General features: G+C 67.3%; 205 protein-coding genes, 2 tRNA genes and 2 pseudogenes (2 of these 209 cut by a window edge). 89 read left to right on the forward strand and 120 right to left on the reverse strand.

The features are described from left to right. Positions 1 to 457, forward strand: the 3' portion of a protein-coding gene (locus PYV00_RS17435) for an enoyl-CoA hydratase/isomerase family protein (protein ID WP_275229552.1). 368 nt of this gene lie to the left of the window's left edge; the window shows 457 of its 825 coding nt (coding positions 369–825); its start codon lies beyond the left edge, outside the window; its stop codon occupies positions 455 to 457. Positions 458 to 490: 33 nt separating this feature from the next. On the opposite strand, the gene PYV00_RS17440 is transcribed toward PYV00_RS17435, so the two are convergent. The 12 genes from PYV00_RS17440 to cysD all read right to left on the reverse strand — a co-directional run bounded on the left by PYV00_RS17440 (position 491) and on the right by cysD (position 13,249). After that, positions 491 to 1,243, reverse strand: a complete 753-nt coding sequence (locus tag PYV00_RS17440; protein WP_275229553.1) for a TetR/AcrR family transcriptional regulator — start codon at positions 1,241 to 1,243, stop codon at positions 491 to 493. 11 nt (positions 1,244 to 1,254) lie between these two features. Further along, the gene (locus PYV00_RS17445; protein WP_275229554.1) at positions 1,255 to 2,745 is read right to left on the reverse strand and encodes an aldehyde dehydrogenase family protein; all 1,491 of its coding nucleotides are present in this window, start codon (positions 2,743 to 2,745) and stop codon (positions 1,255 to 1,257) included. Between the two features lie 35 nt (positions 2,746 to 2,780). After that, the gene (locus PYV00_RS17450; protein ID WP_275229555.1) at positions 2,781 to 3,515 is read right to left on the reverse strand and encodes an SDR family oxidoreductase; all 735 of its coding nucleotides are present in this window, start codon (positions 3,513 to 3,515) and stop codon (positions 2,781 to 2,783) included. 122 nt (positions 3,516 to 3,637) lie between these two features. After that, positions 3,638 to 4,072 carry a MarR family winged helix-turn-helix transcriptional regulator gene (locus PYV00_RS17455; RefSeq protein ID WP_275229556.1) on the reverse strand — a complete coding sequence of 145 codons (435 nt, stop codon included), beginning with the start codon at positions 4,070 to 4,072 and terminating at the stop codon, positions 3,638 to 3,640. An 85-nt stretch (positions 4,073 to 4,157) separates the two neighbouring features. Next, entirely contained in the window at positions 4,158 to 4,580 is a 423-nt protein-coding gene (locus tag PYV00_RS17460; RefSeq protein ID WP_275229557.1) for a nuclear transport factor 2 family protein, read from the reverse strand. Between the two features lie 27 nt (positions 4,581 to 4,607). Further along, positions 4,608 to 6,314, reverse strand: a complete 1,707-nt coding sequence (locus tag PYV00_RS17465; protein WP_275229558.1) for a class I adenylate-forming enzyme family protein — start codon at positions 6,312 to 6,314, stop codon at positions 4,608 to 4,610. Between the two features lie 22 nt (positions 6,315 to 6,336). Then, positions 6,337 to 7,530, reverse strand: coding sequence for an FAS1-like dehydratase domain-containing protein (locus PYV00_RS17470; protein ID WP_275229559.1), 1,194 nt, complete (start codon positions 7,528 to 7,530; stop codon positions 6,337 to 6,339). Between the two features lie 22 nt (positions 7,531 to 7,552). Continuing rightward, positions 7,553 to 8,536 (reverse strand): MDR family oxidoreductase, encoded by a 984-nt coding sequence (locus PYV00_RS17475; RefSeq protein ID WP_275229560.1) that lies wholly within the window; start codon positions 8,534 to 8,536, stop codon positions 7,553 to 7,555. 167 nt (positions 8,537 to 8,703) lie between these two features. Then, positions 8,704 to 9,360 (reverse strand): TetR/AcrR family transcriptional regulator, encoded by a 657-nt coding sequence (locus PYV00_RS17480; protein WP_275229561.1) that lies wholly within the window; start codon positions 9,358 to 9,360, stop codon positions 8,704 to 8,706. A 261-nt stretch (positions 9,361 to 9,621) separates the two neighbouring features. Beyond that, positions 9,622 to 10,359: a 3'(2'),5'-bisphosphate nucleotidase CysQ gene (locus PYV00_RS17485; protein ID WP_275229562.1), complete on the reverse strand. Its 738-nt coding sequence runs from the start codon at positions 10,357 to 10,359 to the stop codon at positions 9,622 to 9,624. Beyond that, positions 10,359 to 12,299, reverse strand: coding sequence for a sulfate adenylyltransferase subunit CysN (gene cysN, locus PYV00_RS17490; protein WP_275229563.1), 1,941 nt, complete (start codon positions 12,297 to 12,299; stop codon positions 10,359 to 10,361). Before cysN ends, PYV00_RS17485 begins: the two co-directional genes overlap by 1 nt. Then, the gene (gene cysD / locus PYV00_RS17495; RefSeq protein ID WP_275229564.1) at positions 12,299 to 13,249 is read right to left on the reverse strand and encodes a sulfate adenylyltransferase subunit CysD; all 951 of its coding nucleotides are present in this window, start codon (positions 13,247 to 13,249) and stop codon (positions 12,299 to 12,301) included. Before cysD ends, cysN begins: the two co-directional genes overlap by 1 nt. Before the next feature lie 27 nt (positions 13,250 to 13,276). Between cysD and PYV00_RS17500 the strand changes: the two genes are divergently transcribed. Continuing rightward, a complete protein-coding gene (locus tag PYV00_RS17500) occupies positions 13,277 to 14,380 on the forward strand; it encodes a helix-turn-helix transcriptional regulator (RefSeq protein ID WP_275229565.1) in 1,104 nt (367 codons plus the stop codon). Between the two features lie 43 nt (positions 14,381 to 14,423). Here PYV00_RS17500 and PYV00_RS17505 read toward each other — a convergent pair whose 3' ends face one another. Genes PYV00_RS17505 through PYV00_RS17515 form a run of 3 tightly spaced genes read right to left on the reverse strand, consistent with a single transcriptional unit; the run spans position 14,424 to position 17,520 of the window. Further along, the gene (locus tag PYV00_RS17505; protein WP_275229566.1) at positions 14,424 to 15,683 is read right to left on the reverse strand and encodes an MBL fold metallo-hydrolase; all 1,260 of its coding nucleotides are present in this window, start codon (positions 15,681 to 15,683) and stop codon (positions 14,424 to 14,426) included. A gap of 3 nt (positions 15,684 to 15,686) precedes the next feature. Then, positions 15,687 to 16,694: a zinc-dependent alcohol dehydrogenase gene (locus tag PYV00_RS17510; RefSeq protein ID WP_275229567.1), complete on the reverse strand. Its 1,008-nt coding sequence runs from the start codon at positions 16,692 to 16,694 to the stop codon at positions 15,687 to 15,689. 37 nt (positions 16,695 to 16,731) lie between these two features. After that, a complete protein-coding gene (locus PYV00_RS17515) occupies positions 16,732 to 17,520 on the reverse strand; it encodes an SDR family NAD(P)-dependent oxidoreductase (protein WP_275229568.1) in 789 nt (262 codons plus the stop codon). A gap of 205 nt (positions 17,521 to 17,725) precedes the next feature. Between PYV00_RS17515 and PYV00_RS17520 the strand changes: the two genes are divergently transcribed. The 3 genes from PYV00_RS17520 (at position 17,726) to PYV00_RS17530 (ending at position 20,413) form a co-directional block, all read left to right on the forward strand. Continuing rightward, positions 17,726 to 18,583, forward strand: a complete 858-nt coding sequence (locus PYV00_RS17520; protein WP_275229569.1) for a helix-turn-helix domain-containing protein — start codon at positions 17,726 to 17,728, stop codon at positions 18,581 to 18,583. 157 nt (positions 18,584 to 18,740) lie between these two features. After that, the gene (locus tag PYV00_RS17525; protein ID WP_275229570.1) at positions 18,741 to 19,907 is read left to right on the forward strand and encodes a sulfotransferase family protein; all 1,167 of its coding nucleotides are present in this window, start codon (positions 18,741 to 18,743) and stop codon (positions 19,905 to 19,907) included. 38 nt (positions 19,908 to 19,945) lie between these two features. Beyond that, entirely contained in the window at positions 19,946 to 20,413 is a 468-nt protein-coding gene (locus PYV00_RS17530; protein WP_275229571.1) for a VOC family protein, read from the forward strand. Between the two features lie 23 nt (positions 20,414 to 20,436). Here PYV00_RS17530 and cofH read toward each other — a convergent pair whose 3' ends face one another. Genes cofH through cofE form a run of 3 tightly spaced genes read right to left on the reverse strand, consistent with a single transcriptional unit; the run spans position 20,437 to position 24,511 of the window. Then, positions 20,437 to 22,782, reverse strand: coding sequence for a 5-amino-6-(D-ribitylamino)uracil--L-tyrosine 4-hydroxyphenyl transferase CofH (gene cofH / locus PYV00_RS17535; protein ID WP_275229572.1), 2,346 nt, complete (start codon positions 22,780 to 22,782; stop codon positions 20,437 to 20,439). A 2-nt stretch (positions 22,783 to 22,784) separates the two neighbouring features. Continuing rightward, the gene (gene cofD / locus PYV00_RS17540) at positions 22,785 to 23,732 is read right to left on the reverse strand and encodes a 2-phospho-L-lactate transferase (protein WP_275229573.1); all 948 of its coding nucleotides are present in this window, start codon (positions 23,730 to 23,732) and stop codon (positions 22,785 to 22,787) included. Then, entirely contained in the window at positions 23,729 to 24,511 is a 783-nt protein-coding gene (gene cofE, locus PYV00_RS17545) for a coenzyme F420-0:L-glutamate ligase (protein WP_275229574.1), read from the reverse strand. The genes cofD and cofE overlap by 4 nt, the downstream gene beginning before the upstream one ends. A gap of 124 nt (positions 24,512 to 24,635) precedes the next feature. On the opposite strand from cofE, the gene npdG reads away from it, so the two are divergent. Genes npdG through PYV00_RS17570 form a run of 5 tightly spaced genes read left to right on the forward strand, consistent with a single transcriptional unit; the run spans position 24,636 to position 28,585 of the window. Further along, positions 24,636 to 25,286 carry an NADPH-dependent F420 reductase gene (gene npdG, locus PYV00_RS17550; RefSeq protein ID WP_275229575.1) on the forward strand — a complete coding sequence of 217 codons (651 nt, stop codon included), beginning with the start codon at positions 24,636 to 24,638 and terminating at the stop codon, positions 25,284 to 25,286. Then, on the forward strand, positions 25,283 to 25,876 hold the full coding sequence (cofC, locus tag PYV00_RS17555) for a 2-phospho-L-lactate guanylyltransferase (protein WP_275229577.1): 594 nt from the start codon (positions 25,283 to 25,285) through the stop codon (positions 25,874 to 25,876). Before npdG ends, cofC begins: the two co-directional genes overlap by 4 nt. Before the next feature lie 31 nt (positions 25,877 to 25,907). Beyond that, positions 25,908 to 26,762: an SDR family NAD(P)-dependent oxidoreductase gene (locus PYV00_RS17560; protein ID WP_275229578.1), complete on the forward strand. Its 855-nt coding sequence runs from the start codon at positions 25,908 to 25,910 to the stop codon at positions 26,760 to 26,762. A gap of 53 nt (positions 26,763 to 26,815) precedes the next feature. Continuing rightward, positions 26,816 to 27,736: an LLM class F420-dependent oxidoreductase gene (locus PYV00_RS17565; protein ID WP_275229579.1), complete on the forward strand. Its 921-nt coding sequence runs from the start codon at positions 26,816 to 26,818 to the stop codon at positions 27,734 to 27,736. A gap of 30 nt (positions 27,737 to 27,766) precedes the next feature. Beyond that, complete coding sequence (locus PYV00_RS17570) at positions 27,767 to 28,585, forward strand: sugar phosphate isomerase/epimerase family protein (protein ID WP_275229580.1); 819 nt, start codon at positions 27,767 to 27,769, stop codon at positions 28,583 to 28,585. Between the two features lie 6 nt (positions 28,586 to 28,591). Here the strand turns inward: PYV00_RS17570 and thiE are convergent, their stop codons facing one another. Next, on the reverse strand, positions 28,592 to 29,230 hold the full coding sequence (thiE, locus tag PYV00_RS17575) for a thiamine phosphate synthase (protein ID WP_275229581.1): 639 nt from the start codon (positions 29,228 to 29,230) through the stop codon (positions 28,592 to 28,594). Between the two features lie 165 nt (positions 29,231 to 29,395). On the opposite strand from thiE, the gene PYV00_RS17580 reads away from it, so the two are divergent. Next, positions 29,396 to 29,752 carry a hypothetical protein gene (locus tag PYV00_RS17580; RefSeq protein WP_275229582.1) on the forward strand — a complete coding sequence of 119 codons (357 nt, stop codon included), beginning with the start codon at positions 29,396 to 29,398 and terminating at the stop codon, positions 29,750 to 29,752. A gap of 132 nt (positions 29,753 to 29,884) precedes the next feature. Here PYV00_RS17580 and PYV00_RS17585 read toward each other — a convergent pair whose 3' ends face one another. The 3 genes from PYV00_RS17585 to PYV00_RS17595 all read right to left on the reverse strand — a co-directional run bounded on the left by PYV00_RS17585 (position 29,885) and on the right by PYV00_RS17595 (position 33,708). Further along, the gene (locus tag PYV00_RS17585; protein WP_275229583.1) at positions 29,885 to 30,910 is read right to left on the reverse strand and encodes an alpha-ketoacid dehydrogenase subunit beta; all 1,026 of its coding nucleotides are present in this window, start codon (positions 30,908 to 30,910) and stop codon (positions 29,885 to 29,887) included. Continuing rightward, positions 30,907 to 31,905, reverse strand: coding sequence for a thiamine pyrophosphate-dependent dehydrogenase E1 component subunit alpha (locus PYV00_RS17590; RefSeq protein WP_275229584.1), 999 nt, complete (start codon positions 31,903 to 31,905; stop codon positions 30,907 to 30,909). Before PYV00_RS17590 ends, PYV00_RS17585 begins: the two co-directional genes overlap by 4 nt. An 81-nt stretch (positions 31,906 to 31,986) precedes the next feature. Next, entirely contained in the window at positions 31,987 to 33,708 is a 1,722-nt protein-coding gene (locus tag PYV00_RS17595) for a class I adenylate-forming enzyme family protein (RefSeq protein ID WP_275229585.1), read from the reverse strand. Positions 33,709 to 33,930: 222 nt separating this feature from the next. Between PYV00_RS17595 and PYV00_RS17600 the strand changes: the two genes are divergently transcribed. Beyond that, positions 33,931 to 34,926: a zinc-dependent alcohol dehydrogenase family protein gene (locus tag PYV00_RS17600; protein ID WP_275229586.1), complete on the forward strand. Its 996-nt coding sequence runs from the start codon at positions 33,931 to 33,933 to the stop codon at positions 34,924 to 34,926. Positions 34,927 to 34,972: 46 nt separating this feature from the next. Here PYV00_RS17600 and PYV00_RS17605 read toward each other — a convergent pair whose 3' ends face one another. After that, complete coding sequence (locus PYV00_RS17605) at positions 34,973 to 35,395, reverse strand: PaaI family thioesterase (protein ID WP_275229587.1); 423 nt, start codon at positions 35,393 to 35,395, stop codon at positions 34,973 to 34,975. 10 nt (positions 35,396 to 35,405) lie between these two features. Beyond that, positions 35,406 to 37,097 carry an FAD-binding protein gene (locus PYV00_RS17610; RefSeq protein ID WP_275229588.1) on the reverse strand — a complete coding sequence of 564 codons (1,692 nt, stop codon included), beginning with the start codon at positions 37,095 to 37,097 and terminating at the stop codon, positions 35,406 to 35,408. Between the two features lie 228 nt (positions 37,098 to 37,325). Between PYV00_RS17610 and PYV00_RS17615 the strand changes: the two genes are divergently transcribed. Further along, complete coding sequence (locus tag PYV00_RS17615; RefSeq protein WP_275229589.1) at positions 37,326 to 38,135, forward strand: enoyl-CoA hydratase/isomerase family protein; 810 nt, start codon at positions 37,326 to 37,328, stop codon at positions 38,133 to 38,135. Positions 38,136 to 38,148: 13 nt separating this feature from the next. Here PYV00_RS17615 and PYV00_RS17620 read toward each other — a convergent pair whose 3' ends face one another. The 4 genes from PYV00_RS17620 to PYV00_RS17635 form a co-directional block, all read right to left on the reverse strand. Next, on the reverse strand, positions 38,149 to 38,775 hold the full coding sequence (locus PYV00_RS17620; protein WP_275229590.1) for a hypothetical protein: 627 nt from the start codon (positions 38,773 to 38,775) through the stop codon (positions 38,149 to 38,151). 188 nt (positions 38,776 to 38,963) lie between these two features. Next, positions 38,964 to 39,341, reverse strand: a complete 378-nt coding sequence (locus tag PYV00_RS17625; RefSeq protein ID WP_275229591.1) for a DUF4286 family protein — start codon at positions 39,339 to 39,341, stop codon at positions 38,964 to 38,966. A gap of 44 nt (positions 39,342 to 39,385) precedes the next feature. Beyond that, a complete protein-coding gene (locus PYV00_RS17630) occupies positions 39,386 to 40,417 on the reverse strand; it encodes a helix-turn-helix transcriptional regulator (protein WP_275229592.1) in 1,032 nt (343 codons plus the stop codon). Positions 40,418 to 40,588: 171 nt separating this feature from the next. Continuing rightward, a complete protein-coding gene (locus PYV00_RS17635; RefSeq protein ID WP_275229593.1) occupies positions 40,589 to 41,563 on the reverse strand; it encodes an enoyl-CoA hydratase/isomerase family protein in 975 nt (324 codons plus the stop codon). Positions 41,564 to 41,773: 210 nt separating this feature from the next. Between PYV00_RS17635 and PYV00_RS17640 the strand changes: the two genes are divergently transcribed. Next, positions 41,774 to 42,823, forward strand: coding sequence for an AraC family transcriptional regulator (locus tag PYV00_RS17640; protein WP_275229594.1), 1,050 nt, complete (start codon positions 41,774 to 41,776; stop codon positions 42,821 to 42,823). An 18-nt stretch (positions 42,824 to 42,841) separates the two neighbouring features. Here the strand turns inward: PYV00_RS17640 and PYV00_RS17645 are convergent, their stop codons facing one another. From PYV00_RS17645 to PYV00_RS17680, 8 genes are all read right to left on the reverse strand, one after another. After that, complete coding sequence (locus PYV00_RS17645; RefSeq protein WP_275229595.1) at positions 42,842 to 43,819, reverse strand: NADPH:quinone oxidoreductase family protein; 978 nt, start codon at positions 43,817 to 43,819, stop codon at positions 42,842 to 42,844. Between the two features lie 10 nt (positions 43,820 to 43,829). Next, positions 43,830 to 44,570, reverse strand: coding sequence for an SDR family NAD(P)-dependent oxidoreductase (locus tag PYV00_RS17650; protein ID WP_275229596.1), 741 nt, complete (start codon positions 44,568 to 44,570; stop codon positions 43,830 to 43,832). After that, positions 44,570 to 45,874, reverse strand: coding sequence for an acyl-CoA dehydrogenase family protein (locus PYV00_RS17655; RefSeq protein WP_275229597.1), 1,305 nt, complete (start codon positions 45,872 to 45,874; stop codon positions 44,570 to 44,572). The genes PYV00_RS17650 and PYV00_RS17655 overlap by 1 nt, the downstream gene beginning before the upstream one ends. Before the next feature lie 34 nt (positions 45,875 to 45,908). Further along, the gene (locus PYV00_RS17660; RefSeq protein WP_275229598.1) at positions 45,909 to 46,976 is read right to left on the reverse strand and encodes a phosphotransferase family protein; all 1,068 of its coding nucleotides are present in this window, start codon (positions 46,974 to 46,976) and stop codon (positions 45,909 to 45,911) included. Between the two features lie 16 nt (positions 46,977 to 46,992). After that, on the reverse strand, positions 46,993 to 47,454 hold the full coding sequence (locus tag PYV00_RS17665; RefSeq protein ID WP_275229599.1) for a MarR family winged helix-turn-helix transcriptional regulator: 462 nt from the start codon (positions 47,452 to 47,454) through the stop codon (positions 46,993 to 46,995). Positions 47,455 to 47,485: 31 nt separating this feature from the next. Further along, positions 47,486 to 48,550, reverse strand: coding sequence for an alpha/beta hydrolase (locus PYV00_RS17670; protein ID WP_275229601.1), 1,065 nt, complete (start codon positions 48,548 to 48,550; stop codon positions 47,486 to 47,488). Between the two features lie 120 nt (positions 48,551 to 48,670). Continuing rightward, positions 48,671 to 51,193 (reverse strand): penicillin-binding protein 1A, encoded by a 2,523-nt coding sequence (locus tag PYV00_RS17675; protein WP_275229602.1) that lies wholly within the window; start codon positions 51,191 to 51,193, stop codon positions 48,671 to 48,673. A gap of 51 nt (positions 51,194 to 51,244) precedes the next feature. Next, positions 51,245 to 52,111 (reverse strand): N-acetylmuramoyl-L-alanine amidase family protein, encoded by an 867-nt coding sequence (locus PYV00_RS17680; RefSeq protein WP_275229603.1) that lies wholly within the window; start codon positions 52,109 to 52,111, stop codon positions 51,245 to 51,247. A gap of 569 nt (positions 52,112 to 52,680) precedes the next feature. Here PYV00_RS17680 and PYV00_RS17685 point away from each other — a divergent pair. Continuing rightward, entirely contained in the window at positions 52,681 to 55,623 is a 2,943-nt protein-coding gene (locus PYV00_RS17685) for an Rne/Rng family ribonuclease (RefSeq protein WP_275229604.1), read from the forward strand. Between the two features lie 90 nt (positions 55,624 to 55,713). Here PYV00_RS17685 and PYV00_RS17690 read toward each other — a convergent pair whose 3' ends face one another. From PYV00_RS17690 to PYV00_RS17700, 3 genes are read right to left on the reverse strand one after another with little or no spacing between them, the layout of a single operon-like run. Beyond that, positions 55,714 to 56,382 (reverse strand): glutathione S-transferase family protein, encoded by a 669-nt coding sequence (locus PYV00_RS17690; RefSeq protein ID WP_275229605.1) that lies wholly within the window; start codon positions 56,380 to 56,382, stop codon positions 55,714 to 55,716. Further along, positions 56,379 to 56,837 carry a cupin domain-containing protein gene (locus PYV00_RS17695; RefSeq protein WP_275229606.1) on the reverse strand — a complete coding sequence of 153 codons (459 nt, stop codon included), beginning with the start codon at positions 56,835 to 56,837 and terminating at the stop codon, positions 56,379 to 56,381. Before PYV00_RS17695 ends, PYV00_RS17690 begins: the two co-directional genes overlap by 4 nt. Next, positions 56,837 to 57,589 carry an SDR family NAD(P)-dependent oxidoreductase gene (locus PYV00_RS17700; RefSeq protein WP_275229607.1) on the reverse strand — a complete coding sequence of 251 codons (753 nt, stop codon included), beginning with the start codon at positions 57,587 to 57,589 and terminating at the stop codon, positions 56,837 to 56,839. Before PYV00_RS17700 ends, PYV00_RS17695 begins: the two co-directional genes overlap by 1 nt. 264 nt (positions 57,590 to 57,853) lie before the next feature. Here PYV00_RS17700 and PYV00_RS17705 point away from each other — a divergent pair, with 264 nt between their 5' ends. Genes PYV00_RS17705 through zapE form a run of 3 tightly spaced genes read left to right on the forward strand, consistent with a single transcriptional unit; the run spans position 57,854 to position 60,208 of the window. Continuing rightward, entirely contained in the window at positions 57,854 to 58,636 is a 783-nt protein-coding gene (locus tag PYV00_RS17705; protein WP_275229608.1) for a succinate dehydrogenase iron-sulfur subunit, read from the forward strand. A gap of 1 nt (position 58,637) precedes the next feature. Beyond that, the gene (locus PYV00_RS17710) at positions 58,638 to 59,096 is read left to right on the forward strand and encodes a PaaI family thioesterase (protein WP_275229609.1); all 459 of its coding nucleotides are present in this window, start codon (positions 58,638 to 58,640) and stop codon (positions 59,094 to 59,096) included. Next, entirely contained in the window at positions 59,093 to 60,208 is a 1,116-nt protein-coding gene (gene zapE / locus PYV00_RS17715) for a cell division protein ZapE (RefSeq protein WP_275229610.1), read from the forward strand. Before PYV00_RS17710 ends, zapE begins: the two co-directional genes overlap by 4 nt. Positions 60,209 to 60,588: 380 nt before the next feature. On the opposite strand, the gene PYV00_RS17720 is transcribed toward zapE, so the two are convergent. The 13 genes from PYV00_RS17720 to PYV00_RS17780 form a co-directional block, all read right to left on the reverse strand. Then, positions 60,589 to 62,892, reverse strand: a complete 2,304-nt coding sequence (locus PYV00_RS17720) for an EAL domain-containing protein (RefSeq protein WP_275229611.1) — start codon at positions 62,890 to 62,892, stop codon at positions 60,589 to 60,591. 242 nt (positions 62,893 to 63,134) lie between these two features. Further along, positions 63,135 to 65,030 (reverse strand): XrtA/PEP-CTERM system amidotransferase, encoded by a 1,896-nt coding sequence (locus PYV00_RS17725; RefSeq protein WP_275229612.1) that lies wholly within the window; start codon positions 65,028 to 65,030, stop codon positions 63,135 to 63,137. 12 nt (positions 65,031 to 65,042) lie between these two features. After that, a complete protein-coding gene (xrtA, locus tag PYV00_RS17730; protein ID WP_275229613.1) occupies positions 65,043 to 66,605 on the reverse strand; it encodes an exosortase A in 1,563 nt (520 codons plus the stop codon). Beyond that, on the reverse strand, positions 66,595 to 67,830 hold the full coding sequence (locus PYV00_RS17735; RefSeq protein WP_275229614.1) for a TIGR03087 family PEP-CTERM/XrtA system glycosyltransferase: 1,236 nt from the start codon (positions 67,828 to 67,830) through the stop codon (positions 66,595 to 66,597). Before PYV00_RS17735 ends, xrtA begins: the two co-directional genes overlap by 11 nt. Then, entirely contained in the window at positions 67,830 to 68,906 is a 1,077-nt protein-coding gene (locus tag PYV00_RS17740) for a FemAB family XrtA/PEP-CTERM system-associated protein (protein WP_275229615.1), read from the reverse strand. Before PYV00_RS17740 ends, PYV00_RS17735 begins: the two co-directional genes overlap by 1 nt. Next, the gene (locus tag PYV00_RS17745) at positions 68,903 to 69,775 is read right to left on the reverse strand and encodes an XrtA system polysaccharide deacetylase (protein ID WP_275229616.1); all 873 of its coding nucleotides are present in this window, start codon (positions 69,773 to 69,775) and stop codon (positions 68,903 to 68,905) included. The genes PYV00_RS17740 and PYV00_RS17745 overlap by 4 nt, the downstream gene beginning before the upstream one ends. Positions 69,776 to 69,804: 29 nt before the next feature. Beyond that, the gene (locus PYV00_RS17750) at positions 69,805 to 71,016 is read right to left on the reverse strand and encodes an XrtA/PEP-CTERM system-associated ATPase (protein WP_275229617.1); all 1,212 of its coding nucleotides are present in this window, start codon (positions 71,014 to 71,016) and stop codon (positions 69,805 to 69,807) included. 17 nt (positions 71,017 to 71,033) lie between these two features. Then, positions 71,034 to 72,782, reverse strand: coding sequence for a preprotein translocase subunit YajC (locus PYV00_RS17755; protein ID WP_275229618.1), 1,749 nt, complete (start codon positions 72,780 to 72,782; stop codon positions 71,034 to 71,036). Beyond that, the gene (locus PYV00_RS17760) at positions 72,779 to 73,870 is read right to left on the reverse strand and encodes an AAA family ATPase (protein ID WP_275229619.1); all 1,092 of its coding nucleotides are present in this window, start codon (positions 73,868 to 73,870) and stop codon (positions 72,779 to 72,781) included. The genes PYV00_RS17755 and PYV00_RS17760 overlap by 4 nt, the downstream gene beginning before the upstream one ends. 12 nt (positions 73,871 to 73,882) lie before the next feature. Then, on the reverse strand, positions 73,883 to 75,406 hold the full coding sequence (locus PYV00_RS17765; RefSeq protein WP_275229620.1) for an XrtA system polysaccharide chain length determinant: 1,524 nt from the start codon (positions 75,404 to 75,406) through the stop codon (positions 73,883 to 73,885). 36 nt (positions 75,407 to 75,442) lie between these two features. After that, the gene (locus tag PYV00_RS17770; protein ID WP_275229621.1) at positions 75,443 to 76,087 is read right to left on the reverse strand and encodes an XrtA/PEP-CTERM system exopolysaccharide export protein; all 645 of its coding nucleotides are present in this window, start codon (positions 76,085 to 76,087) and stop codon (positions 75,443 to 75,445) included. Positions 76,088 to 76,263: 176 nt separating this feature from the next. Beyond that, complete coding sequence (locus PYV00_RS17775) at positions 76,264 to 77,490, reverse strand: pyridoxal-dependent decarboxylase, exosortase A system-associated (protein ID WP_275229622.1); 1,227 nt, start codon at positions 77,488 to 77,490, stop codon at positions 76,264 to 76,266. Next, the gene (locus PYV00_RS17780; protein ID WP_275229623.1) at positions 77,487 to 79,013 is read right to left on the reverse strand and encodes an acyl-CoA ligase (AMP-forming), exosortase A system-associated; all 1,527 of its coding nucleotides are present in this window, start codon (positions 79,011 to 79,013) and stop codon (positions 77,487 to 77,489) included. Before PYV00_RS17780 ends, PYV00_RS17775 begins: the two co-directional genes overlap by 4 nt. A gap of 38 nt (positions 79,014 to 79,051) precedes the next feature. Between PYV00_RS17780 and PYV00_RS17785 the strand changes: the two genes are divergently transcribed. From PYV00_RS17785 to PYV00_RS17800, 4 genes are read left to right on the forward strand one after another with little or no spacing between them, the layout of a single operon-like run. Next, positions 79,052 to 80,077 (forward strand): GNAT family N-acetyltransferase, encoded by a 1,026-nt coding sequence (locus PYV00_RS17785; RefSeq protein WP_275229624.1) that lies wholly within the window; start codon positions 79,052 to 79,054, stop codon positions 80,075 to 80,077. A gap of 54 nt (positions 80,078 to 80,131) precedes the next feature. Then, positions 80,132 to 80,395, forward strand: a complete 264-nt coding sequence (locus tag PYV00_RS17790) for an acyl carrier protein (protein ID WP_275229625.1) — start codon at positions 80,132 to 80,134, stop codon at positions 80,393 to 80,395. Continuing rightward, a complete protein-coding gene (locus PYV00_RS17795) occupies positions 80,392 to 81,072 on the forward strand; it encodes a hypothetical protein (RefSeq protein ID WP_275229626.1) in 681 nt (226 codons plus the stop codon). Before PYV00_RS17790 ends, PYV00_RS17795 begins: the two co-directional genes overlap by 4 nt. Beyond that, on the forward strand, positions 81,069 to 81,842 hold the full coding sequence (locus PYV00_RS17800) for a hydrolase 1, exosortase A system-associated (protein ID WP_275229627.1): 774 nt from the start codon (positions 81,069 to 81,071) through the stop codon (positions 81,840 to 81,842). The genes PYV00_RS17795 and PYV00_RS17800 overlap by 4 nt, the downstream gene beginning before the upstream one ends. An 87-nt stretch (positions 81,843 to 81,929) precedes the next feature. Here the strand turns inward: PYV00_RS17800 and trxB are convergent, their stop codons facing one another. Further along, positions 81,930 to 82,907: a thioredoxin-disulfide reductase gene (gene trxB, locus PYV00_RS17805; RefSeq protein ID WP_275229628.1), complete on the reverse strand. Its 978-nt coding sequence runs from the start codon at positions 82,905 to 82,907 to the stop codon at positions 81,930 to 81,932. A 173-nt stretch (positions 82,908 to 83,080) separates the two neighbouring features. Between trxB and PYV00_RS17810 the strand changes: the two genes are divergently transcribed. Beyond that, complete coding sequence (locus PYV00_RS17810; protein ID WP_275229629.1) at positions 83,081 to 83,953, forward strand: alpha/beta fold hydrolase; 873 nt, start codon at positions 83,081 to 83,083, stop codon at positions 83,951 to 83,953. A gap of 37 nt (positions 83,954 to 83,990) precedes the next feature. On the opposite strand, the gene PYV00_RS17815 is transcribed toward PYV00_RS17810, so the two are convergent. Next, on the reverse strand, positions 83,991 to 84,776 hold the full coding sequence (locus PYV00_RS17815; RefSeq protein WP_275229630.1) for a tyrosine-protein phosphatase: 786 nt from the start codon (positions 84,774 to 84,776) through the stop codon (positions 83,991 to 83,993). 115 nt (positions 84,777 to 84,891) lie between these two features. Between PYV00_RS17815 and PYV00_RS17820 the strand changes: the two genes are divergently transcribed. From PYV00_RS17820 to PYV00_RS17830, 3 genes are read left to right on the forward strand one after another with little or no spacing between them, the layout of a single operon-like run. Then, positions 84,892 to 85,998, forward strand: a complete 1,107-nt coding sequence (locus PYV00_RS17820; RefSeq protein ID WP_275229631.1) for an HlyD family secretion protein — start codon at positions 84,892 to 84,894, stop codon at positions 85,996 to 85,998. Between the two features lie 21 nt (positions 85,999 to 86,019). Next, entirely contained in the window at positions 86,020 to 87,543 is a 1,524-nt protein-coding gene (locus tag PYV00_RS17825; RefSeq protein WP_342803822.1) for an MDR family MFS transporter, read from the forward strand. Position 87,544: 1 nt separating this feature from the next. Continuing rightward, positions 87,545 to 89,008, forward strand: a complete 1,464-nt coding sequence (locus tag PYV00_RS17830; RefSeq protein ID WP_275229632.1) for an efflux transporter outer membrane subunit — start codon at positions 87,545 to 87,547, stop codon at positions 89,006 to 89,008. 65 nt (positions 89,009 to 89,073) lie between these two features. Here PYV00_RS17830 and PYV00_RS17835 read toward each other — a convergent pair whose 3' ends face one another. Next, positions 89,074 to 89,271: a hypothetical protein gene (locus tag PYV00_RS17835; protein ID WP_275229633.1), complete on the reverse strand. Its 198-nt coding sequence runs from the start codon at positions 89,269 to 89,271 to the stop codon at positions 89,074 to 89,076. 126 nt (positions 89,272 to 89,397) lie between these two features. After that, positions 89,398 to 89,730, reverse strand: coding sequence for a hypothetical protein (locus PYV00_RS17840; protein WP_275229634.1), 333 nt, complete (start codon positions 89,728 to 89,730; stop codon positions 89,398 to 89,400). Between the two features lie 161 nt (positions 89,731 to 89,891). Between PYV00_RS17840 and PYV00_RS17845 the strand changes: the two genes are divergently transcribed. Continuing rightward, positions 89,892 to 91,322, forward strand: a complete 1,431-nt coding sequence (locus PYV00_RS17845; RefSeq protein ID WP_275229635.1) for an aromatic ring-hydroxylating oxygenase subunit alpha — start codon at positions 89,892 to 89,894, stop codon at positions 91,320 to 91,322. Between the two features lie 11 nt (positions 91,323 to 91,333). Here PYV00_RS17845 and PYV00_RS17850 read toward each other — a convergent pair whose 3' ends face one another. Next, positions 91,334 to 92,155: an SDR family NAD(P)-dependent oxidoreductase gene (locus PYV00_RS17850; protein WP_275229636.1), complete on the reverse strand. Its 822-nt coding sequence runs from the start codon at positions 92,153 to 92,155 to the stop codon at positions 91,334 to 91,336. Between the two features lie 86 nt (positions 92,156 to 92,241). Here PYV00_RS17850 and PYV00_RS17855 point away from each other — a divergent pair, with 86 nt between their 5' ends. The 12 genes from PYV00_RS17855 to PYV00_RS17910 all read left to right on the forward strand — a co-directional run bounded on the left by PYV00_RS17855 (position 92,242) and on the right by PYV00_RS17910 (position 105,805). After that, a complete protein-coding gene (locus PYV00_RS17855; RefSeq protein ID WP_275229637.1) occupies positions 92,242 to 92,691 on the forward strand; it encodes a GbsR/MarR family transcriptional regulator in 450 nt (149 codons plus the stop codon). Beyond that, on the forward strand, positions 92,688 to 93,710 hold the full coding sequence (locus PYV00_RS17860; protein WP_275229638.1) for a DUF2889 domain-containing protein: 1,023 nt from the start codon (positions 92,688 to 92,690) through the stop codon (positions 93,708 to 93,710). Before PYV00_RS17855 ends, PYV00_RS17860 begins: the two co-directional genes overlap by 4 nt. Then, positions 93,707 to 94,675 (forward strand): LysR family transcriptional regulator, encoded by a 969-nt coding sequence (locus tag PYV00_RS17865; protein WP_275229639.1) that lies wholly within the window; start codon positions 93,707 to 93,709, stop codon positions 94,673 to 94,675. Before PYV00_RS17860 ends, PYV00_RS17865 begins: the two co-directional genes overlap by 4 nt. Positions 94,676 to 94,866: 191 nt before the next feature. Beyond that, a complete protein-coding gene (locus PYV00_RS17870; RefSeq protein ID WP_275229640.1) occupies positions 94,867 to 95,991 on the forward strand; it encodes an amidohydrolase family protein in 1,125 nt (374 codons plus the stop codon). Between the two features lie 161 nt (positions 95,992 to 96,152). After that, positions 96,153 to 97,832 (forward strand): class I adenylate-forming enzyme family protein, encoded by a 1,680-nt coding sequence (locus PYV00_RS17875; protein WP_275229641.1) that lies wholly within the window; start codon positions 96,153 to 96,155, stop codon positions 97,830 to 97,832. Further along, positions 97,829 to 98,275 carry a Zn-ribbon domain-containing OB-fold protein gene (locus PYV00_RS17880; protein WP_275229642.1) on the forward strand — a complete coding sequence of 149 codons (447 nt, stop codon included), beginning with the start codon at positions 97,829 to 97,831 and terminating at the stop codon, positions 98,273 to 98,275. The genes PYV00_RS17875 and PYV00_RS17880 overlap by 4 nt, the downstream gene beginning before the upstream one ends. Before the next feature lie 10 nt (positions 98,276 to 98,285). After that, positions 98,286 to 99,497 (forward strand): thiolase family protein, encoded by a 1,212-nt coding sequence (locus PYV00_RS17885; RefSeq protein WP_275229643.1) that lies wholly within the window; start codon positions 98,286 to 98,288, stop codon positions 99,495 to 99,497. A 58-nt stretch (positions 99,498 to 99,555) separates the two neighbouring features. Then, on the forward strand, positions 99,556 to 102,000 hold the full coding sequence (locus PYV00_RS17890; RefSeq protein WP_275229644.1) for a TonB-dependent receptor: 2,445 nt from the start codon (positions 99,556 to 99,558) through the stop codon (positions 101,998 to 102,000). A 72-nt stretch (positions 102,001 to 102,072) separates the two neighbouring features. Continuing rightward, positions 102,073 to 102,885, forward strand: coding sequence for a hypothetical protein (locus tag PYV00_RS17895; protein WP_275229645.1), 813 nt, complete (start codon positions 102,073 to 102,075; stop codon positions 102,883 to 102,885). Beyond that, a complete protein-coding gene (locus PYV00_RS17900; protein ID WP_275229646.1) occupies positions 102,882 to 104,150 on the forward strand; it encodes an MFS transporter in 1,269 nt (422 codons plus the stop codon). The genes PYV00_RS17895 and PYV00_RS17900 overlap by 4 nt, the downstream gene beginning before the upstream one ends. Positions 104,151 to 104,204: 54 nt before the next feature. Continuing rightward, the gene (locus PYV00_RS17905; RefSeq protein ID WP_275229647.1) at positions 104,205 to 104,642 is read left to right on the forward strand and encodes a Zn-ribbon domain-containing OB-fold protein; all 438 of its coding nucleotides are present in this window, start codon (positions 104,205 to 104,207) and stop codon (positions 104,640 to 104,642) included. After that, complete coding sequence (locus PYV00_RS17910; protein WP_275229648.1) at positions 104,642 to 105,805, forward strand: thiolase C-terminal domain-containing protein; 1,164 nt, start codon at positions 104,642 to 104,644, stop codon at positions 105,803 to 105,805. Before PYV00_RS17905 ends, PYV00_RS17910 begins: the two co-directional genes overlap by 1 nt. 57 nt (positions 105,806 to 105,862) lie before the next feature. Here PYV00_RS17910 and PYV00_RS17915 read toward each other — a convergent pair whose 3' ends face one another. The 6 genes from PYV00_RS17915 to urtA form a co-directional block, all read right to left on the reverse strand. Beyond that, positions 105,863 to 106,660 (reverse strand): SDR family oxidoreductase, encoded by a 798-nt coding sequence (locus tag PYV00_RS17915; protein ID WP_275229649.1) that lies wholly within the window; start codon positions 106,658 to 106,660, stop codon positions 105,863 to 105,865. A gap of 142 nt (positions 106,661 to 106,802) precedes the next feature. Then, the gene (gene urtE / locus PYV00_RS17920; protein WP_275229650.1) at positions 106,803 to 107,525 is read right to left on the reverse strand and encodes an urea ABC transporter ATP-binding subunit UrtE; all 723 of its coding nucleotides are present in this window, start codon (positions 107,523 to 107,525) and stop codon (positions 106,803 to 106,805) included. Next, positions 107,522 to 108,274, reverse strand: coding sequence for an ABC transporter ATP-binding protein (locus PYV00_RS17925; RefSeq protein ID WP_275229651.1), 753 nt, complete (start codon positions 108,272 to 108,274; stop codon positions 107,522 to 107,524). Before PYV00_RS17925 ends, urtE begins: the two co-directional genes overlap by 4 nt. Further along, positions 108,271 to 109,308 carry an urea ABC transporter permease subunit UrtC gene (gene urtC / locus PYV00_RS17930; RefSeq protein ID WP_275229652.1) on the reverse strand — a complete coding sequence of 346 codons (1,038 nt, stop codon included), beginning with the start codon at positions 109,306 to 109,308 and terminating at the stop codon, positions 108,271 to 108,273. Before urtC ends, PYV00_RS17925 begins: the two co-directional genes overlap by 4 nt. After that, positions 109,301 to 110,191: an urea ABC transporter permease subunit UrtB gene (urtB, locus tag PYV00_RS17935; RefSeq protein WP_275229653.1), complete on the reverse strand. Its 891-nt coding sequence runs from the start codon at positions 110,189 to 110,191 to the stop codon at positions 109,301 to 109,303. Before urtB ends, urtC begins: the two co-directional genes overlap by 8 nt. 55 nt (positions 110,192 to 110,246) lie before the next feature. Next, positions 110,247 to 111,461 carry an urea ABC transporter substrate-binding protein gene (gene urtA / locus PYV00_RS17940; protein WP_275229654.1) on the reverse strand — a complete coding sequence of 405 codons (1,215 nt, stop codon included), beginning with the start codon at positions 111,459 to 111,461 and terminating at the stop codon, positions 110,247 to 110,249. A 200-nt stretch (positions 111,462 to 111,661) separates the two neighbouring features. Here urtA and PYV00_RS17945 point away from each other — a divergent pair, with 200 nt between their 5' ends. Both PYV00_RS17945 and PYV00_RS17950 read left to right on the forward strand, forming a co-directional pair. Further along, positions 111,662 to 112,501, forward strand: a complete 840-nt coding sequence (locus tag PYV00_RS17945; protein WP_275229655.1) for a peptidylprolyl isomerase — start codon at positions 111,662 to 111,664, stop codon at positions 112,499 to 112,501. Next, positions 112,485 to 113,483, forward strand: a complete 999-nt coding sequence (locus PYV00_RS17950) for a HupE/UreJ family protein (RefSeq protein WP_275229656.1) — start codon at positions 112,485 to 112,487, stop codon at positions 113,481 to 113,483. The genes PYV00_RS17945 and PYV00_RS17950 overlap by 17 nt, the downstream gene beginning before the upstream one ends. Here PYV00_RS17950 and qhpE read toward each other — a convergent pair. From qhpE to PYV00_RS18000, 10 genes are all read right to left on the reverse strand, one after another. After that, complete coding sequence (gene qhpE / locus PYV00_RS17955; RefSeq protein ID WP_275229657.1) at positions 113,417 to 114,247, reverse strand: subtilisin-like serine protease QhpE; 831 nt, start codon at positions 114,245 to 114,247, stop codon at positions 113,417 to 113,419. The genes PYV00_RS17950 and qhpE overlap by 67 nt on opposite strands. Continuing rightward, entirely contained in the window at positions 114,240 to 115,967 is a 1,728-nt protein-coding gene (locus PYV00_RS17960; protein ID WP_275229658.1) for an ABC transporter ATP-binding protein, read from the reverse strand. Before PYV00_RS17960 ends, qhpE begins: the two co-directional genes overlap by 8 nt. Beyond that, a complete protein-coding gene (locus tag PYV00_RS17965; RefSeq protein ID WP_275229659.1) occupies positions 115,964 to 116,962 on the reverse strand; it encodes a hypothetical protein in 999 nt (332 codons plus the stop codon). The genes PYV00_RS17960 and PYV00_RS17965 overlap by 4 nt, the downstream gene beginning before the upstream one ends. 28 nt (positions 116,963 to 116,990) lie before the next feature. Then, positions 116,991 to 118,082, reverse strand: a complete 1,092-nt coding sequence (locus tag PYV00_RS17970) for a YncE family protein (protein ID WP_275229660.1) — start codon at positions 118,080 to 118,082, stop codon at positions 116,991 to 116,993. Positions 118,083 to 118,090: 8 nt separating this feature from the next. Continuing rightward, positions 118,091 to 118,417, reverse strand: coding sequence for a quinohemoprotein amine dehydrogenase subunit gamma (gene qhpC / locus PYV00_RS17975; protein ID WP_275229661.1), 327 nt, complete (start codon positions 118,415 to 118,417; stop codon positions 118,091 to 118,093). Then, complete coding sequence (peaB, locus tag PYV00_RS17980) at positions 118,417 to 119,895, reverse strand: quinohemoprotein amine dehydrogenase maturation protein (protein ID WP_275229662.1); 1,479 nt, start codon at positions 119,893 to 119,895, stop codon at positions 118,417 to 118,419. Before peaB ends, qhpC begins: the two co-directional genes overlap by 1 nt. Then, a complete protein-coding gene (gene peaA, locus PYV00_RS17985) occupies positions 119,892 to 121,628 on the reverse strand; it encodes a quinohemoprotein amine dehydrogenase subunit alpha (protein ID WP_275229663.1) in 1,737 nt (578 codons plus the stop codon). The genes peaB and peaA overlap by 4 nt, the downstream gene beginning before the upstream one ends. A 110-nt stretch (positions 121,629 to 121,738) precedes the next feature. Continuing rightward, positions 121,739 to 123,190, reverse strand: a complete 1,452-nt coding sequence (locus PYV00_RS17990; RefSeq protein ID WP_275229664.1) for an agmatinase family protein — start codon at positions 123,188 to 123,190, stop codon at positions 121,739 to 121,741. Positions 123,191 to 123,262: 72 nt separating this feature from the next. After that, on the reverse strand, positions 123,263 to 124,600 hold the full coding sequence (locus PYV00_RS17995; RefSeq protein ID WP_275229666.1) for an agmatinase family protein: 1,338 nt from the start codon (positions 124,598 to 124,600) through the stop codon (positions 123,263 to 123,265). A 13-nt stretch (positions 124,601 to 124,613) separates the two neighbouring features. Then, positions 124,614 to 126,077, reverse strand: coding sequence for an agmatinase family protein (locus PYV00_RS18000; RefSeq protein WP_275229668.1), 1,464 nt, complete (start codon positions 126,075 to 126,077; stop codon positions 124,614 to 124,616). Positions 126,078 to 126,419: 342 nt separating this feature from the next. Between PYV00_RS18000 and PYV00_RS18005 the strand changes: the two genes are divergently transcribed. Next, complete coding sequence (locus PYV00_RS18005) at positions 126,420 to 128,870, forward strand: TonB-dependent receptor (RefSeq protein ID WP_275229669.1); 2,451 nt, start codon at positions 126,420 to 126,422, stop codon at positions 128,868 to 128,870. Positions 128,871 to 128,994: 124 nt separating this feature from the next. Here the strand turns inward: PYV00_RS18005 and PYV00_RS18010 are convergent, their stop codons facing one another. The 7 genes from PYV00_RS18010 to PYV00_RS18040 all read right to left on the reverse strand — a co-directional run bounded on the left by PYV00_RS18010 (position 128,995) and on the right by PYV00_RS18040 (position 136,422). Next, positions 128,995 to 130,557 carry a tetratricopeptide repeat-containing sulfotransferase family protein gene (locus PYV00_RS18010; RefSeq protein ID WP_275229670.1) on the reverse strand — a complete coding sequence of 521 codons (1,563 nt, stop codon included), beginning with the start codon at positions 130,555 to 130,557 and terminating at the stop codon, positions 128,995 to 128,997. Positions 130,558 to 130,568: 11 nt separating this feature from the next. Then, positions 130,569 to 131,597: a HupE/UreJ family protein gene (locus tag PYV00_RS18015; RefSeq protein ID WP_275229671.1), complete on the reverse strand. Its 1,029-nt coding sequence runs from the start codon at positions 131,595 to 131,597 to the stop codon at positions 130,569 to 130,571. Beyond that, positions 131,584 to 132,387, reverse strand: coding sequence for a peptidylprolyl isomerase (locus tag PYV00_RS18020; protein WP_275229672.1), 804 nt, complete (start codon positions 132,385 to 132,387; stop codon positions 131,584 to 131,586). Before PYV00_RS18020 ends, PYV00_RS18015 begins: the two co-directional genes overlap by 14 nt. A 144-nt stretch (positions 132,388 to 132,531) precedes the next feature. Next, positions 132,532 to 134,721 carry a xanthine dehydrogenase family protein molybdopterin-binding subunit gene (locus tag PYV00_RS18025; RefSeq protein ID WP_275229674.1) on the reverse strand — a complete coding sequence of 730 codons (2,190 nt, stop codon included), beginning with the start codon at positions 134,719 to 134,721 and terminating at the stop codon, positions 132,532 to 132,534. After that, positions 134,718 to 135,218, reverse strand: coding sequence for a (2Fe-2S)-binding protein (locus PYV00_RS18030; RefSeq protein ID WP_275229675.1), 501 nt, complete (start codon positions 135,216 to 135,218; stop codon positions 134,718 to 134,720). The genes PYV00_RS18025 and PYV00_RS18030 overlap by 4 nt, the downstream gene beginning before the upstream one ends. A gap of 69 nt (positions 135,219 to 135,287) precedes the next feature. Then, positions 135,288 to 135,740 (reverse strand): c-type cytochrome, encoded by a 453-nt coding sequence (locus tag PYV00_RS18035; protein ID WP_275229676.1) that lies wholly within the window; start codon positions 135,738 to 135,740, stop codon positions 135,288 to 135,290. Positions 135,741 to 135,747: 7 nt separating this feature from the next. Next, on the reverse strand, positions 135,748 to 136,422 hold the full coding sequence (locus tag PYV00_RS18040; protein ID WP_275229677.1) for a methylamine utilization protein MauD: 675 nt from the start codon (positions 136,420 to 136,422) through the stop codon (positions 135,748 to 135,750). 297 nt (positions 136,423 to 136,719) lie between these two features. Between PYV00_RS18040 and PYV00_RS18045 the strand changes: the two genes are divergently transcribed. The 8 genes from PYV00_RS18045 (at position 136,720) to ureG (ending at position 143,327) form a co-directional block, all read left to right on the forward strand. Next, on the forward strand, positions 136,720 to 138,216 hold the full coding sequence (locus PYV00_RS18045) for an agmatinase family protein (protein ID WP_275229678.1): 1,497 nt from the start codon (positions 136,720 to 136,722) through the stop codon (positions 138,214 to 138,216). A 72-nt stretch (positions 138,217 to 138,288) separates the two neighbouring features. Next, complete coding sequence (locus PYV00_RS18050; RefSeq protein WP_275229679.1) at positions 138,289 to 139,164, forward strand: urease accessory protein UreD; 876 nt, start codon at positions 138,289 to 138,291, stop codon at positions 139,162 to 139,164. 4 nt (positions 139,165 to 139,168) lie between these two features. Then, on the forward strand, positions 139,169 to 139,471 hold the full coding sequence (locus tag PYV00_RS18055; RefSeq protein ID WP_275229680.1) for an urease subunit gamma: 303 nt from the start codon (positions 139,169 to 139,171) through the stop codon (positions 139,469 to 139,471). Further along, positions 139,468 to 139,773: an urease subunit beta gene (locus tag PYV00_RS18060; protein ID WP_275229681.1), complete on the forward strand. Its 306-nt coding sequence runs from the start codon at positions 139,468 to 139,470 to the stop codon at positions 139,771 to 139,773. The genes PYV00_RS18055 and PYV00_RS18060 overlap by 4 nt, the downstream gene beginning before the upstream one ends. Before the next feature lies 1 nt (position 139,774). Next, on the forward strand, positions 139,775 to 141,487 hold the full coding sequence (gene ureC / locus PYV00_RS18065; RefSeq protein ID WP_275229682.1) for an urease subunit alpha: 1,713 nt from the start codon (positions 139,775 to 139,777) through the stop codon (positions 141,485 to 141,487). A gap of 10 nt (positions 141,488 to 141,497) precedes the next feature. Then, positions 141,498 to 142,028 carry an urease accessory protein UreE gene (gene ureE, locus PYV00_RS18070; protein ID WP_275229683.1) on the forward strand — a complete coding sequence of 177 codons (531 nt, stop codon included), beginning with the start codon at positions 141,498 to 141,500 and terminating at the stop codon, positions 142,026 to 142,028. Continuing rightward, on the forward strand, positions 141,961 to 142,698 hold the full coding sequence (locus tag PYV00_RS18075) for an urease accessory protein UreF (protein ID WP_275229684.1): 738 nt from the start codon (positions 141,961 to 141,963) through the stop codon (positions 142,696 to 142,698). The genes ureE and PYV00_RS18075 overlap by 68 nt, the downstream gene beginning before the upstream one ends. Continuing rightward, entirely contained in the window at positions 142,695 to 143,327 is a 633-nt protein-coding gene (gene ureG / locus PYV00_RS18080; protein WP_342803823.1) for an urease accessory protein UreG, read from the forward strand. The genes PYV00_RS18075 and ureG overlap by 4 nt, the downstream gene beginning before the upstream one ends. Before the next feature lie 82 nt (positions 143,328 to 143,409). Here ureG and PYV00_RS24365 read toward each other — a convergent pair whose 3' ends face one another. Next, positions 143,410 to 143,592 carry a hypothetical protein gene (locus tag PYV00_RS24365; RefSeq protein WP_342803824.1) on the reverse strand — a complete coding sequence of 61 codons (183 nt, stop codon included), beginning with the start codon at positions 143,590 to 143,592 and terminating at the stop codon, positions 143,410 to 143,412. A 512-nt stretch (positions 143,593 to 144,104) separates the two neighbouring features. Between PYV00_RS24365 and PYV00_RS18085 the strand changes: the two genes are divergently transcribed. Both PYV00_RS18085 and PYV00_RS18090 read left to right on the forward strand, forming a co-directional pair. Next, a complete protein-coding gene (locus tag PYV00_RS18085) occupies positions 144,105 to 146,681 on the forward strand; it encodes a hybrid sensor histidine kinase/response regulator (protein WP_342803825.1) in 2,577 nt (858 codons plus the stop codon). Beyond that, positions 146,678 to 147,601: a response regulator transcription factor gene (locus PYV00_RS18090; RefSeq protein ID WP_275229685.1), complete on the forward strand. Its 924-nt coding sequence runs from the start codon at positions 146,678 to 146,680 to the stop codon at positions 147,599 to 147,601. The genes PYV00_RS18085 and PYV00_RS18090 overlap by 4 nt, the downstream gene beginning before the upstream one ends. A gap of 24 nt (positions 147,602 to 147,625) precedes the next feature. On the opposite strand, the gene PYV00_RS18095 is transcribed toward PYV00_RS18090, so the two are convergent. The 3 genes from PYV00_RS18095 to PYV00_RS18105 form a co-directional block, all read right to left on the reverse strand. After that, entirely contained in the window at positions 147,626 to 150,790 is a 3,165-nt protein-coding gene (locus tag PYV00_RS18095; RefSeq protein WP_275229686.1) for an efflux RND transporter permease subunit, read from the reverse strand. A gap of 3 nt (positions 150,791 to 150,793) precedes the next feature. After that, on the reverse strand, positions 150,794 to 151,909 hold the full coding sequence (locus PYV00_RS18100) for an efflux RND transporter periplasmic adaptor subunit (protein ID WP_275229687.1): 1,116 nt from the start codon (positions 151,907 to 151,909) through the stop codon (positions 150,794 to 150,796). Between the two features lie 240 nt (positions 151,910 to 152,149). Beyond that, complete coding sequence (locus PYV00_RS18105) at positions 152,150 to 154,237, reverse strand: TonB-dependent receptor (protein ID WP_275229688.1); 2,088 nt, start codon at positions 154,235 to 154,237, stop codon at positions 152,150 to 152,152. A gap of 109 nt (positions 154,238 to 154,346) precedes the next feature. On the opposite strand from PYV00_RS18105, the gene nikR reads away from it, so the two are divergent. Next, positions 154,347 to 154,814 (forward strand): nickel-responsive transcriptional regulator NikR, encoded by a 468-nt coding sequence (nikR, locus tag PYV00_RS18110; protein ID WP_275229689.1) that lies wholly within the window; start codon positions 154,347 to 154,349, stop codon positions 154,812 to 154,814. Between the two features lie 117 nt (positions 154,815 to 154,931). Here nikR and PYV00_RS18115 read toward each other — a convergent pair whose 3' ends face one another. The 5 genes from PYV00_RS18115 to PYV00_RS18135 all read right to left on the reverse strand — a co-directional run bounded on the left by PYV00_RS18115 (position 154,932) and on the right by PYV00_RS18135 (position 164,343). After that, positions 154,932 to 156,428 (reverse strand): AMP-binding protein, encoded by a 1,497-nt coding sequence (locus PYV00_RS18115; RefSeq protein WP_275229690.1) that lies wholly within the window; start codon positions 156,426 to 156,428, stop codon positions 154,932 to 154,934. A gap of 98 nt (positions 156,429 to 156,526) precedes the next feature. Next, on the reverse strand, positions 156,527 to 157,372 hold the full coding sequence (locus PYV00_RS18120) for a cupin-like domain-containing protein (protein WP_275229691.1): 846 nt from the start codon (positions 157,370 to 157,372) through the stop codon (positions 156,527 to 156,529). Between the two features lie 280 nt (positions 157,373 to 157,652). Further along, complete coding sequence (locus PYV00_RS18125; protein WP_275229692.1) at positions 157,653 to 157,856, reverse strand: hypothetical protein; 204 nt, start codon at positions 157,854 to 157,856, stop codon at positions 157,653 to 157,655. Further along, positions 157,856 to 162,112 carry a translocation/assembly module TamB domain-containing protein gene (locus tag PYV00_RS18130; protein WP_275229693.1) on the reverse strand — a complete coding sequence of 1,419 codons (4,257 nt, stop codon included), beginning with the start codon at positions 162,110 to 162,112 and terminating at the stop codon, positions 157,856 to 157,858. The genes PYV00_RS18125 and PYV00_RS18130 overlap by 1 nt, the downstream gene beginning before the upstream one ends. Beyond that, positions 162,112 to 164,343, reverse strand: a complete 2,232-nt coding sequence (locus PYV00_RS18135) for an autotransporter assembly complex protein TamA (protein ID WP_275229694.1) — start codon at positions 164,341 to 164,343, stop codon at positions 162,112 to 162,114. The genes PYV00_RS18130 and PYV00_RS18135 overlap by 1 nt, the downstream gene beginning before the upstream one ends. Before the next feature lie 221 nt (positions 164,344 to 164,564). Between PYV00_RS18135 and PYV00_RS18140 the strand changes: the two genes are divergently transcribed. Beyond that, complete coding sequence (locus PYV00_RS18140) at positions 164,565 to 165,560, forward strand: YihY/virulence factor BrkB family protein (RefSeq protein ID WP_275229695.1); 996 nt, start codon at positions 164,565 to 164,567, stop codon at positions 165,558 to 165,560. Positions 165,561 to 165,618: 58 nt separating this feature from the next. Here the strand turns inward: PYV00_RS18140 and PYV00_RS18145 are convergent, their stop codons facing one another. Genes PYV00_RS18145 through PYV00_RS18155 form a run of 3 tightly spaced genes read right to left on the reverse strand, consistent with a single transcriptional unit; the run spans position 165,619 to position 167,582 of the window. Continuing rightward, a complete protein-coding gene (locus PYV00_RS18145) occupies positions 165,619 to 166,431 on the reverse strand; it encodes a kinase (protein ID WP_428981654.1) in 813 nt (270 codons plus the stop codon). Continuing rightward, the gene (locus PYV00_RS18150) at positions 166,428 to 166,871 is read right to left on the reverse strand and encodes an MEKHLA domain-containing protein (RefSeq protein WP_275229696.1); all 444 of its coding nucleotides are present in this window, start codon (positions 166,869 to 166,871) and stop codon (positions 166,428 to 166,430) included. The genes PYV00_RS18145 and PYV00_RS18150 overlap by 4 nt, the downstream gene beginning before the upstream one ends. A 9-nt stretch (positions 166,872 to 166,880) precedes the next feature. After that, the gene (locus tag PYV00_RS18155; RefSeq protein WP_275229697.1) at positions 166,881 to 167,582 is read right to left on the reverse strand and encodes a TetR/AcrR family transcriptional regulator; all 702 of its coding nucleotides are present in this window, start codon (positions 167,580 to 167,582) and stop codon (positions 166,881 to 166,883) included. 189 nt (positions 167,583 to 167,771) lie between these two features. Here PYV00_RS18155 and PYV00_RS18160 point away from each other — a divergent pair, with 189 nt between their 5' ends. Beyond that, positions 167,772 to 169,859, forward strand: a complete 2,088-nt coding sequence (locus PYV00_RS18160; RefSeq protein WP_275229698.1) for a PQQ-dependent dehydrogenase, methanol/ethanol family — start codon at positions 167,772 to 167,774, stop codon at positions 169,857 to 169,859. A 135-nt stretch (positions 169,860 to 169,994) separates the two neighbouring features. Further along, entirely contained in the window at positions 169,995 to 170,828 is an 834-nt protein-coding gene (locus PYV00_RS18165) for a coniferyl-alcohol dehydrogenase (protein ID WP_275229699.1), read from the forward strand. Between the two features lie 62 nt (positions 170,829 to 170,890). Here the strand turns inward: PYV00_RS18165 and PYV00_RS18170 are convergent, their stop codons facing one another. Then, complete coding sequence (locus PYV00_RS18170; RefSeq protein ID WP_275229700.1) at positions 170,891 to 171,706, reverse strand: SDR family oxidoreductase; 816 nt, start codon at positions 171,704 to 171,706, stop codon at positions 170,891 to 170,893. Between the two features lie 117 nt (positions 171,707 to 171,823). On the opposite strand from PYV00_RS18170, the gene PYV00_RS18175 reads away from it, so the two are divergent. From PYV00_RS18175 to PYV00_RS18200, 6 genes are all read left to right on the forward strand, one after another. Further along, the gene (locus tag PYV00_RS18175; RefSeq protein WP_275229701.1) at positions 171,824 to 172,627 is read left to right on the forward strand and encodes a crotonase/enoyl-CoA hydratase family protein; all 804 of its coding nucleotides are present in this window, start codon (positions 171,824 to 171,826) and stop codon (positions 172,625 to 172,627) included. Positions 172,628 to 172,684: 57 nt separating this feature from the next. Next, on the forward strand, positions 172,685 to 173,989 hold the full coding sequence (ribB, locus tag PYV00_RS18180) for a 3,4-dihydroxy-2-butanone-4-phosphate synthase (protein WP_275229702.1): 1,305 nt from the start codon (positions 172,685 to 172,687) through the stop codon (positions 173,987 to 173,989). 1 nt (position 173,990) lies between these two features. Then, positions 173,991 to 174,413 (forward strand): 6,7-dimethyl-8-ribityllumazine synthase, encoded by a 423-nt coding sequence (gene ribH, locus PYV00_RS18185; protein WP_275229703.1) that lies wholly within the window; start codon positions 173,991 to 173,993, stop codon positions 174,411 to 174,413. Beyond that, positions 174,406 to 175,350, forward strand: coding sequence for an aldo/keto reductase (locus PYV00_RS18190; RefSeq protein ID WP_275229704.1), 945 nt, complete (start codon positions 174,406 to 174,408; stop codon positions 175,348 to 175,350). The genes ribH and PYV00_RS18190 overlap by 8 nt, the downstream gene beginning before the upstream one ends. Before the next feature lie 308 nt (positions 175,351 to 175,658). Further along, positions 175,659 to 175,868: a hypothetical protein gene (locus PYV00_RS18195; protein WP_275229705.1), complete on the forward strand. Its 210-nt coding sequence runs from the start codon at positions 175,659 to 175,661 to the stop codon at positions 175,866 to 175,868. A 201-nt stretch (positions 175,869 to 176,069) separates the two neighbouring features. After that, complete coding sequence (locus PYV00_RS18200) at positions 176,070 to 176,630, forward strand: MarR family transcriptional regulator (RefSeq protein WP_275229706.1); 561 nt, start codon at positions 176,070 to 176,072, stop codon at positions 176,628 to 176,630. 181 nt (positions 176,631 to 176,811) lie between these two features. Here the strand turns inward: PYV00_RS18200 and eno are convergent, their stop codons facing one another. Continuing rightward, the gene (gene eno / locus PYV00_RS18205) at positions 176,812 to 178,098 is read right to left on the reverse strand and encodes a phosphopyruvate hydratase (RefSeq protein WP_275229707.1); all 1,287 of its coding nucleotides are present in this window, start codon (positions 178,096 to 178,098) and stop codon (positions 176,812 to 176,814) included. Between the two features lie 170 nt (positions 178,099 to 178,268). On the opposite strand from eno, the gene PYV00_RS18210 reads away from it, so the two are divergent. The 5 genes from PYV00_RS18210 (at position 178,269) to PYV00_RS18230 (ending at position 180,318) form a co-directional block, all read left to right on the forward strand. Then, complete coding sequence (locus tag PYV00_RS18210; protein WP_275229708.1) at positions 178,269 to 178,769, forward strand: hypothetical protein; 501 nt, start codon at positions 178,269 to 178,271, stop codon at positions 178,767 to 178,769. A 29-nt stretch (positions 178,770 to 178,798) separates the two neighbouring features. Beyond that, positions 178,799 to 179,182 (forward strand): phage holin family protein, encoded by a 384-nt coding sequence (locus tag PYV00_RS18215; RefSeq protein ID WP_275229709.1) that lies wholly within the window; start codon positions 178,799 to 178,801, stop codon positions 179,180 to 179,182. After that, positions 179,179 to 179,505: a hypothetical protein gene (locus PYV00_RS18220; RefSeq protein WP_275229710.1), complete on the forward strand. Its 327-nt coding sequence runs from the start codon at positions 179,179 to 179,181 to the stop codon at positions 179,503 to 179,505. Before PYV00_RS18215 ends, PYV00_RS18220 begins: the two co-directional genes overlap by 4 nt. Then, on the forward strand, positions 179,486 to 180,025 hold the full coding sequence (locus PYV00_RS18225; protein WP_275229711.1) for a hypothetical protein: 540 nt from the start codon (positions 179,486 to 179,488) through the stop codon (positions 180,023 to 180,025). The genes PYV00_RS18220 and PYV00_RS18225 overlap by 20 nt, the downstream gene beginning before the upstream one ends. Before the next feature lie 68 nt (positions 180,026 to 180,093). Then, positions 180,094 to 180,318: a DUF4170 domain-containing protein gene (locus PYV00_RS18230; protein ID WP_275229712.1), complete on the forward strand. Its 225-nt coding sequence runs from the start codon at positions 180,094 to 180,096 to the stop codon at positions 180,316 to 180,318. 79 nt (positions 180,319 to 180,397) lie between these two features. Here PYV00_RS18230 and greA read toward each other — a convergent pair whose 3' ends face one another. The 4 genes from greA to carA form a co-directional block, all read right to left on the reverse strand. Further along, a complete protein-coding gene (greA, locus tag PYV00_RS18235; protein WP_275229713.1) occupies positions 180,398 to 180,874 on the reverse strand; it encodes a transcription elongation factor GreA in 477 nt (158 codons plus the stop codon). Positions 180,875 to 180,979: 105 nt separating this feature from the next. Next, positions 180,980 to 184,303, reverse strand: coding sequence for a carbamoyl-phosphate synthase large subunit (gene carB / locus PYV00_RS18240; protein ID WP_275229714.1), 3,324 nt, complete (start codon positions 184,301 to 184,303; stop codon positions 180,980 to 180,982). 40 nt (positions 184,304 to 184,343) lie between these two features. Further along, the gene (locus PYV00_RS18245) at positions 184,344 to 184,727 is read right to left on the reverse strand and encodes a hypothetical protein (RefSeq protein ID WP_275229715.1); all 384 of its coding nucleotides are present in this window, start codon (positions 184,725 to 184,727) and stop codon (positions 184,344 to 184,346) included. After that, positions 184,724 to 185,902: a glutamine-hydrolyzing carbamoyl-phosphate synthase small subunit gene (gene carA, locus PYV00_RS18250; protein ID WP_275229716.1), complete on the reverse strand. Its 1,179-nt coding sequence runs from the start codon at positions 185,900 to 185,902 to the stop codon at positions 184,724 to 184,726. Before carA ends, PYV00_RS18245 begins: the two co-directional genes overlap by 4 nt. A gap of 157 nt (positions 185,903 to 186,059) precedes the next feature. On the opposite strand from carA, the gene PYV00_RS18255 reads away from it, so the two are divergent. From PYV00_RS18255 to PYV00_RS18295, 9 genes are all read left to right on the forward strand, one after another. Beyond that, complete coding sequence (locus PYV00_RS18255) at positions 186,060 to 186,512, forward strand: GatB/YqeY domain-containing protein (RefSeq protein ID WP_275229717.1); 453 nt, start codon at positions 186,060 to 186,062, stop codon at positions 186,510 to 186,512. Positions 186,513 to 186,611: 99 nt separating this feature from the next. After that, positions 186,612 to 188,471, forward strand: a complete 1,860-nt coding sequence (gene dnaG, locus PYV00_RS18260) for a DNA primase (RefSeq protein ID WP_275229718.1) — start codon at positions 186,612 to 186,614, stop codon at positions 188,469 to 188,471. 37 nt (positions 188,472 to 188,508) lie between these two features. Further along, complete coding sequence (gene rpoD / locus PYV00_RS18265) at positions 188,509 to 190,536, forward strand: RNA polymerase sigma factor RpoD (RefSeq protein ID WP_275229719.1); 2,028 nt, start codon at positions 188,509 to 188,511, stop codon at positions 190,534 to 190,536. 110 nt (positions 190,537 to 190,646) lie between these two features. Then, on the forward strand, positions 190,647 to 191,210 hold the full coding sequence (locus tag PYV00_RS18270; RefSeq protein WP_275229720.1) for a nuclear transport factor 2 family protein: 564 nt from the start codon (positions 190,647 to 190,649) through the stop codon (positions 191,208 to 191,210). 87 nt (positions 191,211 to 191,297) lie between these two features. Beyond that, entirely contained in the window at positions 191,298 to 191,735 is a 438-nt protein-coding gene (rpiB, locus tag PYV00_RS18275; protein ID WP_275229721.1) for a ribose 5-phosphate isomerase B, read from the forward strand. Between the two features lie 19 nt (positions 191,736 to 191,754). Beyond that, positions 191,755 to 193,053 carry a serine hydroxymethyltransferase gene (gene glyA, locus PYV00_RS18280; RefSeq protein ID WP_275229723.1) on the forward strand — a complete coding sequence of 433 codons (1,299 nt, stop codon included), beginning with the start codon at positions 191,755 to 191,757 and terminating at the stop codon, positions 193,051 to 193,053. 5 nt (positions 193,054 to 193,058) lie between these two features. Further along, the gene (locus tag PYV00_RS18285) at positions 193,059 to 193,286 is read left to right on the forward strand and encodes a hypothetical protein (protein WP_275229724.1); all 228 of its coding nucleotides are present in this window, start codon (positions 193,059 to 193,061) and stop codon (positions 193,284 to 193,286) included. After that, positions 193,287 to 193,748 carry a transcriptional regulator NrdR gene (nrdR, locus tag PYV00_RS18290; RefSeq protein ID WP_275229725.1) on the forward strand — a complete coding sequence of 154 codons (462 nt, stop codon included), beginning with the start codon at positions 193,287 to 193,289 and terminating at the stop codon, positions 193,746 to 193,748. Beyond that, positions 193,732 to 194,463 carry an RNA methyltransferase gene (locus tag PYV00_RS18295; protein WP_275229726.1) on the forward strand — a complete coding sequence of 244 codons (732 nt, stop codon included), beginning with the start codon at positions 193,732 to 193,734 and terminating at the stop codon, positions 194,461 to 194,463. Before nrdR ends, PYV00_RS18295 begins: the two co-directional genes overlap by 17 nt. 3 nt (positions 194,464 to 194,466) lie before the next feature. Here the strand turns inward: PYV00_RS18295 and PYV00_RS18300 are convergent, their stop codons facing one another. Together PYV00_RS18300 and PYV00_RS18305 are read right to left on the reverse strand one after the other, a co-directional pair. Then, positions 194,467 to 195,393, reverse strand: coding sequence for an alpha/beta hydrolase (locus tag PYV00_RS18300; RefSeq protein ID WP_275229727.1), 927 nt, complete (start codon positions 195,391 to 195,393; stop codon positions 194,467 to 194,469). 29 nt (positions 195,394 to 195,422) lie between these two features. Then, a complete protein-coding gene (locus tag PYV00_RS18305; protein WP_275229728.1) occupies positions 195,423 to 195,698 on the reverse strand; it encodes a chorismate mutase in 276 nt (91 codons plus the stop codon). Positions 195,699 to 196,013: 315 nt separating this feature from the next. On the opposite strand from PYV00_RS18305, the gene rpsD reads away from it, so the two are divergent. Then, complete coding sequence (gene rpsD / locus PYV00_RS18310) at positions 196,014 to 196,628, forward strand: 30S ribosomal protein S4 (protein WP_275229729.1); 615 nt, start codon at positions 196,014 to 196,016, stop codon at positions 196,626 to 196,628. Between the two features lie 89 nt (positions 196,629 to 196,717). Here rpsD and PYV00_RS18315 read toward each other — a convergent pair whose 3' ends face one another. From PYV00_RS18315 to PYV00_RS18365, 11 genes are all read right to left on the reverse strand, one after another. Continuing rightward, the gene (locus tag PYV00_RS18315; RefSeq protein ID WP_275229730.1) at positions 196,718 to 198,706 is read right to left on the reverse strand and encodes an alpha/beta hydrolase family protein; all 1,989 of its coding nucleotides are present in this window, start codon (positions 198,704 to 198,706) and stop codon (positions 196,718 to 196,720) included. Between the two features lie 129 nt (positions 198,707 to 198,835). After that, the gene (tgt, locus tag PYV00_RS18320) at positions 198,836 to 199,969 is read right to left on the reverse strand and encodes a tRNA guanosine(34) transglycosylase Tgt (protein ID WP_275229731.1); all 1,134 of its coding nucleotides are present in this window, start codon (positions 199,967 to 199,969) and stop codon (positions 198,836 to 198,838) included. 6 nt (positions 199,970 to 199,975) lie between these two features. After that, positions 199,976 to 200,908, reverse strand: coding sequence for a DUF481 domain-containing protein (locus PYV00_RS18325; protein WP_275229732.1), 933 nt, complete (start codon positions 200,906 to 200,908; stop codon positions 199,976 to 199,978). Between the two features lie 18 nt (positions 200,909 to 200,926). After that, a complete protein-coding gene (locus PYV00_RS18330; RefSeq protein ID WP_275229733.1) occupies positions 200,927 to 201,700 on the reverse strand; it encodes an ABC transporter permease in 774 nt (257 codons plus the stop codon). Continuing rightward, the gene (locus PYV00_RS18335) at positions 201,697 to 202,653 is read right to left on the reverse strand and encodes an ABC transporter ATP-binding protein (protein WP_275229734.1); all 957 of its coding nucleotides are present in this window, start codon (positions 202,651 to 202,653) and stop codon (positions 201,697 to 201,699) included. The genes PYV00_RS18330 and PYV00_RS18335 overlap by 4 nt, the downstream gene beginning before the upstream one ends. 148 nt (positions 202,654 to 202,801) lie before the next feature. After that, positions 202,802 to 203,830 (reverse strand): tRNA preQ1(34) S-adenosylmethionine ribosyltransferase-isomerase QueA, encoded by a 1,029-nt coding sequence (gene queA, locus PYV00_RS18340; protein WP_275229735.1) that lies wholly within the window; start codon positions 203,828 to 203,830, stop codon positions 202,802 to 202,804. A 38-nt stretch (positions 203,831 to 203,868) separates the two neighbouring features. Next, the gene (locus tag PYV00_RS18345; protein WP_275229737.1) at positions 203,869 to 204,540 is read right to left on the reverse strand and encodes a peptidylprolyl isomerase; all 672 of its coding nucleotides are present in this window, start codon (positions 204,538 to 204,540) and stop codon (positions 203,869 to 203,871) included. A gap of 122 nt (positions 204,541 to 204,662) precedes the next feature. After that, positions 204,663 to 205,190: a pantetheine-phosphate adenylyltransferase gene (coaD, locus tag PYV00_RS18350; RefSeq protein WP_275229738.1), complete on the reverse strand. Its 528-nt coding sequence runs from the start codon at positions 205,188 to 205,190 to the stop codon at positions 204,663 to 204,665. Beyond that, positions 205,190 to 206,095, reverse strand: a complete 906-nt coding sequence (locus tag PYV00_RS18355) for a polyprenyl synthetase family protein (RefSeq protein ID WP_275229739.1) — start codon at positions 206,093 to 206,095, stop codon at positions 205,190 to 205,192. Before PYV00_RS18355 ends, coaD begins: the two co-directional genes overlap by 1 nt. A 3-nt stretch (positions 206,096 to 206,098) precedes the next feature. Further along, positions 206,099 to 206,353 carry an exodeoxyribonuclease VII small subunit gene (locus PYV00_RS18360; RefSeq protein WP_275229740.1) on the reverse strand — a complete coding sequence of 85 codons (255 nt, stop codon included), beginning with the start codon at positions 206,351 to 206,353 and terminating at the stop codon, positions 206,099 to 206,101. 58 nt (positions 206,354 to 206,411) lie between these two features. Further along, a complete protein-coding gene (locus tag PYV00_RS18365) occupies positions 206,412 to 206,702 on the reverse strand; it encodes an NINE protein (RefSeq protein ID WP_275229741.1) in 291 nt (96 codons plus the stop codon). 106 nt (positions 206,703 to 206,808) lie between these two features. Between PYV00_RS18365 and purL the strand changes: the two genes are divergently transcribed. Further along, positions 206,809 to 209,043: a phosphoribosylformylglycinamidine synthase subunit PurL gene (gene purL / locus PYV00_RS18370; protein WP_275229742.1), complete on the forward strand. Its 2,235-nt coding sequence runs from the start codon at positions 206,809 to 206,811 to the stop codon at positions 209,041 to 209,043. 114 nt (positions 209,044 to 209,157) lie between these two features. Here the strand turns inward: purL and PYV00_RS18375 are convergent, their stop codons facing one another. Then, on the reverse strand, positions 209,158 to 209,811 hold the full coding sequence (locus PYV00_RS18375; protein ID WP_275229744.1) for a DUF1345 domain-containing protein: 654 nt from the start codon (positions 209,809 to 209,811) through the stop codon (positions 209,158 to 209,160). 9 nt (positions 209,812 to 209,820) lie between these two features. Next, positions 209,821 to 210,702: a phosphoserine phosphatase SerB gene (gene serB, locus PYV00_RS18380; RefSeq protein ID WP_275229745.1), complete on the reverse strand. Its 882-nt coding sequence runs from the start codon at positions 210,700 to 210,702 to the stop codon at positions 209,821 to 209,823. On the opposite strand from serB, the gene miaA reads away from it, so the two are divergent. From miaA to PYV00_RS18405, 5 genes are all read left to right on the forward strand, one after another. Next, positions 210,695 to 211,678 (forward strand): tRNA (adenosine(37)-N6)-dimethylallyltransferase MiaA, encoded by a 984-nt coding sequence (miaA, locus tag PYV00_RS18385; RefSeq protein WP_275229746.1) that lies wholly within the window; start codon positions 210,695 to 210,697, stop codon positions 211,676 to 211,678. The genes serB and miaA overlap by 8 nt on opposite strands. A 186-nt stretch (positions 211,679 to 211,864) precedes the next feature. After that, on the forward strand, positions 211,865 to 213,607 hold the full coding sequence (gene ilvB / locus PYV00_RS18390) for a biosynthetic-type acetolactate synthase large subunit (RefSeq protein WP_275229747.1): 1,743 nt from the start codon (positions 211,865 to 211,867) through the stop codon (positions 213,605 to 213,607). A 13-nt stretch (positions 213,608 to 213,620) separates the two neighbouring features. After that, positions 213,621 to 214,139 carry an acetolactate synthase small subunit gene (gene ilvN, locus PYV00_RS18395; RefSeq protein WP_428981655.1) on the forward strand — a complete coding sequence of 173 codons (519 nt, stop codon included), beginning with the start codon at positions 213,621 to 213,623 and terminating at the stop codon, positions 214,137 to 214,139. 125 nt (positions 214,140 to 214,264) lie between these two features. Next, positions 214,265 to 215,284 carry a ketol-acid reductoisomerase gene (gene ilvC / locus PYV00_RS18400; protein ID WP_275229749.1) on the forward strand — a complete coding sequence of 340 codons (1,020 nt, stop codon included), beginning with the start codon at positions 214,265 to 214,267 and terminating at the stop codon, positions 215,282 to 215,284. Between the two features lie 63 nt (positions 215,285 to 215,347). Continuing rightward, on the forward strand, positions 215,348 to 215,656 hold the full coding sequence (locus tag PYV00_RS18405) for an I78 family peptidase inhibitor (RefSeq protein ID WP_275229750.1): 309 nt from the start codon (positions 215,348 to 215,350) through the stop codon (positions 215,654 to 215,656). On the opposite strand, the gene PYV00_RS18410 is transcribed toward PYV00_RS18405, so the two are convergent. Then, complete coding sequence (locus PYV00_RS18410) at positions 215,657 to 216,793, reverse strand: epoxide hydrolase family protein (RefSeq protein ID WP_275229751.1); 1,137 nt, start codon at positions 216,791 to 216,793, stop codon at positions 215,657 to 215,659. A 255-nt stretch (positions 216,794 to 217,048) separates the two neighbouring features. On the opposite strand from PYV00_RS18410, the gene leuA reads away from it, so the two are divergent. Next, positions 217,049 to 218,719: a 2-isopropylmalate synthase gene (gene leuA / locus PYV00_RS18415; RefSeq protein ID WP_275229752.1), complete on the forward strand. Its 1,671-nt coding sequence runs from the start codon at positions 217,049 to 217,051 to the stop codon at positions 218,717 to 218,719. Positions 218,720 to 218,779: 60 nt separating this feature from the next. On the opposite strand, the gene PYV00_RS18420 is transcribed toward leuA, so the two are convergent. After that, entirely contained in the window at positions 218,780 to 219,952 is a 1,173-nt protein-coding gene (locus tag PYV00_RS18420; RefSeq protein WP_275229753.1) for an FAS1-like dehydratase domain-containing protein, read from the reverse strand. Between the two features lie 187 nt (positions 219,953 to 220,139). Here PYV00_RS18420 and PYV00_RS18425 point away from each other — a divergent pair, with 187 nt between their 5' ends. Beyond that, positions 220,140 to 221,093 (forward strand): NAD(P)H-dependent flavin oxidoreductase, encoded by a 954-nt coding sequence (locus PYV00_RS18425; protein WP_275229754.1) that lies wholly within the window; start codon positions 220,140 to 220,142, stop codon positions 221,091 to 221,093. A gap of 10 nt (positions 221,094 to 221,103) precedes the next feature. Here PYV00_RS18425 and PYV00_RS18430 read toward each other — a convergent pair whose 3' ends face one another. The 3 genes from PYV00_RS18430 to PYV00_RS18440 all read right to left on the reverse strand — a co-directional run bounded on the left by PYV00_RS18430 (position 221,104) and on the right by PYV00_RS18440 (position 223,720). Next, a complete protein-coding gene (locus PYV00_RS18430) occupies positions 221,104 to 221,868 on the reverse strand; it encodes a hypothetical protein (RefSeq protein WP_275229755.1) in 765 nt (254 codons plus the stop codon). 138 nt (positions 221,869 to 222,006) lie between these two features. After that, positions 222,007 to 222,435, reverse strand: a complete 429-nt coding sequence (locus PYV00_RS18435) for an NAD(P)H-dependent oxidoreductase (protein WP_275229818.1) — start codon at positions 222,433 to 222,435, stop codon at positions 222,007 to 222,009. 49 nt (positions 222,436 to 222,484) lie between these two features. Next, positions 222,485 to 223,720 carry a hypothetical protein gene (locus PYV00_RS18440; RefSeq protein WP_275229756.1) on the reverse strand — a complete coding sequence of 412 codons (1,236 nt, stop codon included), beginning with the start codon at positions 223,718 to 223,720 and terminating at the stop codon, positions 222,485 to 222,487. Positions 223,721 to 223,839: 119 nt separating this feature from the next. Here PYV00_RS18440 and recJ point away from each other — a divergent pair, with 119 nt between their 5' ends. From recJ to PYV00_RS18455, 3 genes are all read left to right on the forward strand, one after another. Then, complete coding sequence (recJ, locus tag PYV00_RS18445; protein ID WP_275229757.1) at positions 223,840 to 225,627, forward strand: single-stranded-DNA-specific exonuclease RecJ; 1,788 nt, start codon at positions 223,840 to 223,842, stop codon at positions 225,625 to 225,627. A gap of 125 nt (positions 225,628 to 225,752) precedes the next feature. Then, a tRNA-Glu gene (locus tag PYV00_RS18450) sits at positions 225,753 to 225,827 on the forward strand. Between the two features lie 35 nt (positions 225,828 to 225,862). Then, a tRNA-Glu gene (locus tag PYV00_RS18455) sits at positions 225,863 to 225,937 on the forward strand. Positions 225,938 to 226,246: 309 nt separating this feature from the next. Here PYV00_RS18455 and PYV00_RS18460 read toward each other — a convergent pair. Beyond that, positions 226,247 to 226,375 (reverse strand): annotated as a pseudogene (locus PYV00_RS18460) (IS5/IS1182 family transposase); the annotation flags it as partial. On the opposite strand from PYV00_RS18460, the pseudogene PYV00_RS18465 reads away from it, so the two are divergent. Next, positions 226,376 to 226,537, forward strand: a pseudogene (locus PYV00_RS18465) (IS256 family transposase); the annotation flags it as partial. A 163-nt stretch (positions 226,538 to 226,700) separates the two neighbouring features. Here the strand turns inward: PYV00_RS18465 and PYV00_RS18470 are convergent. Next, positions 226,701 to 226,721, reverse strand: partial view of an Hsp20/alpha crystallin family protein gene (locus PYV00_RS18470; protein ID WP_275229758.1) — the 3' end only. The gene runs 474 nt beyond the window's last position; 21 of the gene's 495 nt are visible here — the last part of the coding sequence; the start codon falls outside the window, past its right edge; the stop codon is at positions 226,701 to 226,703.

The following is a 226,721-nucleotide window of genomic DNA, read 5'->3' on the forward strand; positions in this document are numbered from 1 at the left end:
GGGCGGCGGGCTGGAGATGAGCCTTTCGTGCGATTTCCGCCTTGCCGCCAAGAGCGCGGGCTATGCCTTCCCCGAAGGGCTGTTCGGCGTGCTGCCGGCCTCCAGCGGCGTCTCGCGCCTCACCCGCATCTGCGGGCCGCACTGGGCGCGCTGGCTGATCATGGCGAACAGGAAGGCCGATGCCGACATGGCCTTCACCATGGGCCTGGTCCATCAGGTCTACCCGGACGAGACTTTCGCGGAGGAAGTCATGGAGTTCTGCCGCCATCTGGCCAAGCAGAACGGCGAGCAGATGGGCGCGGCCAAGATCGCCATCGAGATGTGCCACGAAGTCGGCCGCGACACCGCGCGCCATGTGGAGCGCATGGCCAACAGCGCGCTCATGCTCAACCCCGATTACATCAAGGGCATGGAAGAATACCTCAAGGGCGTGGGTGGCAAGGGCAACAAGGGCTGAGGTCCACCGCCCAGGCGGGGCGCAGGCGCCGGATCAACCCGGCTCGGCCCCCGTCGCCACGCGGGCGCGCATATCGCGAATGGCGAATTCGAGCAGGCGCGCGCTCGGCTCCAGATAGCGTTCGGGCCGCTCGATGTTCATCTCGATCAGGCGCGGCAGTTGCCGGTCGGTCACGATGGTGAACGAACGCTCGATCCCCGTCATCAGCAAGGTCGCCATCGAAAGCGCCGCGCCGCCCGGTTCGAGCGTGGCGTTCATCTGACGCACCAGCAGATCGACGATCGGCCGCGCCGCGTCGATCCGTCGCATCATCATGCGGCGGTCGCGATGATCGGAAATCGTGTTGCGCAAGTGCAGCAGGCGCGAATGGCGCACCCAGAAGGCATGGTAGGCGAACACGAAAGCATAGCAGCGCTCATAGATCTCGTCGTCCGGCCAATGGGGACGCAACTGCGCGAGATAGGCCGCTTCGGCCGAGGCAGCGACAGGCTCCAGGATCGCGATGATCAGCTCGGTCAGGTCGGAGAAATAGTTGTAGAGCGAGGTCATCCGCAGCGATGCGCGCTGGGCGACGGCGCTGAGCGTGATCATCTCCTCTTCGCTGGATTCGATCAGCTCGATCGCCGCGGCCAGAATGCGCTCGCGCGTTTCCCGCCCCTTGGGACCGAGCCGCTGGCCATTGAGGTTGTGGCTGACGAGATTGGCCCCGGTGCCAGTCGCAATGCCCGGCGCCGGGGGAAAGAGCGGCTTCCCCCCGGCCTTCCTGACCGCTTCCTTGCTCGCCACCGGCGCGAAGCTCAGGCCGGCTGTGCCTGCCCGACCGGCCAGGCCAGCATCTTGACGTCGGTATATTCCTCGATCCCCTCGACGCCCCATTCGCGGCCGATGCCGCTGGCCTTGTAGCCGCCGAAGGGAATGTCGCCGGCAATGCACATGCCGTTGTTCACGCTGACCGAGCCGGTGCGAACGCGCTTGGCGACCCGCACTGCGCGCTCATGATCGCCCGAGCTGACGCCGCCCGAAAGGCCATAGCTGCTTTCGTTGGCGATGCGCACGGCATCGTCATCGTCCTCGAAGGGAATGACCACGAGCACCGGCCCGAAGATCTCTTCCTGGGCGATGCGCATGTCGTTGGTCACGTCGACGAAGCAGGTCGGCTCGATGAAATAGCCGCCGCCCTTGTCCGGGCGGGCATGGCCGCCGACCAGCAGCGTCGCGCCTTCTTCCTTGCCCAGCTCGATATAGCTCATCACGCGGTCCATCTGGCGCTTGGAGATGACCGGGCCCATGATGTGCGCGGGATTGTCGACGTCACCCCAGTTGTCGCCGAACTGGCCATAGGCGCCCTTGAGGATCGCCTTGGCCTCTTCATAGCGGCTGCGGGGAACGAGCAGGCGCGATTGCACGGCGCAGCCCTGGCCGGCATGGAACACCAGCATGGTCATGCCCACTTCCATCGCGAAGTTGGGCGCATCGTCGAGCACGATCTTGGCCGATTTGCCGCCCAGTTCCAGGAACACGCGCTTCAGCGTGGCCGCGCCCTGCTCCATGATGCGCTTGCCGACGCCGGTGGAGCCGGTGAACGAGATCAGGTCGACGCGCGGATCGGTGACGAGCATCTCGCCCGCCAGCGCCGGATCGGCGCCGAACACCACGTTGATCACGCCATCGGGGAAGCCCGCTTCCTTCGCCAGCTCGCCAAAGATGGCGCCCATGCCCGGCGTGTTGGGCGCGGGCTTGAGGATCACCGTGCAGCCCGCGAGCAGCGCCGCGACGACCTTGCCGATGTTGACATAGAGCGGCACGTTCCAGGGCGTGATCGCGCCGACCACGCCAACCGGCTCGCGCACGCCAACCCGCTTGTGGATCGAACCGAAGGCTTCCTTCTCGCCATAGTCCTTTTCCCATTCGACCTTGGGGAAGACCGCGAGGTAATCGTCCCAGCCATCGAGCGCCATGTTGACGTGGGCGCGGAACACCGCGCCTTGCGCGGCGCCGGCTTCGTGCACCGCCAGCGCGGCCAGGCGATCGCGGTTCTGCTCGAACAGCTCGCGATACTTCTTGACCAGCTCGAAGCGGGTCTGGCGGTTCTCGTCCGAACCCCAGTTGGTCTCGTCGAAGGCGCGGCGCGCGGCGGCGATCGCCTCGTTCACGTCCTCGGCGCTGGCATCGGCCGCCTTGCCCACCACTTCGCCGGTCCAGGGGCTGATGATGTCATAAGTCCGCCCGCCGGCCGCGTCGCGCAGCTTGCCGTCGATGAAAAGCTTGGCGTCGGGAAGAGTGGTCATCGTGCTATCCTTATCGAGAGTCGTGGCGGCGTCGGTCATGGTCTGCGGGCCTCAATGGAAACGTGAGTGATGCGAACATCGGGCGAGCAGTCGATCACGGTGCGGAACGCGTCGGTCACCGAATTGACGTGCGAGATCGGCCGTTCCCTGAGGTTGAGGCCGTTCATGGCGCTGCCCTGGGCAAAGCGCATCGCGACCTCGGGATCCCAGCCCGTCTGCTTGCCTTCCTCGAACATCTGGCCGGCGCGGATCAGGCACACGCGGATTCCCGCGCTGTCCAGCTCGCGCGACAGGTTCTCGGTCAGCTTTTCCAGCCCCGCCTTCGAGCACTGGTAAAGCGAGAGCATCGCGAAGGGCTGCACCACGGATTCGCTGCCGACATTGATGATGCATCCGCCCGCCCGCATCATCGGGATGGCCGAGCGGCAGCAGTAGATCGGGCCGGCAAGATTGATCGCGAGGATCGACTGGATCTGGTCGTCGCGCGCCTCGGCGATGGTGAAAGGCTCGAAGATCGCCGCGTTGTTGATCAGCACGTCGATCGTCGGATGACGCTCGCCAATCGTGGCGAAGGCGGCGCGCACGGAATCGGGCGAGGCGACATCGCATTCCACCGCGAAGTGCGGTTCGCCCAGCTCCTTCGCCAGCGCATCGACCTTGGAGAAGGTGCGGCCAAGCAGGATCACCGTTTCGCCCTCGCTGGCAAAGCGCCGCGCCAGGGCACGCCCCAAACCCACGCCCGCGCCGGTGATCACGATTGTCCTGCCCACGTATCCTCCCACTGTGCTTGATTGCTTGCGTGTGATTTCCAGTACCACGACGGCGAGGCAAGCGCGAGCCTATCGCGCCCGCGATAGTTGCCCCGCGCCGGCCCGCCAGGCCGCGGAAAAGCTCAGGTTTCGGCGCCCGGATTGCGCGTCAGGTTGGCGCGGATCTTCTCCAGCGTGGCGTAGAGCTGCCGGCGTTCCGCCTCGCCGACGCCGTCCAGCGCGTGCTCGTAAGTCTCGTTCGCGCAAGGCCGCAGCTTGTCGAGCAGATCGGCGCCCCGCCCGGTGAGATAGAGCCGCCAGGCCCTCCGGTCGGCCGGATCGGGCCGCCGCTCGACAAGCTGGGCTTCCTGCATCCGGTCGATCATGCGCCCGGCGGTGACAGGCTCCACTTCCAGGATATCGGCAAGGCCGCCCTGCTTGATCCCCTCGTTGCGCATCAGCACGCTGAGCACTTGCCATTGCGGCCGGGTTACGCCGATCCCCCGCGCCCTTTCATCGAAAGAGCGCCGCAACAGGCGCGCGACTTGCGCCAGCATCGTGCCGATATTGCCGTCCATGGCGGTGAAATAATAAGAGTGCTTACTATTTGCCAGCGCAAAACACCGCCCCTGCCGGGCTTTCGCGCCGTTCCGGCGAAAAAAGTCAGCCCTCGGGCCGGTCGATCTCCATGATCAGCCGGGTCAGCTTCTGCTCGGCGATCTTCCAGCCCTCGCCAGTGCGGACATAGCGCTCGTCATAATGGCCATAGCCGGTGAGCGCGAACTCGTCCTTCACCACGCGGTCCTGCATCGCCCAGATGACATGCGCCTCGTCGCCCGCCAGCCGGATCTGCGGCGAATGGATCTGATGCGCCGTCTTCGCATTGGCCAGCGCGCCGCGCACCGAAGCGACGAACGCCTCGCGCCCGGTGGCGACATTGCCGCCGCTGCCCGTGGTGTCGATCACGCAATCCTCGGTGAAAAGCTGCTTCCAGCCTTCCCAGTCCTTGGTGTCGAGCAGGCGGCAATAGTCCGCCTTGAGATTGCAGATCGCCAGCCAGTCGGCGAAATCGGGAGTGGCGGTCATGGTCATCCTCCGCGCCCGCGCCGGACGCTAGCCGGCCAGCGCTTCAAGCCGCGCGGCGGCCAGCTTGCGCAGTTCGGCGGTCTTGATCTTGGCGCTGCCGGTGGTCTCCAGCTCGCTCTCCTCGACGAAGAGCACGCGGCGCGGCACCTTGTAGCTGGCCAGCTTCTCCCTGGCGAAGCCGCGAATGCTCTCGGCGTCGGGCCGGGTGCCTTCCAGCGGCACGATGCAGGTGACGACCAGTTCGCCCAGCAGCTCGTCGGGCACGCCCACCGTCTGCGACACCTTGACCTCGGGATGCTCGCGGATCACCGCGTCGATCTCCAGCGGCGAGACGTTGGCGCCGCCGGTCTTGATGATGTCGTTGAGCCGGCCTTCCCAGTGCAGCCGTCCCTGCTCGTCGATGAAGCCGCCGTCGGCGGTGCGCAGGAAGCCGTCCTCGTCGAGCGATTCGTCCAGCGGGATGCCGATATAGCCCAGCATCAGCGTCGGGCCCTTGACCGCGATCTCGCCACGCTCGCCCAGCGGCAGCGTCGCGCCGGTCATCGGCTCGACGATCTTGATGGTCGAGCCGGCGGTGGGGATGCCGTGGCTGTCGCCGGCCACTTCGGGCGGCGTTCCCACCGGGAAGACCGAGATCAGCGTGAACGTCTCGGTATTGCCATAGGCCTGCGCCGGCTCGCGCCAGGTGCTGTGGATCGTGGGGTGCTGCGCGATCGGCATGAACATGTCGACATAGCGCATGGCGGACAGATCGGCGCTCGCGTAATTGGGCGCATCGGCCAGCTGCGGCCACTGGTGCGGCCAGGCGAGCGGCATCGTCGCCTTTTCCTTGTCCATCAGGTCCAGCGCCTCGGCCGGATCGAACCAGCGCTGGAGCAGCAGCGTGCCGCCGCTGGACAGCGTGCCGCCCAGCGCCATGGTGAAATTGCCCGACCAGAAGAAGCCGTTGGCCGACCAGGTGCGCGGCGGCGCGGCCGGATCGATGGCATACCACTTCGGCCAGCGCCACAGCTGCAGGCAGACGCCGCGATGCGCGCTGAGAATGCCCTTGGCCTTGCCGGTGGAGCCCGAGGAGAACAACAGGATGCCCGGATCGGCCGGCGCCACGCAATCGGCGGCGGCCAGCACCAGATCGGGCGAGACGGCCTTGCCGCGCGCGAGGAAATCCGCCCAGCCCTCGATCGTGCCCAGCGGCTCGGGGTCGATCGTCGCGATATGGCGCAGGAACGGGAACATGGTGGAAGCCAGCTCGCCCACCGGCGCGGTCGCCACCGTGGGTTCCAACTCGACGAGCATCCGGGCGAAGTCCTTCTTGAGGACATGACGCTCTATCAGCAGCACCGATACGCCCGAGGCCCGCAGCACCACTTCCATCTCGGCCGGGGTGTAGAACGTGCTGATCGGCGTCGCGACGCCGCCCGCCAGCGCCGCGCCGAACACGCTGGCGAGGAATTCGTGGCGGTTGGTCATGATGATGCCGACGCGCGTGCCCTTGCCCACGCCCAGTGCGACGAGCGAGCGGGCCACGTCCATCGCCCGCTCGTAAAGCTCGGCGTAAGTCCAGCGCACAGCCTTGCCGTCAAGGTGGATCACCGCCGCCTCGCGCGGGCCATAGCGCTCGGCGATCTCGCGCACATAGCCGCCCAGCGTCAGCGCGCCGACGCCTGCTTCCTCGGCGAGCGGGATGCCGTGCGCCACGGACATCCCGTCAACGATCCTGACCGAACCTGTCATCACCCACCTCGTCCTGTTGCGATCAGAAAGGCAGCTCGACCTCGTTGAGCGAGCTGACCACGGTCTTGCCGTTCTGGTCGGTCATCTTCACCTTGATCTGCACGATCGGCACGCCCCATTCGGACTGCTCGATCTTGTCGACCACTTCGCCGTCGATATAAGTCACGTCGCCTTCGAAAGCCGGGCTGCGGAAGTCCGACTTGGCGTGGCGGACCAGGCCGTCATGCCCGGCCCAGAACGCCAGGTAATCGGTGTTCCACGCCGCCATCGTCGCGCCATAGCCGTAAGCCCGGCTCATGCCGACCTCGCCGGCATAGCTGTCGTCGATGTGCCCGCGCGAGGGGCCGACATACAGCCCGTCGCGCGCGCGCGGATCGTACTTGGCCAGTTCCTCGTCGAAGCCGAAGCCTTCGACCCAGCCCGGATCCTGGTTCACCCAGGGGTCCTTGACGCCTTCGGGCGCGACCCAGTCGAACGAGCCCCAGATGTTGAAGATGAAGGCGCGGTATTCGGTGGTGAAGCTGGCGATCGAATGCGGCCCGATCACCCGGCGCGGCAGCCTGTCGCCGATGGAGACCTCCTCCCAGTGCGGCGACTTGCCCTCGCGGTTCGACATGAACCATTCGTGGCGAATCTTGTCGATCTCGGCCAGCTCGACCCTGGTCCAGCGCTTGGGCTCGCCGGCGGTCTCATCGTACATGCCGCGCTTTTCCGCCTCCTTGGCCAGATAGCGGATCGCGGTTGAGCGCGCCTTGGCGATCAGGTCGCCGCGCTGGTTGCGATGGATCGTATCCCCGCGCGAGAACATGGTGGGGCCGGCGAACTTGGTGTCGGTCACCTTGTAGTCGTGGAAGCGCCGCTCCTGGAAAAGCTGGTCGCCAGGGCGCACATGCGTGCCATACCACCACCATTCCTCGCCGCCGAAGATCAGGTGCGATCCGGGGATATGGCCGACGCAGGCCGGCTGGCAGCCGTGCCCGTAATCGAGCGAGACGCACATGGATTGCGGCGCGATGACATCGCCGAACCGGGTGCGCGCGGCGAAATGGTGATCCCAGTGCAGCGGGTTCACATAGTCCATCGCCATGACCCAGCGGCGGATGTCCGTGCGGTTGCACGGTTCCGAAAGCTGGCCGCCGCCGACCAGCTGGCCGACGCGCGGTTCGACATCGCTGAGGTCCATCACCGGACCTTCGTTGCTTGTATAATCTGCCATAAATCCTCTCCCAAGGCGGCGTTCAGGCGTTGACGTTGACGATGTAGCGCCCCGTCACTTCGCCCGACATGAACTTCTTGGCCGCCTCGATCGCGTCGGCCAGGCCGATCTCGTGGCCGATGGCATCGAGCGCGGCCGGATCGAGATCGCGCGCCAGCCGGTCCCACGCCTTGAGGCGGCGGGCCTTGGGGGCCATGACGCTCTCGATGCCGAGGAGCGCCACGCCGCGCAGGATGAACGGCATCACCGTGGCGGGCAGATCGGCGCCCTGGGCCAGACCGCAAGCCGCGACCGCGCCGCCGTACTTCGTCTGGGCGCAGGCATTGGCCAGCGTATAGCTGCCGGCCGCGTCGACCACGCCGGCCCAGCGCTCCTTCTGCAGCGGCTTGCCGCGCTCGGACATTTCCGCGCGGTCGATCACCGTTTCGGCGCCCAGGCCCTTGAGATAGTCCGCTTCGCTCATCTTGCCGGTCAGCGCGGCGACCGAGAAGCCCAGCTTCTTGAGCAGCACGATCGCCACCGAGCCGACGCCGCCCGTGGCGCCCGTCACCAGCACTTCGCCCTTGTCCGGCGTCACGCCCCAATCGACCAGCGCATCGACGCAAAGCGCGGCGGTGTAGCCGGCGGTGCCGATCGCCATCGCCTGCCGGGGAGTGAAGGCGGCGGGCAGCGGCACCAGCCAGTCACCCTTCAGCTTCGCCTTCTGCGAAAGCCCGCCCCAGTGCCCCTCGCCCACGCCCCAGCCATTGAGCACGACGGTGTCGCCAGCCTTCCAGTCGGCATGGCTGCTTTCGGCCACGGTGCCGACAAGGTCGATACCGGGCACCATGGGAAACTTGCGCACGACCGGCGAGCTGCCGGTGATGGCCAGGCCATCCTTGAAATTCAGCGTCGAATAGGCGACGTTGATCGTCACGTCGCCTTCGGGCAGCGCGCTTTCATCGAGCTGCTGGAGCGTCACGGTCTGGCCGTCGTCGTTCTTGTCGATCACGATTGCGGAAAACATCGAACTCTCCTTCAGGTTCAGCCGGCAGGTTCATCTGGCCCGGTCATCCGCGCCACGGTCTTCGCCGCGCGGGCTAACAAATTCGTACGTGCGCACAAGGACAAATCGGTGGCCCGCGTCAATCACCCCGCCGCCGCCATCGCCCCTGCGGTGGATGCGGCCCCGGCTCAGCGATCGGCGGCCGGTCCCGCCCCTGGATTTTCGCCGCGCACGCGGCCGACAATCGCGGGAAAAGCCTCGGCCCGCATCGTGCCGAACAGCGACAGGCGCAGGATCTCGCGGCTGAACCGGCGGGCCAGTTCCTTGCGGCGCCGGGGGTCGGCGGCATGGGCCCGCGCCAGGATCGGCCAGAAGAACACGCCGGCCAGATTGACCACCGAAAGCACTTCCACGTCGATATCGGGCTCTGCCATGTCGGTCTTGGCGAAACGGCCGAACGAGCCGGCATACTCGCGCCAGAACGGGTCCTGCCGCGGATCGGGCGAGGCCAGCACCTGTTGCAGCCAGACGCGGCACAAATCGGGGTTCTCCATGGCGAAATCGCACAAGCGCTCGGTCAGGCCGGAGACGTCCGCTTCCTCCACCCGCCGCTCGCCCAGCGTCGCGGGATCGCCGAACACGGCGCGGAACAGCTTGTCCGAAACCCACTGGACCGTCGCTTCGATCAGCCGCTCGCGGGTTTCGAAATGCTGGTAGGCAGTGCCGCGATTGACCGAGGCGAGATGCGCCACGGCCGACAGGCTGATGCCCTCCGGCCCGTCCTTGGCCAGCAGGTTGCTGGCCGCCTCCAGGATCGTCTCGCGCGTCGCGACGGGATCGCGCACCCGGCGCCTTGCGCCTGCCTGATCCCCCCCGGCCTGGTCAACTCCGGCCGCGCCTGCCCTTGCCATCGCTGCTCGTCCCCCGTTCATGGCGAAAGCATAGCGAGCCGGTTACTAGGCGACAATGTTGACCAGAAAAGAAGCGGGGACAGGAACGCCGCTTTGCTTCCATAGACGCCTGCAAAAATGGGCGGAAGAGGGCTTTTCGTGGCGGCACCGGGCCGATGCCGCCACATCCCTAAACGCGCGTTCCCGAACGCCCCTTCATTGCAAGGCGGCGACTTCGGCCAGCACCCGTTTGGCGTGTTCCTTCCGGCAGATCAGCAGATCCGGCATGTAGACGTCCTGCTGGTTGTAGACCAGCGGGCTGCCATCGATGCGCGAGGCGTGCAAGCCCCAGCCCAGCGCGACGGCCACGGGCGCGCAGCTATCCCATTCATACTGGCCGCCCGAATGCAGGTAGATATCCGCCTCGCCGCGCAGGATGGCCATCGCCTTGGCCCCGGCCGAGCCCATCGGCACGAGTTCGGCGCCCAGCTTTTCGGCGATCTCGGTAGCTTCGCGGGCCGGGCGCGTGCGGCTTACGACCATGCGCAGCCGGTCCGGCGCGGGCGGCACTTCGCCCGGCTGGTCGGACCGCAGCACTTCGCCCAGCCCCGGCAGCGCGACCGCGCCAAGCGCCGGCACGCCGTCCACCGCCAGGCCGACATGCACGGCCCAGTCGGCGCGCTCCTCGCCATATTCGCGCGTGCCGTCGACCGGATCGACGATCCAGACGCGCTGCAGGGCGAGCCGTTCGGGATTGTCCTTCTCCTCTTCGGACAGCAGGCCGTCCTCGGCCCGCTGCTCGCGCAGGGCGTGGCAGAGGAACTGGTTCGCGGTCTGGTCGCCCGCCTTGCCCAGCGCCTTGCCGCCGAACATGCCCGAGGCGCGGACCATAAGCAGAATCCTGCCGGCCTGGTCTGCGAGATGCGCCGCGAGATCGCCGTCGTTCAACGCCATCAGATGTCTCCCAGCAAGGTATCGACGATCAGCGTCGCGGCCTCTTCGGGAGACATCGTCGTGGTGTCGATGCGCACTTCGGGGTTGCGCGGCGCTTCATAGGGGCTGTCGATGCCGGTGAAGTTCTTGAGCTGGCCCGAACGCGCCTTCTTGTAGAGGCCCTTGACGTCGCGCGCCTCGGCCACTTTCAACGGCGTGTCGATGAACACCTCGAAGAACTCGCCTTCGGGCAGCATCGCGCGCACCATCTCGCGATCCGCCTGGAACGGCGAGATGAACGCGGTGATGACGATCAGCCCCGCGTCGGTCATCAGCTTGGCGACTTCGCCGACGCGGCGGATGTTCTCGATGCGGTCGGCCTCGGTAAAGCCCAGGTCCTTGTTGAGCCCGTGGCGCACGTTGTCGCCATCGAGCAGGAAGGTGTGCCGGTTCATCCGGTGCAGCTTCTTTTCGACAAGGTTGGCGATGGTCGACTTGCCCGAGCCGGAAAGGCCGGTGAACCACAGCACCGCCGGCTTCTGGTTCTTCAGGTTGGCGTGCTGCTTGCGGTCGATGTCGAGCGCCTGCCAGTGCACGTTCTGCGAACGGCGCAGCGAGAAGTTGATCATGCCGGCCGCGACCGTGGCATTGGTCATCTTGTCGATCAGGATGAACCCGCCCAGCGTGCGATTGTCCGCATAGCTTTCGAACACCACCTGCTTGTCGGTGACCAGCTCGGCCACGCCGATGGCATTGAGTTCGAGCGTCTTGGCAGCAAGATGCTCCATCGTGTTGACATTGACGGTATATTTCGGCTCGTGAACCGTCGCCGAGACCATCTGCGTGCCCAGCTTGAACCAATAGGCGCGGCCCGGCGTCATCGCCTCGTCGGCCATCCACACGAACGTCGCCTCGAACTGGTCGGCCGATTGCGGCGGGTTGTCGGCGGTGGAGATGACCGAGCCGCGCGAGCAATCGATCTCGTCCTCGAAGCAGACCGTGACCGACTGGCCGGCGACCGCCTCGTCCAGATCGCCGTCGAGCGTGACGATGCGCGAGACCTTGCTGGTCTTGCCCGAAGGCAGCACGCGGATGGCATCGCCCGGCTTGACCGATCCGGTCGCGATCAGGCCCGAGAAGCCCCGGAAATCGAGGTTCGGGCGATTGACCCACTGCACCGGCAGGCGGAACGGCTTGTCCGCGTCGACCGATGAGAGCACTTCCACCGTTTCGAGGTGATCGACCAGCGTGATCCCGGCATAGCGGGGCGCCTGGTACCACGGCGTGTTCGGCGAGAGCGTGGTGATATTGTCGCCCTTGAAGCCCGAGATCGGCATGGCCGTGAAGCTCTCGATGCCGATCGAGGCGGCGAACTCGGTATAGTCCGCGACGATCTTGTCGAAGACCTCCTGGCTGTAATCGACCAGGTCCATCTTGTTGACCGCCAGCACGATGTTGCGGATGCCGATCAGGTGGCACAGGTAGCTGTGGCGCCGGGTCTGCACCAGCACGCCCTTGCGCGCGTCGATCAGGATTACCGCGAGGTCGGCGGTGGAGGCGCCCGTCACCATGTTGCGGGTATACTGCTCGTGGCCGGGGCAATCGGCGACGATGAACTTGCGCTTCTCGGTGTTGAAGAAGCGATAGGCAACATCGATGGTAATGCCCTGCTCGCGCTCGGCGGCAAGCCCATCGACCAGCAGCGCGAAGTCGATCTCCTGCCCCTGCGTGCCGACCTTCTTGGAGTCGGATTCGAGCGCGGCAAGCTGGTCCTCGAAGATCATCTTCGAATCGTAGAGCAGGCGGCCGATCAGCGTCGATTTGCCGTCATCGACACTGCCGCAGGTGATGAAGCGCAGCATCGTCTTGTGCTCGTGCTGGTCCAGATAGGCGTCGATGTCCTTGGAGATCAGCTCGTCGACGACGTAGACCGGCTCGGTCGTGGTGGTGGTCTCGGTCATCAGAAGTACCCCTGCTGCTTCTTGACTTCCATGCCGGCGCCGCCGGCATCCTTGTCGATGGCGCGGCCCTGTCGCTCGCTGGTGGTGGTGAGCAGGGTTTCCTGGATCACTTCGGGCAGGGTCTTGGCCTCGCTCTCCACCGCGCCCGTCAGCGGGTAGCAACCCAGCGTGCGGAAGCGGACCGAGCGCATCAACGGCACCTCGCCGGGTTCGAGCGGGAAGCGATCGTCATCGACCATCAGCAGCATCCCGTCGCGCTCCACCGTCGGGCGTTCCTCGGCGAAGTAGAGCGGCACGATGGGGATGTCGTTGAGGTGGATGTACTGCCACACGTCCAGCTCGGTCCAGTTCGAGATCGGAAAGACGCGGATCGATTCGCCCTTGTTCTTGCGGGCGTTGTAGAGGTTCCACAGCTCGGGCCGCTGGTTCTTGGGGTCCCAGCCATGCGAGGACGTGCGGAACGAGAAGATGCGCTCCTTGGCGCGGCTCTTCTCCTCGTCGCGCCGCGCGCCGCCGAAGGCCGCGTCGAACCCGTACTTGTCGAGCGCCTGCTTGAGCCCTTCGGTCTTCCACATGTCGGTGTGCAAGGGGCCATGGTCGAAGGGATTGATCCCTTTCTCCATGGCTTCGGGGTTGTGATAGACGAGCAGGTCCATGCCCGATTCCTCGGCCATCCGGTCGCGCAGTTCGTACATCGCGCGGAACTTCCACGTCGTGTCGACGTGGAGCAGCGGGAACGGCGGCGGCGAGGGATAGAACGCCTTGCGCGCAAGGTGCAGCATCACCGCGCTGTCCTTGCCCACCGAATAGAGCATCACCGGCTTTTCCGCCTCGGCGACGACTTCGCGGATGATGTGGATCGATTCGGCCTCAAGCCGCTCCAGATGCGTCAGGGTCGTCATGACCTCTCCATTTTTCGTGTCCTTGCCCTGTCCATACAGGGGTGACATCGGCGCAAACCTCCCATATGGGAGGGTATGGCGCTTACCAGTCGCGACGAGACCGATCTTCTCCTGCCGCTCTTCGCCGGAATCCGCGAGGAACCGCGCTTTTCCACCTTCCTGGCCCGGCTGCGGCGCCGCACCGGGGCGGAATATGTCGGGCTGGTGATGCGCCACGCCCATGCCTCGATCGCCGAGGCGGTCGAACTCTTCGCCGGGCGCGACTTGCGCCGGCAGGCCCGTGAGACCGGGACGCCCGAACTGCTCGCGCTCGATCGCCTGCAATACGAGCATCTGCGACCCGGCCGCGTCTACAGTATGTCCGAGCTGATCGAGCACGATCCGGTCTACCGCGCCGAACGCGCCCGCCAGGTCCGCCGGCTGGGCCTGGCCGACGAACGCGTGATCCGGCTCACCGAGATCGAGGGGAGCACCGTCTGGCTGATGCTGGCGCGCGCCAGCCCGTGCTCGGCGGCGGACAGCGCGCTGCTGTCCAACCTCGCGCCCTATCTGACCGAGGCGCTGCGCACGATGATCGTGCTGGAACGCCAGCAGATCGAAGGGGCGATCGGCGCGGCCGGGCTGGCGCGATCGGGCACCGGGTGGATCCTGTTCGACCGCGAGGCGCGCGTGCTGGGGATCGATGATGCCACCCGCCAGGCGCTGCAGGCGATGACCGGCGCCGATGCCCGGCCCGGCGAGCGCCTGCGCGGCGTGGACTTGCGGGCCGAGCGCGAGTTGATCGCGGCCGCGGGGCAATTCGCGGCCGATCCGGGCGGCGCGCAGCGCGCGGTCGTGCTGAGCGAGGCACCGCGCCTGGAAGCGCTGCTGCTCCCCTCCACCGTGGTGCCCGCGACGATGCACGAATCGGCGGCGATGCTTGCGCTTTGCCGCCTGCCCCGGCCGCATTCGCCCGAACGCATCGCGCAGCTATCGCGGCTGCTCGACCTGCCGCCGCGCGAGGCCGAACTGGCGATCGCGCTGGGCGATGGTCTCTCGATCGCCGAGGCGGCACACGCTATGGGCCTGACGATCGAGACCGCGCGCAACTATTCCAAGCGCCTCTACGCCAAGCTCGGCGTACGCGGGCAGGCCGAACTGGTCCGCGCGGTCTACGAAAGCAGCGCCGCGCTGGCCTGAGTTTTCGCTGCGTGGCGGCGCCGGCCCACTCCCCGCCCTCCCCTCAGGCGTCGCTTGGCAGGTTCAGCGCGTGCTCGATCTGCGCGATTTCGGAACGCAGCCACATCGTTTCGCTCAGGTTGCTGCCGCCGCTCGCGGCCAGCAGCGCTTCGCTCGCCGCCTTCTTCACCTTGAGCGCGGCGACATTGCCGGGCTCGGCGCCGAGCGCCACGTCGATCAGGTGCAGCGCTTCCAGCGGCGCGCCGCCATCCAGCCGGGCCTGCGCGCGTTCGGCCAGGCGATCGGCCCCGCCGGCCAGTTCAGCCAGATCGCCGTAAACGCTGGCGCGCGGCACGCCATAAAGCTCGGTGGTGCCGTCCTCATAGTGGAACCAGCCGGAATATTCCTCCCAGATGGTCTTCACCGCCCAGCTCACCTTGCCGTGGAACTCGCCGATGCGGATATCCTCGGGCAGCGCGATCTCGCGCATCAAGGCGTGCACGTCCTTGCCGGCCTTCATGCCTTCGAGCGTGAAGTCGCGCACCCAGCTGACCGCCGCGTGCATCCGGTCAAGGTCGGCGCGGATGCGCTCGGCCCCGCGGATCGCATCGCCGTGACCAGTGATGATGATCTCGGCGCCGAGATTGCGGATACGATCGAGCGACTTCAGGTACTGGCGCACCGAACGCGGCTTGTCGCCGCGCAACGTGCACAGGAACGGCATCGACAGCCAGACCGGGCCGAAGACATTGCCGGTGAAGGCGATCTTCTCGTCCGGCATCCAGACCGTGAGGCTGTCCTCGGTCTCGCCTTCGGGCGTGCTGATCAGCACGAACTTGCGGTTCCCCAGATCAAGGCGCAGTTCCCGGTCCACCAGGATATCGGGCACGACATGCGGCGGCGCCTTGGGCGCGGCGCCGCGCTTGAGCGTGGAGCCCCAGAGCTTGCCGCTGCGCGGGCCGAAATAGGCCTGCAGCCCGGTCATGTCGGCCACCCCTTCGTTGAAGCCGGGGCCGCCGATGATCTGGGTGCCTTCTTCGAGGAATTCCGGCACGCCGCCGAAATGGTCCGCATGGCTCTGCGTCAGGATGATGAAGGCCAGCGGCCCGGTACGGTGCGGCGCGAGCAGGGCCCGCGTGCGCTCCGCATTGTCCATGAAGCCGGTGTTGACCATCAGGTCGCCCTCGGACGTGGTCACGAGGTAGGCGTTGGAGATGTCGTTCGCCTGGAAGATGAAATCGGTGATCGCCACCGCCTCGGTTTGCGCGTCGCCCGCGCGCACGAGGCTGGCCAGCTTCGGACCGGCGTCCCTGGTCTCGCTCATGGTTCAGGCTTCCTCGAAATCGATCATGACTTTCGCCGATTCCGGCGTGGCGGCGATCTTCAGCCCGTCCAGCACCTGGCGGAACGGCAGCTTATGGCTGATCATCGCCGCGATCTTGTCCTTCAGCCGGGGCATCGCCGCGATCACGTCAGGCATCTCGGTGGGATAGCCGACAGCGGTGGTCACCGTCATCTCGCTGGTCAACATGCGGCCCACCGGGAATTCGATCGGCTTCATATAGGCGGCGGTGATGACCATGCGCGCGTGAAACTTGGCCATGCCGATCACTTGCGTCAGGATATTGGGCGCGCCGGCCGCGTCGATATAGGCATCGGTGCCGACACCCACGCGCCCGTAGCTGGGCACTTCGCCGTGCAGCCGCGCCAGCTCGGCCCGCAGATCGACCGCCGCGGGATTGAGCGCGGCCTGCACGCCCAGCGCGCGGGCCCGCTCCAGCCGTTCCTCGGACAAGTCGAGCGCGACCACGTCGGTCACGCCGCAATCCACCAGCCAGAGCAACATGCCCAGCCCGATCGGGCCGCAGCCGAACACGACCACCTTGTCGCCCGGCTTCACCTCGGCGCGATTGACGCCGTGCATCGCCACCGCCAGCGGCTCGCACATCGCGGCGACGTCATAGGGAATGCCTTCGGGGATCGGCAGGATCGAATCGCCCAGCCGCGCCTCGCGCACCAGCAGTTCCTGGGTGAACGCGCCTTCGGGGCCACCGCTGCCGATATTGCCGGGCGTCATCATCGGGTTGACGATCACCGGATCGCCCACCGCGATGCCTTCCACATCGGCGCCCACTTCCATGATCTCGCCCGCGCCTTCGTGGCCGAGCGCGGTTTCGGCCCCCGGCGGAATGCCGCCGATCTTGATATAGGAAAGATCGCTGCCGCAGATGCCGACCGCCTTCATCTTCACCACCACGTCCTTGGGGCCGGCGGCCGGGCGTTCGTAAGCGTCGAGCCGGACATCGCCGACCCCGTGAATCTTCAGAAGTTCCATTGCCTCTCTCCTATTTGTTCTGCCCCCGGAACCGCTGTTACGGGCGTACCATGTATCCGCCGTCGATCGTGATCGTCTCGCCGGTCATGAACGAGGACGCGTCCGAGCACAGGTATGCGCCGATCCCTTCGAAGTCGGAAGGAAAGCCGGTGCGCTGCATCGGGATGGTCGGGGCGAAATAGGCCTCGACCTGCCTGGCCTGCTCGCCCTCGCCCATCATCGGCGTGATGATGAGGCCGGGCGCGACGATGTTGGCGCGGATCGCCAGTGGCGCCAGCTCGATCGCCAGGCAGCGGATCGTCGCGGCCACCGCGCACTTCGATGCGGCATATTCCATCTTGCCGGCCAGCCCCTGGAACAGCGAGAGGCTGCCGCAGGCGACCAGGCTGCCGCCGCGTTCACCCGCCTCGGCCCGCGCCTTCATGTGCCGCGCGCCTTCACGCAGGGTGAAGAAGGCCCCGTGCAGCGCGGTCTTCTGGAATTCGTACCAGTGCTCGGTCGGCATATCGAACACCGAGTTGTAGCGCGGGGAAGTGCCCGAATTGGCGAAGACGCAATCGACCCGGCCGAAATCCTCCATCACCGTCTCGAAGCCGTTGACGATGTTCTCCTCGACCGAGACATCGACCTGATAGGCGATCACCTTGCCCGCGCCGGCCGCTTCCAGCTCGGCCTTGGCCCTGGCACTTTTCTCGGCATTGCGCGCCCAGATCGCCACGTCTCCGCCCATCTTGGCGATGCCCATGGCAAAGCCGAAGCCGATGCCGCCGTTGCCGCCCGTCACCACCGTTACCTTGCCGCTGCAATCGAACAGGCCCTTGGCCATTTCCCGCCTCTCCTAGCTGATCTGCCGGCGCCGCCGACGGCGCCCTTGTCCCGCATCGGTTTCCTGAGCGCGGGCTTGTCCCGCAACCCCGTGGCGTGTAGAAATCGGGCCCAAGTTTATGATCAGGGACACAATGCTGGTGAGCCCTGGCGTCCTATGGAGAGGACCGCAGCCCGTGCCCCACCACCTTGCCGCCCAACCGACGATGACCGTGGACTGCGAACTGATCGGCAAGGCGATAACCGCGCAGATCGTCCGCTTCGATATCCCCGAACCTACCGCGACGCAGCACTCGGTGGAAGACAAGTACCAGCTCAACATGTGCCTGACGCCGCGCCCGCTCAACGCCCGTGCCGGCTATCGTGAGCGCTGGGGGCCGCACCGGCTGGAACGGCTGGGTGACATCTTCCTGCTGCCGCCGGGCGAAGTGCTGTTCGTCAAGGGCGGCAGCGGGCGGCAGGCATCGCTGATCTGCCGGCTGGAGCCCGAGGCGATCCATTCGATCATCGGCCAGGAACTGGCCTGGGACGACCAGCACCTGGCCTCCACGCTCGATATCGGCAGCGCGCGCATCCGGGCATTGCTGTTCCGGCTGACCGAGGAAGTGCGCCATGCCGGCCTCGCTTCGGACCGGATGCTGGAATTCCTGGGCGGCGAGCTGGCGATCGAGCTGGGCCGGCTCTGCCTGGAAGTGGCCGAACACCCGGTGACCGGGGGACTGGCCGGCTGGCGCCTGCGACTGATCGACGAGCGGCTGGCCGGCAATCCCCACGCGCCCACGCTTCAGGAACTGGCGGCGCTGTGCAATATCTCGGTCCGCCAGCTTACGCGCGGGTTTCGCGTCAGCCGCGCCTGCTCGATCGGCGATTATATCGAGCAGCGGCGGATGGAGGCGGCCAAGCGGCTGCTGATGGCGGGCGAGAGCGTGAAGACGATCGCCTTCACCATGGGCTTCGCATCGCCATCCAGCTTCACTTTCGCGTTCCGCCGCGCGGTGGGGTCCAGCCCGCGCCAGTTCCGCCAGCGCCAGAGCCGGGCGATCACCGCCCCGCCGCCCGCCTGAGCACGGCGCCGGAGAGTAGTGACCCGATTTCGATAGAACGTCCCGGACGATGCAGTGAGCTGCGTTGCCAATCGGCCCCGCGAACGGGTTAGCTAAAGGCGAGAGGTCGTTACGGCCCCCGCTTCAACACACAATCCCAAGGGAAGAGGACAGACCCATGGCGCAGCAGATCGTGGCCGACGCGCTTGTCGAGCAGGCGATGAAGGAAACCGGCATCGCCAGCTTCGACAGCGACAGCTATCGCGAAGGCCTTGACGTTTTCATCAACGATTTCAACGCGGGCATCGCCAAGGACCGCTATACTGACGATGGCGTGGGCCGTGCCGTGGCGGACACGCTGCACTATCTGCGCAACCGGCTGAAAGTGTCGGAATACTTGCGCCAGAACCCCGAACTGCTCGAACGCCCGGTGGAACGGCCCGTCTTCGTCATGGGCGTGCCGCGCACCGGCACCACGCTGCTGTCGAACCTGCTCGCCGCCGATCCGGCACGCCGCTCGCCGCTGACCTGGGAGATCGACGATCCGGTGCCGCCCGTCGCCGCGAAGGACCAGTTGACCACCGATCCGCGCGCGGTGACGCGGCTGGCGCAGGAAAAGGCGATGCTTGCGGCCAATCCCGACATGGGCAAGTACTATCGCGGATCGGCGATCTATCCGAACGAATGCGTCTTCTTCATGGCGCACGATTTCAAAACGCTGATGATCGAATCCAAGGGAATCCTGCCGCAGTACAAGGATTTCATCTTCTCGTGCGACATGACGTCGGCCTATGAATACCACAAGAAGTTCCTGCAGGTTCTGCAGCATCACGCCGGCGGTGTGTGGAACTGCAAGAAGCCGTCGCACGCTCTGTTCCTCGAATACCTGTTCAAGGTCTATCCTGACGCGCGGGTGATCTGGACCCACCGCGATCCGTTCACCGCCACCGGCTCGCTCTGCTCGATCATCTCGCTCAGCCACATGGCCCACATGGGCCGGATCGACGCCGAATGGCTGGGCCAGGACTATCCCTGGCAAGCGGCCGAGCACGCCAACCGGATCATGGATTTTCGCGACAAGCACGGCGAGGACAAGATCATCGACGTGCACTATGCCGACATGACCGACGATCCGATCGGCACGATGAAGCAGCTTTACGCCAGGCTGGGCGACGAATGGACCGCCGAGGCCGAAGCCGGCATCCAGGCCTGGGTGGATGACAACCCGCAGAACAAGTTCGGCAAGCACGAATACAAGCTGGCGCAATATGGCCTGACCAAGGAAGGGCTTGAACCGATGTTCGAGCGCTACCTGTCACGCTACGACGTCGCCCGCGAGGGCTGAGAGCCTCGCTGACGGCCATAAGGCCAAGGGAGAGAACCATGCTGGAAGGACTGCATTACCAGAACGCCTATGTCTGCGACGATCTGGAAGCGGCGATCGACCTGTTCCGGGGCCGCGGCCTGCGCAAGGAGCCGATCATCATCCCGGTGGAGCAGGACGTGCGGACGGCGGACGGCCCCCGACACCAGAAGGGCCGCATCTGCTTCATCTGGATCGACAACCTGCAATACGAACTGATCGAGATGGAGACCGACGAAGTCGGCCTCTATCGCAATTGCCTGTCCAACGGGGGGCCCTTGCGGTTCCACCACGTCTGCTACCGGATCGACGACTGGGCCGATTTCCGCGCGCGGGTAGACCAGCAGGAATTCCCCGTCGCCATGGAGCGCGATCTGGGCGGCGATGCGCTCAAGTTCCTTTACCTCGATGCCCGCAACGTGTTCGGGCACTACCTTGAATACACCTGGATGCCCGACGCGATGTGGGAACAGATCAAGGCGATGTGACAGGCCGAGGGGTGGCCTGAAGCTCAGGCCACCTCGCTCGCCAGTTTCGGTCCGGCGCCGTCCTGGTGCGCCACGTCCTGATACAGCGTGGTGCGCTGGCGCAGCGGGCGCCCCGCCTTGGCCGCCGCCGCGCGCAAGTCCTCGACGCTGACGTCCTGGCCATGCGCGGCCCCGGCCGCGCGGCTGATGCTTTCGTTCATCAGCACACCGCCCAGATCGTTGGCGCCCGCCGCCAGCACCGCCGCCGCGCCTTCGACGCCGAGCTTGACCCACGAGCACTGGATCGAACCGATGCTGCCGTGCAGCGCGATGCGCGCCACCGCGTGCATCATCACCGCCTCGCGCCAGGTCGGCCCCTTGCGGCTCTGCCCACGCCGGTAGAACGGCGCTTCCATGTGCACCAGCGGCAGCGGCACGAATTCGGTGAAGCCGCCGGTCTCGTCCTGCAGGTGCCGCAGCGCCAGCAAGTGCCGCGCCCAGTGCTCGGTGCGTTCCAGATGGCCGAACATGATCGTCGATGTCGTCGGCAGGCCGATGCGGTGGGCATCGCCCACCACGCCCAGCCATTCGCCGGTCGTCACCTTGTCCGGGCAGATCCGCGCGCGGATATCGTCGCACAGGATCTCGGCCGCCGTGCCGGGCAGCGAGCCCAGCCCCGCGTCCTTCAACCGGCGCAGATAGTCGATCACCGGCATGTCCAGCGTGCGCGCGCCCTGGCTGACTTCAAGCGGGGAGAAGGCATGGACGTGCAGGTTAGGGCAAGCCGCCTTCACCGCGCGCAGGATCGCCAGATAGGTCTCGCCGGTATAGCTCGGGTGGATGCCGCCTTGCAGGCAGACCTCGGTCGCCCCGCGCGCCACCGCCTCGCGCGCGCGATCGGCGATTTCCTCCAGATCGAGGTTGTAGGGCTTGTCGCGAAATCCCGCCTTGCTGCTGGTCTTGGAGAAGGCGCAGAACGAGCAGGCGTGCGTGCAGATGTTGGTATAGTTGATGTTGCGGTTGATGACATAAGTGACATCCTGGCCGCTCACTTGCGCGCGCAAGGCGTCCGCCGTCTCGACCACGGCCAGCGCCGCCGCGCCGCGCGTGGCGAACAACGCGACGATCTCCGCCTCGGACAGTTCGGCGCCGTTCGCCGCGCGATCGAGGATGCGGTGTACCTGGCTGGCGACCGGCCCCGCCGCAATCGGGCCGAGCGGGGCCGACGGCGTGCCCGGCGCGGGATCGGCGACGCCGGGGCTCCAGCGGCTGTCGCGCCCCAGCCCCTCGCTGTCCGACAGCCTGAGCACCGCCGGGCGGATCGCGGCATCAAGCCAGGACTCGTCATCGCTGGCGACGAAGCGCGGATAGGCCGTCAGCCGCTCGACCAGCGGCAGCCCGGCGCGCGCGCAGATCGCCTCGAGCCGCGCGACCTCGGGCCAGGGCGCCTCGGGGTTCACGTGATCGAGCGTGACGGGCGAAATGCCGCCCCAGTCGTCGATCCCGGCATCGATCAGTTCGGCCAGCCGCTCGTCATTGAGGTTGGGCGGCACCTGCACCGAGACGTCATCGGGCAGCACGATCCGCGCGGCCGCGACGGTGCGCAGGAAATCGGCTTCCGAAGCCTCGGGCGCCTGGGCCATCTTCGTGCCCGGCTTGGGGCAGAAGTTCTGCACGATCACTTCCTGCAAGTGGCCATGCTCGCGGTGCAGGGCGCGCAGGGCGAGCAGCGCTGCGATGCGTTCCTCGGCCGTCTCGCCAATGCCGATCAGGATGCCGCTGGTCATTGGCACGCGCGCGCGCCCGGCGGCGGCCAGCGAGGCGAGGCGGACCGCCGGCACCTTGTCGGGCGATCCGTGATGCGCCGCGCCTTTTTCCAGCAACCGTTCCGACGTGCTTTCCAGCATGAGGCCGGCCGAGGCCGCGACCGGGCGCAACATGCGGTAATCCGCCTCGTCCAGCACGCCGGCATTGACGTGGGGCAGCAGGCCGGTCTCCCCCAGCACGCGCTCGGCACAGTGGCGGACATAATCGATCGTGCGCGCGAAACCGTGTTCGTCCAGCCATTCGCGCGCAGCGGCATAGCGCCGCTCGGGCGCGTCGCCCAAAGTGAACAGCGCTTCCTTGCAGCCCGCCGCCGCGCCGGCCCGGGCGATCTCCAGCACTTCGTCCTCGCTCAGATAAGGCGCATCGAGCCGCGAGGGCGTGGTCGCGAAGGTGCAATAGTGGCACACGTCGGCGCAAAGCCGGGTCAGCGGGATGAAGACCTTGCGCGAATAGGTCATCCGCGCGGGGCCACGCGCATCACGACGCGCGCGTGCTTCGGCCAGAATGTCCGCCAGGGGCGTGGATAGCAGTCGGGTTATCAATTCACTGTCAGCGCGAGCCATGTTCATCCTGTTTCGATACGGGCTGCGGACAGTGCTACGCGCGCAAGCCGCTCCCGGTCATCGGCATCGCACATGACTGTTCCGGTAATCGTGGCCGAAACTCCACCCGCGCGCAAGCCCCCGGCATCGGCGGCATCGCTCTGGTCGATCACAAGATGGTCGAGCAGTCCCGCATAGTGCGCTGCAATGGCGGCATTGCTCACCGTCTGGCCAAGCTCTCCCAGCAGCTTGGCGAGCGGTCCCTTCAGCGCCTTGCCGCCGACCAGCGGCGAGACCGCGATCACCGGCACGGCGCGCGCGGCCAGCGCCGCGCGCACGCCGTCCACCGCCAGGATCGGATCGACGCTGAGGTACGGATTCGACGGACAAATCACCACCGCCGCCAGATCGTCGCGCGCCAGCGCCGCCGCGAAGCCGGGCGATGGCGCGGCGCCGGGGGTGCCGGCAAAACGGATCGCGCTGGCCGCGGGCCGGCATTGCTCGGCAACGAAATAACGCTGGAAATCAAGCCAGCCCTGCTCGGTGCGCACTTGCGTGCGCACGGGCGCATCGCTCATCGGAACGATCGCATGGGCGATGCCCAGCGCGCGCGTCAACCGCGCGGTGACTTGCGACAGCGTCTCGCCCGAACGCAAGTGCCAGCTTCGCGCGATGTGCATCCCCAGATCACGGTCGCCCAGGTTGAACCAGTCCGGCTCGCCCAGCGCCTTGAGCATGGCCATGGCCTGCCACGTCTCGTCCTTCACGCCCCAGCCCCGCACCGTGTCGTTGAGCCCGGCAAGCGCATATGTCACCGAATCGATGTCCGGGCAGACGGTCAGGCCAAGGTGCTCGAAATCGTCGCCGGTGTTGACCGCTATGGTCAGCCGCTCGGGCGGCAGCACGGCGGCCAGCCCCGCCGCCAGCTTGGCACCGCCGACGCCGCCCGAAAGCGCAAGGATATGGCTCATCGGAACATGTCCTCCGCCACCGGCCTCAGCCCGCCGGCCGCGCCGGGGCCGTCCGCCGCCGTCACCCAGCGCTCGCACCCGCGCAGGATGGCGACCGGCGTGCCCTCGTCGCCCTCGCCCATCACCAGCGCGGCGGTCGCCGCCAGCGAATCCGCGATGGCGATCACGGTTGCCTGCAAGGTGCGGCCGAACAGGTCTTGCCCGGTCCCGCGCCGGTCTTCCACCGCAGCTATGCCGGCGCAGCCGATGGCCGTGCCGACCGTGCCGATCCGCCAGGCGCGCCCCATCGAATCCGCGATCACCACGGCGGGCCGCACGCCGGCGACCTCGCCGATCCCGGCGCGGATGGCCCGTGCCGAAGCATCGGGGTCCACCGGCCAGAGCAGCACGGAACCCGCATCGCCGCCCTCCACGTTCGAAGCGTCGATCCCGGCATTGGCCAGCACGTGCCCGGTGCGGTGCCGGGCGATCACCGCCGCGGGCGTGGCGCGCAGGATCTCGCTGCTTTCATCGAGGATGAGCTGGAGCAAGGCCGCTTCGCGACTCGTCTTCGCGGCCAGCGCGCGCGCCTCGGCCCCCACCGCGACATCGGCCAGCGCCACGCGCCGCCCTTCGCATTTGGATACAATCTTCTGCGCGATCACGCAGACATCGCCCGGCCGCAGCACTTCGCCCGCGCGATCAATCGCGGCGCCGATTTCGCGCGCGATCGCCATTCCCGGCTGGAACAGCGGCAATCCGCGTAGCGCGAAGGCGTGAATCTCTGCGATCCGGCTCATTGGCCAAGGTATGCCCGGGACATCATGGTCTGGTTCCGCGATAATCTGTTTGCGTGGGTTTCGCCCGCCGCTATCGGCAATCGGCAAGCACACGCAACCAGGAAATCTCGGGAGACAGCAGGACATGGCATCCATCGCGGTAATCGGCGGCACCGGCGCGCTGGGCAAGGGCATCGCGCGCAGGCTGGCGAAAGCCGGCCACGACGTGACGATCGGCTCGCGCTCGGCCGACAAGGCGAGGATCACGGCCGATGAGCTGGGCGGGCTCGGCCACGCCGCCAACGAAGACGCCGCCGAAGGCAAGGACGTGGTGATCGTCACCGTGCCGCACGCCTCGCAGGCCGATACGCTGGCGCTGATCCGCGATCGCGTGGGCAATGCCGTGGTCGTCGATACCACCGTGCCGCTGGTCCCGCCCAAGGTCATGCGCGTGCAGCTTCCCGCCGAAGGCAGCGCGGCGCTACAGGCGCGCGCACACCTGGGGCCCGATGCACGGCTGGTTACGGCGTTCCACAACGTCTCGGCCCACCACCTCGACAGCGATCACGCGATCGATTGCGACGTGCTGGTGTTCAGCGACGATGTCGAGGCGCGCAATACCGTGGTCGGGCTGTGCCCCGGCATGGGCCTGCGCGGGCTTTCAGGCGGGGCGCTGGCCAATTCGGCGGCGGCCGAGGCGCTCACCTCGATCCTCATCTACATGAACAAGACCTACAAGGCCGATGGCGCCGGCATCCGCTTCACCAACCTGACCGAAGCTCCGGCCATCCCGTGAGCTGCTGGGCCGTCATCCCGATCAAGGCGGCCGGAGACGGCAAGAGCAGGCTTGCCGGCGTGCTCGATCCGGCGGCGCGCGAGGCGCTGGTCGATGCCATGCTGGCGCATGTCGTGGCCACCGCGCTGGCCACGCCTTCGCTCGATCGGGTGTACCTGGTCGGCCCCTCGCGGCACGGGCTGGACGAGGCCATCACCCTGCTGCCCGATCCCGGCGCCGGGCTGAACGCCGCGCTCCAGGCGGCGCTGGCCCGCCTTGCCGGCCAAGCGCCGGACCGCGTGCCGGATCGCGTGGTAGTCATCGCCGCCGATCTGCCGCATCTTTCGACGCTCGATCTCGATCTGCTCGCCCGGGCGCGGGACGGCGCCATCGCCATCGCGCCGGACCGGCACGGCACCGGCACCAACGCGCTCTCGCTGCCGCTGCCGGATGCGGCCGGCTTCACCTTCCTGTTCGGCGAGGACAGCTTCGCGCGCCATTGCGCCGAGGCCGAAAGGCTGGGCCACAACGTGGAGACGATCCTTAGCCGGGGGCTGGAGAAGGATATAGACGAGCCTGCCGATTTGGCTGATGCAGGCAGCGTTTTGTGAGAAGCGCGATCACGCGCCGGGGAGAGACCAATTGGATACAAAAGACCTCGACCTGACCGGCCAGGTGGCCTTCGTCACTGGCGGCGGCGGCGGCATCGGCAAGTCGATCGCGCTGTGCATGGCCGACATGGGCGCGGACGTGGCGATCATCGACGTGGTTCCCGAACGCTGCGACCAGATTACCGAGGAAGTCACCAAGCGCGGGCGGCAAGTGCTGGCGATCGCCGGCAACGTGATGGACGTGGGCACCGTGCACGATGCGATCGCGGCCACGCAGGAACGCTTCGGCCGGCTCGATATCCTGGTGAATAACGCGGGCGGGGTGACGCGCCGCAAGTTCCTGGATCTGCAGGAAAAGAACTGGCGCCGGCATATCGATCTCAATCTCATCAGCAATCTGGCCGCGACGCAGGCGGCGGTGCCGATCATGATCGCCGGGGGGCGCGGCGGATCGATCATCAACGTGACCAGCATCGAAGGCTCGCGCGCGGCGCCGGGCTATGCGGTCTATGCGGCCTGCAAGGCGGGGATCAACAACCTGACCCGCACACTCGCGCTCGAATTCGCCGAGCATGCCATCCGGGTGAATACCATCGCCCCCGATTTCACCGTCACGCCGGGCACGCGCGGGCAGTTCACCGGGCCGGTGGACGAAAGCAAGTGGCACCAGCCCAGCGCCGCGCAGCTCGATTCGGTGCGCCGGCGCATCCCGCTCGGCCGTGCCGGCATCGACGAGGAATGCGGCCGTGTCGCGGTGTTCCTCGCCTCGCCGATGGCCAGCTATGTCACTGGCGCGATCATCCCGGTCGACGGTGGGAGCTGGGCCTCCAGCGGCTGGGTCCGCGACAGTTCGGAAGACTGGATCCTCCCCCCCGAAGTCCAATGACGCGGCCGGGCGCAAGCGCGCCCGGCGCCAGGTTTTTTCCAGGAAAGCTCGATATGACCTTCACGCTCAGCACCACCCTTCCTTTCGACCACATCCAGCACCCCGACCAGTTCGTGTCGATGGAAGCGCTGCATGAGTGCGCCCGGGCCGTCGAGGAGGCAGGCTTCACCGCCGGCACCGTCACCGACCATCCGGTGCCTTCGGCCCGCTGGCTCGATAACGGCGGCCATTACGCGCAAGACCCCTTCGTGATGCTCTCGATGGTCGGCGCGGTGACGACGACGCTGAAGCTGCAGACCAACATCATCGTGCTGCCCTATCGCAATCCGTTCATCACCGCGCGCGCGGTCGCCTCGCTCGATCGCTTCACCAACGGGCGCGTGATCCTGGGCATGGGCGCGGGCTATCTCAAGGCGGAATACAAGGCGCTCGGCGTCGATTTCGACAGCCGCAATGATCTGATGGACGAATATATCCGCGCGATGAAGCTGGCCTGGACCGGCGAGGACTTCGAATTCGAAGGCACCGGCTACAAGGCGCTGGGCAACCGTATGCTGCCCACGCCCGTGCAGACCCCGCATCCGCCGCTGCTGGTGGGCGGCAATTCCAAGCGCGCGCTGCGCCGCACGGTGGAACTGGGCGATGCCTGGCACCCGTTCATCGTGCCCAAGGCCGTGACCGACACCGCGCGCACCGCCAATATCTCGGGCGACGAGGACATTCTCGAAGCCATCGCCTACATGGCAGAGCATTGCGAGAAGGTCGGCCGTAAGGAACCGCCCAAGGTGATCTGCTCGTCCACCTTCTCGCTGGTCGGCGACTGGAGCGCCCAGGAAGCGATCGACCACTTCGCGCAGCTCAAGTCGTTGGGCGTGTCCGGCGCGGGCGCCAGCGCCTTCACCGACAGCCGCGGCGAATACCTTGACCAGATTCGCCGCTTCGGCGAAGAAGTTATTGCCAGGATAGACTTCTAGGCGACAAGACGCCGCGATCTGGGAGGCGACATGGACGACCGGCTGGCCATCGAATTCATCTGCGCGCTGGCGCTGCCGCCTGACGAATTCGTGGCCCTGGCCGGCGGGCTGGGCGTATCGCGGATCGGCCTGGCGGCCCGGCCGATCACCGCCAATCCGCACGACTATCCCGAGTGGGACTTGCTGGCCGATCAGGCCCTGCTGCGCCGCACGCGCGGTGCGATGGCCGAGTACGGCGTCACGGTCGCGCTGGGCGAAGGCTTCCTGCTGATGCCCGGCGCCGCGCCGGCGGACTTCGCGCCCGCGCTGGACCTCATGGCAGGCCTCGGCGTGCCGCGCGTCAATGTCGTCAGCCTGGGCGCCGATCGGGGCGAGGCGGTGGAAAACTTCGCCCGCTTCGCCGAACTGGCCGGCGCGCGCGGCATGGCCGCCACGGTCGAATTCCTGCCACTGATGTGGCCGGCCAGCTTTGCCGAGGCGGTCGATTTCGTCCGTGCCTCGGGCGCGCCCAACGGGCAGGTGCTGGTCGATGCCATGCACTTCTTCCGGTCTGGCAGCAGCCTTGAGGATCTGGCCGCGACCGATCCCGGCCTGATCGGCCACATCCAGCTTTGCGACGTGCCGATGCCGGCGCGCGTGGCCGACTATGGCCTGGAAGCGCGCGAGGAACGCCTGGCGCCGGGCGATGGCGACTTGCCGCTGGCCGCCTTCCTCGCCGCGTTACCGCGCACGCTGACCATCGGGCTCGAAGTGCCGATGACGGCCAGGGCGCGCACCGGCATCCGCCCGCGCGAAAGGCTGGAACCCGTGGTTGCGGCCGCGCGCGGCCTGCTCGCCACGCTGGACTGAACCCTTTCAGGGGAGCGCGGCGGCGATCGCCTGGTGGAAGGCCTGGACCGCCGCGGCTTCATCGCCGTTCCACACCGCGCCCGAAACCGCGAGGAAATCGGCCCCCGCCGCAACCAGCGGGCCGCAGTTTTCCGGGGTGATCCCGCCGATCGCCACGCAGGGGATCTCGAACACCGCCTGCCACCATTCCAGCAGGTCCAGTTCGGCGCGGTGCTTCACGTCCTTGGTGGTGGTGGGAAAGAAGGCGCCGAACGCGACATAGTCCGCCCCCGCCTCGCCCGCTTCCATCGCCAGATGCCGGCTGTCGTGGCAGGTCACGCCGATTTCGGCCTTCGGGCCCAGCACGCGCCGCGCCTCGGCAACCTCGCCGTCGCCCTGCCCCAGATGGACGCCGTCCGCGCCGATGCGCTTGGCCAGCGCGATCGAATCGTTGACGACGAAGGCCACGTCGCGCGCCGCGCAGATCGCCTGCAACGGTTCGGCAAGGCGGGCCGCCTCATGCTGGTCAACCTCCTTGACGCGGAACTGGAACGCCGCCACCGGCCCGGCATCGAGCGCGCGGGCCAGCCGTTCGGGGAAATCCCCGCCGACATCGAGCGGGGAGATCAGGTAGAGATCGCAATGGCGGGGAAACTCTTCGGACATCGCGCCGCTCTAGAGCGTTTCCCCGATCGGCGGCAACGCTCTTGTCCCGGCTTGCCGCATTTTCCGGGCCGTCGGCGCAGGGCGGCGCAAGGTCGGGCATTCCGCAACGGTTCAGCCGCGCGGGTGTTGATGGCGCCGATGCGAATGCTTGCCCTTCTTGGCGCCGTGGCTCTTGCCGGATGCGCTGTCCCTCCGCCGCCCCAGCAGGGGCCCGCCCCGCTGATCCACGCCCGGATCGGCCGGACCGTCATGGTCGATGGCCCCAAAGTCACGCCGCTCGCCGTGCTGGAAGACAGCCGCTGCCCGATGAACGCGCGCTGCGTCTGGGCCGGCCGCGTCCGCATCAGCGCGCGGATCGACCTTGGCGCGCGCAGCGAGACGCGCGAACTGACGCAAGGCGAGCCGATCCGCGTCGCCGACGGCACGCTGGAACTGGTGGAGGTGCAGCCCGACCGGCGCACCGACACCACGATCGCGCCGCGGGATTACCGCTTCGGCCTGCGCTTCATGGGCGGGGTATAGCCGCGCGCCTGGTCGATAACGCTCCCGTCGAGCCCCATCCGCAAAACCCGCGCTCGCCAAACGAAAGCCCCTCCCCCGCGCATCGGCGGGAGAGGGGCTTGCCGTTTTTGGTCGGGCCGTGCCGCCGGGCAATCAGCCCTGGGCGCAGAGCTTCTTCGCCTCGGCCACCACGGCGGGCGGCTGGACGAGATAGGCATCTTCCAGCTTCTTGGCGAAAGGCACCGCGCAATAAGGCGCGCCAAGGCGGCCGACGGGGGCCTTGAGCTTGCCGAACAGCGCTTCCTGCACGGTCGCGGCGATTTCGGCGCCGGGGCCGAAGTTCTTGCCGGCTTCATGCACGATGAGCAGGCGGCCGGTCTTCTCGGCCGAAGCCAGCACCGCTTCCTTGTCCCACGGCGAGATCGTGCGCAAGTTGATCACTTCGGCCGAGATGCCCGCTTCGGCCAGTTCGGCCACCGCCTGCATCACGGTGAACATCATCTGCCCGTAGGAAACGATGGTCACGTCGCTGCCTTCCTGCACGACTTGCGCCTTACCCAGCGGGATCGGGCCCTGGTTGACCGGCGTATCCATCGGCACGAACAGCGTCTTGCCGCTTTCGATGATCATCACCGGATCGGGGTCCTGGATCGCCGAGAGGTAGAGACCCTTGAAGTCCGCCGGAGTCCAGGGGATCACCACCTTGATGCCGGCGGTGTGGCAGAACCACGCCTCGTAGAAGTCGGCGTGCTGGCCGGCGGTCTGGTTGCCCGCGCCGGTGAGCGTGCGGATCACCAGCGGCACCTGGCTCTGGCCGCCCGACATGAAGCGCAGCTTGGCCGCGTGGTTGACGATCATGTCCATGGCGACGGTGGTGAAGTTCATCAGCATGATCTCGGCCACCGGCTTGTAGCCGCCCATCGCCGCGCCGATCGCCGCGCCGATGATCGCCTGCTCGGCGATCGGGGTGGAGCGCACGCGCAGATCGCCGAACTTGGTGGAAAGGCCGCGCGTCACGCCGATCACGCCGCCGCCTTCGCGGTCGGCCACGTCCTCGCCCAGGACGAGGACCTTGGGATCGGCTTCCATCGCTTCCATCAGCGCGGCGTTGATCGCCTGCATGCCATTCATCTTGACCATCTCGGTGGTCGCTGCGGGTTCAACGGTATCGGTGCTCATGCCGGAATCTCCTCGGCAAAAACGTCGCGGCGCAGTTCATCGTCCGACGGATATTCACAGGACTGGGCGAATTCGATGGCGTCCTTCACTTCGGCCTCGATCTTCGCCTTCAGCTCTTCCAGCTGTGCTTCGGTGGCGATGCCATCGTCGATCAGCTTCTGGCGGAAGCGCGGCATCGGATCGAATTCCTTCGCCGCTTCCTTCTCGGCCGGGTCCATGTAGGCATCGGCATCGCCGAAGACGTGGCCCATGAAGCGGAAGGTCTTGCATTCGAGCAGGGTCGGCCCCTCGCCCGCCCGGGCACGCTCGATCGCGGCGTGGGCATGGGCATAGACGTCGAGCGGATCGTTGCCGTCGACGGTGTAGCCCGGCATCCCGTAGCCGATCGCGCGCTTGGCGATGAAATCGACCGAGGTGCCGTTCTCATAGCGGGTGTGCTCGGCAAAGCCGTTGTTCTGGCACACGAAGATCACCGGCAGCTTCCACACCGAGGCCAGGTTCAGCGCTTCGTGGAACGCACCGATGTTCGAGGCGCCGTCACCGAAATAGGCGACCGTGACCTGCTTGCTGCCATCGAGCAGCGCGGCCCAGCCGAAGCCGTTGGCGATCGGCATCGAGGAGCCGACGATGCCCGTCGTCACCATCACGCCGGTTTCCGGGTGGGTGAGGTGCATCGGGCCGCCCTTGCCCTTGCAGGTGCCGTCGACCCGGCCCGAGATCTCCGCCCAGAGCGGGCGCAGCGGCATGTCCTTGGCGACCATGTCGTGGATGCCGCGATAGATCGTGCAGATCTTGTCGTCATCGTTGAGCAGCACGGAGATCGACGAGGGGATCGCTTCCTGGCCGCGCGCCGAATAGTACGGGGCGGTGATGCGGCCCTGGCGGATCTGCGCGCGGGTGAATTCGTCGTTGCGCTCGATCCGCAACATGCGGCGGTAGATATCGAGCTGCGTGGCGGCATCCGGAGATGCCCGGTTGGTGAGTGTCTCGGTCATGGTCCCTCTCTCGAAAACCTCCGTTGGCGAAGTGCTGAACCGCTGTTCAGTAGCCTTACCGCGCATCGTTGCAAGGGCAAGTCAGCCGGTGGCGGCGTTTTCCCGGTCCAGCCGGCGGACGGCCAGCTCCCGCACTTGCGCGGACTTGACCTTTTCGCTGCCGGTGATGGCATAATCCTCGTCGGTGAAGAACAGCACGCGGCGCGGCACCTTGAAGCTGGCGATCTCGGCCTTGCAATGCGCGATCACGTCCGCCTCGGCCAGCGTGGCGCCATCGACCGGGACGATGCAGGCGACCACCATCTCGCCCAGCAGATCATCGGGCACGCCCACCGTCTGGGTGCGCTTTACCCCCGGAATCCGGGCGATTACGTCATCCACCTCGATCGGCGCGACATTGGCGCCGCCGGTCTTGATCATGTCGGTCAGCCGGCCTTCCCAGAAGAAGCGGCCCTGCGCATCGACATAGCCGCCATCGCCCGAGCAATAATAGCCCTCGGCATCGAAGCACTCCTCGGGCGCCTTGCCGAGATAGCCCGACATCAGCGTCGGGCCCTTGATGCACATCTCGCCGATCTGGCCGCGCGGCAGCACCCGGCCCGATATCGGCTCCACGATCTTTAGCGTGTTGCCCGGCAGCGGCGCGCCGAAGCTGCCTTCATAAAGCGCCTGCTCGGTATCGGCGGTGAAGGAGGTGCAGATCGTCATCGTCTCGGTGCAGCCGAACGACATCGGCACTTGCCAGTCGGTCCTGACCGTCGGGTGCTGCCAGATCAGCTCGCCGCGCGGGATGTAACGAAGGCTGGACAAGTCCGCGCTCGCCCAGTTCGGCGCCGCCTGGAGCCGCGCCCACTGGTGCGGACGGCCATTGAGGAAGCTGACTTTCTCGGCCTCGGCCAGGAACAGCGCTTCCTCGGCATCGAAATAGCGCTGCAGGATCACCGCGCCGCCGGTGGAAAAGGCGGTGCCCACCACCATGCTGATATTGCCCGACCAGAAGAAGCCGTTGCCGGTCCAGCTCCTGACCGGCTGCTTCATCGCGAAGACGCGCGGCCAGCGCCACCACTGGATGGCGAAGGCCCGCTGCGAATGGACGATGCCCTTGGGCAGGCTGGTGGTGCCCGAGGAAAAGAAGATGCCGCCGGTATCGGTGGGATGGACTCCGTCGGCCCGGGCCAGCACCAGCGCATCGGGCACCTGTGCGCCGCGCGCCAGGAAGCTGGCCCAGTGCTCCACCGCGCCGCCCGCGCGGGATTCGAGCGGATCGGCATCGCCCGGCACGCCGCCCAGCGAAACCAGGTGGCGCAGATAGGGATAGCGTTCGGACACCAGCGCACCCGGCGCGGCCGCGGCGATCGCCGGCTCAAGCCCGGTCAGCATGGCGTGGAAGTCCTTCTTCAGCACATGCTGCTCGAACAGGATCAGCGAGGCTTGCGATGCCTTGACCAGATGATCGAGTTCGGACGGGGTGGAAAAGGTGCTCAGCGCCACCGGCACGCCGCCGGCCAGCGCCACGCCGAACAGGCTGGAGAGGAATTCGGGCCGGTTGGTCATCAGGATGCCGACGCGGCTGTCCTTGCCCATGCCGCTGGCGACCAGCGCGCGCGCCACGTCCAGCGAACGGTCGAGCAGATCGGCATAGCTCCATGCCAGGCGGTGCGCCCCCTTGCGCAGCACCAGCGCCTCGCGCGGGCCGTAGCGGCTGGCGATCTCGCGCAAGTAGCCGCCGATGGTATGCGCGCCCTGCCCCGCTTCCTGATCGAGCGGCGGCCCCGCGACGATGGAAAGAGCAGCCTCGCCCATGCCATTCCTCTCAGCCCGTGGTCTTTTCGAACGCATCGCCTAGCAGCCGCCCGAGGCCCGAGGAACGGACCGGCGCGCGCCCCGACGCGCCAGTCACGCTGCTGCGCCGCCAGAGGCAAAGCGGCCTTGGCCAGCCATCGCCCCGACGCTCGAAAAGCGGATGAAATCGCCTCGGCGACTGGTCTAGGATCGGCGAAAGACGAAGGGAGAGACAGGCCGATGATGAAGCAGGCGACAGTCCAGAGCGGCAAGGGCATCGACACGATCGCGATCGCCGATGCGCCCGTTCCCGAGCCGGGCCCCGGCGAAGCGCTGATCCGCGTCAAGGCGGCAACGCTCAACTTCCGGGACATCATCGTCGCGAAAGGGCTGATCCCCGGCCTGGGCAAGGCGCCAGAGGTCGTGCCGCTGTCTTGCTCGGCCGCCGAAGTCACCGCCGTCGGCGAAGGCGTGACGCGGGTGAAAGTGGGAGACCGGGTGACGCCGCTGTTCGCACCGTTCTGGCTGACCGGCAGCCAGCCCGATTCGCGCATGTTGGGCGGCCCGATCGACGGGATCGCCCGGCAATACGCGGTGTTCCCCGCCGAAAGCCTGTGCGCCCTGCCGGACGAGCTGGGCGATCTGGAAGGCGCGACGCTATCGTGCGCGGCGCTCACCGCATGGTCGGCGCTCACCGCGTTCCGGCCGACGCGCGCAGGCGAGTGGGTGCTGGCGCACGGCACCGGCGGCGTCTCGATCGCGGCGCTGCAACTGGCCAAGGCGATGGGCGCCAAAGTGGCGATCACCTCCTCGTCCGACGCCAAGCTGGCGCGCGCCGCCGCGCTTGGCGCCGATGCGACGATCAACTATCGGCGCGATCCCGACTGGGCCGGAGCCGTGCGCGAAGCGGTGGGCGGCAACCGCATCGCCAACGTGGTCGATACCGTCGGCGCGGTGCAGTTCGACGACAACGTCGGCCTGCTGCAACCGGGCGGCCAGCTTTCCGCCATCGGGATGCTGGGCTCCGACTTCAGCTGGACGCGCGCCACGCCCGGCGTGAACCTCGCCCCGATCGGCGTCGGCAACCGCGAACAGCACGAAGCGATGACCGCCTTCATCGTCGAGCACCGCATCCGCCCGGTGGTCGATGTCGTCTATGATCTGGAGCGGCTGGCAGATGCCTATCGCCACCTCGAAAGCGGGCGGTTCTTCGGCAAGGTGGGAGTGAACCTGCTTTAAGCGTGGGCCGCCGCCCTCGCCCTGACTCGGCAGCGCCGATCACGCTCTAGCCAGCCGGGGTTGGAAAGACCTTGAAGATCGCGTCGGCCGAACCGATCACCTTGCCATCGGCCTTGAACAGCCCGCGCGTGAACACCATCGTGGAGGTGCGGCGCACCACTTCGGGCTCGCACGTCACGAGGCTGCCGATCTTGGCGCCGCCGGCGAACTGGTATTGCAATTGCGCCGTCGCGCAATGGGCGCCGCCGATCTCGTCGACCACCGCGATGCCAAGCGCGATATCGGCGAAAGTCATCAGCGCGCCGCCGTGGACCATGCCCATGTGATCGTTGGCCACGCGCTTGTCGGTCGGCAGCGCGACTTCGCGCGCGCCCGGCCGCCCGCGCATCCAGGTGGGGCCGATCGCGGCCGAGAACACGGTGGTGTGGACCTGTTCCCAGCCATCGGCCGCAAGCGCGGTTTCCGCCATGACGCCGATGTCAGCCGATCTGGTTGCCAAGGCCCGCGGCGTGCTTCGCCGCGATCCAGCCGAACGTCATCGACGGGCCGACACTCGCGCCCGCGCCGGGATAGACCCGGCCCATCGGCGAAGCGGTGGCGACGCCGCAGGCATAGAGCCCTTCGATCGGCGTCCCGTCCGCCTGCAGCACGCGCGAATCGCAATCGCAGACCACGCCGCCATAAGTGCCGACATCGCCGGGGACGATGGGGATCGCATAGAACGGCCCCTTTTCGATCGTGCCCATGCACTGGTTGGGGCCGTCCTTGAAGAAAGGATCGCCCAGCCAGTTGTCATAGGCGCGCTCGCCCCGGTGGAAATCCTCGTCCTTGCCGCCGCGCACGAAGCCGTTCCAGCGATCGACCGTGGCCTTCAGCGCGGCCGGCGGCACCTTGATCGCCTCGGCCAGCGCCTCCACGCTGTCGGCCTTGCGCATCCAGCCCGAAGCGAGCCAGTTGGCCATGTTCTTCTTGGCCGTGCCTTTGCCGGCGACGGCGTATTCATCCATGAACTGCTGGTCCATGATCGCCCAGCTCGGGATCGCCGGCACCGTCCGGTTGCGGATCAGCATGTTCTCGCAGAACTCTTCGTATGAGCCGCCCTCGTTCAGATAGCGCACGCCGGTCTGGTCGACCTGGATCGCGTGCGGCTTGCCAGTGGTGCCCTGCGTGCCGGGCTTGACGTAATCGGTATCCCAGCCCGGCGCTTCGGACATCTGGAAGCCGACCATCTGGTCCATCTGCGCCAGCACCGCGCCCTTGCGCTCCAGCTCGACGTGCATCTCGCCCTCGTCGGTCTCGATGCCGTTCGACCATTCCTTGCGCGTGCCGGGCATGTACTTGTCGCGCATCGCCTGGTTCTGCGAGAAGCCGCCCGAATTCATCAGCACGCCCAGGTTCGCGCCGATCCGCCAGGGCTTGCCATCCTTCACGGTGACGACGCCCAGCGCCTTGCCGTTTTCCACGATCACTTCGGTGACGGGCGAATTGACGCGGACATCGGCGGCCCGCTTGTCCAGCACCGCCTTCAGCATCCGGCCTTGCAGCGCCGCGCCCGCCGTGACCCAGCGCTTGCCGGTCAGCTTGCCGATCACGACCTTGGCCGCGATCTTGAAGAAGGTCTTCTTGATCTCCCACGAATGCTTCATGAACTGCAGCTTCATGCCGTCATCAAGCTTGACCGGCATTTCCAGGAAGCCCTGCCGCAGCTTCGATGCCCAGTCCTTGCCCAGCTCGTTCTTGTCGAAAGGCAGCGCGGTGACGGTGCGGCTGGTCTTCACCCCGCCCGGATGCTCGTCATAGTAATCGGGCCAGAAAGTCGATCCGCGTTCCAGCTGCACGCCCTGGCTGATGATGAAATCGAGCATCTTGGGCGCTTCCACCACATACGTCAGGCGCCGCTCGTGCGAGGTGCCGGGCGTGTCCGGCCCATCGGCCACGACCGAATCGAGATACTGGATGCCCTTTTCGGTGCTGTCCTCGCCCGGCTCCATGAAGCGGTTGTTGGGAATCCACATCACGCCGCCGGACTTGCAGGTGGTGCCGCCCACCCATTGCGCCTTTTCCAGAATCACGCAGGACTTGCCCGCCTGCTTCATCAGCAGCGCCGAACTCATCGAGCCGGCACCGCTGCCCACCACGATCCAGTCGAACGTCTCGTCGAATTCCGCCATTGCATTCCTCTTCCGCGCCTCTCGCGGCCGGGGCCGCGCGTTTGACCGCACGATAGACCGCAACTGCCCCGGTTTGGCAAGTTCGCCGCAGCACTTCGCCCCGGCGATGCCTGACGGTTTCGCCGGGGCGAAGTCTTGGCCCGCGCGCCGGGCGCGGCAATGCGATTTCGCGCTGGCGGCTCGCGGTTCAGGCCTTATGAGCTAGCCCGAAAGAGGGAGACCGGATCCATGACCCAGACCACGCCCGCCCTGCCCCGGCTCGGCACGATCGAACTGGCCCGCGAAGGCCGGCTGCTGCGCATCACGCTGAACCGGCCCGACGCGCTCAACGCGGTAAATCTCGAACTGCATGACGATCTGGCCGAGGCGCTGTGGTTCGCGCAGTGCGATACCGGTTCGGACGTGGTGGTGCTGACCGGGGCTGGCCGCGCCTTCTCCGCCGGGGGCGATCTCGATCACATCGAGAACAACGCGCGCAACCCGCACCTGTTCGATCACGAAGCGCGCATCGCCAAGCGGATCGTCACCACCCTGCTCGATATCGACAAGCCGGTGGTCTGCCGGCTGAACGGCCACGCGGTGGGCCTGGGGGCGACGCTGGCGCTATTGTGCGATGTCATCTTCGCGGCCGAGAATGCCAAAATAGGCGATCCGCACGTCGGGCTGGGGCTGGTCGCGGGCGATGGCGGCGCGGTGATCTGGGCACAGCGCATCGGCCTGACCCGTGCCAAGGAATACCTGCTCACCGGCGACCTGCTGACCGCCGCCAGGGCGGCCGAGATCGGCCTGGTCAACCATTGCCTGCCGCTGGACGAACTGGACGCGGCCGTCGATGCCTTCTGCGCGAAGCTGCTCAACGGCGCGACCGGCGCCATCCGCGCGACCAAGATCCTGACCAACCTGGAACTCAAGCGCCTCGCCACGGCGCTGATGGACGCGGGCATCGCCTACGAATCGGTCTCGGTCCGCAGCGCCGACCACCTGGAAGGCATCCAGGCGCTGAAGGAAAAGCGCAAGCCGACCTTCACCGGGCGGTGAGGCAAACCCCAGTCTATGGGGAAGAGATATCGAATGGCGTGGAACCGGCCCTGAGCCAGCGCGCACGCGCCTCTCGGCGCGCGGCGTTGAACGAACGCATCTGATTCTCGTAGTCAGAAGGTTCCTTCCCCTGCCATTCGACGCAGAACGCGATGAAGCCGGGGCTGTAGCAGGACCGGCTTTCAACGAGCTCGTCCGCGCAAACGGCCTGCCTGTTGTTGATGTGGAAGATGATCGTCGCATCCCAATTGATCATCTCGCGAAACCTCTGATCGAACCGCACGCCACAAGGGATGGTCGAACGCACGAACCAGCGCCGCCATCGACGGTCGTTCCACAGGAAGATTTCCTCCATAACCCACATCTTGTAACTGTGGAGCACTTTGACGGCTTCATCCGATAGCGCGCCATCGGCGCGCGCATCCGACAGGGAATCGTACTCAAGGCGCAAATAGTCGCGAAACAACGCGTTCATGCTGGAGGTCATGGCCAGCGAGACACTGTGCTTGTAGCTGACCCACGCGATAATCAGGCCAATCATGCCGGCAATCGCCGCGAAATTGGCGCCCATGTCCAGAAAACTCGCAAAATTCGCGCTTTCGCGAGCTTCCTCGGCCGATGTCGCCAATATTTCCAGCATGAATTTTCAATTCATCCTTACAAGATAACGAATTTCGATACCTAAATGCCGATCATTCCAGATCAAGCATCTTCCATCGCGATGTCACTTTGAGAAATGTTCCGTCACAGCGGCGGAATTGGATCGCGCCAAAGAAAAGCCCCCGCCGCGCCAGCGACGAGGGCGTGGTGTATCCGAAAGGCGCCCGATCAGGCGTCGGGCATCACGCGTTCGCCGATCTGCCGGAACAGCGCGGTGTAGCAGGTGCCGAAATCCTGCGCGTCGCTTTGCGTCAGCTTGCCCGATTGTGCCGCCTCGCCCATCCGGCCAAGCACGGCCATCGGATCGTCGGCCTCGATGTCATAGATCGCCAGGAACTGGTTGGTATCCGCGCCCATCAGCTTGGTGACCAGCTCATAGCGGGTGGCGCCGGCCATGCCGAGCTGGTTGACCAGTTCGGGCAGATGCACGTTGTTGTACCAGTCGTGATATTCCTGCTCCCGGCCCGGCTGCGGGGTGGTGAGCGCGACCAGCTTCAGATTCGCCATGACATCCTCCTCGATGAAATCGCGCGCAGCATTGGGCATCGGTCAGGCCGATGCAAGCCCGCGCCAGCGCCGCCCCGGCGGTATTACTGCAAGAGAGCGCTGCCCGGACAGATCGGCGCGAAAGCCTCGGTCCGCTGCGGATGCGCTCCCTCATCGCCGCATTCGCCACGATATTCGCGGGGGTTGGCGCCGAACACGCGCTTGAACATGCGGCTGAAGTGCGCCGGGCTCTTGAAGCCGACACCATAGGCGATCTCGCTGATCGAGATGTCGCGCGGATCGGACGAGGCGAGCCAGGCCTTGGCCTTGGCCAGCCGCTGTTCCCACACCAGTTCGGAAAACGAGGTCTCCTTCAGCCGCAGCAGGAACGAGAGATAGCGCGGGCTGATGCCGCAGCCCCTGGCCACCATCGTGGTCGAAAGCTGCGGATCGGAAAGGTGCACTTCGATGAAGCGCAGCACATCGTGCAAGCGGCGGTCGGCAATGGTCTGGCGCGCAGGGCCGGATTCCTCGCTGGCGCACACCGCATTGCCGATCACCGCGAAAGCGGCGTCCACCAGCAGTCGGGCCGAATCCTCGCCCAGCCCGCCGTCATCCTCGAACACCTCGGTCAGCAGGTTTTCGGCGATGGCCAGTTCGGGCCGTTCCAGCGGCATGAACAGGCCGGTGCTGAAATCCTGCCGGATATGCGCGCGCAGGATATGCGTGGGCACCGTGACGTGCAGCATTTCATGGACGCCATCGGCATCGGTGCGGCATTCGATGAAGAACGGCGTCATCGAACGGGTGATGGCGAACTCGCCCGGCCGAACGGTGCGGTTGCCGCACTGGTTGGAAAAGGCGATCTCGCCGTGCTTGACGAACCACAGGATGGCAAGGTCGGTCGCATCCTCGCGGATGTGCTGGCGCGATCGCCGGAAGAACAGGTTCGCCCGCGATCGCTGCCGGATGATCGAGATCGCGCCGATCGCCTTGCGTTCGGATCGCACATCGATATTCGACGCATCCTCGATCCAGAAATCGCCGCGATAGTATTCCTGCTGGCGATCGCCGCGGAACATCGTCTGGCAATCGCGGAAGTTGCGCTTGTCGAACGCGAAAAGTGTTTCAGCCATGGCATTCTCCCCTAGGCAGGACGAGCCCTATCTGTCTTTTTCGGCAGGCTCGCTCCCGGTCGGCTTGCGCCAACTCTATCACGTTCAGGCATAGCTGTCCGCGCGGGGAGCACCATGCAGCCCGCGCGGACCTGTCTGCATTTCACGCAGCCGGGCTGGCCAGCACCGGCCTCAGTGGTTCCCGCGCCCGCGCTTGCTGAGGCGCCAGTCGGCCGGATAATTGAGATCGTTGTTCTTCACGACCTTGCCGATGCCTTGCTTGAACGTGCTGCCCTTGCCCAGATTGACATCGGCATCGCCATCATCTGTCATCGCCGGCAGCATCCCTTCGACGAAGCCGGTCAGCAGGCTGCCCATGTATTCGCCGCGATACTGCTTGTAGAGTTCCATGAAGGTCTTTTGCACCACCACTGTATCGTTGGGCCGCGTGATCGAGCAGGCGTGGGCATACTTGGCGGTTTCCTCTTCCAGCCTGTCGCGCTGGACGACACTGTTGATGAAGTTGCAGTCGTACATGTCCTGCGCCGTGAACGGGCGGCCGGTGAACAGCATTTCCATGAACTTGCGCGGGCCCATCATGTCGGCCCACTGCCACAGGCGCGGGCCCCAGCCGGCATAGCGGAACGAGGGGTGGCCGAACAGCGCATCATCCGAAGAGACCACCAGATCGGCATCGGCGCACTGGTAGAAGTGCCAGCCATAGCAATAGCCCTTGGCCTCTATGATGCTGATCTTCTTGAATTCCTGCAAGGGGCGGTTGCCCGAACGGGCCTTGGCGTAATAGTCGGTCAGCCCGTGGAGATAGCGGAAGCTGCCCGGCGGCGGATACTTCACGTCCGGGTCCTCGATTTCCAGATCGACCAGGAAGCTGTCACCCGGCTGCGGGTTCAGATAGAGATCGCCGTGCTCGTCAAGGTCGCCGCCGCTGCCTAGGTTGTCGCCCGCGCCGCGAATGACCAGCACCTTGACCTCGTCGTCGATATTCGCGCGGAACACCAGTTCGGCAAAGCGCGCGCGCATCCCGATCGTGGCGGTGTTGTGCTTGTCGAGCCGGTCGAACGTGATGGTCGCGATCTTGGTCGCGGGGTTCTTTTCGTAAAGGACGTGCTTTTCGGCCGCCTTCTTGTGATCGGCTATGGTTTCCATGCGCGCGCTCTCCCGTTTAGGATTGGCCAGCTTATGATCGCCAGCCTGTGATTGGCCGGATCAGGATTGACCCGATTGTGCTGGCCCGCGTGCTGCCACAGGCAAGCAAGGGGGTATTGGCAATTGGCGCAGACATCTCGATATTGTGCGCCAGGCGCCGGCCAGCCGATCGCGGCACGCGGCATCCGCGGCGCCAGGGACATACGCGCGATGGATCAACCCAGCTTCTTCAGCCTTGACGGACCGCTCGACGTCGCGCCCGGCGGCGGGCAAGTGCGCGCCGCCAACTTCGCCGGGCTGGCCCGTGTCGCGCGGACCATGGGCCGCGACGCGCGCGGCATTGTCGAGCGCCATGGCATGGAAGCACGCGTGCTGACCGACCCGGAAAGCCTGATCGCGCCGCAGCAACTGGCCGAAACCTTCGAATATTGCAGCACCACTTTCGACGATCCGCTGTTCGGGCTGCACATGGCCACCTTGCAGGACCCCGAGGTGTTCGGCTGCGTCACCGCGCTGTGCCGCGCCGCGCCCACCGTGCGCGCCGGCATCCGCTGCCTGATCGATTACCTGCCCGTGGTCCATGCGCCCGATTGCGAGGTGGTGCTGATCGAAGGGCGCGAGACCGCCGAGCTGACCTGGCTGGTCAATGCCGATATCGGGGTGAACGATCAGGCGAACTATCAGGCGGCGATGCTCAACGTGAAGCTGCTGCAGGCAATGGGCGGCCCCGGCTTCAAGCCGAGCTGGATCAGCCTTTCGGCTGATTCCCGCGCGACCGACGTGCCCGAACTGGAAAAGCTGCTGGGCTGCAAGGTGATGAGCCGCAGCAACCGCAACTCGGTCGCCTTCCCGGTGCACGCGCTGGAACAGCCGGTACCCAGCGCCAACCGGCTGCTGTTTCGCCTGCTCGGCAGCTATCTGGAACGCGTGCGCACGGCGCACAGCCAGTCGATGGTTGATCGGGTGGAAAGCTATATTCGCGGCTCGCTGGCATCGGGCAATTGCGCGATCGAGCGCTGCGCGGAAAAGACCGGCATGTCGGTGCGCACGCTGCAATCGCGCCTAGCGGCCGAAGGCGCGCGGTTTTCCGAACTGGTCGAGCGGCAGCGCGAGACGCTGGCCAAGGCACACCTTGCCGAAGGCCGCCTCTCGCTCGACGAGATCGCCGACCGGCTCGGCTATGGCGAGCAGACCAGCTTCGGCCGCGCGTTCAAGCGCTGGACCGGGATGACCCCGCAACAGTTCCGCGCGAGCCGCTGAGAGCCCGTCGATTTACCTTCAGTCCATCACCAGCACCACGCGCCCGGCGGCCTTGCCGGAAAAGGCGCGGTTCATCGCGGTGACGTAGTCCTCGATCGGATAGCGCTCGGCAATGGTGGGGTTGAAGATCCCTTCCCCGGCCAGCTCCATCACCTTGCGGCGATTGGCTTCGGCCTCCTGCGGGCGCTTGAGCGAATGATCGCGCATCTGCACGCCAACCAGGCTCGCGCTCTTGAGCAGCGGCAGGTTGGTCTTGAGCGCGGCGATACCGGCGGGAAAGCCGATGACGAGGTGGCGCCCGTCATAGCCCAATGTGCGGAAGGCCAGCTCGGTGGCATCGCCGCCCACGCCATCGAACACGATGTCGATCGGCTGGCCATGGTTGGCGGCCTTGACCTGGTCACGCCAGTCTGGCGCGCCCGTCGTCACCACCGCATCGGCGCCCCCCGCCAGCGCGGCCGCCTGCTTTTCCGGGCTTGAGGCCGAGGCGATCACCCGCAGCCCCAGGTGCTTGCCCACCTGGATCGCGGCAAAGCCGGTGCCGCCCGCCGCGCCCAGCACCAGCAGGGTCTCGCCCGGCTTCGCGCGCCCGCGATCGGCCAGCGCGTAATAGGCGGTCAGGTAATTGACCGGGAAGACCGCCGCCGCTTCCAGCGTCATCGCGCCGGGCACCTTGTTGACGTTCGCCGCCGGGAAATTGTTCGCCTCGGCGAAGATCCCGCCCATGCTGGAGCCGAAGACGCGGTCTCCCGCCGCGAAGCCCGCCACGCCCGCGCCCACCGCCTCGACAATGCCGGCGTATTCGCTGCCGGGAATGAACGGCAGCGGCGGGTGGAACTGGTATTGCCCCATGGCGGTGAGCACGTCGACGAACGAGACCCCCGCCGCCTTGATCGCGAGGCGAAGCTGCCCTTCGCCCGGCGGGCCGGGATCGAACTGTTCGATGGCATAGCTTTCGGGCGGCCCGAACTCCTTGCCGATGACGGCGCGCGGCATACGATTCTCCCTAATGTTGCCCGCCATCGCAGCGCACCAGCGATCCGGTGACGTTGATCGAGGCGGGGCTGGCAAGGAACAGCGCGGCGGTGACGATGTCCTCCGGCTCGGCGGCGTGGCCACGCGGGATGGCGATCGGCCCCTGCCCCTTGTCCGGCCAGGCCTGCACGATATCGGTGCGGAAAGCGCCGGGCGAAAGCGTGTTCACCCGCACCTTGGGGGCATATTCCCAGGCAAGGCTTTTCGACATGGCGTTGAGCGCGGCCTTGGACGAACCGTAAGGCACGGTGTTGGGCAGCGGCATCAGCGATCCCGACGAGGATACGTTGATGATACAGCCCCCTTCGCCATCGAACATCCGCCTGGCGATCTGGCTGGCCAGGCGGAACGGCCCCTTGAAGTTGAGGTTCACCACCGCGTCGAACAGCTTCTCGGTCACTTCATGGCTCGGCATCGCCGGGCTCATCCCCGCGTTGTTCACAAGGATATCCACATGCCCGAACGCGGCGTAGGCTTCCTCGATCAGCCGGTCGCACGCGTCCCAGCGGCCGACGTGGGCGGAAAGGGCCAGCGCCCGGCGGCCCAATGCGCGGCATTCGGCGGCCACCGCCTCGCAATTCTCCAGCTTGCGGCTGGCGATGATGACGTCCGCCCCGCGCTCCGCGAATGCCCTGACCATCTGATAGCCCAGCCCGCGCGAGCCGCCGGTGACAAGCGCCACCTTGCCGGTGAAGTCGAACAGCGGGTCCATCAGCCGTCCCGCGCGTCAGGATAGCGGGCCAGCGCGGCCGCCGTGCGCGTGGGGATATGCTCGCGGGGGAACAGGCCGTCCGCCGGCACCGCCTTCTTGAGATAGGCGCGCGCGAGCTGCGAGCGGTGCACGTCGGTCGGCCCGTCGGCGAAAGCCAGCGCCATGTGCCCGCCATACCACTTGGCCAGCGGCATATCGAGCGAGATGCCCAGCGAACCGTGCACTTCCAGCGCGCGGCCGACCACATCGTGATACAACGTGGCGAGGCCCACCTTGCACATGCCGATGTGGTTGCGCGCGGCGCCGTGCGGCAAGCGGCCGGCCTCGACCTCGTCGATCAGCCACGCGGTCTTGAGCACGAGCAGGCGAAACTGTTCGAGCGCGATGATCGAATCGGCGATCTTGGCCTGGACAAGCTGGTGATCGCCCAGCATCCGTCCGCGCGTGCGCCGCGAAACCGCGCGTTCCAGCATCATGTCGAGCGCGCGCTGGCAAATGCCGACGGTGCGCATCGCGTGATGGATGCGCCCGCCGCCCAGCCGCGCCTGCGCCACCTTGAAGCCCTCGCCAGGATTGCCGAGCATGTGGTCCAGCGGCACGCGCACCGAATTGTAGCGGATATGCGCGTGATGGCCGTTCTCGGGATCGAAGTCGCCCGCGATCGCGACATTGCGCAGGATTTCGATGCCCGGCGTATCGGTGGGCACGATGAACATGCTCATCCGCTCGGTCAGCTTCGCTTCAGCATCGGTCACGGCGATGACGAGCAGGAAGGTGGCGAACTTGGCGTTGGAGGAAAACCACTTCTCGCCTTCGATCACCCATTCGTCGCCCTCGCGCCGGGCGCTGCAGGTAAATTCGCCCGGATCGGCCCCGCCTTGCGGCTCGGTCATCGAAAAGCACGAGACGATCTCGCCCGCCATCAGCGGCCCGAGATAGCGCTGCTTCTGATCGGGCGTGCCGAACAGCGCCAGGATCTCGGCATTGCCGGTGTCCGGCGCGGCCGTGCCGAAGACCACCGGCGCCCAGGGCGACCGGCCGATGATCTCGTTCATCAGCGCCAGCTTGACCTGGCCATAGCCCGGCCCGCCCAGATGCGGCCCCAGGTGGCAGGCCCACAGGCCCTGCGCCTTGACCTGTTCCTGCAGCGGCTTGAGGTGACGGCGGGCGGCGGTATAGTTCGGATCGAACTGCGCGCCCTGCTCGGGAAACAGCAGGTCCATCGTCTCGCATTCCTCGCGGACGAACTGGTTCATCCAGTCGAGCTTCTTCTGGAATTCGGGATCTACGCTGAAATCAATCATGACATCCTCCTGTGGCCTCGCCGCGAGGCCGAATTTATCCGAGCCGGGCGACCTGGGCCGCCGACTCCGCAAAGCAGCTTTCGACGATGCGCGAGAAGAACCGGCCGGTTTCCCTGGGCAGTATCCCGGCTTCGGCCTGCGCCACCTTGTATTCCAGCAGGCAACCCGACTTAAACTTGGCCAGGATCGAGAAATACTCGAAATCGCGGATGTCGCGGCCAGTGCCGGCGCAGTAATAGCGCGCCAGTTCCTGCTTGGTCGGGAAGTTGGCCGGATTGTTGAGCGCGGTGGGAAATTCCTTGCCGGGATCGTTCTCGTCCCGCATCCCGCCGGTGAACCAGCCCAGGTCGAGCATCGGATCGCCGATCGTCGAGAGTTCCCAGTCGATCATCGCCGCCAGTCGCGCGGGCGGACCCCACTGGAACATCATGTTCGGCGTGCCGACATCGCCGTGGATGATGCCGCGCACTTCGTTTTGCAGCACATTGGCGCGCAGCCACGCCTCTGTCTCGGCATAGCCGGGCAGGAAGCGGCCTTCATAGCCATAGCGCTGCTTGTAGGAAGCAAGCTGGCCGGCCCAGCGATCCACCTGGCGTTCCAGGAACTTGCCCGGCTTGCCGAAATCCTCCAGCCCGATCGCGATGTAATCGACATTGGCCAGCTTGATCAGGCCATCGACGATGGCGAAGGGAATGCCGTATTCATAAGGCATCTGGTCGAACGGCGGCTCGTTATGGATGCGCTCGTCGCGCAAGTTCGGCGCCCAGCCGTTGACGCGCTCCATCACGTAGAACGGCCGGCCGATGACATCGGCATCCTCGCACGAACCATAGCAATGCGGGTGCGGAACGTCGGTCCGGTTCAGCGCGGTGAGGATGCGCGCCTCGCGCAGCACGCCCTTTTCGGCGCCCGGCGGCGGCACCGCCGGCGGCCGGCGCAGCACCATGGGCAATCCGCCACGATCGAGCGAAAGCACCACGTTCGACGTGCCGCCATGCAGCAGTTCGCGCTTCAGCGGTGCCTGGCCAAGCTCGGGCACATGGGCATCGAGCCATTCGGTGAGTTTGCCCAGCGGCGCCAGTTCGTCGATATTCGCTTCCATCGCGTCCTCTTCCGGTTCAGCGCGCGCGCAGCCGCGCTTCAAGTTGTTTGCGGATCTTGTGCAGCGCCTCGATCGCCTCGTGCACGTCCTGCATGTCGAGCGCGGGGATCAGTTCCTCGGCGATGGCGTCCGCCATGGCATCGGCCTGCCGCTTGAGCGCGATGCCGCGTTCGGTAGGGACCAGCAGCGCCGCGCGCTTGTGATCGGGATTGTCGGCGGCTTCGAGCAGGCCCGCGTCGCGCAGCGCATTGGCCGCGCGCTGGACGATCTGGCGCGGAAAGCCCAGCGAACGGCCGATCTGCGCGACCGTTGGCGGCCGCTCCGCCTCCACCACCGCGTTCAGCACCATGCTTTCGGACGGACCGAGGCCGACCGACTGGCGCGCGGCGGCGAACGCGCTTTTCAGGCGGCCATGCAGCCGGCTGGTCTCATCGACCAGGCCCACCAGCGGGTGGCGGGACGCGAATTTCCTCTCCATGACTCGATCGTGTCATTTTGACATGATCGAGTCAATCTGGCTGATCGAGACTTTCGAGCATCGTGTGCGCCAGGGCGAAAAACGCGGTCACGTCGCGCTGGGCCGATGGGATCACCTTGCGGAAAGTGGCAAAGCCGTGGATCAGGCCCTTGCCTTCGTAATAGGCCGTCGGCACGCCCGCGGCGATCAGCTTGGCGGCATAGGCGCGGCCCTGATCGCGCAGGGGATCGAGCCCGGCCGTGACCAGCACCGTGGGCGGCAGGCCGGCAAGATCGCCCAGCAGCGGCGAGGCGCGCAGGCTCTTGGGATCGGCCGCGTAATGCTGCTGGAACAGCGCGGTGCTCCCGGCATCGAGCAGATAGCCCTCGGCAAAGGTTTTGAGCGAGGGATAGTCGTTCACGAAGTCGGTGGCCGGATAGATCGGAATCTGCATGATCACCGGCAGCGCCGCCGGCCTGTCGCGCAGCGCCGCCGCCGTCACCAGCGTCAGGTTGCCGCCCGCGCTGTCACCGCTCAGGACAAGGCCGGTGAAGGACCGGCCCATGGCGGCGCCGTTCGCCGCGATCCAGCGCGCCGCCGCCTCGCCATCGTCGGGCGCGGCGGGCCAGGGATGCTCGGGCGCAAGACGATATTCGACCGAGACCACCGGCAGATCCAGCGCGCGCGCCATTTCCGCTGCGAAGCCCGCGTAGGAATCGATGCTGCCCATCACATAGCCGCCGCCGTGGTAGAACACGACGACCGGGCCGGGCGCGCGATCGGCCCGCGCATCGAACAGCCGCAGCTTCAGCGGGCCGCCGGGGCCGGGCATCTCGTAATCGGCCATCACCGCCAGATCGCCCGGCGGGAGATCCTGCGAGGGCACGGCATCGGGCGGCAGCTTGCGGACCATCGCCAGGAATTCGCGCGTGAACGGGGGCGGGGGATTGGCATTGAACCGTTCGAGGAACGCCTTGACGTCAGGCCGGACATAAGGGGCCGCCTCGCTGGCCCGCGCCGCCACCGCGGCGTCCTTCGCCAGCAGCGCCTGCGGCGCCATCGCCAGCCCCGCGCAGCAAGCCGCAAGAGCCAGACCCACGAATCGTGAACGTGCCATTGTCCTCTCCCTTCCCCTATTCTGATCGTGCCGCGCCCCCCGGCGCAAGGACCGGGGGGCAACGTGCCAGACATTACGCGGAGCAGGTGAAAGGGCATTTCTCGGGACGCTTGTGCCCCGTCAGTAGACCCCGCCCTGCTCTTCCGCGAAGTTCTTCGCCTCGCTCGGCGCGGCCTGGCGCTGCACGTCCGAGCGCTGCCGCTGCACGGCCCGAAGCTGGGCGATCAGCGCGTCGCGCTTCTTGGCGAATTCGTCCTCGGGCGTGTACTGGCGCGGCTCGGTATCGGGCTTGAAGGCTTCCCAGATCACCCCGGCCTTGGGATCGTTGCCCGGCTCCACGCCCATCACCTGCTTGCCCGAGACGCGGTCGATCCGCACCATCCGCACGCCGGCCGGCGCGATGAAGGGCTGGTGCCCCCAGCGCTCCTTCGTGTTCAGCACCACCTGCTTGAAGATCGGCGCCGCCACGCGCCCGCCTTGCGCATAGCCGCCCAGCGAGCGCGGCGTATCGTAGCCGAGATAGACGCCCGCGACATAGTCCTGCGACCCGCCGACGAACCACACGTCGGTCGGCCCGCTGGTCGTGCCCGTCTTGCCGAACAGCGGCATGTCGAGATCGCGCAGCACCACGGCGGTGCCGCGAATGATCACGCCGGTCAGCATATGGACGACCTGGAAAGCGGTGTCCGGGTCCATCACCTGCTTGCCGCGCCGGTCGATGCGCGGCATCGGCTTGCCATCCCATTCGGCCATGTTGCAGCCGATGCAGCGGCGATCGTCACCCCGCCAGATCACCTTGCCGTTGCGATCCTGCACATAGTCGATCACCGACGCGGGATACTGCACGCCGTTGTTGGCCAGCGCCGAATAGGCATTGACCATGCGCGACACGCTCGTCTCGCCCGCGCCCAGCGCGAACGAGAGATAGGGCTTGTATTCGCCGATACCCACGTTCTTGAACGTGCGGATGACGCGGTTCATGCCCGCGTCGTTGGCGATGCGCACCGTCATCAGGTTGCGCGACTGTTCCAGGCCCCAGCGCATCGTGTGGTTGCCGCTGCCGCCGCCGCCGCCGAAGTTGCGGAAGCATTTCTGGCCCAGCCGCCCGCCCTGATAGACGCAGAACGTGCCGTCCAGCACGTGCGTCGCGGGCGTCATGCCCGCATCGAGGCCGGTGGCATAGACGAAGGGCTTGATGGTCGATCCGGGCTGGCGCATCGCCTGCGTCGCCCGGTTGAACGAGCCGAGCCCGGCATCGAACCCGCCTTGCAGCGCCAGGATGCGCCCGCTGGCCGGCTGCTCGATCACCATGCCGCCCGAAACCTCGGGGATCGTGCGCACGGCATAGCTGTTCGTGCCAACCGGCGCGGCGACGATGACATCGCCGGCCTTCGCCTTGTCGGGCACGTTGCCCAGCTGCGCGGTCGCGCCATCGGCAAAGCCGATCCGCCCGGAGCCGTTCGCCGCATCGAGGATGACGCCCACGCGCCAGTTCTCATAATTGATCGTCTTGTTCGAAACGACGAGCTGCGACTGCCAGTTGTCCAGATCGTCGATATGCGCGATCGGCCCGGTCCAGCCGCGGCCCGCATGGAACCGCAGCAGGCCGGCGCGCAAGGCATCCTGCACCGCCTTCTGCATTTCCATGTCGAGCGAGGTGCGCACCCACAGGCCGCCGGCATAGACGCTGAGCGGGCCATCCTCGGCGGTTTCGCCGTAGCGGTCGATCAGGCGGCGGCGCACTTCCTCCACGAAATAGCCCGTGGCCGGATCGTAGTTCTGGCCCTGGCGCGGGATCAGGCCGAGCGGCTGGGCCTTGGCCTCGTCCGCCTCGGCGCGCGTCGCCCAGCCGTTGTCGACCATCTGGTCGAGCACGTAGTTGCGGCGCGCGATCGCCATGCCTTCGTATTTCTTGCGGCCATAGCGTTCGGGCGCCTTGGGCAGAATGGCCAGGAACGCCGCCTCGTTCAGCTTCAGGTCGCCCACGTCCTTGCCGAAATAGGCGCGCGCGGCGGCCTGCACGCCAAAGCTCTGCCGGCCAAGCGGAATCTCGTTGAGATAAAGCTCCAGGATCTGCTGCTTGCTCAGCACGCCTTCGATGCGGCGGGCCAGCACCATTTCCTTCAGCTTGCGCGTGACCGAATATTCGTCCCCGATCAGGATGTTCTTGGCCACCTGCTGGGTGATGGTGGAACCGCCCTTGGCGCGCTCGCCCGAACCCAGCTTGGCGGCATAATCGAACACCGCGCCCAGCAGGCCGGTGTAATCGACGCCGCCATGCGTCCAGAACGTCTTGTCCTCGGCCGAAAGGAACGCGTTCACCAGCGGCGTCGGGAAATCGACATAACGCAGCTGCACGCGCCTTTCGCGGGCATAGCTGTAGACGATCTCGCCATCAATGCCGCGCACCATGGTCGGCAAGGGCGGCTGGTAATCGAGCAGCTTGTCGGCCGACGGCAGGTTGCGCGTCAGCACGATCCAGAAGACGATCAGCGCGGCGAGCAGCACGCCGCCGGCAATCGCCAGCCGGCGCAGCCACTTGCGCTCACGCCAGGCCGTGCCGATCCACGCCAGCGCGCCACCCGCGTCGCGTCGAATCCGGTAGCGCAGGTTCTCGGGGGCGGGGTCGGCGGTCTCACTCATCGCGACGGCCCTCTAGCATGAGCCATTCGCGCAGCGCCAGCGGTTCGATCCTCATGCGCCGGCCCGCCGGGCGAAAAACACGCGGATCGCCTGCGCGGCGGCGGCGGCGATGGTTTGCCGGCCTTCCCCGGAATTGAGGTATTCCGCGTCCTGCGGGTTGCTGATGTAGCCGGTTTCGAACAGGACCGAGGGGATGTCCGGCGCCTTGAGCACGGCCAGCGCCGCGGTTTCGACGCCTTCGCGATGGAGCCGCACCTTGCCCTTCAGTTCGCGCAGCACCAGTTCGGCCGCTTCGTAGGAGCCGGCCTGCGCCTCGCGCTGCGACAGGTCGAGCAGGATCGCATCGACCGCGTCGCTGGTTTCGGAAAACGACACGCCGTTGATCTTGTCTGCCTGGTTCTCGCGCAGGGCGATGCGCGCGGCCGCCTCGCTCGATCCCTTCTCGGACAGGACATAGACGCTGGCCCCGCGCGCCGTATCGTTGTCGATGCTGTCGGCGTGGATCGAGACGAACAGGTCCGCGCCCAGCCGCCGGGCGATGTCCGGCCGCTCGCCCAGGGTCAGGAAACGGTCGGTATCGCGGGTCAGCGCGACGCGGATGCCGCCGCCCGCCACCAGCCGGTCACGAATGGCGCGCGCGATCTGGAGCGCGACGGCCTTTTCGCGCACCTGCCCCTGCCCCGCGCCGGGATCGAAGCCGCCATGGCCCGGGTCGATCACCACCAGCGGCCGGCTGGCATCGGGCGGTCCCTCGATCCTGGGCAGGCCGATCCTGCCGTTCGCGGGCGGCAGTTCGATCCGCACGACATAGCCGTATCCGCCGCCGGCAAAACCGTATTGCCGGTCGAGCACGATCATCGCAATGAGGAAGGCCAGCGGAACGGCAACGAGCAAGGCCAGCTGGATGCTGCGAGACATGGTGCGGCCTGACTAGGGCGCGAAGGTCCGGGCCGCAATGGCCGATCAGGGATCTTCCCAATGTTTGTCGGAAGACTTTGTTAACGGACCCCCAACTAGGGTTAACGGCAAGGAACTTGCTGTCCAAGGTTATGAATGCTAGGCCCTTTCGACCCGGGCATGTCAGCTTTCGGTCCTCGTATTCCGGTTTTGAACGCCTACATGGTGCCGGACAGGATCGGTCGAGCTGGGTTCCGGTCGTCTAATCCGGAAAATCTTTCCGGGTACGAACAGGTTGACGCGAGCCATGAGAAGCCATTTGCCGCCATTCCAGCCATCGCCCGAACGGGCATGGCCGGCTGGGCGGCAATCCGATGCGTGTCCGTTTTCGCCACGCATTCTCCCGCTCGCAGACACGAACGCCGGGGTTTGGGCGTTGGATTGCCCCACCCCGTTTCACACGAGCGCCCGCGAAGCGAACGGCCCCGCCACACATGGCCAGGCGTTTGCGCACTCGCAGGGCATTTTCGCACACACACGCGCCGCGACAGCATATCCAGCAGGAACGCGGCGCGCCTGGAGATCATACAATGGCAACGCGCATGCTCATCGATGCGCGCCACCCGGAAGAAACGCGGGTGGCGGTACTCAAGGGGAACCGCATTGACGAGTTCGACTTTGAATCGGCTGACCGAAAGCAGATAAAGGGCAATATCTATCTGGCGAAAGTCACGCGGGTAGAACCTTCCCTGCAGGCCGCATTTGTCGACTTCGGCGGAAACCGGCACGGTTTCCTCGCTTTCAGCGAAATCCATCCCGACTATTACCAGATCCCGCGCGAGGATCGCGAAGCGCTGCTGGCCGAAGAGGCCGCGCACGCCGAGGAAGAAGCCGCGCTGCGCGCCAGCGAGGGCGATGACGACGACGAACGTTCCGAGGACGGCGACGATCTGCTCGACGACGGCGGGCTGACCGAGGTCGACACGTCCGAGAAGTACGAAGTCGCGACGATCGAGGCCGGCAACGTCGAGAACGGCTTCGAACACGGCGATAACGACGACGAGGATGGCGAAGGCTCGGCCGACGAGGATGACGGCAATCGCCGCCGCGGCCGCCGCCGCCAGGGCAAGGGCCGCTCCAAGGAAGCCGACGAACTGCGCGCCAAGCGCATGGCGCTGCGCCGCCGCTACAAGATCCAGGATGTGATCCACCGGCGCCAGGTGCTGCTGGTGCAGGTCGTGAAGGAAGAACGGGGCAACAAGGGCGCGGCGCTGACCACGTACCTCAGCCTCGCCGGCCGCTATTGCGTGCTCATGCCCAATTCGAGCCACGGCGGCGGCATCAGCCGCAAGATCAGCTCGGCATCGGACCGCAAGCGCCTGAAGCAGATCATCGCCGAACTGAGCCTGCCGCGCTCGATGGGCTGCATCGTGCGCACCGCCGGCCTGTCGCGCACCAAGACCGAGATCAAGCGCGATTTCGACTATCTCGCCCGGCTGTGGGACGACCTGCGCGAAACCACGTTGCGCTCCTCCGCGCCGACGCTGATCCATTCGGACAGCGACCTCATCAAGCGCGCGATCCGCGACATCTACAATCGCGACATCGAGGAAGTCGTGGTCGAGGGCGAAGACGGCTATCGCGCGGCCAAGGATTTCATGAAGCTGCTGATGCCCAGCCACGCGCGGCGGGTGAAGCCCTATTTCGATCCGGTGCCGCTGTTCCAGCGCTATGGCGCGGAAGACCAGCTTACCGCGATGTACGATCCGGTGGTCCAGCTTCGTTCCGGCGGCTACATCGTCATCAACCCGACCGAGGCGCTGGTTTCGATCGACATCAACTCGGGCCGTTCCACCAAGGAATACGGCATCGAGGCGACCGCGCTCAACACCAACCTCGAAGCCGCGCACGAGATCGCCCGCCAGTTGCGCCTGCGCGACATGGCCGGCCTCGTCGTCATCGACTTCATCGACATGGAATACGGGTCGAACGTCCGTAAGGTCGAGAAGGCGATGAAGGACGCGCTCAAGAACGATCGCGCGCGCATCCAGGTCGGCCGCATCTCCAGCTTCGGCCTGATGGAAATGAGCCGCCAGCGCCTGCGCACCGGCGTGCTCGAAGCGACGACGCGTTCGTGCCCGCACTGCGACGGTACGGGTCTGGTCCGCACCGCCAGCTCGGCCGGCCTTTCGGCGCTGCGCCTGATCGAGGACGAGGCGGCCAAGGGCAAGGGCAGCGTGATCTCGCTGTTCGCCAGCACCGAGGCGGCGGTCTACCTGCTCAACGCCAAGCGCGCCGATCTGGCCGACATCGAAATGCGTTACGGCGTTTCGGTCGAAGTCATTCCCGAGGGCGAGAACGAAGGCGCCAAGATGCGCGTGGCCTCTTCGGGCCCGCGGCTTGAGAACCCGCCTGTGTTCGAACCGATCATCGACCTTGATGATGACGACGAAGTCTATCCCGAGGAAGACGAGTTCGAGGAAGCGGAAGAAGCCGAAACCTCCGATGAGGGTTCGGACGGCGGCGCCCGCCGCAAGCGGCGCAAGCGCCGGCGCGGCCGCAATCGCGATCGCCGCGAGGACCAGCCGGGCGAGACCTCCGGCGAGTTCGACGCCGAGGACGATGGCGAGGCCGAAGCGGAAGGCGACGCCGAAGGCGAGAGCGAGAGCGAGAGCGAGAGCGAAGGCACGTTCGAAACCACCACGGCCGAAGATGGCGACGCCCCGCGCAAGCGCCGGCGTCGCGGTGGCCGCCGTCGGCGCGGTCGTGGCCGTGGCGGCGAGAACGAGGGCGGCGAAGCGCCCGCCGGCGAGACGGATGCCGAATTCGAGGGCGAAGCCCGCGATGATGCGGACGCCTATGCCGAAGCGGAGCCTTATCGTGACGAGGCCGAACCGATCGCGCCCGAGCCGGTGAGCTACGCCGAGCCGGCTCCGGTCGCCGAGGCCGAGCTGGTCGAAGCCGCCGAACCCGCGCCCAAGCGCAGCCGTCGCCGCAAGAGCGCGCCGGCCGAGGAACCGGCCAGCATCGCAGCGCCCGCCGAAAAGCCCAAGCGCACGCGTCGCAAGAAGGCGGACACTGCCGCGCCGGTGGTCGAAGCCGCTGGTGATGCGGTCGAAGCGGTGGCTGGCGAGGCGGCCGTTGGCGAAACGGCCCCCGAGGTGGTCTCCGAGGTGCTCCCCGAGCCGGCCGACATCGTGGAAAAGCCCAAGCGCACCCGCCGCAAGAAGGTCGTCGAGGCCGAAGTCGATGCGCCCGAAGCGGTCGCGGTCGTGGAAAAGCCCAAGCGCACCCGCCGCGCCAAGGCAGCCGCCGCGCCCGAAGCAAGCGCGCCCGTCACCGACGAAGCGCCCGTGAGCCAGCCTCTGGCGATCGAGCCGGCCGCCGGTGAGCCCGAACTGGCCATTCCGGCCGAAGCCGCGAACGCGGCCGAACAGCCGGTCGAGGCCCATGCTGCGGACGTCCATGCGTCCGAAGACGGCGACGACGGCAAGCCGCGTCGCGGCTGGTGGCAGCGCACCTTCGGCAACTGAGCTTGCCCATGGCTGACACCCTTCCCGGCCACCGCCGGGAAGGGTGTCAGCCTGCGCTGATATCTACTGGAAAAGCAGCGCAAGCCGCGCTCAGCGCTGCATCCCCCCGGCCTTGACTTCATCCGAAATCGCGCCTGCGTCCATACCGACCGCAAGCGCGCGCCGCACTGCCGGCCGCGCCGCGACGCGGGCGTGCCAGGCAGCGATATGCGGATGCGCATCGAGCCCGCCGCCGTTGTCAGGATATTTCTCGATCCACGGCCAGATGCACATGTCCGCGATCGAATAGTCGCCGCACAAGTATGTGCGCCCGGCCAGCCCGGCTTCGAGCACGCCGAACAGCCGCTCGGTCTCGCGGCGGAAACGGGCCAGGGCCAGATCCGTCTCCGCAGGATCGCGCCCCGGCTTCGCGGCGGCGCGGGTGAACCAGTTGACCTGCCCCGACATCGGCCCGAGCCCGGCCATCTGCCAGAACAGCCAGGAATCGATCCGCGTGCGCGCCGCTTCATCGGCCGGGTAGAACCGCCCGGTCTTGCGGCCCAGGTACTGCAGGATCGCGGCGGATTCGAACACCGCGACATCACCATCCACCAGCGCGGGAATCCGCCCGTTGGGATTGATCGCCAGGAATTCCGGCCGCGCCTGCCCGCCGTCGAGGATGTTGACGATCTCGACCGCGTAATCGAGCCCCATCTCCTCCAGCGCGATCGCCACCTTGTGGCCGTTGAGCGTCGGGAAATAGAACAGGCGCAAGCTCATGTCCTGGGGCCGATCTCGCGAAAGCGGATTTCCATGTGCGATCGCGCTTCCAACCCGATGTCGGGAAAGGTCGAGACATCCCAGGCATCGCGCCCGCCGATGTCGTAATAGACCGCCGGCCCGGTGCCCCGGTTCTGCAAGTGGTGCGCATTGGGCACGCCCGCCTTGAAGCCGACGCAGTCCCCGGCGCGCAGCACTTCCTCGCCATCGTCGGTGACGAGCACCAGTTCGCCCGAGATCACCACCACCAGCTCGTCGTTGGTGCGGTGCCAGTGGCGATTGGTCGACCAGGCGCCGGGCGGCAGTTCGACCCGGTTGACGCCGAACTGGGTGAGCTTCCACTGGCCGGCCAGCGGCCAGGTCTTGCGGCCCTTGAGCTTCTCGTCATGCGGCGGCGGATAGGAGCTGCCGCCGGTGAGCGCCCGTTCGGGGCGGATATCGCCCTTATGCGTCATCACACACCCGCCGCCATGCCGCCGGTGACGCGCAGCACTTCGCCCGTGACGAAGCGGGCGCGCCGCGAGGCGAGATAGAGCATGGCCTCGACGATGTCCTCCTCGGCCCCGTCGCCGTCGATCAGCTGCATCGCCTTGACCCGGGCCATCGTCGCGGGCGGCAGCTCGTTGCGGATCGTCTCGGTCAGCATCAGGCCCGGCGAGATCGCGTTCACCCGGATGCCGAGGGGGCCCAGTTCGCGCGCGAAGGTGATGGTCAGGCCCGCCACGGCAAGCTTGCTGTCGCCATAAGGCGATCCGCCCATATGCGCCGCCGAAGAGGAGATGTTGACGATCGAGGCGCCCGCCCTGCCCTGCATGTGCGGCGCGGCGGCCAGCGTGCAGCACACCACGCCCATCACGTTGACGTCGAACAGCCGGCGCATCTTGGCCAGCCCCAGCTTCGTGATCGGCTGGCCATATTCGTCGCTGTGCAGGCCGGCGTTGTTGATCAGCAGGTCGATCCCGCCCTGCGCATCGGCGGCCCGCGCCATGACTTCGGCCATGCGCGCCTCGTCAGTGACGTCACCGGCAAGCCCCAGCGCCCAGCCGCCCGCGGCGCGGATCTCTTCCGCCGCGGCTTCGGCCTCGCTTCCGTCGATATCGACCAGCACGGCATGAGCGCCCTCCATGGCCAGGGCGGTGCCAAACGCCTTGCCGAAGCCGCGCCCGCCGCCGGTCACGACCGCCGTGCGCCCTTGCCATTCACTCATCATCCGCTCCCTGCCGCAAAAAAGCCGTGCCGCGCAGGCAAGCACGCGCGGCGCGCGCGGGCAAGCCGCCGCAGCGATACTTCGGCCGCTTGCGGCCCGGCGCATTCCGGCACGGCTGTGGCCCACGCGCCCGGCCCTGCGAACCGGCGATTCTCAAACCGCCACCAAGGGCCAATTGTGCACTTGCTCACGGGCGATGAATCGCTAGAGAGGACCAAAGTCACGGCCCCCCTTGCGCGGGGCCTGCTCAACGGGGACTGACACATGGCGACCTTCACTCTTCCGGCCAACAGCAAGATCAGGAAGCAGGGAAACATCCACAAGGCGGATGGCGCCACGCGGGTCAAGAAGTTCACCGTCTATCGCTACGACCCCGACAGCGGCCAGAACCCGCGCTATGACACGTTCGAGATCGATCTCGACAATTGCGGCCCGATGGTGCTCGACGCGCTGATCAAGATGAAGAGCGAGCAGGACCCGACGCTGACCTTCCGCCGCTCCTGCCGCGAGGGGATCTGCGGTTCCTGCGCGATGAACATGAACGGCGCGAACGGGCTGGCCTGCACCACCGCGATCGAGGATCTGAAGGGCGATATCCGCATCACGCCGCTGCCGCACATGGAAGTGATCAAGGATCTGGTGCCCGATTTCACCCACTTCTACGCGCAGTACGCCTCGATCCGGCCCTGGCTGCAAACCGTCTCGACCACGCCTTCGGGCAAGGAACGGCTGCAAAGCCCCGAACAGCGCGAAAAGCTGGATGGCCTTTACGAGTGCATCCTGTGCGCCTGCTGCTCCACCTCGTGCCCCAGTTACTGGTGGAATTCGGACCGCTTCCTGGGCCCGGCGATCCTACTGCAGGCCTATCGCTGGCTGGCCGACAGCCGCGACGAGATGACCGGCGAGCGGCTTGACGAACTGGAAGATCCGTTCCGCCTCTATCGCTGCCACACGATCATGAACTGTTCGAACGTGTGCCCCAAGGGCCTTTCGCCCGCGCGGGCGATCGCCGAAATCAAGAAGATGCAGGCCGAACGGCACGTCTAAGGTGCGTCCTTCCGCGGCGTTTCATTGCGAGCCCGATCCGGCCCATCCCGGCTGGCTGACCTGGGACCTGACCGACACCACGCGGTTCAACGGTCAGGTCATGGGCAAGCTGATCGTCCGGCGCGAGGGCGATCGCGGCTGCCGGGTGCGGATGCTCGAAACCTTGCAGCGCCATGGCAACCTGCACGATAACGTGCATGGCGGCGTCACGCTGGCGCTGATCGACATCGCCATGTTCGCCGCCGCGTTCAACGTGCTGGGCGCCGACGCGGCCGGATCGGTGACGCTCGATCTCAATTGCCAGTTCATCGGCGCCGGGCGGCTGGGCCAGCCGCTCGATGCCGCGACCGAGATCCTGAAGGAAACGCGGCGGCTGATCTTCGTGCGCGGGCTCATCGAGCAGGACGAAGCGCTCGTCGCCAGCTTTTCCGGTACGATCCGCAAGCCATCGCAGCGATGACCGGCGTTCTCGAAAGGTACGAAGCCCTGGTGGCGACGGGCGAGCTACGGGCCGATCCCGAGCAGGCCGCCGCCGCCGAGCGCCTGGGGCAGCTTCAGCGCGAGCTGGAACGCCAGGCCGCTTCGGCCGGGCTGTTCGGCAAGCTGTTCCGCAAGCGGCCGGAAGGCCCGCGCGGCGTCTACATGTGGGGCGGCGTGGGGCGCGGCAAGTCGATGCTGATGGACCTGTTCCACCAGACGCTGGCCATCGAGGAAAAGCGCCGCATCCATTTCCACGCCTTCATGCTGGAAGTGCATGCGCTGCTGCGCGACGAACGCAGGAAGGAAGCCGGCGATCCGATCCCGCCGGTCGCTGCCACGCTTGGCCGCAACTTGCGCTGCCTGGCTTTCGACGAAATGGTGGTGAACAATTCGGCCGACGCGATGATCATGGCGCGGCTGTTCACCAGCCTGATCGTCGATCAGGGCGTGACGATCGTCACCACATCGAACCGCGCGCCGGCCGAACTCTACAAGGACGGCCTCAACCGCGAGCATTTCCTGCCCTTCATCGACCTGATCGAGCGCGAGCTGGACGTGCTGACGCTTAACGGGCCGACCGATTACCGGCTGCAGCGGCTGGGCGGTATGCCGATCTGGCACACTCCGCTGGGCGAGGCGGCGACCGCGCAGGCGCGCGAGGCGTTCTTCCGGCTGACCGACTATCCCCCCGAAGACAGCGACCATGTCCCTTCCGCCGAACTCGATGTGGGCGGCGGCCGGATGCTGCATGTGCCCAAATCGCTGAAAGGCGTGGCCGTGTTCAGCTTCAAGCGGCTTTGCGCCGAGGCGCGCGGCGCCTCGGACTATCTGGCCATCGCGCGCACCTATCACACCGTCATCCTGGTCGGCATCCCGCGCATGGGGCCTGACCGGCGCAACGAGGCGGCGCGGTTCGTCACGCTGATCGACGCGCTTTACGAAAGCAAGGTGAAGCTGATCGTCGCGGCCGATGCCGCGCCCGAGGAACTTTACCAGGCGGGAACCGGCCGCTTCGAGTTCGAACGCACGGTCAGCCGGCTTAACGAAATGCAGAGCCAGGAGTACCTGGCGCTTGGCCACGGCAGCGAATAATTCGTTAACGGATCGGCCCTGACGGGCCAGTCCTACCCCCTTGCCACCGCCGATTCGCACGCATTGGTTAACGCGAATCGCCGAATCAAAAGCGCCCCGGGAACGATCCCGAGGCGCCTGATGGACCTGCTCGTCACGAGACGATGACCCAGAAATTTGTGTTGGGGGGGTCAAGCGTTCTGTAGTCAGTTCTCCCCGAAACTCGCGGATTTCCGCAGCTCGGACGCTTCTGATGGCGAACGCTTAGACTGTCTTAGGCCGAGCCCAGGACGTCCCGGAAGATCTTCCAAATCATAGCACTTCCCCATGTTCGGCACGCGCAGAGATTGCGCGCGACATGGGCGTGGTTAACAAAGTGCTAATAAGGAGGCAAGGAAAAATTAGTCTTTCACGTTAAGGGCTTTCGGTTCGAGCATGGCCACCAGATCGCGGAACGGCACCGGGCGGCTGACGTGGTATCCCTGGACGACATCGCAGTGGAGTTGCCTGAGCACCTGCACCATGCCGGCGGTTTCCACCCCTTCGGCCACCACGGTGCGGTGCAGCGAATGCGCCATTTCGATGATCGACTGGACCAGCAGGAAATCTTCTTTGTTGGTCTCGATCGCGCTGATGAACAGCTTGTCGATCTTCACTTCCTGGGCCGGCACGTATCGCAGGTAGTCGATCGTCGCGTTGCCGGTACCGAAATCGTCGATCGACAGCTTCATGCCGGCCGCGACCAGCCGGTCGAGCATCTGGAAGGTGCGCGAACTGCGGTCGAGCCGATCGGTCTCGGTGATTTCCAGCACCAGCCGGTCGGTCGGCAGCTTGTGCGCATCGAGGATGTCGAGGATCATCTCGGGAAGATCAGCGTTGCGCAGCAGTTGCGCCGAGATGTTCACGGATACCGTGAAGTCGTGCCCGGCCTTGTACAGCCCGACCGCCGACTTGACCGCGTCGTTCAGCACGAAGCGGGTGATCCGCTCGATCCGGTGATATTCCTCGGCGATGCCGATGAACTTGTCCGGGCTGATCGGGCCGCGCTCCGGGTGCGTCCAGCGCACCAGCGCCTCGGCCCCGGAAAGGCGGCCGGTGCGCAAGTCCAGCTTGGGCTGATAGGCCACCCAGACCTCGCCATTGTCGATCGCGCGATCGAGCGAGGTCAGCAGCGAGATCTCCCAGTGCGCCTCGTTGGTGTTGTTGCTGTCGTAATGGCAGACGATCTCGTCGTTGCGCAGCGCTTCCTCAGCCGCCTGCATCGCGTTGGCGAGGCGCGTGGCGACGACGCTGTCGTGATCGGAATCGACCCCGCAGTTGAACGAGATGTCCACGTCGCGGCCTTCGATCTGGAGGCCGTTCTGCACGATGCGGTGTAAGCCCTCCAGGTTTTCGAACAGTTCCACCGGATCGGTGATCGTCGAAAACCACAGGAACATGCCGCCTTCCTGATGGACCGTCACATGGCGATCGCTGATGCGGATGCGCCGCTGGATTTCCGACGCCAGCCGGGCCTCGACCGGCACCGGGAAGCTGCCGACGATGGCGCTGTAATTGCGGATCTTGAGCGCGACGAGATTGCCGGGATTGCGCTTGGCGGAATTGCGCAGCGCCTGCAGGCTGGGCAGGCCCGAGGCCGCGTTGACTTCCACCACCGCCTCCTCGCGATCGAGCGCCCTGGCCCGGAACGTCGCCACGGCGGCGACCAGGAAGGCCGGAAACACTTCGACCTCGATCAGGTAATGATCGAGGATCAGGGGCGTCACGATCAGGATCGCGACAAGGCCGGTCACGCGGTAGCGATCAATCGACCGCCCGCGCCGCATCCCCGATATCAGCAGCGGAACCACCAGCACCATCGCCGGCAGCCAGCCCAGATCGATCGGCGGGCCTTCCTTCAGCGTCTGCGCGGCGATCACGTGGAAGAACGCGCCGGACACGAAATCGCCCAGCGGCATGTGGTGCAGATCATGGAACACGCGCGCGGCCGGCGCGATGACCACGTCCTTGCCGCGCGCGAAGCCGGGCGGCAGGCGATCACGGATGACGTCGATATAGCTGTAATCGGGGATCGTGCGATAATCGATCGAATAGTCCGGGCGGAACTCGCCGTCGGGCAGATCCTTCATGTCGGCGATGACCGAGGCCATCGACGGCTTCCGGCCCATGGTGGTTTCCACCGAATAGGGAATGAGGATGCTGAGATCGGCCGGATGCTTGTTCGCCGCCAGCGAGACGATGCCGGCATAAGGGCGGAATTCGGGCGCGGGCAGCATGGAAAGCGGATCGTCCACGCCGTCCTCGGCCGCCGGCATCGCGCCCATGTAGACCCGGCCCGGATAGCGCTTGAGCACCGCGATCAGCTTGGCGTCCTCGGCCGGTTCCTTGGTATAGGTATAGCTGCGGTCAAAGAAGACGCGCTTGGCGCCATCGGCCATCAGCTTCTCGATCAGCAGGGCATCGTCGGCGCGCGAGGCATCGCTGGCGTTCAGTTCGCCCAGCGTCTTGTCATCCAGCGAAACCACCGCGACCGTGCCGTCGGCCGGACGCGTGTGCGTCATGTTGCGAACGCCGATCAGGACGTCTTCCAGCGGCAAGCCCAGTTCGATCGCGCCGCAAACGACACCGGCGATGATCGCGGATGCCAGGATGCGCACGCGCCGGCTGCGCCACACCAGCCGCAGACGCTGCATGATCCCGCTCATGACCGGCCTCGCCCGCGCGGCCGGCCGGAGCGCGCGCCGTCACGCCTCCGGCGCGGAAAATCCCCGCCGAAGCTGATCCGGGTGCTTCCGACCCGTGCGTTCACAATGCGACCATGCCGTTTCATCGACGTCCAGTGCTGACGGTACGTCATCCGGCCTAAGGCAAATGTCCTAATATTGAGTATCGTTAATTCCGCCTTTCACCCGGAGACGAGCATCGGAATGGCCGGCTTTGCCGCCGGTCAGGCGAGTGCCAGGCGCTCCAGCGCGCGGTCCAGCATCAGCAATTGCCACAAGAGGCGCGAATGATCCGAGGTTCCGCCGATATGCGCTTCGGCCAGCGCGGAAATCCGGCGCGGATCGAACCAGCCGGTGCGCGCGAGCGTAGCGCTTTCGCCGATCCGGCGAGCCACCCCGGCCAGCGGCCCGCGAAACCAGGCGGCGATCGGCGTGACGAAGCCCTGCTTGGGGCGATAGAGCACATCGTCAGGCAGATAGCGGCGCATCGTGCGCTTCATCAGCCACTTGCCCTGCCCGCCGCGCACCCGCATCGCTTCAGGCAGGCTCGCGGCGAATTCGATCAGGCGATGGTCGAGCAGCGGCTCACGCGCCTCGAGGCTGACCGCCATGCTGGTGCGATCCACCTTGGTCAGGATATCGCCGGGCAACCAGAACATCAGATCGGCATATTGCGCCCGGTCCAGCCCCGACCGTGCCGGCGCCGCGCGCATCAGCGCCTCGAAGGCGTGCTCGGCGCGATAATCCCCGCGCAACCGCAGGTATTCGGGCGAATAGAGCGTGGCGCGCAGCTCAGGCGGCGTCACCGAGATGGCGCGCGCGTAGCCTTGCGCGCTGTCCCCGGCGAGCGAGAGCAGCGTCGTCCTGGCACGCAACGGGCGCGGCGCCCAATCGGCCTTGGGATAGACCGCGCCCAGCGCGCCGAACACCGGCCGGCGCAAGGCCAGCGGCAGCAAGGCGCGCAAGCGATCCTCACCATGCTGGAACACGTGACGGCGATAGCCGGCCAGCGCCTCGTCGGCACCGTCGCCCGACAGCGCCACCGTCACCGTCTCGCGCGCGAGCTGGCACACGCGCCAGGTCGGCAGGGCAGAGGCATCGGCAAAAGGCTCGTCGAACATGGCGGCGATCGTGTCGATCGCTTCGAAATCGTCGGCCGAGACCGTGCGGCGGCGATGATCGGTGGCGAACCGGGTGGCAATGCCTTGCGCGTAATCGCTTTCGTCCAGCGCGGCGACATCGAAGCCGATCGAGCAGGTCTTGACCGGGCTGGCGCTCGCCTCGGCCATCAGCGCGACGACGCTGGAACTGTCCACCCCGCCGGAAAGGAACGCGCCCAGCGGCACGTCCGCCACCATGCGCGAGGTGACGGCCTGGCGCAGCAGGTGCAGCAGTTCCGCCTCCAGGTCGGCCAGGCTGCCGCGCCGCCGATCGGCGAACGAAACGTCCCACCAGCGCACCGGCGCGGGCATCGGCCGGCCGGGATGCAGCAGCAGGTAATGGCCGGCGGGAAGCTTGGCCGCGCCTTTCAGCATCGAGCGGGTATCGGGAACGTAGCCCCAGGCGAGGTAATCCTCGACCGCGAGCGGATCGATCTCGCGCCGCAGCAGCGGATGCGCGGTCAGCGCCTTCAGTTCGGACCCGAAGGCCAGGCTGCCGTCGCTCAGCCCCGCGTAGAACAGCGGCTTCACGCCCAGCCGGTCACGCGCGAGGAACAGGCTGCGCGCCTCGGTATCGTAGATCGCGAAAGCGAACATGCCATGCAGGCGCGGCAGGCAATCGACGCCCCAGCGCTGCCAGGCGGCCAGGATCACCTCGCTATCGCCATCGGTATGGAATTCGGCGCCGAGCGCGCGCAGTTCCTGCCGCAGCTCGCGATAATTGTAGATCTCGCCATTGAACACCAACATCGCGCGCCCGTCGGTCGAGGCCATGGGCTGGGGCGATCCGGCCACGTCGATGATCGAAAGCCGGCGATGGCCAAGCCCGACGCCCGGCGCCGTCCAGATGCCGTGCCCGTCAGGCCCGCGATGGGCGATCGCATCGCACATCCGCTCGACCCGCGCGGGGTCGACCGGCTTGGCCGTTTCGAGATGAAAGATTCCAGCGATGCCGCACATAAGGCGTCGCGCCTACCGGACCGCGGCCACGCGGTCCATCCACTGATCGAGCGGACCCGTCGAGGCGCGGAACGCGGCAAGCGCCGGGGCGGCCTTGCCGCCGGGCCGGTCTTCGGCCGAAAGGATCAGCAAGGCGGTGGGGCGTGAACGCAGCAGCACGCGATCGGCCATGCTGGTGAGCTTGAGATGCAGGTTGCTGCCCGTCATCATGCCGCCCGTGCGATACCAGGTCAGCGCCAGCCGCTCGACCCGGCCACCGCCCAGCAGGCGCTGGCCCTTCGCGCCGTCGAAGCCGGGGGCATCGGCCTGCCAGGCCCAGTCGCTGTCGGGCATCAGCGCGCCTTCGCCGAAGCCGCCGGCCTCGCGCCCGTCGCCCTGCCCGGAATAGAGCGCGATGAAGACGTCGACCTCGTGCCCGGCATCGTCGGCATAGCGGCCAAGCAGGCGGTGCTCCGCCCCGCCGGCACGCGGCTCCCACCAGATCGCCGGGGCATAATCCACCCGGTGCCAGCCCGCGACGGGCGGCAACGCGATCTGGCGCGGCAGCGGCGCGGCCAGCCGATCGGCCGCGAAAGCCCAGCCATGAACGCCTGCGACCAGGGCGGCCACGGCCAGGAGCGCGGGAACGCCGCCGATCCGCGCGCGCTCCAGCCGCGCCAGACGCGGATCGGCCGCGATCGCCGCGCCGTCGATCATCGGATCGTCGACCGGCCGGTCGAAGAAGCGCCACGCGCCCGCGATCACCAGCATCAGCACGATGGCGAAGAACGCCCAGCCGTAGATGATGTGGTCGATCCCGGCGGCTTTCTCGATCCCGACATATTGCGCGGCGAAGATCGTGCCCCAGGCGCGCACGCCATTGGCCACGATCGGCACGACCAGGCACGCCGCGAGCAGCGCGAACCGGCGCGTCCAGCTTATGAAGCAGACATTGGCGGCGAGCACGCCGAAAGCGATCATCGCGATCAGGAACTTCACTCCCGAACAGGCTTCGGCCACTTCGAACAGCCCGGCCGGGGTTTCGATGAACACGCCGTCGATCAGCGCGGGAATGCCGCTCCAGTTGACCAGCGTGATGGTGATCCGGGCCGTGATGGTCTGTAGCACGGTGATCAATTCATCGCCGAACGGCACCAGGAATGCCATGTAGGCCAGCGGGAACAGCAGCGCCCAGGCCACGCGCGGGCCCAGCAGCAGCGGCACCGCCGCCGCCATCACGCCGACCGCGCCGGCCTGTCGCGCCAGATCGAGCCCTGAAACCGCGCCCAGCAGCCACACGAGCAGGGCGCCGCCCATGGCGACAAGGCCGGGCCACCACGCCACCGGCTTGATCTTCACCAGTTCGGGCAAGCGCTGCCACACCAGCCAGGCCAGGATCACCGGGATCACCAGGATATGATTGTAGGTGGAACTGTCCCACCACTGGCCCGCCATCGTCGCCCAGTCATGCGCGAAGGCGATCGGCAAGACCAGCCAGGCCAGCGCGAAGCGCGCCGCGCCGATGCGCCACGCGGGCGGCAAGTCGCGCCAGCGCGGCCCGTCGAAGCGAGGCAGCGAAAGCGCGCTACGAAGCATGACGCGCGGTCCGGGCGCCGACATCGACGATTTCGGGCAAGTCGGACAGCGCCGCGTCCCAGCTTGCGTTTTCCAGCACATAGTCGCGCGCCGCCAGCCCCATGCCATGCGCCCAGGCCGGATCGTCCAGCAGCGCGAAAACGGCGGCGACCAGATCCTCGTCGCTCTGCGCCACCAGGAATTCGCGGCGGCTGGCCGCGTCGATCCCGGTCGCCGCATCGGGGGTGAGCACCACCGGCAGCGTCATGGCCATGGCTTCCAGCACCTTGTTCTGCACGCCGCGCCCGATCTCCAGCGGGATCAGCGCCATGTCGGCCGCTTTCAGCCAGGGGCGCACGTCATCCACCCGGCCCCAGACATGGATGCCGTCGCGCTGGTCGCGATCGGTCAGCCGCGAGGGGGGATTACGGCCGACGACATGGAAGCTGGCGGCCGGCTCACGCTGGCGGATCGCCGGCAGGATACGGTCCATCACCCGCTCGACAGCGGTGATGTTGGGCGCATAGTCCATCTGGCCGGTGAAGACGAGGCGCGGGCCCGGCACGGCCAGCATCGCTTCGGCGGGCGCCACGCCGGCGGGATCGAAGAACGCGCTGTCGATGCCGTTGCCCAGCGCGCGCACGGCGATCTTCGCCTTGCCGTCGGCCGGCAGGCGCGAGCGGAACAGGTTGGCTTCGGACTGGCTGATCAGCAGGCTGACATGCGCGCGCCGGGCCAGCCGCGCTTCCTCGGCGCGCAGCAGGCGGCCTTCGCGCGCGTCGATCCAGCGGCGCAGGCCCGAGCCCTTGGCGGCGAACGCCTCGAACTTGGCGGAATCGACATCGACGAAATCGGCGATCACCCGCCCGGTGAAGCTGGCGGGCACATATTGCCCCATCTGGCCGGAAAACACATAGATCGTCCCGATCGGGCGCCGCGCGACGAGATCGCGGACGTAGCGCGAGATGGCCGGGCTGCGAAACGCCATGAGGCTGACCGGAATCCGTTCCAGCAGCGCCTCGACCCCGGCAAGCGCAAGCGGCTTCCTGCGTTCGACCAGGCAATAGGATCTGGTGATCCGGGCCAGTTCGGGCTCCTCGGCGAAATCGCGTTCGTCATCGGCGAAGGTCGCGACATGCACTGGCGCGATCTGCGCCAACCGCTTGAGGATGTGGTGAGAACGGATCTTGTCGCCCCGGTCGGGCGGAAACGGAATGCGGTGCGACAGGAACAGGATCTCGATCATCACCCCAGGCCCCGCGCGATCAGCGGCCCGAGGCGATTGGCCAGCGCCAGCGGCAAGCGCTGCCACACCTCGATCTGCGCGGCGTGGCGGGCACTGGTGGGATCGGCATCGCGCCGCCCGGCCCCGGGCGCGGTCCAGCTCGCGTAAGTCAGCGGCGCGGGCTCGAAGCCCCAGTTGCGCTTGAAATGATAGGCACCGCTTCCGGTCTTGGAGCGGCCAAAATCGAAGTGGGTGCAGCCGCGCCGGCGTGCGTGGAGCATCAGCTCGTAATACATGCGGTCATTGGCGCGCAGCCGCCGCGCGTCCCAGGTGCCGCCGCCCCAATAAGGCATCACCGCGCCACCGTGATAGAGCGAAAGCACGCTCGCCACCGGCCGGCCCTGGTGGCGCACGGTCAGGATATCGGCATCGGCGCCGAACAGATCGAGCACCGCGGCGAACAGCGCGCGCGGGAACACCGGGGTGCCCAGATTGCGCACGCTTTCGGCATAGACCGCGTAATGCGCCGCGCGATCGCCCTCGCCCATCCCCGCTTCGATCGTGAGATCGGCCTGCAGCCCCTTGCGCACTTCGGCCCGCTGCTTGCGCGGGATCGCGGTGAGTTGCGCCGCGTCATCCGCCGCCAGCGGCAGGACGAAGCCGCAATGCGAATCGCGCTTGAGCGTCCAGCCCGCGCGCGCTTGCGGAAGCTGGCCGCCGCGCAGCTCGATCGTCGGGCAGGAGCGGCGCAGCGCCAGTTCCTCCGTCGCCGCGAAGATCGCCTCGCCAGCGCAGCCGGGCCGGGCCAGCAGGCCGCCGCCCACGGCAAAGCCGCTGGACGCCAGCAGCCGGCCGAAGATGGGCGAATGCACTTCGTTCAGCGGCAGATAGGCCGCGATGGCATCATCCCGCTCGGCCACCAGCGCCAGCGCGCGATTGCCGGTGCCGCGCTCCACCGCCGCCAGCCATGCCGGGCGGTGGAACGGGGTGGCATCGGGATGCGCCGCCAGGAACGCCTCGATCCGGCGCGCCTCGCCGGGATCGGCCAGGTCGATCAAGCGCACCATCTCACGCGCGAGGGCGAAAGGCGCGTTCATGCCGCCAGCATCACCGCGCGGCTCGCCTCGCGCGCGGCGATCGCGTCCATCCGGCCCCAGGCGAATTCGGCGATGAGCTGGCGCAGCTTGGGCGCCATCGCGGCCAGATTGGTATAATGCCGCAAGCGCGAGCGCATGGGCGCGTGATCGACGCGCGGCTGGCCCGGATCGATTTCCCACGGATGGAAATAGAACACCGCCGGGCGCTCCTCGCGGCGATTGACCTGCCGGATCGCCCAGCGCGAGAAGCCATAGGGCAGCACGCGGAAGAAGCCCCCGCCCCCGGCCGCCAGCCGGCGCCCGGCGAACATCGCGGTCGTCACCGGAAGCTCGATCAGGTCGCATCCCGGCAAGGGCCGGAAGGCAAAGCGCGGCGCCTCGCGCCAGCCGTAATGGTCATGCGCGATCGGCGCGACGCTGGAGCTGTAGGCAAAGCCCTGCTCGGCCAGGACCGGATAGGCCCAGGGCGTGCGCTGGTCGATCGAGAAGCTGGGCGCGCGATAGCCGGTCACGGCCATGCCCGCCGCATCCTCGATCGCCTTGCGGCTCATTTCGAGATCGCGGGCGAAAGCCGTGGCCCCCAGGCGGAACACGCGGTCATGGTCCCAGCCGTGGCTCGCCAGTTCATGCCCTTCGGCAACGATACGGCGCATCAGCGCGGGATGGCGCCGGGCCACCCAGCCCAACGTGAAGAACGTGGCCTTGACCCCGCCATCGGCGAACATGCGCAGGATCTCGTCGCAATTGCGATCGACCCGGTCGGTCAGCGAATCCCAGCTTCCCTTGTCGATCACGTTCTCGAACGCGCCGACCTGGAACCAGTCCTCGACATCGACCGAGAGTCCGTTGATGGGCCCGCTGCCAGTCATCGTGCCTTGTTCCCTCCGCGCGGAGGCGGTCAGGCCGCCTCGCGCTGTCCTTCGCCGCTTTCGATGAACTCGATCAGCATGGTGAGCGTATGACGGATGGTGCGATCCTGCTCGGCAAGCTGCGCTTCCAGTGCCGCGATCCGCGTGTTGAGCTGCTCGACCTGCCCGGCATGGGCCGCCTCGGCCTGCTCCTCGCGATCCTCCGCCGCGTTCGCCAGTTCGACGACCGCCTGCTGCAATTCGACGATTTGCGCGTCCCGCTCGGCCAGCGAGGCTTCGAGGCGCAACAACGCTTCGGCGCTGGCGGCCGGGGGTTGCGTCGCGGGAATCGCGGCGACCGGCTCGGGCGCGGCCTCGACGGCGTCGGCCGCCGCGACGGGTTCGGCCGGCTCGGCCGGCTGGGGCCGCGGGCTGACGATGGCGATCGCGCCGTCGTCATGCAACTCGGCCAGCACGCTGTGGAGCATCGCCGCGTCGATCCGCGTGCGCTGCTCGACCGCGCCGAGCAGCAGCAGGCGGTTGACGATCTGGTTGATCCGGCGGGGAATGCCGCCGGTCGCATCGTAGATTTCGGCGAAGACACGCTGGTCGAACGCGGGATTGCCGCTCCAGCCCACGCATTTCATGCGATGCTCGATATAGGGCTGCACTTCCTTGGGCTCCATCGCCGTCAGGTGGTGCGTGGCGATCACGCGCTGGCGCAGCTGTTCGAGATCGGGATGCTCCAGCAGCAGGTCGCGGAACTCGGGCTGGCCCAGCAGCAGCGTCTGCAGCAACGGGTGCGAGCCGAGCTGGAAGTTCGACAGCATCCGCAGCTCTTCCAGTGCGGCGATCGACAGGTTCTGCGATTCGTCCACGATCAGCAGGCAGCGCCGGCCGGCGCGCGCCTCGTCATGCAGGAAGCTCTCGATCGCGCCGAGCGCGGAGGCCTTGTCATGCCCCTCGATCATCAGGCCGAACGCCTGGGCGACGACGTGGACGATCTCCTCGCCATCCAGCTTGCTGGTGACGATCTGCGCCGCCGTCAGCCGCGACGGGTCGATCATCGCCATCAGGTGCGCCACCAGCGTCGACTTGCCCGCGCCGACCTCGCCGGTGATGACGACGAAACCCTCGCCCTGGGCCAGCCCGTAGCCGAGGTACGACAGCGCCTTGCGGTGCGTCAGGCTCTCGAAATAGAAGGCCGGATCGGGGGTAAGCTGGAACGGCCTGGCATCGAGCCCGTAGAAATCATCGAACATCGGTTTCTCCTTCGGGCTCAGAAGCTGTAGCGCAGGCCGACAAGGGCGGACGCGGTCCACAAGTCGTCGATCAGGCCGTCATCATAGGTCGTGCCGTCGATGCCGACCGCGGCGGTGGCGTGGAGGTGATCGGTAAGCGTGCGGTAATAAGCCGCCGTCGCGCCCAGCGAACTGGTATCGCCGAACAGCACATCGCCGCTTTTCAGCCAGTTGGCATAGAGATTGGTCGAAAAGCCCGAATGCTGGTCGATCTCGCCGTTGAGGTAGGCCGCCAGCCAGTAGTTCTCGTCGATCGTGCCATTGGCGGAGGCCAGGATCGTGCCCGGCGCGGCGATGAACTTGCGCCGGTCGTAACCCGCGCCCACGCCCGTGGTGATCCGGCCGAGATCGACCGCATAGCTCGCCACCACGCCGCGCGCGCGGAACGTGGCCGAACGCACCGAGCCGAGCGCGCCGGACAGGCAGTTGTTGCCCTGGAGCGAGGCGACGCAGCCGCGCAGGTCGCCCGAAAGCGGATCGCGCACCGCGTCGAAATCGGTCGGCAAGTCGCCGATGGCGCGGTTCACCTGGCCGCCGAAGCCGGCGATGTTGTCATAGACCGCAAGGCTCAGCGTGCTGCGCCGGGTCGGCATGTAGGTCAGCGTGCCGGTATAGCTGGTCGAACCATAGCGGCGGCCGACATGCGCGGTAAGCGAGGTGCGCGGGCTGGGCCGCCACATCACGCCCACGTCCCAGATCAGCCCGTCGGTATCGTAGGCCAGCACGCGCGGCGCGCTCTTGTCGGTCTTGTAGCGACCGTCCTTGCCGATCACCGGCGCGCCAGTGGCATCGCGCACGGCATCGCGGCTGGAAATCTCGACATCCTCATAGCCGAGCGCGCCGGTCGCCTGCACGGTGCGCGACAACGGCACCGTCACGATCGCGCGCGCCTGCATGTCGCGCACGCGCTGGTCGAGGTTGGAGATGTCTTCCTGATAGAAGCTGCCCGCCGCGCCCAGCCCCACGGGCAGCACCGTTCCCGGCGCCACGCCCGCCTCGACATCGGCGACGTGGACCGTGCTGTGATCGAAGATGTCGTTCGCCGGCGCGCCCGGCGTGGGCACATAGGCATCGGGTTGTTCGACGCGGGTATAGCCGAAGCGGTAGTTTGCCCCAATCGTCACGTCACCCGCCCGCGTGGCAAGCGAAGGCCCGGCATAGACCGAGTAGACCTGCGTCACCGCGTCGTTGTCGCCCAGCGCGCTTGCCAGCGCCGAATTGACCTGCTCGACCGAGGAGCGCGTGGCCAGGCCCCCCGCCTCGATCGTCACGCCCGGCGTGATCGTGGTGTAGCCGCGCGCCACACCGCTGAGGAAATCGCTGTCTTCCGCCTTCTTGCCCCAGCCGAAGCGCCGTTCATAGCGCAGCGAGACGGCGGCGGCATTGTGCTGGCCGGAGACGCCCGCGTCGACGCCGGCGGCGAGCCGCGAATAGGTCAGCACCTCGTCGCCCGGCGAAAGCTCGGCATCGACGACTTGCGCGGCCTCGATATAAGGCACGATCTCAACCGCCTTGGCCCCGCGCCGCGAGCGCGGACCATGCGCCGAGCGGCCCGCTTCGCGCGGCGTGGCGGCATCGGCCTCGTCACCATCGGGACTGCCGCTGGCGCCGCTGCCGCCCAGATCGCCATAGCCGATCGACTGAGCCGAGGCGAAGGAAGGCAGCGCGCAGGCGGCCAGCGCCGCCAGTGCCAGAAACCTGCCGGGATTGCGTGACATCGTTGTCATCCCCTGTATCCGTAATAAGTGCCGAAGCGCCGGCCGCTGGGGCTGAACTGGGTGGCGTTCAGCAGAAGCTGGATGTTCGGGCAGGCGCCGAGCAGCGAGATCGCATCCTCCAGCGCGCCTTGCCCGGTGCGATCGGCCCGCACCACGATGACGACCTGGCCGACATACTTGGCCAGTTCGGCGGCGGGCGAGGCGGCCAGCGCGGGCGGCGAATCGAAAATCACGATGCGATGCGGCGCGCCTTGCGTCAGCCGGTCGAGCACGCGCGCGGTGCGCGAGGAATTGAGGTATTCGCTGTCGTTGGTCGTGGCATCGCCCGCCGGCAACACCCAGAGGCCGGGAATGTCGGTGCCGATGACGAAATCGGCGACATCGGCCGTCTCGTCCATCAGCCCGTCCATCAGCCCCGGACCGCCGGGCAGGCCCAGCGCGCTCAGCACCGAGGGCTTGGCGAAATCGGCATCGACCAGCAGGACTTCGCTTTCCTTCTCGGCCGCGATCGACAGCGCGAGATTGACCGCGCAATAAGTCTTGCCCTCGCCCGGATGGGGCGAGCTGACAAGGATGCGCTGCGCCGCGCCGCCCGCGTTGTGGCGGCGCAGATCGGCCGCGTGCACCAGCAACTGGCGCTTGACGATGCGGAACTCCTCCAGCAGCGCCGTGACCGAGCCCTCGGGCACGATCAGCCCCTGCTCGCGCAAGTGATCGCGGTCGATCGGATGATGCTTGCCGCCGAAGCGGACCGGCTCGGGCGCGGCGGGTGCCGGGGTTGCGGCGGCCTGGGGCGCGGGTTCGACCGGCGCGGGAGCGGCTTGCGCCACCGGAACCGGATCGGGCCGGATCGGATTGGCCACGACCTGATCAGGCACGGCCGGCTGCGGACGAGCGGCGGGCTCGGGCGCCACCCTTGCCTGCGGCCGCGCCGGGCCCTTCCTTGGCGGCGGGATGAGATCGCCCGGAATCGGCGGTGCGATGAAGCGGTTGAGATCGAACTGCCCCGCCGCGCGCTCGATCAGCGAATCGCCGCGCGGCGCGCCATCGGGCGCGCCCTGCTTGCGGGGAACCGGGATCTTGGATTGATCGGTCATTCGCGTTCCCCCTCAGGCCACCATGCCGCGCTGGATGAATTCGGCCGCCAGCAGCACCACGAACAGCCCGCCAAGCGCCGCGCTGGCGCCGTAGAAATACTTGAGCCGCTTGCGCCCCAGCTCGCGCGCCGCGTCGGTCATCGTCTGCGAGATCGCGCCGAGCACCGGCAGGCCGGTGACACGTTCCAGGCTCGCGGTGGTCGAGAAAGTCGAACGCAGCTTGCTGAGCGCGAAGGCGAAGGCCGCGCCGCCGCCCAGGCCGACCATCAGCACGCCAAGCAGCAGCACCGGCCGGTTGGGCGCGACAGGCGAGCGCGGCGTCGTGGGCGGATCGACCACTTCGAACTTCACCGCCTCGCGCTCGGTCTTGATCTCGCCGCGCAGGCGCAGTTCCTCACGGTCCTGCAGCAGCTTGTCGTACTGTTCGCGCAGCACGTCATAATCGCGGTTGATCTTCTGGGCCTGCGCGGCCGCTTCGGGGTTGTCGAGCTGCATCGAGGTGAGGTTGGCCACGTCCGATTGCAGCGAAGCCTTGCGCGAGGTCAGCGACTGCACCGTCGCCTGGCGATCGGCGCGGATCGACTGGAGCGAGCTGTAGGCCGGATTGGGCACGCCGCCGCCACCGCCGGCCGCTTCCTGATCGGCCGCGCCCTTCAGCGCGGCGATCTGGTTCTTGGCGGCGATCACGTCGGGATGGTTCTCGGTCAGCCCGCGCGCGCGCATCCCGGCCAGATCGGCCTGGGCCCGCGCCAGCGAAGCCGAGGCGCTGCCCATGACACCGCCGGGCAAGGTGCGCGGCGTGCCGGCAAGCTGCCCGTCGATCGCGGCCAGCGCGCTTTGCGCCGCCGCCAGATCGGCCTCCACCCCGCGCAGTTCGGAGCGCGAGGATTCCAGCCGCTGCTGGTTGGCCGCGCCGCCCTGCACCATTTCCGGGTGCTGCGTTTCGAACACGCGACGGCGCTGTTCGGCCGCTTCCAGCTCCTTCTCGCGCTGGGCCAGCTGCTGGTTCACGAATTCCAGCGTCTCGGTCATGTCGCCGCGATTGCCGGCAAGGTTTTCCTCGCGGAAGATGTCGATCAGCTTCTGGGCGATGTCCTGCGCCAGCTTGGCGTTCTCCGCGTCGGAGAACGAGCCGTTGTTGGAAATCGCGGTAATCTCGAACAGGTTGTCCTGCTGGCTGACCACCTTGATGTTGTCCGCCAGCTTGAGCACTTCGGCTTCCAGCTGCTTGGGCGTTTCCACCGTGTCGCCGATGCGGGTGGCGCGCACGACCTTTTCCAGATTGACCGCGCTGGTCAGCGTCTGGCGGATGCGCTCGATATCCCGCTTGCGATCGGCCACGCCGATGCCGACCTGCTCGGCCAGCGCGTCGTCAAGCTGCACGAAGATGCGCGCGTTCGATTCGTAGCTGTTGGGAATCATCGCCACGACCAGCCAGCCCACCAGGCAGACCGCCCAGGCCACCGCCAGCGCGATCCAGCGCCTGTGCCAGACGCTGTGGATGGCCGAAAGAACTTCTTCGTAGAGCGAATTCATGTTGGTGTGCTCTGGTCCTTGCCTGTCCGCGCCTGCTCAGAACATGCTTTCGGGAATGATGATCACGTCGCCTGGGCTCAGCATGACGTTGGCCTTGCTCTCGCCCTTCTTGAGCAGGTCGCCGAGCCGCAGGGCGAATTCGCGCTGCTTGCCGGTTTCCTTGTCGAAGCGGATCAGCCGCGCCTTGTTGCCCGCCGCGTATTCGGACAGCCCGCCCACCGCGATCATCGCGTCGAGCAGCGTCATGTTGGCGCGATAGGGGATCGAGGCGGGCTTCTCGGTTGCGCCGACCACGCGGACCTGCTGGCTGAAAGTGCCGGCGAACTTGTTGACGATGACCGAGACCAGCGGCTCCTCGATATATTGCGAAAGCTGCAGGCGGATATCCTCGGCCAGCATCGAGGGCGTCTTGCCGACGGCCGGCATGTCGGTGATCAGCGGCGTGGTGATGCGCCCGTCGGGGCGGACCTGCACGTTCGCGCCCAGCTCGGGATTGCGCCAGACGAACACGGTCAGCTCGTCGAGCGGGCCGATGACGTATTCCTCGCCCGGCCCTTCCTGCATCGCGACGAACGAGGCGGGGGGCAGCTGCGGCCCATTCGCGCCGCCGGCGCAGCCGGTCAGGGCGAGGCTGGCGAGCGCGCTTCCGGCCATCAGCCGAGTCAGGCGGTCATGGGGCATCGACGCTTCCTCATTTGCGCCATGCCGGGTCCGGGATCGCGAGTTCCGGCGGACGGCATGGCAATAATCCAGCCTCCGCTATCGGTAAAAAGGGTGAATATTGCGTTAGTCTTGACGGGCCAGATTCGCCCCGGTCCCATTACGGGACGCGCAAGTGCCGAAAACCTTACGCTATTTCAGACGAGCATCTCGCGCGCCGGGCCTTGTCCGAGGAAGGCGGCCGGGCTGGCGGTCGCGCCATAGGCGCCGGCGCAGAACACCGCGACCAGATCGCCCACCTCGGCATGCGGAAACCCGCCCTTTTCCGCCAGTTTATCGAGCGGCGTACACAGGCAGCCGACGATCGAGGCCTCTTCCTCCACCCCCGCGCCAAAGCGCGTGGCGATGGCCACCGGATAGTTGCGGCGCACCACCGTGCCGAAGTTGCCGGAGGCGGCAAGCTGGTGATGCAGCCCGCCATCGGTGACGAGAAAAACCTCGCCATGGCTGAGCTTGCGATCGACGATCCGCGCCAGATAGACCCCCGCCTCGCCCACCAAATAGCGGCCCAGCTCGATGCAGAAGGCGGTATCGCGCAGCACGTCGGGCAGCCGCGCGAACTGCTCGGCCAGCCGCTCACCGACCAGCGCCGCGTCCACCGGCGTCTCGTTGGGGAAATAGGGAATGCCAAGGCCGCCGCCCAGATTGCAATGCGGCACCGGCGCGTCGCTTTCCCGCGCCAGCCGCGCCGCCAGCGCGATGGTCTGCGCCTGCGTCTCCGCGATCGCCTCGGCATCGAGCGCCTGGCTGCCGGCGAAGATGTGGAAGCCGCGCCATTCGGCGCCACTGGCGATCACCTGGCGCACCAGCGCGGGCACGCGTTCGGCATCCACGCCGAACGGCTTGGCGCCGCCGCCCATCTTCATGCCCGATCCCTTGAGATCGAAATCGGGGTTCACCCGGATGGCCAGGCGCGGCACCTTGCCCAGCCGCCCGGCAATGGCGATGGCGCGCGCGGCCTCGCCTTCGGATTCGAGATTGAGCGTGACACCGCAGTCAATCGCCGCTTCCAGTTCCGCGTCGCGCTTGCCCGGCCCGGCAAAGCTGACCAGCCCCGGCGCGATGCCCGCCGCGCCAACCATGGCCAGTTCGCCGCCAGAGGCGATGTCGAAGCCATCGACCAGCCCGGCGAAGAGTTCGAGCACCGGGCGGAACGGATTGGCCTTGACCGCATAGTGCAGCGCCAGCCGCTCCGGCATCGCCGCGCGCAGAGCGGCCACGCGGCGGCGGATCAGATCGGCCGAATAGACGAACAGCGGCGTGCCGCCGGCCTCTTCCACCCATGCGGTCACCGGCTTGCCGGCCACGGCGAGCACGCCGTCGATCGCGTCCCAGCCGGCCGGGATCGGGCCCAGCGGCTTCATCGCGCCAGTTCCGCCTGCAGCAGCGCGCGGTCGATCTTGCCATTGGGGCTGATGGGCATGGCCTCGCGCCAGTGGATGACCTTGGGCTGCATGAAATTCGGCAAATCCCGCATAAGCTTGCGGGGCAATTCTTCCCTGGCGTCTGACATATCTGGCGCGGCCCGCGCGATCAGGTGCACTGCTTGCCCCAGCCGCTCGTCCGGCATGCCGAGCGCCACGGCTTCGGCCACAAGGCCAGTCGCCAGGGCCGCTTCCTCGATCTCCTGCGGGCTGATCCGGTTGCCCGCGCTCTTGATCATGGCATCGCGCCGCCCGACGAAATAGAGCAGCCCGTCCGCCTCGCGCCGGACCCGGTCGCCCGACCACACCGCCATGCCGCCATAGCGCGACGCGGCCGGCGCCGGCCGGAAGCGTTCGGCGGTGCGTTCCGGGTCTTGCCAGTAACCTTGCGCCACCAGCGGGCCGCAATGCACCAGCTCACCCTCCTGCCCGTCCGCAGCTACCTCTCCCAAATCATTGATAACCAATATCTCCGCGTGCGGGATCGCCTTGCCCATCGAGGTCGGGTGGGTATCGATCAGCGCCGGATCGAGGAAGGTGGAGCGGAACGCTTCGGTCAGCCCGTACATGGCGAACAGCCGCGCCTGCGGGAAACGCCCGCGCAGCCGGCGCACGAGGCCGGGCGTCAGCGCGCCGCCGCTGTTGGTCAGCCGGCGCAGCTTTGCGGCGGTCGCTTCGGGCCAGTCCAGCTCGGCGATCTGCACCCAGAGCGGCGGCACGGCGGCCAGCGTGGTGACGTCGTGCCGTTCCACAGCCTTCATCACGTCGCGCGGCATCAGGTAATCGAGCGGGATCACGCTGCCGCCGGCATACCAGGTGGAAAACAGCTGGTTCTGCCCGTAATCGAACGACAGCGGCAGGACCGAGAGCGTGCGGTCATCGCGGCCGAGATCGAGATAATCGGCAACGCTTTCGGCCCCCAGCCACATGTTGGCATGGCTGAGCATCACGCCTTTGGGCCGCCCGGTCGAACCGCTGGTGTAAAGGATCGCCGCAAGCGCGTCAGGGTCGGCCGAGGATGGCGGCAAGTCGCGCGCCAGCGCCGCCGCGGCCTCCAGCGCATCGCCCTCGCCCAGCGTCGTGCAAGCGGGCGGCAGGTCGCCGGGCTCCAGCGTCGCCAGTCGGGCCGGCGTGCCGATCAGCAGGCGCGCGCCGCTATCGGCCAGGATATGGGCGACTTGCGCGCGCTTGAGCAGCGGATTGACCGGGACGTGCACCAGCCCGGCGCGCGCGGCGGCCAGCGGGGCCAGGCAAGTCAGCTCGCCCTTGGCCGCCCAGGTCGCCACCCGCGCGCACGGCTCGGGCACTTGCGCGGCCAGCCAGCCGGCGAGGCGGGAGACACGCGATCTTAAAACCTTGTAGTTAATCGGACCCTCGCGCAGCACGAGCGCGGGGGCATCGTCCTCGCCGCGCAAGGCGACATGGTCGATCGGCCGGGTCGGATTGTCGGACGTGCCGTGCATGACGGGAAACAGGCTCCGGGACGGTAAGGTCAAGACAAGTGGTGAAGGTCGAGTATCACGCCGATCTTAAGGAAGTGCAATCGGATGCGGGGCTGGCCGCCCTGCTCTCGTCCGATGCGCAGGCCGCGCCGTTCGATCGGCTGGCCTGGTGGCAGGGCCTGGCCGAGCACTGCGGACTTGCGCCGATGATAGCGGTGGCACGCGATGGCGCTGACTATGCCGTCCTGCCGCTGACCGGCGCGGACGGGCACCTGGGGGCCTTGTCCAACTGGTACAGCTTCCGCTTCCGCCCGGTGGCCTCGCCCGGCGCCGATGCCGGCGCGCTGCTGGCCGGGATCGCCGCCGATCTGGGCACCCGCGCGCACCGCGTCACGCTGTCGGGCCTGCCCGACGAGGACGGCACCGCCACGCTGGTCGAAACCGCGTTCCGCAAGGCCGGCTGGCTGGTCGCGCGCGAGGTGTGCGACGCCAATCACATGCTGGATGTCGCCGGCCGCGATTACGCGACCTATCTTGCCGCCCGCCCCGGCAAGCTGCGCACCACGCTCAAGCGCAAGGCGGGCAAAGTGGCGACCGAAGTGCTCACGCGCTTCGACGCCGATGCCTGGGACGCTTACGAGGCGATCTACCGCGAAAGCTGGAAGCCCGAGGAAGGATCGCCCGATTTCCTGCGCGCCTTCGCCCAGGCCGAAGGCGCTGCCGGCCGGCTGCGGCTCGGCGTGGCGCACGCGAAGGACGAGGAGACGGGCGAGGCGATCGCGGCGCAGATGTGGACGGTGGAAGGCGGCACCGCCTTCATCCACAAGCTGGCCCATCGCGAATCCGCCAGGCCGCTTTCGCCCGGATCGGTGCTGAGCGCGGCGCTGTTCCGCCATGTGATCGACGGCGACAAGGTTTCGCTGGTCGATTTCGGCACGGGCGACGATCCCTACAAGCGCGACTGGATGGAAGCTGTCCGCCCGCGCTACCGGCTGGACATGTTTCGCCCGCTTTCACCACGGAACTGGCTGATTTTCGCGAAAATTGGCCTGCGACGCCTTGCCGCCACCGCCAAGCGCGGCTAGAGCGCGGGCCTTTACCGGGGACTGTGCTTTGCTGAGGGGCCTTGCCTGACGATCATGTCTGACGATACCGATGTGCTCCTGCGCCGCATCCTGACCGACGTGCTCGGCCTGAAGACGGGCCAGGCGGAAGCCTTTTCCGCCGACACCGGGCTGTTCGGCCACTTGCCCGAACTCGATTCGATGGCCGTCGCCGGGCTGTTGACCGAGTTGGAGGATCGCCTCGATATCGTGATCGAGGATGACGAGATCGACGGCGAGATGCTGGAAACCTACGGATCGCTGCTCGCCTTTGCCGAGGCCAAGCGCGCGGAATCGTGATTGCGCTGACCTGGCCTTGCCCGCTGGCGGGCGGTGGTGTCGCCCGGGAATACGCGCTTGCCTTTGACCGGACGCGGGAGCGCCGGCTGCTGATCGTGCCGGCCCTGTTCGACGAGGCAAACCGCCTGCGCCGGCTGACGGTCGAAACGATGCGCCGGCTCGACGCGGCCGGGATCGACAGCGTCCTGCCCGATCTGCCCGGCTGCAACGAAAGCCTGCAAGCGCTGCGCATCCAGGAACCGCAGGACTGGAGCGACGCCATGGCCGCCGCGGCGGCCCATTTCGGCGCCACGCATGTCCTGGGCATTCGTGGCGGCTGCCTGTTCACGCCGACCAGGCTGCCGGCCTGGCATTATGCGCCGGCCAAGGGCGCCAGCCTGCTGCGCCAGATGCTGCGCGCGCGCATCCTGGCCTCGCGCGAGGCGGGGCGGGAAGAGACGCGCGAGGGCCTGATGGAGCTGGCGCTGCGCGAAGGCATCGAGCTGACCGGCCACCGCCTGGGCGCCGAATTCGTCCGCCAGTTCGAACAGCTCGTGCCCGGGACCGACCCGCGCATCGGCCAGATCGCGCAGGAAGCGATCGGCGGCAGCGGCCTGTGGCTGCGTGCCGAGCCGGGCGAAAGCCCCACGCAGGCCGACGCGCTGGCCGCGATCCTGGCGCTGGAAACCACGGCGTGAGCCGGCGGCACCTGCTGTTCGCCTGCGACGGCGCGCGCCTGGTCGGCACGCTGGACGAAGGCGGTGAGACCACCGGCCTGCTGCTGGTCACGGGCGGCAACGAACTGCGCGCGGGCGCATGGAGCGGGCAGGCCCAGTTCGCGGCGCAGATCGCGGCGCAGGGCTTTCCCGTCTTCCGCTTCGACCGGCGCGGCGTGGGCGACAGCGAAGGCGGCAATGGCGAATTCCGTTCGAGCGCGCCCGACATCGCGGCAGCGCTGGCCACCTTTCGCGAAACCTGCCCAAAGCTGGCCCGCGTGATCGGACTGGGCAATTGCGACGCGGCCAGCGCGCTGATGCTGGCGCACGGCGCGGGGCTGGACGGCCTGGTGCTGTCCAACCCCTGGACGATCGAAGGCGGTGGAGACGAGGCGCCGCCAGAGGCGGTGCGCGATCACTATCGCCGGCGGCTGGCCGATCCCGCCGCGATCAGGCGGTTGCTGACCGGGCAGGTCTCGCTCGGCAAGCTGGCCGCAAGCCTGATCGGCGCGCTGCGTCCCGCCGCTCCGCCCAGTTCGCTGGCACAGGACATGGCGGCGGGAATCGCGGCCTTTCCCGGCCCGATCCGCTTCCTGATCGCCGGCAACGACCGGACGGGGCGGGCCTTCCGGTCGGCATGGGAGCGCGGCGATCCGCGTATCCGGGTGTGTGAAGGCGCCTCGCACAGCTTCGTCGAGGCCGGCGCGCGCGAATGGCTCCTCGCGCAAGTGCTCGACGCGCTGCGCGGCTGATTTCGGAAGCTCTTTCGAAATGCGCGGAAGAGCGCATTTCGTTGCGGCACCGGCCATGCGCCTATCGGCGCATATCCCAACAGCTTCTCAGCCCAGCGCCGCCTCGCTCGCCGCCTTCCCGGCGAATTCCTTCGCCGCCAGGTAGCGCTCGGCATCGAGCGCGGCCATGCAGCCGGTGCCGGCGGCGGTCACGGCCTGGCGATAGACGTGATCCATCACGTCGCCGCACGCGAACACGCCGGGAATCTTCGTCCGGGGCGTGCCCGGCTCGACCAGCAGATAGCCGGCCGCGTCCATGTCGAGCTTGCCCTTGAACAGCGCGGTCGCAGGCGCATGGCCGATCGCCACGAAAGCGCCGTCGGTGGCGATCTCGCTTTCCGCGCCGGTCTGCGTGTCGATCAGCGCCAGGCCGCGCAACTCGCCATTCGCGGTGTTCTCCAGAAAGCGCTCGACCCGCTTGTTCCACAGGACCGAGACCTTGGGATGGGCGAACAGGCGATCCTGCAGGATCTTTTCCGCGCGCAGGCTGTCACGCCGGTGGATCAGGGTGACGTCATCGCTGTGGTTGGTAAGGTAAAGCGCTTCCTCGACCGCGGTGTTGCCGCCGCCGATCACCACCACTTTCTTGCCGCGATAGAAGAAACCGTCGCACGTGGCGCAGGCCGAAACGCCCTTGCCCGAAAGCTCCTGCTCGCCCGGCACGCCCAGCCACTGCGCCTGCGCGCCGGTGGCGATGACCAGCGTTTCGCCTTCGTAGATATCGCCGCCATCGCCCACGGCGCGGAACACCGGCCCTGCGAGATCGACCGAGACGATCGTGTCCCACATCATCCGCGTGCCGACATGTTCGGCCTGGGCCTGCATCTCCTGCATCAGCCAGGGGCCCTGGATCACTTCGCGAAAACCGGGATAGTTCTCGACATCGGTGGTGATGGTCAGCTGGCCGCCGGGCTGAAGCCCCTGCACCACGATCGGGTTCATCCCCGCGCGCGCGCCATAGATCGCGGCGGAAAGCCCGCCCGGACCCGAACCGATAATGAGCATGCGAGTGGTATGTGTCGCCATGTGAACCTCCGGCAGCGCAGATAGGGGCAAGGCCACGGGTTTGCCAAGCGCGGCAGGCCGATCGTTTAATTTCATCCCCGCAAAGACGCGCTTGTCAGCGCCCGGCCGATGCCCCGCTGGCCCTCCGCCCTTGCCCGATTGACCTTGATGCCCTTCGCGCGCAAGTCAGGGCCATGATCAGCCTGCTTGGACCCACATCGAACCGTTTCATCTCGCAGCGGCTGAAGCTGCACTATGTCGACTGGGGCAATGCCGATGCGCCGCCGCTGATCCTGCAGCACGGCGGGCGCGACCATTGCCGCAGCTGGGACTGGGTGGCCGAGGAACTGCGGCACGACTGGCACGTCATCGCCCCGGACCTGCGCGGCCACGGCGACAGCGAATGGTCGCCCGAAGGCCATTACGGCATGGATGCCTATGTCTATGACTTCACCCAGCTGATCCACACGCTGGGTTACGATCAGGTGACGATCATCGCCCATTCGCTGGGCGGCAATATCGCCACGCGCTTCACCGGGCTTTACCCGGACAAGGTGCGCAAGCTGGTGAACATCGAGGGGCTGGGGCCGGCGCCCGAAGTGCGCGCGCAGATCGAGGCGCCGGGCCTGGCCCAGCGGATGCGCCAGTGGATCGAGGACAAGCGCAAGTCCGCCGGCCGCGTGCCGCGCCGCTACGATTCGCTGCGCGCCGCCTATGAGCGGATGAAGGAGGAGAATTCCTTCCTGACCGACGTACAGGCCCGCCACCTCACCATCCACGGCGCCAGCCGCAACGAGGACGGCACCTGGAGCTGGAAGTTCGACAATTACCTGAACGTCTGGCCCGTGACCGACATTCCCTATGCCGAGCAGGAAAAGCTGTGGCAGGCGATCACGTGCCCGATGCTGCTGTTCTATGGCGCAGACAGCTTCGCCTCGAACCCGGAGAAGGACGGGCGCATCGCCAATTTCGCGACCGCGCGGGTGATCGAATATGCCAAGGCCGGGCACTGGCTGCACCATGACCAGTTCGAACGCTTTGTAGCCGACGTGAAGGCGTTCCTCTAGGCGCGCTGGCCTCCAGGCGCGCTGGCGCGCCCGGTCCCTAACCCTCGACCAGCGCGTCGCGCAGCCGCTCGCGCAGCGCCGGATCGATGCCGAGCGCCTCTGCGAGATAGGCGTCGATCGAACCGTGGCGCTCCTCCACGGCGGCGAAGGCGGCTTCCAGGTATTCCGGCTCCACCCCCATCAGCACGCGCAGCACCGCGTCGTCGAGCTGGCCGGTGACATCGCGAATCGTGCGCGCGCCGGCGGCGATGCGGGCTTCGGGATCGCCGGCGGTATTGGTCAGGACATAGTCCGCGATCACGTCGTCGCGGTGCACGCCGGTCGCCAGGTGAAGCATCGCAACCGCGATGCCGGTCCGGTCCTTGCCGGCCATGCAATTGACCAGGCTGGGTCCGCCCGCCTCGCCCAGCCCGGCGAAAAAGCGGCGCAGGATCGCTTGCAGTTCCGGGCGGAAGCAAATGCCGCCGTAATTGCGGCGCAAGCTCTCGCGCGTCGATTCCGGCGTGCGCTGGCGCGCCGTGGCCGCCGCCGCGACATGCGGCGCGCGCTGCCCGGTGGGATCGTCGGCATGGTGGATTCGCGCCGCGAAACCCGCCGGGCGCCGGCAGGGGTGGCTCGCCCGCTCCTTCGACGTGCGCAGATCGAACACGCTGGCAAGGCCCAGCGCCGCGATCCGCTCCAGGTCTCCGTCCGTCGCCTCATGGTGCTGGCCAGAGCGCCACAGCACGCCGCGCCGCAGCCGTCCGCCGCCCGAAACCGCGTATCCGCCATAGTCGCGAAAGTTGTGGACGCCCTGGAGCAGCCAGGCGCGATCAGAGGTCATTCCCACTCCCCATCCCGGCTGCGGCCAAGTTCCCGCCAAGTTCCCGCCAAGTTCCCGGTTGCCGATAGTAGCCATGCTTAGTATCGGCGCTATACACCGCTCAACAGGAATTTGCATGAACGCCGAAAGCAGCATCGCCGCCGAAGCCGAAATCGAAGGCCCGACCCCGGCCCGGTCGCGGCGCGTGCGCACCGTCCTGATGCTCGCGGGCCCGATCCTGGTGATCCTGGGGGCGCTTTATTTCTACCTCAGCGGCGGCCGCTACGAATCGACCGACAACGCCTCGCTGCAAACCGGCATGGTGGCGATCAGCCCCAGCGTATCGGGCAAGGTCATCGCCATCGCGGTGCGCGAGAACCAGCGCGTCCGGCAAGGCGAGGTGCTGTTCCGCATCAAGCCCGACACTTTCCAGGCCGCGCTGGCCGAAGCCGAGGCGGAACTGGCCAATGCCCGCACCGATGTCGGCTCGCTCCAGGCCGACTATCGCGAGGCGCTGTCCGACGTCAGCGCCGCCAGGGCGCGGTACGACTATGCGACCAGCGAGGCGGCGCGCCAGCGCTCGCTGGTGGGCGAAGGCATTTCCTCGCGCGCGCAGTATGACGAGGCCGCGACCGCGGTGCGCACCGCGCGCGACGCCATCGCCGCCGCGCAGGCCAAGGCCGAAAGCCTGCGCGCGCGGCTGGCGGGCAATGTCAGCGGCGGGTCCGATGCCCAGCCGGGCGTGCGCAGCGCCGCGTCGAAAGTGGAACAGGCGCGGATCGACTTGTCCGATACGGTGGTGCGCGCGCCGCAGGACGGCATCGTCACGCGGGTGAACCAGCTTCAGGTGGGCAACTACGTCACGCCCGGCCGGCCGGTGTTCATGCTCACCGGGCTCAGGTACTGGGTGCAGGCGAACTTCAAGGAAGACCAGCTCCGCTACATGCGCGTGGGCCAGCCCGCCGAGATCGAGATCGACGCCTTTCCCGACCGGCACCTGAAAGGCCATGTCGAAAGCTTCAGCCCCGGCACCGGCTCCAGCTTCTCGGTGCTGCCGGCCGAGAACGCGACCGGCAACTGGGTGAAGGTGGTGCAGCGCCTGCCGGTGCAAGTCGCGATCGACCAGGTTCCGGCCGACCTGCCGCTGAGCGCGGGGCTGAGTGTCGACGTCAAGGTGGATACCGGGCACCAGCGCCACCTGTTCGGCGCCGACACCCCGGCCAGAACCCCGGCAAAGCCATAGGCCGGGCAGCCCCATCCCATCGTGACCCAGTATCCCACACCTTTCCGGCGGTTCCTGATCACGGTGCCGTCGATGGTCGCCTCGACCATGGTGGCCGTGGACATCACCATCGCCAACGTGGCGCTGCCGCACATGCAGGCCAGCCTTTCGGCCTCGCAGGAGCAAGTGCTCTGGGTGCTCACGTCCTACCTCGTGGCCGGCGCGATCGCGACGCCGCTGTCCGGCTGGCTGGCCGGCCGGCTGGGCCGCAAGCTGGTGATGGTCGTCTCGGTCGCCGGCTTCACGCTCGCCTCGGCGATGTGCGGGCTGGCGACCGACCTGCAGACGATCGTCATCGCGCGCTTCCTGCAAGGGGCCTGCGGCGCGGCGCTGATCCCGCTCAGCCAGGCCATCCTGCTCGACATCAATCCGCCCGAGGACCACGCCAAGGCCATGGCGATCTTCGCGCTGGGTTCGATGGCCGGGCCGATCATCGGGCCGACGCTGGGCGGCTACCTGACCGATGCCTTGTCGTGGCGCTGGGTCTTCTTCATCAACGTGCCGTTCGGCGTGGTCTCGTTCCTGGGCATGATCGCGTTCCTTTACGAGACCCGCAACGAAGCGCGGCACAAGTTCGATATGTTCGGCTTCGTCGCGCTGGCGGTCGCGCTGGCCGCGTTCCAGCTCATGCTCGATCGCGGCGAGCACCTTGACTGGTTCGATTCGCCCGAGATCCAGGTCTACGCGGCCATCGCCTTCCTCGGGTTCTATCTGTCGCTGGTGCACATGTTCACCGCGCGGGGCACCTTCATCCCGCCCGAGCTGTTCGCCGATCGCAACTTCGCCATCGGCTCCATCTTCAGCGTGCTGATCGGCATGGTGGCTTTCGCCACGATCCCGATGATCGTGGTGATGACGCAGACGCTGCTGGGCTATTCGGCGTTCCAGACCGGCATGATCGGCCTGCCCCGCGCGATCGGCACGCTGGTGGCGATGCTGCTGGTGACGCGGCTGGTCGCCTATATCGATATCCGCGCGCTGCTCATCGTCGGGCTGACGATCACCGGCTTCAGCATGTTGATGTATTCGTGGATGGACCTGTTCGTGGATGGCCACGCGCTGTTGGTCGCCGGCTTCGTGCAGGGCGTGGGCGGCGGGCTGATGTTCGTGCCGCTGTCGGTCATCGTCTTTTCCACGCTGCCCCAGCACATGCGCAACGAAGGCGCGGCGATGTATTCGCTGACCCGCAACGTCGGCAACGCCATCGGCATATCCGCGCTGCAATACCAGTACGTGCACTATGTGGCCGGATCGCGCGCCGGGCTGGTCGAAGGCGTGCGGCCGGACAATCCGGTGCTGCAACTGCGCCAGCCCGATTTCGATTTCGGCTCGGTCGAAGCGCTCGCGCGGATGAACGCCCAGATCATCCGGCAGGCCAGCATGGTCGGCAATATCGAGATCTACCACCTCGTGTTCCTGATGGCGCTGGCGATGGTGCCGCTGGTGCTGTTCATGCGCACGGGCCGCAAGGCGGCCGATGGCGCGCCGCTGCCCATGGGGGAATGACATGACCTGCAAGACCGCCCTTCTCGCCCCGATGGTGCTGCTGGCCGCCGGCTGCACCGCCGTCGGCCCCGATTTCGCCGCGCCCGCCCCGCCGCCGCCCCAGGCGGGCTACGCCAGCGCCGGCGGCAAGCGCGCCGCGCTGGCCGAAGGGCCGGATCGCACATGGTGGAAGGCATTCGGCTCCGCGCGGCTCGACGGGCTGGTGGACCAGGCGCTGGCGGGCAATCACAGCCTGGCATCCAGCCGCGCGACGCTGGAAAAGGCGCGCGAGCGCATCCGCGCGGTCGCGGGCCGAAAGCTGCCGCAAGTCGATGCCAATGCCCGCGGCGAATACCAGCAGGTCAACCTTGCCGCCTTCGGTCTGTCCGACCAGTTCGGCGGTGCCAGCTTCGGCAATCCCGAATTCGATCTCTACACCGTCGGCGGCGGCGTGAGCTATGACCTCGACCTGTTCGGGCGCAATCGCCGCTCGCTGGAACAGGCGGTGGCCGAGGCCGAGGCGCAGCAGCGCGCGACCGAGGCGGCGCACCTGGTGGTCGCGGGCCGCGTCGTCGCGCAAGTGCTGGCGATCGCCGCGCTGAACGACCGGCTGGCAACCGAACGGGCGCTGCTCGCCGAGGACGAGCGCAACGTCTCGCTCACGCGCGCGCGCTATGATGGCGGCGCGGGAACCATGGTGGAAGTGCTCGCGGCGCAAGGCCAGCTCGCCGGCGATCGCGCCGACGTGCCGGCGCTGGAACAGCAGGTCGTCGAAGGGCGCGACATGCTGGCGGTGCTGCTGGGCATCTCGCCGGCCGAGCTTGGGCCGACCGATTTCTCGCTCGATCAGTTCGCGCTGCCCGCCACCGTCCCGGTCGCCGTGCCCTCGCGGCTGGTACACAAGCGGCCCGATATCCTGGAAGCCGAAGCCCGGCTGCACGCGGCCATCGCGGCGATCGGCGTGGCGACGGCCGAGCTCTATCCCGATATCACGCTGGGCGCCTCGATCACCCAGTCCACCTCGGAACCGGGCAAGATCCTGAGCAGCCGGTTCAACGCCTTCGACATCTTCGCCGGCCTCACCGCGCCGATCTTCCACGGCGGCACGCTGAAGGCCAACCAGCGCGGCGCTGAGGCGGAGGCGCGCGCAGTGGCTGCGGATTACCGGCAAGTCGTCACCGAAGCTTTCGGGCAAGTTTCGACCCTGCTGTCGGCGCTGGAGATCGACGGGCGCGAACTGGCGGTGCGAGGCGAATCCGAAACGATCGCCGATCGCTCGCTCCACCTGTCGCGGCGCAGCTTCCAGGTGGGCAACAGCGGCATCCTGCAAGTGCTCGATGCCAGCCGCACGTATCAGCGTGCCCGGCTGGCGCTGTTGGAAACGCGCACGCGCCAGTATCAGAATATCGCGCGGCTCTATGTGGCGACGGCGGGCGGCTGGCTGCCCGATGCGACCCCGCTGGCGGCTAACGCGCCGACGCCGTGATGGCCATGGCCCAACGCGTCGGGACCGCCCTGCTTCAGCCTCGCTGAAGTGAAACCCGGTGCGCCTCAGCGCAGCACGAGATAGGCCAGCCCCGCCCAGCACGCGGCACTGAGCAGAACGCCGAGGACGAAGCCGAGCGGCCAGCGCTCCTCGCCTTCCTCGGCCTCCGGGTGGCACGCGACCACCCGCACTTGCGCACGATTGAAATTCACATCGTTGCGATGGCCCAGGTAGGGGCTGAATTCATTGTTAACGACCTTCATCACTCGTCCTCGTTCACCAGACCCAAAAGGCCGGTTGGTCCGACTTCTTCCCGTCTGCCGCCCCGCGCTTATCCGCGCTTTTTCATGCTCTGCTTGGAGCCCGATCATTAGCACGATCACCGTTAATCATCCATCTTCGAGGCATCGTGAATTTCGCCTAAACATGGGCCCGGCAAAGCCCGTAAAACCACCAGTCCGCCATGCCCGATATGGACCGATCGCGGCGCGCCGGGCTTTGGCGATGCCGCATTGCACCACGCGGGCGAGTGGAACATTTTCAATCGCCTCGTCCTTCGCGGCCAGCCCGCAAAGCCGATCGCGGTTGCGCCGCCGCACGGCATTCCGCGATGCCGGCCGCCTTGCCAGGGCTCCGGCAAGGGGCGCGACACGGCCGGGCAGAATCCCGATCCGGGAAAAAATATTTCGTGCTCCGGCCCCGAAAACCAGCGAGTCGCACATCTTCCGGCGCCTTTCCCACGCTCCCGATTCGCTGCGGCGCGGCAAGTGCCGGCCGGGGCTTGCGCACCTGCCTGACAGGGCATAGCCATAGGCAGGGCAAAGCTGGAAACGACCGGAAGGAATCCGGCGCAGGCAAAAAAACGGGAACGGGAGAACTGGACGTGCTGAAATCCATCGATGGCGGACTGCGGGCCGTTCCTTTCCCGGTCGAAGATCCCGAACGCATTCCGGCGCGGCGGTACTTCGATCAGGGCTTTTATGACCTTGAACGCGAACACCTCTGGCCGCACGTCTGGCAGAACGCGTGCCGGCTCGAACAGATTCCCGAGGTGGGAGACTGGATCGAATACGCCAACCTCGGCCACTCGGTGCTCGTCACCCGGACCGCGCAGGGGGTGAAAGCCTATCACAACGCCTGCCGCCATCGCGGCGTGCCGATCGCGGGCGGTTCGGGCCAGGCGCATGGCAATTGCGCCCGGACCGGCTTCGTCTGCCCGTTCCACGGCTGGCGCTGGAACATGGATGGCGAGAACACCATGGTCTACGGCAAGCACCTGTTCAGCGAGCGGCAGATGGACGAGCAGGATCTGCGCCTGCGCGAATGCCGCGTGGAACTTTTCGGCGGCTGCGCCTGGATCAACCTGGACGATGAGGCGCCCGGCCTGCGCGAGAGCCTGGGGCCTGTCACCGAACGGCTCGAAGCCCACGGCATCGACCACCTGCGCGCCGAATGGCACTTTGCCACCGTGCTGCCGGCCAACTGGAAAACCGCGATGGAAGCCTTCATGGAAGGCTACCACGTGATGCAGACCCATCCCCAGCTCCACCACACGCTGCAAGACATCTACCACGACGCCTACAGCCCCGAGCGGACGACACCGGGCGCGACCGAAGCCAACTTGCGCAAGGGCGCGATCGAGGGCGTCGCCACCCGCACCGCCATCGCCGCGCAGCTTGAACACTTGCAACTGCTCAGCAGCGGCATGGCCGGCATGTGCCACCAGAAGGAAGTGGACATCGCGCGCGAGCTGCGCGACGTCGATCTGCCCGACAATCCGAACGAGGCGGTGCCGCTGTGGTTCGCCATGGTCCAGGGCCGGATCAGCCAGCAATTGCGCGCGCGCGGCGAGCCGGTGCCCGATCTCAACGCAGTGGCGGTGTCACACCCGATCCGGCCGGTCGAATTCCTGTTTCCGCATTACTTCCTGCTGCCGATGTTCAGCAGCATGTCGGCTTATCGCATCCGCCCGCTGGGGCCGGAATCCTGCTATTTCGAGCTATGGTCGCTCACCATGTTCCCCAAGGGGCAGGAGCCCGAGCCTGTCATGGAGCCGACCGTGCTGCCCTATGACAGCCCCGAGTTTCCGCAGATTCCCCGGCAGGACTATTCGAACATCCCGATCCAGCAGAAAGCGCTGCACGCCAAGGGCTTCGAATTCATGCGGCTGGCCCGGGGGATCGAGGGACTGATCAGCAATTACCAGCGCCTGATCGACGGCTACCTCGCCGGCATGCCGCAAGCCCGGCTGGCCAGCGCCAACCAGGTGCTGGGCGGCAACTTCGACGGCCCGATCGCGGACATCGGTTTCTAGCACGGGCGAATTCAGCCCAGGTCGGTCTCGGGCCTGTAGCCGCTGTCTTCCATGACGACGGTCTCAAGGAACAGCACCTTGTCGCGCCGCTGGCTGGCGGAAAGCGCGTGAAAACCGCGATCCTCGTCTTCCAGCCCCCAGTTCGTCACCGGGCCATGCGGCAGGCGCGCAAGCGCCTGCGCCGCGACATCGTCGGGTGAGGCCAGCCCGGTGCCATCGACCGTCACCCCCCGCAGCGCGCGGCGGTGATGGTATCCGGGCGTATCGGTCCGGCCGAGCACGATGGTGACGACATCGACGCCGTAGGGCCGCATCTCGGACCACAGCGCTTCGGCGAAATTGAGCTGGAAGGCTTTCGCCCCGCAATAGATCGCCAGGTACTTGCTGCCGCCATAGCAGGCGCCGGAATTGACGATGACGATGCCGCCGCGCCGCCGCCGGCGCATGTCCGCGCCGAAGCGATGCGCGCAGCGCAGCATGGTATCGACGTTGACCCGGCTGAGCGCCAGCCACTCCTCCACCGGGACTTCCAGAAAGCGTTCGCCGAACCAGTCCGCGCCGGCATTGTTGACGAACAGGCCAACCTCGCGCGCACCCACAACCGCGAAGATCCGCGCGGCGGCATCCTCATGCGACAGGTCGATCTCGGCGGTGATGACTTCGATGTCGCTTTCCCGGCGGATTTCCTCGGCGGTTTCCTCCAGCGGGCCATCCTTGGCGATCAGGATGCAGGCGACGCCCCGCGCCGCGATCTGCCGGGCGAAGGATCGTCCCGTTCCGTTCGAACCGCCCGCAATCACCGCCCATGGCCCGTATTTCGCCGCGAAATCCATTTCCGATGCTCTCCCCGATGGGCCTTGATTCAGCCGGTCGAACGAGTCATAAACAGGAAATCATGAATATTCCAGATAAAGTAGAAATGACTCAGGCGGAATTCATCCACGGCTTTTCCAAGCTGATGGCCAACTGGGGAATGCCGCTCACCGCCGGACGGGTCTACGCCTACCTGCTGCTGCAGCCCAAGGCCGTCAGCCTGGACCAGATCGCGGCCGGGCTGGGGATCAGCAAGGCCAGCGCCTGGGGCGCGGCCAAGCATCTGGAACAGGTCGGCCAGATCGAACGCTATGGCGAACAGGGCAGCAAGCGATCGCTGTTCTCCGCCACCGAGGATTTCGCCCGGTCGCTGGTCCGCTACAGCAAGCTGCTGAGCCGGATCGGCGGATTGCTGCGCGACGGAGCGCCCGGCGCCGAGGCCGAAGCGGCCGCGCGAATGCGGGAACGATCGGGATTCTACCTCACCGTGCATGACGCCATCGAGGCGACGATCGGCGAACTGACCACGGGGCAACGCCGGGCGGCGGCCGAATGACCGCGCTGGCCGATCCCGTTGCTGCGCTCTGCGCGCGCAACTCCGCCGGCCCCGCGCCGCCCCGCGCGCCCGGATCGGTGCGCCGCACCTCGACGATCGACGTGGGCTGGCCCGACGGCCCCTGGGGCGACATGGCGTTCACCGCCCGCGCGCGGGACATCGTCACGCCGCTGGCCGGCGGCGCGCCGCAAGTGTGCGCCGAAGACGGGTTCGAAGCGACGATCGACCGGGATCGGACCATCGTCGCGATCAGGACGTTCCCGCACCGCGCCGGTGAAGCCCGGCTTGCCGGCCATCGCGGCGGCGGCCACCTGCGCCGCGCATTGGAAGAGATCATGCCCGAGGAACGGCGCGAGGGCACGCCGCTCTACCTGATCCTTGACGATATCTCCGGCGCCAGCCTGGTTTCCGGCTGGGCCTGGTCGCAATGGACCAACGACTGGCTCCATGCCCGCGACGGCAGCTTCGATGAAGCGCAGTTCGCGCGCGCCATGGCCGAACGGGTGGGCATCTGCGTCGGCTTCGCGCCGGGCGCTACGGTACATCGGCTCGGCGCCGGGCGGCGCCCGTCCAGCGGCGCGCCGACCTGCGACTTGCGCGATCCGCATGACCCGCAAGGCTGGCACGCTTATGCCGAGCAGCAGGGCGTGGGCCTGCGCCGCGCGCGCCGGATCGACGTGACGCGCGGCGAGGCGATCGTGATCGACGCCGCCTTCCAGGACAGCGCCACTCGGCCCGATGGCGGCCGCCAGGCGCTGCACGAATACCGCATCATGGCGCGCGTGACGCCCGATACGCTGGGCATCACCGCGATCGAAGCGGAGCCGCGCGTGCTGCCTTTTCCCGAATGCCCCGGCGCGAGCCGGACGCTGGATAGGCTGATCGGCGCGCCGCTGGGCGATCTGCGCGCGATCGTGCTGGAACGGTTGCGCGGAACCGCCGGCTGCACCCACCTGAACGACGCGCTGCGCGCGCTTGCCGAAGTGCCCCGGCTGGTCAGCCTGCTGGACCAGCCATGAAGATCACCCTGCGCCAGCTTGAGGTGTTCGATGCCGTCGCCACGCTGGGCAGCCTGGCCAGCGCGGCCGAGCGGCTGGGCATGAGCCAGAGCGCGGCCAGCAGCGCGATCGCCGACTTGCAGATCCTGCTCGGCCGTCCGCTCTTCGCCCATGCCAAGGGGCGGCCACTGCAGATCACCGATGAAGGCAAGCGGCTGAAAGCCGATGTCCGTTCGGTGCTGAGCAAGGTGCACGATATAGAGATCGATCAGGACGCGCCGCTTTGCGGCACGCTGGTGATCGGCGCGACCGCGATGATCGCCGAGCGCTTCCTGCCCGCGATCTGCGTCGAATTCCAGCGGCGGCATCCCGACGTGATGCTCAGGATCGAGGCCGCCGCCTCGATCGACCTGTTCGGCCGACTCTCGCGCTTCGAACTGGAGACCGCGCTGATAGAGAATTCGCCCGAGGTGGAAGGGTTCAAGCTGACGCATTGGCGCTCCGATGAACTGTGGCTGGTCGTCGGCCCCGGCCATCCGCTGGCGGGACGTTCGGGCCTGGCGCTGGCCGATCTGGCCGGCGCGCGCTGGTGCATGCGCGAATTGCGCTCCACCACCGCGTCGCGCCTGCGGTGGCTGCTGCACGAAAAGCTCGGCCAGGTTCCCGTGGCGATCGAGTCGACCAGCAACGAGACGCTGCGCCTGGCCGCGATCGGCGGCGCGGGCATCGCCTGCCTGTCGAAAGCGATCGTCGAGGAGGATGTCCGGGCCGGCCGGCTGATCCGCCTCAACCTGCGCGATTTCCGCTTCAGCCGCGCGCTCAGCCTGGCCCGGCCCAAGGACATGTGGCGCAGCCGCGCCGCCGCCGCCTTCGAACGCTTCCTGCTGGAACACGGCGATCACGTCCGCACGGGTGGCGAAAGCCCCCTACCCTTCGGAATTTTCGAAAGGGGGCTCCGTCAATTCGACAATTGTCCGGCAAGCTAGGCTTGTCTAGGTAAATATCACATTGAGTTGGAAACCATATCGCCCGCCTGACAGGAACGGCAGCATGGAATTTAACTCGATTATAGTAAGGATTTCCTCGATCGTTGCCCGTTGCGCAATGATCGCAATAATAATTTTACGGGGAGAGGGACTGATTCCCTCCAAACGAAGTCTATTTTCTGGAGCGAGTCATGACCTTTGTTTTTAGTGCCGATGGTCACATCACCGAACCTTCGGATCTACTGACCGAGGGCCTGCCCCCTTCGCTGCGCCCGCACGGCATCCGCGCCGAAGTGCGCGACGGCTATATGTACATGCTGGCCGGCGAGAAGGTGACGAGCAAACGGCCGATCAACAAGCCGCCGCTGATCATGGGCAAGGACGGCCAGGAATTCGGCCGCGCCAACCGCAAGGGCGCGCGCGAGATCCCCGGCCGGCTCGAGGATATGGAGATGGAAGGCATCGATGCCGAGATCGTCTTCCCCTCGCTGGCGCTGACCGCGTTCCATATCCGCAACGAGGATGCCGAACTGGCGACGGCGCAAGTCTATAACGACTGGCACCATGCGATGTTCGCACCCTACCAGTCGCAATTCGTGCGCTGCGGCGTGCTGCCGGTGCGCAACTTCGCCAACACCGTGGCCGAGATGAAGCGCCTGGCCGCGATGGGCTTTACCTCGGCGATGCTGCCCAGCCGGATCGAGGCGGTTTCCGGCCTGCCCTTCTACACCGAGCCCGCGTGGGATCCGGTGTTCGAGGCGGCGCAGGAACTCGGCATCGTCTTCGTCCTTCACACCGGCACCGGGCGGGAGGACGTGCGCAGCTTCCGGGGCCCCGGCGGCGCGGTGATCAACTACACGATCCAGGCCTGCGACGCGCAGGAAACCGTGATGCAGCTGGTCGCCGGCGGCGTGCTGGACCGCTTTCCCCGATCGCAGGTGGCCTGCATCGAATCGGGCGCGAGTTGGCTGGCCGCCCTCGCCGAGCGGATGGACGAGGTCTATCACGCGCATGACGTGTTCGTGCGGCCCAAGCTTTCGCGGATGCCCAGCCGGATCATCTCCGAACAGGTCTCGGCCTCGTTCCAGTATGACCGGGCCTGCGTCATGTCGCGCTCCGTCACCGGGGTGAAGCCACTGCTCTGGGGTTCGGACTATCCGCATCACGAGGGCACTTTCCCCGAATCCCGCGAAGTGGTCGCGCGGCTGTTCGACGGTATCGAGATCAGCGAGCAGGACAAGGCCGACATCCTGGGCCTCAACGCGGCGCGGCTGTTCCGCCTGCCACGCCCGGAACTGGCGCTGCAACCGGCCTGAGGCCGTCCGTTCGCGGCGGCGGAAACCCCCGCGAACCCTGCCCTGCTCCACGGCGCGCGGCCGGCCCCTGCGCCGCGCCCGTGACGATAAGGCCATGCGCCGGCCCATCGGCCGGCACCAGAAACCAAAACGGGAGAGAAGCTTTGGGGGAAGTTGAAGGCTTGGTCAGGTCCGGCTGCGAACTGCTGGTGCAGCCGCTCGATATCGAAGCCGGGCGCAAGGCGCTGGCGGCGGCGAAATCGCGCACCATGTGGCAGATGCTGAGCGATACCGCGCGCCGCTATCCCGATAATCTGGCGCTGGTCGGCGGCGACGATGCCGGCCAGATCTCGCGGATCACTTACGCCGAACTGGTCCGCCGCGCCACCGGGCTTTCCGCCGGCCTTGCCCGGATCGGCGTGCGGCGGGGCGATCGGGTGGTGCTGTGGATGACCAACAGCATCGAATGGGCGATCTCCGCCTTCGCGGTGATGCGGCTTGGCGCCGCACTCGTGCCGGTCAACACTTTCCTCAAGCCCGAGGAGGTCAAATACTTCGTCACCCAGTCGGGCGCGCGCCACCTCATCATGGTGGACCGCTTCCGCAAGCTCGACATGCCCGACATCCTCGGCCAGTTCTGCCCTTCGGCCCGCACCGAGCAAGGGCCGGGTTTCCTGGCCGATGCCGCGGTGCCGGACTTGCGCAACCTCGTGCTGTTCAGCCGCAGCGGCGGCAAGCTGGCCTGCTCTTACGACTTCACCGCGCTGGAAAACACCACATCGCCCGAGGCGCTGGCGCTGGCCGAGCGGATGGAACGCACGGTCGTCCCCACCGATCTGGCGATGATCAAGTACACTTCGGGCAGCACGGCCTTTCCCAAGGGCGTGATGATGGAACACGGCGGCATCGTCGCCAACGGCGCGCTGCATTCCAAGCGGATGACCGCGACCGACCAGGACGTCTACTTCAGCTCGATGCCCTTCTTCCATGCTGGCGGCAGCATCTACGGCATGATGTCGATGTTCGTGAACGGCGGCACGCTGGTCTTCACCGAGGCGTTCAATGCCGATCTGGCGGTGGACCTGATGCTTTCCGAGAAGGCGACCTTCTTCGTCACGCTGCTGGGCGAGGAGATCGTGCAGGCCGCGCTCAGGCGAGGAGTCACATTCCCCTCGGTGCGCGTGGCCGGCCTGCAGGACGACAACTTCCGCAAGGTCATGCCCAACGTGACGGCAAGCTTCGCCGCCTTCGGCCTGACCGAGACCTACGCGCCTTGCGCGCTGGCGGGCTACAAGGCGGGCGGCAACGCGCGTTCGGGCCTGATGCTGGACGGTAACGAAGGACGCATCGTCGATCCGGTGACTGGCCGCGAGCAGCCCCCCGGCGTGCCCGGCGAATTGCTGGTGCGGGGCAACATCGCGCGCGGATACTGGAACAAGCCCGACGAGACCGCCGAAGCCTTCGACAAGGATGGCTGGTTCCGGTCCGAGGATCTCGTGTCGATCGACGAGGAAGGCTTCCTCACCTGGCATGGCCGGCTGAAGCTGATGCTCAAGGTGGGCGGCGAAAACGTCTCGCTGGAGGAAGTGCAGCGCGTCGTCGAAAGCCATGAAGGCGTGCTCCAGTGCGGCGCGGTGGGCGTGCGCGATGCCCGCAAGGCCGAAGCGGTGGCCGCCTACGTGGTCCGCGCGCAAGGCCACGACTTCACCGTCGAGGAACTGCGCGCCTGGCTCGACACCCGGCTCGCGCGCTTCAAGATGCCGCGCGAGATCGTCTTCATCGACGAGCTGCCCCGGCTGGGCAACGGCAAGATCAACCGCATCGAGCTGAACCAGCGCGCGCAGGCGGAGTTCCCGCTGTGAGGCCGGTGGCGGCGCTGAACGATCACGAGGTTTTCGACCGCTATCCCGACGAGCTGATCGATCATGACAACATCGATCATTACCGGGCGATGGCCGAGCGCCGGCTGGTGATCCGCCATTGCCAGGATTGCGGCTACTGGATCTATCCGCACCGCCCGATCTGCCCCGAATGTCTTTCGGAGAACCTGCGCTTCGAAGAAGTGAGCGGGCGCGGCACGATCTTCATGGAAACGCGGCTCCACCAGCTGCGCGATCCCGATGCCAGCATCGTCGAGCCGATCGTCGCGGCGGCGGTCGAGCTGGAGGAACGCACGGGGCTGCGCTATCTCTCGCGGATCGTGAATTGCCGGATCGAGGACATCGTCCTCGACATGCCGGTCTCGCTCACCTGGATCGAGGAGGACGGGTGCATCTGGCCCGCCTTCGAGCCGGCGGCCGGCTGAGCGGACGGCAATGGCCCGCAACCCCCTGAAGGACCAGGTGGCAGTCGTCGGGGTCGGCTCGACGGCTTATGGCCGCGACCAGCAGCGATCGCTGCTCTCGCTCGGCGTCGAGGCCGCGCTCAAGGCCATGGCCGACGCCGGCATCGACCGCCGCGGGATCGACGGCATCTGCGGCAGCGGCATGAGCCCGCTCGCGGTCGGAAATGCCGGCTTCCTCAGCGTGCAAGGCGCGCTGGGCATCGAGAAAGTGACATGGGGCAAGAACGGCTGGCTGGGATCGGCTTTCGTCTTCGCGGTCGAGGCGGTGTTCTCGGGCCTGTGCGACACCTGCCTTGTCGTCCAGTCCTACCGGCGCGAGGTCAACATGTCGCGTTCGGCGGCGCGCGACCCGTTCCGCCTGCGCGCTTCGCGGTTCGGCGAGACCGGCGGCATGGGCGGGCGCGACTTCGCCCGCCGCTGGCTGCATTCGGGCGAGCCCTACGCGGCCTGGATGAAGCGCTACATGCACGATTACGGCGTCGGCAAGGACGCCTTCGGGCTGATGGCAGTGAACAACCGCTCGCACGGCGCGCGCAATCCCGATGCGGTGATCCAGCGCGCGATCACGCTCGACGACTATCACGCCTCGCGGATGGTGTGGGAGCCGATGCAGATGCTCGACATGGATATCCCGGTCGACGGCGCGGAGGCTTTCGTCATCACCACCGCCGAGCGCGCGCGCGACTTGCGGCAAAAGCCGGTCACGGTCCACGCCATGTCGCTGGGCGGCACGCGGGTGGGCGAATTCTACGAGAACACCCTGCCCTGGACGGAAAACGCCTTCTGGGTGGCGATGGAAGGCCTGTGGGCGCGCAGCGACCTGACCAGAACCGATGTCGACCTGTTCTACCCTTACGACGGCTACACGATCGACGCGGTCGCGGTCGTCGAGGCGGCGGGCTTCTGCAAGCCCGGCGAGGCCGGCGATTACTTCCGCGATTGCTGGGACCGGCGCGAGAACATCCTGCGGCTGAACGGCGGGCGCACGCTGGTCACGACGGGCGGCGGCGGCCTGGCGCACGGTCGATCAGGCGGCTCCAACCTCTATGCCGAAGCCGTCCGCCAGCTTCGCGGCAGCCAGGGCGAGCGCCAGGCCCGCCATGCCGACAGCGCGCTGATCACCATCGGCAGCATGTACCACGATCCCTCAGCAGTGCTGCTGCGCGCCGGAGAAAGACGGTAAATATCTGATTTAAAATAAATTCAATCGCCAAAAACCAAACAAGAACCGGGGAGAAGACATGAAGACAAGATACGCACTGCTGGCGACGGCGGCCATGGGCCTGCTGCTGGAAACCACGCCGGCGCTGGCGCAGGAAGCGGCATCCACGCAAGCTTACGTCGATCAGGGCGACATCGTCGTCAGCGCGCGCAAGCGCCAGGAATCGATCATGAACGTGCCGGTGGTGACCAACACGCTCGACCAGAGGCAGCTTGAGAAATTCCAGACCGACGACATCAGCAAGGTCGCCGAGCAAGTGCCGGGCCTGGTCGTGGGCGAAGGTGCCGCCGCCGCTTACGGCGCCCAGATTTCGCTGCGCGGCGTCGGCACTTCGGTGCTGAACGGCACGGTCGACCAGTCGGTCTCGCTCAATGTCGACAGCCAGCAGTTCACCCAGGGCCTCGCCTATACCGCGGCGATGTTCGATATCGGCCAGATCACCGTGCTCAAGGGCCCGCAGGCGCTGTTCTTCGGCAAGGCCAGTCCGGGCGGCGTGATCGCCATCCAGACCGCCGATCCCACGCCCGATTTCGAAGCGCGCGTGCGGGCCGGCTATGAATTCGTCGCCGATGCCAAGCAGGGCGAGGTGATCGTCTCGGGGCCGCTCAGCGATACGCTGGGCTTACGCCTGGCCGGGCGCTACACCCGCACCCTGGGCTATTTCCGCAACCGCGCCGAGCCCATTCCCGGCCTTGGCGGTATTATGCCCAAGCCGCGGCGCGGCACCAATTCCAGCGAAGGCATCGTGCGCGGCACGGCGCTGTGGCAGCCAACCGATCGCTTCACCGCGCGGCTGAAAGTCACCTACACGCAGAACAATGTCGACGGGAAATCGGGCCAGTTCACTTCCTGCCCCGACGGGATCACCGGGCCCGGCGGCGTGCCCTTCATCGGCAACCCGGATTGCAAGCTCGATCGCAACTTCGGCAGCGTCGACCTCGATCCGGCATCGTTCAACGGCATCAAGCGCGGCGGCCACCAGTTTTCCGATATAGAGCAGACTTTCGGCGTCCTGGAATTGAACTACGATTTCACCGACGCACTCAAGCTGACCAGCGTTACCGGCTATTACGACGTGAACGAGCAGGATCAGTTCAACGCCTCATCCAGCAATGGCGCGGGTCCGCCTTTTTCCAGCTACACCCATTACAACCGCAACGACTTCACACAGGAACTGCGGCTGACATCCGATTTCCGGGACAGCCCGGTCAACTTCACGCTGGGTGCGTTCTATCAGAAGGTGAAGCAGCACAAGCTTGGCATCGCGCTGGGCAATGCCGCGCTGCGTCTGCCGGCCTATTTCTCGAACGGGACCCATTCCAACCCCGAGGAGTCCGAATCGCTGTTCGGGCAAGTGCTGTGGAAAGTCACCCCCACGCTGGAAATCGCCGGCGGCGCGCGCTGGACGCATGAGGACCGGCGGCATGTCTACATCAACCTGCTGACGTCGCCCGATCCGGTGGCGCTCGCGGTGCCGCAGCTCAAGTCCAACCGGGTCTCGCCCGAGCTGACCGTCACCTTCACCCCGACCGAGGATCTGACGATCTTCGGCGCCTTGAAGAAGGGGTACAAGTCCGGCTCGTTCAATTCATCCGGCTCGTTCCGTCCGGGCGACGATTCCTCGTTCCACGACGAGAAGGTCAAGGGCGGGGAAATGGGCCTGAAGGCGCGCTTCCTCGATCGGGCGCTGTCGTTCAACCTGTCGGGCTACTACTACGAATATGGCGACCTGCAGGTCGGCGCGAATTCGCAGCAGGACACTGGCCTGATCGTGGTGCGCACGCTGAACGCGGCTTCGGCCAAGATCTACGGCGTTGAGATGGACAGCAGCTATCGCCCGCCCAGCATCGAGGGGCTGACCGTGCGCATGGCGGCAAGCTGGAACCACGCCCGCTACGGCAAGTTCACCAATGCCCCGTGCTGGGGCGGCCAGACCGCTGCCCAGGGCTGCAACCAGCTCTTCGCCCGCAACGCCAACCAGACGCCGCCCGGGCCGGCGGGGGCCGTGCAGGTGAACGGCGTCTATGGCTTCTACACCTCGCAGGATCTTTCCGGCCGAGAACTGCTGCGCTCGCCCGATTTCACCGCGACGGCGGGCTTCGATTACGAACAGCCGATCGGCGGCGGCATGAAGCTGCTGTTCGCCTCGCAGATGCGGTATTCGTCCAAGTATTTCGCGGACATCCTGCTGCGCGACAACGAATTGCAGCCCGCTTACGCGAAGGTCAACGCCAACGTCACGCTCTACGGCCCGGACGAGCGCTGGGAGCTTTCGCTGATCGCCAACAACCTGACCGACCATCTCATCAGGAATCGCTGCTCATCCTCGAACGCGGCCAACGGGCTGGTGCTGGGCGGCATCATCACCGGCGGCATCGCGCGCGGTGCGGCCGGCGTGGACGAGGTCATCTGCACGGTCGATCCGGGCCGCGAGGTCTGGGTGCGCGCGGCGTTCCGGTTCTAGCCGAACCGCCGGGGCCATGCCGACATGCGACATGGCCCCGGCAGCAAGAACGCCGAACGGAAGGAAACCGGCATGGCAAAGGTCAAGATCGTGACGTTCGAACGGGCACGGCTGCTCGCGCCGCTCGCGCAAGCGGAAGGGCCCATCGCGAGCCGCGCCTATCTCGATGCGGAGCGCGACCCGCTGCATCTGCTCCACCACACGCTGTCCCCCGGCGCGGCGATCACGATCGCCGGCCAGCCGGCGGACAAGATGGTCTATGTCCTCGCGGGCACGGTTTCGCTGGGCGGCGCAGCGCTGGTCGAAGGATCGAGCGCGGTAGTGGAATTCAACGCCGGCGCCCGGTTCGTGGCGGGCGACGACGGCGCGATCCTGCTGGCCTTCCACCAGGCAGCGCGCCCGGCCAGCGCGCGTCCGGGCGGGCATGTCCATATCCTGCCCCGCGCGGCCGTGCCACGCACGCATGACCTTGGCACGCAAAACGAGATGGGCGGCGGCATCCATGCCGACGCGGCCTGCCCGAACTGCACCGTCTGGCTACACGAGAACGATTTCCACAGCCGGACAGGCACCGTTGTCCCGCCGCATTCCCATTCGGAGGACGAGATCATCTTCGTCACCGCCGGCCGGATCCGCCTGGGCAGCCGGCTCTACGGCCCCGGCACCGCGCTCGCGGTCGCGGCCGACACTATCTACGGCTTCGCGACGACGGGGGCGGGCCTCAGCTTCATCAATTTTCGCGCCGCGTCGCCCACCGTCACCACCGCGCACGGCAAGAGCGACGAGGCGATCATGTGGATCTCCCGGCTTGGCCGGCCGCCCTGGGCGCTAGCCGGAACCGCGAACGCATCACCGGCACATCACCACCAGGGAGCAAGGCCATGACCGCAGGCAGGATCGGAACGGGGCGCATCTATTACGGTTGGATCATGGTCGCGATCTGCATGTTCGCGTTGATGCTGACCACCGGATCGACGATGAACGCCTTCGGGCTCTATGTGCTTCCCGTCTCGGAAGCCTTCGGGCTTTCGCGCGCGAGCATGAACACGGGCCTGATCCTGATGAACGCGGGCTCGGCCATCTCGGCGCTCATCATCGGCCGGCTGATCGATCGCTATCCGGCGCGGCTCATCATGGGCGGCAGCGGCTATGCCCTGGGCGCGAGCCTGGTGGCGCTCGGCCTGTCGCACAACTTGTGGCTGAGCGCCACGATCCTTGCCATTCCGGTGGGCCTGGGCATGACCGGGATCGGCAACCTGACTTCGCCCACACTGGTCGCGCGCTGGTTCACCGTGCACCGCGGGCGCGCGCTGGCGATCACGATGATGGGCATGTCGGTCGCGACGATCGTCGTCGCGCCGCCGGTCGCCTGGCTGATCGACCAACTCGGCTGGCGCCACAGCCTGATCACGCTGGGGATCGTCGTCGCGGTCCTGATCACGCTGCTGCTGCCGCTGGTGCGCAATGGACCGGGGCCGGACGATCACGAGATCGCCGATGGCGACGCCGCGCGCGAAGCGGCGGCGGCCGCCATCGCGGAAGAGGACGTGCGCCTCAGCCCCCGGCAATTGCTGGCCTTCCCGCGTTTCTGGGCGATCGGCCTCAGCACCGCGCTGGCCATGGCGATCTTCCAGGCCATGCTCATCTCGCTGGTGCCGATCGGACGGGAGATCGGCTTTTCCACCACCAAGGCGGCCAGCCTGATCTCGGTGATCGGCATCGCCGGGATCAGCGGCAAGCTGATGGTGGCCTGGCTGGCCGACCGGTTCGACCGGGCGCTGCTGCTCACCGCGCTTTACGCCATGCTGGCGCTGGCGGGCGCCGTAATGCTGTTTGCCGATTCCTATCCGCTGCTGGTCGCCGCCTGCCTGCTCATCGGGCTTGCAGCGGGCGCGACGATGCCGCTGTACCTTGCGCTGCTTGCCGACCAGTTCGGCGCGAAATCGTTCGGCACCGGCAACGGCATGATCACGTTCTCGATCGCGGTGATCAGCGCCGTGGCGGTGCGTTACAGCGGCGAGGTCTATGACCGCACCGGCGGCTATGATCTGATGTTCTACACCTTCATCGCCATCGGCATCGCCTCCGCCCTCCTGATGGCGACCCTGCGCCGCGGCGCCGGAACACCGGAACTGGCCCCCGCCGAATAGCTCCCCTCCCCATCCTGAAACCCAGGCTCTGACAAAAAGGATTGCACAGACGCCATGAGAGACGTGGTTCCATTTTCACCACCCGCCGAAGTCGATTTCGACGCGGGAACGCGGCCCTATTGGGAGGCGCTGCGCGAAGGCGCGCTCTCGATCCAGCGCTGCGCGCATTGCCATGCGTTCCGCACGCCGCCGAGCCGCTATTGCCCCCACTGCCGATCCACCGAGGACGAATGGCCCAGGCTTTCGGGGCGCGCGCGGCTCTATACCTACACGATTGTCGCGCTCGATCGCCGCGACGCCGAAGGCCCGGTCTATGTCGCGGGCCTTGCCTGCCCCGAGGAAGCGCCCGACACCAAGGTGTTCTGCAACATCGTGGATTGCACGCTCGACCAGATCGTCATCGACATGCCGCTGGAGCTTGTCGCGACCGAGGCCGGCACCGATGCCGCGCGGTTCCGCCCGGCCCCCGCCACCGCGCAGGGAGGCCGCTGATGCACACATCCGCAATCGTCGGCATCGGCGCGACGCCATACTACCGCCGCGGTGCCTCGCTGCCGCAAACCCCGCGCGACATGGCCTGCGACGCGATCATGGCCGCCGCCGCCGACGCCGGCATTCCCGTCACCGCGATCGACGGCTTCGCCTATTTCTCCAACTATGGCGGCGGCATCGAAACCGGCGGGCTGATGGAAGCGCTGGGCATACCCGAAGTGGGCTTTTCCGCGACGACCACGGGCGGCGGCGGCGGATCGGCCGGCGCCATCGGGCTGGCGCAGGCGGCGATCGTCAATGGCGACAGCCGCTATGTCGCGGTGGTGCAATCGCTGCAGCAGGCCAAGAACCGGCTGGGCGCCGCTTTCGCACGGATGCCGCCCACGCCCGAGAATTCGTTCTACCGGTCGGCCGGCGTGGCCGCGCCGGGCCAGTTCGCCGCGTTCATCGCCCGCCGGCACATACACAAGTTCGGCACCCGGCGCGAGGCCTTCGCCGAAGTCGCCATATCCACCCGCCAGAACGCCGTGACCAATCCCGCCGCGCTGATGCGCGATCCGCTGACGCTGGACGACTATTTCGCATCGCCGATGCTGGCCGATCCGCTGTGCAAGCTCGACTTCTGCCTGGAAAGCGACGGCGCGGTCGCGATCCTCCTGGCCCGGGCCGACGAAGCCAGGGATATGGCGCAAAAGCCCGTCTATGTCGCCGCCGCCAAGCACGGCGGCGATCGTGACTGGGGGCGCGGCTTCATGTGGGGCAACATGCCGGACGAAAGCTTCTCCTCCTCGGGGATGCGCTCGATCGCGCGCAGGCTCTACGCGGCGGCGGGCATGGGGCCGGAGGATATCGACGTCGCCTTGCTCTATGACCATTTCACCGCCTTCGTGGTGATGCAGCTTGAGGATTTCGGCTTCTGCCCGATCGGCGAGGGCGGCCCTTTCGTGGAGCAAGGCGCGATCCGGCTGGCCGGCGGCTCGATCCCGGTCAACCCGCACGGCGGCAACTTGTCGGAAGCCTATATCATCGGCATCACCCACGTGGCCGAAGCGGTCCGCCAGATCCGGGGCACCGCCGCCAATCAGGTGAAGGACGCCGCCACGGCGCTCGTCACCGGCGGGCCCGGGCCGATGCCGCTGAGCGCGCTGCTGCTCACGGCGTAGGCGGGCCGATCGCTCCTGTCCCGGCCGGGCCGTTCGCCGGGGTTGGGACAGGCGCGGTCAGCCGCGCGGGAATTCCCGTTCGGCGGTCGCAAAGCTCGCGCGCAGCACCGCCGTGCGGGTCTCCACGCCGTTCCAGGATTCGGGATGGGTGATGATATAGGGCAGATCGAGCGCGATCCCGCGCAGCATGATCTCGCCGGCGGTGGCGCCGCTCATCCGTGCGATCGTGGCCGGGCCGCTCTGCCCGTGGAAGGCATTGCCCGCCTTGCGCGTGGTTTCGGCCAGCCGGCTGCTCACCGGGCCCGGACACATCACCGAAACGCCCACGCCATGCGGCGCCAGTTCCGCGCGCAGCGCCTCGCTTAGCGCGACGACGCCGGTCTTGGCGGCCGAATAGGCCCCCATGGTCGGATAGCCGGGGCCGATCCCCATCATCGACGACACGTTGACGATATGGCCGGCGCCGCGCCCGCGCATGGACGGGGCGAACGCGGACACACCGTTGAACACGGCGGTAAGATTGATCGCGATCGTGCGATCGAAGGCATCGGGGTCCATATCCGCGAATTCGCGCCCGTCGGGGCCGATGCCGGCATTGTTGACCAGGATATCGACCGGCCCGAACCGGGCTTCGGCCTCGCGGGCAAGCGCGTGCCAGCCCTGCCGGTCGCGCGTGTCGAACGCAACGGCCAGCATGGGTTCGGGCCGGGACAGGACCAGCGCGTCGAGCGCCTGCCGGTCGACATCCGCCACCGTCACCGCGATGCCCCGATCGACCAGCGCCTGAACCACGCCCAGCCCGATCCCGCTGGCCCCGCCAGTGACGAGCGCGTGTCTGGCAAGCGTCAGATCCATACCCTCTCCCGATAGCCTCGCCGCGCCCGATGGCGCGAGCCCGCATGATCGGTAGGAACCCTGGTTCCACGGCGCAATCGCGCTGTCCTGTCGCAAAGCCGAACCGCTTGCCCGAACGTCCAGCGCCGCGCCGGGACGTGCCTTATATCTGCACGAGGTGAGCCACCGCCGCGGCGCTTTCCTCGGCGATGGCGCCCTGGCGGATGATGCGGCCGTTCTGCATCGCGGAATAGCGATCGGCAAAGCGCCAGACGAAATCGAGGTATTGCTCGACCACCAGGATCGTCATCCCCAGCTCGTCGCGCACATGCGCCAGCGCCGCCTCGATCTGCTGGACCACGCTGGGCTGGATGCCTTCGGTCGGCTCGTCCAGCAGCAGCAGCGCGGGGCGGCCCGCCAGCGCCCGGCCGATCGCCAGTTGCTGCTGCTCACCGCCCGAAAGGAAGCCGCCGGCGCGGCCGCGGATGTCATAGAGCTTGGGGAAAAGGTCGAATATATAGCCGGGCACGCCGCCCCCTGCCCCGCCACCCCGGCCGCCCAGCGCGCAGAGCCCGGTTTCGAGGTTTTCCATGACGGTGAGCTGCGGGAAGATGTGGCGCCCTTGCGGCACGAAGCCGATGCCGGCGCGCGCGCGCATGTGCGGGGTCAGCGCGGTCACGTCGTGCCCGTCGAACCGCAGCATGCCGCCGGTCGCGGGCCGGGTGCCCATGATCGCGTGGAGCAGCGTGGTCTTGCCCACGCCGTTGCGGCCGATCAGGGCCATGACCTCGCCCCGCCGCAGTTCGAGATCGACGTCCCAGAGCACTTCGGTCTGGTCATAGCCCGCGCAGAGCCCGGACACGGTCAGCAAGGCATCGCTGCTCATGCCGCGTGCCCCAGATAGACGGCGGCGACATCGGGATCGGCGCGGACTTCGGCGATGCTGCCCTGCTTGAGGAAGCGGCCCTGGTGCATCACGGTGACAGGCGCGCCAAGCTGTTCAACGAAGCTCATGTCATGGTCGATCACCAGCACCGAACGCGCCGCGCCCAGCCCCAGGATCAGCTCGGCGGTGCGGCTGGTCTCGGCCGGGCCCATGCCGGCGGTCGGCTCGTCCAGCAGCAGCAGTTCGGCGCCCGTGGCCATGACCATGCCGATCTCCAGCCATTGCTTCTCGCCATGGGCCAGCTGACCGCCGGGGATATCGGCCCGTTCCGCCAGCCCGACCAGTTCGAGCGTCTCCTCGATCACCTGGCGATCGCCGGCCGGGATGCCGATGCCGACGCTTTTCCACCAGCGCCGGTCGCGCCGCGCGGCCAGGGCCAGGTTCTCGCGCACCGAAAGCATCGGCAGCACACCGGGCGCCTGGAACTTGCGGCAGATGCCGCGCCCGACGATGGCCGGTTCAGGCAGGCGGCTGATATCCTCGCCCCGGAAGATCACCCGGCCGTCGCTGGGGCGCACCCGGCCGATGATCGTATCGCACAAGGTGGACTTGCCGGCGCCGTTGGGCCCGATGACGACGCGGGTCTCGCCGCGATTGAGCGTCATGCTGAAAGCGTCGAGCGCCTTGAAGCCGCTGTAGTCGACCGTGACGCCATCGACGCTCAGCAGCAGGTCGGCCACCGCGCTCACGCCCGGTTGCCCTTGAGCAGACCGGCCAGGCCATTGGGAAACAGCGTGACGACGACGATGAACAGCGCGCCCATCAGATAGAGCCACAGTTCCGGGAAGGCGCTGGAGACCGCATCGCGCGCGAGGTTGACCAGCAAGGCGCCGACGATCGCGCCGGCCAGGCTGTAGCGCCCGCCGATCGCCACCCACACCACCATCTCGATCGAAGGGACGACCCCGATCAGCGCGGGCGAGACGACCCCGGCGTGCAGGGTGAACAGCGCGCCGGCGATCCCGGCGAGCAGCGCGGCGATGGCGAACGCGACGGTCTTGAACGGCGTGGTGGCATAGCCGAGGAAGCGCACGCGGTTCTCGCCATCGCGCGTGGCCCGCAGCAACATGCCGAAGCGCGAGGCCAGCAGCCAGCGCAGGCCCAGATAGGCCAGGCACAGCACCGCCAGCGTCAGCCAGTAAAGGCCCGTGCCGGTGCCGGGACTGGCCAGCCCGAAGCCGAAGACCGAATAGAAATCGGTCAGGCCGTTGAACCCGCCGGTCACGTCCTGCCGGCTGATGATCAGCGTGGCGAACGCCAGCGCCAGCGCCTGCGTGATCAGCGCGAAGTAAGTCCCCCCCACCCGGCGGTGGAACACCGCCCAGGCGAACAGCGCGCCCAGCAGCGTCGGCACGATCAGGATCGCCGCCAGCGCGAAGGCCGGGCTGGCGAAAGGCTCCCACCATACGGGCAGCGCCTCGCGCCCGCTCCACACCATGAAATCGGGCATCTCGCCCGCCGGCAGGTCCGCCAGCTTCATGTGCATGGCGATGGCATAGCCGCCCAGGCCGAAGAACACGCCTTGCCCCAGGCTGAGGATACCGCCGTGCCCCCAGATCAGCACCAGCCCCATGGCCAGGATCGCCATGGCCATGAACCGGGCCAGCAGGTTGAGATCATAGGCGCCGAGGTAGAACGGCGCGGCGATGCCCAGCGCCAGCAACACCCAGGGCAGTGCGGGCTTCGCGCGTCGCAGCGGCGCGGGCGGGACAAGCTTAGACATCGAGCTGGCGCGTCCGCACCGCGACCACGCCTTGCGGGCGGATCTGGATGAACAGGATGACGAAGACGAGCAGCAGCATCTGCGCCACGCTGACATCGACGAACATCTGCGCCAGCGCCGAGAACACGCCCAGCACGATCGCCGCCGTGGTCGTGCCGACAATGCTGCCCAGCCCGCCCATGACGACGACGAGGAAGGCCGGGATGATATAGCTTTGCCCGACATTGGGCGTGACCGGGCCCAGCAGCGCCAGCATCACGCCGGCCAGGCCCGCGATCCCCGAACCCAGGCAGAACACGGTGAAATCGACGCGCTTGACGTCGATGCCGACGGCTGACGCCATCATCCGGTCCTGGTTGACCGCGCGGGTGAGCAGCCCGATCCGCGTCTTGAGCAGCACCAGCGCCAGCGCGCCCAGCACCAGCACGGCCACCGCGATGATGAACAGGCGCGCCGAAGGCAGCGTGACGCCGGCCACGGTGAAGCTGCCCATCAGCCAGTCGGGCGCGCGCACTTCCACGCCGATCGCGCCGAACAGGTCGCGCGCGGCCTGCTGCAGGATCAGGCTGACGCCCCAGGTGGCCAGCAGCGTGTCGAGCGGGCGCGAGGACAGGCGGCGGATCAGGCTGGTCTGGATCAGCCCGCCCATCGCCGCCGCGCCCGCAAAGGCCACCGGCACGGCCAGCAGGATGCCCGCCCCGCCCGGCACCACCAGCAGCGTCAGCCAGGCGAGATAGCCGCCCAGCATCAGCATCTCGCCATGCGCCATGTTGATGACCCGCATGATCCCGAAGGACAGGGCAAGCCCCAGCGATGCCAGCAGGTAGAGCGAGGCCAGCGAGAAGCCGTTGAACAACTGGTTGAGGAAAAGCGCGAAATCCATGCCCGGGGCCTGTCGGGCCGCGCGGGAGATTGCCCCCGCGCGGCCCGTCCTTATGTCAGAGCTTGCAAGACTTGCCGGGGAAGGCGAGCGCGTCATACGGTTCGGGCTGGATATCCGCGCCCGGCTGCGACACGATCTCGAACTGCCCGTCGGGCTTCAGCTTGCCGATGAAAGCCTTCTGCACCAGGCTCTGGTTCGGCGCGAAGCTGACCGCGCCCATCGGCGTGGCGAAGCTGCCGAGCGAGACCGCCGCCTTGCGCACCGCGTCGGGATCGAAGCTGCCCGCCTTCTCGGCCGCCGCCTTCCAGGCATAGACATCGAGATAGGCGTGCACCATCGGATCGGTGATCGCCGCGTCGGCGCCGAATTTCTTCTGGTAGGCGGCCACGAACTTGGCATTGGCATCGCCCGGCAGGCTCTGGAAATAGTTCCAGGCGGCATAGCTGCCTTCGACCAGCGCGGTGCCCATCGCCTTGGCTTCCTGCTCGCCGATCGAGAACGACATCACCGGCAGCGTCTTGGGGCTGAGCCCGGCGGCCTGCATCTGCTTGAAGAAGGCGACGTTGGAATCGCCGTTGAGCGTGTTGATGATGATCGCCGGCCTGGCCTGCTGGATCTTGGCGATCACGCCCGAAAAGTCCGTCCCGCCCAGCGGCACGTAGGATTCGCCCAGGACTTTCATCCCGGCCTTCTCGATATGCTTCTTCAGGATCAGGTTGGCGGTGCGCGGATAGACATAGTCCGATCCGACCAGGAAGTAAGTCTTGTGGCCTTGCGCCATCGCCCATTCGAGCGCGGGCAGCGCCTGCTGGTTGGGCTGCGCGCCCGAATACATGATGTTGGGCGAACACTCGTTGCCTTCGAACTGGACCGGATACCACAGCAGGTTCTTCGTCCGCTCGAACACCGGCAGCATCGCCTTGCGGCTGGCCGAGGTCCAGCCGCCGAACACGGTGGCCACGCCATCGCTCTCGATCAGCTTGGCCGCCTTCTGCGCGAACGTGGAAGGATCGGAAGCCCCGTCCTCGACCACGGCGGTAACGGACTTGCCCAGCACGCCGCCCGATGCGTTGATCTCTTCGATCGCCAGCATTTCGGCGTTCTTCACCGTGATCTCGCTGATCGCCATGGTGCCGGTCAGCGAATGCAGCACGCCCACCGCCACGCCGTCCCCGGCGGGCTTGTCCGAACCCGTTCCAGATCCCGAGCACGAGGCAAGCGCGAGCGCAAAGGCAGAAACCGCGAAGGTACCCAGCCTGGTACGGATCATGAAAATCTCCAATAAGGGGCCCCGACCGTGGGGGCGTGATGAGGAAATCGGACGCCTTGAAGGCTATGGCAAAGGCGCGTGGGGTCCGTATGCGTCATTTGACGTAGGCAGCCTTGCGCGCGAGCGACCTAGGATCGCAGGCGAAACGAAAGACGCGATCGCGCAAGGACCGGCGGCAGGTGCACACGGCACGTCCAACAATGGCAGGCATGGGGCGGAACCTGGCGGTTTCGCTGGCCTCGATCGCGCCAGGGCCGCTGCTGCGGCGGACCCTGCGCGATCCGCTGGTGCCGTTCCTGCTGGCCGGCTTCCTGCTGTTCGGCGGCTACTTCGCGCTGGAGGCCGGGCGCCGCGAGCCGATCCGCTTCACGCCCGAGGCCGAGGCCGCGATGGTCGAGGAGTTCGAGACGCTGACCGGGCGCAAGGCCAATGCGGCCGACCGGGCGCGGATGAAGGACGAATACCTGACGCGCGAGCTGCTGTTCCGCGACGCGCTGGACCGCAATCTCCACCTCACTTCACCCGAAGCGCGCGAAATGCTGATCGAGAAGGAACGGTACCTGATCGCCGGCGCACCGCCCGAGCCGAGCGATGAGGACCTGGTCAATTTCTATGCCGAGAACATCAAGCGCTATTGGGGCGAGCCCAGGACCAGCTTTTCGCAAGTGTTCCGCAGCCAGAAGCCGGACGATGCCGGCGCCCTGCTTGCCGCGCTCAACGCCGGCCGGGCCATTCCCTCGGACGATTTCTGGCTGGGCCATTCCTTTCCGGGTTACGGCGACAGCATGGTGCGCGGCATTTTCGGGCAAGGCTTCGTCGATGCGCTGAAATCGGCGCCACCGGGCCGCTGGATCGGCCCGATCGCGTCCTCGCGCGGCTGGCATTTCGTGCGCGCCGCCAGCCGCGAGCCGGCCGCGCTGATGCCCTATCCCGCCGTTCGCGATCAGGTCCGGCAGGACTTCATGATCGCCCATACCCGCACCGCGATCGACGCCGCCGTCGCGCGGCTCAAGGAGAAGTACGATGTCGTGGAAGACTAGGCTCCTCGCCCTGATGCTGGCGCTGATCGCGCTGGCCCCACAAAGCGCGCTGGCCGACATTTTCCTCTCGGCCGATTTCGCGCTGACGCGCGGCGAGGGCGAAAACGAATACCAGTTCACCGCCGCCGTGCCTGAAAATGTCGCGACATCGGCGCCGGTGGCCTGGCCCGACGGCTGCCGCCAGACCGCCATGACCCGGCAAAGCGCGGCGGGGCGCGCGCAATTCGGCTTCACGTTCGCCTGCGACCACCCGTTCCGCGCCGACGATGTGATTCGCACGCCCTGGAAAGTGGATGGCGGCCGCTTTGTCAGCACCTTGCCGGGTGTCGAGGTCGATCGCAGCCTGAGTTCGGACGGCAGCGGCATTACCGTTCCCGTCGGCGAGGCCACGGCGACGGCGCGTCCGCTGGCCGAGCTTGCCGGCGAATTCCTCCGCCAGGGCGTCTGGCACATCCTGATGGGCTGGGATCACCTGGCCTTCGTGCTCTGCCTTGCCTTGCTGGCGCGGGGCCGCCAGCTCGTCTGGCTGGTGAGCTGCTTTACCATCGGCCACTCGATCTCGCTCGGCCTGGCCTTCTTCGAAGTGGTTCGCGCGCCGGTGCCGCCGGTCGAAGCGGCGATCGCGCTGTCGATCGTGTTCATGGCGCGCGAAGCGCTGCGCGGGGCGAAAGGCGCGGCGCTCTTCGCCTTCCGCCGGCAAGTCGGCGTGGTCTCGCTGTTCGGCCTGCTCCACGGGCTGGGCTTCGCCACGGCGCTGGGCGAACTGGGCGTGCACGAGGGCGAGAAGCTGGCGAGCCTCGCGTTCTTCAACATCGGCGTGGAGATCGGCCAGCTGGTCTTCGTCAGCGCGGTCATGGCGGCACTGGCGGGTCTGCGCGCGCTCTCGCTGGCGGTCCCGGCGCGGGCCGCCGCGCTCTATGCGGTGGGCGCGCTCGGCAGCTTCTGGATGATCGAGCGTGTCGCCGCGTTCGCCACGGTCTGATCGCCTGACATCGCAACCGCGCCGGCCGGCCCCGCCGCGAGCAAGGCGCGAAGGGCCACAAGCCGTTCACGCCCTTGCGGCAGGTCCGGCCGGTCGGCCAGCGCGGCGGCGGCAAACCCGGTCAGATTGGCGACCGCGAAGCTGACTCCGTACAGATTGCGCCGCTGCGGCACGCCGGGAATCGGCCGGGGGTGGCCCGAGGCGAGGAACCCGGCCTCACCCCCGCGCTCGCCCCTGCGCTCGCCTTCGCCCTCGCCCTCGCCCTCGCCTGTCGCCACACGATAGCTTTCGCGCGGGCAATCCCAGTCCAGCCCGACGCCGATCGCTTGCGGCAGCGCGCCGGGAAAGCACGGTGTGCCATCGACATCGCGCGCGGCAACCAGCACCACGCCCGCCTGCACCGCCCTGGCCGCGGCCGCCGCGAAGACCGGCCCATGCGCCGCGTGCGTGGTACCCAGGCTGAGATTGACCAGATCCACGCCCGCCGCGACGCACCAGTCGATGGCGGCGACCAGCGCGCGCGGCGAAGCGCGCAACGCCTCGTCGAACACGCGCACCGTGACGCAGCGCGCCTGCGGCGCCCATTGCTGGATCGCGGCGGTGACGGCGGTACCATGGCCCAGCCGGTCGGGCGTGGCGCCTTCCAGAAGCGTCCCGTCACGCGCGACGCCGATGCCCGGATCGAGCTGGCCGGCCAGGATATGCGGATGATCGGGCTGCACGCCGCTGTCGACCACCGCGATCCGCACGGGCCGCTCAGGCATCGGCAAGCACCGCGCCGCGCGTCATGCGCACGCGGCCGGCCTCGACCGTCAGCACGCTGTCGGCAATCCGGGCCAGCGCGGGCTTGTGGGTGATGATCACCAGCGTCGCGTCGGGCAACGCCTCGCGCAGGCGCCCGGCGACCAGTTGCTCGGTCTCGGCATCGAGCGCCGATGTCGGCTCGTCGAGAATGAGCACGCCGGGCCGCCGCAGGATCGCGCGGGCCAGCACGATCCGCTGGCGCTCGCCCGCCGAGAGCGCAAGGCCGCGCTCGCCCGCGAGGGTGTCATACCCTTCGGGCAAGCGCGCGACGAAGCGGTCGAGCCCGGCGGCGCGCGCGGCCGCCTCGATCTCGGCCCGGCTCGCCTCGGGCATGGCGAAGGCGATGTTGGCCGCGATCGTATCGTGGAACAGGTGCGGCGCCTGATCGACCAGGATCACCTCGCGGCGCAGGTCGTCGAGCCGCAGATCGCGCAAGTCCTGCCCGTCGATCAGTATGCGCCCCGCGACCGGATCGAAATAGCGCACCATCAGATCGGCCATGGTCGATTTGCCCGCCCCGCTCTCGCCCAGCACCGCGCAGATCGACCCGCCGGCAATCGTGAAATCGGCATCGGCCAGCACCGGCTCGCGATCATAGCGCATCGACACGCCTTCGAACCGGATGGTCCCGCCGGCCGGCGCGAAACGCGCCGCGTCGGCGCGCTCGACCACTTCGGGCGCGGTATCGAACAGGGCGAAGATCCGGCCAAGCGACACCCGCGCCGAGGCCAGGCCCGCGGTCAGGCCCATCAGCGTCTGCACCGGCGAAAGCAAGCGCATGTGGTACGTCATGAAAGCCACCAGCGTGCCGATCGACAAGCGCCCGTCGATGATCAGCGCGCCGCCGTAAAGGATCACGGCCGACGTCGCGGCGGTCATCAGCGTTCCGGGCAATCCGCCCGCGAGATAGGATGCGGTCTGCATCCGCAGCATGGCGGCGACGAACGCGTCGTTGCTGCGCCGGAAGCGCGCCACCTCGTGCTCGCCCGCGCGCAGCGAGGCGACCACGCGCATCCCCATGATCGTATCGACCAGCAGGCTGCCCAGGTCCGCGCCGCGCTGGCGCATCGTCGCGGTCAGCGCGGTCAGCCGGCGCTGGCACCAGGCGAAGGCAAGCAGGCTGGCCGGCACCAGGACGATGCTGACAAGGAACAGCCGCCAGTCGAGCCACAGCATCATCGCCACGCAGCCGACGAAGAACAGCAGGTTGCTGACCACCGAGAGCATTGTGTCGGCGGCGATGCGCTGCACGTCGCTGACATCGCTGTTGATCCGCGAGACCAGATCGCCCAGCCGGAAGCTGCCGTAGAAGCGCGGCGAAAGCGTCTGGAGATGGCGCAGCAGCGCAGCGCGGATATCGAACAGCATCGCCGCCGAAAGCGCGACGTAGCGATAGCTTGCCAGGATATTCACGGCGAAGCCGGCCAGCGTGATCACCACCATGATCGCGGCGATGCGCACCAGCTCGCCCATGTCGCGGCGCAGCAGGGCATCGTCGATCAGCAGCTTCGACAGGTAAGGCTGGGCCAGGCCCAGCGCGGTGGAAAGCGCGCTGATCAGCAGCACCATGACCAGCCCGCGCCAGTAGGGCCGGATATAAGGCGCAAGGCGGCGATAGCTGCGCCAGCTCGCCACCGCCTCGGGCGCCGGAACCGGCGGGATCGTGGCCGGCGCGTTCATGCCGCCAGCGCCCTGGGTTCGAGACGGAAGCCGCGCAGGACGAAGCGGGGCTCGGGCTCGCGGGCCAGATAGGCCGTGCACAAGGCATGGCCCCGCGCCAGCGCGGCCGATTGCGCGCGCCACCATTCGCCTTGCCCGCCGGTCTCATAGAAGCGCGCGCAAAGCTGGAGATGGCGCCGCATCGCCGCCACCAGCATCGCCTGGTAATGCGCCAGCAAAGCCGCGCGGTCCGCGCCGCCCGCCGCCGCGTCGATCACCGCCGAGGCGAGCACCGCCTCGCGCACGGCCTGCGCGGTGCCATCGCCGCAGATCGGATCGAAGCCCAGCGCCGCCGTGCCGCACGCCAGCCAGCCAGCACCCGCCAGCGGCAAGTGCAGGCGCGGCGCGGTCACGAACGGGGCCGAGCGCGCCGCACGCAAGTCGATCGCCGGGCCGACCAGCCGGCTTTGCCCGACCAGTTCCTCCAGCGGCGCGCCGAAGCCCAACAGCCAGCCCTGCCCCTCGGCGCCGGGGGCAAGGAACAGCCAGCCCGCCGGCAGCGCCTCGATCCGGCATTCGCCGCGCGCGGCGGGATCGCGCAGGGCCACTTGCGCGGCGACGGCATGGCGATCGCCGAACACGCGCAGCTCGCCCTCGGGCATGGGCGGCGCGGTGAAGATGGTGAAATCGCGGTTTTCGCCCGCATCGGCGCCGGGGCAATCGCTCGCCAGCGCCTCGTGCAAGTCCCGGTCGGATACCAGGATCGCGTCGTGCGGCACGGTGACGGGCTCCTGCCCGCCCCACGCGACCACCCGGCGCGTGACGCGCGGGCGATCGGCGAAGAGATCCGACCGGCCGAAGACATCGCGCACCAGCGCGAGCGCCGCCGCGCTCAGCATGACCGAGGGCACTTGCGGCCGGGGTGCGGGTTCATGCGCCACGCGATGTCCAGCGGCGCCCAGCAGGTGCGCGCAGGCCGCCGCCGCGACCCCGCCCCCCCGGACGCCAACGATCATCGGCGCGCCCGCCCGGCCCCGGCCCGGATCATGGCACCACGACCATGCCGGCTCCGGTGGTGTCCTGGCCCAGATCCCAGGTCTTTTCGCGCTTCAGCGTCCTGGCGTCATAGACTTCGATGTCATAGCTCGCGCCATAGATGTACAGCTTGGCGCCATCGCCCGAGAGGCCGAAGCGGAAGCGTGAGCGGCACGGGAACTCCGCCTTGTCGAGCACCGCGTTGGTGGCAAGGTCGAAGCGCCAGAACTCGCAGCGCTTGTTGCCATATTTGCCGGTGGTGACGACGGTATAGGCCTCCTTGCCGTCAGGCGTGACTTGCAGGCCGGCCATGGTCTCGGGCGCCGGGCCGATCGGGGTGAAATCGAACCGGCGATCGTTCAGGTTGAAGCGCGCCACCCCGAAGACCTTGTTGTGCACGTAAGGATCGGTCGCGTTGAACAGCGAGACGTACTGGCCGGCCACCTGAATGGTATCGAGCGCGCCGCCGAAGCCGACGTTCTCCAGCCCGGTGCCTTCGGGCCTGGCCAGGTCGATCCGGTCCACCGTCTTGAGATCGGCGATGTTCACCACCAGGATCTTCTTGCCGAAGACGTAAAGCGTCTTCCCGTCGTTCGAGACTTTGTAGGCCGCGCGCCGGCCGCCGCCGCGTTCGTCTTCCTTGGGGACATCGGCGGTGCGCACGATCTTGCGGGCCTTGAGATCGACCACGGCATATTGCGGCTTGCCGACCGTATAGCGATCCAGCCCCTTCTCGATCCGCGTGACCACGGTGTAGAAAAAGCGCCCGGTAGGGTCCGCCGTGCCGCCGTAGAAGCGATACCTGGTCGCCCCGTCGTTCAGGCTGAAATGGTTCGTCACCTTGCGAGTGGCGGTGTCGATCACCTCGATCCCGCTGGTGGTGATCGTGGTCACATAGATGCGCTTGCCATCCTCGGACAGCTCGATCCTGGTGGGAAGCCCGGTTTCCAGCTTCAGCCGTTCGGTGACGGCGCCCTTGGCCTCATCGAACACCAGGATCGAATCCGGGTACGATCCCATGAACAGCGTGGCCGCCGTGGCCGGCATGGCGAGGGGGAAGGCCAGCGCGACGCCGGCCAGCGCGATGTGGCGCAAGATCATCGCGCGCCTCACGGGAACACCAGATCGAGATTGCGCCAGTCCTTGGTGGCGGAGGCGCAATTGCTCGCCCAGTCGGGCGAATAGTTGACGTGATCGGGCACCTGCACTGGCCAGAAGCAGGTGACGTAGCAATCGTAGATGTCGCGCTCCACCGGCTGGCACAGCCCGGCGGTACCACCCGAGGCATCGACTTCCCATCCCGGCGAGAACGAGAGCGTGCATCCCATCGGCACGTGCGGGCGCGGTTGCTGCAGGGCGACCACGTCCTCGTCCAGCGAGGCGACAAGATCGTCGATGCGCCGCGCCTTTTGGTTGATCGGCTTGAGGTGCTTCATCACAGCCCCTTTCGTTCGGCAAAGCGTTCGAGAAACGACGGATTGCGGGCGGCCAGCTCGCCATAGATGTGCAGGCAGCGATCGGTCCATTCGCGGATCCAGTCGCAGTAATGCAGGTTGGCATGGCCGGTATCGCCATAGCGGACGAAAGCCTCGTGATGGCAGCCGCCGGCGCAAAGCGGGCGGGCCCAGCAGGTCTGGCAATCGTACTTGGCTTCGACATGGCCGCGATCGAGGAAATCCTTCTGCGCGGTCCGGTCTATGCCGCTGGAAACATGGCCCATGGTATGGGTGTCGGCATCGGTGAAGCGGTGGCAGGGTGAAAGATCACCCGAGGGGCTGACACCCATCAGCCCCAGCGCGGCGCCGCAGGGATGCGACTTGTTGACGCCCTGGATCAGTTCGCCGATCGTCTCGCTGACATTGCTGAAGCCGTGCATCAGGCCGCGCAGGGCATGGTCCAGCCATTCGTCGGCCAGTGCGTGGAAGCCGGCGAGCACCTGATCCATGCCCATGCCGTCGATCGCATAGTCCCGTTCGCCCGATTGGGTGACGGGGGCGAAGCCCACTTCGTGGAAGCCCAGATCGTCCTTCAGGTGGCGATAGATCCCCACCACGTCGGTGACGCCTTCGGTCAGGGTCACGCGCGCGGTGACGGCGCGCGTCCTGTGGCTGGCGATCAGCGCGCGCAGCCGGGGCTCGATCACCGCGTAGCTGCCCTTGCCGCTGCGATAGACGCGGTGCCGGTCCTGAATTTCGGCCGGGCCGTCGATGCTGACGGTCACGCCGATGGCATTGTCCGACAGGAAGGCGATGATCGGGTCGGTCAGCAGCGTGGCATTGGTCGTCAGGCTGTAAGTGATCGCCTTGCCCAGCACGGCGGCCTGCCCGTTGGCATAATCGACCACGTCGCGCAGCAGCGGGAAGTTCATCAGCGTCTCGCCGCCGAAGAAGGTGATGTGCACCGCGTTGCGCGGCCCGGACTCGGCGAGCAGGAGATCGACCGAGGCACGCGCGGTCTCCTTCGTCATGTACTTGGGCTTGCCTTGCGGCGTGGCGATCTTGTCCGCGCCGAATTCGTAGCAATACGTGCAGGCCAGGTTGCACTGGTTGGTGACGTTCAGCACCAGTGCCTGCAGCGGGAAATTTGCCGGCGGGGTTTCCGGGGCGGGTGCCGGCAAGGCGCGGCCATTCTCGATCACCCGGACCTGGCGCAGCTCATGGATCAGTTCCTCCGCCTCGGCGGAGGACTGGCCGCGCGCGGCCAGGACCGCGACCATCTCGGCGTGCGACAGGCTGGTCCCCTCGATCCGGTCAAGCAGCGCGCGCACCGCCGGATCGATCTCGAACACCGCGCCCGCGCCGACCAGATAGAGGTAAGGCCGGCCCGCCGCTTCGAAGGCATGGTATTCGCCCTGGCGGAAATCGCCCGTGCCGGCGGCGTCGCCGCGCAGCACGCTCGTCTGGACAAGGTTCATTGCGACAGCTCCGGCTGGTCCCAGCGCTGGTAGGCCGGGACAGTGACGACAAGGTAGGCGCGGGCGCTGAGCGGCTTGCCGAAAGCGTCCTTCTCGGACTTGGCCGTCGCCACCACCCAGACATCGCCGTAATTGTTCCGGCCGAAACGACGCTCGGGATTGGGACCGTCGGACGCGGGGGTGAACAGCGCGTTCTGGCCGATCTGGCCGACGAACCGGGTATCGTCGTCGTAATAGACCGACAGGAATTCATCGATGCTCCAGGTCACGGCGATCGGGCCGATGGCGACATCGTCGCCCGTGTTGGCCTTGCCATCCGCGCCGTTGTCGAAGCCGATCGCCTCGAACTGCTGGAAGCCCTTGGCGTGCTTGCCGCCGCCCAGCCGGGCCAGGCCGGTCTCGGGCGTGACTTTCAGGAAATCGACCTTGCGGTAGACCGGGAAGGCCCTTTCCAGAAACGCGCCGCCCACCGCGACATCGCGTGGGCCGGGGGCCGCGTCGGCGCCGACATCGACCGTCAGCACCAGCTTGTCGGCACTGGCCGAAACCACCTTGCGCACTGCCACGCCCGAGCCCAGGCCGATATCCGCCACGTCCGGCGCGGCCGGCAGGTTGTGGCCATGGAGCACCACCTGGGCTCCACGCGATCCGGCCTTCAGCGCGCCGGGATCGACCGCCAGCACGGCCGGCGCGGCGCTGGCGCGCACCAGCTTCACGTCATAGCCGAACTCGTGATATTCGCCCCAGAACCAGCGGCCGATGGCGCGCTGCTGGTCGGGCGTGAAATGCATCGTCTCGCGCACTTCGGCGGCCAGGTTGTCGGGCCCGCCGGTGCCTGCGCCGCTGCCCGAACGGCCGCGCCAGGCATAGCCGCCATAGACCAGGCCGTTGCCGCTGCGCGTCATGGTGCTGCCGTCGGCCAGCGAGCGCAGCGTCGTGGTGGTGCGGAATTCATCCGGCGCGGTGCCGGGGGCGATCGTCATTTCGCCCACGAAGCGGCCCTTGCCGGGGACGGACGCCGTCACCAGCCAGGTGCCGGCAAGCCGGGGCTTGCCTTGCCGGGCGCTCCACGCGGCCCATTCGGGGGTGTGCAGCGGCGCGGCCTTGCGCATGTATTCCAGCGCGACTTCGCCGTTGGTCGGCTTGGCCGGGCCATCGCCGTCGCCATCGTCCCCGCCCTCGATGCGGCTGTATTGGGCATAGGCCTGCGAATAGAGCGCGACATGCAGATCCTGCAGGTTCTTCCATTCCACCTTGGACCGGCGCCACGAAAGCGGCTGGCCGAAGGCATGGCAGGAAACGCAGGCACCGCGCACCGCCTCGTTGGGGATGTTGGTCTCGTCGACGATCCGCTTTTCGGGGATATAGCTTACCGCCACCGCCTCTTCGGGCGCCAGCCCGTGCGAGGCCGAGAGCGAGCGGACGACGGCGCGCGAATCCTCGGGCGAGATGTAAAGGCCGTTGAGCCGGACCATGCGCTTGATCGCCTGGGCCCAGCCTTCGGGCGTGGTGCGCATCCAGGAAATGCGTGACAGGTTGCCCTTGGCGTCGGGCGCGTGGCACGCGCCGCATTTCTCGCGCACCAGCGGATCGCCTACCGGAATGCCGGCCTCCGCCTCCACGGCGGCTTCATCCGGGCTTTCCGCATGGATCGCGGACTGCGCGAAGACCGCCGACGCGCAGGCAAGGGCCGCCGTGGCAAGCCAGGGAACACGGACTTGCGTAACCCTCATAGTTTCACCTCGAAAGCCTCCTGGGGGTGCTGTCCGGCCAGCTTAGGTGCGACCGGGGGCAGCGCCATTGAGCAAATGACGTATATCGACCGTGCCCGCGCGCGCGGGCCTTACGAGTTGCCGCGGGCGTCCTTGACGGACACGGGGCTGAAGTATCCTGGGGCGAGGCCCTTGCGGCGCATCGCGATGCCTGAGAGGCAGGCGTTCAGCAGGTAGTTGCTGTTGAGCGCCGTCTTGTAGCTGGTGTCGAGGTAGGGGGCGACTTCGACGATATCGATGCCGGCGATGTCGTTTTCGGCGCACAGGCGGCGCATGATCGGCTGCGCCTCGCGCATGGTCAGGCCGCCGGGAACCGGTGTGCCGGTGCCGGGCATGAAGGCCGGATCGAGCACGTCGACATCGAACGAGATCCACAGCTTCCTGGTGTTCTGGCGCGCTTCCTTCAGCGCTTCGGCCATGACCTTGTCCCAGCCGTATTTCTCGACCTCGACCATGGTGTGATAGCGCATCCCCTTGTTGCGCATCCAGCCGAAGGTCTCCAGATCCGGTCCGCGCGCGCGCAGGCCCACCTGGATATAGTCCCGGGGATCGACATGGCCTTCGTGGAGCACCCGGTAGACCGGCGATCCATGCGTGATCCAGTGCACACCGTTGCGGCCGACGTCGTAGTGCGAATCGAAGTGGACGACGCCGATCTTGCCCTTGCCGTGGACATCGGCGGCGGCGGCCACGTTGGGATATTCCAGGCTGTGGTCGCCGCCGATGACGATGGGGATCGCGCCGGTTTTGGCGATCTCGCGCACCACTTCGCGCACATGATCGACGCTGCGCTCGGTCGAGTTCTGGTCGATGGCGATATCGCCGTAATCGACGATCTTCAGCTCCGCATTGGGATTGATCATCGAATACATGTCGTTGCCGCCCGCGCCGCCGGTCATGCGCAGCGCGCGCGGGCCGTCGATGGCGTTGCGCCAGCCCGAACCCATGTCGAGCGGGGCACCGACGATCGCGACATCGACCTTGCCCGCGACCAGATCCTCCGGCGTCAGCGCCACGGGCGCGCCCGCGAAAGTGGAGAAGCCGCCGCCGTAGCCGCCGATATAGCGGCCCAGCTGCATGGGTCCGGCCTCGCGCTTGGGATCGAGCGAGCCGGGCCGGCGCAGCTTCCAGGCATTGAACCAGGGCGAACTGGTATCGAGCGGAATGGTCAGCTTGTCGCGGCCCGCCTTGTATTCGGCCTGCTCGTAAAGCGCGTAGATCGCATCGATATAGGCAGCCAGCTCGTTCGCGGGCAGCGTGCGCGCGCGTTCGAACAGGGCGTCCTTGTCAACGTAACGCCCCGCCTCACCGCTTTTCAGGAAGGCGAGCTTTTCCGGCGCGAGCCCGGCCAGCCGCTCGGCCACGTCGGCCGGCAAGTCCAGCGGCTTGGGCTTGCCCATGATGTCCTCGGCCGGGATCGGCGGAGGCGGATTGGGCGAGACATAGCTGTCGCCGGCCATCATCGATGCGGTCGCGGCGGCGGCGGCCATGGTCCAGCCCGCCAGCGTATTGATCGATACCATGAATTATCCCCCGTTCGCGTTCGCCCATCGCGGGCGTCAGTCTCGGCCGCGAGCCTCGCCTGGTCGCGCTCGCTAGTCGGTCTTGCTAGCGACCTTGCGCATCGCGATCCCGCTGAGGCAGGCGTGGAGGATGTAGTTGGCGCTCATCCGGGTGACGTAAGTCGGATCGAGGATCGGCGCGGTATCGAGCAGGTCGAAGCCGACCACGTTGGTCTTCGAACAGATCTGCCGGATCATCGGGATCGCCTCGCGCATCGCGATGCCGCCGGGCACCGGCCGCCCGGACGCTGGCGCGTCACCGGGATCGAGCACGCTCATGTCGAAGGACACGAAGACGTTCCTGGGCCCCTTGGCGAGACCCGCGACGATATCGTCGGTCACGGCCTGCCAGCCGCGCTCGGCGATCGCCGAGGTGGGCAGGATGCGCACGCCGGCCGTCTTGAGGCGGGCCTGCGTGGCGCTGTCGGCCTCGCGCCCGCGCATCCCGACGTGGATCACGTCGGAACCGCGCAGCACCTTGTCCTGCATCAGCCGCGACAGCGTCTGGTTGTCGGAAAGGAAGTGATCGCTATTGACCTCGGCATCGGCGTGGGCATCGAACTGGACCACGGCGACATTGCCCGCGCCGTAATTGTCCACCATCGCCGCCACGTCGGGATACATCAGCGTGTGATCGCCGCCGACGATGAAGGGCTTCACGCCGACCGAAGCCATTTCGGCCACCATTTCGCGCACATGGTCAAGCCCGCGATCGGGGGCCATCGAATCGATCGTGAGATCGCCGTAATCGGCGATGCTCAGCACCAGGCCGGGATCGACCCCGCCATCGGCATCGGCGCCGATCAGGCCATCCATGCCGCGCAGCGCCTCGGGCGCGTGCTTGGCGTCGCGCCAGCCCGACGAAAAGTCCAGCGGCGCGCCCACGAAGGCGACTTCCACCTTGCCCGCCACCAGGTCTTCCTTGCGGATCGCCACCGGCGCGTCGGCGAAAGTGGGGATGCCCGACTTGCGGAACATATAACGCTTCAGGCTGAATGGACCGGGATCGCGCTTGAGCTTGTCGAGAAAGGCGGGACGCACCACGGTGCCCGAATTCCACCCGCGCGCCTGCGGGTTGAGCGCGATTTCCGAAGGATCGCGGCCGGGCTGGTACTTCGCGTCCGCGACCATCGCCATCAGCCCGTCGACATAGGCCGCCGCGTCCTCGGGCGAACGCGCCTGCAGCGCGATGCGGACCTTCTCGAGCGTCAGGCCGAAGTGGGCGAGCAGGTCCTTGTCGGCCAGGAACGCCTTCTTGTCGGCCGGCAGCGCGGCGATGGGATCGGCGCCCTGCGCGATCGCGGCGCCGGAAGGAGCGGCAGCCAAGAGGCAGAGGCCGGCAATACGTACGACAATTGTCTTGTGCGCCATGATCTGGATTCCCTTACGAGTTGCCGCGGGCGTCCTTGACGGACACGGGGCTGAAGTATCCTGGGGCGAGGCCCTTGCGGCGCATCGCGATGCCTGAGAGGCAGGCGTTCAGCAGGTAGTTGCTGTTGAGCGCCGTCTTGTAGCTGGTGTCGAGGTAGGGGGCGACTTCGACGATATCGATGCCGGCGATGTCGTTTTCGGCGCACAGGCGGCGCATGATCGGCTGCGCCTCGCGCATGGTCAGGCCGCCGGGAACCGGTGTGCCGGTGCCGGGCATGAAGGCCGGATCGAGCACGTCGACATCGAACGAGATCCACAGCTTCTTGGTGTTCTGGCGCGCTTCCTTCAGCGCTTCGGCCATGACCTTGTCCCAGCCGTATTTCTCGACCTCGACCATGGTGTGGTAACGCATCCCCTTGTTGCGCATCCAGCCGAAGGTCTCCAGGTCCGGTCCGCGCGCGCGCAGGCCCACCTGGATATAGTCCCGGGGATCGACATGGCCTTCGCTCAGTACGCGATAGACCGGCTGGCCATGATCGAGCAGGTGCACGCGCCCGCGTGCGATATCGTAGTGCGAATCGAAGTGGACGACGCCGATCTTGCCCTTGCCGTGGACATCGGCGGCGGCGGCCACATTGGGATATTCCAGGCTGTGATCGCCGCCGATGACGATGGGGATCGCGCCGGTTTTGGCGATCTCGCGCACCACTTCGCGCACATGATCGACGCTGCGCTCGGTTGAGTTCTGGTCGATGGCGATATCGCCGTAATCGACGATCTTGAGCACCGAGCCCGGATTGATCATCGAATACATGTCGTTGCCGCCCGCGCCGCCGGTCATGCGCAGCGCGCGCGGGCCGTCGATGGCGTTGCGCCAGCCCGAGCCCATGTCGAGCGGGGCGCCGACGATCGCGACATCGACTTTGCCCGCGACCAGATCCTCCGGCGTCAGCGCCACGGGCGCGCCGGCAAAAGTGGAGAAGCCGCCACCACGGCCACCGATGTAGCGGCCAAGGTCGATCGGCCCGGCCTCGCGCTTGGGATCGAGCGAGCCGGGCCGGCGCAGCTTCCAGGCATTGAACCAGGGCGAACTGGTATCGAGCGGGATCGCCAGCTTGTCGCGCCCGGCCTTGTATTCCACCTTTTCGTGCAGCGCATAGATCGCGTCGATATAAGCGACCAGCTCGTTCGCGGGCAGCGTGCGCGCGCGTTCGAACAGCGTATCCTTCTCGACATAGCGGCCCGACAGCCCGCCCTCGATGAACGCAAGCTTTTCGGGCGCGAGGACCGAGAGCTTCTCCTTCACGTCGGCCGGCAGCTCCAGCGGCTTGGGCCGGCCCATGTCATCCTCCAGCGGCAGGACCGGAGCGGGCGTGCCCGCGTTGCGCATGTCGGCGGGAATATCGCCGGAAAGAGCCGCGGCAATCGCGGCGGCGGCTGCCAGGCTCCATCCTGTCACGGCGCTCATTGACGTCATACTGTACCTCCGGCGTGCGCGGGCCGCGCAAGCATGGTGTGTTTGGTTCGAAAGAAGTCGCGGTCTCGATGCGCTATCGAGGCAAGGGGCTACGCAACAAGCTTCCGCACCCCCATGGGGTATTTGACGTAGTTGGGACCGCGAGCGACAGCCGCCGGCGTCCTACGTCAAATGCCCCATTACCCGCCTGCGGTACTCTCCATACCTTTTCCCGAAATCAACAAGAAAAATGGGGCGGCCATTGGCAGGTGCCGGGCGGCGTAACGCCGGTCCGGGACAGTCAACGATGCTCGGGAGACGCCTGAACCGGGAGGAAACACAAGCCACCAAGGGGGGTACTTCATGACCAAGAGCGCAAGAAAACTAAAACTCGGGCTGCTTTGCGCAACCATGCTGACGACGTCGCTGGCAACCGCGCCCGCTTATGCCCAGGCAGAGCCCGCGGCCGAAGCCGATGCCGGCGATGACGTGATCATCGTTTCCGCCACGCGCCGCGCCACCAGCATCATGGACACGCCGATCAACATCTCCGCGATCGGCGGCGAGACGCTCCAGGACGAGCGGCTTGACGACGTCAAGGACCTGGGCGCGTTCACGCCGGGCCTGACCGTGACCGACACCGGCCCGCGCGGTTCCGCCTCGATCGTCATGCGCGGCCTTTCGGCCGACGGCACCGGCACCGCCGGCTCCAACTATGACAACGCGATCGGCACTTATCTTGGCGAAGTCCCGCTCTATCTCGACTTCAAGCTGATCGACATCGCCCGCGTCGAAACGCTGCTGGGCCCGCAAGGCACGCTCTACGGCCTCGGCACGCTGGCCGGCGCGATCCGCTACATTCCCGAACGACCCGATCCGACGCAGGTCTCAGGCTCGGTCCACGGCCGCGTCTATGACGTCGCCCATTCCAGCGGCGTGGGCTATGTCGGCGATGCCACGGTCAACCTGCCGATCATCCGCGACGTGCTCGCGTTCCGAACCGCCAGCGGCTATTACTACGATCCCGGCTTCATCGACTATCCGTTCATCGTCGCCGAACCGGGCGTATCGATAGCCCAGCCGGGCGGCGTGACCAATCCGCTGGGCACGCCCGAGCAGCAGAACGCCAACTTCAGCCCCAAGAAAGACCTGAACTGGGAAAAGACGATCACCACGCGCAACCAGCTTGGCCTGACCCTGCCCACCTTCAAGGCCTATCTCACTTACGCATTCCAGCAGACCAAGAGCGGCGGCCGCCAGGCCAACGGCTATGGCGTGCTGGGCGAAGGCAAGTACGAAGCGCCGTGGCGCTATGCCGAGCCGTCCAAGCGCCAGTCGCACCTGCTCAGCCTTGAGATGGAAGCCCAGCTTGGCGAGATCATGCAGGCGGTGTGGACCAGCGCCTATACCAAGACCAAGAACCACACCATCGGCGACGTGACCGACCTGCTGCTCGATCTCGATTACGACTACGAGCTGTTCCCGGCCTTCGCCGGCTTCACCACGGGCGACAACACCCGCAAGCAGTTCAACCAGGAGATCCGGCTGGTCTCCACGCATGGCGGCCCGTTCAGCTGGGTGCTGGGCGGCTTCTACAACGAGATGAAGTACCACGCCGACAGCATCGAGCGCCTGCCCGGCTTCGCCGAGTTCGCCGCCTCGCCCCAGGGCAACGTGATCTATGGCAACTACTACAATGGCCTGGTCCGGCCGGACGGCGCCGAATACGTCTCGTTCACCGATTCCAAGACCGAGGAAATGGCCGCGTTCGGCGAACTGACGTTCCGCCCGATCCCGGCCTGGCAGATCACCGTGGGCGGCCGCTACTTCAAGTACGACACCTCGATCACCGGCGGTTCCGATACGCCGCTGACCAAGTCCGGCCGCACGCGTATGCCCTATCCCAGCCTGGAGATCGCCTCGTCGCGCATTCGCAGCGGCAAGGCCAGCGACGACGGCTTCGTCTGGAAGCTCAACACCTCGTACAACTTCACGCCCGACATCATGGCCTATGCGACCTACAGCAAGGGCTATCGCATCGGCGGCGTGAACCGCGTGGTGCCCTGCATCCTGCCGATCAACACCGCCGAGCAGAACCTGTGCGCCCTGCCCGACGAACTGTCCTATGGCCCGGACAAGGTGAAGAACATGGAACTGGGCGTGCGCGCCAGCCTGTTCGGCGGCCGGCTCAACACCAGCCTGGCGGTGTTCCAGCTCAACTGGGACGGCATCCAGCTCGGCAGCTCGACCCAGTACGGCAACATCGGCATCACCGCCAATGGCGGCAAGGCGAAGTCGAAGGGCGTGGACTTCACGTTCCACGCCAAGATCACCGATCAGTTCACCCTGCGCGGCAACTATTCCTACCTCGACGCCAAGCTGACCGAGGACGTGCCCGGCCTGCTTTCGCCGGCCACGGGTTCGGGTGACGTGTTCTCGGGCGATCGCCTGCCCGGATCGACCAAGAATTCGGGCGCGCTGGCGGCGGTCTATACCCTGCCCGTGGGCATGAACAACCTGGTGATGAACTGGACCGCCACTTACACCGGCGGCATCCTGACCTCGCCCGGCGCGCGCGGTGGGGGCGAGCGCCTGCCGTCCTATGTCATGCACCGCGCTTCGGTGACGTATCGCACCGATGCGTGGGAAGTGTCGCTTTTCGCCAACAACATCTTCGACAAGTACGCGATCACCGGCGTCGGCCAGGATCTCACCCGCTACCGGCAGATCAACGACGGCATCATCGGCCGCTACTACTCACGCGGCGTCGCCACGCCGCGCGTGATGGGCCTGGAAGGCCGCATGAAGTTCTGATCCCGCCTGTCCCCAAGGCAGGGGGCGGAACCGCCATGGCGGTTCCGCCTCCTCTTTTTTGGGCGATCGGGCTGGCACGATCGAGAGGCAGCCTTGGGATGGGGCCTGGCGCCGCCCGGCCAGATCAATCGGCGCGGATGCCCTGCGCCGCGAACCATGCGCGCACGGGCGCCAGCGCCTCGGCGTGGGCTTTCCAGCGGCCGATGGCATCGGCATTGAGCGCGCGCCGCACTTGCGCCGCGCTGGGGGTGGCCACGGCCGCGCGGTTCTCGTGGAACGAGAGGCACTGCGGCTCCCACGCCAGCCCGCAATGGTCCAGCAGGCGCCGCGTCTCACCCTCCTGGTCGGCGACCAGCGCCTCGTAGGAGAGCGGGAGCACCCGGCCGGGATAGAGCCGCTCCCACAGGGCCATCAAGGCATCGAAGCGCGCGTAATACCGGGCCGTATCCATCAGGTCGTAGGAAAAGGCGTAATAGGCCGACTGGCTGGCGAACAGGTTCTTGAAGTTGCTCCACACCGTGTCCATCGGATGGCGGCGCAGGCAGACGATGCGCGCGTTCGGCAGCGCGCGCGCGATATGGCCGACATAGAGGAAGTTCGCCGGCAGCTTGTCGATGAAGCGCGGCGTGCCTTCGGGCCGGTGATGCGCCGCGCGGGCGAGGTAGAGCGCGCCGATCCGCGCGGGGTCCACCGCCATGGCCGCCACGGCGGTCTCGGGGTCGATCACATGCCGGCTGCGCGTTCCGGCCAGCTGCTTGACCGCCAGCGGCATGGCCTGCAGCTCGCCCGCCGAACCCACTTGCGAATGCGAGGAGAGGATGCGGTCGACCAGCGTGGTGCCCGTGCGCGGCATCCCGACGACGAAGATCGGCGAAGCATCGCCATCGCCCGGCCCTGAAGGCGCGGCGGCACCCGCGAAGGCCGTCTCGATCGCGTCGAAGATCGCCGCGTCCTGCGCGAAATCATAGCCGATGGCCTGCTTCTGCTCGGCATTGGCCTGCGCCAGATAGCGCCCGGCCGCCTCGGGCTCGCCGATATCCTCGTGCTCCTTGGCCAAGGCATAGCGCAGGCGCAGCCGGTCCTGCGGATCGCGCGCGGCGGCCAGCGCCCTGGCCAGGCGGGCGGTGTGGTTCGCCGCGGCCGTCTGGCGCGACAGGATCGCCAGCGCATAGTGCGCACGGGCATGGCCCGGATCGCGCGCCAGGATCGTCTCGTAATGCTGGCGCGCATCCTCGACATGGCCGGTGAAGCCGCAGGCGGCGGCCAGGTTGTAGCGGAAATCGAGATTGTCGGGCGCGCGGGCGACCGCCGCCCGGAACGGCGCCAGCGAACCTTGGTGATCGCCCAGCCGCGCCAGCACGCAGCCGATCGTATCGAGCGTGCGCGCGTCGGCGGGGTCCAGCGCGAGCGCGCGACGTGCCGCCGTGGCCGCCTCGCCATCGCGGCGCAGCAGGATCAGCACGCGCGCGTATTGCGCCAGATGCTCGGCCTCCGGCCCGCGTTTCAGCGCTTCTTCCAGCATGGGCACGGCCTTGCCCACCTGCCCTGCTTCCACCGCGACCATGGCCATGAGGAAATAGCCCTCGGCACTGGCCGGATCGGCCAGCACCAGCCCGCGCGCCGCCTCGGCCGCCGCCGGCAAGTTGCCGCGCGCCAGGGCGGCGCGGGCATGGCCGCCCCCCCTCATGCCGCCTTCCGTCATGCCATCCCCAGGCTGAAGCCGGCCACCCGCTCGATCGCCCAGAAGCAGCCGATGATGCCCGCGCCGTACAGCGCGGCCCGGCGCACCGGTTCGCGCTGGCCCAGCGCATTGGCGATCGCCATGATCGCAAGCACGGCGCAGACGAACAGGAGCTGGCCCAGTTCCACCCCGGCGTTGAAGAACAGCAGCCCGCTTGCCCGCTCGCCCGGCGCCACACCCAGTTCGCGCAGCACCGTGGCGAAGCCCAGCCCGTGCAGCAGCCCGAAGCCGGCGACCACCGCCATCTCGCGCCGGCGCTGCGCCGGGCTCACCACGCCATCGGCGCGCACCATGATCGCCTCGCGCGCCATGAAGGCGATCGACAGCGCGATCACCGCCTCGACCGGCGGCACCGGCATGTGGATCACGTCGAAGAAGGCAAGCGCCAGGCTGAGCGAGTGCCCCACGGTAAAGGTCGTGACCAGCAGCAGCAGGAAGCGGCCCCGCGCCAGCAGGCACAGGCACAGCACGAACGAGAGGTGGTCCCAGCCGCCCAGGATGTGGAGCACGCCCTGCCAGGTGTAATAGCGCGCGATTTCCGGCAGCGGCCGCGCGCGCTGGACGCTCTGGGCCAGCGGCAGCGAGAGCGCCTCGCCATCGGTCTGCAAGGGCATCTGCACCCGCGTGCCGCTGACCGACGTGCTGAACGTGCCGCCATCGACCGCCCAGGGCGTGACGATCCGGGCATCGGCGGGCAAGCGCCCCTCACAGGCGATGCCGATGGTATAGCGCATCACCGTCCCCTCGGCCGCGCGCTCGCGCCCGGTCTCGCGGCAGCCTTCGGGCAGGCCGAGCGGGTCGTTGCTCGCCAGCACTTCGGGGATCGTCACCGAAAGCTCGTAAGTGCCCGGATCGGCGCCGCGCTGCAGGTCATAATCGCCGATGCGGAAAACATCGGCCAGCGCGGGCGCGGGCAGCAGGGCCGCCAGCAAGGCCAGCAGCAGGAACGCCGCCAGCGCGCGCGGGAGCGGCCTAGGATTCGACACGGATCTTGTAACCCTGCTTGAGCCTGGCGACTTCCTTCTCCACCGCCGCGCCGGTCTCGGCGGCAAGATAGTCCTGCCGCACCTGATCGCGCGCGACGGGATAAGGCAGCAGCTTCGCATCACCCCGGCCCAGCACCTCGACGAAGTGCCACCCCCGGGTCGAGCGGATGGGCCCGGCCCAGGTGCCGACGGGCTGGTCCTTGATCGCATCGAGGAAGGGCTGGCCGAACATGCCGCGCAGCATCGAGATGCCGTATTTGGACAAGTCATGCCCCATCCAGAAATCGTCACCGGCCACGGTGCCGCCGCCGTTCAGCCTGGCCAGCAGCGCGGGCGCGTCGGCGGGCTGCTTTTCGAAGAACACGTGCCGTAGCGAGATCTCCGGTTCGGCGCGGTAGAGATCCTGATGGCTGGCATACCAGGCGATCAGCTGGTCCTCGGTGGGATCGGCCGGCGCGCCGGCGATCATGAACCGCACCCGGTCGATCAGGCGCTGCTTGGTGGCCTTGTCGGTCATGTGCATCCCGCGCGCGATGGCTTCGCGGAACAGCAGTTCGTTGGCGACATAATCGTCGATCAGCTTCTGCTTCGCCTCCGCATCGGGGGCATGGCCGGTCATCAGCGAATAGTCGTCGGCCAGGCTCCGCTGCACCGATACGGGCACTTCGATCGTCTGCTTGCGGCCCACCACGCTCCAGTACAGCAGGAAGATCGCGCCCGAGACGACGAGGAATATGACGAAGGGATCGCGCAACGCGGTACCGCGAAGCCAGGCGATCAACTGACGCATCGACGCAAGATCCTTCAATGCCTTCCGGCCGCCGGGAAATCCGGGCCTTGCGGCAGGTTCGGCCGAAACTATGGCACCATGCCCACGCGCCCGCCTACGTCAAATGACGCATGGTCGCGAGCCGGGCGGAGACCAGCCGCGCGATCAGGCGGGCTGGCTCGCCAGATCGACCGGCAGGCCGCGGATGCGCTTGCCGGTGGCCGCGCGGATCGCGTTGACCAGCGCGGGGATCACCGGCGGCAGCGCCGGTTCGCCCAGCCCGGTCGGCGGATAATCGGTGGTGACGAACGCCACCTCGATGCGCGGCGTCGCGTCGATCCGCTGGAAGGGGTGGCTGTCGAAGTTTTCCTGCTCCACCGCGCCCGCGACTTGCGTGATCCGCTGCCCGGCCAGCGCCTGCCCCAGCCCTTCGATCACCGAGCCCTGGACCTGGTGCAACGCATTGAGCGGATTGATGATCTGGCTGCCGACATCGCCCGCGACCCAGACGGCAAGAACCCTGGGCTGCCCTTCGACGACCGAGACTTCCACCACTTCGGCGAAATAGCCGGCGTGGCTGAAATAGAAGGCGAAGCCTTTCCCGTGGCCGGCCGGCAGCGCCTTGCGATCGGCCCAGCCGGACATGGCCAGCACCTTGTCGATCACGATCCTGGCGCGTCCGGTCAGGAAGGCCGGGCCCCGGCCGCCGCTCGTCACCTCGCGCGGCTCGTCCAGCAGTTCGAGCATCAGCGCGGGCAAGTCCTTGCCGGCGGCTTCGGCCACTTCGTCAAGAAAGCTCTGGAAGACGAAGCCCAGCGCGTTCGATCCGGGCGCGCGCAGCCAGCCCATCGGCAGGTTGGTGGCCAGCACCGACTGTTCGAACAGGACATGCTCGACCAGCCCGGCCGGCAGGGTCGTCGCCGAAAGCTCCGCCCCGCGCCCGGCCTTCCCGTCCGTGCCGAAAGTGACGAAATGATCGCGAAAGCCGATCAGCCGCCCCTTGCCGTCCAGCGCGGCGGCAAAGCCGTGCCAGCCACCGGCGCGGTAGAAATCGCGCCGGAAATCGTCCTTGCGGTTGTAAAGCAGCTTCACCGGTGTGCCCGGCACCTGCATGGCGATGGCGGCGGCCTGCACCATATAGTCGTTCATCAGCCGCCGGCCGAAGCCGCCGCCGATGCGCGTCAGGTTGATGCGGATCTTCGCGGGCGGCAGGCCCAGCGCGTTGGCGACCAGGGCGCGGCCGTTTTCCGGGTTCTGCGTGGTCGCCCAGATCTCGATCGCGCCGTCCTTGAACAGCGCGGTGGTGTTCTGCGGCTCCAGGGTGCCGTGGGCCAGGAAAGGATAGCTGTAGCGCGCCTTGACCACTTTGGCCGCGCCGGCGAAGGCGGCGGCGACATCGCCCGATCGCACCACTTCGCTTTCGGCCGCCCCCGCGAGGCGTTCCTCCGCCTGCCGTTCGTAGCTTGCGGTGGAAAAGCCGGTTTTCCCGGCATCGTCCCATTCGATCTTCAGCGCCTCGCGCGCGCGGTTAGCCGTCCACCAGCTTTCGGCCAGGATGGCGACGCCATCGAACAGCGATTCGGCCTGGCCATCGCCCTTGATCGTCAGCACGTGGCGCACGCCGGGTACGGCGCGCACCTCATCCAGATTGGCCGATTTCAGCTTTCCGCCGAACGCGGGGCAGGTCTCCAGCACGGCGTGGAGCATTCCGGGCAGCGCCACGTCGATGCCGAACAGCGGCTTGCCCGCGACGATCGCGGGCGTATCGACGCCGCCGATCGGCTTGCCGATGATGCGGAAATCGGCCGGGTCCTTGAGCTTGAGCTTCGCCGGATCGGGCGGCGCGACGGTGGCGGCGGCCGCCGCCAGCTCGGCATAGGCGATCGCGCGGCCGGACCGACGGTCGATCACCTTGCCGCTCGCGGTCGTCAGCCCTTCGGCCGGCACGTTCCACCGGGTCGCGGCGGCCGTGACCAGCATGGCGCGCGCAGCCGCGCCGGCCTGGCGCATCGGCAGCCATTCGCGCGGCGTGGTACGGCTGCCGCCCGCGCTCTGCCCGCCGAAGATGGCCTGATCGGCATGGGTCTGCTCGACCGTGACTTGCGCCCAGTCGACGTCCAGCTCCTCGGCGATCAGCATCGGCAGCGAGGTCTTGACCCCCTGCCCGATCTCGGCGTTCTTGCCGCCGATCACCACGCGATTGTCGGGCAGGATGCGGATGAACGCGGTGACGACGATCGGCTGGCCGTCCGCCGCGCGCGCCGCCATGGGCACCGACAGATCGAACAGCAGGCCGCCGCCCGCCAGCAGCGAGACGCCGATGAAGCCGCGCCGGGTAAGTGTTTCCGCGCTCATGACCGCGCCTCCCCGCCGGCCTTGCCGCCAGCGTCGGCCGCCTTCCTGCCAGCCGCCTTCCTGATCGCCGCGCGAATGCGCACGTAAGTGGAGCAGCGGCACAAGTTGCCCGCCATCGCCGCGTCGATATCGGCATCGCTGGGCCGGGGCGTCTGCGCCAGCAGCGCGACCGCGCTCATGATCTGGCCGGCCTGGCAGTAGCCGCATTGCGGCACGTCCAGTTCGGTCCAGGCCTGGGCGACGGCACGCCCGACCGCGCCCTTGGCGACCCCCTCGATCGTCGTGACCGCCATGCCTTCGGCGGCGGAAACCGGCGTCAGGCAGGAACGGATCGCCGAACCGTCGAGATGGACCGTGCAGGCCCCGCACAGGCCCGCGCCGCAGCCGAACTTGGTGCCCGGCATCGCCAGATCCTCGCGCAGCACCCACAGCAGTGGCTTTTCGGGATCGGCCTCGACCGATCGGGGCTCTCCGTTGAGCGTGAATTGGATCGCCATGGTCGTGCTACCTGTGGTCCTGCTGCCTGTCTTGCCGCCGATCCGGGCATCATGCCCGGCTGGCGGCGTTCACTTGATGACGCCCGCGCCCGCCAGCTTCTTGCGCATCTCGCCCACTTTGGCCAGCGTCCAGCCGGGCTCGCCGCGCACGGCCGCGACTTCGGCGGGGGTAAAGGCCCTGCCCTTGCCTTGCGCCAGCCAGTTGAGCGTATCGGCTATATCCTTGTCCGACAACCGCGCGAAGGGGCCCATGGTGCCGCGAACCGGCTTGCCATCGACCGTGATGGCCCCGCTCTGGCCGTAAAGCACGGTGGCGATCAGCCACTTGCGCCCGTCCTTGTGCGCGGCGATCGCGTCCACCCGCCCGGTCAGGCGCGGGAAGACGCCGGGCGTGCCCTTGCCGTCGGGCTTGTGGCAAAGCTGGCAATTGGTGGCATAGGCCTTGGGCGCGGCCTGCGCCCATGCGGGCGCGGCCAGGCCCAAGGCCGCCAGCGTGGCGACCGCTGGCACCAGCCGGGCCATGGCGTGGCTAGGAAGCCGGGACAACTTTCGGGTCAAGATCATACTCCACGGACAAATCTGGAACGGGCGAATCTGAATTGGGCAAATCGGAAACTGGCGAAGCCGCATGTCGCGAAGCTGAACCGGCGGAGACGGATTCCGGCCCGGCCTCGCGCGCCAGCAGAGCTTCCAGCTGCTCGCGCCGCTGCACGGTTCCGCGCGCGACCAGTTGGCCGTCCGCGTCGATCAGCGCCGCCGCCGGCACCGGGCCGATCAGGAAGTCGTCGCCGATGGCGCCGCTGAGGATGAAATGCGATTCCTTCAGCCCGTTGCGGCGGATCAGCCCGGCATAGTCTTCCGTCCGGCCATCGCCAAGGAACAGCAGACGCACGTCCGCCCGGCGGCACAGATCCACGGCATCGCCGATCACCGTCTCGCACAGGCCGCATCCCGCCTCGATGAACACCAGCAGCAGGGGGCGCGGCTCCCGGCTGACGCCGCCGATGGTCAGCGTCTCGCCCGCCAGCGAAGGCGCGCTGACGATCGGCGCGGGCTCGGCCGGATGCGGTCCGCCACCCGGCCGGGGCGTGCCGACCGGCGCCATCGCCTGGCGCGCCAGACGCAATTGCCGCCGCAGCGCCAGCACCGCGACGACCAGCAGGATGACGCACAGTCCCAGAAGGAAAAGCAGGGGGACAAGCATGACGCCCGGACCTCTAATCACCTGTCCCGCATCGACGCATAGGGCATTTGACGTAGGGTCACGAGCGAAGGCCGCGCTAGGCTTGCCGGCAGCGGTTTCCGTAGTTTCCGTCATCGCCACGAGCCTGCCTCGCGACAGGGATGGAAGCGAAATTTCCCCGGATTCCGCCCTGACGAATGGGGCCGCGACGCCCCCCTACGTCACGCTCGCCCCCCCCCTACGTCAATCGCCCCATTGCCGCGTGCCGGCGCCTTCCTACGCTTGGCGCGGTGATCGTCGCATTTCGGGGGCAAGCGAATGAAGAGGAAGCGGGCGTTTCTGGCGGGCGTGTGCGCCCTGGCCGTGATCGGGTCGGGCGCGGTCATCGGCAAGGAGGAAAAGCCCCCCATGCCGCCCGAACTGGAAGCCAGGATCGCCGGGCTGTCCAAGGAAAAGCGCGACTTCCTGGTGTCCGACCCGGCCGAGATGTTCGCCGGTTCCTACGAAAAGCTCTATACCCGGCTCGCGACCAAGACCCCGCAGGAGATCGACGCCTATATCGAAGGCATGATGGCCGCGGTCGAAGCCGCCAGGTTCCATCCCGAAACGGACATGGCGGCCATCCCGCTGGACACCGGGGACAAGAACTTCAACGGCTGGAAGCTGCGCCGCCCGCAAGGGCTCGATCCGCACCGCGAGCCCGGCCCGTTCGAGCTGAGCTATTACGCCCACGGGCGCGGAGGCGGCGTCTATGGCGGGGGCATCGCCACTTTCGCGGGCGCGCCGGTGGCGATCTATCCCGAGGATCTGGTGGCCGGCAAGGTCGATGTCGCGATCGTCGGCGCGCCGCTGGACATGGGCTCGGGCTATCGCGGCGCCAAGGGCGGCCCTTCGGCCATGCGCACGCAATATGGCGCGGGCGGGATCGACATGTTCACCATGGTCGATCCGTCGAAGGAGCTGAACATCGTCGATTACGGCGATATCGCGATCGACAACATGAGCACCGAGCGCACAGTGCAGCACGTGCGCGAGCGCGTGGCCGAGATCGCGCGCACCGGCGCCATTCCGTTCATCGTCGGGGGCGACCACAGCCTGGAATATTCCGATGTCGCCGGGCTGGCCGACGCGCATGGCAAGGGCAGCTTCGGTGTGGTCCACTTCGATTCGCACTATGACGCGGGCAAGGGCGGGGTCCATTTCATCACGCACGGCGCCCCGGTCTATCGCGCGGTCAAGGAAGGCCATGTGCTGGGCAGGAACTATATCCAGGTCGGCCTGCGCGGCCCCTGGCCGGGCGCCGAGGGCTTCGAATGGATGCGCGACAACGGCGTACGCTATCACGCGATGCCGGAAATCGAGAAGAGCGGCTGGCAGGCCACGATGGAGCGCGCGCTGAAGGAAGCGCGCGAGAGCGGGAAGAAGATCTACGTCTCGTTCGATGTCGACGTGTTCGATCCCGCCTTCGTCCCCGGCACCGGCACGCCCGTGCCCGGCGGCCTGACCATGCGCGAGGCGATCCCGATCGTGCGCCGACTCTGCGCCGAGAACGAACTGGTCGGCTTCGAGATCGTCGAGCTGGCGCCGGTCCTCGATCCGACCTACCGCAGCGCGCTCAACGCCAATTTCATCATGCACGCCTGCCTCACCGGCGTCGCGATGCGCAAGAAGGGGATCAGGCAGGTCAACTTCCTGTCCGATCTCACCACCGAGCACGGCCAGCCGGGGTTCGGCGAGAAGGCGGCAAAGGCGGGCAAGACCGAGAAAGTCGATCCCGATTACGCCCGTGGCGGGCGATCCCGTTCCGGGACGTGACGCGGCGCGGGCATCCGCCCATACGTCAAATGCCCCATGCCACGGGGAGAGGCTCGCCAGCACACCTGTCTTATGACCGCGCTGCGCGCCCTGCCCCTGCCTGATACCTCCCCGGAAGCGAAGCCGCGCGGCGCGGCGCGGATGCAGCGCGTGGACGGGCAGGCGATGGTCCGCTTCGGCCCGCATGGCGTGCGCGACCTCCGGCAAGTGGCGCCGGCGCGCTTGCTGTTTCCCGATGGCCGCGACGGCGATTTCCCGCTGGCGGTGACTGTCACCACCACCGGCGGCCTGACCGGGGGAGACCGGCTCGCGCTCGATATCGTGGTCGATCCCGGCGCGGCGGCCACGATCGTGCCGCAAGCGGCCGAAAAGCTCTACCGCGCCTTGCCCGACGACCCGCCGACGCGGATCGAGACGCGCGTCACGATCGGCGCGGGCGGCCGCTGCGAATGGCTGGCGCAGGAGGCCATCCTGTTCGACCGCAGCCGGATGCGCCGATCGCTGGAGATAGACCTGGCCGCCGACGCCCGGATACTGGCCATGGAAATGCTGGTGCTGGGCCGGGGCGCGATGGGCGAGACTTATCGCGAGGGGCTGATCCACGATACCTGGCGCGTGCGGCGCGACGGTCGCCTCGTCTGGGTCGATGCGCTGCATGTCGCGGGCGACGTGGCCGCCACCGCCGCCGCGCCGTTCGGCTTCGGCGGCGCGAGCGCCCTTGTCACGCTGGTCCATGCCGGCCCGGCCGCGCCGGCCCATCTCGATCTCGCGCGCGGGCTCTGCGCCTCGCCCGGCAGCGGCGCCACCGCGTTCGACGGCCTCCTGATCCTGCGCATGACCGGGCCGGACCCGCGCGTGGTGCGCGACTGGGCGCTCAACGCCGCCGGCGCGTTGCGCGCCGCCATTTTCGGAATATCGCCCAGGTTGCCAAGCCTATGCTACTGTTGACCCCATGCATCTGACAGGTCGGGAAAAGGACAAGCTGCTGGTCGCCATGGCCGCCATCGTCGCGCGCAAGCGGCTGGAGCGGGGCGTGAAGCTCAACCATCCCGAGGCGATCGCCCTCATCACCGACCACGTCGTCGAAGGCGCGCGCGATGGCCGCCCGGTGGCCGATCTGATGGCCAGCGGCGCCCATGTGGTGACGCGCGCGCAAGTGATGGAAGGCGTGGCCGAGATGATCCACGACATCCAGGTGGAAGCCACCTTCCCCGACGGCACCAAGCTCGTCACCGTGCACAAGCCGATCCGATGATCCCCGGCGAGATCATACCCGCCGCCGGCGATATCCAGCTCAACGCGGGGCGCGCGACGATCAGGCTGTCGGTCGCCAACAGCGGCGACCGGCCGATCCAGGTGGGCAGCCACTATCACTTCGCCGAAGCCAATCCGGCGCTGCTGTTCGATCGCGCGACCGCGCGCGGCTGCCGGCTGGATATTCCTTCCGGCACCGCCGTGCGGTTCGAGCCGGGCCAGTCGCGCGAGGTCCAGCTCGTTGCCTATGCCGGCAGCCGCACCGTCATCGGCTTTCGCGGCGCCGTGATGGGGGATCTGTGACATGCCCGTGACGATGAGCCGGCGCGCCTATGCCGGAATGTTCGGGCCGACCGTGGGCGATCGGGTGCGGCTGGGCGATTCCTCGCTGCTGATCCGCATCGAGGAAGACCGCACGATCTATGGCGAGGAAGTGAAGTTCGGCGGCGGCAAGGTGATCCGCGACGGCATGGGCCAGGGTCAGACCTCGCGTGCCGAGGGGGCGCCCGACACCGTCATCACCAATGCCGTGATCCTGGATCACTGGGGCATCATCAAGGCCGACATCGCCCTTCGCGACGGACGCATCAGCGCGATCGGCAAGGCCGGCAATCCCGGCGTGCAGCCCGGCGTAGACATCCCGATCGGCCCCGGTACCGAGATCATCGCCGGCGAAGGCCGCATCGTCACGGCCGGCGGGATAGACGCGCACATCCACTTCATCTGTCCGCAGCAAGTGGAAGAGGCGCTGAACGCGGGCATCACCACCATGCTGGGCGGCGGCACCGGCCCGGCCCACGGCACGCTGGCCACCACCTGCACGCCGGGCGAATGGCACATCGGCCGGATGCTGCAGGCGCTCGAAGCCCTGCCGATGAACTTCGGCCTGTTCGGCAAGGGCAATGCCAGCACGCCGGCCGCGCTGGTCGAGATGGTGCGCGCCGGGGCCTGCGGGCTCAAGCTGCACGAGGACTGGGGCACCACGCCCGCCGCCATCGACTGCTGCCTGGCCGTGGCCGACGAGCACGACGTGCAGGTCACGCTGCACACCGATACGCTGAACGAGGCCGGCTTCGTCGAAAGCACGATCGCGGCTTTCGCCGGCCGCACGATCCATGCCTTCCACACCGAAGGCGCGGGCGGCGGCCACGCGCCGGACATCATCCGGGTGGCGGGGCTGCCCAATGTCCTGCCCTCCTCCACCAATCCGACCCGGCCCTACACCGTCAACACGATCGAGGAGCACCTCGACATGCTGATGGTGTGCCACCACCTTGATCCCCGCATCGCCGAGGATGTCGCTTTCGCCGACAGCCGCATCCGCAAGGAGACGATCGCGGCCGAGGATATCCTGCACGATCTGGGCGCGTTCTCGATGATGTCTTCGGACAGCCAGGCGATGGGCCGCGTCGGCGAAACCGTGATCCGCTGCTGGCAGACCGCCGACAAGATGAAGCAGCAGCGCGGCAGCCTGGGCCCGGACGATGGCGAGGCGGACAATTTCCGCGCCCGGCGCTATATCGCCAAGTACACGATCAACCCGGCCATCGCCCACGGCATCTCGCACATCGTCGGCTCGATCGAGGTGGGCAAGCTGGCCGACCTGGTGCTGTGGTCCCCGGCCTTCTTCGCGGTGAAGCCGGACCTGGTTATCAAGGGCGGCTCGATCGCGACCGCGCCGATGGGCGATGCCAACGCCAGCATCCCCACGCCCCAGCCCGTCCATTACCGCGCGATGTTCGGCGCGCTGGGCCGGGCGGGCGTGGCCTCCTCGCTCCATTTCGTCTCGGCTGCCGGGATCGAGAGCGACGTGGCCGCGCGGCTGGGCCTGCAGCGCCCGCTGGAAGCCGTGCGCAACACGCGCGGCGGGATCGGCAAGGCCGCGATGATCCTGAACGACGCCATGCCGCGGATCGAGGTGGACGCGGAAACCTACGAAGTGCGCGCGGACGGCGAACTGCTGACGTGCGAGCCCGCCAGCGTGCTGCCTTTCGCGCAGCGCTATTTCCTGTTCTGAGCCGATGATCATGCTGACCGCCCGAGAGATCCTGCCCCGTGGAACCTGGTCCGAGGGCGACGCGTGCGACCGCGTGGTGCTCGATCATGACGAACGCCACCGCCGCCGCTTCCACTATGTCGCGCAGGGCGGCACCGGCTTCCTGCTCGACCTCGCGCGCGCCACGGTGCTGCGCGACGGCGATGGCCTGCGGCTGGCGGACGGACGGATCATCGCGGTGCGCGCCGCGCCCGAGCCGCTGATGGAAGCGCGGGCGCAAAGCCCGCACGCGCTGCTGCGCCTCGCCTGGCACATCGGCAACCGCCACTTGCCCGCCGAGATCACGCCCGAAGGCATCCGTCTGCGGCAGGACCATGTGATCCGCGCCATGCTGGAGGGCCTGGGCGCCGAAGTGCGCGACATCGACGCGCCGTTCTCCCCCGAACAGGGCGCCTATGCGGGGGACGGCGAGCCGCACGGGCATGAGCATGAGCATGGGCACCATCATGGCCACGATCACGATCATGACCATGCGCACGGGCATCACCGCCATGCTGGCTGACGCGGCGCTGCACCGGCTGCTGGCCTGGACATCGCCGTCCTATCCGGTGGGCGGCTTCACTTACAGCCACGGCCTGGAAACCATGGTCGAGCAGGGGCGCGTGCGCACCGCCGGCGATGTTGCCGCCTATGTCGAGGCGGTGCTGGCGCGCGGCGGCGGCTGGATCGACGCGGTGCTGTTCGTCCACGCCTGGCGCACCGCCGGGAACGAGGCCGCCTTCGATGAGATCGCCGAGCTGGCCGCCGCGTTTCGCGGCAGCAGCGAGACCGCGCTGGAAAGCCGGCAGCAGGGCAGTTCCTTCCTCACCGTGACGCGCAAGGCCTGGCCGCACCCCGCGCTCGATGCTTTCGCCGCGCGCCACGCGGATCGGCCCATCGCGCATTGCGCCATCATGGCGCTGGCCTGCGCCGCCCATGCCGTGCCGCTGGTCCCCGCGCTGCATGGCTGGCTTCACGCCGCCGCCGCCAATCTCGTCTCGGCCGGCGTGCGGCTGGTGCCGCTGGGCCAGACCGACGGCCAGCACGCGCTGGCCGCGCTGGCCGCCGCGATGGAAGCGATCGCCGCCCGCGCGCTCGTGACTCCGCTGGAAGACCTCGGCACGGCGGCACCCGAACTCGAACTCGCTTCGCTTGCCCACGAAACCCTCTACACCAGGCTGTTCCGCTCATGACCATGACCAACGGACCCTTGCGCGTCGGCATCGGCGGCCCCGTCGGATCGGGCAAGACCGCGCTGACCGACCGGCTGTGCAAGGCCATGCGCGATCGCTACAATATCGCCGCGATCACCAACGACATCTACACGCGCGAGGATGCGGAGTTCCTCACCCGCTCGGGCGCATTGGTGCCCGAACGGATCATGGGCGTGGAAACCGGCGGCTGCCCGCACACCGCCATCCGCGAGGATGCCAGCATCAACCTGGTCGCCGTGGACGAGATGGCCCGCCGCTTCCCCGGCCTGGAGATGATCTTCATCGAAAGCGGCGGAGACAACCTGGCCGCCACGTTCAGCCCGGAACTGGCCGATATCACGATCTACGTGATCGACGTTTCGGCCGGCGACAAGATTCCGCGCAAGGGCGGCCCCGGCATCACCCGTTCGGACCTGCTGGTGATCAACAAGATCGATCTGGCCCCGCTGGTCGGCGCCAGCCTGGAAGTGATGGACCGCGATGCCCGCAAGATGCGCGGCGCGCGCCCGTTCCTGTTCACCAATCTCAAGGAATGCGTCGGGCTGGACAGCATCGTCGAATTCATCGTCACCACCGGGGGCCTGCCCGAACGCGAAACGGAGCGATGAGGCAGCCGGACTACATCCTGCGTGAAAAGCGGCTCTACAACAAATGGGTCGCGAGCCAGACCCTGGAAGACTATGCGCTGCGCTATACCGCCGACAGCGCGCGTCGCTGGTCGCCCCGCAGCGTGGCGGGCACCGCGATCGGTGCCACCGCCTTCCTCGCCTGCGAAGCGATCGGCGCCTCGATCACCCTGACATACGGCTTTGCCAACAGCGTCGCGGCGATTGTCGCCGGCATGGCACTGATGTTCGTCATCGGCCTGCCCATCGCCTATCAGGCGGCCAAGCGCGGGCTCGATATCGACCTGCTGACGCGCGGCGCGGGCTTCGGCTATCTCGGCTCGACCATCACCTCGCTGGTCTATGCCTCGTTCACCTTCCTGCTGTTCTCGGTGGAAGCGACGATCATGGCCGTGGCGATCCGGGCGATGACCGGGATGCCGATGAGCGTGGCCTACCTGATCTGCGCCCTCGCCGTCATCCCCATCGCCTTCTACGGCATGAGCGCGATCACCCGGTTCCAGGCCTGGACGCAAGGCATCTGGATCGTGCTGCAAATCGCGCCGATCGTCTATATTCTGTGGTCGGGGCCGGAAACGCTGGCGATGTGGTCGCACTATGCCGGCCGCTTCGGCGCCGCCGACGGCAGCGTCAGCCTGCTGTCTTTCGGCTTTGCCCTTTCCACCCTGCTCTCGCTGCTGCCACAGATCGGCGAGCAGGCGGACTATCTGCGCTTCCTGCCCGCGCGCGCGCATCGGCGCAATGCGCTGGTGGGCGGCGATGCTGGCGGGGGGGCCCGGCTGGACCCTGATCGGCGGGGTCAAGCTGCTGCTCGGCTCCTATCTCGCCTGGTTCCTCGTCAGCAGCGGCGCCGCGCCCGACGATCCTTCGAGCCCGACCGCGCTGTTCCACGCCATCTTCACCCGGATGACCGCGTCGCCCGCGCTCTCGCTGGTGCTGACCGGGCTGTTCGTGATCGTCTGCCAGCTCAAGATCAACGTCACCAATGCCTATGCCGGCTCGATCGCCTGGTCGAACTTCTTCTCGCGGCTGACGCACAGCCACCCGGGGCGCATCGTCTGGCTGGTGTTCAACGTGCTGCTGGCGCTGCTGCTGATGGAAATCGGCATCTTCGCCGTGATCGAGCAGATCCTGATCCTCTATGCCACCGTGGCGGCGGCCTGGATCGGCGCGCTGGCGGCGGACCTGATGATCTCCAAGCCGCTGCACCTCTCGCCGCGCGGGATCGAGTTCAAGCGCGCGCATCTCAACGATCTCAACCCGGTCGGCATCGGCGCCATGGTGCTGTCGATCCTGGCGGCGACTTGCGCGCATTTCCGCCTGCTCGGTCCCGTGGCGCAAGCGTTCGCGCCGGTCATCGGGCTTGCCGTCGCCTTCACCGCCGCGCCCGTCATCGCGCTGCTGACGCATGGGCGCTACTACATCGCGCGGCGCTCGCACTGGCCGGCGGGGGTGGAGGAAGCGACCTGCGTCATCTGCGAGAACAGCTTCCAGGTGACGGACATGGCGCATTGCCCGATGTACGCGGCGCCGATCTGCTCGCTGTGCTGCACGCTGGAAGCGCGCTGCCACGATCGCTGCAAGCGCGACAGCCGCGCCACGCAGCAGCTTGCCGGCTGGCTGGAACGGCTGCTGCCCAACGCGGCGGCGCGCTTCGTCCATACCCCGGTGGGCCATTTCGTCTTCGTCATGATCGCGATCCTCAGCGCGATCGCCGCCATCGTCGGCACGCTTGCCTGGCAGGTCGAAGTGGCCATGCCGGCGGCCGCGCCGCGCCTTTCGGGTGTGCTGATCGGGCTGTTCCTGCTGCTGTCGCTGTGCGGCGGGGTGATCGCGTGGATCATCGTGCTGGTGCACCACAGCCGGCGCTCGGCCATGCAGGAGAACGAGCACCACGTGCATCGCCTGCTCGAAGAGATCGAGGCCCACAACAAGACCGAGGTGGAGCTGCAACAGGCCAAGGAAGCGGCGGAGGCGGCCAATTCGGCCAAGAGCCGCTATCTCGTCAGCGTCAGCCACGAGATCCGCTCGCCGCTCAATTCGATCTACGGCTATGCGCAACTGCTCGAACGCGGGCATGACGTGACGCCGGTGGAAGCGGCCAAGGTCATCCGCAGAAGCTCCGAGCACCTGACCAATCTGGTCGAAGGGCTGCTCGATATCTCGCAAGTCGAAAGCGGCGTGCTGCGCATATCGAGCGAGACGGTGCGCTTCCCGCCTTTCGTCGATCAGATCGCCAACATGTTCCGCCCGCAGGCGCAGGCCAAGGGCATCGCCTTCGAATACGAACGCCCCAAGCGCCTGCCCGGTTTCGTGCGTACCGACCAGAAGCGGCTGCGCCAGATCCTGATCAACCTGCTGTCGAACGCGATCAAGTTCACCCAGTCCGGCTCGGTCACGTTCAAGGTGCATTACCGCAGCGAACTGGCCACCTTCGAAGTGATCGACACTGGCATCGGCATCTCGCAGGAGGATCTGGCGCGCGTGTTCGAGCCGTTCGAACGCGGTGGCAACCCGGATGCGCAGCGCCAGAAGGGCGTCGGGCTGGGCCTGGCGATCACCCAGGCGCTGGTCCGCATCCTGGGCGGCGACCTTTCGGTGGAAAGCGAGCCGGGCAAGGGCACGCGCTTCACCGTACGCCTGATGCTGGGGCAAGTCACCGGCCCCAGCCAGGAGATCAGCCCGGTCGAGCGCATCACCGGCTATGAGGGGGAACGCCGCAAGGTCCTGGTGATCGATGACGATCCGGCGCAGATCGGCATGGTGCGCACTTTGCTGCAACCGCTCGACTTCGAGGTGTTCGAAGCCTCCAACGGCAGCGACGGGCGTGCGATCGCCAGCAGGGAACGGCCCGACATCATCCTGCTCGATATCTCGATGCCCGGCGAATCCGGCTGGGACGTGTGCCATGACTTGCGCAAGGAACTGGGCCCGGCGGTGAAGATCGTGATGGTATCGGCCAATGCGCACGAATTCAGCCGGGGCGGCGATGGCCATGCCAACCACGACATGTTCCTGAAAAAGCCGGTGGAGCTTGATGCCATGCTCGATGTCGTGGCCGAGCAGCTTTCGATCCGCTGGGTCGGCGAAAATCCCGAAGCGGCCATGCCCCAGCGCGATCAGGCCGAACTGCCCCCGCTTCCCGCCAGCGCCGCGCCGTTCCTGGCCGAGATCGAGCAGAAGGCGATCATCGGCCACGTTCGCGGCATGGAGGCGGGCATCCGCGCGCTGGAAGACGCCGTGCCCGAAGCCGCGCCGCTGGTCGCCCGGCTGCTCGACCAGCTCGACCGCTTCGATATCCAGATGCTTCTCAAGACCGTCAGGGCCAGCCGATGAACCCCGCCCCGCCGCGCAGCGACACCGTCCTTGTCGTCGACGATACGCAGGAATCGCTGCGGTTCCTCACCGACACGCTCGAAGCGGCCGGAATCTCTGTGCTCATCGCCACCAGCGGCGAGGCGGCGCTGCAATTGCTGGAACATGTCGTGCCCGATCTCGTGCTGATGGACGCGGTCATGCCGGGGCTTGACGGGTTCGAGACGACGCGGGCGATCAAGGCCATGCCGGCGGGCGCGCATGTGCCGATCATCTTCATGACCGGGCTGACCGAAAGTGAGCATGTCGTCCACGCGCTCGATGCCGGCGGGGTCGACTACTTGCGCAAGCCCATCGTGGTCGAGGAACTGCTGGCGCGCGTGCGCGTGCACATGGCCAATGCCCGCCAGACCCGTGGCAGCCACTATGCGCTCGATGTCACCGGCCGCAGCCTGATCGCGGTGGTGGACGAGGCGCAAGTCGCCTGGTGCACGCCGACGGCCGAGAAGCTGCTGCAGATGTTCGATCCCGAATGGTCGCGGCACGAGCACGCGCTGCCGCCGATCCTGCGCGGCCCGGTCACGCGGCTGTTCCATGAGGATGCCGCGCCGGGCACCACCACCAAGATCGAGGTCGATGCCGGGCGCTCGCTGGAGCTGATCGTCGTCGGCCGGTCGCGGCCGGGCGAACTGCTGATCCGGGTCAACTACATAGACCCGCTGGCCGATATCGCCTGCCTGCAGCAGCATTTCGGGCTGACCCAGCGCGAGGCCGAAGTGCTGCTGTGGATCAGCTATGGCAAGCCCAACCGCGTGATCAGCGAAATCCTGTCGATCAGCCCGCGCACGGTGAACAAGCATCTGGAGCAGGTGTTCGAGAAGCTGGGCGTGGAAACCCGTGCCGCCGCCGCGGCTTTCGCGGTGCGGATCATCGCGCAATAGCTTTCCGGGCCGCTGCCCGCCGCCTTATTCCGCCGGATCGGCCGCCGGGCCGCCATGGGCAACGCCCGTCGAAGCAGGCGCCGGAACGGGCGCCGGCTGGGGCTTGCGCCGCATCAGCGTGCGCAGGAGCCGGCTGGTTGCCTGCGGCGAGGTGGTATAGGGCGCCAGCCAGCGATAGAGCAGCGGCACGATGTACAGCGTCACGCCCGTCGCCAGCGTGACGCCGAAGACGATCACCACGCCGATGGACGCGCGCGAGCCCGCGCCCGCCCCGGTCGCCATGGCCAGCGGCACCGCGCCCGCCACCGTCGCCAGCGAGGTCATCAGGATCGGGCGCAGGCGCAGCACCGCCGCTTCGCGCAAGGCCTCCTCCACGCTCCGCCCCTGATCGCGCAGCTGGTTGGCGAATTCGATGATGAGCACGCCGTTCTTGGCCGCGAGCCCCACCAGCATGACCGTGCCGATCTGGCTGTAGAGGTTGATCGTCATGTCCGTCAGCGCCAGCCCGATGATCCCGCCGGCCACCGCCAGCGGCACCGCCGAAATGATGATCGCGGGGTGGATGAAGCTTTCGAACTGCGCCGCCAGCAGCAGGTAGATGATCAGCACGGCAAGCCCGAACACCAGCCAGATCGAATTGCCGGTCTGCTTGAAGGCCTGGCTTTCGCCGCGATAGCCCACGGCCAGCACTTCGGGCGACTGGCGCGCCTGGTCTTCGAGGAAGGCGAGCGCGTTGCCCAGCGAATAGCCGGGGGCCAGCCCGCCCTGCAGCGTGATCGCGCGCATCTTGTTGAACCGGCCCAGCTCTTTCGCGGTGGCCGATTCGCGCACCGAGATCACATTGGTCAGCGGCACCAGCGCGCCGCCGCGCGCGCGGACATAGACCGAGGAGAGCTGGTCCTCGCGGCTGCGATTGGCCTCGTCGGCCTGCACGATCACGCGGAATTCCTCGCCATCGCGCACGTAAGTGGAAACGCGGCGCGATCCCATCAGGGTCTGCAGGGCCTGGCTGATATCGTCCACCGAGATGCCCAGGTCGCCGGCGCGCTTGCGATCCACCTCGATCAGCAATTGCGGCTTGGTCTCGATATAGTCGGCATCGAGATTGACGATGCCGGGATTGGCGGCGGCGGCATCCAGGATCCGGTCACGCGCGCGCGCCAGTTCGTCATAGCTGGTGCCGGCGATCACGAACGTGATCGGCTGCCCGCGCGAACGGCCGATCGGCGACCGCACCGAGGCATTGCCGCGCAGCCCGGCCAGCGTGCCGAGCTTGCGATTGAGCTCGCCCACCACATCCTGCGAAGACTTCTCCCGCTCGTCCCACTGGTTGAGGTAGATCGTCATGTTGGCGCTGTCGAAATCCTCGCTTTCCCCCTGGTTGGCGGGAATGCGCGCGTTCAGGCCGCGCACCGCGTCCTTGCCGATCATCGGGATCACGAGGTTTTCCGCTTCGACCATGTAGCGGCTGAGCTGGGCGAAGCCGGTGCCTTCGGGCGCGGTCAGGCGGACGCTGAGCACGCCCATGTCCTCGGGCGGCGCCAGCTCGCTTTCCAGCCCGGTGAACTGCCATGCGGCAAATCCCAGGATCGCGGCGACGCCGGCCAGCACCACCGGCCAGCGGCGCATCGCCACGTCGAGCGAGGCGGCATAGCCGGCCATGACTTTGTCGAACAGCCGGTCGATCGCGTGCGACAGCCGGCTCGGCTCATGCTCGCGCAGCAGCCGCGAGCACAGCATCGGCGCCAGCGTGAGCGCGAGAAAGCCCGATATGCCCACCGCGACGACCAGCGTCACCGCCGGCTCGCGGAACATCAGCCCGGTCTCGCCCGAAAGGAACATCACCGGCACGAACACGGCGCAGACCACCAGCGTGGTGACGAGCACGGCAAAGCCCACTTCGCGCGCGCCGTTGAACGCGGCCAGCAAGGGCGGCTCACCCTCCTCGATCCGGCGATGGACGTTTTCCAGCACGACGATCGCGTCATCCACCACCAGGCCGATGGCCAGCACCAGCGCCAGCAACGTCAGCAGGTTGATCGAATAGCCCAGCAGCCACAGCACCGAACAGGTGGTGAGCAGGCAGATCGGCACCGTGATCGCCGGGATCAGCGTGGCCCGCCAGCTTCCCAGGAACAGGAAGATCACCACCGTGACCAGCACCGCCGCCTCGGCCAGCGTGTGCCACACGCCCTTGATCGCTTCCTCGATATAAAGCGAATTGTCGCTGCCCTGCCGGATTACCATGCCTTCGGGCAGGGTCTTGGCCATTTCGCGCACTTCCGCCTTGGCCGCCTGGGCCACGGCCAGCGTATTGGCGCCCGACTGGCGCACGACGGCGAGGCCCACGCCGTCCTCGCCATTGAAGTGGAAGCGGCTGTAGGGGTTTTCCGCCTCTTCCTGGATGCGGGCGACATCGCCCAACCGGACGAGATAGCCGTCAGGCCCGCGCCCGATCACCAGAGTGCGGAAATCAGCCGGGGTGGTGAAGCCGCGATTGACCCTGAGCGACAGGTTCTGCTGCACCGATTCGATGCGCCCGGCGGGCAGTTCCACGTTCTGGCTGCGCAGCGCGTTCTCGATATCGCGCGGCGTCAGGCGGAACGCGGCGAGCCGGCCGGGATCGAGCCAGATCCGCATCGCCGGGCGCGCGAGGCCAATCGTCGTGACATCGGCGACGCCATCAAGCGAGGCGAGCCGGTCCACCAGCGTGCGCTCGACATATTCGCCCAGCTTGATCCGGTCCCAGGCCGGCGCGCTGACGAAGAAATAGATGATCGGCTGCGCATCGGTATCGGTCTTGCGCACTTGCGGCGGCTGCGCGTCGTCCGGGCGATCGGCGGCGCCGGCCGCGACCCGGTCGCGCACGTCGTTGGCGGCCGCGTCGATATCGCGGCCGGGCCGGAATTCGACCGTGATGCTGGAACGCCCGTCGCTCGATTGCGAGGCGATCGTCTCGATCCCCTCGATCCCGGCCAGGCGATCTTCCAGCGGCTGGGTGATGCGGCTTTCGATCACGCTGGCGCTGGCGCCGGTATAAGTTGTCTGGATCGAGATGACGGGCGGATCGGTGGCGGGAAATTCCCGCACGGAAAGCTGGAGATAGCCGATCACCCCGGCAATGGTCAGCAGCAGGGCCATGACCACGGCCACGATCGGCCGGCGCACCGAGATGTCGGAAAGAAACACGGGCTAGCGCGCCGCCGCCTGCTTGGCGGTCGACCCGCCGGGCCGCGCGTGCTTGTCCTTCTCGCCCTTGTCCTTCTCGTCCTTTTCGCCGGTGAGGCGCACCTTGTCGCCATCGGCCACCTTGAGCGCGCCTTCGCCGATCACTTTCATGCCGGGCGTCAGGCCCGTGACCTCGATCAGCCCGCCGTCGCGCAGGCCCGTCTTCACTTCGACCTGCTTCACCGTGTGCTTGGGGCCCAGCACGAAGACGTGGCGCTCATCGCGGTTGCCCAGCACCGCCAGTTCGGGCACCGCGTCGCCGGTCCGCCGGGCGGTGCGCACCCGCACCGACAGCAGCATACCCGGCTTGATCCGCGCGCCCGGATTGGGCACCAGCGCGCGCACCAGCACGGCGCGGCTTTCGGGATCGATCACCGGGTCGATATTGGCGATGTGCCCGTGGAACGGCTGGTCGGGGAAAGCGGCGGCCACCGCCTCGATCTCCTGCCCCACGCGCAGCGCCGACAGGCTGGCTTCGGGCACGGTGAAATCGATCTTGATGCGCGACAGGTCGCTGACGGTAACGATCGGCGTGCCGGCCGAAACGATGGCGCCGGCCGAGATCGTCCTGAGGCTGGTATAGCCCGCGAACGGGGCGCGGATCATGCGGTCGGCGATTTCCGCGCGCGCTTCCTCGGCGGTGGCGCGCGCCTGTTCGGCGGCGGCGAGCTGCAAGTCGAGCTGGGCGCGCGTGGCGAAGCCGCGATCGTAGATGCTCTTGATGCGATCGTACTGCGTGCTGGCCTGCCGTTCGGCCGCGAGCGCGCCGTTCAGCGCCGCCGTCTGCTGCCCTTGCGACAGCACGGCCAGCAATTGCCCGCGCGAAACGGCCATGCCGTCATCGAACAGCACGCGATCGAGCCGCTCGGTCACGGGCGCGGCGATCGTCACCTGCTCATTGGCGCGCGCGGTGCCGACCGCCTCGATCGTCTCGATGAATTCGTGCGAGACCACCGGCGCGGCCGCGACCATGGGCGGCGGGCGCTTGGGCTTCTTCTCCTCGGACTTGCAGGCGGCCAGCGACACCGTCAGCACGGCGGCGGCAAACACACGCAGCGTCCAGCCGGCGGCCGACCGCAAGGTGCCCCGCGGCCGAGCGAACGTGAACGCGCGCGAACCATCTGGTGCCTGCGCATGAGCCCTTTGCACAAGCACTGCCTGTTTATCCCTCATCGACCCCTTGCCTGCCGGAATGCCTGCCGGAATGTGCCTGCCAGAATCCGCCGACGCCTCTACACGCGGATGCCGCACGATTCGTAATACGCGAGATACCCCATGGACCGCCGGCGCAAGCCTATTTTCTTTTACGCATACCCCCAACTAGAACGCATACCTTAGCGACACGCGCACCTGGCGCGGCTCCACCGGGTGGAGGTGGCGATCCTCCACGCCGCCGGCCGGTTCGCCGGGCAGCCGCGAGGCATAAAAATAGGTGATGTCGGCGTCCCTGGCATCGAAAAGATTGAGCATGTCCACGCCCAGCCGCGCGGCGCCCCGCGTGTAATAGGCGCCCAGGTTGACCAGCGTGGTCGGCTGCGAGCGGGCGCTGCCATCCTCGATCAGCGGCGCGCCGCCGAAGTGGCGCAAGCGCAGGCTGGCGGAAAGGCCGGAGGCGAAATCGAGGCTGGCCCCGGCGGAAAGGACTTCGCTCACCGCGTTGGGGATGCGATCCTCGCCGGCAGGCACGCCGCGAAAGCGCGTGTGCGTGAGCGCGCCCGAGGCATCGAGCGCCAGCCAGGGAAACGGCCGCCAGAACAGCGTCGCCTCGCCGCCATGGCGGCGCGAGGCCGCGTTGGGCTCGGTCGATCCGCCATCGCCCACGAAGACCAGCTCCGATCCCAGCGTCAGGTAATAGCCCACCAGCGAGGCGGTGAAGCGGCCGAACTCGACGCGTCCGCCCAGTTCGCCACCGCGCGCGCGCACCAGCACGCCTACCCGGTCGGCCGGATCGCCCGTCACCGGATCGACACGGATGGTCGCGCCGCGCACGTCGTTGGAATGAAAGCTCTCGCCGTAATTGGCGTAAAGCTCGACAGGATCGGCCGGCCGCCAGGCAAGCGCCGCCTTGGGCGCCAGCAGCGCGTCCGCGCCGTTGCCGGAATTGGCGGCGTTATCGGCGTCCACGTCATAGCCGTAAAGATCGCCGCGCAGGCCCAGCATCAGGCGCAGGCGCGGGCTCAGCGCCAGCTCGGCCTGGCCGAACAGGGCGCCGCTGTATTCGTCCACCCGATCCTCGCGCACCGCGTTCGTCCGCGTGCCGCGCAGGCTGTGATAGAGGCCGACCTTGCCGATGCGATCATAGCGGGCATCGGCGCCCAGCGTGATCGCCAGCGGCAGCCCGGCCAGCATGGCATCGGCGCGGTGGCGCAGGCGCGCGCCGAACACGCCGCGCCGGTCACGTTGCTGGAACTCGTCGCTATGGACCGGGTCTTCGAGGAAATAGGTGAAGTTCGAAGTCAGGCGAAAATCGTAGTACGTCGCATAGGCGGTCCAATCCGTCCCGCCGCCGGCGCCGTTCAGCGTCAGCCCCAGCCGGGTGGTGCGCCCGCCCAGATAAGGGTCGATATTGCCGAAACGGCCGATCAGGCCACTGGCGATCGCGCGGCGGGGCACCTGGTCGGTCGCGTTCCAGTCGGCATGATAGGCGCTGAACGACAGGCTCCAGCCCTCCTGCGCGCTGCCGCTGGACAGCTTGGCCAGCGCGTTGATCTTGTGGAGATCCTCGTCCAGCGCCCAGGGGCCATTCGACAGCGTGCCGTCCAGCGCGACGAGAAGATCCTTGCCGCCCAGCGCGGCGCTTCCCGCCGCCAGCGCGCGATAATAGCCATAGCTGCCCAGGGTCAGTTCCACGATCGGGCGCGGCACCGTTCGCGCGGTGGTGAATGCGACCGTACCGGCGGCGGAAAAGTCCCCCACGTCGGCGAAATAGGGGCCCTTGCGATAATCGATCCGCTCGACCAGTTCGGGGATCAGGAAGTTGAGATCGAGATAGCCCTGGCCATGGCCATGCGTGCGCATGTTCGTCGGCACGCCATCGACGAAGCCGGCGAAATCGGTGCCATGATCGAGATTGAAGCCGCGCAGGAAATACTGGTTGGCCTTGCCCGTGCCCGAATGCTGCGTGGCGATCACGCCGGGCACGTTCTCCACCAGCTCGCCCACGCGCGAGAGCGGCCGGTTGGCGAAATCGCGAAAGCCCACGATCCCTTGCGAGCCCGATAGCGCTTCGCCGATCTGCGGCAGCGCGCGGCCATAGACGATGATCTCGTCGGCCGGCCTCTCCTCACTCGATACGGATGGGCCCGATGCGGATTGGCCCGGCGCGGATTGCGCATGGGCGGGGCCGGCAAGCACCGGCGCCGTCACGAGCCCGGCCATCAGGGCGATGCGATGCGCGGCGATACTCATGGATGCCTCCGGTATGAAGAAATTTCCTATTCTTCATACCGGCTGGCAGTGCCGCGTCCCTACGTCGAATGCCCCATGCGGCGGCCGGCATCTGCTATGATCGCGTCCCATGCAGCGAATCACCATTTCCATCGACGATCAGCTCGGCCAGTCGCTGGACCGGCAAGTCAGCGCGCGCAGCTATGCCAGCCGGTCCGAAGCGGTGCGCGATCTGGTGCGCGAAGGGCTGGAGCACTGGCGGGCCGAGGACAACCCCGGCGACCTGTGCGTGGCCAACCTCTCCTATATCGTCGATCACCGCGTCCGCGCCCTGCCCCAGCGGCTGGCCGAGCTGCAACATGCCCACCATGACCTTGTGGCCGCGAGCACGGTGGTGCGGCTCGATCATTTCCATTCGATGGAAAGCGTGATCCTGAAAGGGGCCACCGCCGCGGTCCACTCCTTCGCCAACCAGGTGCGCGGCGAACGTGGCGTCAAATTCGGCGCGCTCAACCTGCTGGCCGCCAGCACCGACCACCAGCACGGCATCGCCGATCACCACCATGACGAAGCGACGCATTTGCGGCCGGCGGTTTAGGAGGTTGGCTGGAAAGGGAGTCTGTTGGGAAATGCGCGGAAGAGCGCATTTCTTAGCGGCCATGCGCCGTGAGGCGCATTTCCCCACAGATTCCATCCTACAAACAACCCCTAAGAATCAAGCGCCGGCAACACCCGCGAACAGATCGGCATAGCGTTCGCGCAGCAGCTTCTTCTGGATCTTGCCCATGGTGTTGCGCGGCAATTCGTCCAGCGTCAGGATCGTCTTGGGCACCTTGAAGGCGGCCAGATCGCGGCGCATTTCGACGCGCACCGCTTCGGCGTCAAACGCCCCGGCCGGCTGCACCACGGCGACCACCGCCTCGCCGAAATCGGGATGCGGCACGCCGATCACCGCCGCCTCGGCCACGTCGGGCCGATCATCGAGCAGCGCCTCGACTTCGGCCGGATAGACGTTGAGCCCGCCGGTGATGATGAGATCCTTCTCGCGGCCGACAAGCTGCACCGAACCGTCGGTGTCGATAAAGCCCATGTCGCCGGTGATGAAATAGCCGTCGGGGCGGAACTCGGCCGCGGTCTTTTCGGGCATCCGCCAATAGCCCTTGAACACGTTCGGTCCCTTGACCTCGACGATGCCGACTTCGCCTTGCTGCAGCACCCGGCCCGTCTCGAACTCGGCGATGCGCAGCAAGACACCGGGCAGCGGCGGGCCGACGAAGCCGGCGCGCCGTTCGCCGTCATAGGGGTTGGACGTGATCATCCCGGTCTCGGTCATGCCATAGCGTTCCAGCACGCGGTGGCCGGTGCGGTCCTCGAAAGCGCGGTGGATATCGGCCGAAAGCGGGGCCGATCCCGAAACGAACAGCCGCATGTTCGCCCCCGCCTCGCGCGTGAAGGCGGGATCGGCCAGTAGGCGGATGTAGAACGTCGGCACGCCCATCAGCACGGTCGCCCCGGCCATGGCGCGGATCACGGCGGCGGCATCGAACTTGCCCATGAAGATCACCGTCGCGCCCGAAAACAGCGCGCAGTGCATGGCGACGAACAGGCCATGGACATGGAAGATCGGCAAGGCATGGATCAGCCGGTCCTCGGGCGTGAAGCGCCACAGGTCGATCAGCACTTCGCCGTTCGAGACGAGATTGGCATGGGTCAGCATCGCGCCCTTGGGCTTGCCGGTGGTGCCCGAGGTATAGAGGATCGCCGCGATGTCATCCGGCGCGCGCGCAACCGGCGCGGCTTCTTCCTCCGGCAGATCGGCGAAGAGCTGGTCGAGCGTGCGGATGGCCAGCCCCTTGCCGCCGATCCGGCCGAACAGGTCAAGGCTCCGCTCGCGGCAGACCGCCAGCACCGGCGTTGCATCGCCGACGAAATAGGCCAGTTCCGCCTCGGTATAATCGACATTGAGCGGCAGATAGACCGCGCCGCAGCGCACGGTGGCAATGTAGAGGATCAGCGTTTCCACCGACTTGTCGGTCTGCACCAGCACCCGCTCGCCCGACGCGGCGCCGAGCGCGATCAGCCGGCCCGCCAGCCGGCCGGCGGCCCGGGCGATGTCCCGATAGGTCCAGTCGCGGCCCGCATCCTCGATGAAGACCCGGTCGGCATGGCGCGCGAAGCTTTGCGCGAACCGCGAATAGAGATCGTTCGACACCCTGTGTGACTCCTTGATCGACGGGGCCGGCAGCGGCCGCCGTCCGGGTAATTCCGGCAAATCGCTTGTGGCCGCTGCCGCAGCCGTTTGCCCCACGGCTATTTCATCGGGAAACCGACGTGGAAATCGTTGCGCCAGCGGAAGTTGGTATAAGTGATCGAGACGCTGAAATCGTGTGCCGTGACCTGGTGCCACCAGCCGATCGGGATGAACAGCGCCTCGCCCGCCTTCAGGTCGAACCGCATGGCGTGCAGGTTGGCCATGCCGGGAAACCGCTTGAGGTCCACATGCTCGATATCGCGCACCTGGCTGAAGACGTGATGATCGTTATAGAGCCTTGGCCCCTCCTCGGGCGCGACCATCAGCACCCGCTTGCTGCCGGTGATCTGGACCAGCAGGTTGTTGGTCAGGTCATGGTGCAAGGGCGTGAAGGTGCCGGCCGGGCCGATCCACATCATGCCGTGCGGATGCTCGACATCGCGGGTGAGCAAGTGGTCGATGAAGCCCAGGTCCGCGTGCAGCGGCTGCAGCGCGGCGATGTTGTTCCGGTTGTTGTAGGCGGTGACATAGGCGTCGTTGTCCACCCCTTTGCCCGTGATCAGGTCGATGAACTGATCGAACGGCAGGCGGCGGCGGTGCCGCTGCTTGAACCGTTCATAGTTCTCGTTCGCGCCGCGCCCGCCCTGGAATTCGATCTCGGCGGCGCCGATCCTGGCCTTCAGGTATTCGGGCGTCCACAGGCGCAGCGCCGGCCAGCCGGCCACCTCGCCGCGCAGCAAGGCCGGCCGGTTGACCGCATAGTGACGGTCAAGGAAATCCTGCGCGGTGATGGTCGGGTAAGCGGGCATGGCACTGGCGCGCGGCGAAAGCGTGCGCAGTTCCGCCAGCGTGCGCAGCAGCCATTCGCGCCGGGCGAGCGTGTTGCGAGTGGCGACAGCGTCCATCCCGGGGGTTCCTTCAACCATGGCTATCGGCTTGCCCCCGCCACGCCGCGCGCGTCAAGGTGGAAGGCCGGGGGCGCGGTCCGCAAATCCTGCGATGGCGTCGTTTCCCATCGGGAGAACGGGACATTCCTCGTCTTGTCGGGAAGGTGGCAGCGCGTAGCGCTGACGGTCGGGCGTTCCCGCCAGCGGTGACACCCCTCCACCACCGCTGCGCGGCGATCCCCCTCCCATTTGCCAGCCCCCCGCGGCCGGGTTTGCCAGCGATACCATCGCCTGAATGCTAGATGACCGGCCCCTCGCTTGCCGGGGGCGCCGGATCGGACGCCTCGGCCGCCGCGCTGGCCCTGGCTTTCAGGTCCGCGTCGATCCGGCCGGACGTGGCATCCACTTGCCGGCGCGCCGCCTCGAACCGTTCGTCGAAGCTCTTTTCCCGGTTGCAGGCGGCGAGCAGGCACAAGGCGGGGATCAGCATCGCGGCGCGCATCAGTAGTTCTTCTTGATCCGCACGTTGACGCTGTTGACGCCCGATCCGCCCGCCTGGCTCAGCACCGAAAGCCACTTGGTGATCGCCACTTCAAGCTGCGTGGCGGTGAAACCGCGCGTATCGGTGATAAGCTCCACATAGATGTCGTCAGTGATGTACTGCCCGGCGGCCAGCGCGGTGCCACGGCCCGCCTGCTCATCCGGGCTGAGGATGCGCAGCCGGTCGATCCCCGTCGCCGAGCGCAACTTGCCGAGCGGGTTGAGCCCGCCCCCGGTGGCACGCAGCGAATTGAGCGAGGCGGCAAGCTGCACCGCCTGGATCGCCGACAGGTTGGCAATCGAGTTGCCGAACAGAATGCGCGAGAGAATCTCGTCCTGCGGCAGCCCCGGCACCGAGGAGAAGGTGATCTCGGGATTGGTCGCCCGCCCGCCGACATTGACGTTGACCGTCACGTCCTCGACATCCTCGGTGGCGACCAGCCGCACGGTCGGGTCGATCGTGGCGCCGCCGGTGAAGCCGATCTGGCCCTCTGTCAGCTCGAACGAGCGGCCCGCGAAGCCCAGCGTGCCCCGGACCAGCTCCACCTCACCCGCCAGCACCGGCGCGGTGCTGGTGCCCTTGACGGTGAAGTCCGCGCGCCATTCCGATTCCAGCCCCATGCCCGAGACATACAGCTTTTCCGGCGCGACCAGCTCGATATCCAGCCGGATCAGCGAGAAGGCGCCGGGCAGCGGCCGGGCCACTTCATCGCCCGTCACGCGTTGCGGGCCGGTGGCCGGCTTGAAGCGCACGCCGGTCAGTTGCGGCACTTGCGCAGCGCCTTCGCGCACGATCTGGTAGCGCGTTTCGGGCAGGCGCAGCCGGCCGGAAAGCAGCGCGGTCTCGCCAACGCGCTTGGTCAGGCGCAACTGGCCGGTGGCGCTGGCCGAAAGCGCCTCGCCCCGCGCCAGCCGCGCCTTTTCGAGCGTGACGGCAACGTCCATCGGATAGCCCGCTTCGGCGGCAAGGCTGACCGAACCGCTGGCCGTAATGGTGCCGCTGCCCGCATTGGCGGTCAGCCGTTCCAGTTCCAGCCGGTTGCCGTCGAACCGGCCGGACACGTCCATGGCGGTCAGCTTCGTGCCGTATGTCAGGTTCTCGTAAGTCATGCCCTTGCCGCGCACGACGCCGGCAAGGCACGGATCGGCCACCCGGCACGAGAAATCGGCGGCCAGGCCCACCGGCCCGCCCAGCCGCTGGTCGGGCTGGCCGGCGAAGGAGAACAGCGTATCGGCCGGGCCGTTATAGCGGATGCCGCCGCCCAGCGGCGCGCTCATCAGCCGTTCTCTCCACGGCCCCGATCCCGGCGGCAAGGGCCGCAGCGAAGCGACCAGCCGGCCGATCACGGTGCCGCGCCGGCGGATCACCGCGCGCGCCTCGCCACCATCGGGCAGCAGCTTGCCGACGAAATTGACGTCGACCGGCTGGCTCACCAGCGTCGCGGTGGTGCGCGTGAAGTTGCCCAGGTGCAGCCGGGCATCGGCGCGCGGGAAGGCCGCGGCATCGGCCTGCTCGAAATCGAGGCTGCCGCTGGCGCTGCCGCCCAGGCCCAGCCCCGGCATGAAGGCATTGACCAGCGCCATGTCGACGTTTTCCAGCCGGCTCTGCAGCTTCATCCCCGCGCCAAAGCGCCCCGCCAGCCGGACGTTGCCGCCACCGAACGTGATCGAGGTGGGCAGCAGCTCGTAAGTCCCGTCCTTCGGCACGATCCGCGCCGGGCTCAAGGTCTTCACGTCGAGCCCGCGCACCCGCCCGGCCAGCGCCACGCGCCAGAGCTGCGGCTGGAGATCGGCATTGAGGCTCATGCGGAACGGCACGCCGCTGGACCCTTCGATCAGGCCCTTGGCGTGGCCCCGGCCATTGCGGTAATCGATCAGCACGCGCGCGGCCGCGATATCGAAGCTGCCGTAATGGCTGCCGGCCAGCTGCGCGTCGGCGATCACCAGCGGCTGGTCATAGAGCACCGCGCGCCCGTCTATGATGGCCGAGCCGATCGTCAGGTTGGCCGGCCCGGCAAACGCGGTGCCGCGCGCGCGGATATTGAAATCGGCCGTCTGGTAGCGTCCTTCGGCGCCGAGCCGCACCAGCCCGCCCATGCCGTTGCCATTGGCGGTCAGCTCACCCGTGAACGGCCCGGCGGCGGTCTGGGTGAGATGGCCGGCGAAATCGACGCCCGACAGGTTCCCGCTGTTGATCTGCAGCGAAAGCGCCTTGCCCATGCCCAGCGTGACATCGGCCTTGAGCGGGCCGTAATCGGTGTCGCCGGTCAGATCGAGGCGATAGCCGCCGCGCACGCCGTCGATCCGCGCGTCGAGATTGGCCAGGCCGATGCCCAGATCGGGCCGCTCGGCGGTGACATGCGCGTTGGGGTCGGCGATCGTGCCGGCCACGCGCACGCCGATCCGGCCATAGCGCCGCGAAGTGCCGTCGGCGGCCAGCGTGATCCGTCCGTCGGGCGCATAGCTGCCCTGCCCGCCCAGGATGCGCAGATCGGGCGCTTCCAGCCGCAGCGCGGAAAACCGCACCATCCCGTCCGAGCCATAGCGCACGCGCGAGGAAGCGGCGAAATTGCCGCCCAGATAAGTCCGCAGGCTTTCGTTGATCAGCCGGGTCGACCGCGCCTTGACCGTGCCTTCCAGCGCGAAGCCACGGGCCTCGCTCTTCAGGTCGACATCGGTTTCGATATTGAGGATGCCGACGCTTTCCAGCCGGTAAGCGTCGATCCGCCCGTTGATCGCGCCGGTGTAGAGCCCCTTGCTCATGTCGGCCAGGAGGATGACCCTGGCATCGATGCGATCCGACCGGATGCGCATGTTGTCGGAAAGCACGCGCGGCCCGTCGATCGCCAGATCGCCGTCGAGCCGGACATTGGCCAGCGCGCCGCCCGCCACCGTGTCGAGCCCGGTGATGCGCGCCGCCCGCGCCGTCACCGGGATCATGATCTTGTCGGCATCGACGCGCGCCGCGCCGGTCGCGGAAAATTGCTCCAGCCCCATGTCGTTCATCACGATGCGGTTGGCGTTGATCGCGTAGCGCACCCGGGGCGTGACGAAGGCGCCATCCAGCGTCAGCAGCGCGCGCAGCCCGGCGCCGCTGAGGTTCTCGGCCAGCGCCGAAGGCTTGAGCAGGACGAAGGCAAGCTTCAGGTCCGCGAAGCTGTTGTCCGACAGATCGACCACGCCCTGCGGCGTAAGCGTGAAGGCATCGCTGGCCACCTGGCCCGAAAGCGTCGCGCGGCGATCGGCCAGCGCGGCCGTGAGATCGAGCTGCGTGACCGGGCCCAGCAGGCTGGCGGTCGGCCCGGTAAACAGGCGCGCGATCCGGGTCGGGCCCTTGATGGCGAACGTGCCGTCGCGCGCGCTCAGCGCCAGCCGGGCGAACTCGCCGCCGCCCAGATCGGCGGCCAGCTGGCCGTTCCACGCCGCCCAGTCGCCCTTGCCGCTGACTTTCATCGCCAGCGGCTGGTCCAGGCCGGCCAGCGCGGCGATCAGCCCGCCACGCGGCGCGTTGAGATCAAGGTCGATATCCAGCCGGTTCCGGTCCGGCACCGCATCCAGCTTCACCCGGAAGCGATCGCCGCCGGCCAGTCCCCGCGCCGCGATCGCGCCGCCGCTCGCCTCGATCTGGGCGCGGCCATCGGCGATATGCGCCTTGCCGTCGATCGTGGCAATGCGCCGCTCGCCCGAAACCGGCGGCTCGGCGATGAAGCGCGTCACTTTCAGGCGGCCGATGTCGATATCGAGATCGGGCAGCAGCGGCGCGTCGCTCGGCGGCGTCGGGCGGAATTGCGGCACGCGCCGCAGGATCATGCGCCCGGCCGTGGCCGAACGCACATCGACGTGGTTCGACAGGTAGGCGAAGGGGCGCCAATCGACATGGACCTCGGGCGCGAACAGGAATTCGCCCCTGGGATCGCGGATCGACAGGTCATGCAGCGTCATCGCGCCATAGAGCGAGCCTTCGATCCGCCCGACGCCAATCTTCATCCCGTTCTCGAATTCGAGCGCGGCGATCTGGTCGGCCACGAAGCGGTGCCCCGGCCCGGTGTCGATGCCGAAGATCACCGCGATCACCAGCGCCACCAGCCCCAGCACGATCGCCACCGCGGTCTTGGCCAGCCGCACGCCCCAGCCGCCGCGGCGCGCCGGCGCTTCGCCCTCCGCCTCCGGCACGGCCGGCGTTTCGGGCGCCATCGCCTCAGGTTCGTCCCCGGCCATCAGAACGCCTGCCCGATCGAGACGTAGAGATTGAACCGCGCCTCGCCCGGCCGCCGGTCGATCGGCGTCGCCACATCGACGCGCAGCGGGCCGAAATTGGTGTAGAAGCGCCCGCCGATGCCCACGCCGTAACGCAGATCGGTGAAGCGCGGCATCGTCGCGGCATAGGACTGGCCGGCATCGACGAAGCCGACCACGCCGAAATTGCCGAAGCGATAACGCACTTCGGCCGCCGCCTCGTTCAGGCTGCGCCCGCCGATCGGATCGCCGTTGGGATCGAGCGGCCCCAGCTTCTGATAGCCGAAGCCGCGCACCGAACCGCCGCCGCCCGAATAGAACCGCCGCGAAGGCGCGATATCGAACCGGCTCGCGCCCTGGATCGTGCCGAAGCGCACGCGGCCGGCCAGCACCAGGCTATCGCCCACCGGATAATAGCCCGAGGCATCGATCCGCGCGCGGACATAAGGATTGAACCCGTCGCCCAGCGATCCTTCGGGCTCGACCAGCGCGGTCAGGCGGAAGCCGCGGGTGGGATCGAGCAGATCGTCGGTCCGGTCATAGCCGAGCTGGCCGGTCAGCCCGCCGATGTAGAACGTGCGGCGGTTGCGCGCGGCGCGGGTGAAGTCATAGTCCTTCTCCGCCGTGCCCAGCAGTTGCACGCCATAGGCATAAGTCCACCGCTTCTGCCAGATCGGCGTCGAATCGCGGCTGATCCGCGCGGCAAGGCGCCCGGTATAGGCGCTGTAGGCATCGTAATTGCTGTGCAGCGCCTCGGCCACCACCTCGAACGTGCGATCGCGCCGGCCCGCGTTGGATCGGCGGAACGTCACGCCCGCGCCCTGTTCCTGCGTGCCCGCGATGCCGTGGGCGATCAGCGCGCCTTCGGGCGGGAACATGTTGCGGTGCGTCCAGGTGCCTTCCAGCGTGAAGCCCTGCCCGGCGGCATAGCCGGCGCTGCCCGCGATGGTGCGCGGCGGCCCGGCGTTCTGGTTGACGTGGACCGTGACGTATTCGGTCCCGTCGCCCGCCGGCTGACCCGTGCGCCGGGGCTCGACCGAGATCGTCGAGAACAGCCCGGTGGCGACCAGCGCCTTGCGCAGATCGTCGATCTCGCGGCTGTCGTAAAGCTCGCCGCGATCGAAGCGCGCCAGCACGGCGACGTGCCGGGCATCGAAGGCCAGATTGCCCTCGGTCTCGAAACCGCCGTAGCGCGCCTTGGGCCCGACCGTGACCGGCAGGGTATAGACGCCGCCGCCGGTATCGCGATCGAGCAGGATGTCCCGCTGGCCCACTTCGGCGAAAGGATAGCCGTTTTGCGGCAGCGCCAGCGCCACTTGCGCCTCTGCCCCCTGGATGCGCGGGGCGACGATCGGCTCCCCCACCTTGAGCGCCAGATTGTCGGCGATCAGCCCCGGCGGGTCGGTCGGGTCGGCCTGGACGACGATACCGGCCAGCGCATAGCGCTTGCCCGGCGTGACGGCGATCACCGCGGTAAGCGGCGGGCCATCGGCCACGGCGGAACGGTCGATCCGCGCGCGCACCACCGGATCGAACCAGCCTTCGGACGCCAGGACATTGCGCACCAGTTCGCTGTCCTCGTTCAGTCGCGCCGAGACCATCGCCACGTTCGCCGCCTTGCCGTCGCCCGATTTCAGCGCGGAAAGGCTGTTGAACTGGCTCTTGAGGCCGGCATCGGTCTCCTTGTCGGCCAGATCGAGGCCGTCGATCTGCGTGCGATAGGCGACTTCGGCGTCTTTCTGCTCGTCCGACGCATCTTCGGCGAACTGGACCGGGGCGACTTCGAACTGGTCGATCGACGGCAGCGGCGCGGTCAATTCCGCATCGCGCACGGGCGCGTCGCCCACTTCCTCGGTGGCATCGCCATCGGCCAGCGCGGGATCGCCGAGCGGGGCGGCCTGCCCCTCGGTCGGCGCGACTCCGGCCTGATCGGCGGCAAGGCGCCGTTCGAAATCGGTGATCGATTCGAGCGGGCGATCCAGTTCCGCATCATCATTCGCATCGAGCGGGGGAATTGCCGCGTTGAACTCGCTGTCGGGAATGACGGGGTCCACCGCCGGCAGATTCGCGCCCGGCGGCAAGGGCGGGACCGGCAGCGTGCCCGCCTCCAGCGCATCGGGATCGGCTGGCGGGGAACCGGGGGCCTCCTGCGCGCGCGACTGCACGGCACAGAGCGCCAGCGAAAGGAATCCTGCCCCGATCACGCCGCGCATGGAACCATGCCGGCGCTTGACCTTTGACTTGGGCATAAGCTTCTGAATATGCCATCCCCTGGAGGCCCGAACCGTCCGTGCCCATCAAATCCGACAATCTCGAATCCGACAATCGCGCATCGGGCCGGATGGTTCCAGCATCGATGGGCAGCGACCCCTTGAGCGACGCCGTACCTTTGCCGAGCAAAACGCCGGGCGCAACCGCCAATTCACCATGGGCCATGTCCAAACAGGCTTGGTTCCAGGTACTTAAGCGGCTCTGGGTGATGACCGGGTTTCATGAACTGGGGCTGCTGGCGGCCGGCGTCGCCTTCTTCACCTTCCTGGCGCTGACCCCGCTGATCGCCGCGACGGTGATGACTTATGGCCTGGTCGGCGATCCCGCTGCCGTGCAGCGCCAGATGCGCGCCATCGTCAAGGTCGTACCCGCCGACGCCGCGCGCCTGATCGAGCAGCAGCTGCTCCAGATCGTCAGCACCAGCACGGGCGTGACCGGCGTGGCGCTGGTGATCGCGCTGTTCTTCGCGGTCTATGGCGGGATGCGCGCGGCGAGCGGCATGATCAGCGCGCTCAACATCATCAACGAGGAACACGAATCGCGCGGCACGGTGACGCTCACCCTGCGCGCCGCCGGGCTGACGCTGGCGGCGATCCTGATCGCGCTGACCGGCGTGCTGAGCGGCGGCGTGTTCGCCTGGCTGCAGATACAGGCGGGCTATTACCTGGGAGATTCGACCGCGCTGCTGTTCAAGCTGCTCACCTGGACGGTGGCGATCCTGCTGGGCAGCGCCGGCTTCGCCCTCATCATGCGCTATGGGCCCGACCGGCGGCCGGCGAAGTGGCGCTGGCTGACGCCGGGCGCGCTGCTGGCGACCGTGCTGTGGATCGTGGTCTCGTTCGGCTTCTCGCTCTATGTCGCCTATATCACCGATTACAACGCGACGTACGGTTCGCTCTCGGCGATCGTCGTGTTCCTGATGTGGCTTTACCTGTCGGCCTATGCCGCCTTGCTGGGCGCGCTGCTCAATGCCGAGATTGAGCGGCAGACGATCCGCGACACCACCGTCGGCCCAGACCGGCCGCCGGGCGAGCGCGGCGCCTATCTCGCCGACCTGGTCGACGATGCCGTGCCGACGCTGGCCTCGCTGGAAAAGCGCCGCCGCCGCCACGCCGAACGCGCGCGGCGCAAGGCGGGCATGGCGAACGACGCGGGCTGAGAGTGATTTGCGAAATGCGCGGAAAGGCGCATTTCGGGGCGACACCGTGAGGCGCATTCTAAAACGACGGCCGCCGCTGCCGGTCCAGCCGGACAAGCAAGTCGGCGCGGCCGGGCATCTCGGCCAGGATGTGCCGCGTGATCCGTTCGTAGTGCTGGATGAACCGGGCGACCGCCGCGGCGTCCATCAGCCCCGGCGCATCCGGGCCGGCACGCGCGGCAAGATCACGCTCCTGTTCCAGACGCCAGTCGTGCACCACCGCGAAGTCCGGCGCGGCAAGCAGCACCAGCCGGTCGATCCGGGCGAAGAGCGCCTGGTATTCGCCGGCCAGCGCCGTGTTGGCATAGGCTCGCCAGATCCCGTCCGGGTCTTCGCCGGCTTCCAGCGCGTTGACCGGCACCGCCAGCGCTTCGACAGGCTGCGGGCGTGCGCCGACGCACCAGCCTTCGAGGATCAGCACCTGGCACCGCGCCGGCGCGAGCGGCCATTGCGCGCGCGGCAGGCGATCGTCGCTGGCCTTGTCGAACCGGGGCAGCGCGGCGGGCTCACCCCGCTCCAGCGCGGCGATCGTGGCAAGGCCCAGCGCGACGTCATGCGTTCCGGGCACCCCGCGCGTCGCCAGCAGCGGATGGACCGCGCGCGCCAACCCCTGCCGCTCCGCCCGCGTGCGATAGAGATCGTCGATCGACAGCGTGGCGACGGCGCGGCCCGCCGCTTGCAAGCCCGCTTCCAGCGCGCGCGCCAGCGTGGACTTGCCGCTGCCCTGCGCGCCGCAGATGCCGATCACCAGCGGACGGCGCACGATCGCGCCCAGGCCCTGATCGACCAGCGCCGCCAGCGCCTTGACCAGCGCGGCATCGGGGCCGCTCACGGCTGGAACGTCGCCGCCTGGCCATGGCGCAGCCCGGCCGCATCGACGAGATTCCACACCACCGCCCGCGCGATGCGGAACCGCCGGCCCGTCGCGCTGATGCGCACGCCGGCATAGTCGTCAATGAAGCCGTGCGCGCTCACGCGATCGAGCAGCGCCTGCCGCTCCTCGCGCAGCGGCGCCTCGGCCGAAAGGCGCGAGGGCATGGCGATGAAGCCGGCGACATCGCATTCGAAGCAGGCGAGCGCCTGGCGGTTGCCGAAGAAGAACACCGGGTCCGCCTCGGTCCCATGCGCGACCACGGCGCAAGGCGCCTGCCACAGCGCCGCCACCGGATCGTCGCTTGCCTCCACCAGCGGACGGCCGAGCAGCCGCGCGAAGCTCTCGGCGATCAGCGCGATCCGCCACGCACGCTCCGGCTCGCGATAGGCTTGCGGCACCTCCACTCCTCAGTCCAGCACGAGCGGGCGCGGGATCGCCTCGTCGCCGCGCCCGGCCGCGCGGATCGAGCGGAGCACGAAGCCGACATAGAAATCGCACAAGGCATCCAGCGAGTAATGCGCCATGGCGTCGATCGGCGATCCGTCCTCGTGCATGAACCAGTCGGCGCCGTTGGTGAGCATCCGCATGATCGTGGATATCGTCAGGTAACGGTCGATATCCGGGCGGAACACGCCCTCGGCGATGCCTTCCTCAAGGATCGCGACCCAAGCGTCGTAGGCCGCCTTGCGGGCCTGCATCAGATAGGCGAAATCGGCGCTGCGGCGGAAGAATTTCCGCTCGTTGAAGATGATCGTATAGGCTTCCAGCCGGCGGGTCAGCGCGCGCAGATCCTCCTGCACCAGCGTGACCAGCTTCTGCTCCGCGCCGGCGGCAAGCGCCGCGATCCGCAGCGATCGGTCACGCTGTTCCAGCGCGGCCTCGCGCACGATCTCGTCGAGGATCTCCTCCTTGGTGGCGAAGTGGTGATAGAGGCTGCCGGATAGCACGTGCACGTCATCGGCGATCTGGCGCACGGTGGTGGCCCCGAAGCCGAATTCGGCGAAGCGGCGCGAGGCGGCGGCCAGGATCAGGTCACGGCGATCGGCGCCCGCCACGTTGCCGGATCGGGCATTGCGCCCCGCCCGTGCCTTCGATCCCCGTTCCGCCACTCTGGTTTCCGCCTCCCGCCGCGCCCGCCCCCGATGACCGTCCTCTAGAGTTTAATCGACGCAGGTGGAAGCGGCACCGGCCGCCAGGCGCCAAAGGCACATTCCATGCCCGACCTAGGCGTTACGATTTACATTGGCTCAAAACAGACTAGAGAATCGCGTCAACAAGCATTGGGGAGAGAAGATCGCATGTCGCGCAAGTTCGTGCCCATCCTCGCGGCCGCCGCCATCGCGCTGATCGCGGCCGGTCCCACGATGAACGCCGTCGCCGCATCGCAAAAGGCCGTGGGCGCGGGTGACGACTGGCCGGCGGTGGGCGGCGGGTTCGACGAGACCGGCTATTCGCGCCTGGCCCAGATCGACGCCGCCAATGCCGGCAAGCTGGGGCTGGCCTGGTCGCTCGACCTGCCGGGCGAAGTGACGCTGGAGGCGACCCCGCTCGAAGTGGGTGGCGTGGTCTATTTCACCGGCAGCTATGCCAAGGTCTACGCGGTCGATGCCGCGACCGGCAAGCAACTGTGGACTTACGATCCCGAAGTCTGGAAGCACCATCCCGACAAGATGCATTTCTCGTTCGGCGCCAATCGCGGCATGGCTTACGAGAACGGCAAGGTCTTCGCCGCCGCGCTCGACGGGCGGATCTTCGCGCTCGATGCGAAAACCGGCAAGGAACTGTGGATCGCCGAATCGATCCCGCCCGGCGCCTTCAACATCAGCACCGGCGCGCCGCGCGTGATGAACGGCAAGGTCATCATCGGCAATGGCGGCGCCGATTTCGGCGCGCGCGGCTTCGTCACCGCGTTCGACGCCAATACCGGCAGGCAGCTCTGGCGCTTCTACACCGTGCCGGGCACGCCCGACCAGAACCGGGGCGACCCGGCGATGGAGGCCGCCGCGAAATCGTGGGGAGCAAACTTCACCGCGGCCACCGGCGGCGGCGGCACCGTGTGGAACGGCATCACGTTCGATCCCGAACTGAACCGCGTCTATATCGGCGCGGGCAATGCCGGCCCCTATGATCCGCAGAAGCGCGATCCGGCCGGGGGCGATGATCTCTATACCTCCAGCATCGTCGCGCTGGATGCCGATACCGGCAAGTATATCTGGCACTATCAGGAAAATCCCCGCGATTCCTGGGACTACAAGGCGACTCCCAATATCGTCACCGCCACGCTGACGATCGACGGCAAGCCGCGCGACGTCATCCTCCATGCACCGACCAACGGCTTTCTCTATGTCATCGACCGCAGGACCGGCAAAGTGATCTCGGCCGGCGGCACCACGGTGATCACCTGGGCCAAGGGCATCGACCTGAAGACCGGCCGCCCGATCGAGGAGCCGGACATCCGCTATGAAACCGGACTTACCAAAATCTGGCCGGGCACCGTGGGTGGGCACAACTGGCAGGCGATGAGCTTCAGCCCGAAGACCGGCCTCGTCTACATCCCGGTCCAGCAGATCGGCGCGCGCTTCTCGCGCGAGGGTGGCTCGGAGAATGCCTTCAACGTCATGGGCCTGATGCTGGAGCCGATCGTCGAGCAGGAAGGCGATGGCCACGGCTATCTCGTCGCGTGGAATCCGGTGACGCAGCAGCAGGCCTGGCGCGTGCGGCACAAGGGGCTGTGGAACGGCGGCACGCTCGCCACGGCCGGCGGGCTGGTGTTCCAGGGCACGGCCGACGGTTTCCTGCGCGCGTTCGACGGCGTGACCGGCAAGGAAGTGTGGAAGTTCGACGCCGGGCTCGGCATCATCGGCGCACCGATCAGCTACAGCCTGGGCGGCAGGCAGTATGTCTCGGTCCTGGTCGGCTATGGCGGCACCACTTCGGCCTATGGGCACTTCATGGACATGGGCTACAAGTATGGCCTGCAGCCGCGCCGGCTGCTGACTTTCGCGCTGGACGGCAAGCAGAGCCTGCCCGCCAGCCCGCCGCCCAACTTCGTGGTGAGCGCGCTGGACGATCCCGACTACAAGCTGGTCGAGGCCGACGTGCAGGCGGGCCGCGCGCTGTCGATCCGCTGCGCCGCCTGCCACGGCGTCGGCCTGCAGGCGACCGGCACGCCGGGGCCGGATCTGCGGGAATCGGCCATCGCGCTCAATCTCGACAGCTTCAGCACGCTGCTCAAGACCGGCGCCCTGATCGAGCGCGGGATGCCGCGCTTCGACATGCTGAGCGACGACGAGATCCGCCAGCTTCACGCCTATGTCCGCGCCAAGGCGCGCGAGGCATTGGGCAAGCGCGCGAAGGAAGCCAATGCCCCCATGCCGCGCATGTGAGGGGCCCCGTGCATCGCCGCGGCGATGAGGCGAATTGACGGTTGATGGCCTGGCGGCGCGCGGCATAGCTAGCCGCCCTCGGCTACGCGGATTTCCAGGCCATTGGGCAGCGTTCGAGAGAGGAAGGACCACGAGATGAGCGATATTCTGGGATACAAGGGCAAGCGCGTTATCGTCAGCGGCTGCTTTTCCGGCATGGGCGAGGCGACGGCGAAGATCCTGCTCGATCTCGGCGCCGAGGTGCACGGCTTCGACTACAAGGAGGTGGCGCTGCCGCTGGCCTCGTTCAACCAGATCGACTTGCGCGATCCCGCCTCGATCGAAGCGGGCGTGGCGGCGGTCGGCGGCAAGGTCGATTGCCTGTTCAACTGCGCCGGCCTTCCCGGCGGCGGCGGCTTCCCGCCGATCGACACGATGAAGGTCAACTTCCTGGGCACCCGCCACCTGACCGAACAGGTCATCCCGCTGATGGGCGACAAGGGCGCGATCATCTCGATCGCTTCCACCGGCGGCCTGGGCTGGAGCCGCCGCATCCCGGTGCACATGCAGCTTCTGGCGACGCAGGGCTTCCAGGCCGGCCTCGAATGGTGCGAGGCGAACATGGACCAGGTTTCCGAAGGCTATGCCTTCTCCAAGGAAGCGGTGATCGTCTGGACCCAGTACATGGGCGCGCACCTGATCAAGCGGGGCATCCGCATCAACTGCTCGCTGCCCTCGCCCACGCAGACGCCGATGATGGCGACCTTCCACGCCACCTCGGGCAAGGACGTGGTCGATGCCGCCGCCGAGCCGCTCGGCCGCTATACCACGCCCGCGGAACAGGCCGGCCCGCTGGTGCTGATCAACAGCGACGCGGCCGCGGTGGTCAACGGCATCGTCCTGCCGGTCGATGGCGGCTTCATGGGCGGGCTGGCCACTGGCCAGGTCGATATCAGCAAGATGATGGGCGCCGCCCGGCAGAACGCCTGAGGCCCCGGCTTACGCCAGTCCGCTTCCCCTCTCGCGCCGCGCGAGAGGGGAAGCGCCCCCGGTCAGACTTTCGGGATGCCCAGCGCCGCCAGCGCGCCGCCATCGACGATGATGTCGCAGCCGGTGACGAAGCCGGCGCGCGGGCCGCACAGGAACACCGCCACCGCCGCCAGTTCCGCCGGCCGGCCCAGGCGCGCCAGCGCCGACTGTTCCAGCATGTGCTGGACTTGCGGGTTCATTTCGTCGGTCATCATCGGCGTGTCGATGAAGCCCGGAGACATCGACACGATCCGCGCCCCGCGCTCGCCGAAGCGGCGCGCCTCGCGCTGCGCGATCGCGCGGACCGCGCGCTTGGACAGCGGATAGGCCGCCTCGCTGCTCGGCGCCAGCGACACGAGCCGCGCGGCGGGCGCATCCGGCAACGGCCCGACGAAAGCGGCATCCGCCTCGGGCGAGATCGAGAAATAGCTCGCCATCGAGGCGAACAGCACCACGCCGCCGCGCGCGTTCATCAGCGGCTGGATCGCATCGACCAGCATGACCGTGGCATCGAGGTTGATTTCCAGCAGCCGCTGCGCCCCGCACATATGCGGAGAGACCCCGGCGGTGTGGATCATCGCGCCGATGCCCTTGCCGGCCACCGCGGCCGTCAGCGCGGACCAGAATTCCGGCGCGGTCACTTCGCCGGCCAGCACCGAAACCGTCGCGCCCGCCGCGCGCAGCGGCTCGGCCACGGCTTCGAGCCGGGCCTCGTCAAGATCGCACAGCAGCAGCTCGGGCCAGCCGTCCTCGGCCAGCAGCCGCGCGCATTCGCGGCCCATGCCGCCCGCCGCGCCCGTCACGATCGCCACGCCATCGGCGCGCATCCATTCCGACATTCCCGTCTCCCTTGTCGATTGGTCCGGCGCATGACTTCCCGGTGGCGCGGCGCGCGTCAAGGCTTGTGGTGCAGGGGCGCAAGCGCTTATGGCCCGGGCTGCAAAGGAGGTCCCGACTTGTCAGACGCGGTACTTTACGAGGCGGACGGCGAAGGCATCGTCACGCTCACGCTCAACCGGCCCGAGATGCGCAATCCCATTTCCGACCCGGAAATGGTCGAGGCGCTGATCGCCGCGCTGGCCCGGCTCGAAAGCGATCCGGCGGCGCGCGTCGCCATCCTCACCGGCGCGGGCAAGGGCTTTTCCTCGGGCGGGAACATCCACGAGATGAAGCCGGGCGGCAATCTCAACACCGGCTCGCCCGCCGCCACGAGGCTGGCCTACAAGCGCGGCATCCAACGCCTGCCGCTGGCCTTCGCGGCGCTGGAAGTGCCGGTGATCGCCGCAGTCAACGGCGCGGCGATGGGCGCGGGCTGCGACCTGACCTGCATGTGCGACTTGCGCATCGCGGGCGAAAGCGCGCGGTTCGCCGAAAGCTTCGTCAAGCTGGGCCTGATCGCCGGCGATGGTGGATCGTGGCTGCTGCCGCGCGTGATCGGCTGGTCGAAAGCGGCGGAAATGGCGCTGACCGGCGACATGATCGACGCTGCCGAAGCGCTCGCCTGCGGGCTCGTCTCGCAAGTCGTGCCCGATGCCGGCCTGATGGACGCGGCGCGCGCGCTGGCCCGCCGCATCGCCGCCAACCCGCCACACGCCGTGCGCATGACCAAGCGGCTGCTGTGGGAAGGCCGCCGCAGCGATCTGGCCACCTTGCTCGAAATGGCCTCGGCCATGCAGGCGGCGGCCCATGCCACGGGCGATCACGCCGAAGCGGTCGATGCCTTCCTGGAAAAGCGGGCGCCCGCCTTTCGTGGCACTTGAATTTCGATGTGATCAGTTCATATCACCCTCACATCTTAATGTGGGAGTAAGCGAGTCGTGGCAGTCGATGTGATCGAGAGAGTTCGCAAGCTGGTCAGCGAAGGCGGCATGAGCAAGTCCGGGCTGGCCCGCGCCGCCGGCCTTCACGCCAATACCCTGCGCGATTGCACCGAGCCTGACTGGAACCCCACGGCCGAAACGCTCGGCAAGCTGGAACGCGCGCTGTTTTCCAACGATGACCGGCAAGTGCTCGTGCCGATCGAGGAAATCATCGACGAAGCGCGCAACGGCCGCATGTTCATCCTGGTCGATGACGAGGATCGCGAGAACGAAGGCGATCTCATCATCCCCGCGCAGATGGCGACGCCAGCCGCGATCAACTTCATGGCGACGCATGGGCGCGGCCTGATCTGCCTTTCGCTGACGCAGGAACGCTGCGAACTGCTCGGCCTCGAACCGATGAGCCGCAACAACCGCACCCGGCACGAAACCGCCTTCACCGTCTCGATCGAAGCGCGCGAGGGCGTCACCACCGGGATTTCCGCCGGCGACCGCGCGCGCACCATCAGCGTGGCGATCGACGGCACCAAGGGCCGTGACGATATCGTCACCCCCGGCCACGTCTTCCCGCTCCAGGCACGCCCCGGCGGCGTGCTGGTCCGCGCCGGGCATACCGAGGCGGCGGTCGACATCTCGCGGCTTGCCGGGCTCAATCCCTCGGGCGTGATCTGCGAGATCATGCGCGATGACGGCACGATGGCGCGGATGGAAGACCTCGTCTCCTTCGCCCGCCTGCACGACCTGAAGATCGGCACGATCCGCGATCTCATCGCCTATCGCCGCAAGCATGACCGCATGGTGGAAAAGAAGGCCGACCTGGTGTTCGACAGCCGCTATGGCGGCCAGTGGACCGCGCGGACCTATTTCAACAAGGCCACCGGCGACGAGACGATGACGCTGATCAAGGGCCGGGTCGATCAGGACGGCCCCACCCTGGTGCGGATGCACACGCTTTCGATCTTCGCCGACATCCTGGGCGAGGACCAGGGCGATCGCGCCGACCTGCTGCATCGTTCGATGGAGATCATCGCCGAGGCCGGCTCGGGCGTGATCGTGCTGATCAACCGGCCGATGAACCGGCTCATGTCCCGCACGATCGACATCAAGCAACGCGTGCGGGCGGGCGAAAACCCCGATCTGGAGGAGCTGCGCGATTATGGCGTGGGCGCCCAGATCCTCGCCGAACTCGGCATCCATGACATGGTGCTGCTGACCAATACCCACCATTCGCTTGTCGCGCTGGAGGGATACGGCCTCAATATCGTCGGCGAACGGCCGATCGCCCCAAGGGAGAATACGTGACATGGCCAGGTTCCTGATCGTCGAGGCACGATTTTACGATCATCTCAATGACATGCTGATCGCCGGCGCCAGGGCGGCGCTGAAGGCGGCCGGGCACAAGGCGGACGTCATCACCGTTCCGGGCGCGCTCGAGATTCCCGGCGCGCTCGCGCTGGCCGACGAGTCCGAGCAATACGACGGCTATGTCGCCATCGGCGCGGTCATTCGCGGCGAGACCTATCATTTCGAGATCGTCGCGGGCGAAAGCGCGCGCGGGATCATGGCGCTGACGATGGACGGGCTTGCCATCGGCAACGGCGTGCTTACCGTGGAAAACGAAGCGCAGGCGATCGTCCGCGCCGATCCGAACCAGAAGGACAAGGGCGGGGAAGCGGCCAAGGCAGCCATGGCCCTGCTGGAATTGAGGGAGCGCTTTGGTGGCTGAAACGATCGCGGTCGATCATCCGGCACTGGGCGGGATTCGTCTCGTCTTCGGCGGAAACGTGTTTGGCTGGACGATCGACCGCGACCGCAGCTTTGCCGTGCTCGATGCCTTCTACGAGGCCGGCGGGCGCATGATCGACACCGCCGACGGCTATTCCTCGTGGGTGCCGGGCAACAAGGGCGGCGAATCCGAAACGATCATCGGCCAATGGCTGGAAAGCCGGGGCGTGCGCGCGCAGATGCGCATCGCCACCAAGACCGGCCAGGGCGGCCCGCCCGGCGCGCTCCAGCCGGAGAAGGTCGCCGCCGCGCTCGAAGCCTCGCTCGAACGGCTGCGCACCGATTATGTCGATCTCTACTATGCCCACCGCGACGATCTGACGACCCCGCTCGACGAAGTGGTGTCGGCCTATGACGCCGCCTTCCGCTCGGGCAAGGCGCGCGAACTGGGCGCCTCGAACTACACCGCCGCGCGCCTCGCCGAGATCCTCGACGTGGCCGACCGGCAGGGCGCGCGCGGCTACAGCGTGGTGGAGCCGCTCTACAACCTGGTGGCCCGCGATGAGTACGAAGGGCCGCTGCAAGCGCTGTGCCTGGCGCGGAACATCGCCGTCCTGCCCTATTACGGGCTCGCCTCGGGCTTCCTCACCGGCAAGTACCGCGCGGCCAGCGACTGGGCGGGCTCGACCCGCGCCCATGCGCTGAACGAAGCGGCCGCGAACGGCGGCTGGGCGGTGCTGGCCGTGCTCGATGCGATCGCCGCCGAAACCGGCGCGACGCCGGCGCAGATCGCGCTTGCCTGGATCAATGCCAAGCCCGGCATCGCCGCGCCGCTGGCCAGTGCGACCACCCCGGCCCAGCTTGCCGATCTGGTCGGCGCGGTCTCGCTGGTGCTGTCCGCCGACCAGATCGAAAGACTCGACCGGGCAGCCGGCTGATCCGGTCCCGATAAGCCCGGACCATGCCGGACGGCCCTCCCCGGATCGGCGCACCTGTGAAAAACACGGTTTTGACAAAACGGGCATGATGTCAAAAAATACGCGTTTCGACGCGGTTTTTCGCATTTCCGGGCAAGTCCCTACAGCGTTCCCCAACAGGACAAACGCAATTTTGGCGTTCCATTCGTCACGAAATTCTGTAGCGGCGGATTCGTCCCTTCCGATTTGCATCGGAATCGGATAGTTTTAAAAGATAATATCAGCGCCATGCCGAAGCGCGGCGGACATGGCTTACATTGGGTCGTCATATGACCGGGGAGCCACTGGCCTCCTCAGGGTCGGAGAAATCGCGCGTGATCTCGAACGTCGATGTGCAGGTTCTGGTCAAGGACATGTCTCAAAAGATCAAGCTGCTGGAGGAAGCGGAAGCGCATGTCGCGGCCGCGCACATGGAAGCAGCCATCGAAGCCCTGTACAGACAGTTCAACATGGAACGAAATCCCTCCGAATTCGAGTAAGCTTAACGCGACGATTCGCGAGAAACGTGCTCTTTTTCATTCTCGTTCGAAACCGGTTATCCCCCTCTTATGGGAACAATCGTCAGCCCTTGGCTTGACGAGTGGAGAGGGATTTACAACCGCGACGATGCGAATGGGGCACGCGCGGCCAGGCTCCACTCCGTATGCTCAGTTCGGCCGATTGCCTGGTGCCAATTCCGCATGGACAGAGCCAATCAGATCATGCGCAACCGCGCAAAGGCCAGCCGGCTGATCGGGATCGCCAACGAATTGCTCGCCATGGCCCGCGATCTGGAATTCGCCGCATCGGGCGAAAGCGATGCCACGATCACCCCGATCCGGCAGACCAAGGTGGAAAAGGCGAAATCCGGCCAGGACCATCCGGTCTGGGTGGAACTCGCCCGCCAGACTTACGAAGACCGGCGCCGCCGCTCCAAGATCTTCAAGAGCGAGGAGCTTTTCGGCGAACCGGCCTGGGACATCATGCTCGACCTGTTCGTCGCCGCCAAGGAACGCCGCCGCGTCTCGGTGACGAGCGCCTGCATCGGCTCGGCCGTTCCTTCCACCACGGCGCTGCGCTGGATCGCCATCCTCGAACGCGAAGGACTGCTGCTGCGCGAAGCCGATCCGAGCGACGCCCGCCGCGTCTACGTCAAGCTCAGCACGCGCGGCTATTCGGCCATGCTGGAATATTTCTCGCAATCGAGCCGCTCGGTCATCCTGCTCGACGAACATTCGGAAGAAGCCGTCTCGGGCAGCTGAGCACGGCGCCGGGCGCGGCCTTGCGCCTCTCGCCCGGCATGTCTCACCTTGCTTTGGCCACGGCACAAGCCTGTGGCCTCAGCTTGTGGCCTCGATGGCGCCCCGAACGAGGCCATCGTATTGATCGGCGAAGACGGACAAAGGCCGGCGCCGTGCCGGCCCTATATCGCGAAGTGAGCGATCAGCCGCCCAGGCGGCCGAACGCGGCAGGCCCGGCATATTGCGCCGCGTCGCCCAGTTCTTCCTCGATGCGGATGAGCTGGTTGTACTTGGCCAGCCGGTCGGACCGCGCCAGCGAGCCGGTCTTGATCTGCCCGCAATTGGTCGCGACCGCGAGATCGGCGATCGTCGCATCCTCGGTCTCGCCCGAACGGTGCGACATCACCGCCGTGTAGCCGGCGCGCTGGGCGATCGAGACCGCTTCCAGCGTCTCGGTCAGCGAACCGATCTGGTTCACCTTCACCAGCAACGAATTGGCCAGACCCTGGCCGATGCCCATCGTCAGGCGCTTGGGATTGGTGACGAACAGGTCATCGCCGACGAGTTGGACCTTGTCGCCGATCCTGGCGGTCAGCGCCGCCCAGCCCACGAAATCATCCTCGCCCATGCCATCCTCGATCGAGCGGATCGGATAGGCGCCGGCCAGGTCGGCCAGATAGTCGGCCATGGCTTCGGGGCTGAGCGACAGCCCCTCGCCGCTGATCTCGTACTTGCCGTCGCGGAAGAACTCGGTCGCGGCGCAATCGAGCGCCAGGGCCACTTCGCTGCCGGGCTTGAAGCCCGCCTTCTCGATCGAGGCCATGATGAAATCGAGCGCGTCGCGCGTGCTGGCCAGGTTCGGGGCAAAGCCGCCCTCGTCGCCCACCGCCGTGGCCAGGCCCTTTTCGGCCAGGCCCTTTTTCAGCGTGTGGAAGATCTCAGATCCCCAGCGCACCGCTTCGGCCAGGCTGGGCGCGCCCACCGGCATGATCATGAATTCCTGAAAATCGATCGGGTTGTCAGCATGTTCACCGCCATTGATGATGTTCATCATCGGCACGGGCAGAACATGCGCGGAAACCCCGCCGATATAGGCATAGAGCGGCAGGCCGCGCGCGTTCGCCGCCGCCTTGGCCACCGCCAGGCTGGCGCCCAGGATCGCGTTGGCGCCCAGCCGGCCCTTGTTCTCGGTCCCGTCGAGGGCGATCATCCTGAGGTCCAGGTCGCGCTGGTCTTCGGCGTCCATGCCGACAAGCTCTTCGGCGATCTCGCCGTTCACCGCCTCGACCGCCTTGAGCACGCCCTTGCCGAGATAGCGCCCCTTGTCGCCATCGCGCAGTTCCACCGCCTCGTGCGCGCCGGTCGAAGCGCCCGAGGGCACCGCGGCGCGGCCAAAGCTGCCGTCTTCCAGCAGGACATCGACTTCGACGGTCGGATTGCCGCGACTGTCGAGGATTTCCCGGCCATGGATATCGATGATCGCAGTCATTTCGCTCAGACTCCTGAAAATGGGGCCGCACGCCCGGCGTCCGGTTGCCTTAGCAGGGGAACTTTCGCAGGCAAGTTGCGTTGCAGCAATAACGCGCAAGTTATGTTACTCTTTGCGCACAACGCCTATATGGGAACCATCCCGCAAGGGGCCATCAGGAGGACAGGATTATGGACGAAACCACTGCGTCCGCGGAACCCGGCAGCGAAGCGGCCAAGAATCACTTCACCAAGGCGATGGAAGAGGCCAAGGCCGGCGCCCAGGCCCTGGGCAAGGAAGCGCAGGCCCGCGCCGAGGAATATCGCGAGAAGCTGAACGAAGCCAAGGAAGGCTGGTCCAGCGAAGCCAAGGCCAAGTCCGGCGAGGCCAAGGAAATGGCCTTCTCCTTCGCCAACGAAGGCAAGGCCAGGACCAGTCAGGCGCTGACTGGCCTGGGCAAGATGATCGAGGACAACGCCGGCCTGATCGACGAGAAGGTCGGCCCCAAATATGGCGAGTACGCGCGCGGTGCCGCCCGATCGATCCACGACGCGGCCGGCCGGCTCGATGAGAAGAGCCTTGACGAGCTGGGCGAGGACGCCAGGGAATTCGTCCGGCAAAGCCCTGCCCTCGCGGTCGGGCTCGCGGCGGCGGCGGGTTTCCTGCTCGCCCGGGTCTTCCGGGGGAAGTGAGCCTTGCCTGACGTTCCAGCACGATCGCGATGAACACGGAACCCCCGGTCGTCGCGGCCGAACGGGAAGATGCGGCGGATCGTTCGCTTCAGGACGATCTGCGTCTTCTCGCGGCGGACGCGCGCGCCTTTGCCGAAGCGGAGCTTGCCTTCCAGAAATCGCGCGCGGCTTTTGCCGGGGGCGAGATCCGGGGCATCGCCATCCTGGGCGTGGCGGCGGCGGTATTCCTGTTCTTCGCGGTGATGGCGCTGGTCGTCGGGCTGGTCATCGCACTGGCCCCGGTGCTGACGCCCTGGGGATCGACCGCGGTGGTCACTTGCGGGCTGCTGGCGGTGACGATCGGCTGCGTGGCCGTTGCCGCCCGGCGCTGGAAACGCATGATGGCGATCATCTCGATTGACGAGCGGGGATGATGGGCACCCACGCGCAGCAGGTTCTGGCGGACAAGGCCGCGCGCAAGGCCGCGCGCGATGCCCTGGATACGCGGCTGGCCCGGATGAAGGCGGATCTGGAGACGCGCGGCCTGGCCGGGCGGATCGCCGATGAAGTGAGCGAGCGGGCCCGCGTGGTGATCGACGAGGCCGTCGACGTCGCGGAGGCCCACCCCGGCGTGATCGGGGGAACCATTGCCGCACTGGCGCTTTGGTTGCTCAGGCACCCGCTCATAGCCCTGATCGCATATCTGTTCGATCGGGCCGGAACAGAGGAACAGGACGATGGTGACGGAAACGAATAGCCCGGACCCGGCCGCACAGGGCCAGAAACCGCAGACTTCCACCAATGTCGTGGCCTTGCCGGTGCGGCCCGAGCCGCGCCCGTCGGACAAGGTGGTGGCTTTCGTGAAGCAGCATCCGGTGCTGACGATCGCCGGCGGCCTTGCGGTCGGCGCGGCGGCGGCGGCGCTGCTCAACCGGCGCGGCACGCGCAAGCTGGCCGTGCGTGCCTTCGAACTTGCCGAACTGGCGGGAACGGCCGCGCTGATGCTGGGCCGCGAGAGCTGGGACAAGGCGGAAACCGCCGGATCGGGCGCGCGGCGCCAGGCCGGGATCATTGCCGGACAAGCCGAAAAGCTGGGTGAAGCCGCGGCGCATCGGGCCGAGCGACTCGGCGCCAGCGCCTGGGAAAAGGCCGGTGCGCTGGGCCACGCCGCGCGTGAGCAATCGAGCCGCTGGATCGGCTATCCCCGGCCCGCGCCCTCGCTGGGCCGGCGGATTGCTGAAAAAGCTGTCGAATTCGCCACGCGCGGGCGCCACTGACCCTTGCGGTTCGCACATGCGAAATACTAGATAAGGCCATCTCCCACCCAGGAAATGGCCCTATCTCTATGCAAAAGCTTCACCTTGTCATGGGCGGGCGCGTGAAAGATCCGCGCAGCCACGAATTCGTCGATCTGAACAACCTCGATCTCGTCGGGGTGTTTCCCGATTTCGCCTCGGCCGAAGATGCCTGGCGCGCCAACGCGCAGCGCACCGTGGACGATGCGGAGATGAAGTATGTGATCGTGCACTTGCACCGGCTGCTCGAACCGCACCTGCCCGATACGCACTGAGCGCAGCAGGCACCCGCCAGACAGGAAAGGCCGGCGATCACGCCGGCCTTTCTGCTTTTGGGGCCGCCAAAGCGACCGATCAGATGAATTCGATCTTCTCGATCGAATAGAACTTGTCGCCCGAAGGCACGGTGACTTCGATCTCTTCGTCCACCTTGCGGCCGATCAGCGCCTTGCCCAGCGGCGAGTTGTAGCTGATCCGCCCGACCCGGGCATCGGCCTCGTAAGGGCCGACGATCTGGTAACGCACCGGCTTCTCGTCATCGTCGAGCAGCGTGACGGTGGCCCCGAAAATCACCTTGTCGCCCGAAAGCGAGGCCGGATCGATGATCTGGGCGCGGCTGATCTTGTCCTCAAGGTCGGCGATCGTCGCCTCGACCTGGCCCTGACGCTCCTTGGCGGCATGATATTCGGCGTTTTCCGACAGGTCGCCATGCGCCCGCGCTTCCTCGATCGCATCGACGATGCGCGGGCGTTCCTCGCGCAGCGCCTTGAGATCCGCGGTCAGCCGTTCATAGCCTTCCGCAAGCATCGGCAGCTTTTCGACACTGGCCATTTTTCTTGTCTATCCTCCTGCTGCCCGCCCCGTGTGACTAGAAGACCGTCCGGCCCCGCAAGGGGACGGGCGATCTCTCACGATGTGGGGAGGCAAAGATCGATGTCACCTATAATAATCTTGTAACGAGCGCACTTCAAGCTGGCTGGCACGCATTGCCGCGATCGCCTGGCTGGCGGCATGGCTGGCGGCGGCGGTGGTGAAGTAGGGCACCTTGGACGTCAGCGCCGATCGCCGGATCGATTGCGAGTCCTTCAGGCTCTGCCAGCCCTCGGTGGTGTTGAAGATCAGCGCGATCTCGCCATCGACGATCTTGTCGACGATATGCGGGCGCCCTTCGGCCACCTTGTTCACCCGTTCGACCGGCAAGCCGGCATCGGCGAGGTACTTCTGCGTGCCGGCGGTGGCGATGATGCGGAAGCCCTGCTTCACCAGTTCGCGCACCGCGAGCAGGATCTGCGCCTTGTCGCTGTTCTTGACCGAGACGAACACCGTGCCGCCCGCCGGCAGCAGCATCCCCGCGCCAAGCTGGGCCTTGAGGAAGGCGGTGGGGAAATCATCGGCGATCCCCATCACTTCGCCGGTAGATTTCATCTCGGGGCTGAGCACCGGATCGACGCCGGGGAAGCGCGAGAAGGGGAACACCGCTTCCTTCACCGCCATGTAGTCCAGCTCGCGCTTGAACGGCGGGAAGGTGGACAGCATCTCGCCGGCCATGACGCGCGCGGCGATCTTCGCCACCGGCTGGCCGATCGCCTTGGCGACGAACGGCACGGTGCGGCTGGCGCGCGGGTTCACCTCGATCAGGTAGACCTCGCCGTCCTTCACCGCGAACTGCACGTTCATCAGCCCGCGCACGCCCAGCGCCAGCGCCAGCGCCACGGCCTGGCGCTCCATCTCGGCGACGATGTCGGGAGAGAGGCTGTAGGGCGGCAGCGTGCAGGCGCTGTCGCCCGAATGGATGCCGGCTTCCTCGATATGCTGCATCACGCCCGCGATTTCGACTTGCGTGCCATCGCACAGCGCATCGACATCGCATTCGATCGCATCGCGCAGATACTGGTCGATCAGCACCGGGCTGTCGCCCGAAACCTGCACGGCGGTGGCGATGTAGTCGTCGAGCTGCTGCTCGGAATCGACGATCTCCATGGCCCGGCCGCCCAGCACGTAGCTGGGGCGCATCAGCACCGGATAGCCGATCCGGTTGGCCACCGCGACCGCCTCGTCGCGGCTGCGGGCAATGCCGTTGGCCGGCTGGCGCAGAGCGAGCTTTTCCACCAGCGCGGCGAAACGCTCGCGATCCTCGGCCAGGTCGATCGCATCGGGCGAGGTGCCCAGGATCGGGATGCCCGCCTCTTCCAGCGCGGCCGCCAGCTTGAGCGGGGTCTGCCCGCCGAACTGGACGATCACGCCCACCAGCTCACCGTTCTGCTGCTCCACGCGCAGGATCTCCAGCACGTCCTCGGCGGTCAGCGGTTCGAAATAGAGGCGGTCGGACGTGTCGTAGTCGGTCGAGACGGTCTCGGGATTGCAGTTGACCATGATCGTCTCGAACCCGGCTTCGTCGAGCGCGAAGCAGGCGTGGACGCAGCAATAGTCGAACTCGATACCCTGCCCGATCCGGTTCGGGCCGCCGCCCAGGATCACGATCTTGCGCCGGTCGGAAGGCATGGCCTCGTCCTCCGCCGCGCCGAAGAACGGCGCTTCATAGGTCGAGTACATATACGGCGTCACCGCCTCGAACTCGGCGGCGCAACTGTCGATCCGCTTGAACACCGGATAGACGCCCAGCTTGTGGCGCAGCGCGCGCACTTCGTCCTCGCTGGTGGCGCCGGCCATCGCGCGCAAGGCATCGTGCAGCAGGCCCGAGCGCTTCGCCTGGGTCTCGCCCAGCCCGCCCGCGACATGGATCGAGCGGACCGCCAGCGTGGCGAGCCGCTTGTCGGAAAAACCCATCGCCTTGAGCCGGCGCAGCGCCTGCGCATCGCGCGGCAGGCCATCACGCATCAGCCTGGCTTCCTCGGCGATGATCTCGGCGATGTGGCGCAGGAACCACGGATCGTAATGCGTGATCGCGTGGATCTCCTCTACCGAGAAGCCCTCGCGCATGGCCTGCGCGGCGATCAGCAGCCGGTCGGGCGTGGCCTTGGACAGCGCGGCGGTGATCGTGTCATGCCCCGCCCCTTCCAGCTCGGGCACGCGGTTGAACCCGTCGAGCCCGGTTTCCAGCCCGCGCAGCGCCTTTTGCAGCGATTCCTTGAAGTTGCGGCCGATCGCCATGACTTCGCCGACCGATTTCATCGCGGTCGACAGCACCGGCTCGGCTCCCTTGAACTTCTCGAAGGCGAAGCGCGGGATCTTGGTGACGACGTAGTCGATCGTCGGCTCGAAGCTCGCGGGCGTGGCGCCGGTGATCTCATTGGTGATCTCGTCGAGCGTGTAGCCGACCGCCAGCTTGGCCGCGACGCGCGCGATGGGAAAGCCCGTCGCCTTCGAGGCCAGCGCCGAGGAGCGCGAGACGCGCGGGTTCATCTCGATCACGATCAGCCGCCCGTCCTTCGGGTTGACTGCGAACTGTACGTTCGAACCACCTGTTTCCACGCCGATTTCACGCAGCACGGCAATGCTGGCCGAGCGCATGATCTGGTATTCCTTGTCAGTCAGCGTCAGCGCCGGGGCGACCGTGATCGAATCGCCGGTGTGCACGCCCATCGGATCGACGTTCTCGATCGAGCAGATGATGATGGCGTTGTCGTGCCGGTCGCGCACGACTTCCATCTCGTATTCCTTCCAGCCGAGCAGCGATTCCTCGATCAGCACTTCGGTGGTGGGCGAGGCATCGAGGCCGGAGCGCACGATCTGCTCGAACTCCGCCTTGTTGTAGGCCACGCCGCCGCCGGTGCCGCCCAGCGTGAAGCTGGGCCGGATGATCGAGGGCAGCCCGGTGCGTTCCAGCACCGCGAAAGCCTCTTCCAGCGAATGAGCGACGCCCGAGCGGGCGGATTCGAGGCCGATCCTGTCCATCGCCTCGCGGAAGCGCTGGCGGTCCTCGGCCTTGTCGATCGCATCGGCATCGGCGCCGATCATGGTGACGCCGTACTTCTCCAGCGTGCCGTCATTGAACAGCGCCAGCGCGCAATTGAGCGCGGTCTGCCCGCCCATCGTCGGCAGCAGCGCGTCGGGCCGCTCCTTCTCGATGATCCGGGTGACGATTTCAGGGGTGATCGGCTCGATATAGGTCGCGTCGGCCATGTCCGGGTCGGTCATGATCGTCGCCGGGTTGGAATTGACCAGGACGACGCGATAGCCTTCTTCCCTCAGCGCCTTGATCGCCTGCGTCCCCGAATAATCGAACTCGCAAGCCTGGCCGATGATGATCGGGCCGGCACCGATGACGAGGATCGAGGAAATGTCTGTGCGTTTGGGCATGAAGCTGAACTGCCTTGGGTATCGAGTGATGCGGTCGTCGTCAGGCGGCAAGGCCGGCGAAAGTCTTTTCCCAGAATTCGGGCCCTTCGGCGCGGGCCTGCGCGATGATCGGATCGCTGGCCTGCATGTCCTGGATCACGGTCTTGAACATGTCAGCCTGGAACTGGTGCATGGAGCCGCCGTATTCGCCCTCCTTGGTCGACCAGGCGCCGCGTTCGAGCATGGCGTCGATGAACAGCTTGCCGACCGCCTTGGCGTGCGCGCGGACTTTCGGGCCGAACTTGCGCACCGCGATCGAGACCTTGTCCTCGAAGATCAGCAGCAGTTCGCCGTAGGGATAGAACCGCGGCGCGACGCTGAGATCGCCGGCCGGCCCGGCGAGGTAATAGGCCAGGATCGTCTTCTCCAGCTCAGATTGGCTCATTTCATCATCTCCACGAACTTTTCGAACAGATAGAAGCTGTCCTGCGGGCCGGGGCTCGCCTCGGGATGGTATTGCACGCCGAAGGCGCGCTTGCCGCGAATGGCGATGCCGCAATTGGTGCCGTCGAACAGCGAGACGTGGGTTTCCTCGATCGCGTCGGGCAGGCTCACGTTATCGACCGCGAAACCGTGGTTCATCGAGGTGATCTCGACCACGTCGTCGGCCAGCCGCTTGACCGGGTGATTGGCGCCGCGATGGCCCTGGAACATCTTGGCGGTGGTTCCCCCGGCGGCCAGCGCGAGCATCTGGTGGCCCAGGCAAATACCGAAGACGGGGATGTCGCGTTCGAGCAGGCCCTGGATCACCGGCACGGCATAGGCGCCGGTCGCCGCCGGATCGCCCGGACCGTTCGACAGGAACACGCCCGCCGGCTCGAGCGCCAGCACGGCATCGAGCGGCGTTTCGGCCGGCACCACGGTGACGCGCGCGCCGGCCTTCACCAGATTGCGGAAAATATTGTCCTTCGCGCCGTAATCGATCGCCACGACGTGCGGCCGGGGATCGTGCGCGCTGCGGCCATAGCCCTTGCCCAGCGTCCAGGTGGAGCCTTCCCAGTCCTGCGCGGTCTGGCGGCTGACCAGCTTGGCCAGGTCCATGCCTTCCAGCCCCGGCCAGTCGCGCGCGCGCTTGAGCAGCGCGGGCACATCGAACTTGCCGGCGGGATCGTGCGCGATCACCGCGTTCGGCGCGCCGGCCATGCGGATCCGCCGCGTCAGCGCGCGCGTGTCGATGCCGGCCAGGCCGATCTTGCCCTTGCTGGCCAGCCACGGGCCGAATTCCCCGCGCGAGCGGAAGTTGGACGCCAGCGTCACATCCTCGCGCACCACGCAGGCCACCGCGCCGTCGACCCGCGATTCGAGGTCTTCGTCGTTGATGCCGACATTGCCGATGTGCGGGAAGGTGAACGTGACGATCTGCGCCGCATAGGACGGATCGGTCATCACTTCCTGATAGCCGGTCATCGCGGTGTTGAAGCAGACTTCGCCCACCGCCTCGCCCACGGCGCCGAAGCCGCGCCCCCACAGGACATGCCCGTCGGCCAGCACGAGCACGCCGGTGGCGCCCTCTGGTTTGGGGGCCGGTTTGGGCGCGTGCGAAAGTGCGGCGTCGGCCATGGGGGTCGCTCCGTTTACGGCGTTCAGACAATAAGTGCTAAGGCCCAGCGGCTAGACAGCCTTGTGCACCGCGTCAAGGCGCCGAGGTGGAAAATGCCGCGCACCTAGCCTACTTTTGCCGGATCATACCGCAAACACCTCGGGAAGTCAGGAAAACATGATCCGCGATTCGATCAAGGCCGCGCAAATCGCGGCGATGAAAGCCGGCGACAAGCCGCGTCTGGGCGCCCTCCGGCTGATGCTCGCCAAGCTGAAGGACCGCGACATCGAACTGCGTACCGCCGCGCAAGTGCCCGACGACGATACGCTGGTGGTCGAAGTCCTGCAGAAGATGGCCAAGCAGCGCCGCGAATCGATCCAGCTCTTCGAGGAAGGCGGCCGTGCCGAACGCGCCGCCGAGGAGCGCGCCGAACTGGCCGTGATCGAGGAATTCCTGCCCGCGCAGATGGGCGAGGACGAGACGATGGCCGCGATCGCGGCGATCAAGGCCGAAACCGGCGCCGCCAGCCTCAAGGACATGGGCAAGGTCATGGCCGAGCTGAAAGCCCGCCACGGCAGCCAGCTTGACATGAGCAAGGCCAGCGGGCTGGTGAAAGCGGCGCTGGCCTGAGCCGCCCGCCTCGGACTGCCGGGACGGCGGGGCGAAAATCCGGCATAAATCGGCCGAAACGGTGGCCCCTGGCGCGATTTGGCGGCACACTGGGTGGCCATGAGTCTGAGCCCCGCCTTCCTGGACGAACTGCGCGCGCGCATCACGCTTTCGGGCGTGATCGGGCGCACCGTCCGGCTGACTCGCGCCGGGCGCGAGTTCAAGGCCTGCTGCCCGTTCCACAACGAGAAGTCGCCCAGCTTCACGGTCAATGACGAGAAGGGCTTCTACCACTGCTTCGGTTGCGGCGCGCATGGCGATGCGATCCGCTGGATGACCGACCAGCGCGGCCTCGCGTTCATGGACGCGGTGAAGGAACTGGCGGCCGAAGCCGGGCTGGACGTGCCCGCCCCCGATCCGCGCGCGGCGCGGGCGGCGGAAAGGCGCGACACGCTGCATGACGTGATGGCCGCGGCGCAGGCCTGGTATCGCGACTGCCTGGCCTCGCCCGAAGGCGATGCGGCGCGCGCCTATCTGGCGACACGCGGGTTCGACGCGCACACCGTGTCGCGGTTCGGCTTCGGCTACGCGCCCGAGGGCCGGCAGGCACTGAAAGCCGCGCTCTCGCGCTTTCCCGAAGCCATGCTGGTCGAGGCGGGGCTGCGTATCGCCGTTGACGATCGAGAACCCTACGACCGTTTCCGGGGCCGGCTGATGCTGCCGATCGAGGACGCGCGCGGGCGCGTGATCGCGTTCGGCGGACGCATCCTGGCCAAAGACAAGACCGATGCGCCCAAGTACCTGAACTCGCCGGACACGCCGCTGTTCGACAAGGGGCGCACGCTTTACAACCTGCACCGCGCCGCGCCCGCCGCGCGCCAGTCCGGCCGGCTGATCGTGGTCGAAGGCTATATGGACGTGATCGCGCTGGCGGCGGCGGGCATCACCGAATGCGTCGCCCCGCTCGGCACCGCGTTGACCGAAACGCAGATCGAGCTGCTCTGGCGGCAGGTGGAAACGCCGATCCTGTGCTTCGATGGCGATGCCGCCGGCCAGCGCGCGGCGATGCGCGCGGTGACGCGCGCCCTGCCCCTGCTGCGTCCGGCGCATTCCTTGCGGATCGTGCGCCTGCCCGAAGGGCTCGATCCCGACGACCTGCTCAAGGCGCGCGGCGCGACGGCTCTGGAAAAGCTGCTGGGCGAGGCGAAAAGCCTGGTCGACATGCTGTGGGAGGCCGAGCGCGACGCCGCCCCGCTGGTCACGCCCGAAGACAAGGCGGGGCTCAAGGCCCGGCTGCTCGCGCATGTCGAGGCGATCGCGCAGCCCGATATCGCCAGCCTCTATCGCCGCGAATTGCTGGACCGCTATTCCGCTTTCGCCTTTCCCCGCCGCGAGAACGGCCAGGGCCGCTGGCAAGGCGAGAATCGCTGGCAGGGCAAAGGCTCGCCCGCCCGCCCCGCCCCGCCGAATCGCGAGAACATCGGCCGCCTGCGCCGCGCCTCGCAAGGCGGCGCGCGCGATGCGCTTTCAGCCGCGATCCTGGCGGGCCTGGCCCGCTGGCCCGGCGAGATCGCGCGCCATGCGGAGGCGCTGGCGCGCACGCCCGGGCTCGATCCACGCTTTTCCGTATTGCTCGACTGCCACGACGCGACCGATGCGCTTGAAAGCGAAAGCCTGTCCACCATATTGGCCAGGCACGGTCTGGAAAGGCTCGAGGCCGCTGAATATTCCGGCCTTCGCTTCGGGTTTCTGAACCCGGACGCGGCGCCCGAACAGGCGGTTTCGGATCTGGCTCAGGCGATCGAGTTGCTGGTGGAACGCCCGGCACTGGAGGCGGCTTTGGCCGAAGCGACGACAAGGTTCGAACGCGAACTGTCGGACGACGCTTTCGCCGAGCAGCAGCGCCTGCTCAAGAGAAAGCTGGAATTCGACAGTCGCCTCAGGCAAATGGCAACCAGACAAGCGGTACTGCCCCAGTAAAATAACAGGGCAAGGCACAGAACTTTACGGCGGTGGAATGAGCAAGAACGACGACAACAACGCTGACAAGAACGACGGGAACGACGCGCCGCTGATCGACCTCAACGAGGCCTCGATCAAGAAGCTGATCGCGCGCGCCAAGCGTCGCGGCGTCATCACCTACGACGAGCTGAACGAGGCTCTGCCGCAGGACCAGATGTCGTCCGAGCAGATCGAGGACATCATGGCCGCGATCTCCGAGATGGGCGTCAACATCGTCGAGAGCGACGAGGATGCGGCCGCCGAGGACGATCGCGACGTGGATGACGTGGAGGCCGACGAAGTCTCTCCGCGCATGGTCGTCGACAGCAAGGCCAAGAAGGAAACCATCGAGCGCACCGACGATCCGGTGCGGATGTACCTGCGCGAGATGGGCGCGGTCGAGCTGCTCAGCCGCGAGGGCGAGATCGCCATCGCCAAGCGCATCGAGGCCGGGCGCGACATGATGATCCTGGGCCTGTGCGAAAGCCCGATCACCTTCCACGCCATCATCCTGTGGTCCGAAGCGCTGAACAACGGCGAGATGCAGCTGCGCGAGATCCTCGATCTCGACGCCATGCTCTCGAAGGAGCCGGCGCCCGAAAGCCTGTCCGACGATGCCGATGGCGACGACGGAGAGATCAGCGAGGCGACCGCCGGCCCCTCGTACAAGGAAGACGACGACGTCGAGGAAGAGGAGGAAGCCTCTTCCGACGATGAGGACGAGGACGGCATCGAACGCCGCGCCCAGCGCCCCGCCGACGACGACGAGGATGACAACACGCTCAGCCTCGCGCAGATGGAAGCGGCGCTGAAGCCCGAGGCGCTGGAAAAGTTCGCCACCATCACCGAGCTGTTCAAGGCGTTCGAGAAGATCCAGACCGAGCGCCTCGACGCGCTGGGCGTGGGCAACGATTTCCCCGCCGCCAAGGAAAAGCTGTACCAGCAGCTGCGCGAAGACCTTACCGCGCAAGTCGAATCGGTGCAGTTCCACGCGACCAAGATCGAATACCTGGTCGACAATCTCTATGCCTTCAACCGGCGCCTCACCGCGCTGGGCGGCCAGATGCTGCGCCTGGCCGAACGCCACAAGGTGAAGCGCGCCGATTTCCTCGACCAGTACATCGGGCGCGAGCTGGATGACGCCTGGCTGCGGGACATGGCGAAGAAGGACAAGAAGTGGGCCGCCTTCGCCGAGGCCGAAACCGATTCGGTCGAGCGTATCCGGTCCGAAGTCTCGGACATCGCCGCCGCAACCGGCATGGCGCTTCCCGAGTTCCGCCGCATCGTCAACATGGTCCAGAAGGGCGAGCGCGAGGCGCGCATCGCCAAGAAGGAAATGGTCGAGGCGAACCTGCGGCTGGTGATCTCGATCGCCAAGAAATACACCAACCGCGGGTTGCAGTTCCTGGACCTGATCCAGGAAGGCAACATCGGCCTGATGAAGGCGGTCGACAAGTTCGAGTACCGGCGCGGCTACAAGTTCAGCACGTATGCCACGTGGTGGATCCGGCAGGCGATCACCCGCTCGATCGCCGATCAGGCGCGCACCATCCGCATCCCCGTGCACATGATCGAGACGATCAACAAGCTGGTGCGCACCAGCCGCCAGTTCCTCCACGAGCAGGGCCGCGAACCCACGCCCGAGGAAATGGCCGAGCGGCTGTCGATGCCGCTCGAAAAGGTGCGCAAGGTGATGAAGATCGCCAAGGAGCCGATCAGCCTCGAAACGCCGATCGGCGACGAGGAGGATTCGCACCTGGGCGATTTCATCGAGGACAAGAACGCGATCATCCCGGTGGACGCCGCGATCCAGGCGAACCTCAAGGAAACCGTCACGCGCGTGCTCGCCAGCCTGACCCCGCGCGAGGAACGCGTGCTGCGGATGCGCTTCGGCATCGGCATGAACACCGATCACACACTGGAGGAAGTGGGCCAGCAGTTCTCGGTCACGCGCGAACGTATCCGCCAGATCGAGGCCAAGGCGCTGCGCAAGCTCAAGCACCCGAGCCGGTCCCGCAAGATGCGCTCGTTCCTGGACCAGTAAGCTTCCTTCGGCGGCCCCTCAATCGACAGGCCCATCAGTCAACAGGCCCACCAGTCAACAGGCATTGCCCGGTTCATGGTCTCCCGCTAGCTTCGGCGCGGGAGACTGCCATGAACCTGAACCGGCAAGACGGCCTTGATACCGATGCCCTGCGCGAGATCGTCGATCGCCAGCAGATCTGGGATTGCCTGCTGCGCTATGCGCGCGGGATGGATCGGCTCGACGAGGAACTGGCGCTTTCGGCCTATCACCCCGGCGCGATCGAGGATCACGGCGCCGTGATCGCGCCGTGCGAGGTCTTCGTGCCGCAAGTCATCGCCTTCCATCGCCGGATGGAACGGGTGACGCAGCATATCCTGACCAACCATTCCTGCGAGATCGCCGGCGACGTCGCCCATTGCGAAACCTACACGCATTGCTTTTCGGTGATGCCCGAAGGGCCGAGCCGCATCGGCTTCGGCCGTTTCGTGGACCGGCTGGAACGGCGCGACGGACGCTGGGGCATCGCCTCGCGCGTGAGCGTGCCCGAAGGCGCGATCGAGGCGCCCGCGCTCGATGACCGGGCCGGCATGGTCGATCTGCCCGGCACGCTCGGCAAGCCCGCGCGCGATCGCAGCGACCCTTCCTATCTGCGCCCGCTGCCGCTTGATCGCGCGGCGCCAGCCGAGGCATGAGGACGCGGCGCTGGCAGGGGTAGCGCATCGCACGCGGGACGCCTAAGGGCTCAGACGAGTCCCTCCCCGCGAACAACCAGGACACCGATGCGCATCGCCATTGCTTCCGATCACGCCGCCGTCGACCTCAAGGCGGAGCTGCGCGAATACCTGATCGGGCTCGGCCACGAAGTCGCCGATCTCGGTCCCGAGACGGCCGACCGGGTCGATTATCCCGATTACGGCTACAAGCTCGCCTCCGTCGTCGCCGATGGCACCGCGCAATATGGCGTGGCGCTGTGCGGTTCGGGCATCGGCATCTCGATCGCGGTCAACCGCCATCCCAGGCTGCGCTGCGCGCTCGTGTCCGAGCCGCTGTCCGCCGCGCTCGCGCGCGAGCACAACGATGCCAACGCCATCGCCATGGGCGCGCGGCTGACCGGCGTGGACATGGCCAGGGCCTGCCTCGACGCCTTCCTCGGCACCGAATTCGGCGGCGGCCGCCACGGCCCGCGCGTCGACAAGCTTTCCAACCCTCCTGCCTGATCCGAAGAGGTCCAAGACCATGACCGTCGATACCGCCATCCGTTCCGCCGGCTTCTTCACCGAGACCGTGGCGCAAAGCGATCCCGCTGTCGCCGCCGCGATCGGCCACGAGCTGAAGCGCGAGCGCAAGCAGATCGAGCTGATCGCGTCCGAGAACATCGTCTCCAAGGCCGTGCTCGAAGCGCAAGGCTCGGTGCTGACCAACAAGTATGCCGAAGGCTATCCCGGCAAGCGCTATTATCAGGGCTGCGCGCCTTCGGACGAGGTCGAGACGCTCGCCATCGAACGCGCCAGGCAGCTGTTCGATTGCCAGTTCGCCAACGTGCAGCCCCATTCGGGCGCGCAGGCCAATGGCGCGGTGCTGCTGGCGACGGTGAAGCCCGGCGATACCATCATGGGCATGAGCCTCGATGCCGGCGGCCACCTCACCCACGGCGCGCGCGCGGCGATGAGCGGCAAGTGGTTCAACGCGGTGCAGTACGGCGTCACGCGCGACACCCACCTGATCGATTACGATCAGGTGGCGGCGCTGGCCAGGGAGCACACCCCCAAGCTGATCATCGCCGGCGGCAGCGCTTATCCGCGCGTGATCGACTTTGCCCGCCTGCGCGCGATCGCCGATGAAGTGGGCGCGCTGTTCCAGGTCGACATGGCGCACTTCGCCGGGCTGGTCGCGGCCGGCGTACACCCCTCGCCCTTCCCGCACGCGCATATCGCCACCACCACCACGCACAAGACGCTGCGCGGCCCGCGCGGCGGCATGATCCTGACCAATGACGAGGCGCTGGCCAAGAAGATCAATTCGGCGGTGTTCCCCGGCCTGCAGGGCGGCCCGCTGATGCATGTCGTCGCCGCCAAGGCGGTGGCCTTCGGCGAGGCGCTGCGGCCCGAGTTCAAGGACTATGCGAAGAAGGTGATCGAGAACGCGCAAGTCCTTGCCGCCACGCTCAAGGAGCGCGGCGCCGAGATCGTCTCGGGCGGCACCGACACGCATCTGGCGCTGATCGACCTCTCGCCGCTGGGCGTCACCGGCCGCGACGCCGACGAGGCCCTGGAGCGCGCCGGCATCACCTGCAACAAGAACGGCATCCCCTTCGATCCGCTGCCGCCGGTCAAGACCAGCGGCATCCGCGTCGGCTCGCCCGCCGGCACCACGCGCGGCTTCGGTCCCGAGGAATTCCGCGAGATCGGCATGATGGTCGCCGATGTGCTCGATGGCCTTGCCCGCTGCGGCGAAGCCGGCGACGCGCAAGTGGAACAGAACGTGCGCGCCCGCGTGGAAGCCTTGTGCGACCGCTTCCCCATCTACGAGGACTGACGACCATGGCAGACCCCACCGGCCCCAGGGGCACGGGCGATTTCCTCCACGACGCGCGCCGGGAACTGGCCGGAATGCTGGAGGAAGGGCTCGATCACCCCTCGACCAAGCCGGTGCTGCTGTGGGGCGCGATGGGCGCGGCCGCTGCCGTGGTGCTGCCGTTCGTAACCATCCCGCTGGGTCTGGCGGCGGGCGCGGGCTACAAGTTCTACAAGCGGGTGCGGCCTGACTAGATGCGGTGTCCGTTCTGCGCGCACGATGATTGCCAGGTCAAGGACAGCCGGCCGACCGAGGACAGCACCGCGATCCGCCGCCGCCGCCAGTGCGTAAGTTGCGGCGGCCGGTTCACCACGTTCGAGCGCGTGCAACTGCGCGAAATCACCGTCATCAAGAGCGACGAGAGCCGCGAGCCGTTCGACCGTTCGAAGATCGAGCAATCGGTCGCCCTCGCCTGCCGCAAGCGCGGGATCGAGCGTGAGCAGATCGACCAGCTCGTCTCCGGCATCCAGCGGCAGGTGGAAACGCTGGGCGAGGCCGAAGTCTCCTCGCTGGCGATCGGCGAGATGGTGATGGACGGCCTGCGCCAGCTCGACAGCGTCGCCTATATCCGCTTCGCCTCGGTCTACCGCGATTTCAACGAGGCGCGCGATTTCGAGGAATTCGCCAGCACGGTGCGCGATGTCGGCCAAAGCTGAGCGCGAGCCCGTCATCGTCCTCGTCCGTCCCCAGCTTGGCGAGAACATCGGCAAGGCGGCGCGGGCCATGCTCAATTTCGGGCTGACCGAGATGCGGCTGGTTACGCCGCGCGATGGCTGGCCCAATCCCTCGGCGGGACCGGCGGCGGCGGGCGCGGATGTGGTTCTGGAACAGGCGCGGGTGTTCGGGACATTGGCCGAGGCGGTGGCCGATTGCGCCAATGTCTATGCCACCACCGTGCGCAAGCGCGGCGTTGCGAAGCCGGTGGTGACGCCCGAGCAGGCGGCGCGGGAAATCCACGCGGCGCCGGGGCGGTCAGCCTATGTCTTCGGGCCGGAGCGATCGGGGCTGGAGACCGAGGATGTCGCACTCGCCCGCGCGATCCTGACCGTGCCGATCAATGCCGAGTTCGGCTCGCTCAATCTCGCGCAGGCGGTGATCCTGTGCGCTTACGAATGGTCCAAGACCATGGGGCTCGAACAGCCCACGATCGAGGAACTGCTGCCTCCGGCCCCGCAGGACGAGCTGGAAGGCCTGATCGCCCATTTCGAGGCGCTGCTGGACGCGAAGAACTACTTCTGGCCGGAACCCCGCGCGGCATCGAACCGGCGCACCTTGCGCAACCTGTTGACCAAGCCGGGCTGGAACAGCCTGGAAGTGCGCACCTTTCGCGGCGTGCTCAGTACGCTGGAAAAGGAACCGCGCAACCGCTGAACGTCAGCCGATCCGCGTCGCCAGCCAGTCGGCCGCCTGGCGCAAATGCGCGCGGGTGATCGCGGCATCGCGGCCCCAGGCCTCGAACCCGTGCGGCGCGCCGGCCACCACCGCGAGCGTCGCGGCGACGCCCGCCGCTTCCAGCCGACGGGCATAGGCCACGTCCTCGTCATGGAACAGCTCGATCGAACCGACGCCGATCCAGGTCGGCGGCAATCCGGCCAGATCCTCGCGCCGCGCGGGCGAGGCATAGGCGGGCAAGGCCGGCGCGCCCGGCGCCACGCCGAGATAGGCGCTCCAGCCGAAGCGATTGAGCCCGTTGTCCCACATCGGATGCGCCACCTCATCAAGCTCCACCCGCAACGCGGTGCGATCGTCGAGCATCGGCGCGAACAGCCATTGCGCCGCCGGATGCGGCCCCGGCCCGTCGCACACTTTCTGCACCAGCGCGGCGGCCAGCCCTCCCCCCGCGCTGAGCCCGCCGATCGCGAGACGGCCGGTATCGAGGCCCAGCGCCCCCGCCTGCCCCACCAGCCAGCGCCACGCCGCATGGCAATCGTCCAGCGGCGCGGGAAACGGATGGCGCGGCGCCAGGCGATATTCGGCCGAAGCGATGACGATGCCAAGATCGCGCGCCAGCTCGGCACAAAACTGGTCATCCAGGCTGGCCGTGCCGATGATGTAGCCGCCGCCGTGAATCCACAGCAAGGCGCCGTCGCTCCTGCGCTCGCGCGGCTGGTAGAGCCGCAGCGCCGCCGCGCCCTTGTGGGTGGAGATGGTCACGCCCGCGACTTTCGGCACGGGCCGCAGCTTCATCAGCAAGGGCGCGATCCGGCGGAACAGCGCGGACCGCAAGGGAACGGCGGGCACCTTGCCGAGCGCGGCGCGCAATTCCCCGTCGATCAGTGTCGTATCGAATCCCCGCGCCATTGGCTTTCCCCTGCTTTTCAGGGCCAGTTCTAGCTTGTCCTGCCGGAATCCCAATGCTCGAACTCATAGGCGATCGAGGCTTCGACCAGCCGCTCCCAGATTTCGGCGACGGCATCGGCGGGCAGGCCCAGCGCTTCGGCGCGGGCACGGGCCTGGGCGATGACGCGGGCCTTGCGATCCTCGTCACGGACCTGGCCGCGATCGGGCTTGATCCGGGCGGCGGCGCGCATGTAGCCGAAGCGGATCGCCAGCAGATCGACGATGCGGGCATCGAGCGCGTCGACCCCGGCACGGACTTCTGCCATGGTCCGACATTCCTCGGGCGTCCGGCATTCCCCGGGGCTCTGGCAATCCTCGCGCGGCGGCATCTGATCTGGCATGTCCGTGCCCCTAGCGGCGGCGCCGGCTTTCGTCGAGAGGCGCGAAAGGCTTGACTTTCACGTCACGGGCCGTAATGGCCGCGCCTTCACTTGGACCCCGTCGTTTCGGCGGGACATGTCCATTCGGCCCCGCACCCCGGTGAAGCGGCGGCCGCGTTCCGCGCAATGGCGGAACGGTGCGCTCCGGGTACGAAGATCGCGGCCATGGTGGCGCGCGACAAGCAGATTTGGAGACGACTTATGTCGAAGCGCAAAAGCGCCAAGTACAAACTCGACCGCCGCATGGGCGAGAACATCTGGGGCCGCCCCAAGAGCTCGGTCAATCGCCGCAGCTACGGCCCCGGCCAGCACGGCCAGCGCCGCAAGGGCAAGCTTTCGGACTATGGCATCCAGCTGCGCGCCAAGCAGAAGCTCAAGGGCTACTACGGCGACGTGACCGAGAAGCAGTTCAAGCGCACCTACCAGGAAGCCTCGAAGATGAAGGGCGATACCGGGCAGAACCTGATCGGCCTGCTCGAACAGCGCCTGGACATGGTGGTCTACCGCGCCAAGTTCGCGCCGACGATCTTCGCCGCGCGCCAGATCGTTTCGCATGGCCACATCCGCGTCAACGGCGTGAAGTGCAACATCGCCAGCCGCCGCGTGCGCATCGGTGACGTGATCAGCCTGGGCGACAAGGCCAAGGACATGGCGCTGGTGGCAGAAGCGCAGGCCCTGCCCGAGCGCGACGTTCCCGACTATGTCTCGGTCGAAAGCAATGACAAGGTCACTTTCGTGCGCGTGCCTTCGCTGGACGAAGTGCCCTATCCGGTGAAGATGGAACCGAACCTGGTCGTCGAGTTCTACTCGCGCTGATCGGTCCGGCTCACGGCCGAATGCGAAAGGGCGGTCCCGCGGGGCCGCCCTTTTCGTTTGGCAGCCCTGCGCCGCCCATTTGCCCGCGCCTATTTACCCAAACCGAGGGTCTGGCGCAGGAAGGCGTCGCTTTCCGACAGCATTCGCGTGCGCGCGGCGGTGTCGTCGAGCGAGTGGGCCAGCCCCGGGAACTCGACATAGCGCACGCTCTTGCCCGCGCCCTTGAGCTTTTCTTCCATCAGGCGCGATTCGCCCACCGCCACGTTGCGATCGGCATCGCCGTGGAACATCAACACTGGCGCGACGAAGCGATCGGCATGGCGCGCGGGCGATCCGGCCTGGATGTGCGGGCCGTTGCCGATCAGGTTGTCCATGATCACGTAATTGCTCATGTCGCTGAATTCCGAACGGAACTTGTCGAAATCCGTGACCGGGGCGATGGCGACGATTGCCTTGAACAGCTGCGGATCGACCACCGCCGATTGCAGCGCCGCATAGCCGCCATAGGACCAGCCGACGATCGCCAGCTTGTCGCTGGGGCTGATCCCTTGCGAGACCAGCCAGCGGCCAGCCGAATTGACATCGTCGATCGACTTGTCCCACGACTGGAAGCCGTTCTTCTGGAACCATGCGGAACCGAAGCCGGTCGATCCCCGGAACTGGGGCTGCAGCACCGCATAGCCGCGAACCGCGAAATACTGGGCCAGCCAGTCAAAACCCCATTCATCGCGCGCCCCCGGCCCGCCATGCGGCATGACGATGGCGGGAAGGCCCTTGCCCGAACTGCCCGGCGGGAGCGTCAGATAGGCGGGGACGATCGTGCCATCGGCCGAGGGATAGGAAATCGCCTTCATCGTGCCCAGCGCCACCCCTTCCAGATCGGGCCGGTTGGGCATCAGGCCGCCCAGCTTGTGGGTCGCCTTGTCATAGAGATAGTATTGCCCCGGATCGGTATCGCTGGCCGCGAAGATGATCAGGCGGCTTTCGTCGGCGCTGGCATCGATGATCGACAACTGCTTGTCGCCGCCCAGCGCCTTGGCCAGCTTTTTCGTCAGTTGCCCAAGTTCGGGATCGAAATATTCGGCATAGCGCCGGTCGCTGGCGAAGCTGGCGCCGATCACGCGCTGCTTGCGGCCGATCTGCATCAGCCCGTCCACTTCCGTCCCCGGATGCGCCAGCACCAGCCGCGTCGTGCCGATACCGTCCAGCGCGCGCTCATAGAGCGCGAGGAAGCCGTTGTTGTCGTCAAAGCCATAGACCACGTTGCGCGTGCCATCGACCGCCACGGGGCTGAAGCCCTTGACGCGGCCGCCATCGAACACGGCGCTGCCCAGCGGATTCCATCCGCCTTCGGCCGCGTCACGGTACAGATAGTTGATCTTGCGATCGACATAGCCGCTTTCGCGTGCCGGCTGCGTCACCATCAGGCGGACATTGCCGTTCCCGTCCGACACGAAGCCCGATGCCGATTCGCGCGGGGGAACCACAACCTTGCGCGCGCCAGTCAAGACATTGACCCGCTCCACGCCCAGGCCGCTGTCGGTTCGCGCGGTCAGCTTGCCGGTGGTCTGCTCGGGCGAGAACCATCGCGTCATCAACACCGAAGCGGGATCGCCCGGCACCGTGTAATCAAGGATGCCGCCGCCGAAGCGCGAACTGAAATAGGCGTTGAACGGCTGCGGCGCCGACAGGACCTTCATGTCCTTGCCATCGCTCGTCAGCGAAACGAGCCGGGTGGAGGCGGCGATATCGCGGTTGCTGCCTTCGTTGAAATAGGCCTCGCACACCACGCGCGTTTCCAGGATGAACTGGCAATGCGTGATCTGTTCGGTGCGCCCCTTGGCACTGAACACCGGCACCGCGCCGGCCGTCGCCAGATCGACCACGACCGCATTCTCGCCGCCATCGGACCGGGGGCCGACGATGACGATCTGCTTGCCTTCAGGCGAGATGCTGATGGAACGAACCGATTCGCGCGCGCCGAACTTGGCCGCCACCTGATCGGCGGACTGGGCAAGAACCGGGCCTGAAGCGAGGCCAAGACCGACAATACCGGCCAACAAGATGTTTCGTGCCATGATGTACTCCTTGCACCGCGCCTCAGGCTGACGGCACATGCACCCTTACGCAAGGGGGATGAAGCTTTTGCGTTTCCATTCCGGCCGAGGCGTTCGGGCGATAATTTCCGGCCGACCCGGTCGAATCCATCAGATCTTCGATTCCAGATAGTCCCGCCGGAAATCGCTGGCGAAAACGGCGAAGCGGGCCTGGGCGATCGCATCGCGCATCGCCTGCATGAGCTGCTGATAGAACCCGATGTTGTGCTCGGTCAGCAGCATCGCGCCCAGGATCTCGCCCGACTTGATCAGGTGGTGCAGGTAGGCGCGGCTGTAGGTAGCGCACGTGGGGCAATGGCAGCGCGCGTCGAGCGGATCGCCATCCTCGGCGTGGCGGGCATTGCGCATGTTGAGCGGGCCGTTCCAGGTGAAGGCCTGCCCGTTGCGGCCCGAACGGGTGGGCAGCACGCAATCGAACATGTCCACCCCGCGCTCGACCGCGCCGACGAGGTCGTCGGGCTTGCCCACCCCCATCAGGTAGCGCGGGCGATCGGGCGGAAGCTGGGCGGGCGCGAAATCGAGCGTGGCGAACATCGCCTCCTGCCCCTCGCCCACCGCGAGCCCGCCGATCGCATAGCCATCGAAGCCGATCGCGGCGAGCGCATCGGCGCTTTCCTGGCGCAAGCCCTGGTCCAGCGCGCCTTGCTGGATGCCGAACAGCGCGGCGTTTTCGGCATGATCGCCGCCGGCATCGAAACCCGCGCGGCTGCGGCGCGCCCAGCGCATCGACATCGCCATCGAGCGGGCGATGACATCGCGCGGCTGGTCGATCTTCGGGCACTCGTCGAAGGCCATGACGATGTCGGAGCCGAGCAGGCGCTGGATCTCCATCGAGCGTTCGGGGGTGAGCAGGTGGCGCGATCCGTCAAGGTGGCTGGCGAATGTCACGCCTTCCTCGGTGATCTTGCGCAAGTCCGACAGGCTCATCACCTGGTAGCCGCCGCTGTCGGTCAGGATCGGGCGCGGCCAGTTCATGAACTTGTGCAAGCCCCCCAGCCGCGCGACCCGCTCGGCGCCCGGGCGCAGCATCAGGTGATAGGTGTTGCCCAGGATGATGTCCGCCCCGGCCGCGCGCACCGCCTCGGGCTTCATCGCCTTGACGGTGGCGGCCGTGCCCACCGGCATGAAGGCCGGCGTGCGGATCTCGCCCCGGCGCATGGCGATCGTGCCGGTGCGGGCCTTGCCGTCCGTCGCGTGGACGGTGAACTGGAAACGCGGGTTCATCAAACCTCAGAAGCCGTAGACGAGGGTGAAGCGCGAAAGCGTGTCGGTGCGCAAGACCACGCCCACCGGGTCCGTCTCATGCTCGTAAGTATAGGAAAACCGCGCGCGCAGCCCGTGCGCCATGCCGGCCTCGATCGCCGTGGCGGAGGTGAAGGTGCTGTTTTCGGATTCGACATAGGCGCTGGCGGCCTGGCTGAGCTTCACCGCCTGGGCAATACGGAAATCGAGATCGACTTTCGCCAGCGCCGACCACGATGTCTTGTCCGGCTCGGCGATGAAGTCGGTGCGGCGCAAGGCCGGGCCGCCTTCGAACGAGAGCTTCACCGCCTTGCGGTCGATCACCCGGTAGCCGAACCCGCCCGATAGCGAATAGCGCGAATCGTAGCCCTGGAAGCGGTCCCGCTCGAACTGCGCCAGGCCATAGCTGTAGAGCCCGTCCTCAAGCTGGTAATGCGGGCTGTAGGCCGCCAGATACTGCTCGCGCGTGATCTTGCCGCGCTCTTCCTGGTAATCGGCGCGCAATTGCAGCTTGTGCTCCCAGTCCAGCCCCTTGCGATTGAGCTTGAGGCCAAGCGAAAGGCCCAGGTTGTCGGTATTGCCGGTCGAGCGGAAGGCGCCGGCCTCCACTTCGCCTTTCCACAATTGCAGGGCGTGGGCGGCACGAATGCGCTGCTGCGTCTCGGCCGCCTTCTCCGCCTCGCGAAGCTGGTGCGCCTCGGCGAACTTGGCGCGCATCGCCTCGATCTCGGCGGTGGCGTCGGGATTGGTCTGCAGCGCGACCTTGACCACCGCCTCGACCGTGGCCGGATCGTCCACTTTCGTCGCCGCCTCGATCATCGCGCGCACCGGCTCGGGCAAGTCCGCGCGCGCCGGCGCGGCCGCAAGGGCCAGCGGCATGGCGCACAGGCACAGCGCGGCGATGGAAGGGCGCAGCTTCATGTCCCGTCGCCTAACGCGTCAGTTGCGCAAGCGCCAGCCGGTGCGGAAGATGTAAGCGATGAGTGCCACGCAGGCCGCGAGGAACGCCAGCGTGAGGCCCAGCGAAACCCCGATCGACACGTCCGAGCTGCCATAGAACGTCCAGCGCAGCCCGTTGACGAGGTAGACCACCGGATTCGCCATCGCCACCGTGCGCCAGGGTTCGGGCAGCATCTGGATCGAATAGAACGTGCCGCCCAGGAACGTCAGCGGCATCAGGATCAGCATGGGCACCACGCTCAGCTTCTCGAAGCTGTCCGCCCAGATGCCCAGGATGAAGCCGAACAGCGAGAAGCTGGCCGAAACCAGGATGATGAAGCCCAGCGCATAGACCGGGTGGATGATCGTATAATCGACAAAGAACGTCGCGGTGGTGAGGATGATCGCGGCCAGGATCAGCGATTTGGTCGCGGCCGCGCCGACGAAGCCGACCAGCGTCTCGGCCACGCCGACCGGCGCCGACAGCAGTTCGTAGATCGCGCCGGTGAAGCGCGGCATGTAGATGCCGAAGCTGGCGTTGGACGTGCTTTCGCCCAGCAGCGTCAACAGCAGCAGGCCCGGCACGATGAAGGCGCCATAGTTCACCCCGTCCATCCCGCCCTGCATCCGCCCGCCGATGGCCGCGCCGAAGACGACGAAATAGAGCGAGGTGGTCAGCACCGGCGCGAGGATCGATTGCATCGCCGTGCGGAAGGCGCGCATCAGTTCCTGCTTGTAGATCGTCCAGGCGGAGCGGGCGTTGAACAGGCTCATGCCGCGCCTCCGGCCAGGGCTTCGCGGCCTTCGACCAGATCGACGAAGATATCCTCCAGGCTCGATTCGTGGATGTCGATCGCGGTGTAGTCGATCCCTGCGCGAGTCAGCGCCTTGGTCACTTCGGCGACATCGGTCTTGCCCTGCCCCGCCCCGTCGCCGCCGCGATAGCACAGCTTGCGGCCCTCCTCGATCAGCGCGACCGGATAGGCCGCCAGCACCTCGGGCACGGCGGCAAGCGGCGCGGCGAGCGAGATCAGCGCCTCGGTACGGCCCAGGCGCTTCATCATCGCGTCCTTTTCGTCCACCATCAGGATCTTGCCGGCGCGAATGATGCCGACGCGATCGGCCATCTCCTCGGCCTCCTCGATATAATGGGTGGTGAGGATGATCGTGGTGCCGCGCTCGCGCATCTCGGAAATCTGCTTCCACATGTCACGGCGCAGCTCGACGTCGACACCGGCGGTCGGCTCGTCGAGGAACAGCAGCTCGGGATCGTGCGACATGGCCTTGGCGATCAGCACGCGGCGCTTCATCCCGCCCGACAGCGCGCGGATCTGCACGTTGCGCTTGTCCCACAGGCTCAGCGACTTGAGGATGGCCTCGATCCGCGCCGGATCGGGCGGCAGGCCGAACAGCCCGCGCGAATGGCTGACCGAGCGCCAGACCGGCTCGAACATGTCGGTCGACAGTTCCTGCGGCACCAGGCCGATGCGCGCGCGCAACGTGCGCCAGTGCTTGCCCATGTCCTCGCCAAAGGCATGGATCGTCCCGCCGGTCGGCCGCACGAGACCGCAGACGGCGCCGATCAGCGTCGTCTTGCCGGCGCCATTGGGGCCAAGCAGCGCGAAGATCTCGCCCTTGCGAATCTGGAGATCGACCCCGCCGAGCGCGGTCAGGCCCCCCGGATAAGTCTTGGTCAGGCCGCGAATATCGAGAATGGGGTCCAGCATCGCCGCCCTAGATGCCCATGGCGGAGCAAAGTTCCAAGCCCTGTTGAGGGTTGTCGGAAAATGCGCGGAAAGAAGGCTGCTCGAACGCGGCACCGGCCCGTGCGCCCACCCGGCGTCCCACAGAGTACCATTCCGATGGGAGACCGCCTCAAGGCAACAGCAGGCTCGCGTCGCCGTAGCTGTAGAAACGATACTCGCGCGCGATCGCATGGGCATAGGCCGCCCGCATCCGATCGAGGCCCATCAGCGCGGACACCAGCATGAACAGCGTCGATCGCGGCAGGTGGAAGTTGGTCATCAGCCCGTCGATCGCGCGGAAGCGATAGCCCGGGGTGATGAAGATCGCGGTATCGCCTTCGAACGGCCGGATCACGCCATCCTCGCCCGTCGCGCTTTCCAGCAGGCGCAGCGAGGTGGTGCCCACCGCGATCAGGCGCCCGCCGGCCGCGCGCGCGGCGTTGAGCCGGTCGGCGGTGGCCGCGTTGATCCGGCCCCATTCCACGTGCATCCGATGCTCGGCGGTATCGTCGGCCTTGACCGGCAGGAACGTGCCCGCGCCGACATGCAGCGTCAGCGTCTCGCGCCCCACGCCGGCGATATCGAGACGCTCGACCAGTTCGGGCGTGAAGTGCAGCGCCGCCGTCGGCGCGGCGACGGCGCCTTCCTTGCGCGCGAACATGGTCTGGTAATCGCTGCGATCGGCATCGTCGGTCTCGCGCTTGCCGGCGATGTAGGGCGGCAGCGGCATCCGCCCGGCGCGTTCGAGCAGCAGTTCCACCGGCTCGCTGCCTTCGAACCGCAAGGTCCAGCTGCCATCGTCGTGGCCGGTCTCGGCGATTGCGGCGACATCGGCCGGGAAGGCGATCCGGTCTCCTTCGCGCAGGCGCTTGGCATTGCGCACGAAGGCCTGCCAGCGCCTGAGGTCGATCCGCTTGTGCAGCGTCGCGCCGATCCGCGCCTCGCCGCGCAGCCCTTCGAGCTGGGCCGGGATGACGCGGGTATCGTTGAACACCAGCACGTCGCCCGCGCGCAGCAGCAAGGGCAGATCGCGCACCGCATGATCGGTCAGCGCCCCCTGCCCCGGCACCAGCAGCATCCGCGCCGCATCGCGCGGGCGCGCGGGACGCAGGGCGATCCGCTCGGGCGGAAGCTCGAAATCGAAAAGATCAACGCGCATGGAATACAGTGCCTGGAAGGGCCCGCAGCCCCCGGCGGTCAGTTCGACCGGGAGGTGTTGAGATCGCTGACCGAGGGCATCGCCGCCGGGGCGGGCGGCGCGACCGGCGCCGGCTTGTTGTCCGATGCCAGCGAGGCTTGCAGGATGCGCGTCGGATTGGCCGGCGGCTCACCCCGCTCGATCGCATCGACATAGTTCATGCCCGAGATCACCCGGCCGAACACGGTATATTTGTGGTCCAGCGCAAAGCGCGGATAGAACACGATGAAGAACTGGCTGTTCGCGCTGTCGGGATCGTTGGTGCGCGCCATCGACACCGTGCCGCGCAAGTGCGGCAGGGCGTTGAACTCGGCCTTGAGGTCGGGCAGCGTCGATCCGCTGGTGCCGGTGCCGGTGGGATCGCCGGTCTGCGCCATGAAGCCATCGATCACGCGGTGGAAGATCACGCCGTTGTAGAAGCCCTGCGCGGTCAGCGTCTTGATCCGCTCGACATGGTTGGGCGCCCACTGCGGCATCAGGCGGATGCCCACGCGGCCGCCGTTCGACAGATCGAGGTACAGCACGTCCTGCGGATCGTGCGTGGGATCGGGATCGACCACGGTGGACAAGGCGGGCTTGGGCGCGGGGGCCGGCTGCTCCTTTTCCGCGAAGGCGGGCGTGGTCGTCAGGGCAAGGCCGATCACGGCGGTCAGAAGCTGGCGAAACGTCATCGGTTACTCACATCATGGGCTTTGCGGGCGACGATCGGCCACCGCGCGTTCCGGGCGAATGTCGCGCCGATAGAACCGAACCGCTGTCAAGACAATGAACGGTGCGAATTACGGGGCAAGACTCAGTAGTCGCCTTGAAAGCCCGTCAGGGCGATCCGCGCGACCACGTCCTCGCGCACGGCGGGGCTGACGAACTTGCCGATATCGCCGCCGAACACGGCGATTTCCTTGACCAGCTTGGACGCGATCGGCTGCAGGCTGACGTCGGCCATCAGGAACACGGTCTCGATCCGGGGGTTGAGCTGCTGGTTCATCCCCGCCATCTGGTATTCATATTCGAAGTCGGCCACGGCGCGCAGGCCGCGCACGATGACCGAGGCGTTCTGCTTTTCGGCGAACTTCATCAGCAGCGCGTTGAAGCCGACGACGCGGGCATTGGCGATGCCCATCGCCGCCACTTCGCGCTCGACCATGGCGATGCGCTCTTCGGGCGTGAACATCGGGTTCTTGGACAGGTTGGTGGTCACACCGATGATGAGCTGGTCCACCAGCTTAGAGCCGCGCCGGATGATATCGGCGTGGCCCAGCGTGATCGGATCGAACGTGCCGGGATAAACCCCGACCCGCAGCGCTCCACCCGTTTGCGGCATCAATGGTCCCTTTCGATGATATAGCGGGCCAGCGCCCGCAGCACGTCGGCCTCGCGCCCGTGCTGCGCCAGATGCGCCACGGCCTGATCGACCAGCACTTGCGCCTGCGTCCGCGCGCGTTCGGCGCCGAGCAGCGAGACGAACGTCTCCTTGCCGGCCACCGCGTCCTTGCCCACCGCCTTGCCGGCCACGGCGGCATCGCCTTCGTGGTCGATCAGATCATCGGTGATCTGGAAGGCGAGGCCGATGTCGCGGGCAAAGCCGCGCAGATGCGCGCGCCCTTCCACCGGCACGCGGCCGAGAATCGCGCCCATCTCCACCGCCGCGCCCAAAAGCGCCCCGGTCTTGAGCTGTTGCAGCCGCGTCACCGTCTGGAGATCGAACTCGCTGGTTTCGGCCACCAGGTCCATCATCTGGCCGCCGGCCATGCCGCGAAAGCCGCTGGCGGCGCCCAGCGTCTGCACCAGCTCGATCCGCACGAACGGATCGGCGCTCGTCGCCGGCTCGGCCAGCATCTCGAACGCGAAGGCATGGAGCGAATCGCCCGCCAGCACCGCCGTCGCCTCGTCGAACGCGACATGCAGCGTCGGCTTGCCATGGCGCAGGGCATCGTCGTCCATGCAGGGCAAATCATCGTGGATCAGCGAATAGACGTGGATCGCCTCGATCGCCACGCCCGCGCGGATCGCCGCGCCGCGATCGACACCATACATTTCGGCCGTGGTCGCCAGCAGCAGCGGGCGCAGCCGCTTGCCGCCGCCGATCGCGGCATAGCGCATCGCCTCGACCAGCCGCGCGCGGGCATCGTCGGGCACCGGCAGCAACGCGTCGAAAGCGGCGTCGATATCGGTCGCGATCCGATCGAGCGCCTGGACGAGAGGGCTGTCGATCACGCCCGGCCCCACCGGTCAGCGCTCCGGCGCATCGAAGGGCTGCGTGCCGGCGGGCACGCCATCGGGGCCGGCGACGATGCGTTCGATCCGCGCCTGGGCCGCATCCAGCCGGGCCTGGCAATGCTTGCGCAGCGCCTCGCCGCGCTCGTAGAGCGCGATCGAGGCATCGAGCGGCACGTCGCCGCTTTCCAGCTTGCGGACCACGTCTTCCAGGGCTCGCAGCGCATCCTCGAAGCTCAGAGACTCTATTTCGGTGCCGGCGCTCTCCATGGTCCTGCTTTGGCCATGCGCGCTGACCGGGTCAAGCGGCGAGCGCCCGAATCGCGCGCTAGCGGTGTGAGGCCAGGATCAGGAAGAAGTCCATCACCAGCCAGACCAGGATCACACCGACCACCAGCAGCGCCAGCTTGATCCCGCCGACAATGGCGCCGAAGATCACGCCAAAACAGGTCAGCGACAGCAGGATCAGGCCCGAGGTGGTGCGGCCCATGTAGAACCGATGCGCGCCCAGGCCCCCCAGGAAGAACAGCAGCACAAGCTCGATCGCCATCTGCCGGCTGGTGTCCGCCCGGTAGAGCGGCCGCGAAACCATGCCGATATCGCCGTGATACTTCGTCATTTTCGCGCCCCCCATGATGGCCGTGCGCGATCCTTATGCCGATCCGCGGGTAAACGTCGGGTTTAACAGTGGAGGTCGCCGCGCACCCGCGCTAAGGCGCGTGGCCATGCCAGGAATCACTCCCGAGATCGTCGAGGCGCACGGCCTCAGCCCCGAGGAATATGCGCGCGTGCTCACCGCCATCGGCCGCGAGCCGAACCTGGTGGAGCTGGGCATCTTCTCGGTCATGTGGTCGGAGCATTGCTCGTACAAGTCGAGCCGCTTCCACCTCAAGCAACTGCCCACCAAGGCCCCGTGGGTGATCTGCGGCCCCGGCGAGAACGCGGGCGTGATCGACATCGGCGAGGGGCCGAATGGCGTGGGGCAGGCCGCGATCTTCAAGATGGAGAGCCACAACCACCCCAGCTATATCGAGCCCTATCAGGGCGCGGCGACGGGCGTGGGCGGCATCCTGCGCGACGTGTTCACCATGGGCGCGCGGCCGGTGGCCAACATGAACGCGCTGCGTTTCGGCCGGCCCGATCATCCGAAGATGAAGCACCTGGTGCAAGGCGTGGTCTCGGGCATCGGCGGCTATGGCAACTGCGTGGGCGTGCCGACGGTGGGCGGCGAGACCAATTTCCACAAGGCCTATGACGGCAATATCCTGGTCAACGCGATGACGGTGGGCGTCGCCGATCAGGACAGGATCTTCTATTCGGCCGCCACGGGCCTGGGCAATCCGATCGTCTACGTCGGCTCCAAGACCGGGCGCGACGGCATCCACGGCGCCACCATGGCCAGCGCCGACTTCGACGAGAATTCGGACGAGAAGCGCCCGACTGTGCAGGTGGGCGATCCCTTCACCGAGAAACTGCTGATCGAGGCTTGCCTGGAACTGATGGCGACCGACGCGATCGTGGCGATCCAGGACATGGGCGCGGCGGGGCTGACCTCATCCTCGGTGGAAATGGCCAGCAAGGGCGGCGCCGGCATCCGGCTCGATATGAACAAGGTGCCGTGCCGCGAAGACGGCATGACGCCTTACGAGATGATGCTGTCCGAATCGCAGGAACGCATGTTGATGGTCCTCCAGCCCGGCAAGGAAGCCATGGCCGAGGCGATATTCCACAAGTGGGAACTCGATTTCGCGGTGATCGGCGAAGTCACCGACACCGGCCACATGGTGCTGGAATTCGATGGCGAGGTGGTCTGCGACATTCCGCTCGGCCCGCTGGCCGACGAAGCGCCGGAATACGAGCGGCCGCTGGTCACGCGCGAGGAATACCACGCATGGGCCCAGGTGCCCGAACTGGGCGCCGTGCCCGAAAGCGCGGATATCGGCGCGGACCTGCTCACGCTGATGGCCTGCCCCGATCTCGCCTCGCGCCGGTGGATCTACGAACAGTATGACAGCCAGGTCGGCGCCGACACGCTGCAGAAGCCGGGCGGCGACGCGGCGGTGGTGCGCGTCCACGGCACGGACAAGGCGCTGGCGATCAGCACCGATTGCACCCCGCGCTATTGCTATGCCGATCCTTACGAGGGCGGCAAGCAGGCCGTGGCCGAAACCTATCGCAATATCAGCGCGGTGGGCGCCACGCCTCTGGCCATCACCAATTGCCTGAACTTCGCCAATCCGCAGCGGCCCGAGATCATGGCCCAGATCGTCGGCTGCCTGCACGGCATGGGCGATGCCTGCCGGGCGCTGGACTATCCGATCGTGAGCGGCAACGTCTCGCTTTACAACGAAAGCAAGGCGACCGGCGGCGGCAGCGCGATCCTGCCCACGCCGGCGATCGGCGGCGTGGGCCTCATGACGAACCACGCGGCGATGGCGACGATCGCGCTGAAGGCCGAGGGCGAGACGCTGATCCTGATCGGCGGCGAAAGCGGCCACCTTGGCCAGTCGCTCTACTTGCGCGAGATCCTGGGCCGTGAGGAAGGGATGCCGCCGCCGGTGGGGCTCGCGCTGGAACGGCAGGCGGGCGAGCATGTGCGCAAGCTCATTGCCGAGGGCAAGGTCAGCGCGGTGCACGATTGCTCGGACGGCGGCCTGGCCGTGGCCTTGGCCGAGATGGCGCTGGCCGGCGGCATGGGCTTTGCCGTCGCCAGCCCCGAGGATATCCCTTCCGCCGCCGCCTTCTGGTTCGGCGAGGATCAGGCGCGCTATGTGGTTTCCACCAGGGATGTCATGGCGGTGCTGGACGATGCCGAGCACGCCGGGCTCAACGCCGTGGCGCTGGGCGAATGCGGCGGCACCGCGCTGGTGTTCCGCTCACCGGGCGCGGAAAGCGCGGTCGATCTGGCCACCCTGCGCGAAGCCAACGAGGCGTTCTTCCGCGACTGGATGGAACAGTAACCTCTCCGCCGCCGCCTGCGGTCCCCCATTGCAGGCAACGGGGAGGTGGCATTCACGCAGCGAATGACGGAGGGCTATCGACCTTCGCCCCGGATCGACGCCTGATGCGATTGCTCAGCTCGTGCTCGAAGCCAGCACGTTCACCGTCAGCGCCAGGATGCCCAGGTTGAACGCGAAGGCGAACAATCCCTGAAAGGTGGAAACGCGCCGCATCCGCGTGCTGGTGATGCCGATGTCCGCCGTCTGGCAAGTCATGCCGATGACGAAGGCGAAGTTGACGAAATCGGCGAAGTCGGGCGTGCAGTCGCCCGGATAGTCCAGCCCTCCGTGATCGCCCTCGCCATCGGCCGTGTAATAGAGCCGCGCGTAGTGGAAGGCGCAGATCAGGTTGGCGAAAGTCCAGCTCGCGATCAGCGTGACGACCAGCAGCGCGATGCCCCAGGGCCCCAGCCTTTCCTTGGCGAGGAACAGGGTGCCCAGCGTCACCAGCACGACCGTGCTGATCAGGCCGCTGAGCACCAGCAGCAGCACTTGCCCGACATCGTCGCGCTTGGCCTGGCGGCGCATGGCATCGGCATCGCCGCTGTACCAGAGGGGCACGCACGAGGCGAGGAAGGCCAGCGCGGCAAGGTCGAAACCGATCAGGATCGCTTCGGCCACCGGCAGCACGGCCACGCACCCGCCCATGCCAAAGACCAGCACGACGAGGAACAGCACATAGCGCGGATGCCGCAAGCGACTCAGCCAGCCCTGTTCCCGTCGCGTCATGGCGTGATCCTATACGACCCAGTCCTTCGCCGGAATGCCCAGCAGCTTGAGCACCGAGGTCAGGTCGCCACGATCGATCCATCCGTTCGCCGCCGCGCGCGCCCTGGGCTTGGCGTGATAGGCCAGGCCGTAAGTCGCCGCTTCCAGCATCGGGATGTCGTTCGCGCCGTCGCCGGTGGCCAGACTGGTGGCATTCTCGCCCAGTGCCGCCATCTCGGCCAGCAGCGTCGCGCGCTTGACCGAACTGTCGACCACCTCGCCCACCAGCCCGCCGGTCAGCTTGCCGCCCGCGACATCGAGGCGATTGCCCACGACATGTTCGAACCCCAGCATTTCGGCCACCGGATCGGCGAAGTGATGGAATCCGCCCGTCACCAGCACGGTGCGGCAGCCTTGCGCCTTGAGCGTCTCGACCAGCGTGCGCGCGCCCGCCATCGGCCGGATGCGCGTTTCCAGGCATTCGGCGATGGCGCTTTCGGGCAAGCCGGCCAGCAGGCCGACACGCTCGTACAGCGCCGCCGCGAAATCGAGCTCGCCCAGCATCGCCCGTTCGGTGATCGCGGCGATCTGCGGCTTGATGCCGGCGAAATCGGCCAGTTCGTCGATGCATTCCTGGCCGATCATGGTCGAATCCATGTCGGAGATGAACACGCGCGGGATCGCCGGCTCCTCGCCCATGACCAGCCCGTCGCTCGGCGCGAAATGCGCGTCGAGCACGTCGCGCAGGCCCGGCGCGTCATCGTCGGGCGAGCCGATCTGCAGCGTTTCGCCGCAGAAATCGAGCATGGCCGCGCTCGCCATCCGCAGCCCGCGCGCCGCCATCGCCGCGCGCGCGGCCTCGAGTCTTGCGGACAGGCTGTCCGGTTCTGCTATCAGCCGGGCGATGAGCACGGAGAATTCCTTCGATCTGTTGCGCGGGGCCGACCCTGCCCGGCCGCCGCTGGCGCTCATTGCAGGGCCGACCGCCAGCGGCAAGAGCGATCTGGCGGTCGCGCTGGCGCTGGAACTGGCGCGGCGCGGGCGGCGCGCGGTGGTGGTCAATGCCGATAGCGCGCAAGTCTACGCCGATCTCGCGGTGCTGAGCGCCCGCCCCTCGGCCGGGGACATGCGCGGCATCGCCCACCGCCTCTATGGCGCCTGGGACGGGGCGGTCTCCTGCTCGGCGGCCGACTGGGCCGCGGCGGCGCGCGTCGAGATCGCCGCGATCCACGCCGATGGCGCCGTGCCGATCCTGGTGGGCGGCACCGGGCTTTATATCCGCACGCTGCTGGACGGCATCGCGCCGGTGCCGGCCATCGCGCCCGAAGTGCGCGGCGAGGTCCGCGCCTTGCCCTTGGACGAAGCCTATGCCGCGCTGCGGCGCGAAGACCCGGCCCGCGCCGCCATGCTCGCCCCGGCCGATGCCGCGCGGATCGCCCGCGCGCTCGAAGTCGTGCGATCGACCGGGCGGACGCTGGCCGACTGGCAAGGCGAAGTGTCGGGCGGCATCGGTCCCGCGGTCACGCTCCATCCCGCGATCCTGCTGCCCGATCGCGCCGCGCTCTATGCGCGGTGCGACATGCGCTTCGCACGGATGATCGCGAGCGGCGCCATCGCCGAAGTGCGCGCGCTGCTGGCGCGCGGCCTGGCCCCGGACCTGCCCGTGATGCGCGCGATCGGCGTGCCGGAAATCGCCGGATTCCTCCGCGCGGAATGGTCGATCGAGGAGGCGAGCCGCCGCGCCGCGCAAGCCACGCGCAATTACGCCAAGCGCCAGTTCACCTGGCTGCGGCACCAGCCCCCGGCGCACTGGCCGCGCCTTGACTACGATAATTTCGACATAGATGTAACAAAGGAAATATTATTTCGTATTTTCCATTTGACCTGACATAATTTGTTTTCTAGTGCGCCGCTACCCGCGGACAGGAAGTTATGCGGGAGGAGAGGATGACCCGGCGCGGCGTTGTCGTGCCGGGTCGGTTTCGTTAAAGAGCGGGGTTTCCACTGCGGGAGCCCCTATCCAGCGAGCGGTCCGCCCCATGCGAGGAAGGCCGCCAGCGAGAAGGAATGTGACGTGAGTGAAGAGCGCAGCGGCGCGAACATCCTGGTCGAAAGCCTCGTTCGGCAGGGGGTCGAATTCGTATTCGGCTATCCCGGCGGCGCGGTGCTGCCGATTTACGATGCCCTGTTCGGCGACAAGCGCATTCACCACATTCTCGTGCGCCACGAAGCGGGCGCGGCCCATGCCGCCGAAGGCTATGCCCGTTCCACCGGCAAGCCCGGTGTCGTGCTCGTCACCTCCGGCCCCGGCGCCACCAACGCGGTGACGGGCGTGGCCGATGCGTTCCTCGATTCGATCCCGCTGGTGGTCATCACCGGCCAGGTCGCGACCGCGCTGATCGGTTCGGACGCGTTCCAGGAAGCCGATACCATCGGCATCTCGCGCCATTGCACCAAGCACAACTATCTCGTGCGCGATCCCGCGGACCTTGCCGCGACGATCGACGAGGCGTTCCAGATCGCCACCACCGGCCGCCCCGGCCCGGTGCTGATCGACATTCCCAAGGACGTGCAAGTCGCATCGGCGATCTGGCACGATGGCCCGCCGCAGCGGCGCGATCGCTACGCCCCGCGCACCCAGGGTTCGGCCGACGAGATCGCCCGCGCGGTCGAGATGATCGCGGCGGCCCGCGCGCCGGTGCTCTACACCGGCGGCGGCGTGATCAATTCGGGGCCCCGCGCCTCCGAACTGCTGCGCGAGTTGCAGGCGAAGACCGGTGCGCCCGTCACCTCCACGCTGATGGGGCTGGGCGCGTTTCCCGCCGACAGCGCCGACTGGCTCGGGATGCTGGGGATGCACGGCACTTACGAAGCCAACATGGCGATGAACCAGGCCGATTTGATCGTCTGCGTCGGCGCCCGCTTCGATGACCGCGTGACCGGCCGGCTCGATGCCTTCGCGCCCAATTCGCAGAAGATCCACATCGATATCGACCGATCCTCGATCAACAAGACCGTGCCGGTGGACCTGCCGATCGTGGGCGATTGCGCCACCGTGCTCGAACAGATCCTGGACTTGTGGGACAACCGCAAGCCACGCGACCTTGCCGCGTGGAAAGCCCGGATCGACACCTGGCGCGAGCGCGAGAGCCTTTACTTCCCGCGCTCGCCCCAGGCGATCATGCCGCAACTGGCGATCCAGCGCCTGTTCGAGCTGACCAGGGACCGCGATCCGATCATCTCCACCGAAGTGGGCCAGCACCAGATGTGGGCGGCGCAGCACTTCCACTTCTTCGCGCCCAACCGCTGGCTGACCTCCGGCGGCCTTGGCACCATGGGCTATGGCCTGCCCGCCGCGATCGGCGCGCAGCTGGGCCATCCCGATGACCTGGTGATCGACATCGCCGGCGACGCCTCGATCCAGATGAACATCCAGGAACTCGGCACCGCCACGCAGTATCGCCTGCCGGTCAAGGTCTTCATCCTCAACAACGAATGGATGGGGATGGTCCGCCAGTGGCAGGAACTGACCTACGAAAGCCGCTATTCGCAGTCCTATTCGGACAGCCTGCCCGATTTCGTGAAGCTGGCCGAAGCCTATGGCTGGAAAGGCATCCGCATCGAGGATGAAAGCCAGCTTGACGCCGGCATCCGGGCGATGATCGACCATCCCGGTCCGGTGATCGTCGATTGCCTCGTCCACAAGGAATCGAACTGCTACCCGATGATCCCGTCGGGCGCAGCGCATACCGATATGATCCTCTACGGCGATACGGTAGCCGGGACCATGGACGACGAAGCAAAAGCGCTGGTCTGAGGACAGGATACCCATGATGAAGATCAAGCACGAGGCCGAAGAGCGGCACGTCCTGGCCGTCACGGTCGACAACGAGGCGGGCATCCTTGCCAAGATCGCCGGCCTGTTCACCGCGCGCGGCTATAACATCGACAGCCTGACCGTGGCCGACATCACCGAGAACCACTCGGTCAGCCGGATCACCATTGTCACGCACGGCCCCCCGGCGCAGATCGACCAGATCCACGCCCAGCTCGAACGGCTGGTGCCGGTGCACAAGGTGATCGACCTGACCGAACTGGGCCCGCACGTGGAGCGCGAGCTGGCGCTGATCAAGGTTGCCGGCACGGGCGAAAAGCGCGTCGAGGCGCTGCGCGTGGCCGAAATCTTCCGCGCCCGCCCGGTCGACACCACCACCGAAAGCTTCATTTTCGAACTCACCGGCGCGCCCGACAAGATCGATTCCTTCGTCGCGCTGATGCGCGATCTGGGCCTTGTCGAAGTGGGCCGCACCGGCATCGTCGGCATGATCCGGGGAGCGAGCGAAGCCTGATTTTTCCGTCGCCGTCGTCCCTGCCCGGGCGGGGGCCCATCCCTGGATGCGCCATCCCGCGAATGGGTATGCACGGCAAATCATCTTGGCCCCGCCGGCGCGGCGGGTGACGAAAGGACCCAGAAATGAAAGTCTATTACGACGCCGATTGCGACATCAACCTGATCACCGACAAGAAGATCGCCGTGCTCGGCTATGGCAGCCAGGGCCATGCCCATGCGCAGAACCTGCGCGATTCGGGCGTGAAGGAAGTGGCCATCGCGCTGCGCGAAGGCTCGGCCACGGCGAAGAAGGCCGAAGCCGCCGGCTTCAAGGTGCTGTCGAACGCCGAAGCGGCCAAGTGGGCCGACATCCTGATGATCCTGGCGCCCGACGAGCATCAGGCGGCGATCTATGCCAATGACATCCACGCCAATCTGCGCCCCGGCGCGGCGATCGCCTTCGCGCACGGCCTCAACGTGCACTTCGGCCTGATCGAGGCGCGCCCGGATGTCGACGTGATCATGATCGCGCCCAAGGGTCCGGGCCATACCGTGCGCTCCGAATACCTGCGCGGCGGCGGCGTGCCTTGCCTGATCGCCATTGCCCAGGACGCCACCGGCAACGCCCACGACATCAGCCTGGCCTATGCCTCGGGCGTGGGCGGCGGCCGTTCGGGCATCATCGAGACCAACTTCCGCGAGGAATGCGAGACCGACCTGTTCGGCGAGCAGGCCGTGCTGTGCGGCGGCGCCACCGCGCTGGTGCAGGCCGGCTTCGAAACGCTGGTCGAAGCGGGCTACGCGCCCGAGATGGCCTACTTCGAATGCCTCCACGAGCTGAAGCTGATCGTCGACCTGATGTACGAAGGCGGCATCGCCAACATGCGCTATTCGATCTCGAACACCGCCGAATACGGCGACATCACCACCGGCCCGCGCATCATCACCGAAGAGACCAAGAAGGAAATGAAGCGCGTGCTCGCCGACATCCAGTCGGGCCGCTTCGTGAAGAACTTCGTGCTCGACAACCGCGCCGGCCAGCCGGAGCTGAAAGCCGCCCGCAAGGCCGCCGCCGCACATCCGATCGAGGAAACGGGCGCCAAGCTGCGCGCAATGATGCCCTGGATCGCGGCCAACGCCCTGGTCGACAAGTCCAGGAACTGAGCCTAGCCTGCCCGCTGTCCGCCCACCCCGTTTCCAGCGTGGGCGGACAGCGGGAGATGCCTGATGATCCGCGTTCTTACCCCTCTGACGGCGCTGGCGGCCTTATCTCTGGCCGGCTGTACGACGCCTTCCGTCCCGTCCGATTCCGGGCAGGTATCCTTCGATCCCGATGCCTGCGGTGCTTCGCAACTCGGCGCTTATCTCGGCGTCATCGCGCGGGGGCCGGCGATCGAACGCATCCGCGCCTGGGCGGGCAAAAAAACGGTTCGCCTGACCGGCCCGGGCGATATCGTCACTCTGGAACTGCAGCCCGACCGCATCAATGTCGAAACCGACGGCAAGGGCGTAATCACTCGCATCCACTGCGGCTGATCACCGCATCAGCGCGAAGCACCGGCGCACTTCGTTCACGAACAGCTCCGGCTGCTCCCACGCGGCGAAATGCCCGCCGCGATCGAGTTCGTTCCAGTAGACGATGTGCTTCATCCGCCGTTCCACCCAGGCGCGCGGCGCGGGCAGGATATCCTTGGGAAAGGTGCTGATGCCGGCGGGCAGGTGCACTTCGGGCGGGCGCACCTTGCCGAAACTTTCCCAATAGAGCCGCGCGGCCGAAGCGCCGGCCGCCGGCAGCCAGTAGAGCATGATGTTGTCGAGCACGGCATCGCGCCCCAGCACGTCGCAGGGGTGGCCGTGATTGTCGCTCCAGCCGTGCAGCTTCTCGAAGATCCAGCCGGCCAGCGCCACGGGAGAGTCGACCAGCCCGTACCCGAGCGATTGCGGCCTGGTGCCCTGGATCTTCGCATACCCCGAATCGTGATCGCGGTAATAGGCCATGCGTGCGAAGGCGTGGCGATCGGCCGGCGTCGGATCGGCCTTCGCCGCCTCGGTCGGCTCGGCGATCGGCATGTTCAGATGGATGCCGATGCAGCCTTCGGGCGCGAGGCCGCCAATCGCATGGGTGACGAAGGCGCCCCAGTCGCCGCCTTGCGCGGCCCAGCGGGCATGGCCCAGCCGGCGCATCAGTTCCGCCCAGGCGCGCGCGATCCGCTCCACGCCCCAGCCGGTCCGCGCCGGCTTGCCCGAAAAGCCGTAGCCCGGCAGCGAAGGCAGGACGACATGAAAGGCATCGCGCGCGGCCCCGCCATGCGCCACCGGATCGGTCAGCGGGCCGACCACGCGCATGAACTCGATCACCGATCCCGGCCAGCCGTGGGTCAGCACCAGCGGCAGCGCATCGGGCTCGGGCGAGCGGACATGCAGGAAATGGATATCGAGCCCGTCGATCTCAGTGACGAACTGGCCCAGCGCGTTGAACCGCGCCTCGCAGGCGCGCCAGTCATAGCCGTGGCGCCACCACGCCACCAGATCCTTGAGCATCGCCAGCGGCGTGCCCTGCGACCAGTCGTCCACCGTTTCCTTCTCGGGCCAGCGCACGGCATCGAGCCTTCGGTGAAGGTCATCGATGCGCTCTTGCGGCACCGCGAGATGGAACGGGCGAATCTCGGTCATCGGCTGTGAAGGCTGTCGCGAGGAGGAAGCAGTGTGCCCGCAAGGCTATACATCGAAGGACCGATAACGCCGAACCCTCTTTACATCGCGGGCGCCCTTCCCCATAGGCAAGGCCATGATAGCCCGGCTCGGACTTACCCTGCGACTTATCCGCCCTTGGGCGTGAGGTGACGCGTCGTCCTGTCGGCGCGCTCGGCGCTCAAGGGACGAAACCGCCACTTCGAACCAGCAGAAATTCCGAGCGAGACTGATTTCATGACCATGCTGAAAGACCCTTCGGTCAAGTACCGGCCTTTTCCGCAGATCGCCCTGCCGGATCGGCAATGGCCGAGCCGTGTGATCGACAAGGCCCCCCGCTGGCTCTCCACCGACCTGCGCGACGGCAACCAGGCGCTGATCGACCCGATGGGCGCAGAAAAAAAGCGCCGCTTCTTCGACCTGCTGGTCAAGGTCGGGCTCAAGGAGGTCGAGGTCGGCTTCCCCAGCGCGGGTGCCACCGAGTTCGATTTCATTCGCGGCCTGGTCGATGCGGAGCGGATTCCGCAGGACGTGCTGGTGCAAGTGCTGACCCAGTCGCGCGAGGATCTGATCGCCCGCTCGTTCGAGAGCTTGGCGGGCGTGCACGCCGCGATCGTCCACCTCTACAACGCGGTCTCGCCGCTGTGGCGCCAGGTCGTGTTCGGGCTGGAACAGCCGGAAATCCGCGCGATCGCGGAGAACGGCGCGAAAGTGCTGCGCGATCAGGCGGCGCGCTATCCGCAGACGCGCTGGCACTTCGAATATTCGCCCGAGACCTTCTCGACCGCCGAGCTCGATTTCTCGATCGAATGCTGCGAGGCGGTAATGGCCATTCTCCAGCCCACGCCGGACAACCCGATCATCCTCAACCTGCCGGCGACGGTCGAGGCGGCGACGCCCAATATCTATGCCGACCAGATCGAGTATTTCTGCCGCAACCTGCCCAACCGCGAAAGCGCGGTGATCAGCCTGCACACGCACAACGACCGGGGCACTGGCGTCGCCGCCGCCGAACTGGGCCTGATGGCCGGCGCGGACCGGGTCGAAGGCTGCCTGTTCGGCAATGGCGAGCGCACCGGCAACTGCTGCCTGGTGACGGTGGCGCTCAACATGTACACGCAGGGCGTCGATCCGGGGCTGGACTTCTCGGACATCGACGAAGTGATCCAGACCGTGGAATACTGCAACCAGCTCAAGGTGCCCGAGCGTCATCCCTATGGCGGCGAGCTGGTCTTCACCGCCTTTTCGGGCAGCCACCAGGACGCGATCAAGAAGGGCTTCGCCGCGCAGGAAAAGCGCAACGACGAGCTTTGGGCCGTGCCTTACCTGCCGATCGACCCCGCCGACCTCGGCCGCAGCTACGAAGCGGTGATCCGCGTCAATTCGCAATCGGGCAAGGGCGGCTTCGCCTGGGTGATCGAGCAGGACCAGGGCCTGAAGCTGCCCAAGCGGATGCAGGCGCACTTCTCCCGCCATGTGCAGGAACTGGCCGACGAGCTGGGCCGCGAGCTGCAGGCCGCCGACATCTGGGACGTGTTCCGCCGGGTCTACCGGCTGGACGAGCCGCAGCATTTCCACCTGATCGACTATGACGAGGCGCGCGCCGCCGACGGGGCCCGCGTGTTCTCCGGCAAGATCGGCGTGAACGGCAGGGAGCAGACCGTTTCGGGGCGGGGCAACGGCCTCATCTCCTCGGTCGTCGCGACGCTGGGCGAAAGCTTCGGCGTGTCACTGGAAGTGCGCGACTATTCCGAGCACGCGATGTCGAAGGGATCGGACGCACGCGCGGCCGCCTATGTCGAATGCGTGCTGGCCGATGGCCGCACCGTCTGGGGCGTCGGCATCGACGAGGACGTGGCCACCGCCAGCGTCCGCGCGGTGCTCAGCGCGGCGAACGCGGCCGCCTGATCCTCTCATCTCGGTGCGATCCCCCTGCCCGCCCCGGCGGGACAGGGGGCATCGGGCCGATCAGGCCGGCTTCTTCGGCAGTTCGATCTCGGCCAGGCCGGCGCACATCAGCGTGCCTTTCTGGTTTTCCATCTTGTGCTTGACCTGGATGAGGTTGCGGCCTTCCTCGTCCACCATCTTGTCGACCACTTCGGCGGTCTGGATGGTGATGTCGCCCGAAAGCGCGGGCCCGCGGTAATTCGCGGTCGAGTGCACCACCATACCCCATTCGCCGGCCCATCCGGCCAGATAGTCCGTCACCCAGGCGCCCATCGAGGCGCCATAGCCGTAAGCGCGCGGCATACCGATCTTGCGGGCATAGCGCGGGAACAGATGGCCGCGCGAAGGGCCGAAATAGGCGCCGTCGGTCAATTCCGGGTTGATCCGTTCCATGTGCGGGTCGTTCTCGTGCCCGGCCATTTCCTTGGTGAAGCCCAGCGCTTCCAGATCAAGCTCGCGCCGATCGAGCGTGCCCCAGGTGGTGAACAGGTATGACCGCCATTCGGTGGTGAAGCTGGCGATGGTGTGCGGGCCGAACACGCGTTCGGGCAGCTTGTCGCCCACGTTCACGTCGTCCCACCAGCGTTCGCCATGGCCCAGATCGTGCAGCATCTGGATCCAGCTGAACTTGCGCTCCTCCAGCGCTTCCAGCTCGGCATCGGTCCATTCCGGCTCGTCGAACTCGGCCTTGTTGACCGTCTCGCCGCCGGCGTGGGCGGAATAGCGGATCGCGGTGGAACGCTGCTTGGCGATCAGTTCGCCATTCTGGTTGCGGTAGAAATTGTCGCCGCGCTGGAAGACGGTCGGCCCGAAGCCGGTGTTCTTGACCACGTAGTCGAACGGAATGCGCTCGTTCGAGATCACGTCGCCGCCCATCACGCGCGGGCCATAGTGCCAGAACTCGTCCCCGCCGAACAGCAGGTGCGATTCGGGAATGCAGCCCACGCACGAAGGCGCGGTGCCGTGGCCATCGTCCATCACGATCGGGAAGCTCTGCGGCGCGATCAGCTTGCCCCAGCGGCTGGCGGCGGCATAGGCCGGATCGAAGTGCAGCAGGTTGGGAAAATGCATCGCCTGCACCCAGCGGCGAATGTCGTTGTTGCCGATCGGCTCACGGATCGGGGAAGAATCGATCGGCTTGCCGAGGTACTGATCGATGTCGGACGTATCGAGCGTCTGCGTCTGGGTGGCCATGGTGATGATCCTCTCGTCATGCCCGCCTCGCGGGCGTAATCTAATCGACAGTGCTGTCTATTACATGATGTGCCGGCCAGGTCACGCCAATTTGCGCGGCCAATCCCCGGCCGGCGGCGCACCGTCTCGACAGGCTCGCGCGTGGCCTCTATGGCGCCTGTTAATCGCTCGCTTAAACGGACCCGACATGCCCTTGCCCGCCCTGTTCGATGCCTTGCGCCTGCCGGTCATCGCCGCGCCGATGTTCATCGTCTCGAACCCCGATCTGGTGATCGCGCAAGTGCGCGCCGGCATCGTCGGCAGCTTTCCCGCGCTCAATGCCCGGCCCGCCGCGATGCTGGACGAATGGCTGCACCGCATCTCCGAGGAGACGCGGGGCTGCGCCGCGCCTTTCGCGGTGAACCTGATCGTGCACAAGACCAACAGCCGCCTCGAAGCGGACCTGGCCACTTGCGAGAAATGGCGCGTGCCCCTTGTCATCACCTCGCTGGGCGCGCGCGAGGATGTGAACGCGGCGGTCAGGGGCTGGGGCGGCATGGTGCTGCACGACGTGATCGACGATCTTTATGCCCACAAGGCGATCGAGAAAGGCGCCGATGGCCTGATCGCGGTGGCTGCGGGCGCGGGCGGCCATGCCGGGGCGCAATCGCCGTTCGCGCTGATGCAGGAGATCCGCGCCTGGTTTGACGGGCCGCTGGCGCTGTCGGGCTCGATCGCCTGCGGCCGCTCGATCCTCGCCGCGCAGGCGATGGGGGCCGATTTCGCCTATATCGGCACGCCCTGGATCGCCACCCCCGAAGCCAACGCGGCGGCCGGCTACAAGCAGGCGATCGTCGCCGGGCGCGCGGCCGATATCGTCTATTCGAACCTGTTCACCGGCGTGCACGGCAATTACCTGAAGCCCTCGATCCGGGCGGCCGGGCTGGACCCGGACAACCTGCCGCAAGGCGATGCCGGCGCGATGGACTTCGGCTCGGGCGGCAACATGGAAGCCAAGGCCTGGAAGGACATCTGGGGCGCGGGCCAGGGCATCGGCGCGATCGGCGCGATCGAGCCTGTCGCGTCGCGAGTCGAAGCGCTGGCCGCGCAATATGCCGCCGCCAAGGCGGAACTGGCGGCGCGCATCGGGCTTCGGGCCTAGCGCTTCGGATTCAGGTCTCGCGCCAGATCCACACTTGCCGGGCGAAGCGCGAAGGCTCGGCCAGCAGCGTCTCGGCTGTCGCGACGATGCGGCGCGGCTCGGCGATCGGGCCCTCGCTGACGAGGAAATCGACGACACGCGCCGCCAGCCCCAGCGTATCGGCGGGCGCCTCGCCCGGCCGCGCTTCCACCTGGATCTCCTGCCCGATGAAGTGGGCCAGCCCCTGGCTGCGCACGCCGCCATCCTCGCCCGGCACCAGCGCGGTCAGGCCCAACGCGGGGAACGGCCCGCCCGCGAGCCAGTTGAGCACCACGCGCGTGAAGTAGCGCGGCTCCATCCAGCAGCGCGCCGGCTGCCAGCATAGCGCCGCAACCGGCAGCGCGAGCACGAGGTTGGCCGCCAGCCCGGCCATCGCCTTGACCACCGGCACGGTTGCCGCGCCCGCGCGGATATGCTCGCCCGGCGCGATCGCGATGGCTTCCAGCGTGGCGGGATCGCTCGGCCCGTCAAAGCCGAAGCGATGCTCGGCGGCGATGCGCGGGGCTGGCGGCGCGGGGGCAAGCCCGGCCAGGTCGAAGGTCAGGCCGTTTGCCAGCAGTTGCAGCTGGCCCTGCTCTGCCTCGATCGGCCCGTCATCCGGCCACTGCGCGATGCGCGCCGCCGCGCAGGCCCCCTCGCCCGCCGCCAGTGCCTGCGCGATATCGCGCGCCGCCGGCCGGCTGCCCGCCGCGAACAGCAGCGACAGGCCAGCCTCGGCCGGTTCGCTATCCTCCATGCCACCTCGCCACCGCCAATGCCGCCCGCTTCCCGGCCTCCATCGAGGGGAAGCCGCGCGAGCGACCCTGACAACATGCGCGCCCGCGCGTCGAGTCTCGCAATCGGGCGGGCGCGTGCATTTTCGTCCCGGCGCGGATCAGAAAATCCCCATCCGCAGCCCCTCGCCAAAGGCACTGCCCAGTTCGCGGCAGCGCGCGAGGTCGCTTTGCGCCAGCACCTTTTCGGCCATGATGCGCTCGGGCGTCTGCGCGTCCAGGTTGACGATCAGCGGCTCGGCGATGCGGCGCAGTCGCCAGCCGGTGACGATCCGGTCGATCTGCGCCTGCGCGCCGCGCCCATCCGATCCGGCGGCGATCGCGGTCGCATAAGGGCGCCCCTCGATCCGCCCGAGCAGGGGGTAATAGCAGCGGTCGAACATGTCCTTCATCACGCCCGACACCGCCGCGAGATTTTCCGGGCAGACGAAGACATAGCCCGCCGCCGCCAACAGCGCGTCCGGCGCGGCATCGGCGGCGGCGATCAGGCGGCCGCCTGATCCCGCCGCATCGGCGATCGCCCCCGCCATGGCCCTGGCCGCGCCGGTCCGGCTGTGCCAGACGACCGCCAGCAAGCGATCAGCAGCCCTTGCCGCCGCCGCCCAGCGCGCCGCCGAGCATCCCGCCAAGGCCGCCCCTGGGCTTGCAGTTCGATTGGCCGCTGCCTTCCTGCTGCTGCTGTCCCTGCATCCCCATCGACATGCCGGCCGCCTGCATCCAGCTCGTGGTCGAACGGTGGCGGATGCGCGCGGTCCATTCGGGCTTCCACGCCACCTTGGGATCGGCCGGGCGCGGCGGATAGACGAAATCCTCTTCCGGGCCGAAGGCGGTCAGCGTGCCGACGCGGAAATCGGGGGTGGCATTCACCACTTCGGCCGGGACCACGCAGCTCGTGGCGCTGGCGGGCATCAGCGTGCCGCTCCTGATCAGGGCCGGCACCTGGCCGGGCGAGATCCAGTCGGCCAGGCCGCCGCCGAACTGCTTGTCGCTGCTGCTGGTCCACATCACCATGTCGCCCATGCTGCCGCCCGGCCCCTGCTTGCCGCCGAACACGAAGGCAAGGTACGAGGTCGCCCCGGCGATGCCCGTCCAGCCCACGCGCGAGGCCCCGCTAGGCAGCGTCGCGGTGCGGGTGGAAAGCGGGGCCATGAAGTCCTTGGTCAGCGTAAAGTTGATTTCGGGCGCATAGTTGCTCACCACCTTGTGCGGGCCGGGCAGCGAACTGTCCGCCTTCACGTACTTGCCGTCCTCGGCCGGCCAGCGGGCAAAAGTCTTGCTGTTGGTCAGCGATGGGCCCCAGTCGCGGATGACGGCCGATCCGGGCATTCCGGCCGGCACCTGCCCCGCCGCGACCTTGGCGAAATCGAGCACGATCGGCTGCCCCTTGGGCGCGTGCTCGCCGCAACCCCAGAAGATCAGCAGCCGGCCCTTGGGCTTTTCGGGCAGGATATCGGGCGCCTTTTCCTCGCGCGGGGTGACCAGCGCCACCGATTTGCCCAGCTTGGCGCTGGGCGGCATGAAGTGATCCGCCTTGGGCGCGCCCTTGGCCGAGGCGTTCGACGAGCCGAGGCGCAGATACAGCTCGTGCTGCGCGTTGTTGCCGCGCCCGCCGCCGAACATCATGCTCATCGCGCCGCCCATGCCGCCGCCCATCGCGCCCATGCCCGAAACCGTGCCGGCGCGCATGTCATAGCGGGCGATCGGCGCGGGCTCGCCCGCCGCCTCCACCGCCAGCGGCACCGCGACGGCCAGCACGGCGGCCGAAACGGCAAGGCCCGAAAGGGCGACGAACGCGAATTTGCGACGAGAGGTCATGAGCGAATCCTTCCCTGTTGGTTGCAGGCTTCATAGAGCAGATTCCGGGGGATATATCAGGAAATCTGCATTAGGCTGGCGGACGATTTCCTTTTCTTCCGTTAAGCTTGAATGCAACTATGGCATCACTTCCCGCATCGGTCTTTGGAGTGGACTCCTCGCTTTCGGGCAAGGCGTGGCGCTGGCGCGGCGGCAACATGGACTTGCGCCGGGGCCCGGCCGGGCTTGAGGACGATATCGTCGCCCAGCTCCTGCTTTCGCGCGGGGTCGCGCGCGACCAGATCGAGCGGCACCGCTCGCCCTCGCTGCGCGCCTTCCTGCCCGACCCTGCCGAATTCCGCGACATGGAAGCCGCCGCAGAACGGCTCGCCCAGGCGGTGATGACGCACGAGACGGTGACGGTCTACGGCGATTACGATGTTGACGGCGCGACCAGCGCGGCGCTGCTGATCCGCCTGCTGCGCATGTTGGGGCACGAGGCGCGGCACTATATTCCCGATCGCCTGCTCGAAGGCTACGGCCCCTCCGGCGAGGCGCTGGTGCGGATCGCGGGCGAAGGCTCCAGCCTGATCATTACGGTCGATTGCGGCGCGATGGCGCACGAAGCGCTGGCGATGGCGCACGACGCGGGCGTCGACGTGATCGTGGTCGATCACCACAAGTGCGCGGCCGAGCTGCCCATGGCCATGGCGCTGGTCAATCCCAACCGGCTTGACGAAGGCGCGGTGGCCGCCGCGCACGGCCATCTCGCCGCGGTCGGCGTCGCCTTCCTGCTCGCGGTGGCGACCGTGCGCACGCTGCGCCGCCGCGCCTATTTCGAAAGCCGGCCCGAGCCGGACCTGTTCTCGCTGCTCGATCTCGTCGCGCTGGGCACGGTGGCCGATGTCGCCGCGCTGCACGGGCTCAATCGCGCGCTCGTCGCGCAAGGGCTCAAGGTCATGGCGCGGCGCGACAACATCGGCATGGCCGCGCTGATCGACGCCAGCCGGCTGAGCCGCGCGCCCACCTGCAGCGATCTGGGCTTCGCGCTCGGCCCGCGCATCAATGCCGGCGGCCGGGTGGGCGAGGCTTCGCTGGGCGTGCGCCTGCTGACCACCGGCGATGCCGACGAAGCGCGCGAGATCGCCGCGCAGCTCTCGCGCCTCAACGAGGAACGCCGCGCGATCGAGATGGGGGTGCAGGAAGCGGCCGAAGCGCAGATCGCCGCGCAGCACAACCGCGCGGTGCTCGTGCTGGCGGGGCGCGGCTGGCATCCCGGCGTGATCGGTATCGTCGCGGGCCGCGTGAAGGAGAAGACCGGCAAGCCCACGCTCGTCATCGCGCTCGACGCGGACGAGGCGGGCAATGGCAAGGGATCGGGCCGCTCGATCGCCGGGGTCGACCTGGGCGCCGCGATCATCGCCGCGCGCGAGGCCGGCTTGCTGGTGGCCGGCGGCGGGCACGCCATGGCCGCCGGGCTGACCGTCGCGCCGGACCGGGTCGATGCGCTGGGCGAATGGCTCGACGCGAAGCTGGGCGGGGATGTCGCCGCCGCGTCCGGCCGACAGGCGGTGCTGCTCGATCTGGCGCTGGCGCCGGGCGGCCTCACCACCGATCTGGTGGCCACGCTGGAAAGCGCCGGGCCCTTCGGCATGGGCTGGCCGGGCCCACGCGTGGCGGTGGGGCCGGTCAGGCTGGTCAAGGCCGATCTGGTCGGCACCGATCACGTGCGCTTGATCGCCTCGGGCATCGACGGCGGCCGGATCAAGGCCGTGGCCTTCCGCGCGGCCGAGACCGATCTGGGCCAGGCCCTGCTCCACGGCGCGCAAGGCCGGCGCCTGTGGCTCGCCGGCCGCGCGAAGATCGATGACTGGGGCCCGCGCCCGCAAGCCGAACTGCATCTGGACGACGCGGCCTGGGCGGACTGACCCGCCGCTGTCGACAGCCCGCCGCTGCCGATCGCCCCGGCTGGCAGATTATTCGCGCGGCGGGGGGTTGACCCCCACCCCCGCCTTGCCTAAAGGCGCGGCCTGCTTTTGCTGCGGCACGGTTTGGCCCCTTCGTCTAGCGGTCAGGACGCGGCCCTTTCACGGCTGAAACACGGGTTCGATTCCCGTAGGGGTCACCACTCCGTCATCGCGGCAAGCAGGCATGAACTGGCAAGGCCCCTTCGTCTAGCGGTCAGGACGCGGCCCTCTCACGGCTGAAACACGGGTTCGATTCCCGTAGGGGTCACCATTAAAATCAACGACTTATGGCCCTCCAAGGCCTTTTCGTCAAATAACCATCAAATATACCCATGTGGATGCGGGCGGACGGATCACTCAATTTGTCGCTGGAAAGTGGATACCTCCGCCATCCTCGATGGCTGCGAGAGGGCGCAGGACAAAGGCGTACCGAACCGCCGATTTCTCTCTTAATCAGCGGGTCTTAGGTTCGAACCCTAGAGTGCGTCCATCAAACTCTCCATATAAATGAAAGACTTACAGACGCGATCGTTGTGGCTGTTTTCTGGCAAGCGCGCACTAGGTAGCTCTCTAGAGGCTGTTATGAATCTCCGACGAGAGCTGCGACCTGTTTGGTCATGAGCGTTGCGAAGGCGACGAGGTGCAGGCCGGCGAATGTTTGAGCATATCGCTCATAATCCTTGACGAGCCTTCGGAAGCGGGTGGCCCAGCAGTCTGGAACCGGGGGCACTTCCCGGGTGACGATGCCGCGATGAAGCTGCTATACCTCGTGCTCAACAAGGCGGCCAAGGAATGGAAACGGCCACCGCGCGAGTGGTCAGAGGCTAAGACCCAGTTCGCCGTGATCTTCGGCGAAAGGTTCGTCATCTGATCGCGGTAACCGGCCTCGCGCACAAAATATCGGACAGTCCCCGAGGCTGTGTTCCACCTAGAGAACCACCCGCTCACCGAAGGAAACTACGTGACGCGGACCGGACCGGACGGCGAGGCGCTCCCTCACCGGATCGCCGCCATCCGGCCCCTTTCCGGCACGGTCAGCTAATCGCGATCTTGCG

Source organism: Novosphingobium album (ex Liu et al. 2023) (genome assembly GCF_029076845.1).
Taxonomy (GTDB): domain Bacteria; phylum Pseudomonadota; class Alphaproteobacteria; order Sphingomonadales; family Sphingomonadaceae; genus Novosphingobium.

Coding starts and splice junctions, on each gene's coding strand:
- PYV00_RS17445 (WP_275229554.1), bottom strand. CDS start 2,745: ATGACCACTCTTCCCGACGCCAAGCTTTTCATCGACGGCAAGCTGCGC.
- PYV00_RS17455 (WP_275229556.1), bottom strand. CDS start 4,072: ATGGACGGCAATATCGGCACGATGCTGGCGCAAGTCGCGCGCCTGTTG.
- PYV00_RS17460 (WP_275229557.1), bottom strand. CDS start 4,580: ATGACCGCCACTCCCGATTTCGCCGACTGGCTGGCGATCTGCAATCTC.
- PYV00_RS17465 (WP_275229558.1), bottom strand. CDS start 6,314: ATGACAGGTTCGGTCAGGATCGTTGACGGGATGTCCGTGGCGCACGGC.
- PYV00_RS17470 (WP_275229559.1), bottom strand. CDS start 7,530: ATGGCAGATTATACAAGCAACGAAGGTCCGGTGATGGACCTCAGCGAT.
- PYV00_RS17475 (WP_275229560.1), bottom strand. CDS start 8,536: ATGTTTTCCGCAATCGTGATCGACAAGAACGACGACGGCCAGACCGTG.
- PYV00_RS17485 (WP_275229562.1), bottom strand. CDS start 10,359: ATGGCGTTGAACGACGGCGATCTCGCGGCGCATCTCGCAGACCAGGCC.
- cysN (WP_275229563.1), bottom strand. CDS start 12,299: ATGACCGAGACCACCACCACGACCGAGCCGGTCTACGTCGTCGACGAG.
- cysD (WP_275229564.1), bottom strand. CDS start 13,249: ATGTCACCCCTGTATGGACAGGGCAAGGACACGAAAAATGGAGAGGTC.
- PYV00_RS17500 (WP_275229565.1), top strand. CDS start 13,277: ATGGCGCTTACCAGTCGCGACGAGACCGATCTTCTCCTGCCGCTCTTC.
- PYV00_RS17505 (WP_275229566.1), bottom strand. CDS start 15,683: ATGAGCGAGACCAGGGACGCCGGTCCGAAGCTGGCCAGCCTCGTGCGC.
- PYV00_RS17510 (WP_275229567.1), bottom strand. CDS start 16,694: ATGGAACTTCTGAAGATTCACGGGGTCGGCGATGTCCGGCTCGACGCT.
- PYV00_RS17515 (WP_275229568.1), bottom strand. CDS start 17,520: ATGGCCAAGGGCCTGTTCGATTGCAGCGGCAAGGTAACGGTGGTGACG.
- PYV00_RS17520 (WP_275229569.1), top strand. CDS start 17,726: ATGACCGTGGACTGCGAACTGATCGGCAAGGCGATAACCGCGCAGATC.
- PYV00_RS17525 (WP_275229570.1), top strand. CDS start 18,741: ATGGCGCAGCAGATCGTGGCCGACGCGCTTGTCGAGCAGGCGATGAAG.
- PYV00_RS17530 (WP_275229571.1), top strand. CDS start 19,946: ATGCTGGAAGGACTGCATTACCAGAACGCCTATGTCTGCGACGATCTG.
- cofH (WP_275229572.1), bottom strand. CDS start 22,782: ATGGCTCGCGCTGACAGTGAATTGATAACCCGACTGCTATCCACGCCC.
- cofD (WP_275229573.1), bottom strand. CDS start 23,732: ATGAGCCATATCCTTGCGCTTTCGGGCGGCGTCGGCGGTGCCAAGCTG.
- cofE (WP_275229574.1), bottom strand. CDS start 24,511: ATGAGCCGGATCGCAGAGATTCACGCCTTCGCGCTACGCGGATTGCCG.
- npdG (WP_275229575.1), top strand. CDS start 24,636: ATGGCATCCATCGCGGTAATCGGCGGCACCGGCGCGCTGGGCAAGGGC.
- PYV00_RS17565 (WP_275229579.1), top strand. CDS start 26,816: ATGACCTTCACGCTCAGCACCACCCTTCCTTTCGACCACATCCAGCAC.
- PYV00_RS17570 (WP_275229580.1), top strand. CDS start 27,767: ATGGACGACCGGCTGGCCATCGAATTCATCTGCGCGCTGGCGCTGCCG.
- thiE (WP_275229581.1), bottom strand. CDS start 29,230: ATGTCCGAAGAGTTTCCCCGCCATTGCGATCTCTACCTGATCTCCCCG.
- PYV00_RS17585 (WP_275229583.1), bottom strand. CDS start 30,910: ATGAGCACCGATACCGTTGAACCCGCAGCGACCACCGAGATGGTCAAG.
- PYV00_RS17590 (WP_275229584.1), bottom strand. CDS start 31,905: ATGACCGAGACACTCACCAACCGGGCATCTCCGGATGCCGCCACGCAG.
- PYV00_RS17595 (WP_275229585.1), bottom strand. CDS start 33,708: ATGGGCGAGGCTGCTCTTTCCATCGTCGCGGGGCCGCCGCTCGATCAG.
- PYV00_RS17600 (WP_275229586.1), top strand. CDS start 33,931: ATGAAGCAGGCGACAGTCCAGAGCGGCAAGGGCATCGACACGATCGCG.
- PYV00_RS17605 (WP_275229587.1), bottom strand. CDS start 35,395: ATGGCGGAAACCGCGCTTGCGGCCGATGGCTGGGAACAGGTCCACACC.
- PYV00_RS17610 (WP_275229588.1), bottom strand. CDS start 37,097: ATGGCGGAATTCGACGAGACGTTCGACTGGATCGTGGTGGGCAGCGGT.
- PYV00_RS17615 (WP_275229589.1), top strand. CDS start 37,326: ATGACCCAGACCACGCCCGCCCTGCCCCGGCTCGGCACGATCGAACTG.
- PYV00_RS17620 (WP_275229590.1), bottom strand. CDS start 38,775: ATGCTGGAAATATTGGCGACATCGGCCGAGGAAGCTCGCGAAAGCGCG.
- PYV00_RS17625 (WP_275229591.1), bottom strand. CDS start 39,341: ATGCCCAATGCTGCGCGCGATTTCATCGAGGAGGATGTCATGGCGAAT.
- PYV00_RS17630 (WP_275229592.1), bottom strand. CDS start 40,417: ATGGCTGAAACACTTTTCGCGTTCGACAAGCGCAACTTCCGCGATTGC.
- PYV00_RS17635 (WP_275229593.1), bottom strand. CDS start 41,563: ATGGAAACCATAGCCGATCACAAGAAGGCGGCCGAAAAGCACGTCCTT.
- PYV00_RS17640 (WP_275229594.1), top strand. CDS start 41,774: ATGGATCAACCCAGCTTCTTCAGCCTTGACGGACCGCTCGACGTCGCG.
- PYV00_RS17645 (WP_275229595.1), bottom strand. CDS start 43,819: ATGCCGCGCGCCGTCATCGGCAAGGAGTTCGGGCCGCCCGAAAGCTAT.
- PYV00_RS17650 (WP_275229596.1), bottom strand. CDS start 44,570: ATGGACCCGCTGTTCGACTTCACCGGCAAGGTGGCGCTTGTCACCGGC.
- PYV00_RS17655 (WP_275229597.1), bottom strand. CDS start 45,874: ATGATTGATTTCAGCGTAGATCCCGAATTCCAGAAGAAGCTCGACTGG.
- PYV00_RS17660 (WP_275229598.1), bottom strand. CDS start 46,976: ATGGAAGCGAATATCGACGAACTGGCGCCGCTGGGCAAACTCACCGAA.
- PYV00_RS17665 (WP_275229599.1), bottom strand. CDS start 47,454: ATGGAGAGGAAATTCGCGTCCCGCCACCCGCTGGTGGGCCTGGTCGAT.
- PYV00_RS17670 (WP_275229601.1), bottom strand. CDS start 48,550: ATGGCACGTTCACGATTCGTGGGTCTGGCTCTTGCGGCTTGCTGCGCG.
- PYV00_RS17675 (WP_275229602.1), bottom strand. CDS start 51,193: ATGAGTGAGACCGCCGACCCCGCCCCCGAGAACCTGCGCTACCGGATT.
- PYV00_RS17680 (WP_275229603.1), bottom strand. CDS start 52,111: ATGTCTCGCAGCATCCAGCTGGCCTTGCTCGTTGCCGTTCCGCTGGCC.
- PYV00_RS17685 (WP_275229604.1), top strand. CDS start 52,681: ATGGCAACGCGCATGCTCATCGATGCGCGCCACCCGGAAGAAACGCGG.
- PYV00_RS17690 (WP_275229605.1), bottom strand. CDS start 56,382: ATGAGCTTGCGCCTGTTCTATTTCCCGACGCTCAACGGCCACAAGGTG.
- PYV00_RS17695 (WP_275229606.1), bottom strand. CDS start 56,837: ATGACGCATAAGGGCGATATCCGCCCCGAACGGGCGCTCACCGGCGGC.
- PYV00_RS17700 (WP_275229607.1), bottom strand. CDS start 57,589: ATGAGTGAATGGCAAGGGCGCACGGCGGTCGTGACCGGCGGCGGGCGC.
- PYV00_RS17705 (WP_275229608.1), top strand. CDS start 57,854: ATGGCGACCTTCACTCTTCCGGCCAACAGCAAGATCAGGAAGCAGGGA.
- zapE (WP_275229610.1), top strand. CDS start 59,093: ATGACCGGCGTTCTCGAAAGGTACGAAGCCCTGGTGGCGACGGGCGAG.
- PYV00_RS17720 (WP_275229611.1), bottom strand. CDS start 62,892: ATGAGCGGGATCATGCAGCGTCTGCGGCTGGTGTGGCGCAGCCGGCGC.
- PYV00_RS17725 (WP_275229612.1), bottom strand. CDS start 65,030: ATGTGCGGCATCGCTGGAATCTTTCATCTCGAAACGGCCAAGCCGGTC.
- xrtA (WP_275229613.1), bottom strand. CDS start 66,605: ATGCTTCGTAGCGCGCTTTCGCTGCCTCGCTTCGACGGGCCGCGCTGG.
- PYV00_RS17735 (WP_275229614.1), bottom strand. CDS start 67,830: ATGATCGAGATCCTGTTCCTGTCGCACCGCATTCCGTTTCCGCCCGAC.
- PYV00_RS17740 (WP_275229615.1), bottom strand. CDS start 68,906: ATGAACGCGCCTTTCGCCCTCGCGCGTGAGATGGTGCGCTTGATCGAC.
- PYV00_RS17745 (WP_275229616.1), bottom strand. CDS start 69,775: ATGACTGGCAGCGGGCCCATCAACGGACTCTCGGTCGATGTCGAGGAC.
- PYV00_RS17750 (WP_275229617.1), bottom strand. CDS start 71,016: ATGTTCGATGATTTCTACGGGCTCGATGCCAGGCCGTTCCAGCTTACC.
- PYV00_RS17755 (WP_275229618.1), bottom strand. CDS start 72,782: ATGACAACGATGTCACGCAATCCCGGCAGGTTTCTGGCACTGGCGGCG.
- PYV00_RS17760 (WP_275229619.1), bottom strand. CDS start 73,870: ATGACCGATCAATCCAAGATCCCGGTTCCCCGCAAGCAGGGCGCGCCC.
- PYV00_RS17765 (WP_275229620.1), bottom strand. CDS start 75,406: ATGAATTCGCTCTACGAAGAAGTTCTTTCGGCCATCCACAGCGTCTGG.
- PYV00_RS17770 (WP_275229621.1), bottom strand. CDS start 76,087: ATGCCCCATGACCGCCTGACTCGGCTGATGGCCGGAAGCGCGCTCGCC.
- PYV00_RS17775 (WP_275229622.1), bottom strand. CDS start 77,490: ATGAAGCCGCTGGGCCCGATCCCGGCCGGCTGGGACGCGATCGACGGC.
- PYV00_RS17780 (WP_275229623.1), bottom strand. CDS start 79,013: ATGCACGGCACGTCCGACAATCCGACCCGGCCGATCGACCATGTCGCC.
- PYV00_RS17790 (WP_275229625.1), top strand. CDS start 80,132: ATGTCTGACGATACCGATGTGCTCCTGCGCCGCATCCTGACCGACGTG.
- trxB (WP_275229628.1), bottom strand. CDS start 82,907: ATGGCGACACATACCACTCGCATGCTCATTATCGGTTCGGGTCCGGGC.
- PYV00_RS17810 (WP_275229629.1), top strand. CDS start 83,081: ATGATCAGCCTGCTTGGACCCACATCGAACCGTTTCATCTCGCAGCGG.
- PYV00_RS17815 (WP_275229630.1), bottom strand. CDS start 84,776: ATGACCTCTGATCGCGCCTGGCTGCTCCAGGGCGTCCACAACTTTCGC.
- PYV00_RS17820 (WP_275229631.1), top strand. CDS start 84,892: ATGAACGCCGAAAGCAGCATCGCCGCCGAAGCCGAAATCGAAGGCCCG.
- PYV00_RS17830 (WP_275229632.1), top strand. CDS start 87,545: ATGACCTGCAAGACCGCCCTTCTCGCCCCGATGGTGCTGCTGGCCGCC.
- PYV00_RS17835 (WP_275229633.1), bottom strand. CDS start 89,271: ATGAAGGTCGTTAACAATGAATTCAGCCCCTACCTGGGCCATCGCAAC.
- PYV00_RS17840 (WP_275229634.1), bottom strand. CDS start 89,730: ATGTGCGACTCGCTGGTTTTCGGGGCCGGAGCACGAAATATTTTTTCC.
- PYV00_RS17850 (WP_275229636.1), bottom strand. CDS start 92,155: ATGGATTTCGCGGCGAAATACGGGCCATGGGCGGTGATTGCGGGCGGT.
- PYV00_RS17855 (WP_275229637.1), top strand. CDS start 92,242: ATGACTCAGGCGGAATTCATCCACGGCTTTTCCAAGCTGATGGCCAAC.
- PYV00_RS17860 (WP_275229638.1), top strand. CDS start 92,688: ATGACCGCGCTGGCCGATCCCGTTGCTGCGCTCTGCGCGCGCAACTCC.
- PYV00_RS17865 (WP_275229639.1), top strand. CDS start 93,707: ATGAAGATCACCCTGCGCCAGCTTGAGGTGTTCGATGCCGTCGCCACG.
- PYV00_RS17870 (WP_275229640.1), top strand. CDS start 94,867: ATGACCTTTGTTTTTAGTGCCGATGGTCACATCACCGAACCTTCGGAT.
- PYV00_RS17885 (WP_275229643.1), top strand. CDS start 98,286: ATGGCCCGCAACCCCCTGAAGGACCAGGTGGCAGTCGTCGGGGTCGGC.
- PYV00_RS17890 (WP_275229644.1), top strand. CDS start 99,556: ATGAAGACAAGATACGCACTGCTGGCGACGGCGGCCATGGGCCTGCTG.
- PYV00_RS17895 (WP_275229645.1), top strand. CDS start 102,073: ATGGCAAAGGTCAAGATCGTGACGTTCGAACGGGCACGGCTGCTCGCG.
- PYV00_RS17900 (WP_275229646.1), top strand. CDS start 102,882: ATGACCGCAGGCAGGATCGGAACGGGGCGCATCTATTACGGTTGGATC.
- PYV00_RS17905 (WP_275229647.1), top strand. CDS start 104,205: ATGAGAGACGTGGTTCCATTTTCACCACCCGCCGAAGTCGATTTCGAC.
- PYV00_RS17910 (WP_275229648.1), top strand. CDS start 104,642: ATGCACACATCCGCAATCGTCGGCATCGGCGCGACGCCATACTACCGC.
- PYV00_RS17915 (WP_275229649.1), bottom strand. CDS start 106,660: ATGGATCTGACGCTTGCCAGACACGCGCTCGTCACTGGCGGGGCCAGC.
- urtE (WP_275229650.1), bottom strand. CDS start 107,525: ATGAGCAGCGATGCCTTGCTGACCGTGTCCGGGCTCTGCGCGGGCTAT.
- urtC (WP_275229652.1), bottom strand. CDS start 109,308: ATGTCTAAGCTTGTCCCGCCCGCGCCGCTGCGACGCGCGAAGCCCGCA.
- urtB (WP_275229653.1), bottom strand. CDS start 110,191: ATGGATTTCGCGCTTTTCCTCAACCAGTTGTTCAACGGCTTCTCGCTG.
- urtA (WP_275229654.1), bottom strand. CDS start 111,461: ATGATCCGTACCAGGCTGGGTACCTTCGCGGTTTCTGCCTTTGCGCTC.
- PYV00_RS17945 (WP_275229655.1), top strand. CDS start 111,662: ATGGCAGGCATGGGGCGGAACCTGGCGGTTTCGCTGGCCTCGATCGCG.
- PYV00_RS17950 (WP_275229656.1), top strand. CDS start 112,485: ATGTCGTGGAAGACTAGGCTCCTCGCCCTGATGCTGGCGCTGATCGCG.
- qhpE (WP_275229657.1), bottom strand. CDS start 114,247: ATGCCTGAGCGGCCCGTGCGGATCGCGGTGGTCGACAGCGGCGTGCAG.
- PYV00_RS17960 (WP_275229658.1), bottom strand. CDS start 115,967: ATGAACGCGCCGGCCACGATCCCGCCGGTTCCGGCGCCCGAGGCGGTG.
- PYV00_RS17965 (WP_275229659.1), bottom strand. CDS start 116,962: ATGATCGTTGGCGTCCGGGGGGGCGGGGTCGCGGCGGCGGCCTGCGCG.
- PYV00_RS17970 (WP_275229660.1), bottom strand. CDS start 118,082: ATGATCTTGCGCCACATCGCGCTGGCCGGCGTCGCGCTGGCCTTCCCC.
- qhpC (WP_275229661.1), bottom strand. CDS start 118,417: ATGAAGCACCTCAAGCCGATCAACCAAAAGGCGCGGCGCATCGACGAT.
- peaB (WP_275229662.1), bottom strand. CDS start 119,895: ATGAACCTTGTCCAGACGAGCGTGCTGCGCGGCGACGCCGCCGGCACG.
- peaA (WP_275229663.1), bottom strand. CDS start 121,628: ATGAGGGTTACGCAAGTCCGTGTTCCCTGGCTTGCCACGGCGGCCCTT.
- PYV00_RS17990 (WP_275229664.1), bottom strand. CDS start 123,190: ATGGTATCGATCAATACGCTGGCGGGCTGGACCATGGCCGCCGCCGCC.
- PYV00_RS17995 (WP_275229666.1), bottom strand. CDS start 124,600: ATGGCGCACAAGACAATTGTCGTACGTATTGCCGGCCTCTGCCTCTTG.
- PYV00_RS18000 (WP_275229668.1), bottom strand. CDS start 126,077: ATGACGTCAATGAGCGCCGTGACAGGATGGAGCCTGGCAGCCGCCGCC.
- PYV00_RS18005 (WP_275229669.1), top strand. CDS start 126,420: ATGACCAAGAGCGCAAGAAAACTAAAACTCGGGCTGCTTTGCGCAACC.
- PYV00_RS18010 (WP_275229670.1), bottom strand. CDS start 130,557: ATGAGGGGGGGCGGCCATGCCCGCGCCGCCCTGGCGCGCGGCAACTTG.
- PYV00_RS18020 (WP_275229672.1), bottom strand. CDS start 132,387: ATGCGTCAGTTGATCGCCTGGCTTCGCGGTACCGCGTTGCGCGATCCC.
- PYV00_RS18025 (WP_275229674.1), bottom strand. CDS start 134,721: ATGAGCGCGGAAACACTTACCCGGCGCGGCTTCATCGGCGTCTCGCTG.
- PYV00_RS18030 (WP_275229675.1), bottom strand. CDS start 135,218: ATGGCGATCCAATTCACGCTCAACGGAGAGCCCCGATCGGTCGAGGCC.
- PYV00_RS18035 (WP_275229676.1), bottom strand. CDS start 135,740: ATGGCCCGGCTGGTGCCAGCGGTCGCCACGCTGGCGGCCTTGGGCCTG.
- PYV00_RS18040 (WP_275229677.1), bottom strand. CDS start 136,422: ATGCTTGTCCCCCTGCTTTTCCTTCTGGGACTGTGCGTCATCCTGCTG.
- PYV00_RS18045 (WP_275229678.1), top strand. CDS start 136,720: ATGAAGAGGAAGCGGGCGTTTCTGGCGGGCGTGTGCGCCCTGGCCGTG.
- PYV00_RS18050 (WP_275229679.1), top strand. CDS start 138,289: ATGACCGCGCTGCGCGCCCTGCCCCTGCCTGATACCTCCCCGGAAGCG.
- PYV00_RS18055 (WP_275229680.1), top strand. CDS start 139,169: ATGCATCTGACAGGTCGGGAAAAGGACAAGCTGCTGGTCGCCATGGCC.
- PYV00_RS18060 (WP_275229681.1), top strand. CDS start 139,468: ATGATCCCCGGCGAGATCATACCCGCCGCCGGCGATATCCAGCTCAAC.
- ureC (WP_275229682.1), top strand. CDS start 139,775: ATGCCCGTGACGATGAGCCGGCGCGCCTATGCCGGAATGTTCGGGCCG.
- ureE (WP_275229683.1), top strand. CDS start 141,498: ATGCTGACCGCCCGAGAGATCCTGCCCCGTGGAACCTGGTCCGAGGGC.
- PYV00_RS18075 (WP_275229684.1), top strand. CDS start 141,961: ATGGGCACCATCATGGCCACGATCACGATCATGACCATGCGCACGGGC.
- ureG (WP_342803823.1), top strand. CDS start 142,695: ATGACCATGACCAACGGACCCTTGCGCGTCGGCATCGGCGGCCCCGTC.
- PYV00_RS24365 (WP_342803824.1), bottom strand. CDS start 143,592: ATGGGCAGGCCGATGACGAACATCAGTGCCATGCCGGCGACAATCGCC.
- PYV00_RS18085 (WP_342803825.1), top strand. CDS start 144,105: ATGCTGGCGGGGGGGCCCGGCTGGACCCTGATCGGCGGGGTCAAGCTG.
- PYV00_RS18090 (WP_275229685.1), top strand. CDS start 146,678: ATGAACCCCGCCCCGCCGCGCAGCGACACCGTCCTTGTCGTCGACGAT.
- PYV00_RS18105 (WP_275229688.1), bottom strand. CDS start 154,237: ATGAGTATCGCCGCGCATCGCATCGCCCTGATGGCCGGGCTCGTGACG.
- nikR (WP_275229689.1), top strand. CDS start 154,347: ATGCAGCGAATCACCATTTCCATCGACGATCAGCTCGGCCAGTCGCTG.
- PYV00_RS18120 (WP_275229691.1), bottom strand. CDS start 157,372: ATGGACGCTGTCGCCACTCGCAACACGCTCGCCCGGCGCGAATGGCTG.
- PYV00_RS18125 (WP_275229692.1), bottom strand. CDS start 157,856: ATGCGCGCCGCGATGCTGATCCCCGCCTTGTGCCTGCTCGCCGCCTGC.
- PYV00_RS18130 (WP_275229693.1), bottom strand. CDS start 162,112: ATGGCCGGGGACGAACCTGAGGCGATGGCGCCCGAAACGCCGGCCGTG.
- PYV00_RS18135 (WP_275229694.1), bottom strand. CDS start 164,343: ATGCGCGGCGTGATCGGGGCAGGATTCCTTTCGCTGGCGCTCTGTGCC.
- PYV00_RS18140 (WP_275229695.1), top strand. CDS start 164,565: ATGTCCAAACAGGCTTGGTTCCAGGTACTTAAGCGGCTCTGGGTGATG.
- PYV00_RS18160 (WP_275229698.1), top strand. CDS start 167,772: ATGTCGCGCAAGTTCGTGCCCATCCTCGCGGCCGCCGCCATCGCGCTG.
- PYV00_RS18165 (WP_275229699.1), top strand. CDS start 169,995: ATGAGCGATATTCTGGGATACAAGGGCAAGCGCGTTATCGTCAGCGGC.
- PYV00_RS18170 (WP_275229700.1), bottom strand. CDS start 171,706: ATGTCGGAATGGATGCGCGCCGATGGCGTGGCGATCGTGACGGGCGCG.
- ribH (WP_275229703.1), top strand. CDS start 173,991: ATGGCCAGGTTCCTGATCGTCGAGGCACGATTTTACGATCATCTCAAT.
- PYV00_RS18195 (WP_275229705.1), top strand. CDS start 175,659: ATGACCGGGGAGCCACTGGCCTCCTCAGGGTCGGAGAAATCGCGCGTG.
- PYV00_RS18200 (WP_275229706.1), top strand. CDS start 176,070: ATGGACAGAGCCAATCAGATCATGCGCAACCGCGCAAAGGCCAGCCGG.
- eno (WP_275229707.1), bottom strand. CDS start 178,098: ATGACTGCGATCATCGATATCCATGGCCGGGAAATCCTCGACAGTCGC.
- PYV00_RS18210 (WP_275229708.1), top strand. CDS start 178,269: ATGGACGAAACCACTGCGTCCGCGGAACCCGGCAGCGAAGCGGCCAAG.
- PYV00_RS18215 (WP_275229709.1), top strand. CDS start 178,799: ATGAACACGGAACCCCCGGTCGTCGCGGCCGAACGGGAAGATGCGGCG.
- PYV00_RS18220 (WP_275229710.1), top strand. CDS start 179,179: ATGATGGGCACCCACGCGCAGCAGGTTCTGGCGGACAAGGCCGCGCGC.
- PYV00_RS18225 (WP_275229711.1), top strand. CDS start 179,486: ATGGTGACGGAAACGAATAGCCCGGACCCGGCCGCACAGGGCCAGAAA.
- PYV00_RS18230 (WP_275229712.1), top strand. CDS start 180,094: ATGCAAAAGCTTCACCTTGTCATGGGCGGGCGCGTGAAAGATCCGCGC.
- greA (WP_275229713.1), bottom strand. CDS start 180,874: ATGGCCAGTGTCGAAAAGCTGCCGATGCTTGCGGAAGGCTATGAACGG.
- carB (WP_275229714.1), bottom strand. CDS start 184,303: ATGCCCAAACGCACAGACATTTCCTCGATCCTCGTCATCGGTGCCGGC.
- PYV00_RS18245 (WP_275229715.1), bottom strand. CDS start 184,727: ATGAGCCAATCTGAGCTGGAGAAGACGATCCTGGCCTATTACCTCGCC.
- carA (WP_275229716.1), bottom strand. CDS start 185,902: ATGGCCGACGCCGCACTTTCGCACGCGCCCAAACCGGCCCCCAAACCA.
- PYV00_RS18255 (WP_275229717.1), top strand. CDS start 186,060: ATGATCCGCGATTCGATCAAGGCCGCGCAAATCGCGGCGATGAAAGCC.
- dnaG (WP_275229718.1), top strand. CDS start 186,612: ATGAGTCTGAGCCCCGCCTTCCTGGACGAACTGCGCGCGCGCATCACG.
- rpoD (WP_275229719.1), top strand. CDS start 188,509: ATGAGCAAGAACGACGACAACAACGCTGACAAGAACGACGGGAACGAC.
- PYV00_RS18270 (WP_275229720.1), top strand. CDS start 190,647: ATGAACCTGAACCGGCAAGACGGCCTTGATACCGATGCCCTGCGCGAG.
- rpiB (WP_275229721.1), top strand. CDS start 191,298: ATGCGCATCGCCATTGCTTCCGATCACGCCGCCGTCGACCTCAAGGCG.
- glyA (WP_275229723.1), top strand. CDS start 191,755: ATGACCGTCGATACCGCCATCCGTTCCGCCGGCTTCTTCACCGAGACC.
- PYV00_RS18285 (WP_275229724.1), top strand. CDS start 193,059: ATGGCAGACCCCACCGGCCCCAGGGGCACGGGCGATTTCCTCCACGAC.
- nrdR (WP_275229725.1), top strand. CDS start 193,287: ATGCGGTGTCCGTTCTGCGCGCACGATGATTGCCAGGTCAAGGACAGC.
- PYV00_RS18295 (WP_275229726.1), top strand. CDS start 193,732: ATGTCGGCCAAAGCTGAGCGCGAGCCCGTCATCGTCCTCGTCCGTCCC.
- PYV00_RS18300 (WP_275229727.1), bottom strand. CDS start 195,393: ATGGCGCGGGGATTCGATACGACACTGATCGACGGGGAATTGCGCGCC.
- PYV00_RS18305 (WP_275229728.1), bottom strand. CDS start 195,698: ATGGCAGAAGTCCGTGCCGGGGTCGACGCGCTCGATGCCCGCATCGTC.
- rpsD (WP_275229729.1), top strand. CDS start 196,014: ATGTCGAAGCGCAAAAGCGCCAAGTACAAACTCGACCGCCGCATGGGC.
- PYV00_RS18315 (WP_275229730.1), bottom strand. CDS start 198,706: ATGGCACGAAACATCTTGTTGGCCGGTATTGTCGGTCTTGGCCTCGCT.
- tgt (WP_275229731.1), bottom strand. CDS start 199,969: ATGAACCCGCGTTTCCAGTTCACCGTCCACGCGACGGACGGCAAGGCC.
- PYV00_RS18325 (WP_275229732.1), bottom strand. CDS start 200,908: ATGAAGCTGCGCCCTTCCATCGCCGCGCTGTGCCTGTGCGCCATGCCG.
- PYV00_RS18330 (WP_275229733.1), bottom strand. CDS start 201,700: ATGAGCCTGTTCAACGCCCGCTCCGCCTGGACGATCTACAAGCAGGAA.
- PYV00_RS18335 (WP_275229734.1), bottom strand. CDS start 202,653: ATGCTGGACCCCATTCTCGATATTCGCGGCCTGACCAAGACTTATCCG.
- queA (WP_275229735.1), bottom strand. CDS start 203,830: ATGCGCGTTGATCTTTTCGATTTCGAGCTTCCGCCCGAGCGGATCGCC.
- PYV00_RS18345 (WP_275229737.1), bottom strand. CDS start 204,540: ATGACGTTTCGCCAGCTTCTGACCGCCGTGATCGGCCTTGCCCTGACG.
- coaD (WP_275229738.1), bottom strand. CDS start 205,190: ATGCCGCAAACGGGTGGAGCGCTGCGGGTCGGGGTTTATCCCGGCACG.
- PYV00_RS18360 (WP_275229740.1), bottom strand. CDS start 206,353: ATGGAGAGCGCCGGCACCGAAATAGAGTCTCTGAGCTTCGAGGATGCG.
- PYV00_RS18365 (WP_275229741.1), bottom strand. CDS start 206,702: ATGACGAAGTATCACGGCGATATCGGCATGGTTTCGCGGCCGCTCTAC.
- purL (WP_275229742.1), top strand. CDS start 206,809: ATGCCAGGAATCACTCCCGAGATCGTCGAGGCGCACGGCCTCAGCCCC.
- PYV00_RS18375 (WP_275229744.1), bottom strand. CDS start 209,811: ATGACGCGACGGGAACAGGGCTGGCTGAGTCGCTTGCGGCATCCGCGC.
- miaA (WP_275229746.1), top strand. CDS start 210,695: ATGAGCACGGAGAATTCCTTCGATCTGTTGCGCGGGGCCGACCCTGCC.
- ilvN (WP_428981655.1), top strand. CDS start 213,621: ATGATGAAGATCAAGCACGAGGCCGAAGAGCGGCACGTCCTGGCCGTC.
- ilvC (WP_275229749.1), top strand. CDS start 214,265: ATGAAAGTCTATTACGACGCCGATTGCGACATCAACCTGATCACCGAC.
- PYV00_RS18405 (WP_275229750.1), top strand. CDS start 215,348: ATGATCCGCGTTCTTACCCCTCTGACGGCGCTGGCGGCCTTATCTCTG.
- PYV00_RS18410 (WP_275229751.1), bottom strand. CDS start 216,793: ATGACCGAGATTCGCCCGTTCCATCTCGCGGTGCCGCAAGAGCGCATC.
- leuA (WP_275229752.1), top strand. CDS start 217,049: ATGACCATGCTGAAAGACCCTTCGGTCAAGTACCGGCCTTTTCCGCAG.
- PYV00_RS18420 (WP_275229753.1), bottom strand. CDS start 219,952: ATGGCCACCCAGACGCAGACGCTCGATACGTCCGACATCGATCAGTAC.
- PYV00_RS18425 (WP_275229754.1), top strand. CDS start 220,140: ATGCCCTTGCCCGCCCTGTTCGATGCCTTGCGCCTGCCGGTCATCGCC.
- PYV00_RS18430 (WP_275229755.1), bottom strand. CDS start 221,868: ATGGAGGATAGCGAACCGGCCGAGGCTGGCCTGTCGCTGCTGTTCGCG.
- PYV00_RS18435 (WP_275229818.1), bottom strand. CDS start 222,435: ATGGCGGGGGCGATCGCCGATGCGGCGGGATCAGGCGGCCGCCTGATC.
- PYV00_RS18440 (WP_275229756.1), bottom strand. CDS start 223,720: ATGACCTCTCGTCGCAAATTCGCGTTCGTCGCCCTTTCGGGCCTTGCC.
- recJ (WP_275229757.1), top strand. CDS start 223,840: ATGGCATCACTTCCCGCATCGGTCTTTGGAGTGGACTCCTCGCTTTCG.